Source organism: Rhizobium sp. 16-488-2b (assembly GCF_017741815.1).
Taxonomy (GTDB): Bacteria; Pseudomonadota; Alphaproteobacteria; order Rhizobiales; family Rhizobiaceae; genus Rhizobium.
Genome location: NZ_JAGHMF010000002.1, coordinates 1 through 208,985, shown reverse-complemented (window position 1 = coordinate 208,985; position 208,985 = coordinate 1). Strand labels below are relative to the sequence as shown.

Annotated in this window: 201 protein-coding genes, 4 tRNA genes, 1 other RNA gene and 2 pseudogenes; 108 read left to right on the top strand and 100 right to left on the bottom strand. The window is 62.4% G+C overall.

Translation table 11 applies throughout. The features are described 5' to 3' along the window. Positions 1 to 21 precede the first annotated feature (21 nt). The 3 genes and pseudogenes from J5286_RS01520 to J5286_RS01510 all read left to right on the top strand — a co-directional run bounded on the left by J5286_RS01520 (position 22) and on the right by J5286_RS01510 (position 1,492). Positions 22 to 98: transfer RNA gene (locus tag J5286_RS01520), tRNA-Met, on the top strand. A 124-nt stretch (positions 99 to 222) separates the two neighbouring features. Continuing rightward, positions 223 to 450: pseudogene (locus J5286_RS01515) on the top strand (transposase); the annotation flags it as partial. A gap of 48 nt (positions 451 to 498) precedes the next feature. Further along, positions 499 to 1,492 (top strand): annotated as a pseudogene (locus tag J5286_RS01510) (IS481 family transposase). Positions 1,493 to 1,743: 251 nt separating this feature from the next. On the opposite strand, the gene J5286_RS01505 reads toward J5286_RS01510, so the two are convergent. The 6 genes from J5286_RS01505 to J5286_RS01480 all read right to left on the bottom strand — a co-directional run bounded on the left by J5286_RS01505 (position 1,744) and on the right by J5286_RS01480 (position 8,832). Next, positions 1,744 to 2,964 carry an alpha/beta hydrolase gene (locus tag J5286_RS01505; protein ID WP_209188640.1) on the bottom strand — a complete coding sequence of 407 codons (1,221 nt, stop codon included), beginning with the start codon at positions 2,962 to 2,964 and terminating at the stop codon, positions 1,744 to 1,746. 179 nt (positions 2,965 to 3,143) lie between these two features. Next, the gene (locus J5286_RS01500; RefSeq protein WP_209188641.1) at positions 3,144 to 4,127 is read right to left on the bottom strand and encodes an ABC transporter ATP-binding protein; all 984 of its coding nucleotides are present in this window, start codon (positions 4,125 to 4,127) and stop codon (positions 3,144 to 3,146) included. Beyond that, on the bottom strand, positions 4,120 to 5,127 hold the full coding sequence (locus tag J5286_RS01495) for an ABC transporter ATP-binding protein (protein ID WP_047506489.1): 1,008 nt from the start codon (positions 5,125 to 5,127) through the stop codon (positions 4,120 to 4,122). Before J5286_RS01495 ends, J5286_RS01500 begins: the two co-directional genes overlap by 8 nt. A gap of 13 nt (positions 5,128 to 5,140) precedes the next feature. Next, positions 5,141 to 6,058 (bottom strand): ABC transporter permease, encoded by a 918-nt coding sequence (locus J5286_RS01490; protein WP_209188642.1) that lies wholly within the window; start codon positions 6,056 to 6,058, stop codon positions 5,141 to 5,143. Next, entirely contained in the window at positions 6,055 to 6,978 is a 924-nt protein-coding gene (locus J5286_RS01485; protein ID WP_018899078.1) for an ABC transporter permease subunit, read from the bottom strand. Before J5286_RS01485 ends, J5286_RS01490 begins: the two co-directional genes overlap by 4 nt. A 273-nt stretch (positions 6,979 to 7,251) precedes the next feature. Beyond that, on the bottom strand, positions 7,252 to 8,832 hold the full coding sequence (locus J5286_RS01480) for a peptide ABC transporter substrate-binding protein (protein WP_209188643.1): 1,581 nt from the start codon (positions 8,830 to 8,832) through the stop codon (positions 7,252 to 7,254). A 487-nt stretch (positions 8,833 to 9,319) separates the two neighbouring features. On the opposite strand from J5286_RS01480, the gene J5286_RS01475 reads away from it, so the two are divergent. Continuing rightward, a complete protein-coding gene (locus J5286_RS01475; RefSeq protein ID WP_209188644.1) occupies positions 9,320 to 9,778 on the top strand; it encodes a GFA family protein in 459 nt (152 codons plus the stop codon). A gap of 98 nt (positions 9,779 to 9,876) precedes the next feature. Here the strand turns inward: J5286_RS01475 and J5286_RS01470 are convergent, their stop codons facing one another. Genes J5286_RS01470 through lepA form a run of 3 tightly spaced genes read right to left on the bottom strand, consistent with a single transcriptional unit; the run spans position 9,877 to position 12,298 of the window. Further along, on the bottom strand, positions 9,877 to 10,176 hold the full coding sequence (locus J5286_RS01470) for a CcdB family protein (protein WP_209188645.1): 300 nt from the start codon (positions 10,174 to 10,176) through the stop codon (positions 9,877 to 9,879). Beyond that, a complete protein-coding gene (locus J5286_RS01465; protein ID WP_209188646.1) occupies positions 10,176 to 10,406 on the bottom strand; it encodes a type II toxin-antitoxin system CcdA family antitoxin in 231 nt (76 codons plus the stop codon). Before J5286_RS01465 ends, J5286_RS01470 begins: the two co-directional genes overlap by 1 nt. Before the next feature lie 56 nt (positions 10,407 to 10,462). Beyond that, positions 10,463 to 12,298 carry a translation elongation factor 4 gene (lepA, locus tag J5286_RS01460; RefSeq protein WP_026283110.1) on the bottom strand — a complete coding sequence of 612 codons (1,836 nt, stop codon included), beginning with the start codon at positions 12,296 to 12,298 and terminating at the stop codon, positions 10,463 to 10,465. A gap of 139 nt (positions 12,299 to 12,437) precedes the next feature. Here lepA and J5286_RS01455 point away from each other — a divergent pair, with 139 nt between their 5' ends. Together J5286_RS01455 and J5286_RS01450 are read left to right on the top strand one after the other, a co-directional pair. Next, the gene (locus J5286_RS01455; RefSeq protein WP_209188647.1) at positions 12,438 to 13,007 is read left to right on the top strand and encodes a helix-turn-helix domain-containing protein; all 570 of its coding nucleotides are present in this window, start codon (positions 12,438 to 12,440) and stop codon (positions 13,005 to 13,007) included. An 18-nt stretch (positions 13,008 to 13,025) separates the two neighbouring features. Then, positions 13,026 to 13,544, top strand: coding sequence for a GNAT family N-acetyltransferase (locus J5286_RS01450; protein WP_209188648.1), 519 nt, complete (start codon positions 13,026 to 13,028; stop codon positions 13,542 to 13,544). Between the two features lie 21 nt (positions 13,545 to 13,565). Here the strand turns inward: J5286_RS01450 and J5286_RS01445 are convergent, their stop codons facing one another. The 3 genes from J5286_RS01445 to uxaC form a co-directional block, all read right to left on the bottom strand. Further along, a complete protein-coding gene (locus J5286_RS01445; protein WP_209188649.1) occupies positions 13,566 to 14,033 on the bottom strand; it encodes a group III truncated hemoglobin in 468 nt (155 codons plus the stop codon). A gap of 131 nt (positions 14,034 to 14,164) precedes the next feature. After that, entirely contained in the window at positions 14,165 to 15,619 is a 1,455-nt protein-coding gene (locus J5286_RS01440) for a mannitol dehydrogenase family protein (protein ID WP_209188650.1), read from the bottom strand. Next, the gene (uxaC, locus tag J5286_RS01435; protein WP_209188651.1) at positions 15,616 to 17,031 is read right to left on the bottom strand and encodes a glucuronate isomerase; all 1,416 of its coding nucleotides are present in this window, start codon (positions 17,029 to 17,031) and stop codon (positions 15,616 to 15,618) included. Before uxaC ends, J5286_RS01440 begins: the two co-directional genes overlap by 4 nt. Positions 17,032 to 17,224: 193 nt before the next feature. Between uxaC and J5286_RS01430 the strand changes: the two genes are divergently transcribed. The 4 genes from J5286_RS01430 to J5286_RS01415 all read left to right on the top strand — a co-directional run bounded on the left by J5286_RS01430 (position 17,225) and on the right by J5286_RS01415 (position 20,567). Next, positions 17,225 to 17,434: a SlyX family protein gene (locus J5286_RS01430; RefSeq protein WP_111563062.1), complete on the top strand. Its 210-nt coding sequence runs from the start codon at positions 17,225 to 17,227 to the stop codon at positions 17,432 to 17,434. Positions 17,435 to 17,562: 128 nt separating this feature from the next. Next, on the top strand, positions 17,563 to 18,009 hold the full coding sequence (locus tag J5286_RS01425) for a PACE efflux transporter (protein WP_209188652.1): 447 nt from the start codon (positions 17,563 to 17,565) through the stop codon (positions 18,007 to 18,009). A 93-nt stretch (positions 18,010 to 18,102) separates the two neighbouring features. After that, positions 18,103 to 18,729: a ribonuclease D gene (locus tag J5286_RS01420; RefSeq protein WP_209188653.1), complete on the top strand. Its 627-nt coding sequence runs from the start codon at positions 18,103 to 18,105 to the stop codon at positions 18,727 to 18,729. 230 nt (positions 18,730 to 18,959) lie between these two features. Then, entirely contained in the window at positions 18,960 to 20,567 is a 1,608-nt protein-coding gene (locus J5286_RS01415) for a hypothetical protein (protein WP_209188654.1), read from the top strand. A 96-nt stretch (positions 20,568 to 20,663) separates the two neighbouring features. Here the strand turns inward: J5286_RS01415 and rpsA are convergent, their stop codons facing one another. From rpsA to J5286_RS01400, 3 genes are all read right to left on the bottom strand, one after another. After that, entirely contained in the window at positions 20,664 to 22,364 is a 1,701-nt protein-coding gene (gene rpsA / locus J5286_RS01410) for a 30S ribosomal protein S1 (protein ID WP_018899132.1), read from the bottom strand. Positions 22,365 to 22,532: 168 nt separating this feature from the next. Then, a complete protein-coding gene (gene cmk, locus J5286_RS01405) occupies positions 22,533 to 23,183 on the bottom strand; it encodes a (d)CMP kinase (RefSeq protein WP_209188655.1) in 651 nt (216 codons plus the stop codon). A gap of 68 nt (positions 23,184 to 23,251) precedes the next feature. After that, positions 23,252 to 23,905 (bottom strand): FMN-binding negative transcriptional regulator, encoded by a 654-nt coding sequence (locus tag J5286_RS01400; protein ID WP_209189586.1) that lies wholly within the window; start codon positions 23,903 to 23,905, stop codon positions 23,252 to 23,254. A gap of 257 nt (positions 23,906 to 24,162) precedes the next feature. Between J5286_RS01400 and J5286_RS01395 the strand changes: the two genes are divergently transcribed. The 4 genes from J5286_RS01395 to J5286_RS01380 all read left to right on the top strand — a co-directional run bounded on the left by J5286_RS01395 (position 24,163) and on the right by J5286_RS01380 (position 26,516). Next, the gene (locus J5286_RS01395) at positions 24,163 to 24,555 is read left to right on the top strand and encodes a TIGR02300 family protein (RefSeq protein ID WP_018899129.1); all 393 of its coding nucleotides are present in this window, start codon (positions 24,163 to 24,165) and stop codon (positions 24,553 to 24,555) included. A 153-nt stretch (positions 24,556 to 24,708) separates the two neighbouring features. Next, a tRNA-Ala gene (locus tag J5286_RS01390) sits at positions 24,709 to 24,784 on the top strand. 157 nt (positions 24,785 to 24,941) lie between these two features. Then, positions 24,942 to 25,691: a YoaK family protein gene (locus J5286_RS01385; protein WP_209188656.1), complete on the top strand. Its 750-nt coding sequence runs from the start codon at positions 24,942 to 24,944 to the stop codon at positions 25,689 to 25,691. 39 nt (positions 25,692 to 25,730) lie between these two features. Next, positions 25,731 to 26,516 (top strand): YdcF family protein, encoded by a 786-nt coding sequence (locus J5286_RS01380; protein ID WP_209188657.1) that lies wholly within the window; start codon positions 25,731 to 25,733, stop codon positions 26,514 to 26,516. An 18-nt stretch (positions 26,517 to 26,534) separates the two neighbouring features. Here J5286_RS01380 and J5286_RS01375 read toward each other — a convergent pair whose 3' ends face one another. After that, complete coding sequence (locus J5286_RS01375; RefSeq protein WP_209188658.1) at positions 26,535 to 27,017, bottom strand: hypothetical protein; 483 nt, start codon at positions 27,015 to 27,017, stop codon at positions 26,535 to 26,537. Between the two features lie 114 nt (positions 27,018 to 27,131). On the opposite strand from J5286_RS01375, the gene J5286_RS01370 reads away from it, so the two are divergent. After that, complete coding sequence (locus tag J5286_RS01370) at positions 27,132 to 27,767, top strand: trimeric intracellular cation channel family protein (protein ID WP_018899125.1); 636 nt, start codon at positions 27,132 to 27,134, stop codon at positions 27,765 to 27,767. A 13-nt stretch (positions 27,768 to 27,780) separates the two neighbouring features. Here J5286_RS01370 and irrA read toward each other — a convergent pair whose 3' ends face one another. Beyond that, on the bottom strand, positions 27,781 to 28,200 hold the full coding sequence (gene irrA, locus J5286_RS01365; RefSeq protein WP_026283115.1) for an iron response transcriptional regulator IrrA: 420 nt from the start codon (positions 28,198 to 28,200) through the stop codon (positions 27,781 to 27,783). 299 nt (positions 28,201 to 28,499) lie between these two features. Here irrA and fabA point away from each other — a divergent pair, with 299 nt between their 5' ends. Genes fabA through fabI form a run of 3 tightly spaced genes read left to right on the top strand, consistent with a single transcriptional unit; the run spans position 28,500 to position 31,109 of the window. Next, complete coding sequence (gene fabA, locus J5286_RS01360) at positions 28,500 to 29,015, top strand: 3-hydroxyacyl-[acyl-carrier-protein] dehydratase FabA (protein ID WP_018899123.1); 516 nt, start codon at positions 28,500 to 28,502, stop codon at positions 29,013 to 29,015. A 59-nt stretch (positions 29,016 to 29,074) separates the two neighbouring features. Then, positions 29,075 to 30,298: a beta-ketoacyl-ACP synthase I gene (fabB, locus tag J5286_RS01355; RefSeq protein WP_018899122.1), complete on the top strand. Its 1,224-nt coding sequence runs from the start codon at positions 29,075 to 29,077 to the stop codon at positions 30,296 to 30,298. Between the two features lie 4 nt (positions 30,299 to 30,302). Next, positions 30,303 to 31,109 carry an enoyl-ACP reductase FabI gene (gene fabI / locus J5286_RS01350; protein ID WP_018899121.1) on the top strand — a complete coding sequence of 269 codons (807 nt, stop codon included), beginning with the start codon at positions 30,303 to 30,305 and terminating at the stop codon, positions 31,107 to 31,109. A 140-nt stretch (positions 31,110 to 31,249) separates the two neighbouring features. Here fabI and J5286_RS01345 read toward each other — a convergent pair whose 3' ends face one another. The 10 genes from J5286_RS01345 to rimP all read right to left on the bottom strand — a co-directional run bounded on the left by J5286_RS01345 (position 31,250) and on the right by rimP (position 43,365). Continuing rightward, positions 31,250 to 32,044, bottom strand: a complete 795-nt coding sequence (locus J5286_RS01345) for a GNAT family N-acetyltransferase (protein ID WP_209188659.1) — start codon at positions 32,042 to 32,044, stop codon at positions 31,250 to 31,252. 43 nt (positions 32,045 to 32,087) lie between these two features. Continuing rightward, on the bottom strand, positions 32,088 to 33,104 hold the full coding sequence (locus J5286_RS01340) for a class I SAM-dependent methyltransferase (protein WP_209188660.1): 1,017 nt from the start codon (positions 33,102 to 33,104) through the stop codon (positions 32,088 to 32,090). A gap of 75 nt (positions 33,105 to 33,179) precedes the next feature. After that, positions 33,180 to 35,318 (bottom strand): polyribonucleotide nucleotidyltransferase, encoded by a 2,139-nt coding sequence (gene pnp, locus J5286_RS01335; protein WP_111563050.1) that lies wholly within the window; start codon positions 35,316 to 35,318, stop codon positions 33,180 to 33,182. A 328-nt stretch (positions 35,319 to 35,646) separates the two neighbouring features. Next, entirely contained in the window at positions 35,647 to 35,916 is a 270-nt protein-coding gene (rpsO, locus tag J5286_RS01330; RefSeq protein ID WP_026283114.1) for a 30S ribosomal protein S15, read from the bottom strand. A gap of 167 nt (positions 35,917 to 36,083) precedes the next feature. Beyond that, positions 36,084 to 37,016, bottom strand: coding sequence for a tRNA pseudouridine(55) synthase TruB (gene truB / locus J5286_RS01325; protein WP_209188661.1), 933 nt, complete (start codon positions 37,014 to 37,016; stop codon positions 36,084 to 36,086). A gap of 12 nt (positions 37,017 to 37,028) precedes the next feature. Beyond that, a complete protein-coding gene (gene rbfA / locus J5286_RS01320; RefSeq protein WP_018899114.1) occupies positions 37,029 to 37,436 on the bottom strand; it encodes a 30S ribosome-binding factor RbfA in 408 nt (135 codons plus the stop codon). 107 nt (positions 37,437 to 37,543) lie between these two features. Beyond that, positions 37,544 to 40,306 carry a translation initiation factor IF-2 gene (infB, locus tag J5286_RS01315; RefSeq protein WP_209188662.1) on the bottom strand — a complete coding sequence of 921 codons (2,763 nt, stop codon included), beginning with the start codon at positions 40,304 to 40,306 and terminating at the stop codon, positions 37,544 to 37,546. Positions 40,307 to 40,405: 99 nt separating this feature from the next. Beyond that, entirely contained in the window at positions 40,406 to 41,095 is a 690-nt protein-coding gene (locus J5286_RS01310) for an RNA-binding protein (protein WP_047506545.1), read from the bottom strand. Next, a complete protein-coding gene (gene nusA, locus J5286_RS01305; protein ID WP_018899111.1) occupies positions 41,095 to 42,699 on the bottom strand; it encodes a transcription termination factor NusA in 1,605 nt (534 codons plus the stop codon). Before nusA ends, J5286_RS01310 begins: the two co-directional genes overlap by 1 nt. 60 nt (positions 42,700 to 42,759) lie before the next feature. Continuing rightward, positions 42,760 to 43,365, bottom strand: a complete 606-nt coding sequence (gene rimP / locus J5286_RS01300) for a ribosome maturation factor RimP (protein ID WP_209215323.1) — start codon at positions 43,363 to 43,365, stop codon at positions 42,760 to 42,762. Between the two features lie 232 nt (positions 43,366 to 43,597). Here rimP and J5286_RS01295 point away from each other — a divergent pair, with 232 nt between their 5' ends. Further along, the gene (locus tag J5286_RS01295) at positions 43,598 to 45,229 is read left to right on the top strand and encodes an MFS transporter (RefSeq protein WP_209188663.1); all 1,632 of its coding nucleotides are present in this window, start codon (positions 43,598 to 43,600) and stop codon (positions 45,227 to 45,229) included. 3 nt (positions 45,230 to 45,232) lie between these two features. Here J5286_RS01295 and J5286_RS01290 read toward each other — a convergent pair whose 3' ends face one another. After that, a complete protein-coding gene (locus J5286_RS01290) occupies positions 45,233 to 46,498 on the bottom strand; it encodes a lytic murein transglycosylase (protein ID WP_209188664.1) in 1,266 nt (421 codons plus the stop codon). 173 nt (positions 46,499 to 46,671) lie between these two features. Next, on the bottom strand, positions 46,672 to 47,277 hold the full coding sequence (recR, locus tag J5286_RS01285; protein WP_209188665.1) for a recombination mediator RecR: 606 nt from the start codon (positions 47,275 to 47,277) through the stop codon (positions 46,672 to 46,674). A gap of 56 nt (positions 47,278 to 47,333) precedes the next feature. On the opposite strand from recR, the gene J5286_RS01280 reads away from it, so the two are divergent. Beyond that, positions 47,334 to 47,951 carry an MOSC domain-containing protein gene (locus J5286_RS01280; protein ID WP_209188666.1) on the top strand — a complete coding sequence of 206 codons (618 nt, stop codon included), beginning with the start codon at positions 47,334 to 47,336 and terminating at the stop codon, positions 47,949 to 47,951. Positions 47,952 to 48,059: 108 nt separating this feature from the next. On the opposite strand, the gene J5286_RS01275 is transcribed toward J5286_RS01280, so the two are convergent. From J5286_RS01275 to ffs, 3 genes are all read right to left on the bottom strand, one after another. Beyond that, on the bottom strand, positions 48,060 to 48,383 hold the full coding sequence (locus tag J5286_RS01275; RefSeq protein WP_112944991.1) for a YbaB/EbfC family nucleoid-associated protein: 324 nt from the start codon (positions 48,381 to 48,383) through the stop codon (positions 48,060 to 48,062). 22 nt (positions 48,384 to 48,405) lie between these two features. Then, positions 48,406 to 50,286, bottom strand: coding sequence for a DNA polymerase III subunit gamma/tau (locus J5286_RS01270; protein WP_209188667.1), 1,881 nt, complete (start codon positions 50,284 to 50,286; stop codon positions 48,406 to 48,408). 47 nt (positions 50,287 to 50,333) lie between these two features. Further along, positions 50,334 to 50,430, bottom strand: an RNA gene (gene ffs, locus J5286_RS01265) — signal recognition particle sRNA small type. An 89-nt stretch (positions 50,431 to 50,519) separates the two neighbouring features. Here ffs and J5286_RS01260 point away from each other — a divergent pair. From J5286_RS01260 to J5286_RS01240, 5 genes are all read left to right on the top strand, one after another. Continuing rightward, positions 50,520 to 50,930, top strand: coding sequence for an HIT family protein (locus J5286_RS01260; protein ID WP_111563253.1), 411 nt, complete (start codon positions 50,520 to 50,522; stop codon positions 50,928 to 50,930). Beyond that, positions 50,927 to 51,886 carry an NAD(+) diphosphatase gene (gene nudC, locus J5286_RS01255; protein ID WP_209188668.1) on the top strand — a complete coding sequence of 320 codons (960 nt, stop codon included), beginning with the start codon at positions 50,927 to 50,929 and terminating at the stop codon, positions 51,884 to 51,886. The genes J5286_RS01260 and nudC overlap by 4 nt, the downstream gene beginning before the upstream one ends. Before the next feature lie 9 nt (positions 51,887 to 51,895). Next, positions 51,896 to 52,600, top strand: coding sequence for a helix-turn-helix transcriptional regulator (locus J5286_RS01250; protein ID WP_047506525.1), 705 nt, complete (start codon positions 51,896 to 51,898; stop codon positions 52,598 to 52,600). A 52-nt stretch (positions 52,601 to 52,652) separates the two neighbouring features. Further along, complete coding sequence (locus J5286_RS01245) at positions 52,653 to 52,913, top strand: hypothetical protein (RefSeq protein WP_245205293.1); 261 nt, start codon at positions 52,653 to 52,655, stop codon at positions 52,911 to 52,913. Between the two features lie 99 nt (positions 52,914 to 53,012). After that, the gene (locus J5286_RS01240; protein WP_209188669.1) at positions 53,013 to 53,381 is read left to right on the top strand and encodes a VOC family protein; all 369 of its coding nucleotides are present in this window, start codon (positions 53,013 to 53,015) and stop codon (positions 53,379 to 53,381) included. Positions 53,382 to 53,426: 45 nt separating this feature from the next. Here J5286_RS01240 and J5286_RS01235 read toward each other — a convergent pair whose 3' ends face one another. Next, the gene (locus tag J5286_RS01235; RefSeq protein WP_209188670.1) at positions 53,427 to 54,287 is read right to left on the bottom strand and encodes a prephenate dehydratase; all 861 of its coding nucleotides are present in this window, start codon (positions 54,285 to 54,287) and stop codon (positions 53,427 to 53,429) included. Positions 54,288 to 54,297: 10 nt separating this feature from the next. After that, on the bottom strand, positions 54,298 to 55,053 hold the full coding sequence (locus tag J5286_RS01230) for a 3-deoxy-manno-octulosonate cytidylyltransferase (RefSeq protein ID WP_209188671.1): 756 nt from the start codon (positions 55,051 to 55,053) through the stop codon (positions 54,298 to 54,300). A gap of 158 nt (positions 55,054 to 55,211) precedes the next feature. Here J5286_RS01230 and J5286_RS01225 point away from each other — a divergent pair, with 158 nt between their 5' ends. Further along, positions 55,212 to 55,787 carry a c-type cytochrome gene (locus J5286_RS01225; protein WP_018899095.1) on the top strand — a complete coding sequence of 192 codons (576 nt, stop codon included), beginning with the start codon at positions 55,212 to 55,214 and terminating at the stop codon, positions 55,785 to 55,787. A 59-nt stretch (positions 55,788 to 55,846) separates the two neighbouring features. On the opposite strand, the gene J5286_RS01220 is transcribed toward J5286_RS01225, so the two are convergent. Next, a complete protein-coding gene (locus J5286_RS01220; RefSeq protein WP_047506515.1) occupies positions 55,847 to 56,791 on the bottom strand; it encodes an AEC family transporter in 945 nt (314 codons plus the stop codon). A gap of 83 nt (positions 56,792 to 56,874) precedes the next feature. Between J5286_RS01220 and J5286_RS01215 the strand changes: the two genes are divergently transcribed. Together J5286_RS01215 and J5286_RS01210 are read left to right on the top strand one after the other, a co-directional pair. Next, positions 56,875 to 57,090, top strand: a complete 216-nt coding sequence (locus J5286_RS01215; RefSeq protein ID WP_209188672.1) for a hypothetical protein — start codon at positions 56,875 to 56,877, stop codon at positions 57,088 to 57,090. 130 nt (positions 57,091 to 57,220) lie between these two features. Continuing rightward, entirely contained in the window at positions 57,221 to 58,213 is a 993-nt protein-coding gene (locus J5286_RS01210; protein ID WP_112435968.1) for an adenosine kinase, read from the top strand. A gap of 54 nt (positions 58,214 to 58,267) precedes the next feature. Here the strand turns inward: J5286_RS01210 and J5286_RS01205 are convergent, their stop codons facing one another. Further along, the gene (locus J5286_RS01205) at positions 58,268 to 58,807 is read right to left on the bottom strand and encodes an SH3 domain-containing protein (protein ID WP_018899091.1); all 540 of its coding nucleotides are present in this window, start codon (positions 58,805 to 58,807) and stop codon (positions 58,268 to 58,270) included. A gap of 182 nt (positions 58,808 to 58,989) precedes the next feature. On the opposite strand from J5286_RS01205, the gene J5286_RS01200 reads away from it, so the two are divergent. Continuing rightward, positions 58,990 to 59,991 carry a 2-hydroxyacid dehydrogenase gene (locus tag J5286_RS01200; RefSeq protein ID WP_209188673.1) on the top strand — a complete coding sequence of 334 codons (1,002 nt, stop codon included), beginning with the start codon at positions 58,990 to 58,992 and terminating at the stop codon, positions 59,989 to 59,991. Here J5286_RS01200 and J5286_RS01195 read toward each other — a convergent pair. The 10 genes from J5286_RS01195 to J5286_RS01150 all read right to left on the bottom strand — a co-directional run bounded on the left by J5286_RS01195 (position 59,988) and on the right by J5286_RS01150 (position 71,902). Further along, on the bottom strand, positions 59,988 to 60,461 hold the full coding sequence (locus J5286_RS01195; RefSeq protein ID WP_209188674.1) for a GNAT family N-acetyltransferase: 474 nt from the start codon (positions 60,459 to 60,461) through the stop codon (positions 59,988 to 59,990). The genes J5286_RS01200 and J5286_RS01195 overlap by 4 nt on opposite strands. Continuing rightward, positions 60,458 to 61,285, bottom strand: coding sequence for a molybdopterin-synthase adenylyltransferase MoeB (locus J5286_RS01190; RefSeq protein WP_209188675.1), 828 nt, complete (start codon positions 61,283 to 61,285; stop codon positions 60,458 to 60,460). Before J5286_RS01190 ends, J5286_RS01195 begins: the two co-directional genes overlap by 4 nt. Then, positions 61,282 to 62,406 carry a DNA replication/repair protein RecF gene (gene recF / locus J5286_RS01185; RefSeq protein WP_209215322.1) on the bottom strand — a complete coding sequence of 375 codons (1,125 nt, stop codon included), beginning with the start codon at positions 62,404 to 62,406 and terminating at the stop codon, positions 61,282 to 61,284. Before recF ends, J5286_RS01190 begins: the two co-directional genes overlap by 4 nt. A gap of 739 nt (positions 62,407 to 63,145) precedes the next feature. Further along, positions 63,146 to 65,596 (bottom strand): GcvT family protein, encoded by a 2,451-nt coding sequence (locus tag J5286_RS01180; protein WP_209188677.1) that lies wholly within the window; start codon positions 65,594 to 65,596, stop codon positions 63,146 to 63,148. A 1-nt stretch (position 65,597) separates the two neighbouring features. Beyond that, positions 65,598 to 66,467, bottom strand: coding sequence for a phosphotransferase (locus tag J5286_RS01175; protein ID WP_209188678.1), 870 nt, complete (start codon positions 66,465 to 66,467; stop codon positions 65,598 to 65,600). A 77-nt stretch (positions 66,468 to 66,544) separates the two neighbouring features. Beyond that, on the bottom strand, positions 66,545 to 67,624 hold the full coding sequence (locus J5286_RS01170) for an ABC transporter ATP-binding protein (RefSeq protein WP_209188679.1): 1,080 nt from the start codon (positions 67,622 to 67,624) through the stop codon (positions 66,545 to 66,547). A 35-nt stretch (positions 67,625 to 67,659) separates the two neighbouring features. Continuing rightward, entirely contained in the window at positions 67,660 to 68,733 is a 1,074-nt protein-coding gene (locus tag J5286_RS01165) for a Gfo/Idh/MocA family protein (RefSeq protein WP_209188680.1), read from the bottom strand. A 37-nt stretch (positions 68,734 to 68,770) separates the two neighbouring features. Beyond that, positions 68,771 to 69,655, bottom strand: coding sequence for a carbohydrate ABC transporter permease (locus J5286_RS01160; RefSeq protein ID WP_111563069.1), 885 nt, complete (start codon positions 69,653 to 69,655; stop codon positions 68,771 to 68,773). Continuing rightward, a complete protein-coding gene (locus J5286_RS01155; RefSeq protein WP_209188681.1) occupies positions 69,648 to 70,610 on the bottom strand; it encodes a carbohydrate ABC transporter permease in 963 nt (320 codons plus the stop codon). The genes J5286_RS01160 and J5286_RS01155 overlap by 8 nt, the downstream gene beginning before the upstream one ends. 5 nt (positions 70,611 to 70,615) lie before the next feature. Next, positions 70,616 to 71,902, bottom strand: a complete 1,287-nt coding sequence (locus J5286_RS01150) for an ABC transporter substrate-binding protein (RefSeq protein ID WP_018899145.1) — start codon at positions 71,900 to 71,902, stop codon at positions 70,616 to 70,618. A 201-nt stretch (positions 71,903 to 72,103) separates the two neighbouring features. On the opposite strand from J5286_RS01150, the gene J5286_RS01145 reads away from it, so the two are divergent. The 4 genes from J5286_RS01145 to J5286_RS01130 all read left to right on the top strand — a co-directional run bounded on the left by J5286_RS01145 (position 72,104) and on the right by J5286_RS01130 (position 76,286). Further along, the gene (locus J5286_RS01145) at positions 72,104 to 72,772 is read left to right on the top strand and encodes a TetR/AcrR family transcriptional regulator (protein WP_112944966.1); all 669 of its coding nucleotides are present in this window, start codon (positions 72,104 to 72,106) and stop codon (positions 72,770 to 72,772) included. A gap of 135 nt (positions 72,773 to 72,907) precedes the next feature. After that, entirely contained in the window at positions 72,908 to 74,056 is a 1,149-nt protein-coding gene (locus tag J5286_RS01140) for a Gfo/Idh/MocA family protein (protein WP_209188682.1), read from the top strand. Positions 74,057 to 74,133: 77 nt separating this feature from the next. Further along, positions 74,134 to 74,961 carry a sugar phosphate isomerase/epimerase family protein gene (locus tag J5286_RS01135; RefSeq protein WP_209188683.1) on the top strand — a complete coding sequence of 276 codons (828 nt, stop codon included), beginning with the start codon at positions 74,134 to 74,136 and terminating at the stop codon, positions 74,959 to 74,961. A 50-nt stretch (positions 74,962 to 75,011) separates the two neighbouring features. After that, the gene (locus tag J5286_RS01130; RefSeq protein WP_209188684.1) at positions 75,012 to 76,286 is read left to right on the top strand and encodes a Gfo/Idh/MocA family protein; all 1,275 of its coding nucleotides are present in this window, start codon (positions 75,012 to 75,014) and stop codon (positions 76,284 to 76,286) included. Positions 76,287 to 76,323: 37 nt separating this feature from the next. Here J5286_RS01130 and J5286_RS01125 read toward each other — a convergent pair whose 3' ends face one another. Next, complete coding sequence (locus J5286_RS01125; RefSeq protein ID WP_209189588.1) at positions 76,324 to 77,061, bottom strand: type 1 glutamine amidotransferase; 738 nt, start codon at positions 77,059 to 77,061, stop codon at positions 76,324 to 76,326. Between the two features lie 127 nt (positions 77,062 to 77,188). Between J5286_RS01125 and J5286_RS01120 the strand changes: the two genes are divergently transcribed. Further along, a complete protein-coding gene (locus J5286_RS01120) occupies positions 77,189 to 77,485 on the top strand; it encodes an Rdx family protein (RefSeq protein WP_209188685.1) in 297 nt (98 codons plus the stop codon). A gap of 27 nt (positions 77,486 to 77,512) precedes the next feature. Here J5286_RS01120 and J5286_RS01115 read toward each other — a convergent pair whose 3' ends face one another. Further along, on the bottom strand, positions 77,513 to 77,971 hold the full coding sequence (locus tag J5286_RS01115) for a BA14K family protein (protein WP_209188686.1): 459 nt from the start codon (positions 77,969 to 77,971) through the stop codon (positions 77,513 to 77,515). A 184-nt stretch (positions 77,972 to 78,155) separates the two neighbouring features. Here J5286_RS01115 and J5286_RS01110 point away from each other — a divergent pair. From J5286_RS01110 to J5286_RS01075, 8 genes are all read left to right on the top strand, one after another. Continuing rightward, positions 78,156 to 78,242: transfer RNA gene (locus tag J5286_RS01110), tRNA-Leu, on the top strand. A 98-nt stretch (positions 78,243 to 78,340) separates the two neighbouring features. Beyond that, positions 78,341 to 80,182 (top strand): site-specific integrase, encoded by a 1,842-nt coding sequence (locus J5286_RS01105; RefSeq protein WP_209188687.1) that lies wholly within the window; start codon positions 78,341 to 78,343, stop codon positions 80,180 to 80,182. A gap of 157 nt (positions 80,183 to 80,339) precedes the next feature. After that, complete coding sequence (locus J5286_RS01100) at positions 80,340 to 81,923, top strand: type I restriction-modification system subunit M (RefSeq protein ID WP_209188688.1); 1,584 nt, start codon at positions 80,340 to 80,342, stop codon at positions 81,921 to 81,923. Next, positions 81,916 to 83,100, top strand: a complete 1,185-nt coding sequence (locus tag J5286_RS01095; RefSeq protein ID WP_209188689.1) for a restriction endonuclease subunit S — start codon at positions 81,916 to 81,918, stop codon at positions 83,098 to 83,100. The genes J5286_RS01100 and J5286_RS01095 overlap by 8 nt, the downstream gene beginning before the upstream one ends. Before the next feature lie 3 nt (positions 83,101 to 83,103). Next, positions 83,104 to 86,310: a type I restriction endonuclease subunit R gene (locus J5286_RS01090; RefSeq protein WP_209188690.1), complete on the top strand. Its 3,207-nt coding sequence runs from the start codon at positions 83,104 to 83,106 to the stop codon at positions 86,308 to 86,310. A gap of 1,001 nt (positions 86,311 to 87,311) precedes the next feature. After that, on the top strand, positions 87,312 to 87,950 hold the full coding sequence (locus J5286_RS01085) for a recombinase family protein (protein WP_209188691.1): 639 nt from the start codon (positions 87,312 to 87,314) through the stop codon (positions 87,948 to 87,950). Positions 87,951 to 88,805: 855 nt separating this feature from the next. Then, positions 88,806 to 90,116 (top strand): hypothetical protein, encoded by a 1,311-nt coding sequence (locus J5286_RS01080; protein ID WP_209188692.1) that lies wholly within the window; start codon positions 88,806 to 88,808, stop codon positions 90,114 to 90,116. A 172-nt stretch (positions 90,117 to 90,288) separates the two neighbouring features. Beyond that, positions 90,289 to 90,969 (top strand): hypothetical protein, encoded by a 681-nt coding sequence (locus J5286_RS01075; protein WP_245205294.1) that lies wholly within the window; start codon positions 90,289 to 90,291, stop codon positions 90,967 to 90,969. A 112-nt stretch (positions 90,970 to 91,081) separates the two neighbouring features. Here J5286_RS01075 and J5286_RS01070 read toward each other — a convergent pair whose 3' ends face one another. Continuing rightward, positions 91,082 to 92,911, bottom strand: a complete 1,830-nt coding sequence (locus J5286_RS01070; protein ID WP_209188693.1) for an ATP-binding protein — start codon at positions 92,909 to 92,911, stop codon at positions 91,082 to 91,084. 169 nt (positions 92,912 to 93,080) lie between these two features. Here J5286_RS01070 and J5286_RS01065 point away from each other — a divergent pair, with 169 nt between their 5' ends. The 7 genes from J5286_RS01065 (at position 93,081) to J5286_RS01035 (ending at position 99,009) form a co-directional block, all read left to right on the top strand. Further along, complete coding sequence (locus tag J5286_RS01065) at positions 93,081 to 94,556, top strand: DNA sulfur modification protein DndB (protein WP_209188694.1); 1,476 nt, start codon at positions 93,081 to 93,083, stop codon at positions 94,554 to 94,556. Between the two features lie 185 nt (positions 94,557 to 94,741). Then, a complete protein-coding gene (locus J5286_RS01060; protein ID WP_209188695.1) occupies positions 94,742 to 95,386 on the top strand; it encodes a hypothetical protein in 645 nt (214 codons plus the stop codon). 280 nt (positions 95,387 to 95,666) lie between these two features. Continuing rightward, a complete protein-coding gene (locus tag J5286_RS01055) occupies positions 95,667 to 96,575 on the top strand; it encodes a macro domain-containing protein (protein ID WP_209188696.1) in 909 nt (302 codons plus the stop codon). After that, on the top strand, positions 96,566 to 97,549 hold the full coding sequence (locus tag J5286_RS01050) for a DarT ssDNA thymidine ADP-ribosyltransferase family protein (protein ID WP_280638430.1): 984 nt from the start codon (positions 96,566 to 96,568) through the stop codon (positions 97,547 to 97,549). Before J5286_RS01055 ends, J5286_RS01050 begins: the two co-directional genes overlap by 10 nt. Positions 97,550 to 97,930: 381 nt before the next feature. Further along, a complete protein-coding gene (locus tag J5286_RS01045) occupies positions 97,931 to 98,269 on the top strand; it encodes a type II toxin-antitoxin system RelE/ParE family toxin (protein ID WP_209188698.1) in 339 nt (112 codons plus the stop codon). A 16-nt stretch (positions 98,270 to 98,285) separates the two neighbouring features. Continuing rightward, entirely contained in the window at positions 98,286 to 98,573 is a 288-nt protein-coding gene (locus J5286_RS01040) for a helix-turn-helix domain-containing protein (RefSeq protein WP_209188699.1), read from the top strand. Positions 98,574 to 98,793: 220 nt separating this feature from the next. Next, on the top strand, positions 98,794 to 99,009 hold the full coding sequence (locus tag J5286_RS01035) for a hypothetical protein (RefSeq protein WP_209188700.1): 216 nt from the start codon (positions 98,794 to 98,796) through the stop codon (positions 99,007 to 99,009). Positions 99,010 to 99,052: 43 nt separating this feature from the next. Here J5286_RS01035 and J5286_RS01030 read toward each other — a convergent pair whose 3' ends face one another. The 4 genes from J5286_RS01030 to J5286_RS01015 all read right to left on the bottom strand — a co-directional run bounded on the left by J5286_RS01030 (position 99,053) and on the right by J5286_RS01015 (position 102,588). Further along, positions 99,053 to 99,691, bottom strand: coding sequence for an NrsF family protein (locus tag J5286_RS01030; RefSeq protein ID WP_449089875.1), 639 nt, complete (start codon positions 99,689 to 99,691; stop codon positions 99,053 to 99,055). Next, positions 99,675 to 100,262, bottom strand: coding sequence for a sigma-70 family RNA polymerase sigma factor (locus J5286_RS01025; protein ID WP_209188701.1), 588 nt, complete (start codon positions 100,260 to 100,262; stop codon positions 99,675 to 99,677). The genes J5286_RS01030 and J5286_RS01025 overlap by 17 nt, the downstream gene beginning before the upstream one ends. A 138-nt stretch (positions 100,263 to 100,400) precedes the next feature. Further along, on the bottom strand, positions 100,401 to 100,742 hold the full coding sequence (locus J5286_RS01020; RefSeq protein WP_209188702.1) for a hypothetical protein: 342 nt from the start codon (positions 100,740 to 100,742) through the stop codon (positions 100,401 to 100,403). A gap of 115 nt (positions 100,743 to 100,857) precedes the next feature. Next, positions 100,858 to 102,588 (bottom strand): GumC family protein, encoded by a 1,731-nt coding sequence (locus J5286_RS01015; RefSeq protein WP_209188703.1) that lies wholly within the window; start codon positions 102,586 to 102,588, stop codon positions 100,858 to 100,860. A 131-nt stretch (positions 102,589 to 102,719) separates the two neighbouring features. Here J5286_RS01015 and J5286_RS01010 point away from each other — a divergent pair, with 131 nt between their 5' ends. The 4 genes from J5286_RS01010 to J5286_RS00995 all read left to right on the top strand — a co-directional run bounded on the left by J5286_RS01010 (position 102,720) and on the right by J5286_RS00995 (position 109,199). Further along, entirely contained in the window at positions 102,720 to 103,781 is a 1,062-nt protein-coding gene (locus tag J5286_RS01010) for a glycoside hydrolase family 5 protein (protein ID WP_209188704.1), read from the top strand. A 4-nt stretch (positions 103,782 to 103,785) separates the two neighbouring features. Further along, positions 103,786 to 105,054, top strand: coding sequence for a hypothetical protein (locus J5286_RS01005; protein ID WP_209188705.1), 1,269 nt, complete (start codon positions 103,786 to 103,788; stop codon positions 105,052 to 105,054). Between the two features lie 182 nt (positions 105,055 to 105,236). Further along, positions 105,237 to 106,121, top strand: a complete 885-nt coding sequence (gene purU / locus J5286_RS01000; RefSeq protein ID WP_209188706.1) for a formyltetrahydrofolate deformylase — start codon at positions 105,237 to 105,239, stop codon at positions 106,119 to 106,121. Positions 106,122 to 106,271: 150 nt separating this feature from the next. After that, a complete protein-coding gene (locus tag J5286_RS00995) occupies positions 106,272 to 109,199 on the top strand; it encodes an aminotransferase (protein WP_209188707.1) in 2,928 nt (975 codons plus the stop codon). A 6-nt stretch (positions 109,200 to 109,205) separates the two neighbouring features. Here J5286_RS00995 and J5286_RS00990 read toward each other — a convergent pair whose 3' ends face one another. Together J5286_RS00990 and J5286_RS00985 are read right to left on the bottom strand one after the other, a co-directional pair. After that, complete coding sequence (locus J5286_RS00990) at positions 109,206 to 109,706, bottom strand: SRPBCC family protein (protein ID WP_209188708.1); 501 nt, start codon at positions 109,704 to 109,706, stop codon at positions 109,206 to 109,208. A 5-nt stretch (positions 109,707 to 109,711) separates the two neighbouring features. Next, positions 109,712 to 110,056: an ArsR/SmtB family transcription factor gene (locus J5286_RS00985; RefSeq protein ID WP_018899165.1), complete on the bottom strand. Its 345-nt coding sequence runs from the start codon at positions 110,054 to 110,056 to the stop codon at positions 109,712 to 109,714. Between the two features lie 117 nt (positions 110,057 to 110,173). Here J5286_RS00985 and J5286_RS00980 point away from each other — a divergent pair, with 117 nt between their 5' ends. The 8 genes from J5286_RS00980 (at position 110,174) to J5286_RS00945 (ending at position 119,099) form a co-directional block, all read left to right on the top strand. Next, a complete protein-coding gene (locus J5286_RS00980; RefSeq protein ID WP_209188709.1) occupies positions 110,174 to 110,815 on the top strand; it encodes a dihydrofolate reductase family protein in 642 nt (213 codons plus the stop codon). Positions 110,816 to 111,338: 523 nt separating this feature from the next. After that, complete coding sequence (locus tag J5286_RS00975) at positions 111,339 to 111,533, top strand: hypothetical protein (protein WP_018899167.1); 195 nt, start codon at positions 111,339 to 111,341, stop codon at positions 111,531 to 111,533. A 171-nt stretch (positions 111,534 to 111,704) separates the two neighbouring features. Continuing rightward, positions 111,705 to 112,700, top strand: a complete 996-nt coding sequence (locus tag J5286_RS00970) for a P1 family peptidase (protein ID WP_209188710.1) — start codon at positions 111,705 to 111,707, stop codon at positions 112,698 to 112,700. Positions 112,701 to 112,742: 42 nt separating this feature from the next. Further along, entirely contained in the window at positions 112,743 to 113,660 is a 918-nt protein-coding gene (locus tag J5286_RS00965) for a LysR family transcriptional regulator (RefSeq protein WP_209188711.1), read from the top strand. 174 nt (positions 113,661 to 113,834) lie between these two features. After that, positions 113,835 to 115,364, top strand: a complete 1,530-nt coding sequence (locus tag J5286_RS00960; RefSeq protein ID WP_209188712.1) for an ABC transporter substrate-binding protein — start codon at positions 113,835 to 113,837, stop codon at positions 115,362 to 115,364. A 500-nt stretch (positions 115,365 to 115,864) separates the two neighbouring features. After that, a complete protein-coding gene (locus J5286_RS00955; RefSeq protein WP_209188713.1) occupies positions 115,865 to 116,812 on the top strand; it encodes an ABC transporter permease in 948 nt (315 codons plus the stop codon). A gap of 1 nt (position 116,813) precedes the next feature. Beyond that, entirely contained in the window at positions 116,814 to 117,677 is an 864-nt protein-coding gene (locus J5286_RS00950) for an ABC transporter permease (RefSeq protein ID WP_209188714.1), read from the top strand. Positions 117,678 to 117,707: 30 nt separating this feature from the next. Continuing rightward, complete coding sequence (locus tag J5286_RS00945) at positions 117,708 to 119,099, top strand: amidase (RefSeq protein ID WP_209188715.1); 1,392 nt, start codon at positions 117,708 to 117,710, stop codon at positions 119,097 to 119,099. Here J5286_RS00945 and J5286_RS00940 read toward each other — a convergent pair. The 3 genes from J5286_RS00940 to J5286_RS00930 form a co-directional block, all read right to left on the bottom strand. Further along, positions 119,092 to 119,949 (bottom strand): C40 family peptidase, encoded by an 858-nt coding sequence (locus tag J5286_RS00940; RefSeq protein WP_209188716.1) that lies wholly within the window; start codon positions 119,947 to 119,949, stop codon positions 119,092 to 119,094. The two genes, J5286_RS00945 and J5286_RS00940, sit on opposite strands and share 8 nt — an antisense overlap. A gap of 16 nt (positions 119,950 to 119,965) precedes the next feature. After that, positions 119,966 to 120,310: a MarR family transcriptional regulator gene (locus J5286_RS00935; RefSeq protein ID WP_018899175.1), complete on the bottom strand. Its 345-nt coding sequence runs from the start codon at positions 120,308 to 120,310 to the stop codon at positions 119,966 to 119,968. A gap of 115 nt (positions 120,311 to 120,425) precedes the next feature. After that, positions 120,426 to 121,814, bottom strand: a complete 1,389-nt coding sequence (locus J5286_RS00930) for a leucyl aminopeptidase family protein (protein ID WP_113197223.1) — start codon at positions 121,812 to 121,814, stop codon at positions 120,426 to 120,428. Between the two features lie 144 nt (positions 121,815 to 121,958). Between J5286_RS00930 and J5286_RS00925 the strand changes: the two genes are divergently transcribed. After that, positions 121,959 to 122,789: a tetratricopeptide repeat protein gene (locus J5286_RS00925; protein ID WP_209188717.1), complete on the top strand. Its 831-nt coding sequence runs from the start codon at positions 121,959 to 121,961 to the stop codon at positions 122,787 to 122,789. Between the two features lie 7 nt (positions 122,790 to 122,796). On the opposite strand, the gene J5286_RS00920 is transcribed toward J5286_RS00925, so the two are convergent. From J5286_RS00920 to J5286_RS00875, 10 genes are all read right to left on the bottom strand, one after another. After that, positions 122,797 to 123,429, bottom strand: coding sequence for a LysE family translocator (locus J5286_RS00920; RefSeq protein WP_209188718.1), 633 nt, complete (start codon positions 123,427 to 123,429; stop codon positions 122,797 to 122,799). 96 nt (positions 123,430 to 123,525) lie between these two features. Beyond that, positions 123,526 to 124,512 carry a type II secretion system F family protein gene (locus J5286_RS00915; RefSeq protein WP_047506661.1) on the bottom strand — a complete coding sequence of 329 codons (987 nt, stop codon included), beginning with the start codon at positions 124,510 to 124,512 and terminating at the stop codon, positions 123,526 to 123,528. A 13-nt stretch (positions 124,513 to 124,525) separates the two neighbouring features. Continuing rightward, positions 124,526 to 125,533, bottom strand: coding sequence for a type II secretion system F family protein (locus J5286_RS00910; RefSeq protein ID WP_209188719.1), 1,008 nt, complete (start codon positions 125,531 to 125,533; stop codon positions 124,526 to 124,528). A 4-nt stretch (positions 125,534 to 125,537) separates the two neighbouring features. Beyond that, positions 125,538 to 127,010: a TadA family conjugal transfer-associated ATPase gene (locus J5286_RS00905; protein WP_209188720.1), complete on the bottom strand. Its 1,473-nt coding sequence runs from the start codon at positions 127,008 to 127,010 to the stop codon at positions 125,538 to 125,540. 22 nt (positions 127,011 to 127,032) lie between these two features. Then, positions 127,033 to 128,310 carry a CpaE/TadZ family protein gene (locus J5286_RS00900; protein WP_209188721.1) on the bottom strand — a complete coding sequence of 426 codons (1,278 nt, stop codon included), beginning with the start codon at positions 128,308 to 128,310 and terminating at the stop codon, positions 127,033 to 127,035. Between the two features lie 17 nt (positions 128,311 to 128,327). Then, a complete protein-coding gene (locus J5286_RS00895; protein ID WP_209188722.1) occupies positions 128,328 to 129,059 on the bottom strand; it encodes a CpaD family pilus assembly protein in 732 nt (243 codons plus the stop codon). A gap of 17 nt (positions 129,060 to 129,076) precedes the next feature. Next, positions 129,077 to 130,579: a type II and III secretion system protein family protein gene (locus J5286_RS00890; protein ID WP_209188723.1), complete on the bottom strand. Its 1,503-nt coding sequence runs from the start codon at positions 130,577 to 130,579 to the stop codon at positions 129,077 to 129,079. 11 nt (positions 130,580 to 130,590) lie between these two features. Continuing rightward, complete coding sequence (gene cpaB, locus J5286_RS00885; protein WP_209188724.1) at positions 130,591 to 131,403, bottom strand: Flp pilus assembly protein CpaB; 813 nt, start codon at positions 131,401 to 131,403, stop codon at positions 130,591 to 130,593. A 110-nt stretch (positions 131,404 to 131,513) separates the two neighbouring features. Beyond that, positions 131,514 to 132,026 (bottom strand): A24 family peptidase, encoded by a 513-nt coding sequence (locus tag J5286_RS00880; RefSeq protein ID WP_209188725.1) that lies wholly within the window; start codon positions 132,024 to 132,026, stop codon positions 131,514 to 131,516. 103 nt (positions 132,027 to 132,129) lie between these two features. Continuing rightward, complete coding sequence (locus tag J5286_RS00875) at positions 132,130 to 132,315, bottom strand: Flp family type IVb pilin (protein WP_209188726.1); 186 nt, start codon at positions 132,313 to 132,315, stop codon at positions 132,130 to 132,132. 401 nt (positions 132,316 to 132,716) lie between these two features. Between J5286_RS00875 and J5286_RS00870 the strand changes: the two genes are divergently transcribed. The 7 genes from J5286_RS00870 to J5286_RS00840 all read left to right on the top strand — a co-directional run bounded on the left by J5286_RS00870 (position 132,717) and on the right by J5286_RS00840 (position 138,207). Then, positions 132,717 to 133,139 carry a pilus assembly protein N-terminal domain-containing protein gene (locus tag J5286_RS00870; RefSeq protein ID WP_209188727.1) on the top strand — a complete coding sequence of 141 codons (423 nt, stop codon included), beginning with the start codon at positions 132,717 to 132,719 and terminating at the stop codon, positions 133,137 to 133,139. A gap of 108 nt (positions 133,140 to 133,247) precedes the next feature. Next, positions 133,248 to 133,865 (top strand): TadE/TadG family type IV pilus assembly protein, encoded by a 618-nt coding sequence (locus tag J5286_RS00865; protein ID WP_209188728.1) that lies wholly within the window; start codon positions 133,248 to 133,250, stop codon positions 133,863 to 133,865. Then, entirely contained in the window at positions 133,865 to 134,443 is a 579-nt protein-coding gene (locus tag J5286_RS00860) for a TadE/TadG family type IV pilus assembly protein (protein WP_209188729.1), read from the top strand. Before J5286_RS00865 ends, J5286_RS00860 begins: the two co-directional genes overlap by 1 nt. A 119-nt stretch (positions 134,444 to 134,562) precedes the next feature. Further along, the gene (locus J5286_RS00855) at positions 134,563 to 135,783 is read left to right on the top strand and encodes a phosphopentomutase (protein WP_209215321.1); all 1,221 of its coding nucleotides are present in this window, start codon (positions 134,563 to 134,565) and stop codon (positions 135,781 to 135,783) included. Beyond that, a complete protein-coding gene (locus J5286_RS00850; RefSeq protein ID WP_209188731.1) occupies positions 135,780 to 136,748 on the top strand; it encodes an adenosine deaminase in 969 nt (322 codons plus the stop codon). The genes J5286_RS00855 and J5286_RS00850 overlap by 4 nt, the downstream gene beginning before the upstream one ends. Before the next feature lie 134 nt (positions 136,749 to 136,882). Continuing rightward, on the top strand, positions 136,883 to 137,512 hold the full coding sequence (gene upp, locus J5286_RS00845; protein WP_047506686.1) for a uracil phosphoribosyltransferase: 630 nt from the start codon (positions 136,883 to 136,885) through the stop codon (positions 137,510 to 137,512). 161 nt (positions 137,513 to 137,673) lie between these two features. After that, positions 137,674 to 138,207 (top strand): TIGR02281 family clan AA aspartic protease, encoded by a 534-nt coding sequence (locus tag J5286_RS00840; protein ID WP_209188732.1) that lies wholly within the window; start codon positions 137,674 to 137,676, stop codon positions 138,205 to 138,207. Here the strand turns inward: J5286_RS00840 and deoA are convergent, their stop codons facing one another. The 9 genes from deoA to J5286_RS00795 all read right to left on the bottom strand — a co-directional run bounded on the left by deoA (position 138,208) and on the right by J5286_RS00795 (position 146,846). Continuing rightward, entirely contained in the window at positions 138,208 to 139,515 is a 1,308-nt protein-coding gene (deoA, locus tag J5286_RS00835; RefSeq protein ID WP_209188733.1) for a thymidine phosphorylase, read from the bottom strand. It lies immediately after the preceding gene. A 1-nt stretch (position 139,516) separates the two neighbouring features. Then, positions 139,517 to 140,293 (bottom strand): deoxyribose-phosphate aldolase, encoded by a 777-nt coding sequence (gene deoC, locus J5286_RS00830; RefSeq protein ID WP_209188734.1) that lies wholly within the window; start codon positions 140,291 to 140,293, stop codon positions 139,517 to 139,519. Continuing rightward, positions 140,290 to 141,096 carry a purine-nucleoside phosphorylase gene (locus J5286_RS00825; RefSeq protein ID WP_209188735.1) on the bottom strand — a complete coding sequence of 269 codons (807 nt, stop codon included), beginning with the start codon at positions 141,094 to 141,096 and terminating at the stop codon, positions 140,290 to 140,292. The genes deoC and J5286_RS00825 overlap by 4 nt, the downstream gene beginning before the upstream one ends. Then, the gene (locus tag J5286_RS00820; protein ID WP_209188736.1) at positions 141,096 to 141,482 is read right to left on the bottom strand and encodes a cytidine deaminase; all 387 of its coding nucleotides are present in this window, start codon (positions 141,480 to 141,482) and stop codon (positions 141,096 to 141,098) included. The genes J5286_RS00825 and J5286_RS00820 overlap by 1 nt, the downstream gene beginning before the upstream one ends. 4 nt (positions 141,483 to 141,486) lie before the next feature. Next, on the bottom strand, positions 141,487 to 142,458 hold the full coding sequence (locus J5286_RS00815; RefSeq protein WP_209188737.1) for an ABC transporter permease: 972 nt from the start codon (positions 142,456 to 142,458) through the stop codon (positions 141,487 to 141,489). A gap of 11 nt (positions 142,459 to 142,469) precedes the next feature. Beyond that, positions 142,470 to 143,573 (bottom strand): ABC transporter permease, encoded by a 1,104-nt coding sequence (locus tag J5286_RS00810; protein WP_018899200.1) that lies wholly within the window; start codon positions 143,571 to 143,573, stop codon positions 142,470 to 142,472. Positions 143,574 to 143,580: 7 nt separating this feature from the next. Continuing rightward, positions 143,581 to 145,092, bottom strand: coding sequence for an ABC transporter ATP-binding protein (locus tag J5286_RS00805; protein ID WP_209188738.1), 1,512 nt, complete (start codon positions 145,090 to 145,092; stop codon positions 143,581 to 143,583). Between the two features lie 71 nt (positions 145,093 to 145,163). Further along, a complete protein-coding gene (locus J5286_RS00800; protein ID WP_018899202.1) occupies positions 145,164 to 146,156 on the bottom strand; it encodes a BMP family lipoprotein in 993 nt (330 codons plus the stop codon). A gap of 372 nt (positions 146,157 to 146,528) precedes the next feature. Continuing rightward, positions 146,529 to 146,846, bottom strand: a complete 318-nt coding sequence (locus tag J5286_RS00795; protein ID WP_018899203.1) for a hypothetical protein — start codon at positions 146,844 to 146,846, stop codon at positions 146,529 to 146,531. A 227-nt stretch (positions 146,847 to 147,073) separates the two neighbouring features. Here J5286_RS00795 and J5286_RS00790 point away from each other — a divergent pair. Next, positions 147,074 to 147,163 (top strand) — tRNA-Ser (locus tag J5286_RS00790). A 236-nt stretch (positions 147,164 to 147,399) separates the two neighbouring features. Then, positions 147,400 to 148,119, top strand: coding sequence for a L,D-transpeptidase (locus J5286_RS00785; RefSeq protein WP_245205296.1), 720 nt, complete (start codon positions 147,400 to 147,402; stop codon positions 148,117 to 148,119). Between the two features lie 232 nt (positions 148,120 to 148,351). Here J5286_RS00785 and pncB read toward each other — a convergent pair whose 3' ends face one another. From pncB to J5286_RS00735, 10 genes are all read right to left on the bottom strand, one after another. Further along, entirely contained in the window at positions 148,352 to 149,656 is a 1,305-nt protein-coding gene (pncB, locus tag J5286_RS00780) for a nicotinate phosphoribosyltransferase (RefSeq protein WP_018899205.1), read from the bottom strand. Positions 149,657 to 149,807: 151 nt separating this feature from the next. Beyond that, positions 149,808 to 150,110, bottom strand: a complete 303-nt coding sequence (locus J5286_RS00775) for a hypothetical protein (protein ID WP_209188740.1) — start codon at positions 150,108 to 150,110, stop codon at positions 149,808 to 149,810. 85 nt (positions 150,111 to 150,195) lie between these two features. Beyond that, positions 150,196 to 151,149: a 2-hydroxyacid dehydrogenase gene (locus J5286_RS00770; RefSeq protein ID WP_209188741.1), complete on the bottom strand. Its 954-nt coding sequence runs from the start codon at positions 151,147 to 151,149 to the stop codon at positions 150,196 to 150,198. 22 nt (positions 151,150 to 151,171) lie between these two features. Continuing rightward, a complete protein-coding gene (locus tag J5286_RS00765) occupies positions 151,172 to 152,800 on the bottom strand; it encodes an ABC transporter ATP-binding protein (RefSeq protein WP_209188742.1) in 1,629 nt (542 codons plus the stop codon). After that, a complete protein-coding gene (locus J5286_RS00760) occupies positions 152,800 to 153,288 on the bottom strand; it encodes a type II toxin-antitoxin system VapC family toxin (RefSeq protein ID WP_209188743.1) in 489 nt (162 codons plus the stop codon). The genes J5286_RS00765 and J5286_RS00760 overlap by 1 nt, the downstream gene beginning before the upstream one ends. Then, entirely contained in the window at positions 153,288 to 153,581 is a 294-nt protein-coding gene (locus J5286_RS00755) for a hypothetical protein (protein ID WP_209188744.1), read from the bottom strand. Before J5286_RS00755 ends, J5286_RS00760 begins: the two co-directional genes overlap by 1 nt. Positions 153,582 to 153,651: 70 nt before the next feature. Next, complete coding sequence (locus J5286_RS00750) at positions 153,652 to 154,800, bottom strand: ABC transporter permease (protein ID WP_112945172.1); 1,149 nt, start codon at positions 154,798 to 154,800, stop codon at positions 153,652 to 153,654. Next, entirely contained in the window at positions 154,800 to 155,891 is a 1,092-nt protein-coding gene (locus J5286_RS00745) for a microcin C ABC transporter permease YejB (RefSeq protein WP_111563118.1), read from the bottom strand. The genes J5286_RS00750 and J5286_RS00745 overlap by 1 nt, the downstream gene beginning before the upstream one ends. A gap of 158 nt (positions 155,892 to 156,049) precedes the next feature. Then, positions 156,050 to 157,888: an extracellular solute-binding protein gene (locus tag J5286_RS00740; RefSeq protein WP_209188745.1), complete on the bottom strand. Its 1,839-nt coding sequence runs from the start codon at positions 157,886 to 157,888 to the stop codon at positions 156,050 to 156,052. 114 nt (positions 157,889 to 158,002) lie between these two features. Further along, on the bottom strand, positions 158,003 to 158,617 hold the full coding sequence (locus J5286_RS00735) for a TetR/AcrR family transcriptional regulator (protein ID WP_209188746.1): 615 nt from the start codon (positions 158,615 to 158,617) through the stop codon (positions 158,003 to 158,005). Between the two features lie 51 nt (positions 158,618 to 158,668). On the opposite strand from J5286_RS00735, the gene J5286_RS00730 reads away from it, so the two are divergent. The 7 genes from J5286_RS00730 (at position 158,669) to J5286_RS00700 (ending at position 165,385) form a co-directional block, all read left to right on the top strand. Further along, positions 158,669 to 159,241, top strand: a complete 573-nt coding sequence (locus J5286_RS00730; RefSeq protein WP_209188747.1) for a hydrolase — start codon at positions 158,669 to 158,671, stop codon at positions 159,239 to 159,241. 129 nt (positions 159,242 to 159,370) lie between these two features. After that, positions 159,371 to 160,444 (top strand): penicillin-insensitive murein endopeptidase, encoded by a 1,074-nt coding sequence (gene mepA, locus J5286_RS00725; RefSeq protein WP_209188748.1) that lies wholly within the window; start codon positions 159,371 to 159,373, stop codon positions 160,442 to 160,444. Between the two features lie 105 nt (positions 160,445 to 160,549). Next, a complete protein-coding gene (locus tag J5286_RS00720) occupies positions 160,550 to 160,933 on the top strand; it encodes a methylglyoxal synthase (RefSeq protein WP_047506724.1) in 384 nt (127 codons plus the stop codon). Between the two features lie 33 nt (positions 160,934 to 160,966). Next, on the top strand, positions 160,967 to 161,998 hold the full coding sequence (locus J5286_RS00715) for a glucokinase (protein WP_113239447.1): 1,032 nt from the start codon (positions 160,967 to 160,969) through the stop codon (positions 161,996 to 161,998). A gap of 94 nt (positions 161,999 to 162,092) precedes the next feature. Beyond that, a complete protein-coding gene (locus J5286_RS00710) occupies positions 162,093 to 163,880 on the top strand; it encodes an ABC transporter ATP-binding protein (protein WP_018899219.1) in 1,788 nt (595 codons plus the stop codon). 23 nt (positions 163,881 to 163,903) lie between these two features. Then, on the top strand, positions 163,904 to 164,728 hold the full coding sequence (gene dapB / locus J5286_RS00705; protein ID WP_209188749.1) for a 4-hydroxy-tetrahydrodipicolinate reductase: 825 nt from the start codon (positions 163,904 to 163,906) through the stop codon (positions 164,726 to 164,728). Positions 164,729 to 164,749: 21 nt separating this feature from the next. Beyond that, positions 164,750 to 165,385: a 2,3-bisphosphoglycerate-dependent phosphoglycerate mutase gene (locus tag J5286_RS00700; protein WP_018899221.1), complete on the top strand. Its 636-nt coding sequence runs from the start codon at positions 164,750 to 164,752 to the stop codon at positions 165,383 to 165,385. A 61-nt stretch (positions 165,386 to 165,446) separates the two neighbouring features. On the opposite strand, the gene J5286_RS00695 is transcribed toward J5286_RS00700, so the two are convergent. After that, positions 165,447 to 165,860: a winged helix-turn-helix transcriptional regulator gene (locus J5286_RS00695; protein WP_209188750.1), complete on the bottom strand. Its 414-nt coding sequence runs from the start codon at positions 165,858 to 165,860 to the stop codon at positions 165,447 to 165,449. A gap of 86 nt (positions 165,861 to 165,946) precedes the next feature. On the opposite strand from J5286_RS00695, the gene J5286_RS00690 reads away from it, so the two are divergent. Both J5286_RS00690 and J5286_RS00685 read left to right on the top strand, forming a co-directional pair. Beyond that, complete coding sequence (locus J5286_RS00690) at positions 165,947 to 166,780, top strand: oxidoreductase (protein ID WP_209188751.1); 834 nt, start codon at positions 165,947 to 165,949, stop codon at positions 166,778 to 166,780. A 23-nt stretch (positions 166,781 to 166,803) separates the two neighbouring features. Continuing rightward, positions 166,804 to 167,040 carry a hypothetical protein gene (locus J5286_RS00685; RefSeq protein WP_209188752.1) on the top strand — a complete coding sequence of 79 codons (237 nt, stop codon included), beginning with the start codon at positions 166,804 to 166,806 and terminating at the stop codon, positions 167,038 to 167,040. Positions 167,041 to 167,145: 105 nt separating this feature from the next. On the opposite strand, the gene phnF is transcribed toward J5286_RS00685, so the two are convergent. Then, the gene (phnF, locus tag J5286_RS00680; RefSeq protein ID WP_209215320.1) at positions 167,146 to 167,877 is read right to left on the bottom strand and encodes a phosphonate metabolism transcriptional regulator PhnF; all 732 of its coding nucleotides are present in this window, start codon (positions 167,875 to 167,877) and stop codon (positions 167,146 to 167,148) included. A 116-nt stretch (positions 167,878 to 167,993) separates the two neighbouring features. On the opposite strand from phnF, the gene phnG reads away from it, so the two are divergent. The 7 genes from phnG to J5286_RS00645 all read left to right on the top strand — a co-directional run bounded on the left by phnG (position 167,994) and on the right by J5286_RS00645 (position 173,497). Next, the gene (gene phnG, locus J5286_RS00675; protein ID WP_209188754.1) at positions 167,994 to 168,479 is read left to right on the top strand and encodes a phosphonate C-P lyase system protein PhnG; all 486 of its coding nucleotides are present in this window, start codon (positions 167,994 to 167,996) and stop codon (positions 168,477 to 168,479) included. Then, a complete protein-coding gene (gene phnH / locus J5286_RS00670; protein WP_018899229.1) occupies positions 168,479 to 169,102 on the top strand; it encodes a phosphonate C-P lyase system protein PhnH in 624 nt (207 codons plus the stop codon). The genes phnG and phnH overlap by 1 nt, the downstream gene beginning before the upstream one ends. Before the next feature lie 3 nt (positions 169,103 to 169,105). Next, a complete protein-coding gene (locus tag J5286_RS00665) occupies positions 169,106 to 170,215 on the top strand; it encodes a carbon-phosphorus lyase complex subunit (RefSeq protein WP_047506739.1) in 1,110 nt (369 codons plus the stop codon). Beyond that, positions 170,212 to 171,093, top strand: coding sequence for an alpha-D-ribose 1-methylphosphonate 5-phosphate C-P-lyase PhnJ (locus J5286_RS00660; protein WP_018899231.1), 882 nt, complete (start codon positions 170,212 to 170,214; stop codon positions 171,091 to 171,093). Before J5286_RS00665 ends, J5286_RS00660 begins: the two co-directional genes overlap by 4 nt. 235 nt (positions 171,094 to 171,328) lie before the next feature. Continuing rightward, a complete protein-coding gene (phnK, locus tag J5286_RS00655; RefSeq protein WP_018899232.1) occupies positions 171,329 to 172,105 on the top strand; it encodes a phosphonate C-P lyase system protein PhnK in 777 nt (258 codons plus the stop codon). A gap of 67 nt (positions 172,106 to 172,172) precedes the next feature. After that, positions 172,173 to 172,883, top strand: coding sequence for a phosphonate C-P lyase system protein PhnL (gene phnL, locus J5286_RS00650; RefSeq protein ID WP_209188756.1), 711 nt, complete (start codon positions 172,173 to 172,175; stop codon positions 172,881 to 172,883). Continuing rightward, positions 172,880 to 173,497 carry a DapH/DapD/GlmU-related protein gene (locus J5286_RS00645; protein WP_209188757.1) on the top strand — a complete coding sequence of 206 codons (618 nt, stop codon included), beginning with the start codon at positions 172,880 to 172,882 and terminating at the stop codon, positions 173,495 to 173,497. The genes phnL and J5286_RS00645 overlap by 4 nt, the downstream gene beginning before the upstream one ends. Positions 173,498 to 173,559: 62 nt before the next feature. Here the strand turns inward: J5286_RS00645 and J5286_RS00640 are convergent, their stop codons facing one another. Further along, the gene (locus tag J5286_RS00640) at positions 173,560 to 174,483 is read right to left on the bottom strand and encodes a DMT family transporter (RefSeq protein WP_209188758.1); all 924 of its coding nucleotides are present in this window, start codon (positions 174,481 to 174,483) and stop codon (positions 173,560 to 173,562) included. Positions 174,484 to 174,742: 259 nt separating this feature from the next. Here J5286_RS00640 and rsgA point away from each other — a divergent pair, with 259 nt between their 5' ends. The 13 genes from rsgA to J5286_RS00575 all read left to right on the top strand — a co-directional run bounded on the left by rsgA (position 174,743) and on the right by J5286_RS00575 (position 186,002). Then, positions 174,743 to 175,762, top strand: a complete 1,020-nt coding sequence (gene rsgA, locus J5286_RS00635) for a ribosome small subunit-dependent GTPase A (protein WP_209188759.1) — start codon at positions 174,743 to 174,745, stop codon at positions 175,760 to 175,762. 350 nt (positions 175,763 to 176,112) lie between these two features. Then, complete coding sequence (phnC, locus tag J5286_RS00630; protein WP_047506748.1) at positions 176,113 to 176,958, top strand: phosphonate ABC transporter ATP-binding protein; 846 nt, start codon at positions 176,113 to 176,115, stop codon at positions 176,956 to 176,958. Positions 176,959 to 177,045: 87 nt separating this feature from the next. Then, positions 177,046 to 177,957, top strand: a complete 912-nt coding sequence (gene phnD, locus J5286_RS00625) for a phosphonate ABC transporter substrate-binding protein (protein ID WP_018899239.1) — start codon at positions 177,046 to 177,048, stop codon at positions 177,955 to 177,957. Between the two features lie 70 nt (positions 177,958 to 178,027). Beyond that, on the top strand, positions 178,028 to 179,008 hold the full coding sequence (gene phnE, locus J5286_RS00620; protein WP_112535050.1) for a phosphonate ABC transporter, permease protein PhnE: 981 nt from the start codon (positions 178,028 to 178,030) through the stop codon (positions 179,006 to 179,008). After that, positions 179,008 to 180,354, top strand: a complete 1,347-nt coding sequence (phnE, locus tag J5286_RS00615; RefSeq protein ID WP_018899241.1) for a phosphonate ABC transporter, permease protein PhnE — start codon at positions 179,008 to 179,010, stop codon at positions 180,352 to 180,354. Before phnE (J5286_RS00620) ends, phnE (J5286_RS00615) begins: the two co-directional genes overlap by 1 nt. A 120-nt stretch (positions 180,355 to 180,474) precedes the next feature. Then, entirely contained in the window at positions 180,475 to 181,170 is a 696-nt protein-coding gene (locus tag J5286_RS00610; protein WP_018899242.1) for a DUF1045 domain-containing protein, read from the top strand. 13 nt (positions 181,171 to 181,183) lie between these two features. Next, complete coding sequence (locus J5286_RS00605; protein WP_018899243.1) at positions 181,184 to 182,323, top strand: alpha-D-ribose 1-methylphosphonate 5-triphosphate diphosphatase; 1,140 nt, start codon at positions 181,184 to 181,186, stop codon at positions 182,321 to 182,323. Next, positions 182,320 to 182,934 (top strand): phosphonate metabolism protein/1,5-bisphosphokinase (PRPP-forming) PhnN, encoded by a 615-nt coding sequence (gene phnN, locus J5286_RS00600; protein ID WP_047506761.1) that lies wholly within the window; start codon positions 182,320 to 182,322, stop codon positions 182,932 to 182,934. Before J5286_RS00605 ends, phnN begins: the two co-directional genes overlap by 4 nt. A 5-nt stretch (positions 182,935 to 182,939) precedes the next feature. Beyond that, on the top strand, positions 182,940 to 183,461 hold the full coding sequence (locus tag J5286_RS00595) for a GrpB family protein (RefSeq protein WP_209188760.1): 522 nt from the start codon (positions 182,940 to 182,942) through the stop codon (positions 183,459 to 183,461). A 796-nt stretch (positions 183,462 to 184,257) separates the two neighbouring features. Continuing rightward, a complete protein-coding gene (locus J5286_RS00590) occupies positions 184,258 to 184,788 on the top strand; it encodes an AAA family ATPase (protein WP_209188761.1) in 531 nt (176 codons plus the stop codon). 69 nt (positions 184,789 to 184,857) lie between these two features. Beyond that, a complete protein-coding gene (locus J5286_RS00585) occupies positions 184,858 to 185,283 on the top strand; it encodes a GFA family protein (protein ID WP_209188762.1) in 426 nt (141 codons plus the stop codon). 72 nt (positions 185,284 to 185,355) lie between these two features. Beyond that, positions 185,356 to 185,601, top strand: a complete 246-nt coding sequence (locus tag J5286_RS00580) for an AbrB/MazE/SpoVT family DNA-binding domain-containing protein (RefSeq protein WP_209188763.1) — start codon at positions 185,356 to 185,358, stop codon at positions 185,599 to 185,601. Then, positions 185,598 to 186,002 (top strand): type II toxin-antitoxin system VapC family toxin, encoded by a 405-nt coding sequence (locus tag J5286_RS00575; RefSeq protein ID WP_209188764.1) that lies wholly within the window; start codon positions 185,598 to 185,600, stop codon positions 186,000 to 186,002. The genes J5286_RS00580 and J5286_RS00575 overlap by 4 nt, the downstream gene beginning before the upstream one ends. A 38-nt stretch (positions 186,003 to 186,040) precedes the next feature. Here the strand turns inward: J5286_RS00575 and J5286_RS00570 are convergent, their stop codons facing one another. Then, on the bottom strand, positions 186,041 to 187,075 hold the full coding sequence (locus J5286_RS00570) for an SDR family oxidoreductase (protein ID WP_209188765.1): 1,035 nt from the start codon (positions 187,073 to 187,075) through the stop codon (positions 186,041 to 186,043). 124 nt (positions 187,076 to 187,199) lie between these two features. On the opposite strand from J5286_RS00570, the gene J5286_RS00565 reads away from it, so the two are divergent. Then, a complete protein-coding gene (locus J5286_RS00565; protein ID WP_209188766.1) occupies positions 187,200 to 188,171 on the top strand; it encodes an AraC family transcriptional regulator in 972 nt (323 codons plus the stop codon). A 76-nt stretch (positions 188,172 to 188,247) separates the two neighbouring features. On the opposite strand, the gene J5286_RS00560 is transcribed toward J5286_RS00565, so the two are convergent. Next, positions 188,248 to 189,618: an MATE family efflux transporter gene (locus J5286_RS00560; protein WP_209188767.1), complete on the bottom strand. Its 1,371-nt coding sequence runs from the start codon at positions 189,616 to 189,618 to the stop codon at positions 188,248 to 188,250. 516 nt (positions 189,619 to 190,134) lie between these two features. Here J5286_RS00560 and J5286_RS00555 point away from each other — a divergent pair. Continuing rightward, positions 190,135 to 190,971 (top strand): SDR family NAD(P)-dependent oxidoreductase, encoded by an 837-nt coding sequence (locus tag J5286_RS00555; protein WP_209188768.1) that lies wholly within the window; start codon positions 190,135 to 190,137, stop codon positions 190,969 to 190,971. A gap of 203 nt (positions 190,972 to 191,174) precedes the next feature. Here J5286_RS00555 and J5286_RS00550 read toward each other — a convergent pair whose 3' ends face one another. Continuing rightward, positions 191,175 to 193,871 (bottom strand): DNA translocase FtsK, encoded by a 2,697-nt coding sequence (locus J5286_RS00550; protein ID WP_209215319.1) that lies wholly within the window; start codon positions 193,869 to 193,871, stop codon positions 191,175 to 191,177. A 274-nt stretch (positions 193,872 to 194,145) separates the two neighbouring features. Beyond that, positions 194,146 to 197,145, bottom strand: a complete 3,000-nt coding sequence (gene polA / locus J5286_RS00545) for a DNA polymerase I (protein ID WP_209188770.1) — start codon at positions 197,143 to 197,145, stop codon at positions 194,146 to 194,148. Positions 197,146 to 197,326: 181 nt separating this feature from the next. Here polA and J5286_RS00540 point away from each other — a divergent pair, with 181 nt between their 5' ends. Further along, positions 197,327 to 197,809, top strand: coding sequence for a hypothetical protein (locus tag J5286_RS00540; RefSeq protein ID WP_209188771.1), 483 nt, complete (start codon positions 197,327 to 197,329; stop codon positions 197,807 to 197,809). A 366-nt stretch (positions 197,810 to 198,175) separates the two neighbouring features. Beyond that, entirely contained in the window at positions 198,176 to 198,592 is a 417-nt protein-coding gene (locus J5286_RS00535) for a MarR family winged helix-turn-helix transcriptional regulator (protein ID WP_018899251.1), read from the top strand. 48 nt (positions 198,593 to 198,640) lie between these two features. Here the strand turns inward: J5286_RS00535 and J5286_RS00530 are convergent, their stop codons facing one another. The 4 genes from J5286_RS00530 to J5286_RS00515 form a co-directional block, all read right to left on the bottom strand. Next, a complete protein-coding gene (locus tag J5286_RS00530) occupies positions 198,641 to 199,042 on the bottom strand; it encodes a hypothetical protein (RefSeq protein WP_018899252.1) in 402 nt (133 codons plus the stop codon). A gap of 145 nt (positions 199,043 to 199,187) precedes the next feature. Next, a complete protein-coding gene (locus J5286_RS00525; protein WP_209188772.1) occupies positions 199,188 to 200,444 on the bottom strand; it encodes a GGDEF domain-containing protein in 1,257 nt (418 codons plus the stop codon). A 112-nt stretch (positions 200,445 to 200,556) separates the two neighbouring features. Then, positions 200,557 to 201,018 (bottom strand): cupin domain-containing protein, encoded by a 462-nt coding sequence (locus tag J5286_RS00520; protein WP_209188773.1) that lies wholly within the window; start codon positions 201,016 to 201,018, stop codon positions 200,557 to 200,559. Positions 201,019 to 201,065: 47 nt separating this feature from the next. Then, entirely contained in the window at positions 201,066 to 201,488 is a 423-nt protein-coding gene (locus tag J5286_RS00515; protein ID WP_209188774.1) for a DUF1801 domain-containing protein, read from the bottom strand. A 135-nt stretch (positions 201,489 to 201,623) separates the two neighbouring features. Between J5286_RS00515 and J5286_RS00510 the strand changes: the two genes are divergently transcribed. After that, a complete protein-coding gene (locus tag J5286_RS00510) occupies positions 201,624 to 202,874 on the top strand; it encodes a D-arabinono-1,4-lactone oxidase (protein WP_209188775.1) in 1,251 nt (416 codons plus the stop codon). Positions 202,875 to 202,984: 110 nt separating this feature from the next. Then, on the top strand, positions 202,985 to 203,467 hold the full coding sequence (gene greA, locus J5286_RS00505; protein ID WP_209188776.1) for a transcription elongation factor GreA: 483 nt from the start codon (positions 202,985 to 202,987) through the stop codon (positions 203,465 to 203,467). On the opposite strand, the gene J5286_RS00500 is transcribed toward greA, so the two are convergent. Further along, entirely contained in the window at positions 203,451 to 203,984 is a 534-nt protein-coding gene (locus tag J5286_RS00500) for a ribonuclease H family protein (RefSeq protein ID WP_209188777.1), read from the bottom strand. The genes greA and J5286_RS00500 overlap by 17 nt on opposite strands. Before the next feature lie 88 nt (positions 203,985 to 204,072). Continuing rightward, a complete protein-coding gene (locus J5286_RS00495; RefSeq protein WP_209188778.1) occupies positions 204,073 to 206,463 on the bottom strand; it encodes a bifunctional diguanylate cyclase/phosphodiesterase in 2,391 nt (796 codons plus the stop codon). Between the two features lie 194 nt (positions 206,464 to 206,657). On the opposite strand from J5286_RS00495, the gene J5286_RS00490 reads away from it, so the two are divergent. Together J5286_RS00490 and J5286_RS00485 are read left to right on the top strand one after the other, a co-directional pair. After that, on the top strand, positions 206,658 to 208,043 hold the full coding sequence (locus J5286_RS00490) for a dipeptidase (RefSeq protein WP_209188779.1): 1,386 nt from the start codon (positions 206,658 to 206,660) through the stop codon (positions 208,041 to 208,043). A gap of 478 nt (positions 208,044 to 208,521) precedes the next feature. Then, positions 208,522 to 208,985, top strand: a 464-nt coding sequence (locus J5286_RS00485; RefSeq protein ID WP_348529895.1) for an SH3 domain-containing protein, incomplete at its 3' end; no start/stop codon positions are given.

Below are 208,985 nucleotides of genomic sequence, written 5' to 3'. Positions count from 1 at the left end.
TCCCAAAGGGATTTACGCTGGCGCGGGGTGGAGCAGCCCGGTAGCTCGTCAGGCTCATAACCTGAAGGCCGCAGGTTCAAATCCTGCCCCCGCAACCAAAATCCCTTCCAAAAACACAATAAACATGAGACCTGTCGGCTCGCAGACTTATCCTGTAATGACCTGCCACTGCGAATTTCCTCCAGAAAGGATTAGAGTTCTGGCCCAGTAAAGGACGGACGCATGAATAAGCAGCGATTTACGGAAGAGCAGATTATTGCGGTGTTGAAGGAGCAGGAAGCTGGCGCGAAGGCGGCCGACCTTTGCCGCAGGCACGGAACTTCAGAAGCAACGTTTTACAACTGGAAAGCCAAATATGGCGGCATGGAGGTTTCCGAGGCGAAGCGGCTGAAGGCGCTTGAGGACGAGAATGCCAGGCTGAAGAAGCTGCTCGCCGAACAGATGTTTGATCCCAGGCTTTGATGGGGCATCCTTGTCTTCCGAATCAAAGGATGCGCTATGGGCCAGGTTCTTCATGGGAGCGCCACGACGACGGAGGCAGTCCGTCGAGCGATACAGCATAGCCAAGAGAGCCTGAGGACGCTTTCGAAGCGTTACGGGATCAACCAGAAGACCGTCGCCAAGTGGCGGAAGCGGTCCTCAGTTGCGGATATTCCGACCGGCCCGAAAGAGCCAAGATCAACGGTACTCTCCGTCGAGGAGGAAGCCGTTATTGTTGCCTTTCGTCGGTATACGCTGCTGCCGCTTGATGACTGCCTCTATGCGCTGCGGCCGACAATCCCGCATCTGACGCGATCTTCGCTGCATCGTTGCCTGCAACGCCATGGCATCGGCCGCTTGCCGGAAGTCGATGGTGACAGGCCGGCGAAGAAGAAGTTCACGAGCTACCCGATCGGCTATTTCCACATCGACATTGCCGAGGTGTCGCACCGAACAAGGCAAACTGCACATGTTCGTCGCCATTGACCGCACCTCAAAGTTTGTCTTCGTGGAACTACATGAGAAGGCTACCACCGCTATCTCGCGGGAGTTCCTCCTACGCTTGATTTCTGCCGTCCCCTACAAGATCCATACCGTACTCACCGACAACGGTATCCAGTTCACCACACCCGGCGCTGGCGGCTCGGCTGTCCCGCTGATCAAAGAGGCGGTCGCCAATGGCGAAACCTTCTGGGCTCATGCCTTCGAATACACCTGCGCCACCAGCGATATCGAGCACCGCACGACCAGGCCAAAGCATCCATGGACCAACGGTCAAGTCGAGAGGATGAACCGAACCATCAAGGATGCCACCGTCAAACGCTTCTACTATGAAAGCCACGATCAACTTTGTCAGCACCTCGCCGACTTCGTCGCAGCTTACAATTTCGGCCGGAGGCTCAAGACCCTCAAAGGGCTCACACCCTACGAGTTCATCTGCAAAGCAGCGGCCTCACAGCCCGAACGCTTCACCCTCAATCCGCTCCATCAAATGCCGGGACTAAACATCTAGCTGGCGATGGCCGCTCGTAGTCCTCAGGACATAGCCCGACGGCCGAAGGACGGTTCAAAGCCTGGTCGCGCAAATAAATCTTCTCTCGTAATGGCATAAGACACAGACGAACCAAGCCCACTCCATGTGGCTTTTTGGCATTTGCCGCACACGCCTTGGCAACGCCGCACGAGTGATCGCATTGGCCGTCAGCTCCAGGTCAATCCTCTGGCTTGGGCTCCGGCTTCCGTATAAAGCCAGCGACAAGCAGCTCACTGCGTCAGCTGCTGTTCCCTGAGGTCGCCCTGCAGCGTCTCATCGGCTGTGGTCGGTTTCTTCTTCTTCGGCGGATGCATCATCGGCGCCTCGATGATCGTCGCCGGCACGGCGACCGCGGTCGCCGCCACCGTGCCGATATTGGTGACCGTCCCGCCGACGACGGCGGTGATGCCCTGTCCGAGCGTCACATTGCTGTCGGTGAGCGGCTGGCCGGTCATCAGGCGCTGGCCGATCAGCTGCACGATCTCGGGGCTCTCGGCGAATTTGCCGTGGTTGAGCCTGTCGTTGCTGTTGACCTTGGTAAGGTCGATCGCCGTGATGCCAGCCTCCTCCAGCTTGGTGCGATAGGGTTCAACCGTCGGGTCGATCGCGCCCAGGCGCGAGACGCGACCGGTGATGAAGCTTGAGAAGGCCAACGCCCGGTCGTCCTGCGACACGAAGATCGTGAATTTCGGCCGCGGCGTGCCCATCTCGGCATATTGCTTGGCGAAGACCTGGATGTCGATATCGGGCGAGGCCAGGATGACGTCGCGGATCTTGCTGTTCAGGTGCCCGTCGCGAATGCCCATCTGCCTGAGCGATTCCATCGTCAGCCACGTGCCCATGGAGTGCGCGAGAATGGTGATGTCCTTGACATTGGGATCGTTGACCAGCGTCCTCAGCGCCTGTTCCAGCGCCGTGCGCGAATAATTGGTGCTTTCCTTGTCGTACTCGTAGGCGGTGATCTGCGCGCGCGACGGCCATGTGAAGAGGATCGGCGTGGCGTCCATCTTGCTGTCGTGGACGATCTGCGCCAGGCGGAAGACCGAATCCTCATACTTGTTGTTGAAGCCGTGGATGAAGACCAGCGCGTGGCCGTTATGCATGTGCTGGCTGAGCCATGAGCGCCCCTCCTTCACCGTGCCGATTTGCTGGACGCCGGTGACGGCGAAGTCGGTGGCCGGGTTCGGCGGCAGGCGCTTCGGCCATTGCACGGTGCCCGATTTCCGGTTCGGCGGAATGGAGACTTCGACGGCGGTCAGCGATGGCTTGGGGCTGCGCTCACCGTTAAACAGCGTCGCCGGATCGCCGGAGGGTTCGCGTGTGGTCGCAACCAGCATGTCGACGCGGGTCGTCTTCGGCGTCGCCGCCGTCAGCGCCACGGGCGTCATCACGCCGCTTGGGTGGCCACAACTGGTCAGCAGCAGCATGACAACGAGAAACCGTACGCGCATGAAACCCCTCCGGTCTGATGGAGGCACCATAGAGCAACTCGCGCCGTAGGGAAGCCCGGAACACTACGCAATGGCCACAGTATGGTCCCTGAGCATGTGATGATATGCGCGCTGTTGCAGGACTCACACGCTTTGCGGGAGCCGGGCGGCCACGTAGAAAGGGCGCGGCCGCCTGGATGTTAGCGCTCGATATGGTAGCAGGCGGCCGTCTGGCCGGGCCTGACCTCTTGGCTCAGCGGCATCTCGGTTCGACAGATGTCGGTCGCCTTCCAGCAGCGCGGCGAGAAGACGCAACCCTTTGGCGGGTTCAGCGGAGATGGCGGGTCACCCTGCAGGCGGATGCGCTGGCGCCCGCGCGCCAGTTTCGGATCCGGGATCGGGGCTGCCGAAAACAGCGCCTGCGTATAGGGATGCGCCGGCTTGTCGAACACCGTCGCGCAGTCGCCGGCTTCGACCACCTTTCCGAGATAAAGCACCAGCACGTCGTCGGAAATCAGCCGCACGACCGAGAGATCGTGGCTGATGAAGATCAGCGTCAGGCCGAACTCCTTGCGCAGCTTGCGCAGAAGCGTGATCACCTGGCCCTGGATCGACACGTCGAGGGCCGAGACCGGCTCGTCGCAGATGATCAGCTTCGGCCGCGTTATCACCGCCCGGGCAATCCCGATGCGCTGCGCCTGGCCGCCCGAGAACTCGTGCGGATAGCGGTTGATCATTTCAGGCACGAGGCCGACGGCGGCCATGATCTCCTGCACCCGCTCGGCGCGCTGAGCGCGGTTGAGCTTCGGTTCGAATACGGTCAGCGGCTCGGCGATGATGTCGCCAACCGTCATGCGCGGATCAAGCGATGCGATCGGATCCTGGAAGATGATCTGCATGTCGCGTCGCGCCGCCCGCATCTCCTCGTCCGAGAGGTCGAGCAGGTTGCGCCCCTGCCAGAGGATACGGCCCTTCTGCGCCTTCAGGAGCCTGAGGATCGAGCGTCCGAGGGTCGACTTGCCGCAGCCCGATTCCCCGACGATACCGAGCGTACGGCCCTCGCTGAGATCGAAGCTGACATTGTTGACTGCCGTCAGCGTCAGCGGCGGCTTGAAGAAGCCCTTGGAGGGCACTTCGAACTGGGTCGTCAGGTTCTCGACCCTGAGAAGTGATCGTTCAGCCATTGGTCAGAACCTCCTCGAGGCGTGGAAAGGCATGGAAGCAGGCCGCGAGATGACGCGGCGCCTGCACATCGAGGCGTGGCGCGGCGTCGATGCAGTCGTTCTGCACGAGCGGACAGCGCGGCGAGAAGCTGCATCCTTTCGGCAGATGCTGCAGGTTCGGCGGTCGACCGGGAATGACGGCGAGCTGGTCGACATCCTGGTCCGGACGCGGGATCGAGGCGTGGAGTGCCGCCGTATAGGGGTGCGCCGGGTTCTCGAACAGCTCGTCCACCGGTGCTTCCTCGACGATGCGGCCCGCATACATGACGGCCACCCGGTCGGCGAGGCCGGCGACGACGCCGAGGTCGTGGGTGATCATCACAAGTGCCGTGTTCATCTCGGCCGTCAGATCGTTGAAGAGATCGAGGATCTGCGCCTGGATCGTCACGTCGAGCGCCGTGGTCGGCTCGTCGGCGATCAGGAGCTTCGGCTTCGTTAGCAGTGCCATGGCAATGACGATGCGCTGACGCATGCCGCCGGAGAGCTCGTGCGGATAAAGGTTGAAGCGCCTCGATGGGTCTGGGATCCCGACGCGCTTCAGCATGTCCAGCGCCTCGGCCGAGGCTGCGCGCGCGGTAAAGCCGCGATGCACCTCGAGTTGCTCCGTCAGCTGCCGGGAGATCTTGAGCGATGGATTGAGCGCGGTCATGGGGTCCTGAAACACCATGGCCATGTCCTTGCCGCGCACATGGTCGAGCTCGCGCGGCTTCAGCGCCAGCACGTCGCGCCCTTCGAGAAGCGCCTGTCCGCTGGTCCGGCCGTTTTTCGCCAGCAATCCCATGATGCCGAGAAAGGTCTGGCTCTTGCCCGAGCCGCTTTCGCCGACGATCGCGATGCGCTCGCCGCGCTTGACGGTGAGGTTCATGTTGGAAACGGCCTTCACCTCGCCCTCGGGCGTGCGAAAGCTGATCGAGTAGTCCTTCAACTCCAGAAGGGTGTCGTTTTTGATGTCTTTTTGCATGTCAGCGATCCCTTCAACGGTCCCTTGGGTCGAATGCATCGCGCAGGCCGTCGCCGATAAACAGCAGGCTGAGCAGCAGGGCGACGAGGAAGCCGGCCGGGAAGACGAGCAGCCACGGCATGCTCTCCATGGCATCGGTGCCCTCGGAGATCAGCGTACCCAATGAGGTCAGAGGCTCCTGCACGCCGAAGCCGAGATAGGAGAGAAAGCTCTCCGTCGCGATGATTTCGGGCACGGTCAGCGCCGCGAAGATGACCACGGGTCCAACGAGATTGGGAATGATGTGCCGGGTAATGATCTTCAGCGGCTTCTGGCCGGCGGCACGCGCCGCCTCGATGAATTCGCGCTGCTTGAGCGACAATGTCTGCCCACGCACGATGCGCGCCATGGTCAGCCACTCGAGCGCGCCGATCGCCGCGAAGAGCAGATAGACGTTGCGGCCGAAGATCACCATCAGCAGGATGACGAAGAGGATGTAGGGGAAGGCGTACATGATGTCGACGAAGCGCATCATGACGGCATCCACACGTCCACCCATATAGCCGGAGATGGCGCCATAGAGCACGCCGATAACGACGGAGACAAGCGTCGCCGTCAGTGCCACGGCCAGCGATACGCGGGTGCCGTAAAGCACGCGGGCAAGCAGGTCGCGGCCATTCGGGTCGGTCCCGAAATAATGGCCGTCGGCAAACGAAGGCGGTGCGCGGAAGGCGGCCCAATCCGGATCCTCGTAGCCGAAGGGAATGAGGTAGGGGCCGATAAAGGCGACAAGCACGAGCAGCGTCAGCACGATGATCGAAGCCACGGCCGCCTTGTTGCGACAGAGGCGGCGTAGTGCATCGCGGGTGAGCGACCGGCTGACGGGGCTGAGACCCTCGGCCTCCAGCAGTTCGGCCGCGAGCAGCTCTCTCTTTGCGGGATTGAGGATCATCGGTTTCTCACTTTCGGATCGAGCCAGGCATAGGCGATATCGACGAGAAGGTTCAGGAACACGATCAGCACCATGTAGAAGATGACCGTGCCGAGAACCATGCCGTAGTCGCGGTTCAATGCGGCGTTGACGAAGTAGCGGCCGATACCGGGCAGGCCGAAGACACTTTCGACGACCAGCGAGCCGGTCAAGAGATAGCTGGCCGCCGGGCCGAGATAGGATACGACGGGCATCATCGCCGGCCGCAGCGCGTGGCGCATGACGGTCAGTCGCGGGCCGATGCCTTTGGCCTTGGCGGTGCGGATGAAGTTCTGTCCCATGACCTCGATCATCGATCCACGGGTAATGCGCGAGATGCGCCCGGCATGCGGCAGCGCCAGCACCACTACGGGCAGCACCAGGAATTTCAGCGATCCATTGCCCCAGCCGCCGACCGGCAGCCACTGCAGGTGAATGCCGAAGACCAGCTGCAGGATCGGCGCGATCAGGAAGTTCGGCAGCACGACGCCCACCAGGATCAGCGCGCCCAAAATGTAATCCGGCGCCTTGTTTTGGTAGAGCGCCCCAAGACAGCCGACGGCGACGCCGATGACGATGGCGAGCAGAAAGGCCGCCGTGCCGATGATGAAGGTGTAGGGCAGGCCGATCATGATCTGCTGCGCGACGGTGAAGTCCTCGGACGCGAAGGAGGGACCGAGATCGCCCTTCAGGAGGTCGCCGACGTAATAGAGATATTGCAGGATCAGCGGCTTATCGAGATTGTAGTGGGCCGCCAGATTCTGGAGGATCACGGGTGGCAACGGCCTTTCGCCATCGAACGGCCCGCCTGGGGCCAATCTTAGAACGAAGAAGCAGGCTGTCACGGCGATCCACATAACGGGGATCGTCGACAGCAATCGACGGAATGCATAATTGATCATGGTGGTGACGGTCTTTCCTGCGCCGGGTCTTTCGCATCATCGCGACCAGTCGAAACTGGTTCTGGCGGATGCGAAGGCAATAGTGTGGGAAAGACCCCTCCCAACCCTCCCCACAAGGGGGAGGGCTTAACCCAGCCGATCCGCCGAGGCGTGATTGGGGCAGAGTTGGCGCGGCAGGTCTTCTCCCCCTTGTGGGGGAGATGGCCGGCAGGCCAGAGAGGGTCTTTCTCAAGATGCAATCACCCCCGGGCAGGGTGAAGACAATGCCTCTCTCTATTCCTTGATGGACAGCCAGCGGGTGCGGTGGATGTCCTGGATGTTGTCGACGAAGCCTTCGATCTTCGGCGAGACCACGTTCTTGGAAACGTAGTAGTAGATCGGCAACGCGGCGCTGTCGTCGAGTGCGATCTGCTCCGCCTTCTTGAACATCTCCGCACGCTTCGTCAGATCGGTTTCGGCATTGCCGTCCTTGATCAGCTTGTCGTAGTCGGCGTTCGACCAGCGGCCATAATTCATCTGCACGCCGGTGACGAGCAGGTTCAGGAAGTTGTCCGGATCGTTGTAGTCGGCGAGCCAGCCGGCGCGGCCAACCTGCACGTCGCCGCGCTGCAGCTGGTCGTAATGCACCTTGGTTTCGGCGTTGATGAGTTCGACATTGACGCCGAGCGGCTTCCACATGGCGGCGATCGCAACGGCGATGCGCTTGTGGTTGTCGTTGGTATTGTACTTGAGTTGCAGGGTGAGCGGCTTGTCGGGTCCGAATCCGGCTTCCGTCAAGAGCTTCTTGGCCTCTTCGACCTTCTGCTTGTAAGGCTCATCCTTCCAGGAGATGTAGGCCGGCTCGCCGTAATTGGCGGTGCCCGGCGGTACCCAGGAGTAAGCCGGCAGTTCGCCGGTGCCGAGGATCTGCGGTCCGATCACTTCGCGGTTGATCGCCATGGACAGCGCCTGACGCACGCGCTTGTCGGCGGTCGGGCCCTTCTGCGAGTTGATGACGTAGTAGTAGAGGCCGGAGAACGGGGCGACATGCGCCTGGCCCGGCAGGTTCTTCTTCATCCACTCATACTGGTCGGTCGGGAAGTCGGTGAGAATGTCGAATTCACCGGCGCGGTAGCGCTTCAGCGCGGCTTCCTGGTCTTCGAGCACGAAGAACTTGGCGCCATCGATCTTGACGTTCGCGGCATCCCAATACTTGTCGTTCTTCTTGGTTGTGACGTGGCTGCCCGGAACCCATTCCGTCGGCGTGTACGGACCGTTAGTAACGATGTTGCCGATCTTCACCCAGTCGGCGCCCTTGGCATCGATGACATGCTTCGGCAGCGGATAGGCCGTGTAGTGCATCAGCGCGTTGAGGAAGTAAGGGGTCGGGTTTTCAAGCGTGATCTCGAGCGTCTTGTCGTCGATCGCCTTGACGCCCAGCTGGCTGAAATCGGTGATCTCGCCCTTGTTGATCTTCTCGGCGTTCTTGATGGTGAACTGCAGATAGGCGTAGTCGGCGGCGTTCTTTGGGTCCATCAGGCGCTGGAAGGCGAACACGAAGTCGCCTGCGGTCACCGGGTGGCCATCAGACCACTGGATGCCGTCGCGCAGCTTGAAGGTATAGACCTTGCGGTCGTCGGAGATCGTCCAGCTCGCGGCCTGGCCGGCGACAGGATTGTCATGCGCATCCTCGGTCACCAGACCTTCGAAGATGTCGCCGGCAATGCGGTTCTCCCAGTCGCCGGAGAGCTTCTGCGGATCGAGCGATTGCGGATCGCCGCCATTGTGAATGTTGATCGTCGCCGCGTGGGCGGAGAATGCCAGCAGCGAGCCAAGCACTGCGGAGGCAAGAATTTTCTTTGTGGGGAAGTTCATGTGGGGGCCCACCTTTCTAGGCTTTTTAGCGCCTTTTATTCGTCGTTGTTCCCTTGGTGACCTGTTACGTGCAAGTCAACGCGCAACCTATCGTAAAGGTCGGCCGTTGCAACCCCCAAAACGAAAGCTGCGAATAGTGGGGAAAACCGGGTGAAAAAACTGCCTATTAGCCGGTTAAAAGTCGATATGTCGCGCGAGACATAGCATTGGCAAGAAGGATTTCCTGCACTTTGGTCGATGCCTAAATAAGGATATAAACAATCACTGATTGAAAATGCAATTGCGACAGTCGATGCCCCATCGGTACGGATATGTCGCAGTGGCGACAGATTATTTCGCATTTTCAATGAGGCAGGATGAGAGACCTGCGAGTGGCTACCTCTTCCCGCAAGTTGAGAGTTCGCTACCAAGCCGCATTTATTCGACCGATCCCCTTCATCTCCGCCCGCCGGGCGCTATCATCTCAATCGGAATCAGGGAGATAGAGATGAGCCAGTTGAATTTGCCGAGCGAGGGTGGCTGCCGCTGCGGTCGCGTGCGATTGAAGATCAGCGCCAAGCCGCTTTTGACCATGGCCTGCCACTGCACCGGCTGCCAGATCATGTCCTCAAGCGCCTATTCGCTGAGCGCGGCGATCCCCTCTGATGGTTTCGAGATCACCAGCGGCGAACCCGTCATCGGCGGCCTGCACGGCGCCATGTCGCACCACTATTTCTGCCCGCACTGCATGACCTGGATGTTCACGAAGACAGAAGGCATGGAGTGGTTCGTCAACCTGCGCCCGACCATGCTCGACGACGCCAGCTGGTTCACGCCCTTCATCGAGACATGGACCCGCGAGAAGCTCGCCTTCGCCGAAACCGGCGCTGAGCACAGCTACGAGGCCCTGCCGGAGATGCAGGATTACGAAAAGCTGACGAAGGATTATATGGCGCGGAACACCTAGTGCATGTCGCGCAAAAGTGCGAAGCGATTTTGCGATAACGACATGCGACAAAACAAGGACCTAAAGCGCAAGGAGCGAATCTGAAAAATCGCGGCGCTTTAGAAACCCTGGAAGAGGAAATCGAGTGCGCCTGTGATGCGGTGGCTCTCCCGCGTAAGATCGGCGGTGGCATACCCAAGATCGCTCAGTGGGACCACGCCGATGAATTGGGTGGCCATCACATAATGTGCATTGTCGATCGTGAATTGCGGATTGAGCTGACGCACGGTGGTGGTCAGCTCTCCTGGCAAGAGCAGCGGCGCCACCATTCGCGTCGTCAGCTCATCAAGTAGGTTCGATTGCAGGTCTAGGACCAATGTCTGTTCATGTCTGAGGCGATAGACATGAAACCGCGCCATCAGAATTGCCGGTACTTGGCGAGCGGCAATCCGTTTTTCTCGACATAAGCATTGGAGGCTGCAATCGCCTCGGCATTTTCGATCCGCCAGAGGCGTTCCCGCTCGGCTTTGACGGCTTTCGCTATGCCGTCTTCGACGGCCTCTGAAATATCGATCTTCAGTTCGCGGGCTGCCGCGAGAAGTTCCTCATCGACCGGCAATGTGGTCGGTGTGCGTATAGATTGCGACATGACAGGTCTCCATCCATGCGCAAATCATAGGCGCATGGATGTCGGCTGAAAAGCCCTCAGTCGTCCTTCATCTTCAAGGCGGCAATGAAGGCTTCCTGCGGAATGTCGACCTTGCCGAACTGCCGCATGCGCTTCTTGCCTTCCTTCTGCTTGTCGAGCAGCTTGCGCTTGCGTGATGCGTCGCCTCCGTAGCACTTGGCGGTCACGTCCTTGCGCATCGCCGAGATCGTCTCGCGGGCGATCACGTTGCCGCCGATCGCCGCCTGGATCGGGATCTTGAACATGTGCCTGGGGATCAGGTCCTTCAGCTTCTCACACATGTCGCGGCCGCGCTTTTCGGCGGCCGTGCGGTGCACGAGCATGGAGAGCGCATCGACCGGCTCGCCATTGACCATGATCGACATCTTCACAAGGTTGCCCTCGCGGTAATCGGCCAGGTGATAGTCGAACGAGGCGTATCCCTTGGAGATCGACTTCAGGCGGTCGTAGAAATCGAACACCACTTCGTTGAGCGGCAGCTCGTAGGTGAGCATGGCGCGCTTGCCGACATAGGTGAGTTCCGTCTGGATGCCGCGACGGTCCTGACAGAGCTTCAGGATACCGCCGAGATAATCGTCCGGCGTCAGAATGGTGGCCTTGATCCAGGGTTCGCGGATCTCGGAAATCTTGACGACATCGGGCATGTCAGCCGGGTTGTGCAGCTCGCGCTCCGAACCATCGGTCATCGTCAGCTGGTAGACGACCGAAGGGGCGGTGGCGATCAGATCGAGATCGAACTCGCGCTCCAGGCGCTCCTGGATGATCTCGAGATGCAGCAGGCCGAGGAAGCCGCAGCGGAAACCGAAGCCGAGCGCCGCGGAGCTTTCCATTTCGAAAGAGAAGGACGCGTCGTTGAGGCGCAGCTTGCCCATGGCAGCGCGCAGATCCTCGAAGTCGGCCGCATCGACAGGGAAGAGACCGCAGAACACGACAGGTTGCGCCGGCTTGAAGCCCGGCAGCGCCGTCGCGGTCGGCTTCTTGTCTTCGGTGATCGTATCGCCGACGCGGGTGTCTGCCACTTCCTTGATCGAGCCGGTGAAGAAGCCGATCTCGCCCGGGCCAAGTGAGTCCACGGCCAGCATCTTCGGCGTCAGCACGCCGACGCGCTCGACCTGATACTTGGCATCCGTGCCCATCATGCGGATCGTCATGCCCTTGGAAAGCACGCCGTCGAGGATGCGCACCAGAACCATGACGCCGAGATAGGTGTCGTACCAGCTGTCGACGAGCAGCGCCTTCAGCGGACCCTTCTCGCCGGCTTCGCTCTTCGGCGCCGGCAGCTGGTGCACGATCGCTTCGAGAACGTCGGGAATGCCGAGACCGGTCTTGGCCGAAATCAGCACGGCCTGGGAAGCGTCGATGCCGATCACTTCCTCGATCTGTTCCTTGATTCGGTCGGGCTCGGCCGCCGGCAGGTCGATCTTGTTGAGGACCGTCACCAGCTCGTGGTTGTTGTCGATCGCCTGATAGACGTTGGCGAGCGTCTGCGCCTCGACGCCCTGGGAGGCGTCGACGACGAGCAGCGAGCCCTCGCAGGCCGACAGCGAGCGCGAGACTTCATAGGCGAAGTCGACGTGGCCGGGCGTGTCGATCAGGTTCAGGATATAGGTTTCGCCGTCATTGGCCTTGTAGTGCAGGCGAACGGTCTGTGCCTTGATGGTGATGCCGCGCTCGCGCTCGATATCCATCGAATCCAGCACCTGCTCCGACATGTCGCGCTCGGCAAGGCCGCCGGTCGACTGAATCAGGCGGTCGGCCAGCGTCGACTTGCCGTGGTCGATATGGGCCACGATCGAGAAGTTGCGGATATGGTCGAGGGGCGTGCGGGTCGAATTGGTGCTCATGCGCCGCATATAGCAGCGCATCCCCTTGCCGCAAAGCGGAAAAGCAGGGTTTCGTTTACGATAAGTCGCTCCATCAGGCGGCGAAAATAGCGCTTGATTCCACGATTGAACCATGCATTTCTATTATAGTAGAAATATGGATCGGATAATGGAACAGGAACTCGAAACCGCGATCGGCTTCAGGATTCGCAGGCTGAGAAGCGACAGAAACCTGAAGCTCGACGAACTCGCCACCGCGTCCGGCGTCAGCCGGGCAATGATATCGCGCATCGAGCGCGGCGAGGCGAGCCCGACCGCAGCACTGCTCGCCCGCGTCTGCGCCGCCCTCGGCCTGTCGCTCTCGGCCTTCTTCGCGGAGGAGGGCGAGGCCGCGCCGCTGCTGCGCCAGCAGGACCAGCAGGTCTGGCGCGACCCCGAGACCGGCTACATCAGGCGCGCCGTCTCGCCGCCGGGCACCACGTCGGATGTCGATATCGTCGATGTCGAGTTCCCGGCCGGCGCCCGCGTCAGCTTTCCGCCGCATGCGGCCGCCAGCGGCATGACCCAGCATATCTGGATGTTCGATGGCGAGATGGAGATGACGACGGGCGACAACACCGTGCATCGCCTGCTTCCGGGCGATTGCCTCTTCATGCCCGTGGCCGAAGGCCATGTCTTTCACAATCCCGGCCCGGCGCCGGCCCGCTATTGCGTCGTGCTCGACCGCCGCCGCCATTAACTGATCTCAGGAGACCCCATGACCACCATCCGTCTGCTCGACGCGACAGAAGCGCGCGCCGCGATACCCGATCTTTGCGATGTGCTTGTCGATTGCGTCGATGGCGGCGCCTCCGTCGGCTTCATGCAGCCCTATACGCGTGAAGACGCCGAACCTTACTGGCAGGCCGTTGCCGAGAGCGTCGCCACGGGCGCTACCCTGCTTTTCGTCGCCGAGCTGGAGGGCAGGGTGCTAGGCACCGTGCAGATCGGCGCCGCCCAGATGCCGAACCAGCCGCACCGCGCCGACCTCAAGAAGCTCCTCGTCCACCGCGCCGCGCGCGGCAAGGGCCTGGCGCGCCTCCTGATGCGCGCCGCCGAAGAGGAAGCCGTGCGTCGCGGCAAGACCATTCTCGTGCTGGATACCGCGACCGGCAGCGATGCCGAAGCGATCTATCCGCGATTGGGCTGGGAGCGCGTCGGCGTCATCCCGGATTACGCGCTCTGGCCGGAAGGCGGCTTCTGCGCCTCCACCTTCTTCTACAAGCGCATTGCCTGATCTCGGGCAGGCCCGGCGATCTCAGCCCTTCTTCAGCCTGGGATCGTCGAGCGCGGGATTATAGAACAGTGAGAGCGTCAGGCTCCTGGCGATCCGCTCGGCCGTCGCCATGAACCATGCCTTCGCCTCGTCGGAGGGGGCGATATCGTCGAGCGTCGCGGAAAACAGCGCCAGCCATTGTGGAAAGAGATCCGGCGTCATGTTGGCCACGCCGACATGCGCCTGCACCGGCTTGCCGCCATAAGCGCCGCTTCGAAAGGCGACGGATGACCAGAAGCTCTTCATCTTCTCCATATGCTCCGGCCACCGCCCGGAAAGCCTGGCGTCGAACACCGGCCCCAGCGCGGGATGCGCAAGCACGCGCCCATAAAACGTCTCGACCAGACGATCGATAAACGCCGCATCGACCCCCATGCCCGCCATCTCCGCCTCGGCCCGCTGCCTGATCGCCGCCGAATGCGCCGCTCGTCCCTGTATCTCGCTATCCATCGCAAAGCCCACTCAACCGCGTAGCTGCGGCATCCCTCATATAGGCCCATGTCCGCTGCCGTGAAAGCCGCTGCGACGGAATGCCGTCGCTATCTTCCTTCGCCACGACTGTGCTGAGGCAATGGTAGCCTCTAAAACAACGGCAGCTTGTTGTCCTGGATCAGGATATCGAGCTTGTTGGCCACATCCTCGGTCCAGGCGAGGTTTTCGGTGAGCGCCGCCGGAAACAGCCCGGGGAGCGCGAACAGCGCGGCGGCCACCGCGCCGCCGTTGCGGGGGATGTCCGCCAGCAATGCCGCGATCTCGGCGGCGCGGGGGTCGCGCAGTTCGTAGGCCTTGCCGTTGCGGTCGATGCCGAGCGCGTAACGCATCCAGGCGGCGACGGCGATGGCGTAGGTTTCGGCCTTGCTGCCATCGGCCAGCGCTTCCGTGGCCGGCTCCAACAGGCGCTGCGGCAGCTTCTGGGTGCCGTCCATGGCGATCTGGTAGGTGCGGTGGGCGATCGCCTTGTTTGCAAAGCGGGCTGTCAATTCGTCGGCATAGGCTTCCAGATCGATGCCGGGAACCGGATCGAGCGTGGCGGCGGCGGCGTTCATGTGGCGGCGCGCGAGGGCGGCTAAGCCGGTATCGTCCATCACGTCGCGGATGAATTCATAGCCGCCGATATAACCGAGATAGGCGAGCAGCGAATGCGCGCCGTTCAACATGCGCAGCTTCATCTTCTCATAGGCCGAGACATCCTCGACCATCAGCGCGCCGGCCTTTTCCCATTGCGGGCGGCCATTGGCGAAGCTGTCCTCGATGACCCACTGCGTGAAGGGTTCGGTCTCGATCGCAACAAGATCGACGCGGCCGATGAGCATTTCGGCGTCGCGATAGGTGGCCTCGGTGCTGGCAGGCGTGATGCGGTCGACCATGGTCGAGGGGAACGGGACGTTGGCCTCGATCCAGGCCTTGAGCTCGGGATCGACACGGCCGGCGAAATCGAGCACGAGGCGCTTCAGGACAGCACCGTTGCTCGGAAGGTTGTCGCAGCTAAGCGCAGTGAATGGCGCGATACCCTTGGCGCGGCGGCGGGCGAGGCCCTCGACGAGATAGCCGATGACGCCGCGCGGCGCGTGGCGGTTTTGAAGGTCGGCTGCGATATCGGCATGCTTGAGATCGAGACCGCCGGTGGCGGCATCGAAGCCATAGGCCTTTTCGGTTACCGTCAGGCTGACGATGCGGATGGCCGGGTCTTCGAGCCGGGCCAGCAGTTCGTCGGGATTGCGGGTCGCGACATGGGCTTTCAGGATCGGGCCCATGACATGCGCGACCGTGCCTTCCGTGTCGCGCACCAGCATGGTGTAGAGGCCGTTCTGCTCGTTCAGATGATCGGCGACATCGGCGGTGCGCAGGCTTGCCACCTCGATCCCCCAATCGCCGCCACCAAGCGCCAGCGCCGCATCCGTATAGGGCGCGAAGTGGGCGCGGAAGAAGGCGCCGGGGCCGAGATGCAGGATGCCCGGCTTCAGCACATCCCGGTTGAAGGCGGGGAGCTTGGCTGTATGTGCGAGGCCGGTGAGGCGCGTCAGTCGTTCGGTCACAGCTTGTAGGCCTTCTTGGCGTTGCCGTAAGAGAGATCGGCGGCGGCGATCGCCGCATCCTGGCGCGATATCCGATGCTCCGCCGCCAGCGTCGCCAGGAAGCCGCAGACCTCGCGGCGCCAGACATCGTGGCGGGCGGGGATGGAGAGCAGCGCGCGGGTATCGTCGTTGAAGCCGGCCATGTTGGCAAAGCCTGCCGTCTCGACCACCTGATCGAGATAGCGGCGGATGCCGGCCGGGCTGTCGTGGAACCACCATGGCGGGCCAATCATCAGGCAGGGCCAGTGGCCGGCCATCGGCGCCAGTTCGCGGGCATAGGTGGTTTCATCGAGCGTGAAGAGCAGCACGCGCAGGCCCGGCGCATGGCCGTATTTCGCCAGAAGTGCGGAGAGCCCGCCAACCCAATCGGTCGTCGTCGGGATATCGGCGCCCATGTTCGGCCCGCGCGTCTGGAAGAGTTCGCGGTCGGTATTGCGGCGCGAGCCGGCGTGGATCTGCATGACCATGCCGTCTTCCGCCGAAAGCCCGGCCATCTCGGTCAGCATCTGGCCACGGAAGAGCTCGGCTTCGCCGGCCTCGAGCGTACCCTTGTGCGCCCGGTCGAGCAGCCGCTGCTTGTCCGAATGCGGAAGATCGGCGGTGAAGGCGGTGGGGACGCCGTGGTCGGTGGCGGTGGCGCCGAACTGGCGGAAATAGGCGCGGCGCTTGCGATGCGCCTCGATCAGGCCATCCCAGCTTGCGACGTCGCAACCGGTGAGCTCACCGAGCTTCGCGAGATTTTCGCGGAAACCGACGGCATCGGGATCGGTGACGCTATCGGGGCGATAAGTGGTGCGCACACGGCCGATCCAGCCATCTTCGGCCATCTTCTGATGGTGCGGCAGCTGGTCGAGCGCGCCCTCGGTGGTGGCGATCGTCTCGATGCCGAAGCGCTTGTGGAGCGCGCGCGGGCGGAACTCCGGCAGCGCCAGCTGCGCATTGATGTGATCGTAGAGCGTGTCGGCATTCCTCGATGTCAGCGGCTCCTCGCAGCCGAGCACGGCCGACATTGCGTGATCGACCCAGAGGCTCGACGGCGTGCCGCGGAAGAGATGATAGTGCGCGGCGAAGGTGCGCCAGATGTCGCGGCCGGACGAAACGGGCTTGCCGTCGAGGCGGGGAACGCCGAGGTCGTCGAGCTTGACGCCGACGCTGTGCAGCATGCGGAAGAGATAGTGATCGGGAATGACGAGCAGCGAGGCAGCGTCTTCGAAGGGCTTGTCGTCGGCGAACCAGGAGGGCTCGGTGTGCCCGTGCGGGCTGACGATCGGGAGAGCGCTGACGCTCTCGTAAAGCTCGCGCGCTATGCTGCGCGTTGCCGGATCGGCCGGAAAGAGCCGGTCCGGATGCAGAAATCCATTGCCGATATCCATCTTTATTCCTCCCTGGTGCCTATCGGCCTAGCGCACAAAAAAAGATGCGGCAAGGGCTTTTAGTAACCAAACGGTTCACTTTGTGAATCGGCGGCGGCCCCTCTCGAAACGATTGACCTTGCGGCCTATTTCCGCTTTGGAGAGCGCAATCACATGACCGGTTCATCTGGCCGGTCGTGGCAAGGAGAGCCCGATGTCTGATCAGACCGATCGTATCACCCAACTCGAGGAAACCGTCGCCCATCAGGCAAAGACGATCGAGGAACTGTCCGACCAGTTGACGGAACAGTGGAAGGTGGTCGAGCAGACGCGCGCCAAGCTGGACCGGCTGACTGAGCGCTTCCTTTCGCTCGAGGAGCAAGCGCTGGAAGCGCCGGCGATCACAAAGCCGCCGCACTACTGATCGTCACAGCCTTTCCTCACAGCCTTGCGCTTCGATGTCCGGATCCTTATATAAGCGCTCGTGAGGACGACCTCCGCCGTATGGGCTTAAACTCGGGACGACCCGGCATATTCCCATAGGGGCATTTCATGAGATCCGTCTCCGACCGTATCCGCCACGCCATCAGCTTTGAACTCATTGGTCTCGCCATCATCACGCCGCTCGGCGCGTTTGCCTTCGGCATGCCGATCGCCGATATCGGCGTCGTCGGCGTTGCGAGCGCCACGGTGGCGACGGCGTGGAACTATCTCTATAATCTCGGCTTCGACCATGTGATGCAGCGCCTGACGGGCGGCACGAAGAAGAGCCTTGCCGTACGCATTCTGCATGCCGTGCTGTTCGAGGGTGGTCTGCTTGTGGCGCTCTTGCCGCTGATTGCCTGGTATCTCGGCGTCAGCCTGCTGCAGGCCTTCATGATGGACGTGTCCTTCGCGCTTTTCTATCTGGTCTACGCCTTCGCCTTCAATCTGGCGTATGACCGGATTTTCCCGCTGCCGGACTGGCAGGGCAAGGCACCGGACGCCGTGCGCGGCTGATCGGCGCCACCCGCGCCAAATGGCGTGGTTTGCGATCGCGGATTTCGGGTCTATATAGCGCCAGAACATCATTACTCAGCGAAAGACGACAGCATGGCCGCGACGATCCGTTACCACAAAGGCGACATTTCCGCCGCCGATGCAGCGCGCTATACCGGCGCGATCGCGATCGACACCGAAACGCTCGGCCTCGTGCCGCGCCGCGACCGGCTCTGCGTCGTCCAGCTTTCGCCGGGCGACGGCTCTGCCGACGTGATCCGCATCGCGGCCGGCCAGACGGAGGCGCCGAACCTCGTGGCGCTTCTTTCGGATCCGACGCACGAGAAGATCTTCCATTACGGTCGCTTCGACATTGCCGTGCTTTTCAACGCTTTCGGCGTGACGACGACGCCGGTGTTCTGCACCAAGATCGCCTCGCGCCTCTGCCGCACCTATACGGACCGGCACGGGCTGAAGGACAATCTCAAGGAGATGCTCGAGGTCGATATCTCCAAGACCCAGCAATCCTCCGACTGGGGCGCGGAGATGCTGTCGCAAGCACAGCTCGAATATGCCGCCTCCGATGTTCTCTATCTGCATGCGCTGCGCGACAAGCTCACCCACCGCCTCATTCGCGACGGGCGGTTCGAGCATGCGACCGCATGCTTCGCCTTCCTTCCCACCCGCGCCAAGCTCGACCTGCTCGGCTGGGACGAGACGGATATTTTTGCGCACAGCTGATATTGCTTGCCGGCCTCTCACCACGCAAATCCTGCGTGTCCCGCTACGCACCGAATGATTAGTGCTTCATTAACGGTGAATCACTAGGATGCTCATTAACTTCTGAGCATTCCGTGGCGCGATGCAGCGTCCTCCAGGCACGCGACATCGCCGGAGAATGCAAAACAGCCCGATGAACGCGGCTTTCCTGTAACCTGCTTCAGCGCATTTTACGAAAGAGGAAGCATGCCATGTTGTCTCCGGTTCGTGCAGCGTCAAGCTCAAGCTTCCCCTCGCAGGGCTCCACCTCGGCGCTGAGCGCCAGCGACATCGTGCGCAGCGTCGCCGCGGTTGCGCCGGTCAACCAGGTCGAGAGCCCGGACCTGACATCAGGTGCCACCGCCAAGCTCAACATCCTGCTGCTTGCCGTTCGCGCCCGCATGGTCGAGGCGCTGCTCAATGTGCTGACCGCCACCGGAGAGGCGCTTTCGCAGCCGCGCGACGACAACGAACCGGACCTCGTCTTCGCAGCGCGGCTGGCGGACGCGATCCAGAAACTGCCGGCCGCCAAGATCGAAGTGATCGAGCGCCAGCTGGCGGCCCAGGGCCACGCCATCCCGCTGCGGCTGCTTGCCGAAGCGCTGCAAAACCCGGCCGGCCCCGCCGCAACGCGCATCGCCGCCTATCTCGAAACCATCGGCACAAGGGATCGCGATCTCGCGACGCGCGCCGTTCTCAAATCCTACAGCCAGAACGATGGTTCGCCTGTCCGCCCGGAACAGCGGCCGGAGATCAGCCTGCATCGCGATACGGTCACATCAGCGCCGCGCGCCACGACCGCAGCGACCGATAGCGCTGGAGCCAGGAATGCGGCGATGGCGGCGGCAAGCGGGGCGATCGGCCACGAAAGCGAAGTGACCGCGCAGACCGTTGTGACCGACGATGCACCCATGCCCCCCGCCGCCGAACGCGCGGAGCCGAAGGCTGCGATGACCGCCGCAAGCGCCACGCTTTCGACCGACGAAGCGGCGGAAGCGCCTGTCGCAGCGGAAGCATCCGCTCTCCCGGCCGAAGCCGAAGCAACCGAGGTCGCGGCTGAGCCGACAGCCGCGCGCGACACCAAGGCCGATCCGATCATCCCGAAGAGCTGGGTCGGCATTCCGGCTTCGCTGTCGAAGGACGAGACCGCCATGATCGTCGTCATCATCCGCGATCAGGCGACCGAGACGCTGCTCGAGGCGACGGACGTCGAGCCGGCGGTCGATATCGACGTCCTGCTCGACGACACGCTGATCGCCGACATCCCTGACAATCTGAAGCGCCCAGCCGAGCAGATGCTGATGGCGAACGGGCTTGTGAAGCCGATGACGCCGCAGGCAGCCCCCTCTCCGCTGGAGGCCGTGGCGGCACAGGCTGCGGCGCGGCAGCCGACACAGGCGGATACCGACACGCCATCGGCAACGCGGCAGATGATCGACGCCACCTACGCCCCGGTTCTGATGAAGGTCATCGAGGGCGTGCCCTATGCGCCGCAGCCCTATGACTTCGCCAAGGACGAGACCGACGATGCCGGTTCGCGCGAGATGAACCGCGAAGACCACAACGGCAATATCGACCAGGGCGACGAGAACGAAGACGCAGAACAGGATGGCGCGGACGAGGCGGAGACGCTTGAGGAGCAGGTGCTTGCGGCTGATGACGACGCTGCATTCATGGCCGCGCAGCAATCCGCAATCGCCGCACCCATACTCGATGAGATGGGCGAGCCTATCCTGATGTTGCCGGGTCCCGGCCTGCCGATGGCGCCGGCGAGCGATGAAGCCTATGCGCGCTACCGGCGGATGGTCGGCTGGGAATAGCCCAGCCTTCGACCTTCTCCCAAGAGACCGAAAACGAAAGAACCCGCCGGATCGCTCCGGCGGGTTCTCTTATTCTTCAAGCCTGACGGCTGGCGATTATTCGCCGCGGTTCTTCAGAGCCGCGCCGAGGATGTCGCCGAGCGAAGCGCCAGAGTCGGACGAACCGAACTGAGCAACGGCTTCCTTCTCTTCAGCGATTTCCAGAGCCTTGATCGAAAGCATGACCTTGCGGTCCTTCTTCGAGAAGTTGGTGACGCGAGCGTCAACCGTCTGGCCAACCGAGAAGCGCTCCGGACGCTGGTCGTCGCGATCGCGAGCGAGGTCAGCGCGGCGGATGAACGAGGTGATGTCTTCGTGGTCTACGAGCTTCACTTCGATGCCACCGTCGTTGACGGCGATGACTTCAGCCGAAACAACAGCGTTCTTGCGCAGGTCGCCGGAAGCGGCAGCTTCGCCGACCGAGTCCTTGCCGAGCTGCTTGATGCCGAGCGAGATGCGCTCCTTTTCGACGTCTACATCGAGAACGACAGCCTTAACGACATCGCCCTTGTTGTATTCTTCGATGACCTGTTCGCCCGGACGGTTCCAGTCGAGGTCAGAGAGGTGCACCATGCCGTCAACATCGCCGTCGAGGCCGATGAACAGGCCGAATTCGGTCTTGTTCTTGACTTCGCCTTCGACTTCAGTGCCGGCCGGATGGTTGCGAGCGAATGCCGCCCACGGATTTTCCAGCGTCTGCTTGAGGCCGAGCGAAATACGACGCTTGGACGGATCGACTTCGAGAACGACGACTTCGACTTCCTGGCTCGTGGACAGGATCTTGCCGGGGTGTACGTTCTTCTTGGTCCAGGACATTTCCGAGATGTGGATCAGGCCTTCGATGCCCGGCTCCAGCTCGACGAACGCACCGTAGTCGGTGATGTTCGTGACGGTACCGGAGATCTTCTTGCCTTCCGGATACTTGGCCTGGATGCCATCCCACGGATCCGACTCGAGCTGCTTCATGCCGAGCGAGATGCGGTGGGTTTCCTGGTTGATGCGGATGATCTGAACCTTGACCTGCTGGCCAATGGACAGGATTTCCGACGGATGGTTCACACGGCGCCATGCCATGTCGGTGACGTGCAGCAGGCCGTCGATGCCGCCGAGATCAACGAACGCACCGTAATCGGTGATGTTCTTGACGACGCCGTCAACAACCTGGCCTTCTTCGAGGTTCTGAACGATTTCAGAACGCTGCTCGGCACGGGATTCTTCCAGAACCGTACGACGCGATACAACGATGTTGCCGCGACGCTTGTCCATCTTGAGGATTTCGAAGGGCTGCGGGTTGTGCATCAGCGGGGTAACGTCGCGGATCGGACGGATGTCGACCTGCGAACGCGGCAGGAAGGCAATCGCGCCGTCGAGGTCAACCGTGAAGCCGCCCTTGACCTGGTTGAAGATAACGCCTTCAACGCGCTCACCAGCTTCGAACTTGGCTTCGAGCTTGACCCAGCTCTCTTCGCGGCGAGCCTTTTCGCGCGACAGAACAGCTTCGCCGAGAGCGTTTTCGATGCGCTCAACGTAAACTTCGACTTCGTCGCCGACCTTGAGCGTGCCGTCCTTGGCCTTGGCGCCGAATTCCTTGAGCAGAATGCGACCTTCGACCTTGAGGCCAACGTCGACAACGGCGGAGTCCTTCTCGATTGCCGTTACGATACCCTTGGTTACATAGCCTTCAGCCAGATCGTTCTTGGCAAAGGATTCTTCCAGAAGGGCCGCGAAATCTTCGCGAGAGGGAGTAGCTACTGACATGAAATCTCCTGCGTGTCCGAATCTTTGGACACGTATGCGCCGGTTGGTTCGTGTTGAATGAGCCTGATCCCCGTCCGCCCTCTCATCGAAGGCAATCCGGCGCTTGGACGGAATTTCAGGCTGTCGTTTAAGGCGGTCAGGGCAAAGCCTGGCGGAACGCCTCAAATCTCAATTTTTGTTCAAGGCGGCATCGATGACCGATTTCGCGGCTTGAAACGCGGCTTCTATACTCATTTCCGACGTATCAAGCAAGTGCGCGTCTTCGGCTGGTTTCAAAGGGCTGTCGGCCCGTCCCATGTCGCGTTCGTCGCGTCGCTTGACGTCTTCGAAAATCGCCTCGAAATCGGCGGCGATCCCCTTGGCCTTGATCTCGTCGAAACGGCGCCTCGCGCGCACGTGCGCCGACGCCGTCACATAAAGCTTCACCGGTGCTTGCGGGCAGACCACCGTTCCGATGTCGCGCCCATCCAGCACCGTGCCCGGCGTGCGCTCCGAAAACCTGCGCTGCGCCTCGACCAGCGCGCGGCGCACCGATGGCATCACGGCGATCTTCGAGGCGGCTTCGCCGATCTCGTGCTTCGACAGGATATCGCGATCGAGGCCGGCGAGTTCAACCTCGCGGGCCATTTTTTCCGCCGTAAGCTCGTCATCGAGCGGCAAGCCGGCATCGAGCAGTGCCTTGGCGGTGGCGCGGTAGGTCAGGCCGGTGTCGAGGTGGTGGAAGCCATAGGTCTCGGCGATGCGGCGCGACAGCGTGCCCTTGCCGGCGGCGGCCGGTCCATCGATGGCGATGACAAAATGGTCTGAACTGGTCGGCATGCTCGTCTTTCTACCCCGCCCGATATTTTCAGGGCATTGCTGTCGGCCAATCTCAATCGGCCGGTGTCTCAATTCTCTTTGCCTGCTTCTGGCAAGCCGCCATAGCGGCGCACGAGATCGGTCATCTCGTCCTGGCCCGCCGTTTCGCCAAGCCCTGCCGCGACCCCTTCGCGGTCGGCGATCGGCCGGTTCTGGCTGACCTTCCACTTGCCCTCGATGGCGGTGATCTCGATCTCGACGCCGACGATGCCCTTCATCTGCGCCTTCACATAAGCGTCCGGCGCATCGCTGACGGCCCATGGCTTTTCACGCGGCGTCTCGTGCTGCACGGTCAGCGCGGTGATCTGCGCCAAGAGCCAATCGGCGTCGTCGATCACGCGGGCGGTGCCGCGCACCTGCACCATAGCGTAGTTCCAGGTCGGCACGACCTTGCCGGTCTCGCGCTTGGTTTCGTACCAGGAGGGCGTGACATAGCTGTCGGCGCCCTGGAAGACGGCAAGCAGCTCGGCGCCATCTGCGAGATCGCGCCACTGCGGATTGGCCCTCGCCAGATGCAGCCGAAGCGTACCCTTCTCGGACGCCGCCGCATCGAGATGAAAGGGCACGGAATTGGCCATCAGCCCAGAGGCGCCCGTCGTGATCAAAAGACCGAGCGGATGCGCCCTGATCAGCGCGTGCTGGACGCCGAGATCGTCTTCCCTGAAATGCGGTGGCTGATACATGTCGCCCATCCGTCTGCTGCCGGAACCTGCCGGCGTCACGTTGCCCATCGAGTATTCGCGGCTCACTAGCACAAAGCATCGGCCCGGTCATCCGCCGCGGCGCATGGCGATTGCGGTCGCAGCACGTGAAGTTAGGCTTTGACATGGCGGCCCGCAACGATTATGGGGACCGGCTTATAAATTCCGAACAGAACGCCGGTTTCAACGGCATTTGCCGAACTCAGGTTCGGCCATTCTCACGATCACGAGGCTCAACAGTGGCGAAAGCTGAACTTGGAACCAAGCGTACCGATCCGGAAACCGGCAAGAAATTCTACGACCTGAACCGGAACCCGATCGTTTCTCCTTACACGGGCAAGACCTACCCGCTCTCCTTCTTCGTCGAAAGCTCGGCTGCAGCCGCTGCTGAAGCCGCGCAGGAAGAGGAAGAAGTGGCCGAAGTCGATACCGAAAGCACGGAAGTCGAACTGGTCTCGCTCGAGGACGCAGACGGCGATGCATCCGGCGACGACATCCCTGACATGGGCGACGACGATGTCGAAATCGAAGGCGATGACGACGACGATACCTTCCTGGAAGCCGACGAAGACGACGACGATGACGACATGAGCGACATCATCGGCGTGACCGGCGACGAAGAAGACGTCTGATTTCGAACAAGGATCGGCCCGGGCGAGAAAAATTCACCGGGCCGATTTTTTAGGCTTGCCATCTGCGAAAACCGCACGTATTAAGCCGCCACTTCCCGAGGACAAGCGCTTCGCGAAGCATCCCAGGCCCGGCACAAACCGGTCCACCCTGATGGGGCTATAGCTCAGCTGGGAGAGCGCTTGCATGGCATGCAAGAGGTCAGCGGTTCGATCCCGCTTAGCTCCACCAAGTTTTCTCCTTTAGTTCTCGACTAAATCATCCGACTACCCGAATTGCGTTCCCCGCCATCTCGGGGGTATGCTCCCCTAGCAATTTTCAAACAGCCCTTTTCACGCCGCGAGGCTCCAAGGTCCGCAGCACGATTTCAGCGTCCCGGACCCCACCCATGACACGACAGAGACGACGCCGCATCATTCACACGCGCCGAACGGCAACTGGGCTTGCGCTCGCCGGCGCAATCTCGTTTTTGGCGGGGATGACGGATGCGACCGGGTTGGTTTTGAGCGGTGATTTCGTGTCGTTCATGACCGGGAATACGACGCGCGCCGCACTTTCGCTTGGGGCAGGAAACTTCGGGCATGCGGCCGTGTTGATCGCGGCGATCACCGTCTTCGTGCTCAGCAACGCGGCCGGGATCGTGCTTGCGCATTTCGCCGAGCGGCGGGTTTTCGTGGTGCTTGGCTGCGTCGGGCTGATGCTGGCGGGTGCTTCGCTGATGAGCGATCCCGGCCTCGTGCTTCCCCGCTTCTACCTGATCGTTGCCTCCATGGGGATGGTGAACGCCGCGGTGGAACATATTGAGGGGCTGCCGATCGGGCTTACCTATGTGACCGGGGCATTGTCGCGTTTCGGGCGCGGCATCGGCCGCTTTTTGATCGGCGATCGGCGGCTCGACTGGACAATCCAGATCGTTCCCTGGCTTGGCATGCTGCTCGGCGCCATAGCGGGCGCGCTGCTGACGCAGGTTGCGGGTGCCTCAGCACTTTGGGTGGTCGCCGCCTTCGCGATGTTGATCGCGCTGGCTGCTCTCCTGATCCCGAAGCCGCTGCAGCGGCGGTTCAACCAGTCGGCGGCCGCACGCGCGTCCGTCCAGCGCGAAGTGATCGTCGCACCATCGTCAGCGCGAATCAGCTAGACGTCGTTCCAGAACCGATGCAGGAACGGAGGCCCCCGCGTGTTTGTCTTCTCGAAACTCGTCTGGATTTTCGGCCAGCCGCTGTCGCTGGCTTTCCTGCTTATTCTCGTCGCGCTGATCGCGGGGCTGATCCGCTTCCGCATCATCAGCCTGCTCGCGACTGCCTGCGCCGCGCTGGTGCTCTTCCTCACGCTCTATACGACATCAGGCAATTATCTCCTGCAGGGGCTCGAGGACCGCTTCGCCAAGCCGCAGGATCCCGCCGAACTCACATGTATGATCGTGCTCGGTGGCGGCTTCGAGAATGAGGTGAATACATCCAGGCACGGGATCGAAATGAATGCCGGCGGCGACCGGTTTATCGAGACGCTGAGGCTGGCGCAGAAATATCCGCAGTCGCGCATTCTCGTCTCGGGCGGCGATGGGTCTATGTCGGGTGTCTACGAGGGCGATGCGGTCATGGCCGAACGGTTCTTCCCGCTGTTCGGCGTGGCGAAGGAGCGGCTGGTGCAGGAGACGACCTCGCGGACCACCTTTGAAAACGCCGTCAACACCAAGGACCTGCTGGCGAGCCAGGGGCTTTCCAACTGCCTGCTGATCACCTCGGGCTATCACATGCCGCGCTCGGTCGGGATCTTCCGCAAGCTCGGCATCGACGTGACGCCGTGGCCGACGGACTATAAAACCGACGGCCACGAGCACCTGGCGCTCGATTTCACGCAGCCGAGCCGCAACGCGCAGAACATGGCAACGGCGATCCGCGAATGGTTCGGCCTCGTCGGATATTACTTCGCCGGGCGCACCTCGGAGCTTTATCCGCGCTGAGCCGGCCGTTTCCCGACGCTACTTCTTGGAGATGGTGACGAACTTGGTGCCGCGCACGCGGGTGGTGATGACGCAGGGATCGGTCTTCGGATCGCCGTCTGGCCGGTCGCAGAAGCGCGGATGCATCTTCATGGCCAGCACCTTGTTGCCGAAGCGCTGCACGAAATCGTAGCCATAGGTCTTGGCGGTGGCGATCATGAAATAGCCGCCCTCGGCGACCTGCAGATAGAAATTGTAGACGCAGCCGTCCTCGTCGCACTGCGGGCCCTTGGTGCCGTCGCAGGTCATTTCGCCCTCGTTGACGACAACATCGACCAGCCCGTCATTGTTGATGTCCTGATGGGTGACGAAACCGTCGGAGAACTCGACCTCGGTGCATTGCTGCTTGAAATGATCCTTCTCGTAGACTTCAGGATCGGGAAGCAGCGACTGCTGGGCGTAGGCCGCGGTGGATACGGCCAGGGCAGCAACGAGGTTCAAGGCGATCAGCAGCGTTTTCACAGGTTCTCTTTTCGTCGGATAAGGACGCCATTGGTTCGTGAGTTTGGCTGATCCGCCTTGCGCCGCCCTTGCGGCCATGATTATTCGAGGGAAAGATCGCCATTGGAGCACGCGATGTCGCCATTCGTCTATCTCGACTATGCCGGCGTTGCCCTGTTTGCGGCAACGGGTGCGCTTGCCGCCTCGCGCAAGCAGCTCGATCTGATCGGCTTCCTGTTCTTCGCGGTCATCACGGGCATCGGCGGCGGCACGGTGCGCGACATCGTCCTGGGTCGCGTGCCGGTCTTCTGGGTTCTGAACCCTACCTATATCCTGGTCTGCTGTGCCGCCGGCGTTTTGGTGTTCTTCACCGCGCATATGGTGGAATCGCGCTACCGGCTGCTGATCTGGCTCGATGCCGTCGGGCTTTCGGCCTATTGCGCCATGGGTGCGGCCAAGGGGCTGGCCGCCACCGGCTCGCCGACCATCGCGATCGTCACCGGCACGCTGACGGCGACCTTCGGCGGCGTGTTGCGCGATCTTGTCGCCAACGAGCCCTCGGTGCTGCTGAGGCCGGAGATCTACATCAGCGCGGCGCTGGTCGGCGCGGCGATCTTCACCGGCGCCAATGAGTTTGGGCTACCACTCTATGCGGCGTCAGCCGCGGGCGTGCTTGCGGCATTCGCGGTGCGGGGAGGGGCGCTTTACTACGGCTGGACGTTTCCCACCTACAAGGCAAAGCCCGGCCGGCATCCCGACGATGTGATGTAGAGATTATTTTAGATCAGCTGCGCTTGGGCCGCAGGCGGATCACCACGTCGACATGGGCGATTTCCATGCCCTCCGGCGGCTCCGGCAGATTGTCGATGGTGAGATTGCTGACGGGAATATCGAGCACGTCGTTGTCGCCTTCCACGAAGAAGTGGTGGTGATCGGAGACATTGGTGTCGAAATAGGTCTTGGCGCTTTCGACCGCGAGAACGCGGATCATGCCAGCCTCGGTGAACTGGTGCAGCGTGTTGTAGACGGTGGCAAGCGACACCGGCACGCCGGCGACAACGGCCTCCTCGTGCAGTTCCTCGACGGTCAGGTGGCGATCGCCCTTTGCAAAGAGCAGGTCGCCGAGCGCGACGCGCTGGCGCGTCGGCCTGAGGCCAGCGCCCCGCAACCTTGCTTCAATGGTAAGAGGGGCTTCAGCCGCCATCAACAACTCCCGCTAATCTAGCGTCCCGCAATCAGGTTTCTCTTAGCCATATAACTTTTGCACGAATGGCTTTCAATAGTTTCAATGGGGACAACGGGTGTCAAAGCGCCGCGAAATCGGGCTTTTTGCGTAATTAGTGCTGGCCCGGGGCTTGGCCTTCCTGTATGCGACCACCAAATAAGGCGCGCAGCCGGTCCTTGGACGTGGTGAAGATCAGTCATGCTTATGCTTCATTTTCCGTCGAACTTGGACTAAACGTTCACATCCATCAGCTTAGTTGCGGGGGAATTAGAGTTTTCATGGCGACGAAACAATCCAGCTTCAACTATGAGGAAATCCTGGCATGCGGCCGCGGCGAGCTTTTCGGCCCCGGCAACGCGCAGCTTCCTCTGCCGCCAATGCTCATGGTTCACCGCATCACCGACATCTCCGAAACCGGCGGCGCCTTCGACAAGGGCTATATCCGCGCCGAGTACGATGTGAAGCCAGACGATTGGTATTTCCCCTGCCACTTCCAGGGCAACCCGATCATGCCGGGCTGCCTCGGCCTCGACGGCATGTGGCAGCTGACCGGCTTCTTCCTCGGCTGGCTCGGCGAGCCCGGTCGCGGCATGGCGCTGTCTACGGGTGAAGTGAAGTTCAAGGGCATGATCCGCCCGACCACGAAGCTGCTCGAATACGGCATCGACTTCAAACGCGTCATGCGCGGCCGCCTGGTGCTCGGCACCGCCGACGGCTGGCTGAAGGCCGATGGCGAAACCATCTACCAGGCCTCCGACCTGCGCGTCGGCCTGTCCAAGGACAAAGACGCCTGATTGCACCGGGCATCCGTGCCTGGTTTTCCAAGTTAGAAAAAACGAAAAGGTCGAAACACATGAGACGGGTAGTTGTCACGGGTCTGGGCGTCGTTTCCTCGATCGGCAATGACGCCGCCGAGGTCACCGCTTCGCTGCGCGATGCCAAGTCCGGCATTTCCTTTTCCAACGATTTCGCCGAGCACGGCTTCAAGTGCCAGGTCTGGGGTCGCCCTTCGCTCGATCCGACGGATCTGGTCGATCGCCGCGCCATGCGCTTCCTGTCTCAGGGCGGTGCGTGGAACCATGTCGCGATGAAGCAGGCGCTCGCCGATTCCGGTCTTGAGGAAAAGGACTACAGCGAAAACGAGCGCACCGGCATCATCATGGGCTCGGGTGGTCCTTCGACCCGCACGCTGATTGAAGCAGCCGAGATCACCATCAAGAACAACAGCCCGAAGCGCATCGGCCCGTTCGCCGTGCCGAAGGCGATGTCTTCGACGGCCTCGGCCACGCTCGCGACATGGTTCAAGATCCACGGCGTGAACTACTCGATCTCGTCTGCCTGCTCGACATCAGCGCATTGCATCGGCAATGCCGCAGAAATGATCCAGTGGGGCAAGCAGGACATCATGTTCGCCGGCGGCCACGAGGATCTCGACTGGACGATGTCGAACCTGTTCGACGCCATGGGCGCCATGTCTTCCAAGTACAACGACACGCCCGAGACCGCATCGCGCGCCTATGACGCGACCCGCGACGGCTTCGTGATTGCCGGCGGCGCAGGCGTTCTGGTTCTCGAAGAGCTGGAGCATGCCAAGGCCCGCGGCGCCAAGATCTATGCCGAAATCGTCGGCTACGGCGCTACTTCCGACGGCTACGACATGGTCGCTCCGTCGGGCGAAGGTGCGATCCGCTGCATGCGCCAGGCGCTCTCGACGGTGAAGGGCGATGTCGATTACGTCAACACGCACGGCACCTCGACGCCTGTTGGCGACAGCAAGGAAATCGGCGCGATCCGCGAAGTGTTCGGCAACAAGATCCCGCACATCCAGTCGACCAAGTCGCTCACCGGCCACTCGCTGGGTGCCGCCGGCGTGCAGGAATCGATCTACTCGCTGTTGATGATGCAGGCCGGTTTCATCGGCGAAAGCGCTCATATCACCGAGCTTGACCCCGAGTTCGACGGCGTGCCGATCGTGCGCAAGCGCATCGACGACGCCAAGATCGACATCGCGCTTTCCAACTCCTTCGGCTTCGGCGGCACCAACGCCACGCTCGTCTTCCAGCGCTACAACGGATAATAACATGACGGGAATCATGCAGGGTAAGCGCGGGCTTATCATGGGTGTCGCGAACAACCACTCCATCGCCTGGGGCATCTCCAAGGCGCTGGCGGCACAGGGCGCGGAACTTGCCTTCACCTACCAGGGCGATGCGCTGGGCAAGCGCGTCAAGCCGCTTGCCGCCGAAGTCGGCTCCGACTTCGTGCTGCCATGCGACGTCGAGGACATCGCTTCCGTCGACGCCACTGTGGACGCGATCAAGGAACGCTGGGGCACGCTCGATTTCGTCGTTCACGCCATCGGCTTTTCCGACAAGAACGAGCTCAAGGGCCTCTACGCCGACACCACGCGCGAGAATTTCAGCCGCACGATGGTAATCTCCTGTTTCTCGTTCACCGAGATCGCCAAGCGTTTGGCGCCTTTGATGAACGAAGGCGGCTCGATGCTGACGCTGACCTATAACGGCTCGACGCGCGTCATCCCGAACTACAACGTCATGGGCGTCGCCAAGGCGGCACTCGAGGCCTCCGTGCGCTACCTGGCGGCCGATTACGGCCCGCGCGGCATTCGCGTCAACGCGATCTCCGCCGGCCCGATCCGCACGCTGGCCGGCGCCGGCATTTCGGACGCCCGCGCCATCCTGTCGTGGAACCAGCAGAACTCGCCGCTGCGCAAGACCGTGACGATCGATCACGTCGGCAACTCGGCCCTCTACCTGCTCTCCGACATGGCGGCAGGCGTCACCGGCGAAATCCACTTCGTCGACGCCGGCTTCAACATCACCTCGATGCCGGCGCTCGATACGCTGCGCAAGGCGGACGCCGAGTAAGCGGCAGCCAGCCAGAACCGAATGCAAGGCCATGCGCATTATATTGCGCATGGCCTTTTTCGTTTCTATCGCTCCTGTCTTCGGACCACCGGGGAGCAATGGATGCCGCTCACTTCCCGGCCTCGGGGCCGGTAACGCCTTTACGGCAACGCGCTCGGCAAGCGCAAGTGGTGCGTAAGCGTCATGAAGCGCTGCATGCCAAGCTTCTCGGCAACGCGAATTGAGGCGCTGTTGTCGGCGCTGACTTGATAGCGCGAGAGCATGTTTCTCTTGGCAAGTTCGGCCAGGGCCGTGCGGACGACTTTACCCGCGAAACCTCGGCCCCGCGAATTCTCGGCGGTATAGACGCCGCCAATCTCCCAGACCGCCCCATAATTCCGGAAGACGAAGCACAGCGATTGCGGCTGGTCCTCGGGGCCGAGGATGCAGACGAAAGCCTCACCGGCATCGAGCAGGGCTTGCAGCCAGTTGCGGGCGTGCCCTTGCTTCTCAAGCGCGTCGAGAACGGCGTTTCCGGGTGCGACGGTGACAGCCACGTCGATATCGCGCTCGACGCTGCCCTTCCCGGTGTAGGATAGATAGCAGGCTTTCTGCTCTGTTGCGTAGCGCGCCGAAATAATCAGGCGGTCGGCATCATTGGCCACCTTGAACACGACGCCGACATTCTCTGGCACGTGCTCGAGAAGCCGTTCTGTAAGGGCGGGAGCGTCGCTTGAGATGAAGGCAACCCAATCCGCCTCGGCATACGCGTCCCGATCATAGGGGCTGGCGGAGACCTTGAGGAGCACGAGAGATCCCGATCCCGTGCGATCCGAGACCCGATACGCAATGGTATCGTCGGGGAAGAGCGATAGCTGCTTCAGCAGAACGATATTGCGCAGAAGCTGCCGCTCAAGGTGAACGGCAGTGTCTTGATGACGCTCTGAAACAGGCAAGGTGACCTCGGACGCGAGTATGCGGACCGAGGTACCCTAGGCCTTATTTCTTCGCCCACAAGACCTTGAAGCGGGCGTTGCGGCAGGTTTCGCCGCTTTCGCGGAAGCTCGCCGCCAGGACCGGCTCGTAGGGCAGGCCGCGGTTGGCAACCAGCAGCAGGCGGCCGCCGGAGCGGAGCGCGGATGCCGCCGTCTTGATCATCGCCTGGCCGAGCGCCGGCTCGGCGGCATGGCTTTCGTGGAAGGGCGGGTTCATGATGATGAGGTCGTACTTGTCCTTGACCGGCTCGCCCGCCAGATCGTGCCAGAAGAAGCGTGCCGGTACATTCGGGCAGTTCTCCTCGATGTTGGCCTTGGCGGCCTCCAGCGCGGCGTAATTCGCCTCGTAGAGGTCGAGGCGGCTGACACCGGGGGAGCGTTCCGCCATCTCGACGGAGAGATAGCCCCAGCCGGCGCCGAAATCGGCGACGTCGCCGGTGAAATCGGTGGGCACGCGAGAGGCGAGCAGCTCCGATCCGTCATCGATGCGGTCATGCGAGAACATGCCGGCGGCGGCCTCGAAGCGGCCGTCGACGCGCACAGCGGGCTTGGCGAACTTGGCGATGATTTCGGACGGATCTGCCGGCGCGCCGAACCAGAAGGCGACGCCGTGATACTTAGGCATGTGCTCGAGCGACAGGCCGAAGGCTTCCATGCGCTTGCGCAGCGGCTGGATGCCGTCTTCCTTGCCGCCGGCGACGACGACGAGGCCGCCCATCTTCACGCGGGTAAGTGCTTCGGCGATATTCGCCTCGTTCTCGCCCTTGTGCTTGTTGCAGAGAACCAGAACGGCATCGTAGTCCTCGCCTTCGACCTCAGGCGTGGTTTCGATGCGCTGGGCGAGCAGCTGCCGGTACAGCGGCCGAAAGCCCTGTACGGCGCTCAGCGCGGCGGCAAAGCCCTGCGGCAGGGCGAAGCCAGCCTCGGCGCCGAGGAAGAGCACGCGCTCGCCCTCGCCGGGCGCCTCGACGGTGCCGCTTACAAAGGGGTGGAACAGTGTCTTCAGCGTTTCGCTGCTCATCGTTTTATCTCGATCCTGAATAGAAAAAGGGCGCGAGAAGATTCCCGCGCCCATGAAGTCATCGGAAGGCGCAGCTTACTCGGCTGCTTCTTCCTTCTTCTTGTCGGCAGGGATTTCCTGGCCGGTTGCCTGGTCGACAACCTTCATCGACAGGCGGACCTTGCCGCGCTCGTCGAAGCCGAGGAGCTTGACCCAAACCTTCTGGCCTTCCTTGACGACGTCCTGGGTCTTGGCAACACGCTCGGAAGCGAGCTGCGAGATGTGGACGAGGCCGTCGCGGGCGCCGAAGAAGTTGACGAAGGCGCCGAAGTCGGCGGTCTTCACGACCGTGCCTTCGTAGATCACGCCGATTTCAGGCTCGGCAACGATCGAGTGGATCCACTTGCGGGCCGCTTCGATTTCCTTGCCCGAGGAAGATGCGATCTTCACGGTGCCGTCGTCTTCGATGTTGATCTTGGCGCCGGTCTTTTCGACGATTTCGCGGATGACCTTGCCGCCGGAGCCGATGACTTCACGGATCTTGTCGACCGGGATGTTCATGACTTCGATGCGCGGAGCGAATTCGCCGAGCTGCGAACGGCCTTCGGAGATCGCCTTCGACATTTCGCCGAGGATGTGCGTACGACCGCCCTGTGCCTGGCCGAGAGCGACCTTCATGATCTCTTCCGTGATGCCGGCGATCTTGATGTCCATCTGCAGCGAGGTGATGCCGTCGGCAGTACCTGCAACCTTGAAGTCCATGTCGCCGAGGTGGTCTTCGTCGCCGAGGATGTCGGAGAGAACGGCGAAGCGGTCACCTTCGAGGATCAGGCCCATGGCGATACCGGCAACCGGCTTAGCCAAAGGAACGCCGGCGTCCATCAGAGCGAGCGAGGTGCCGCAGACGGTTGCCATCGAGGACGAGCCGTTGGACTCGGTGATTTCAGAGACGACGCGCAGCGTGTAGGGGAACTGCTCAGCCGACGGAAGCATCGGGCGGATAGCGCGCCAAGCGAGCTTGCCGTGACCGATTTCGCGACGGCCCGGAGAGCCCATGCGGCCGGTTTCGCCAACCGAGTAGGGAGGGAAGTTGTAATGGAGCAGGAAGCGCTCCTTATACATGCCCGTGAGCGAGTCAACGTACTGCTCGTCTTCGCCGGTGCCGAGCGTGGCAACGACGATCGCCTGCGTTTCACCGCGGGTGAAGAGAGCAGAACCGTGGGTGCGCGGCAGGAGGCCGACTTCCGATACGATCGGACGAACGGTCTCGAGGTCGCGGCCGTCGATGCGGCTCTTGGTGTCGAGGATGTTCCAACGAACGATCTTGGCCTGCAGATGCTTGAAGATCGCGCCGATGACTTCGGCGGTGTACTTCGGCTCTTCGCCCTCAGGGAAGAAGTGCGCCTTGACCTTGGCCTTGACGGCGTCGACGGCAGCGTAGCGTTCAGCCTTCTGGGTGTTCTTGTAGGCGGTGCGCAGCTCGGCTTCGAAGTGCTTCAGCATTTCGGCTTCGAGTTCGGAGAAGTCTTCCGGCTGGAAGTCGCGCGGCTCCTTGGCAGCCACTTCGGCGAGCTTGATGATCGCGTCGAGAACCGGCTGGAAACCCTTATGGCCGAACATGACGGCGCCGAGCATGACTTCTTCGTTGAGTTCCTTGGCTTCGGATTCAACCATCAGAACGGCGTCGTGCGTACCGGCGACAACGAGGTCGAGGATCGACTCGTCCATCTCGTCGAGATGCGGGTTGAGGACGTATTCGCCGTTGATGTAGCCGACGCGCGCGCCGCCGACCGGGCCCATGAAGGGAACGCCGGACAGCGTCAGAGCAGCCGAAGCGGCAACCATCGACAGAACATCCGGGTTGTTTTCCAGATCGTGCTGGACGACGGTGACGACGACCTGCGTGTCGTTCTTGTAGCCTTCAGGGAAGAGCGGGCGGATCGGACGGTCGATCAGGCGCGAAACCAGCGTTTCGTTTTCCGACGGACGGCCTTCGCGCTTGAAGTAGCCACCGGGGATCTTGCCGGCTGCGTAGGTCTTTTCCTGGTAGTTGACGGTCAGCGGAAAGAAGTCCTGGCCAGGCTTCGGCGCCTTGGCGGAAACGACGGTGGCGAGAACCACGGTTTCGCCGTAGGTCGCGAGAACGGCGCCGTCAGCCTGACGGGCGATCTTGCCGGTTTCGAGCTTCAGCGGGCGGCCTGCCCACTCGATTTCCACGGAATGAGTGTCGAACATATGTCTTGTCCTTCAATGCGGAGGCGCGCCATTGGCCCAAGGGCACGGCGCAGACGACCGCAATTGTTGATGACGCATCATGGGCAAGACAACGGGAGGCTTTGCGGTCTCGATTTCCTCGTCGAGAAAATCGGGCCAAGGTGTGCGCCTTGGCCGAAAGCATCCGGCAATCCTGCCCCATGACAGGTCAACGGTTGGTTTTGCGGATCCGGCCCATCCGGGTCCGCGGGCAGTCCCGCAAACGCCTAGGGCGTCCTGCGGTGTCGGAGAAACGTTCCCCGGAAACAAATGCGGCGGGCGTCCATAAGGAGCGCCCGCCGGCAAAGCCTTAGCGGCGGATACCCAGGCTGGTGATCAGCTTGGTGTAACGGCCTTCGTTCTTCTTCTTGAGGTAGTCAAGAAGCGAGCGGCGGCTCGAAACCATCGTCAGCAGGCCACGGCGGGAATGGTTATCCTTCTTGTGGCCCTTGAAGTGTTCCGTGAGGTTGTTGATGCGCTCGGTGAGGATCGCAACCTGAACTTCGGGCGAACCGGTGTCGCCTTCGAACGTTGCGTATTCCTTGATAAGTGCCGTCTTGCGCTCAGCAGTAATCGACATCGGATGTTCCTTTCGATGAGAGGAGATAAGGTCGCCAAAAGCCGGGATGTCGTCCAGCTTTGGCCGCGAATGCATTCAAGCAATGCCTGATGCTGGCGCTGCCTATAAACCATTCAGGCAGCAAAGGGAAGAGGCGTGCCCGGCGCGTCGGCGCCGGGTTAAAAACATCAGCCGAAGACGCGCTTGGGGCGGAATTCGCCCTGGCCGATTTCGCCGATGGCGATCAGCTTGCCGCGGGCCGTGGCATAGGCTTCGCTTTCTTCCACCGGCGCATCGCGACCGCGCACCAGGATGGGGTTGCCCATCTTCAGGCGGTGAGCCTGGTCGTCGTTGACGATCAGATGCGGCAGCGAGGACAGCGCCTCGCTGGTGTCGATCAGAAGCGCGTCGAGTGCCGCCAGGCGTTCTCCGTCATCCTGAATGTCTTCCAGTGCGACGAGCTCTGCGAGCGGGATCATGGTCTCCTCGGCGAAGGGCGCGACGAAGCTGCGGCGCAGGCCGGAGATGTGGCCGAAGCAACCGAGATCGCGGCCGAAATCGCGGGCGAGCGCGCGGACATAGGTGCCCTTGCCGCACTCGATTTCGAAATGCGCGGTGTTCTCGTTCTCGCATTCGAGCAGCGTCAGGCGATAGATCTCGACCTCACGCGACGGGATCTCGACCGTCTCACCCTCGCGGGCGAGGTCATAGGCGCGCTCGCCGGCGATCTTGATCGCGGAGAACTGCGGCGGGACCTGGCTGATGACGCCGGTATAGTTCGGCAGCAGCGCCAGGATCTCGTCTTCGGTCGGACGCTTGTCGGAGCTCTCGATAACCTCGCCCTCGAGGTCGTCGGTCGAGCGCTGCTCGCCCCAGGTCACGGTGAATTCATAGATCTTGCGGCCGTCCATGACGTAGGGAACGGTCTTGGTCGCGTCGCCAAGCGCGATCGGCAGCATGCCCGAAGCCAGCGGATCGAGCGTACCGGCGTGGCCGCATTTCTGCGCCTTGAACAGCCACTTGATCTTGGAGACGGCTTCGGTCGAGCCGAAGTCGACGGGCTTGTCAAGGATAAGCCAGCCCGAGATCGGGCGGCCTTTGGGCTTGCGTGGTTTGGACATAAGGCTCTTCTGTTACTTTTCGTCGGTATCGCCGTCCTCGAGGTCGCGCATGACCTCGGGCGAGCGCAGCAGCTCGTCGATCTTCTTGTAATTGTCGAAGCTCGTATCGTCGCGGAAGCGGATCTCGGGCATGAATTTCATCTGCCGGAGATGCGGGCCGAGACGGCCGCGGATGAATTTGGCGTGGCGGTTGAGCGCCGTGATGACCGTCTCGTGATCCGATACGCCGAGCGGCGTGATGAAGGCGGTCGCAACCTTGAGGTCGGTCGACATGCGCACTTCGGACACGGAAATGACGGTCTTTTCCAGGAGGTCGTCGCGCACTTCGCCGCGCTGCAGGACCTGGGTGATCGCGGCGCGCACCTGCTCGCCGACGCGCAGCATGCGCTGCGACTGTGCTGTCGAGGTTTTTGTTGCCATTGTTCTTTGCCTCAAAAATCTGGGGCCTCAAAAGTCCGGGGCCTCAAAAGGTTCGGGCGCCGGCCTCATATGATCCGGCGCCCGTCCACAACTCTAGTCTCGCACGATCAGAGCGTACGGGTGATATGCTCGACGCGGAAGCATTCGATGACATCGCCCGCGCGGATGTCTTCGTAGTTCTCGAAGGCCATACCGCATTCCTGACCGACCGGAACTTCCGACACTTCGTCCTTGAAGCGCTTGAGCGTCTTGAGCTTGCCTTCGTGGATGACGACGTTGTCGCGGATGAGGCGGACGCCCGCACCACGTTCGACCTTGCCTTCGGTAACGCGGCAACCCGCGACCTTGCCGGTCTTGGTGATGTTGAACACCTCGAGGATCTCGGCATTGCCGAGGAAGGTTTCGCGGCGCTCCGGCGTGAGCAGACCCGACATCGCTGCCTTCACGTCATCCACCAGATCGTAGATGATGTTGTAGTAGCGGATCTCGATGCCGGCACGTTCAGCGGCGACGCGTGCCTGTGCGTTGGCACGGACGTTGAAGCCGATGATCGCGGCGTCGGAGGATTCGGCAAGCGCCAGATCCGATTCCGTGATGGCACCGGCGCCCGAATGGACGATACGTGCCCGCACTTCGTCGGTGCCCAGCTTGTCGAGAGCACCGATGATCGCTTCGATGGAACCCTGCACGTCGCCCTTGATGAGCAGCGGGAATTCCTTGAAGCCGGTGTTCTGCAGCTTGCTCATCATCTGTTCGAGCGAACCGCGCTGACCGGTCTGGCGGGCAACCGCCTTGTCGCGGGCCAGACGCTGGCGATATTCGGAAATCTCGCGGGCACGGCTCTCGTTTTCGACGACGGCGAACTTGTCACCGGCAGCAGGCGTGCCGGACAGGCCGAGCACTTCGACCGGCATGGCCGGACCCGCTTCCTTGACATGGTCGCCCTTGTCGGTGACGAGCGCGCGAACGCGGCCCCACTGATCGCCGGCAACGATGATCTGACCGGGCTTCAGCGTGCCCTTCTGGACGAGAACGGTCGCAACCGCGCCACGACCACGGTCGAGCTGGGCCTCGATCACGATACCTTCGGCAGTACGCGTCGGGTCGGCCTTGAGGTCGAGGATTTCGGCCTGCAGGAGGACGGCTTCGAGCAGCTTGTCGAGGTTGGTCTTGTTCTTCGCCGACACTTCGACGTCGAGCACTTCACCGCCGAGCGATTCAACGAAGACTTCGTGCTGCAGAAGCTGCTGACGGACCTTGTCCGGGTTGGCTTCGTGCTTGTCGATCTTGTTGATCGCCACGATGATCGGAACACCGGCAGCCTTTGCGTGGCTGATGGATTCGATCGTCTGCGGCATGACGCTGTCGTCGGCCGCGACCACGAGGATCGCGATGTCGGTTGCCTGCGCACCACGGGCACGCATGGCCGTGAAGGCGGCGTGGCCGGGGGTGTCGATGAAGGTGATCTTCTGGCCGTTCTGTTCGACCTGATAGGCACCGATGTGCTGGGTGATGCCACCGGCTTCGCCCGAGACGACGTTTGCCTGACGGATGGCGTCGAGCAGCGAGGTCTTGCCGTGGTCGACGTGACCCATGATCGTCACGACCGGCGGACGCGAAACCATTTCGCCGGCATCGTCGGCCCGGTCGAAGATGCCTTCTTCAACGTCGGATTCCGAAACGCGCTTGACGGTGTGGCCGAATTCGCCGGCGATGAGTTCAGCGAGGTCGGCGTCGATGACGTCGCCCGGCTTCATCATCTGGCCTTCCTTCATCAGGTACTTGATGACGTCGACGGCGCGTTCAGACATACGCTGCGACAGTTCCTGAATGGTGATGGTCTCAGGCAGGATGACTTCGCGAACAACCTTTTCGCGGGTTTCCTGGATCTGGCTGCGGCGGAACTTTTCCTGGCGACGGCGCATGGCGGCCATCGAGCGGCCACGGTTGTTGCCGTCGTCGTCCGTGCTGGCAGCCGTGATCGTCAGCTTGCCCTGGCGGCGACCATCGTCACCCTTCGGACGCGCGGTAACCGGCTTTGCCGGTTCCGGACGCACGACACGGCCACGCGCCGGAGCGCCACCGCGCGGTGCACCACCGCGATCATCTTCATCATTTTCGCGGCGACGGACGCCGGGGGCAGCCGGTGCGCCACCGGGAGCCGGACGGGCGGAAGACGGCGCATCGGTGCGGCGAACGGCGGGTGCCGCAGCCTGCGTGCGCGGTGCTTCGGCGGCGGCCGGTGCGGGAGTTGCAGGTGCCGGCGGAGCGGCAGCGGCCGCAGCGGCGCGTTCTGCTTCCTCGGCGGCAAGGCGCTTGGCTTCTTCAGCGGCAGCAGCCTGGCGTGCGATCTCTTCGGCGGCACGGCGCTTTTCTTCCTCGGCGCGGCGAACCGCATCCTCGGCGTCACGAACCTGGGCCATGGCGAGCGCACGGCGGCGCGCGTCCATTTCTTCCGGCGACAGATGGTTCAGAACCACCGGGCGCGGACGATCCTGCTGGCGCGAAGGCTGCTGGGATTGCGGACGGTTATACTGCTGGCCGCTCGGCTGATTGTAGCGCTGCGGCTGCTGGGGCTGCGGCGGGCGGGCCTGCTGAACAGGCGCCGGCGCCGGTGCTGCCGCTGCTGCGGGCGCAGGAGCGGGCTCGGCGGCGCGTACGGGCGCTGCCGGTGCTGCCACCGGGGTGATCGGGCGCTGTTCGTCTTCCGGGCGCATCGGGCGCCGCTTGCGGGTCTCGACAACGACCGCCTTGGTGCGACCGCGGCCCATATCCTGGCGCACGGTGCCCTGGCTTACGCCCGACGGTTTCAGGGTCAGAGTCTTCTTGCCCGGGCCGTTCAGTGTCTTGTCGTCATTGCTATCGGTCATTCGTTCCCGTTCCTTCGGACAGGGAGCGATGACGTCATCAGTCCCTGTCAATCAAAATGTCGATCAATGACATCGGGCCGGACAAGTCCGGTGACCGTATCATTGTTTTTGCCGGCCAGCGCCGCCCGCTGCCCGGGACTGACCGCCATTGCGGTACTGTTCGAGCATCTTTGCGCGCTTCACTACACCCTCACCCGCCTGCCCTGCAAGCACTGCAGCATGGATAAAAGCGTTCTGACCCATCAGGCCTTCCATTTCGCTCTCCGAGAAGAGTTTGTAGGAAGGTATTTCCTCCTCGGTCTCCATTCCGAGGTGCCAGGCCTTGCGGGCCTGGTCGATCTTTCTCACGCCGTCGGCCGCCGCGTCCGTTGCATGGAACACGGCAAGCGCCGCGCCACTGCGGATCGCGGCATCCACCTTCGAGGCGCCGGTGATGAACTGTCCGGCCTTGCGGGCCATGTTCATCATCTGCATCAGTTGCTGCATCAGCAGCTTGTCGACGGTCTCGCCGAGATCGGCGGCCGCCTTCACATCCGTTTTCAGGGCGCGGGCGAAAGATTTCTTCGCCACCGCCTTGTCGACCAGGGCGCGGTCGATCTTCACCCAGCAGCCGCGACCCGGAAGCTGACGCTTCAGGTCGGCCACCACCGTCCCATCGGGAGCGGCGACGAAGCGGATCAGCTCATCCGGCGATCCGCTTTCGCGCGTCACGATGCACATGCGACCATTCACGTCATAACCTGCAAGATCGTCGTCCTCAGGAGAAACGGTAGGCTCACGCGCAGACATTAAACTTCCTGCTCGGCCTCGGGAGCTTCTTCAGCTTCCGCTTCCTTCGCAAGGTCCTCTTCGGTGATCCAGCCAGCCGCGAGGCGGGCCTGAACGACCATCTGTTCAGCTTCGACGCGCGAAACGTCGAACTTCGAGAACAGGCCCTCGAACTTCTTGGTCTCGCCGTTCTTGCGCTCGCTCCAGCCGACGAGATCGTCGGCTGCGCAGCCAGCGAAGTCTTCCATCGTCTTGATGCCGTCTTCGCCGAGGGCGACCATCATCTGGGCGGTCATGCCGTCGATGCCACGCAGTTCGTCGGATACGCCGAGCGCCTTGCGCTTCTCGTCCATCTCGGCTTCGAGCTTTTCGAGATATTCGCGGGCGCGGGTCTGGATTTCCTGCGCGGTGTCTTCGTCGAAACCGTCGATCGAGGCGATTTCGTCGAGTTCGACGTAAGCCAGCTCTTCAACGGCGGCGAAGCCTTCGGAGGCCAGAACCTGGCCGACCATTTCGTCGACGTCGAGCGAATCCATGAACAGGTTGGTGCGCTCGTTGAATTCCTTCTGACGGCGTTCCGATTCTTCGGCTTCCGTCATGATGTCGATATCCCAGCCGGTCAGCTGCGAAGCGAGGCGAACGTTCTGACCGCGGCGGCCGATGGCCAGCGACAGCTGCTCGTCCGGAACCACGACTTCGATGCGCTCGGCATCTTCATCGAGAACGACCTTGGCGACTTCCGCCGGCTGCAGGGCGTTGACGACGAAGGTCGCCGGGTCCTGCGACCAGGGAATGATGTCGATCTTTTCGCCCTGGAGCTCGCCGACAACGGCCTGAACGCGCGAACCACGCATACCGACGCAGGCACCAACAGGATCGATCGAGCTGTCGTTCGAGATCACGGCGATCTTGGCGCGCGAACCCGGATCACGGGCAACCGACTTCACCTGGATGATGCCGTCGTAGATTTCAGGCACTTCCATGGTGAAGAGCTTGACCATGAACTGCGGATGCGTGCGCGACAGGAAGATCTGCGGGCCGCGCTGTTCGCGACGAACGTCATATACGTATGCACGGACGCGATCGCCATAGCGGACGTTTTCGCGCGGGATCATTTCGTCGCGGCGGATGATGCCTTCGCCACGGCCGAGATCGACGATGACGTTGCCGTATTCGACGCGCTTGACTGTGCCGTTGACGATTTCGCCGACGCGATCCTTGAATTCGTCGAACTGACGATCACGCTCGGCTTCGCGAACCTTCTGGACGATGACCTGCTTGGCGGACTGGGCGGCGATGCGGCCGAAATCCATCGGCGGCAGCGGATCGGCGATGAAATCGCCAAGGGCTGCGTCCGGGTTGCGGTCGCGGGCCAGTTCGAGCGGGATCTGCGTCGAGTAGTCCTCGGCAGCCTCGACAACCTCGAGAAGACGCTGCAGGCGGATTTCGCCGGTCTTCGGGTTGATGTCGGCGCGGATGTTGGATTCAGTGCCATAGCGCGAGCGCGCCGCCTTCTGGATCGCGTCCGCCATCGCGGCGAGCACGATCTCGCGGTCGATGACCTTTTCGCGGGCGACTGCATCTGCGATCTGCAGAAGTTCGAGCCGGTTCGCACTGACTGCCATGTGTTTTGTCTCCGTCTAGGCGCTGAGGCTTCCCTTGCCCGGCGCCACAAGTTGATCGGTTTATTCTTCGTCTTCCGCTTCGTTCTGGTTCGCGGCCTCTGCCTTCGCCAGCTTGTCGGCGCGCAGGGCATCACGGATCAGATCGTCGGTCAGAATGAGTTTCGCATCGGCAAGCGCCGTGAACGGAATGACGATCGCCTTTTCCTCGCCGGCCGGAGCCTCGTCACGCTCGAGCGTGAAGCCATCGACGTCGCTGGAAACGATCTTGCTGCGGAAGCGCTTGCGACCACCGACGATGATCGAGGTCTCGCACTTCAAGAGATGGCCCTGCCAGCGCACGAAATCGGACTTGCGCACCATCGGGCGATCGATGCCGGGCGACGACACTTCCAGATGATACTCTTTATCGATCGGATCTTCCACATCGAGAACCGGAGAAACGGCCACCGAGACCTCCTCGCAGCCTTCGACGTCCATGGTTCCGTCGTTGCGCTCGGCCATGATCTGCATGGTGGCGCCGTTCTGGTTGAGCATGCGCACGCGGATCAGGCGGTAGCCGAGGTCGATGAGGACGGGCTCGATGATAGCGGCGAGGCGCTGGTCGAGGCCAGTCTCGGTGATCAGCCGCGGCTCAAGTTCATTGTCTGCGTTCGTCGAATCCGACAAGCGATGCGCTCCTAAGCGATATTTTCGGGCGATCGCGGTAATAAAAAAGAGCGGGTCCTTGCGGCCCACTCCTCATCAATGCGATCAAGATTTGAGAGCCATATAGGCCCGTTTCCGCGAAATTGCAAGCTCCATCGGCGGTACGGCGCGGTTGCGGCAGGCGGTCGGTGGCCTTGATCGCCGTTTCGCTTATATAGCTTGGCGCAGCGCATGGCATTCGACGGGAGGAATCGTGGCCTATACTTCATCGACACTGGCACCACTCAGGCACGAGACCTACCGCACCATCTGGTTCGCCAGCATCGCTTCCAATTTCGGCGGCCTCATCCAGGCGGTCGGCGCCGCGTGGATGATGACCATGATCACCGCGTCGGGCGACATGGTGGCGCTGGTGCAGACCTCCACCGCGTTGCCGATCATGCTCTTCTCGCTGGTCTCGGGCGCGCTGGCCGACAGCTTCGACAGACGGCGGGTGATGCTGACGGCGCAGTGTTTCATGCTGGCGGTCTCGGCGCTGCTCAGCGTCTTCGCCTTCTTCGGTATCCTCTCGCCCTGGCTGCTCTTGTTCTTCACCTTCCTGCTCGGCTGCGGCACGGCGCTCAACAATCCCTCCTGGCAGGCCTCGGTGGGGGACATGGTCCCGCGCGCCGATCTTCCCGGCGCGGTCACCTTGAACAGCGTCGGCTTCAACATTACCCGCAGCGTCGGGCCGGCGATCGGCGGCATCATCGTCGCGGCGGCGGGTGCGGCAGCGGCCTTTGCCGTCAATACGATGAGCTACTTCGCGCTGATCTATGCGCTGATGCGCTGGAAGCCGACCTATCCCGCGACGACGCTGCCGCGCGAGGCGCTCGGCAGCGCCATCTTCGCCGGGCTGCGCTACATCTCGATGTCGCCCAACCTGCAGAAGGTCATGCTGCGCGGCCTGATCTTTGGCATCAGTGCCAGCTCGATCCTGGCACTTCTGCCGATCGTGGCGCTGGAGCTGGTGGTCGGCGGCCCGCTGACCTACGGCTTGATGCTCGGCTCCTTCGGCATCGGCGCCATCGGCGGCGCGGTGCTGAACGCAAGGCTGCGCGAGCGCTTCTCCAGCGAGACGATCGTGCGGCTGTCGTTTGCCGGCTTCGCGCTCAGCGCAGCGATTGCCGCCTTCAGTCCGATTTCGGCGGTCACCTGTTTGGGATTGGTGATCTCGGGCGGTTGCTGGGTTCTGGCGCTGTCGCTGTTCAACACCATCGTGCAGCTCTCGACGCCGCGCTGGGTGGTCGGCCGGGCGCTGTCGCTCTACCAGACCGTGACCTTTGGCGGGATTGCCGGGGGCAGCTGGATCTGGGGTATCGCCGCCGACAATTACGGCGTCGCCAACGCGCTGCTGATGTCGGCTGTCGTCATGCTGTTCGGCATCGTCGTCGGCCTGAAATTCGCCATGCCGGCCTTCGAAACGCTCAACCTCGACCCGCTCAACCGCTTCACCGAGCCGGCGCTCGGCCTCGATATCACGCCGCGCAGCGGGCCTGTCGTCATCCAGGTCGATTACGAGATCGACGATCTCGACGTGCCGGAGTTCCTGAAGCTGATGGGCGAGCGGCGGCGTATCCGCATCCGCGATGGCGCCCGCAACTGGGCGCTGATGCGCGACCTGGAAAAGCCGGGCTCGTGGACCGAAACCTACCACACGCCGACCTGGGTCGAGTATATCCGCCACAACCAGCGGAGAACCCAGGTGGACGGCGAAAACACCGACCGGCTAAGGGCGCTGCATCGCGGCGAAGCGGGGCCGCATGTGCATCGGATGATCGAGCGCCAGGCCATTCCGCCCAGCGACGACCTGTTCTTCAAGGCGCATATCGACCTGCACCACTAGACTTTACTTGAGCTTCCCGATCATGTGCGCCTCGGGATAGCAGGTCGGCTTCATGCCGTTCTTTTCCTGCCACTGGCCGATGGAGCGGCGCGTCTTGTAGCCGGGCAGGCCATCGGAACCGCCGACGTCGTAGCCCTTCTTCTCCAGCGCCTTCTGCATGGTGGCGACATCCGAGCGCAGCATCTTGCCGACATCGCCCCAGGCGCCCTCGAATGCGCCGGAGCCATAGGCGATGCGGTCCGCGAGATTGCCGATATAGAGCACGTAGAGATCGGAATTGTTGTATTCCTTGATGACGTAGAAATTCGGCGTCACCAGGAATTCCGGGCCATCGCGGCCGGCCGGCACCATCATCATGCCCGTCGCGTTCTTCTCGCCCGAGGGGAAGGCCTTGCCGGAGATGCGGTCGATGCCGAGCGAATTCCAATGGGCGATCGGCTTGCCGAGATCGGGGCCTTCCTGCGCGCAGGAGACGTTTTCGGGGATCGTCACCTCGTAGCCCCAGCTACGGTTTGCCTGCCAGCCCTTCTTGACCAGGAAGTTGGCGATCGAGGCCAGCGTATCGGGAACCGAGGTCCAGATGTTGCGATGTCCGTCGCCATCGAAATCGACGGCGTATTTCAGGTAACTCGTCGGCATGAACTGCGGCTGGCCGAGCGCGCCGGCCGACGATCCCTTGAAATCGGCCGCCGTCACATCGCCGCCGTCGATGATATGCAGGCCGGCGATCAACTCGGTGCGGAACATCTCCTTGCGGGTTGACATGAAGGCCTTGGTGGCCAGCACCTCGATGCCGGAATTCGGGATCTTGGCGGCGCCGAAGCCGGTCTCGCGGCCCCAGATGGCGAGCACGATCGAGCCGGGCACGCCATAGGTCTTCTCGATCTTCTTCAGCGTCGAGGCATATTGCGTCTGGAAGCTGCGGCCGGTGACGGCCAGGCGCTTCAGCCGGTCATCGTTGAAATAGGGCGCCGGCGAGGAGAACTCGGCCTGCGTCTGCTTGACCTCCTTCGGCGGCGGGAAGCCGGGGGGAGCAAGGTCGTTCAGCGACCAGTCGAGTGTGACGCCCGAGAAGGCGGCCTTGAAGGTCTTCTCGGATATGCCGCCCTTTTGCGCTTCCGGCCAGAGGTCGGTCTGCACCCAGCGCTCGAACTGGGCTTCGACTTCGGCTTTCGAGGGGGCGGCTTGGGCGGTCGCTGCGAGGCTGAGGAGCAGGGAGAAGGTGGCAAGGGCGTACCGTGCGATACCCCCCTCTGTCCTGCCGGACATCTCCCCCACAAGGGGGGAGATTGGCTGGAAGCGACCGCTCGCTCCACTCTCATTGTTTGACTGGAAGCCCGCCACGAGTCGATCTCCCTCCTTGTGGGGGAGATGCCCGGCAGGGCAGAGGGGGGTATCTCGGATCTCGGACGGCATCAAATTTCCCATCACCTCATCTCCCCTCATATCGACGTCCGCGCCCGAAGCGCCGCCGTCAGCGTGCCCTCGTCGAGATAATCAAGCTCACCGCCAACAGGCACGCCATGCGCCAAGCGCGTGATCTTCACATCGAGCCCGGCCAGCTGATCCGTTATATAGTGTGCTGTGGTCTGCCCCTCGACGGTGGCGTTGACGGCGATGATCAGTTCCTTGATGCCGCCGGCGGTGACGCGTTCGATCAAGCCCTTGATGTTGAGATCATCAGGACCGACGCCATCGAGCGGCGAGAGGGTGCCGCCGAGCACGTGGTAGGCGGCGTTCAAGGCGGCCGCGCGCTCCAGCGCCCAGAGGTCGGAGACATCCTCGACGACGATGATGACGGACTGGTCGCGGCGGTCGTCGGTGCAGACGGTGCAGGGATCGGAGGTATCGACATTGCCGCAGTGCGAGCAGATCTTCACCTTGTCATAGGCCTCGCCCATGGCGCTGCCGAGGGGCCCGAGCAGCTGATCCTTCTTCTTGATCAGATGCAGCGCGGCGCGGCGCGCGGAGCGGGGGCCGAGGCCCGGCACCTTTGCCAGCAGCTGGATGAGTTTTTCGATTTCGGGGCCGGTGACTCGCTTTGCCATATCGGGTTCTTAGCCCATATGTTTGAAAAACGGAAACGGACAGAAAAGCGGGCCTTATGAAAATCCTCGCCGTCTGCATCGGCAACGCAGAAAGGCTGCCGGGCAAGAGCTACAAGACCGGCATCAACAAGCACGCGATCAGCGGCGGCGTGCTCGTCGATGCCGAAGGACTGCTCGGCGACGCGATCTGCAACCGCAAGCACCATGGCGGCGTCGACCAGGCCGTCTATGTCGAGGGATCGCTGACGCTCGACTGGTGGTCGGCAGAACTCGGCCAGACGATTAAGCCCGGCACCTTCGGCGAAAACCTCGTCATCGAAGGGCTCGACAACACGATGGTCGCGGTCGGCGATCGGTTCATAGCCGGCGATCTTGTTCTCGAGGTGACCTCGGCGCGCATTCCCTGCGCCACCTTCGCGGCGCGCATGGGCGATCCGTTCTTCGTCAAGCGCTACACCCGCGCCGGCCGGCCCGGTATCTATTGCCGGGTGATAGAACCGGGCACGGTGACAGCAGGCGAAAGCGTGGAATGGGAGCGGTTCAAGGGAGCGCGGGTGACGATGCCGGAGATGATGGCGACATTCGGCAGGCGTCTTTCTACAGAAGACCGCGCCCGTTATCTGGCCGCGCCGATCCACTACAAGCTGCGCGACAGCCTTCTCGCGGAAAACTAAGCCCTCAGATGCGCGCGTTCCGTCCCTACCTGATTTCCGCCCGTCTCAAACGACAAGCGCCGGCCACCCAAGGGGCGCCGGCGCTCTTAAATCTACATGATCTGACGATCAGAAGGGCATCTTGAAGCCGGGCGGGATCGGTAGGCCTGCCGTCAGCGCCTTGGTCTTTTCGGCGGCGACCGCGTCGGCCTTTTCCTTGGCATCCTTGTGGGCGGCGACGATCAGGTCCTCGAGGATCTCGACGTCATCTTCCTTGAAGAGCGACGGATCGATCTTCAGGCTCTGCATTTCGCCCTTCCCCGTGATGACGACGGTCACGAGACCGCCACCGGACTTGCCTTCGGCCGTGAGCGAGGCGATTTCCGCCTGCATCTGCTCCATCTTGGCCTGCATTTCCTTGACTTTGCCCATCATGCCCATGATGTCGCGCATCGTCTTGCTCCTTCTTGGTGTCTCAGAATTCTATGTCGTCGCCGGGCAGGATATCGCCCTCTTCGGATTCGGCGGTCGCCGGCGCCTGCACGGGACCTTCCTCTTCTTCCGGTTCCGGCGCACGGACGCGAACGTCGATGATCTTCGCGCCCGGAAACTGCGAGAGAATGGCCGCCACGTCAGGATCCTGCCGGGCGTCGCTCACCTGCTGCGCCTTGGCATTGGCTTCGGCCTCCACCATGGTCGGCTGGCCGGCCTCGCGGCTGAGGCTGACGATCCAGTGGATGCCGGTCCATTCCTTGAGCTTCAGCGCAAGTTCGTTGAGCAGCGTTCCCGGCGCGCCTTCCGTCAGGTTGACATCCAGGATGCCGGGCTGAACGCGAACCGGGCGCACGAAATTGCGCACCAGCGCCTTGATCTTCACATCGCGCTTTTCGCCGGCGAGGTTGGCAATATCGCTGACCGAATTGACCCGCACCAGCGGCTGCGGCGCATCGGCGGCCTTCGCCTCCGTGCGTCCGACGGCCAGGCTCTGAGGATCGGAGTTCTGCACGACGCGCAGCATGGCGGTCGGGCCAGCGGGCTGCGGGCGCGGCGCTGCTGCTTCGGCAGCACGGGCCATGACATTGTCCTGATAGCTGACGGTCGCGCCGCCATTTCCACCACCGTTGCCCGATGGTGAGGGCGAACGCGCGCCGCCATTGTTTTCAGAGAATTCCGCAAGCCTACGGGCTGCGTCCTCAGGGGCAGGCAGATGGGCGGCATGCGCGAGGCGGATCAGCACCATTTCGGCGGCACCCGAGGGGCGCGAGGATGCTTCCACCTCGGGAATGCCCTTCAAGAGCATCTGCCAGATGCGCGACAGCGCCGTGACGGCAACGCCTTGCGAGAATTCCGCACCCTTGGTGCGCTCGATTTCGCTGAGCGATGGGTCGTTTGCGGCGTCCGGCACGTATTTCAGGCGCGTCACAAGATGCGTGAAATCGGCAAGATCGGTGAGCACCGCCACCGAATTGGCGCCAGCCTCGTACTGGCTTTCGAATTCGCCAAGGGCTGCGGCCACGTCACCCTTGATGACGTGCTGGAAGAGATCGACGATGCGGGCGCGGTCGGCGAGACCGAGCATCCCACGCACCGATTCGGCGAGCACCGCGCCGCCGCCATGGGCGATCGCCTGGTCGAGCAGCGACAGGCCGTCGCGCGCCGAGCCTTCGGCGGCACGCGCGATCATCGCCAGCGCATCGGGCTCGGCCTCGATGCCTTCCTTCGATGCGATCGTGGTAAACAGTCCGACGAGATCGGACGCGCTGATGCGGCGCAGGTCGAAGCGCTGGCAGCGCGACAGGACCGTGATCGGCACCTTGCGGATTTCAGTCGTGGCGAAGATGAACTTCACATGCTCCGGCGGCTCTTCGAGCGTCTTCAGCAAGCCGTTGAAGGCCTGCGTCGAGAGCATGTGCACTTCGTCGATGATGTAGACCTTGTAGCGCGCAGACACCGGGCGGTAGCGCACCTGCTCGATGATCTCTCTGATATCGTCGATACCGGTATGCGAGGCGGCGTCCATCTCGATGACATCGACATGGCGGCCTTCCATGATCGCCTGGCAGTGGTCGCCGGGGATGCGCAGATCGATCGTCGGCTTGTCGATCTCGGCTGTCTTGTAATTCAGCGCGCGCGCCAGAATGCGGGCGGTCGTCGTCTTGCCGACCCCGCGAACGCCGGTCAGCATATAGGCCTGCGCGATACGGCCGGTCTCGAAGGCGTTGGTCAGGGTCTGGACCATCGGCTCCTGGCCGACCATCAGATCCGTGAAATCCTTGGGGCGGTATTTGCGTGCCAGCACCCGGTATCCGGTGCCCGTCGAGGCGGCATCTTGTGATTGTCGCTCGGTGTCGCTCATCGCCCTGCTTAACGCCCGAACTCTTCGGGCAAAGGATGGAGAGAAGGGTGGGAGGCTGGCACGATGACCCGTGCCTGGCTCGTTAGGGCTGCTTCCTTCCGGACCTGACCCGGTTGGCGAGTGGCTCGTCCACCACCAACCTCCCGAAGGCACATATCGGCAATATCGCGATCAAAAGCAAGCCAAGCTCCGAAAAAACTGCTAGCCTATGGAAAACTCTGGAGGAATACCCGTTGGACGCTTTCAAACTCGACCACCGGCTGGCCAATGACAGCATCAGTATCCTGAAAACGGGCCTCTGCGACTTCCGGCTCGCCAGAGACTGTCGCTGGCCTTGGCTGATCCTCGTGCCGCAGCGCGCCGATATCACCGAGATTTTCGAGCTGACGCCGCTCGACCAGGTGATGCTGACCTTCGAGACGGAGCTGGCCTCGACCGCCTTGAAGAAGGTGACCGGGGCGACAAAAATCAATGTCGCGGCTATTGGCAATATCGTCCGCCAGCTTCATGTTCATGTCGTCGCGCGCTTCGAAGGCGATCCGAACTGGCCCGGCCCGATCTGGGGCTACGGCAAGGCGGAGGCTTATGAGGACGCGAAACGAGACCAATTCATAGAGACGATGCGGGAAGCCCTTTCATCATGAGCCGTTCGCTTTTCGAGACGGATGTACCCCATCCCGAGCCCAGCAATCTGACGGCATTCGCCGCCAACGACCTGATCCGCGATTCCGAGCATCGCAACGAAAACTCGGTGGACGAGGCGCTCGCCAAGGATGGAACCCATATCTTCGCCTTCACCGGCGACAAGCTGGTATTGAAGCATGACGGCCAGGTGCTCGACCCGCTCTTTGCGCGCTACGAGCTGACCGATCTCAAGCCCAACTGGGACGAGACGATCCTGCTCGGCTACCGCAAGAGCGGCGAGCCGAGATTGGCGGTGCCGGTCGCCGTGCCGGAAGAGGAGTTGTCCAGCCAATACAAGCCCGCCGACGGCCGCTCGCTCTATCGCGACATGCTGCTCGACGACGTGCTGCTTGGCGAATTCGCCCAGGGCGCCAGCCTGATCCGCTGGAACAGCGACAACCGGTTTTGCGGCCGCTGCGGCTCTGCGATGGAGATGCATATCGGCGGCTACAAGCGCGTCTGCTCCGCCTGCCAGCACACGATCTTCCCGCGCACCGACCCCGTCGTGATCATGCTCACCATCGACGAGGAGCGCGATCTCTGCCTGCTCGGACGAGGTCCGCATTTCGCGCCCGGCATGTATTCCTGTCTCGCCGGCTTCGTGGAGCCCGGCGAAACCATCGAGAATGCCGTGCGCCGCGAGACGCTGGAAGAATCCGGTATCCGCACCGGGCGCATCCGCTACCACGCCTCGCAGCCCTGGCCGATGCCGCACACGCTGATGATCGGCTGCTACGCCGAGGCCAAATCGCGCGACATCACCCGCGACGAGCAGGAGCTCGAGGATTGCCGCTGGTTTACCCGCGAGGAGACGATCGAGATGCTCGAGCGTCCCGGCGCCAACGGCAGCGCCCCGCCGCCAAAGGGCGCGATCGCTCACCGCCTGATGCGCGACTGGGTGGAGTGGAAGAAGTAGGCCAATAGAATGGCGCGCTCAGAACGCCTGTTGACACTGCTGCAGACGCTGCGCCGTTACCGGCGGCCGGTGAGCGGCGCGGTGCTGGCCGAGGAAACCGGCGTCAGTATCCGCACGCTCTACCGCGACATCGCCAGCCTGCAGGCGCAGGGGGCACTGATCGAGGGCGAGCCGGGGCTTGGATATATCCTCAGGCCCGGCTTCATGCTGCCGCCGATGATGTTTTCGCAAGACGAGATCGAGGCTCTGGTGCTGGGATCGCGCTGGGTGGCGCGGGCGGCCGATCCGAGGCTGGCGGCAGCGGGCGCCGATGCACTCGCCAAGATCGCCGACGTGCTGCCGCGCGAGATCCGCGACGAGATCGAGACCTCCCCTCTCCTCATCCACATGCGCCCGCCGATATCAAGCAAGGCCGACATGGGCGTGATCCGCAAGGCGATCCGCGGCGAGCGGGTGCTGAAGCTCACCTATACCGACGAGGGCGGCGCGGTCTCCATCCGCAATGTCTGGCCCTTCGCCATCAGCTATACCGAGCAGGTCCGGATGATCGTTGCCTGGTGTGAGCTCAGACAGGATTACCGGCATTTCCGCACCGATCGTATCGTCGAGATGATCCCGCAGGAGACGCGATATCCGCGCCGCCGCGCCGTGCTGCTGCAGGAGTGGAGCGACCGCGAAATCGCGCCGCGGGAACAGAAAACACTACTGCCATAAACTGACAGCATATGAGTCTAGTATGGGTCCTATCGAAACAGGAGGACCTGCCATGACGAGCCTGAACACGTCCCAGACCATGGGCCAGACCATGGGCCAGACGACGCGCGGCAACCACCGTTCCGACGAGGCCGGCTCCGACACCTGGTATCCGCAATCGCTGATGCTCAGGATGATGCAGAATGCATCGCGTGGCATGGCGCATAGCATGGGACGGACTGGCACTCCGCGTCTCGATCCGCAATCGATGTCTGAGAATCTGAGGCGCGATATCGGCGTCATCGACTGGGGCAGCCGCGACCGCGAGCGGTAACAGACCACACTTTCACATTTCAATCACGCTTTTGACCGCTGCCGGAGAACCCGGCGGCGTTCGCATCATCACGTCATTTTCACGCAGAGGGACACCACCATGAATAGCCCCAATCTCATCATTCTCTATGTTCGAGATCCCGCAGAGAGCGCCAGCTTCTACAAGGCGCTCTTGAACCGCGAGCCGGTCGCCGCCGCACCCAATTTCGTGGCTTTCGCGCTCGATGGCGGCTTCACGCTCGGCCTGTGGCGGCTGAGCAGCGTCGTGCCGCAACCATCGGCGATCGGCAGCCGCGCCGAGATCGCCTTCATGGTTCCGGGCGAAAACGGGGTCTCCAACCTCTACCGCGACTGGCGCGACCGCCACCTGCCGATCGCCCAGGACCTCACCGACCTCGACTTCGGCCCGACCTTCGTGGTGCTCGATCCGGATGGACATCGGTTGCGGGTTTGTGAGCCGGATAAGTAAGCATCATTGCAGAGCATTAAAAAGGGCGCCTCGGCGCCCTCAATCCTACTTCTGCAGCAGGCCCCGCATCGGGTGGCCCTTGTAGACGCCGAGGATGCGTACCTTCTCGGAGAAGAACTGCAACTCTTCCAGCGCGCGGCGGACGTTGGCGTCGTCGGGGTGGCCTTCGATGTCGGCGTAGAACTGGGTGGCGACGAACTTGCCGCCGAGCTGGTAGCTTTCCAGCTTGGTCATGTTGATGCTGTTGGTGGCAAAGCCGCCGAGCGCCTTGTAGAGCGCTGCCGGAATGTTGCGGACATTGAAGACGAAGGTGGTGACCAGCTTCTCCTCGGCCGCCCCGCGCTCGGCCCACTTCTCATCACGCGAGAGGATGACGAAGCGGGTAACGTTGTCTTCGGTGTCCTCGACGTTTTCGGCGATGATATCGAGCTTGTAGAGATCGGCGGCCAGACGCGGCGCAAGGGCTGCCATCGAGCGATCGCCGGTTTCCTGCACCAGCTTGGCGGCGCCCGCCGTATCGCCGGCAACCACGGCCTTCCAGCCATTGGCGCGCACGATCTTGCGGCACTGGCCGAGCGCGTGGATGTGGCTGTGGACCGTGCGGACCTCGTCCTTGGTCACACCTGGCAGCACCATGAGCTGGAAGCGGATCGGCATGAAATATTCGCCGATGATGTGCAGGCGCGATTCCGGCAGCAGGTGGTGAATATCAGCGACGCGGCCGGCGATGGTGTTTTCGATCGGGATCATCGCCAGATCGGCATCGCCGCTTTCGAGCGCCACGAAGGCATCCTCGAAGGTCTGGCACGGCAGCGGATCCATATCAGGAAACATGTCGCGGCAGGCCATGTCGGAATTGGCGCCGAAGTCGCCCTGGAAGGCGATTTTGTTGGTCTTGATGCTCATGGGAGATCCGTTACTTCAATTGTGCGGAAAGAATGCGCCGCGCCTTTTCAAGGTCGGCGGGAGTATCGACACCGAGCGGAACGGTGTCAACGATCTCGACATCGATGCGCATGCCGGCTTCCAGCGCCCGCAGCTGCTCCAGCGATTCGCGCTTTTCGAGCGTGGAGGGCCCGAGCGATACGAAGCGCTCCAGCGCCGCGCGGCGATAGGTGTAGAGGCCGATGTGATGATAGAGCGGGCCTTCGCCATAGGGTGCCGTGGCCCGGGTGAAGTAGAGCGCCCGCATGCGGGTTTCAGACAGCGGCGCGCCGACCACCTTGACGATATGCGGCGCCGTCTTGTCTTCCTCGTTGTCGATGGCGATGGTCAGCGTGGCGATATCGACGTCGGCGTCTTCAAGCGGGCGCAGCGATGCGCGCACCGTTTCCGGCTCGATCGTCGGCAGGTCGCCCTGGACGTTGACGATATATTCGATGCGGCCTTCGGGATCGACCTTGGTCAGCGCTTCGTAAATCCGGTCGGAGCCGGACTGGTGCGCCTTGGCGGTCATGACCACCTCGAAACCGGCGGCGGCGACCACGTCGAACACTTCCTGCTCGTCGACGGCAACGACCACGCGGCCGATCGCGGCCTCTTTCGCTCTCAGAGCCACCTGGATGACCATTGGCTTGCCGCAGATGTCGGCGAGCGGCTTTCCGGGCAGTCGGGTGGATGCCATGCGGGCCGGAATGAGGACGAGTACGTTGTCTAAATTTGGACTTGCCATTGCTCAGGCCTTCATTTCCGGGCGGAAAGGTGTCAAAAAGTCTCATGCTGCCGAGGCGTTCGGCTGTTGCAAGAACTAGCCAAAAGACATAGGTTTCGCTCGATTTCAAGTGACAGACCGGTTTTATGTCTGCCGGCTGTGAGGGGGGAGCATCACAGATGAATTCTTACGTGAATACGGCGGTGGGAGCGCTACTTGGGACGGTTTTCGTCCTGATGTCCGTATCCATCGCTTCGGAAAGCCTGTTTCATTCGGAAAATCCGGAGAAAGAGGGCTTTACCATTGTAGCCGAGGAAGCTTCGGCCGCCGATGCCGGCGGTGCTGCTCCGGCTGCCGCCGTGCCGATCGCGCAGCTGCTTGCGAAAGCCGACGCCAAGGCCGGCGAAACGGTCTTCAAGAAGTGTCAGGCCTGTCATGACGGCACGAAAGGGGGACCGAACAAGGTCGGGCCGAACCTCTTTGGTGTCGTAGATCGTCCCATCGGCGCGCATGAAGGTTTCGCCTATTCGGCTGCCATGAAGGATTTTTCCAAGGGCGCCAGCGAGAAGTGGACCTTCGATCACCTGAACCACTTCCTGGCCGCGCCGAAGAAGTACATTGCCGGAACGGCGATGGGCTTTGCCGGCCTCCAGAAGGACACCGACCGCGCCAACGTGATCCTCTATCTGCACACGCTGGCCGATTCGCCGGTGCCGCTGCCCGATCCGAACGCGCCTGATTCGGCGACGCAGTAAGTTCGGACAGATCTGAATACGTTTGAGCCCGGCCGATGCGCCGGGCTTTTTCATGCGTGTTATCCGAGCAGGTAGGCCCAAAAGGAAACTGTGATGGCGCCGAGTGCCGTCGTCAGCGTGATCGTCGAGGCGGCGAGGCTATGGCCGACGCCGAAGCGATTGGCGATCAGCCAGGCGTTGACGCCTGTCGGAACCGCCGAGATCAACACGAGTGCCGCCGTCCAATCGCTTTCCAGACCGAGCAGATGGCTGGTCGTCCAGACGCAGGCAGGCAAGAGCAGCAGCTTGAAGGCGGAGGTGACGCTGGCGATGCCCACATTGCCCGAGGTGCCGTATTGCTGCAGCGCCATGCCGAGCGAGATCAGGGCGACGGGGCCGGATACGCCGGCGATCTGATCGACCACCAGTTCGACCGGCATCGGCATCGTCCAGCCGAGCAGATGCATGAGGGCGCCGCCGGCGAGCCCGATGACCAGCGGATTGCGCACGAGATTGCTGGCGATCTGGCGCAACACCGCGACGATGCTGCGGCCCTTGCCACCGGCGATCTTGTGCTCGGCGCGCTCCATCAGAATGGTGCCGATGATCATCATAACAGGCAGGTGCACGGCGATCAGGATCGACAGCGGCACGAGGCCCTTGTCGCCGACAGTGCGCTGGACGAGCGGCAGACCGATGAAGATGGTGTTGGCAAAGGCCGACGAAACGCCGGCGAGCACGCCGATGCGGTCATCGCGGCCGAAAAAACGCGTGGCGGCGATATGAGCGGCGGTCCAGGTGATGGCGACGCCGGAGAAATAGGCGATCCAGAGCCGGAAGGGCGACGCGCCCTTGAAGTCCGCTTCGGCGATGGTGCGGAAGAGCAGCAAAGGCACGGCGATCTTGAAGACGAAGTCGCTCAAGGCATCGCCGACCTCCGCCTTCATCAATCCCACTTTGACGATCAGCCAACCGATGAGGATCATCACGAAGATGGGAAGAACGTCGAGAAAGATGGCGGACATCGGGGACGGATTGCCTATTGCATGGAATATCAAAGGTCTAACAGCAAACCGTTCGCGCTGACAAACCGGAATGACATCGAGCCTTGGCGCAAACGCAAAAAAAGCGGGGTTCGGCCCGCTTTTCCGCATCCGGTCTTGCCGGATTGCCGGTTGGTCATGCTGCCAGTTCATCCGTGGTCAGCGTCGCACCGGTATCGTCGAAGGGCATGATTTTATTTATCGGGCCCTTCTCGATCGGCGACTGCCCTAAATCCGCCCATGCCGATCTTGTTGATGAGAGATATAGCCAGCCAAAATGACAGGCGAATGACGTCCGCGCGGCATTTTTGCGAAAGGATTGGCCGCAAATCCGGCATTTCTGCTTCCCATGGGCTGAAAATCCGCTAAGACCGACTACCGGCTATCACCAAAACCGGGACCTCCCATTTCATGACCAAATTCGATGTACTGACTGTCGGCAACGCCATCGTCGATATTATCGCGCGTTGCGACGACCAGTTCCTCATTGATCACAAGATCACCAAGGCAGCGATGAACCTGATCGATGCCGAGCGCGCCGAACTGCTCTACAATCACATGGGCCCGGCGCTGGAAGCCTCGGGCGGCAGCGCCGGCAACACGGCGGCCGGTATCGCCAATTTCGGCGGCAAGGCCGCCTATTTCGGCAAGGTCGCGGAAGACCAGCTCGGCGAGATCTTCGCGCATGACATCCGCGCCCAGGGCGTGCACTACCAGACGCAGCCGAAGGGCAAGTTCCCGCCGACCGCCCGCTCGATGATCTTCGTGACCGAGGATGGCGAGCGCTCGATGAACACCTATCTCGGCGCCTGCGTCGAACTCGGACCCGAGGATGTCGAGCCCGAGGTCGTGGCGCAGTCGAAGGTGACCTATTTCGAAGGCTATCTCTGGGATCCGCCGCGCGCCAAGGAAGCGATCCGCGATTGCGCCCGCATCGCCCATGAGAACGGCCGCGAAATGTCGATGACGCTCTCCGACAGCTTCTGCGTCGGCCGCTATCGCGACGAGTTTCTCGACCTGATGCGGACAGGCACCGTCGACATCGTTTTCGCCAACAAGCAGGAGGCACTGGCGCTTTACGAGACCGAGGATTTCGAAGAGGCGCTCGTCAAGATCGCGCAGGATTGCAAGATCGCCGCGGTGACGATGAGCGAAGAGGGTGCCGTCATCTTGAAGGGCAGCGAGCGCTTCTATGTCAGCGCCATCGAGATCAAGGAGCTTGTCGACACGACCGGCGCCGGCGATCTGTTCGCGGCGGGTTTCCTCTATGGCTACACGCAGGGGCGGACGCTCGAGGATTGCGGCAAGCTTGGCTGCCTGGCGGCCGGCATCGTCATCCAGCAGATCGGACCGCGTCCGATGAAGTCGCTCACCGAGGCCGGCAAGCAGGCGGGTCTTCTCTAAGGCCTGACTTACCTTTTGCTGACCTGGAAGCCTTCGATCCGTCGAAGGCTTCTCTTATTTGAAGGCCTCTCCGGGATAGGCGCCCCAGATTTCCGACTGCGCCACCCAGCCTTCGGCGCCGTCGATCTTGGCGAGGCACCAGTCGCCGGTGCATTCGCCGATGTTCATCATCACACCGGGCTCCAGCTTGGCGACGACGGTCGCGGACGGCTGGGCCTCGCGGCGCACGTTGACGAAGACGCTCTTGCCCTTGCCCTTCATCCAGGGAGCGGCAATTGCGGCGCGGGAACCAGACAGCAGCGACTGGTTGACCCAGCCCTCGGTGCCATCGGCATCGCGCACCTGGCGCCAGTTGTCATATTCCTGGATGATTTCCACCGGCAGGCCGGCTTTCAGATACATCCACGACGCGGCATAATCGGTGCCGGGGCCGATGCGCAGGTTGACGCGCTTGGATTTCAGCGTGACGAAGCGCGGCAGCGGCAGGCCGCTCGGACCCTTCGCCGCCTGGGCATAGCCAAGCTCGGCGGTGCCGGCCGAAAGCACAAAGCCCAACGCGAGGGCGAGGCATGATTTCAGGACTGTGCTGCGCATGACGATTTCCGTTCGCTAAAACCCAGGCGGTTCCTCCGCCTGATTTCCGGACCTCGACATTCCACGCACGCTCAACGAGTTTTGTTTGTCTTCGCGTACGGGTCTGGTAGAAATTCCCCGGAACGGGAAAATTATCCCGCGTCTTGGTTAAGGACCTCTGAACAAGGCAGCAGCTCCAGGATATGACGACAAAGAAAAAAACGAAGGTCTACATTACCCGCAAGCTGCCGGATGCCGTCGAAACGCGCATGCGCGAATTGTTCGACGCCGAGCTCAACATCGACGACACGCCGCGCACCACGGCCCAGCTGGCGGCTGCGATGAAGAGCGCCGACGTGCTGGTGCCGACGGTGACCGACCGGATCGACGCGGCGCTGATCGACGAGGCCGGGCCGCAACTGAAGCTGATCGCCAGCTTCTCCAACGGCACCGACCACATCGACGTGGAGGCGGCGGCCCGCAAGGGGATTACCGTCACCAACACGCCGAATGTCCTGACCGAAGATACCGCCGACATGACCATGGCGCTGATCCTCGCCGTGCCGCGCCGGCTGGGCGAAGGTGCGCGCGTGCTAACCGACCGGCCCGGCGAATGGGCCGGATGGTCGCCCACCTGGATGCTCGGACGGCGCATTCACGGCAAGCGGATCGGCATTGTCGGCATGGGCCGGATCGGCACCGCCGTTGCCCGCCGTGCCAAGGCTTTCGGCCTCTCCATTCATTATCACAACCGCAAGCGGGTGACGGCGACGACGGAAGACGAGCTCGAGGCGACATACTGGGAAAGCCTCGACCAGATGCTGGCGCGCGTCGACATCGTCTCGGTCAACTGCCCGTCGACGCCGGCGACTTTCCATCTGCTTTCGGCGCGGCGCCTGGCGCTGCTGCAGCCGACGGCCTATCTCGTCAACACGGCGCGCGGCGACGTGATCGACGAGGCGGCGCTCATCAAATCGCTCAGGGAGGGCAGGCTTGCCGGCGCCGGGCTCGACGTGTTCGAGAACGAGCCGGCGGTCAATCCGAAGCTGATCAAGCTCGCCAACGAGGGCAAGGTGGTGCTTTTGCCGCATATGAGCTCGGCCACGATCGAGGGCCGTATCGACATGGGCGACAAGGTGATCATCAACATCCGCGCCTTCATGGACGGCCACCGCCCACCGAACCGGGTGCTGCCGGGGCGCTAAGAAGCGAGATGCTTGCGCATCTCTATGGATGTGGTGCGGGTGAAGCCCGGATGGGCGTTCTCGGCGGTCTTCTCGAAGCCCCAGCGGCCGAAGACGGCGTGGTTTTCGGTGAGCTCGATGCGTGTTTCCAACCGCAGCGCCGGCAGCGAAAGTGTGCGCGCCATGTCCTCCGCAATGCCAAGTAGCCGCCTACCGATGCCGCGCCGCTCGGCAGCCGGCGCCACCGCCAGCTTGCCGACATAGAGGCAATCCGCTTCCGGCCGCAGGAAGATGCAGCCGACAAGCGCGCCCTCTTCGGTAACGACATAGGCGATCTCGGCTTGCGCCTTGGCGGCCAGCGATTCGGCCGTCAGCCCGAGCGCCGAGGATGGCGGATCGATGCGGTCGTTCATGTAGGCGAAGGACGACAGGATGAGCGCGAGAAGCTCGTCCCAGCGGGAGAAACCGGAATCCAGACGAAGGATGGTCACGATGCCTGGCTTTGGCTCTGTCGGGCGCGCCGACGCTTGTAGCGGATGGTGTCGAAGCGCGCCGCAAGGGCATCATAGAGCAGCAGGCGGCCGACCAGCGGCTCGCCGGTGCCGGTGATCACCTTGATCGCCTCCATCGCCATCAGCGTGCCGATGACGCCGGTGAGCGCGCCGATAACGCCGGTCTCGGCGCAGACTGGGATCAGGCCCTCCGGCGGCTTTTCCGGGAAGAGGTCGCGGTAAGTGGGATTGAGCACGCCATCGGCTGTTGTCTCATAGGGCTTCAGCACGGTGACCGAGCCATCGAAGCGGCCGACGGCGCCGGTCACCAGTGGCAACTGTGCCGCTTCCGCCGCATCGGCCGCGGTGTAGCGCGTGTCGAAATTGTCCGAACCGTCGATGACGAGATCGAAGCCGGAGAGATGCCGGCGGGCGCTGTCTGCGGAGAAGCGCTCCTCGAAGCGGATAACGCGGACATGCGGATTGAGCCTTGCGATGGCGAAGGCCGCACTTTCCGTCTTCAATTCGCCGATCGTGCCGGAATCGTGGATGACCTGCCGCTGCAGATTGGAGAGCGATACACGGTCGTCGTCGGAAATGCCGAGCGTGCCGACGCCGGCTGCCGCGAGATATTGCAGGATGGGGGCGCCGAGGCCGCCGGCGCCGATAACAAGCACACGCGCTGCCTTCAGCTTCTGCTGGCCGGCGCCGCCGATCTCAGGCAGCAGGATGTGGCGCTGGTAGCGGGCGATTTCTTCCGGGCTCAACGGTTCCATGGGCGCGATGCTAGCATGGCCCTTGGCGGCGGGGAAAGTGTCGGTCATTCGAATATCTTTCCATCGGCAACGGTGAAGAACTGCGCCCGATCACCAAGCGCCGAGAACATCGAGCGGTCGGTGCCGGTCATGAAGGCCTGACCGCCGGGCGCGTCGATCAGATCGAAGAGCGCGGCGCGCCTGTTTTCGTCCAGATGGGCGGCGATCTCGTCAAGCAGCAGGATCGGCGCGTGGCCGGTGAGATTGGCGACGAGGCGGGCATGCGCCATGATGAGACCAACAAGCAGCGCCTTCTGCTCGCCGGTCGAGCAGCGCGCCGCTTCCATGCGCTTGTCGCGGTGGCGGACCAGCAGGTCGGCGCGGTGCGGGCCCTCCAGCGTGCGGCCGGCGGCGGCGTCGCGATAGCGGCTTTCGGCGAGCTGTGCTGCATATTCATCCTCGAGATCGACGGCGGGGCGATCGAACTGGCCATCCATGAAGCCGGCGAGATCGAGCGAGGCCGACGGGAATGGCGAGGTCTCACGGGTTTCCTCGATGAGGCGGACGAGGAGGCCCAGCATCTCCTGGCGGGCCATAGCCATGGCGATGCCGAGCGTGGCCATCTGCTCCTCGATGCCCGAGAGCCAGGAGGGGTCGAAGCGGCGCTCGTCGAGCAGCTTGTTGCGGCTGCGCATGGCGCGCTCGAAATCGCTGGCCCGGCGGCCATGGGCGGGATCGAGCGACAGTACGAGGCGATCGAGAAAGCGGCGACGCTCGGACGAGCCGCCGGTGAAGAGGCCGTCCATCGACGGCGTCAGCCAGAGAAGGCGCAGGTGATCGGTGAGTTCGTCGGCGGTCCTGGCCGGCGTGCCGTTGATGCGCAAGCGGCGGGATGTGTTCTCGTCGTTGCCGTCGACCCCGGTGCCGATCTCGACCTCGCCGTCCATGCCGTCGAGGGCCGCGAAGATCGAAAAACCACCATGGGCGCCGACGCGGGTGACATCGCCATAGGTGGCGCGGCGCATGCCGCGACCCGGCGACAGAAACGACACCGCCTCCATCAGATTGGTTTTGCCGGCGCCGTTATCCCCCACCAACACCACATGCCGGCCATCCAGCTGCAAACCGGCCGACGCATAATTGCGAAAGTCGGTGAGCTTGAGACGGGACAGGGAAACCTTGTGGGGCATGCTTTATCCGGATTCGTGACGGCTGAGAGCTAAGCGCTATGGGCGCGGATGGCAAGGGTGTGGGTCGATAGCGGCGGTGTGCCGTGGACGATCAGACAACACAGCGACGGTGTCGTCGTGCTGGTGGCGAAGACCCCTCCCAACCCTCCCCACAAGGGGGAGGGCTTAACCTGTGGCACCGCCGAAGCTACGATTAGCATGAGAGGCCGCCACGAGTCTTCTCCCCCACCTGTGGGGGGAGATGCCGGCAGGCAGAGGGGGGTATCCCACGGCAAAACCTCTCAATCACCACATCCCATCCCACCCACACACCAAAACCCCACGCGGCTTCTCACCCGTGTCTCAACCATTCCAAACTTCACTCGGACGGGGCGCTGGAAATCACCTCGATTGATTAAGTAGAATATGGCGCTTCCCAGCGCCCCGTTCGGCGGTTTTTATCCGCGACTTCGATCTCTCTGCCTTCTCGCCCAACTTCGCGACGAGACCATGTGTGCCTCACAGGCACGTCCGGGCTCAACTCGGCCCCTCTTGCGAGGGATACCGCCGTCACCGGAGGGAGATCATTTTCCGCGGACCCGGATCGTAAGGTTTTGCGTCCTACCCTCACGCTCCGCGCCGATCCCGCCTCGCCGGCACGCCTGCCGGTGTATCCGATGACGGGACGCCGATAGTGTAGGGCGGGGATTTCGAGGCGGGGAAAATCGCGGCATGAATTTTTCGCTGATGGCTTAAATCTCTAGGCCTTCACCCGTGCCATCTCGGGATCGTAGAGCGGCGTCAGCGACACCTTGCACGGCACCCGCACCCGAGCGACGTCGAGCTCATAGCTGCCCGACAGCACGAATTCCTCGCTCACGCCCTCGGCGTTGCGCACATAGCCATAGCCGATCGGCTTGCCCACCGTGTAGCCGAAGCCACCGGAGGAGAGCCAGCCGACGCGCTTGCCGTCTCGGTAGATCGTCTCGCGGCCGAGCAGCACCACGTCGGGATCGTCAGGGACGAAGCAGGCGAGCATCTTCTTGACGCCCGATGCCAGCTGCCGCTCGATCGCCTCGCGGCCACGAAACGGCGTGGTCTTCTTCGTCTTCACCGCCCAGCCGAGCCCGGCTTCGATCGGCGTGTGATCGGGCCCGATATCCGAACCCCAGGCGCGATAGCCCTTTTCCAGCCGGCAGCTTTCGATCGCGCGGTAGCCGGCATTAACGAGATGCAGCGGAGCGCCGGCCGCCATCAGCGCGTCGTAGACGGTCGTGGCGTATTCGATCGGCACATGCAGCTCATAGCCGAGCTCGCCGACATAGGTGATGCGGAGCGTCCTGACCGGGCAGCCGGCGATGCCGATGGTTTTCACGCGGCCGAAGGGGAAGGCGGCGTTGGAGACGTTGCTGCCTGTGACCTTTTCCAGCACCGCGCGCGCATTCGGCCCCATCAGCGCCAGCACGGAATAGGCGGACGTCACGTCCACGAGCTCGGCATGCAGGTCGTCACGAATATTGCGGGCTATCCAGTCGAAGTCATGGGTCGCGAAGCCCGTGCCGGTGACGATGTAATACTCGTCCTCGGCGATGCGCGCGCAGGTGAGATCGCACTCGATGCCGCCCTTGTCGTTCAGCATCTGCGTATAGACGAGCGAGCCCACCGGCTTGGCCACATCGTTCGCGGCGATCCAGGAAAGGGCGCTCTCCGCGTCGCGGCCCTTCAGCGTGAATTTGGCGAACGAGGTCTGGTCGAAGATGACAGCCGCCTCGCGCACCGCCCTGTGCTCGCGGCCCACCGCCTCGAACCAGTTCTGCCGCTCGTAGCTGTAGACGTCCTTCGGCTCCTCGTTGGCGAAGAGATCGGCGAACCAGTTCGGCCGCTCCCAGCCGAGCTTCTCGCCGAAGCAGGCGCCCTGCGCCTTCAGCCGGTCGTAGAGCGGCGATTTGCGGCAGGGGCGGCCGCTGGAATATTCCTCGAACGGGAAGGCCAGCGTGTAGTGCTTGCCATAGGCTTCCAGCGTGCGGGTGCGCACCCAGTCGGTGTCGAAATGCGGGCGGCCGAAGCGGCGGATATCGACCGGCCAGAGATCGTAGGGCGGCTCGCCCTTGGAAACCCACTCCGCCAGCGCCATCCCCGCGCCGCCGGCCGATGCGATGCCGAAGGCGTTGAAGCCGGCGCCGACGAAGAAGTTCTTGAGCTCCGGCGCTTCGCCGAGAATGAAGTTGCCATCGGGCGTAAAGCTCTCCGGCCCGTTCAACAGCTGCTTGACGCCGACATTCTCGAGATCAGGCACGCGGCCGAGCGCCTGCTCCATGATCTGCTCGAAATGGTCGAAATTGCTGTCGAGCAGCGTGTAGTGGAAACCATCCGGAATGCCCGACGTCGCCCAGGGGATCGGGTTCGGCTCATAGCCCCCCATGACGATGCCGCCCACCTCTTCCTTGTAATAGGTCAGCCGGTCAGGATCGCGCAGCGTCGGCAGGTTGGAGGGCACGCCGAAGGATTCGGTGATGATGTACTGGTGCTCGACCGAAACCAGCGGCACGTTGACGCCGAAGCGCGCCGCGAAATTGCGTGTCCATTGCCCGGCGCAGACGACCACGCGCTCGCATTCGATGCGGCCCTGATCGGTGATCACGGCGCGGATGCGGCCCTTGTCGATCTCGAGATCGATCACTTCCGTATCCTCGAAGATCGAAACGCCCGCCATGCGCGCGCCCTTGGCGAGCGCCTGCGTGATGTCGGAGGGATTGGCCTGGCCGTCTGTCGGGAGATAAGCGGCGCCGATCAGGTCATCGATCGTCATCAGCGGCCATAGGTCGAAGGCCTCCTGCGGCGTCAGAAGCTGCATGTCGAGCCCGAAGGATTGCGCCGTGGTCGCCTGTCGCTTCACCTCCGTCCAGCGTTCCTCGTTGCAGGCAAGCCGCAACCCGCCATTCATCTTCCAGCCGGTGCCGAGCCCGGTCTCGGCCTCCAGCCGCTTGTAGAGATCGACGGAATAGCCGAGCAGCTGGGTGATGTTGGCGCTGGTCCTGAGCTGGCCGACGAGGCCGGCGGCATGGAAGGTGGTGCCCGAGGTCAGCTTCTTGCGCTCCAAGAGCACGGTATCGGTCAAGCCGAGCTTGCCGAGATGATAGGCCGTCGAGCAGCCGATGATGCCGCCGCCGATGACGACAACCTTGGCGGTCCTGGGCAATTCCTTCGTCATGTCATTGATCCTGTTCGGCATAGGCGCGCTCGAAGCGCGCACGGTTTTCGGCGGTATAGGCGGCGTAGTCGAAATCGATGGTCGAATGGATTTCCGACACCATGCTCCACAGCATCTCGCGCAAGAGAGAGGCGCATTTCATCGCGCGGTAGCGTCGCCACAGATCCGGCGTCAACGGCATCAGGTAATAGGCCTCCAGCATTGCCCGCTCCGCATCCTCGGAAAACTCGTTGTTGGAGGCGAGCCCGCCGAGATCGAAGAGCGGCGTGTTGAAGCCGGCATAGTCCCAGTCGATCAGCCAGAGCCTTTTGCCGTCGTCGAGAAAATTGGCCGCCAGCATGTCGTTATGGCCGAAGGCGATCTCGAACGGCCCGGCCGCCTGCTCCAGCCGCTCCGCCTTCATAAGGAGATCGGAAAACAGCTGACGATACGGGCTGCCGGCGGCATCGAGCGTGGCGATATAGTCGCGCACCACGTGAAACACCCAGAATATCGTGGCCGTGCCGCGAAATTCGCGTGCGATATCGTGGTGGCAGGCGCGCACCAGCGGGATCACGCGCTCCAGCGTCTTGGCGTCACGCAAATCCTCCGGCGTCAGCGCTCGTGACTCGACATAATCGAGCACCAGCACGCCCGGCGCATGGTGGATCACCGCGGGCGATAGCCCGGCCGCATGCGCCGCCTTGCTCGCCGCCAGTTCGTTCGATCGGCTGATGTGGTGGACGGGGATGTCGTCACCCAGCCGCACGACTCGCTTCAGCGCGCCGTCGCGGACCAGATAGTTGCGGTTGGTGATGCCTCCCGTGATCGCCGAGATATCGATCGGACCATTCCATATGCCAAGCGCATGTATACGGTCTTCAGGCGTCACGCTGTCCCCCTCGCGGCCTATCCTATTGAAATCTTGGCCAGAGCGGGCTGTGCTGTCAAGCGGGGTAAACGGCCGGGCTAGATCGTCGAGCCCGCGCCGTCGAAGACATGACAGCGCGCCGGGTCGAAATAGGCGGTAACGTTAGCTCCGCGCTCCACCTTCTGTTGCCCGTCGAGCGCGATCGTCAGCTGCTGCTTGTCCGGCGTCGTCGTATAGAGCATCGTCGCACCGCCGAGGTTTTCCAGAAGGTCGATGTTGACGGAAGACAGTGCGATGCCGCCCTTGTCGACCAGCGACAGATGTTCCGGACGGATGCCGAAGGTCACGCTTTCTCCGGCTTGTGCCGAGACGCGGCGCGGCAGCCGCACGCTGTTGCCGCAGACGTTGATCGTTGTCTCGTTGCCGCCGACGCTTTCCATCTTGCCCTGCAGAAAGTTCATCTTCGGGCTGCCGATGAAGCCGGCGACGAAGCGGTTGGCGGGGTTATTGTAGAGATCGAGCGGCGCGCCCACCTGCTCGATGCGGCCGGAATTCAGCACCACGATCTTGTCGGCCATGGTCATGGCTTCAACCTGGTCGTGGGTGACGTAGATCATCGTATTCCCCAGGCTGCGGTGCAGCCGCGAAATCTCGACGCGCATCTGCACGCGCAGTTCGGCGTCGAGGTTGGAGAGCGGCTCGTCGAACAGGAAGATGCGCGGTTCGCGCACGATGGCGCGGCCGATCGCGACGCGCTGCCGCTGCCCGCCCGAAAGCGCCTTCGGCTTGCGCTGCAGAAGCTTCTCGATCTGCAGGATCTGTGCTGCCTGCTGCACCTTCGGCTCGATGTCGGCCTTCTTGTAGCCGGCCGTCTCCAGCCCGAAGGCAAGGTTCTTGTAGACGGACATGTGCGGGTAGAGCGCGTAGGACTGGAACACCATGGCGATCCCGCGCTTGGCCGGCGCCACCTCGTTCATCCGTTCATTGTCGAGCATCAACGCCCCGCCGGAGATCTCCTCCAGCCCGGCGATCATACGAAGCAGCGTGGACTTGCCGCAGCCGGACGGACCGACGAAGACGACGAACTCGCCGGGATCGATCGCCAGATCGATGCCGTGGATGACGTCAAGCGCGCCATAGCGTTTCTCGACCTTCTGAAGAACGACGCTTGTTGCCATATCCAGGTTTTCCTTATCTCGTTCTTGTCTGTCCGTTACCGGGTTCTTGCGCGCCAGTCGGCGTATTTCGGGCTGTCGGGTCCGACGGGCAGGGCGATGTCCTGGCCGCTGTCCGACGATTGGTAGATGGCGGTGACGAGTTCCAGCGCCCGCCGCGCATCCTGGGTGCTCACCGGCAGCGGGCCGTTTCCCTCGAGATGGGCGTGGAAATGCGCCATCTGCGTGGTGAAGCGCGGCGCCACCGGCTGCCAGTCGCCGATCACGGCGTCGATCCGTCGCTGCACCTCGTCATTGGCGGCAAGGATCGTCCATGGGTCCTTGCCGGGCGAATAGGCCTCGTGGTTGCTCTCGAAGGTGACGTTCTCGAAATGCAGCCTGAGCCGGCTGATTTCCTGCTGCGAGCCGAGCGTGCAGGAAAGCGAGACGAAGGCACCGTTTTCCATTTGCAGGCTCGCCGAGGCGCAGTCCTCGACCTCGATGTCGTTGACGCGGGTCGCTACGCGGCCGAAGACGCGCTGAGCCGGCCCCATCAGGTGCAGCAGCATGTCGTGCAGGTGCAGCGCATGCGTCACCAGCACGCCGCCGAGCTCGGTTGCCCACTTGCCGCGCCAGGGAACGGCGTAATAGGCAGGCGTGCGCAACCAGAAGGTCTCGACCGAACCCATATAGGGCTTGCCCGCAATCCCCGCCTCGATGATCCGCTTCGCCTTCTCCACGCCGTCGCCGTAGCGATACTGGAAGATCGGCATCAGCACGCCCCTGGCGGTCTTTTCGACGCGCATGATCTCGTCGACGCCGGATAGCGATCCGGTGAGCGGCTTCTCGCAGATCACATGCTTGCCCGCCTGAAGGGCTGCCACCACCTGCTCGAGATGGATGCCGGGCGGTGTGCAGATGTCGATGATGTCGATGCTCTCGTCGGCGAGAACCTCGGCGAAGGACGTGGTGCGTCCGGCGATCCCGAACTCGTCGGCCACTTCGGCAAGGCGTGATTCGTTGAGGTCGCAGAGAACAGCTACCTCGAACTTGTCGGGATGCGGCAGGTAGCCCTCGACGATATGCGAGCGTCCGATGCCGCAGCCGATGATCGCAACTCTCTTTATGCTCATGGGGCAGGTCTCTTTGGCATGTTCATTGCGGCCGGTCTCAACGCTTCATGCCGGTCGTGGCAATGCCGTCGATCAGCAGCCGCTGGAAGAACAGGAAGAAGAAGAACACCGGAACCAGCGTCAGCGTCGACATGGCGAACAGCCCGCCCCAGTCCGATGTGCTGCTCGAATCGACGAAGGTGCGCAGGCCGAGCTGGATCGTGTAGGTGTCCATGTCGTTGAGGTAGATCAGCGGCCCGAAGAAATCGTCCCAGGTCCAGATGAAGGAGAAGATCGCCGCCGTCGCCAGCACCGGCAACGAGAGCGGCAGCATGATCTTCCAGTAGATCCGCCAGGCGCTGCAGCCGTCCATCATCGCCGCCTCGTCGAGTTCGCGCGGAATGCCGCGGAAGAACTGCACCATCAGGAAGATGAAGAAGGCGTCGCTGGCGAGAAACTTCGGCACGACCAGCGGCAGGATGGTGTTCACCCAGCCGAGGTTCAGAAACAGCACATATTGCGGGATCAGCGTCACGTGATAGGGGATCATCAGCGTGCCGAGCATGATCGCAAACCAGAAATTCCGCCCGGCAAAGCGCAGCCGCGCGAAGGCGTAAGCCGCCAGCGAACAGGCCACCACATTGCCGGTCACCGTCAGGAGCGAAATCACCAGCGAGTTCCAGAAGAAGCGCCCGAAGGTGATGTCGAGCCCGCTCCAGCCGCGCACATAGGATGTGAAATCGATCGACGACGGGATGAGCGAGGTCGACGAGAAGATCTCGTTTTCCGGCCGCACCGAGGCCGATACCATCCACAGCAGTGGATAGAGCATCAGCAGCGAGGCCAAGATCAGCAGCGTATGGACGACGATCGAGGCCGGCAGGCTGCGCTTGGTGATGTCGGATGGCGGCGCGGCGACCGCGGAGGTGATCCCGTTAGTCATCGTAATGCACCCAGTAGCGTGAGGACAGGAACGAGAAGGCGGTGAACACGGCGATGATCAGCACCAGGATCCATGCAAGAGCGGAAGCGTAGCCCATGCGGAAGTTCCCGAACGCCTCCTGATAGAGATAGAGCGTGTAGAACAGCGTCGAATTGATCGGCCCGCCCGACCCGCCGGAGATGATGAAGGCGGGCGTGAACGCCTTGAAGGCGTCGATCGTCTGCACCACGGCGTTGAAGAAGATGACGGGCGTCAGAAGCGGCAGCGTGATCTTGTAGAACTGCCGGAACTTCGAGGCCCCGTCGAGGCTCGCCGCCTCGTACATGTCGGTCGGGATCTGGCGAAGACCAGCGAGGAAGATGATCATCGGCGAGCCGAACTGCCAGACGCTGAGCGCCACAAGCGTATAGATCGAGTAGCTTGGATGCGAGATCCAGCTCGGTCCCTGGATGCCGATGTGCGAGAGCGCGGCGTTGACCAGGCCGTCACCGGCAAAGAGCTGCCGCCACAGAACGGCGATCGCCACGCTGCCGCCGAGCAGCGATGGCAGATAGAAGACGGCGCGGTAGAACGTCAGCCCCCGCACCCCCTTGTTGAGCGCCATCGCCACCAGAAGCGCGAAGATCAGCTTGAACGGCACCGACAGCACCACATAGGTCAGCGTCACCTTCATCGCCGCCGCGAACTTCGGGTCCGCGGTGGTGATGCGCACATAGTTCGCCGCCCCCACCCATTCCGGCGAGCGGATCATGTCGAAATCCGTGAACGACAGGTAGAGCGACACCAGCGCCGGCCCGAGCGTCAGCCCCAGGAAGCCGAGCAGCCATGGAAGAAGAAAGAGATATCCAGGTCCGTTGGCGGCAAGGAGTGGTCGCCAACGGCTGTCGGCGACCACTCCCTGATATTGCTCCGCCGTCGCGGCCCGGTCAGCCGTCGCGCGCATCGCATTGCTCATGTCGGTCAACCCCGCGCGAGAAGGCGCGTGATCTCGTCGACAAGCTGTTTGCCGGCATCGGCTGGCGTGACCTGGCCGAAGGCGACCTGCTCGGCAAGCTGGCGCAGAACGGTCTGGCCTTCGCCGGCGCCTGAAGGCGGCGGCGGCGGCAGCGGCCCGGCAAGATCGCCGAGATTGGCTACATAGTTCAGCGGGATCTTGCCGACATCGTCGAGCATGCCGGCCACGACATCACGCATCGCCTTGGATTCCGGAATGCCGCGCTCGACATCGAGCACCTTGGCGGCTTCTGGATCCTTGACGAAGAAGTTGACGTAGTCGACGGCCTGTTCGAGCGCCTTGGACTGCGCCGAGACCGAGAAGAACATCGATGGCTTGCGGTAGTGACCGCCCTTCGAGTCCGCCTTGATCAGCGGGTAGTTGTTGAGCGTCAGCTTGTCCTTGACCACGGCCTGGAAGCCGACGAACTGGTTGCTGTGCGCATAGTCGATCGCGGCCTTGCCGAGCGTCAGCGGCGCGGTGTCGATCGTGTCCTTGTAGAGCGCCTGCACATCGGGCGGCACGCAGGCTTGCGCCTCGCGGAACTTGGCCCACATGTCGAACCATTCGGAGGCGTCGTCGGCGCCGAAGGCGATCTTCGAATCCGCCGTGTAGAGCGCCTTGCCGCGCTGCCGCACGTAGTTTTCGAAGAGCGGCTCCGCGCCGCTGCCGTCGGCAAAGCCGAAGAAGCCCTTGCGCTTGCCCGCCTTGGTGATCTCGGCGCCCATCTTGCCGAGCTCTTCCCAGGTCGTCTTATTGGTCGGCATCTCGACGCCGGCTTCCTGCAGCGCCACCGTGTTGACGACGGTTGCCGCCGAGTTTGCGCCGAGGCTGACGCCATAGAGATGGCCGTCGACCTTGCCGCCCTCGATCTGCGCCGGATCGAAATCGTCGAGATTGAGCTTCGACGGCATGTAGGATTCAAGCGGGGCAAGCGCGCCGCGCCGCGCATATTCGACGATATAGCGGTAATCCATCTGGATCACGTCGGGCGCGTTGCGGCCGGCGACCTGGGTCGCCAGGCGCGGCCAGTAATCGCTCCAACCCAGGAACTCGCCTGTTATCGACGTGCCGGAATTCTTGGCCTTGTAGAGATCCGAAACCTTGTTGGTGCGGTCGGCGCGCGGTTGCGAACCCCACCACAAGAGCCGCAGTCGGGCATCGGCGGCAAAAGCTCCCGGCCCCAGTGCGGACAGCGAAAGAAGCGTGGCTCCTCCCGCAACGAAATTGCGTCTGCTCACACGAAACGTCATCTGTTTTTCCTCCTCCCTTGGGGAGCGCCTCCACACGCTCCCGGCTGGTTTCTCTTGCAACAAATAACTATTTGGTTACAAGCTATGAAGAAGCACCGGGACTGTCAAGCGACATGTGGCGGCGGGATCGTCAGGCTTGGCTTTTTACAATTTGTTCATAAACAACTATGAGCGCGAGGTTTAAAGGAAAGGGTAGTGGGGATGGATGGCAGCGGAGAGAAGAAACCGGCCAAGCGGCGTTCACAAGAGCGCGTCCTGCAGCGCGATCCCGAGCGAACGCGCGCCGCCATTCTCGAAGCCGCGACCCGGGAATTCGCTGAAAACGGCATGGGCGGCGCCCGTGTCGACGCCATCGCCGAGCGTGCCGGCACCAACAAGCGCATGCTCTATCACTACTTCGGCGACAAGGAGCAGCTCTATCTGCATGTGCTGGAGGAAGCCTATGTCGGCATCCGCACCGCCGAGCGCGAACTGCACATCGGCGACCGCAGCCCGGAGGAGGGGATCGCCGAGCTCGCGCTCTTCACCTGGCGCTATTTCCTGAAGCACCCCGAATTCCTGAGCCTGCTTGGTACCGAAAACCTGCACCGCGCCCGCTGGCTGCGCCAATCGGTGCGGCTGAAGGAGCTTCATTCGCACCTGATCGTCGAGCTGACCGAGGTGCTCGACCGCGGCAAGAAGACGGGCGTCTTCATCGACGCAGCCGATCCGCTGAACGTCTATCTGACCATCGCCTCGCTCGGCTATTTCTACATTTCCAACCAGTACACGCTCTCGACCATCTTCGGCCGCGACCTTGCGGAGAAGGGCAATCTCGATGCCTGGGAACGCCATATCGTTCACGTCACGCTTGCCTCGATCAAAGCCTGATCGCTGAAATTTAGCCCCGGCTATTGACAGCGCCGCTTCTCCTCTGCCATCAAGTAACTGTTTGGTTACTGGCCGGGAGGAGCCGCGCGGCATCGCGCGTCCGGCATTGCAACGCAGTTTTGCAGGGAGGCAGACATGGCACGTCTAGGAATAATTCTGCACGGCGTAACGGGCCGCATGGGCTACAATCAGCACCTCGTCCGCTCGATACTGGCGATCCGCGATCAGGGCGGCCTGACGCTGAAGTCAGGCGAGAAGCTCGAGATCGACCCCATCATCGTCGGCCGCAACGCCGCCAAGATGGAGGAGCTGGCGAAGCGCCACGGCATCAAGCGCTGGTCGACCGATCTCGACGCGGCCCTCAGAAATCCCGACGACCAGATCTTCTTCGATGCCGGCACCACGCTGATGCGCGCCGAGCTCCTGTCGCGTGCGCTCGACGCCGGCAAGCACGTCTATTGTGAAAAGCCGATCTCCGACGATCTCGAAGTTGCCATTGCGCTCGCCCGCAAGGCGCGCGCCTCGGGTCTCAAGCATGGCGTCGTGCAGGACAAGCTCTTCCTGCCCGGCCTGCGCAAGCTGGCGCTGCTGCGCGACAGCGGCTTTTTCGGCAAGATCCTCTCCGTGCGCGGCGAGTTCGGCTACTGGGTCTTCGAGGGTGATTGGGGCGTGCCGGCGCAGCGCCCCTCCTGGAATTACCGCAAGGCCGATGGCGGCGGCATCATTCTCGACATGCTCTGCCACTGGCGCTATGTGCTCGACAATCTCTTCGGCGAGGTCAAATCGGTCTCCTGCCTCGGCGCCACCCATATCGGCACCCGCGTCGACGAACAGGGCAAGCCCTATCATTGCGACACCGATGACGCTGCCTATGCCACTTTCGAGCTCGAAGGCGGGGCGATCGCCCATATCAATTCGTCCTGGGCGGTGCGCGTGCGTCGCGACGATCTCGTTACCTTCCAAGTCGACGGCACTCATGGCTCAGCCGTCGCCGGGCTGACGAAATGCTGGACTCAACACCGCGTCAACACGCCCAAGCCCGTCTGGAACCCCGACCAGCCGCAGACCATCGATTTCTACAAGACCTGGGACGAGGTGCCGGACACGCAGGCCTTTGACAACGGCTTCAAGGTGCAGTGGGAGATGTTCCTGCGCCATGTCGCCGAGGACGCGCCCTGGCCTTACGGCCTGGAAGCCGGCGCCAAGGGCGTGCAGCTCGCCGAACTCGGGCTGAAATCCTGGGCCGAACGCCGGTGGCTCGATGTGCCCGCGCTGGAGTTCTGAGCCATGCCTGATATAGCGCGCTATGTACCCATGGTGGTCGCGCCTGCGGCCCCGCATGAAAGCGGGGCCCGGCAAACATGGTAGACGATCTATCGATCAACCTCGCGACCATTCGCGAGCAATGTGGCTTCGCCGAAGCCGTCGATCTCTGCCTGAAGCACGGCATCACCTCGATCGCCCCCTGGCGCGATCAGGTCGCCAAGGTGGGGCTCGACGAGGCGGTGCGCATCGTCCGCCAAAACCGCATCAAGCTCACCGGCCTTTGCCGCGGCGGTTTCTTTCCGGCAGCCACGGCGGCGGACCGCCAATCGGCGATCGATGACAACAAGCGCGCCGTAGACGAGGCGGCCGCTCTGGGCGCCGATTGCCTCGTGCTTGTCGTCGGCGGGCTCGCCGGCTGCTCGAAAAACATCGATGAAGCGCGCAATATGGTGGCGGACGGCATCGCCGCCACCCTCCCGCATGCCCGCGCGAGCGGCGTGCCACTGGCGATCGAGCCGCTGCATCCCATGTACGCCGCCGACCGCTCCTGCGTGAACACGCTCGGCCAGGCGCTCGACATGTGCGAGACGCTGGGCGAGGGGGTGGGCGTTGCGATCGACGTCTACCATGTCTGGTGGGACCCCGATCTGGCGCGCCAGATCGGCCGCGCGGGTCAGCTGAAGCGTATTCTCGCGCACCACATTTGCGATTGGCTGGTGCCGACGAGGGACATGCTGACCGACCGTGGCATGATGGGCGATGGCGTCATCGACCTGAAGGGCATAAGACGGATGGTGGAGGGCGCAGGTTTTCATGGCGCGCAGGAAGTCGAGATATTCTCGGCGGAGAACTGGTGGAAACGCCCGGCCGACGAGGTGATCCGCACCTGCGTCGAGCGCTTCCACGACTGCTGCCGGATCTGATTTGGCAGAACAACATACTCGTTTCCGCACGCATGAAGGAGGATCATTCGATGGAGAAACGCCGCTTCGCACTGATAGGCACCGGAAATCGCGGAACGACCATGTGGGGCAAGGAATTGCTGGCCGGCTGGCGCGAGCATGTGGATCTGGTAGCGATCGTCGATACCAATTCGCTGCGCGCCGAACGCGCCCGCACCATGATCGGCAGCAACGCCCCGATCTACGAGAACATCGACGCCATGCTCGCCGAGCATGAGGTCGACATGGTCATCGTCTGCACGCCCGATTACACCCATGACGACATCGTCGTGCGCGCGCTCGAAGCCGGCATCGACGTCATCACCGAAAAGCCGATGACGACAGCTGTCGACAAGATCCGCCGCATCCTCGATGCCGAAAAGCGCAGCGGCAAGCGCGTCGACGTCTCCTTCAACTACCGCTACGCGCCGACGGCGGCCAAAATCAAGGAACTGCTCTCCTCAGGCGAGATCGGCCGCGTCACCTCCGTCGATTTTCACTGGTATCTCGACACCAAGCACGGCGCCGATTATTTCCGCCGCTGGCACGCCTATACGGAAAATTCCGGCAGCCTCTTCGTCCACAAGGCCACCCACCACTTCGATCTCCTGAACTGGTATCTCGACAGCGACCCGGAGGCCGTCACCTCGTTTGCCGACCTGCAGAACTACGGCCGCAAGGGCCCATTCCGCGGCCCGCGCTGCAAGCTCTGTCCGCACACCGGGGAATGCGATTACTACCTCGATCTCGAGGCCGATCCCTTCCTCGACGCGCTCTATGAAGACCCCTCGGAGATCGACGGCTATTTCCGCGACGGCTGCGTCTATCGCGAGGATATCGACATCCCCGACACCATGGTCGTCAGCCTGCGCTACCGCAACAACGTCCACGTCTCCTATTCGCTCAACACCTTCCAACCGATCGAAGGCCACCACATCGCCTTCAACGGCACCGAGGGGCGGATCGAGCTGCGCCAGTTCGAAAAGCAGCCCTGGGAAACACCGGATGAGGACACGATCCTGTTGATCCGCAACTTTCCGAAGGGAAGGGAGCCGGTCGAGCGCATCGTCGTGCCGCATTTCTCCGGCGGCCACTATGGCGGCGACGACCGCATGCGCAACATGATCTTCAAGCCCGGCATGGAGGACCGCCTCGGCCAGCGCGCCGGCACCCGCGCCGGCGCCATGTCGGTGCTGACGGGGATTGCCGCGCTGTCGAGCGCGCGCAGCGGCAAGGTGGTCAAGATCGCCGACCTGATGCCGGAGCTTACGGGTGGTGATGCAAGCCCGGGACTGAAAGCGGGTTGATGTAAGCCGGGCGACGAAGGCCGGCGCTCGCGTCTCCTCAGGCGCCGACGGCGAGCGGTTCCTTCGCCGCCGCGACCTCGATCATCGCAACCCAGTTGCGCGCGATCGCAAGGCCGCTGGCATCGGCCGCCGCGCCATCCACGGGAGCGAGATCGGGGTGACGCTTCAGCCAGCCGGGCTCCATCCGCTCGATCGTCGCCTCGAAGCCCGTCTTCCACCCCTCGACCACCGCGCGGCTGGCCTCGAAATGAAACTGCGTGCCATAAGTCGCGCGGCCAAGCCGGAAGGCCTGGTTGCGCACGAGCGGGCTGGTCGCCAGCAGGCAGGCACCCTCGGGCAAGGTGAACGTATCGCTGTGCCACTCGAAGGTGGTGAAATCGGCATCGAGGCCCGAAAGCAGCGGATCGGCCTTGCCGTCGTCCGTCATCTCGACGGGTTTCCAGCCGAACTCCAGCTGCCGGCCAAGATGGTTTTCCGCGCCATAGGCGCGCGCCAGGATCTGCGATCCCAGGCAGATGCCCATCACCGCCTTGCCCGCCTCGCAAAAGCGCTGCATCAGCCGCGCCAGCGCGGGCAGATAGGGGTAGTTCGCATCGTCGAGCGCGTCCTGCTCCCCGCCCAACACGACAAGCGCGTCATGCTCGAAGATGCTCTGCGGCAGCCGGCCGTCGAGATAGGGCTGGTAGATGTCGAGCGCGGCATTGGCTTCGGCAAGCGCGATGCCGAGCGACCCCAGCGGCGTGTTCTTCATGTTCTCGATGATCGCAACCCGCATCGGCATCTCCTGTCTTGCTGTCGATGAGAGGAAGAACACCAAGCCATCGTGCATTGCAATATCCGTTGCGCGGCACCCGGCCACTTCGTAAGCTCCGCGCACCGGAACGACACGACAGAAAGCCCCCATGACCGAGAAAAAAGCCCGCGTGACCATTCTCTACTGCACCCAGTGCAACTGGCTGCTGCGCGCCGGCTGGATGGCGCAGGAGCTGCTGCAGACCTTCACCGACAGCCTTGGCGAAGTGGCGCTCATCCCCGGCACCGGCGGCAATTTCGAGATCCGCGTCGATGATGAACTGATCTGGGAGCGCAAGCGCGACGGCGGCTTTCCCGGCCCCAAGGAGCTGAAGCAGCGCATCCGCGATATCATCGACCCCGATCGCGACCTCGGCCACACCGACAGGTCGTCGAAGGAAAGCTAAGCCGCACCCGGAAGGCTCAGCTCGCTCCTAGTCGTAAGGCGAGTTGCAGGTCTTGTAGATCCCCTCATAGGTCACGAAGCGATCCGTCCTGGGATTGTAGCTGCGATACTGGTTGCGGCACCAATCGACATGGAAGTTGCGATCGGGCGTGTTCGGCCGCGCAGTCCGCGCCTGTGGCTGCGATGGCTGGTAGCGTGTCGGCGGCTGCGGATTGTAGTATTGCGGCGCCGGCCCCGCCGCGCGCGGACGATAATAGGTCGGCCCGGTCGCGGTTGGAGGCCGGTAGTTCGGCTGTATGTAGGATGGCGTGAACGACTGCCTCTGGCCGAAGGTGAAGCAGCCGCGAGAATCGCACATGGTCTGCACACGGATGATATCGCGATTGCCCGTCATTTCGGGGGCAGGCGTCATCGGCATGGCCGAAATCTGACTGAGCGGCATCACGGATAGAATCACGACAACCGGAAATTTCTGAAAAACGCGCATCGCACCATCCTTTTCCCTGAGGCACATATAGTGCGCCCAAGCTATCTTGGCATCGCCCGAAATCCCCGACCGCCCAAAAACCCACCTTTCCCGGCCCTGACCTTAGACTTTTTTGCGTGGTGTCAGAAAAACTTCAAAAACCCTGTTGACACCAACGGGCCACCCCCGTACATGGCTCTCCGTCGCCCAGATGGCGGAATTGGTAGACGCGCCAGCTTCAGGTGCTGGTACCCGAAAGGGTGTGGAGGTTCGAGTCCTCTTCTGGGCACCATTCCCATTATAAGTCCTTGTTAGGACATGTGTTTCAGCAAGATCAATGACTTGCGAACTGCGCTTGGTACAAACGTTTGGTACAAAGGCAGTTTCACAATGGGTGTCGTGGTGCGCAATCTTTACAACGTAAACGGTCGCTGGAAATACCGAAAGGTGATTCCCGTTACGCTCCGACCGCACGTCCCTGGCAACCTCACGGAATTTGTTCGCTGGCTTGGTTCAGGCCCCCAAAATAGCGCCGAGATTGCGGCCCGATATTCGGCTGCTGCCAAGGAGTGCGAAGGCCTCCTAGAGGTCGCGAAGAAGCGTTCACTTGGCTCATATGATGAACTCAGCGCCGAGGTGATTGCTCACATCATTGGAACCGAGCGCAGCAATTTGCTCTGGGAAGATGACGAGGACCGGTTTGACCAAGAAGGGGACATTCTGTTCGAACACGTTCGTCAGCAGATCGCTTCTTCAGGTGTATCCGCAATCGTCAATGACGATCCCGACCGTCGATGGAATAATCGACAGGAGACGCTTGAGGCCTACCTTTCAAACCTTAGACACGACTATGCTCGTGGAACGGTCGACGCCTTCCATCTCGGTGAGCTGGCGGATGTGTGTGCATCGCATGGGCTGTTAGTCGATCCGCGAAGCTTGAGCTTCCGTCGCCTCGGCAAGGCCTACCTTGGGATGATGATCGAAGTCACCGAGGCAAGACTCCAGCGCCAGACCGGGGTTGTTGTACCGACACCAGAGCCTCCAATGGTCGCAACGGTCCAGCAGACGATCTCTGGCGACCTAACGTTGCGGGAGCTCGCCGAAAAGAAGCTTGCGATGAAGAACAAGAGCGAGGCGACCACTCAGGCTACCGAGACGGCACTTCGGTTGTTTGAAAGTGTCTATGGTACCCGCGCGATGGCAACTATCACGCGCAGGGAAGTTGCTGATTGGATATTTCTCCTTCAGAAAAAGCCGGCCAATCCGGATAAGGAGCACCGCGCTCTTGGCCTTCGAGAGATGGTGGACGCCTATGAAACGCGCAAGGATGTTCAGCGGCTTACCGGCAAGAGCGTGAATGGCCATGTCAGCCATCTCAACTCAATCTGGGCTTGGGCCAGACAGCGCGGCTTTGTGGATCGTTCGCTCGACAATCCATTCGGTGAGCAGCGCGTCGATGAACGCCTGCCGGAGGCCAATGAAGGCTTTACGCCGACCCAGCTTCAAGCTCTCTTTAATCTTCCGGTCTTTACGAAGGGAGAGCGTCCTAAAGGTGGAAGGGGCGAGGCGGCATTCTGGCTTCCTCTTCTCCTTCTAACTTACGGCACTCGCCCTGAGGAGATGTGCCAGCTTCTCGTCAGTGATATCGCTTACGATGAAGAGGAGGCCCTTTGGTACCTCAGAATTACAGATGAGGGGCTCCATCCTGTTAAGGGCGCTAGACACATTAAAGCGGATGGCAACGCGCTCATACGGCGGAACCTCCCCATCACGCAGAAACTCATTGAGCTTGGTTTTATCGACTACGTGAATCAGCTCCGCCGAGCCGGGGAACTGGCATTATTCCCGCTTCTGACCACCAAGGGTAAGCTAGGCTATCTCCATTCCAGCTTTGCAACATGGTGGGGCAAATACGCCAGGGAGCACAAGGCCATTCCAGAGAGCGGCAACAAACCACTGCGCGGCTTCAGGGATACCTGGACGACCGCGGCCTCCCGTTCGGGTCTCAACGAAGAGGAGCGCGAATGGATACAGGGGCACTATATCGGGAAGGGAAAGACCAGCAATCGGAACTACGGGATCCGTGATTTCGGGAAGAAAGTGGAGCAAATCAACTTCCGGGGGTTGGATCTCTCCAAACTACGCTCGCCCACACAATGCTTAGAGAAGAACGCTTCAGTTGATTTCCGCTCTGTTCCGCGCCCCACTTGCCTCATTTCTTCGAAGCGGTGAGGCGTGGAGTCATCATCCAAAGCGCAATGGAGGATAGGAGGTCGCCAAATCAGCATCTTCGCAACGTCGTCGGTTGACGCTCTACGCGAGGTCTTGCACAGTCTTTGGCGCCCTCTGGTCGCCTCCGGCTAACCTTCACACATTCAGAATTGCAATCATGGCAGCAGACCTCAAGACGATCTCCGACCAACTGTGGACCACCGCAGACAAGCTCCGGGCCAATTCCGGCATTCTTCCGGCTGAGTATGCCCGACCCGTACTCGGCCTTTTGTTTCTGCGTCATGCCGACCAGCGGTTCTCTGACGTCGAGGCGAAGATTGCGCCGCGTGAAGGATCGCGTATCCGTCCCGGACCGGAAGCCTACAAGGCCGAAGGCGCAATCTTCCTGCCGCCAGAAGCTCGGTTCTCGTTCCTGCTTGCCCTTCCTGAAGGCTCGAACCTTGGCCGCGCCCTGACGACAGCCATGCGGGAAATCGAGGCGAAGAACCCGGAACTGGCTGACGTCCTGCCGAAGACCTATCAATCGATCCCCGACGACGTTCTCGTAGAATTGCTCCGTGCTCTCCACCCGCTCGAGATCGCTGGTGATGCGTTCGGCTATGTCTATGAATACTTCATGGGCAATTTTGCCAAGGACACCATGCAGAAGGGGGGCGAGTTCTATACGCCATCGTCCATCGTCCAGCTGATCGTCGAAATCATCGAACCCTATCATGGCCGCATTCTAGACCCAGCCTGTGGCTCAGGCGGCATGTTTGTGCATTCGGCGGACTTCGTGAAGCGTCATCAAAAGGAACCTGACAAAGAATTGTCGATTTATGGTGTCGAGCGAACTCGGGAGACGTGGCGCTTGTCCCAGATGAATCTTGCCGTACATGGTCTCTCTGGCAAGATCCTCGACGCCGACACCTATCGGGACCCGGTCTTCGAAGAGGTGATGCCGACGAAGAACGACAAGGGGCGATACGAGGGACCCGGCGGTTTCGACTTCGTCATGGCCAATCCCCCGTTCAACGTGAAGGAACTCGACAAGAGCAAGCTGCTGGACGTCGCCAACCGCTTTCCCCATGGCGTCCCGACAGCCGACAATGCCAACTATCTCTGGATCCAGTTCTTCTGGTCACGATTGAATGAAACGGGCCGCGCCGGGTTCGTCATGGCCAATTCCGCCGCCGATGCCCGGGGCACGGAACAGGAGATTCGCAAGAAGCTGATCGAAAGTGGCAGCGTCGACGTGATCGTTTCGATCGGGCCTAACTTCTTCCTGACGGTCACACTTCCCTGCACCTTGTGGTTCTTCGACAAGGGAAAGGCGGCAGGGCCGCGAGCAGACGATGTGCTGTTCCTCGATGCGCGACACATCTTCCGCCAAATCGACCGCGCCCATCGGGACTTCACCGAAGAACAGGTGGAGGCAATAGCAAACATCGTGCGCCTCTGGCGGGGCGAGGAACCGGAGTTCTTCACCCAGTCAAGGGCGTGGCTGGAGGAGCGGTTTCCCGGGCTTGCGTATGGCGATGTGGTCGGTCTTTGCCGCAGTGCTACCCGCGCCGAGATCGAAGGCCAAGGTTGGTCGCTCAATCCCGGGCGCTATGTCGGGGTGGCAACTGGGGAAGCGGACGACGAGGATTTCCGCGAGAAGCTGGAGGCACTGCATGAAGAGCTGGAGGCCCTGAACGTGGAGGCGGCACGGCTGCAGTCCGTCATTGCCCAAAATCTCGCCGAGGTTCTAAATGGTTGACGCACAATGGAATGATTGCCTTCTCGGTGATTTGATCACGCTTCAACGTGGATATGACATCACCAAAAAAGAACAAAGTGAAGGGCCTTATCCAGTCGTATCGTCGTCTGGACCAACCTCTACCCACATAGCGTACACAGACGTTGGACCTGGTGTTGTTATTGGTCGGAAAGGAACACTCGGAAAGGCTTTCTACGTTCATGGCCCATATTGGGCGCATGATACAACACTGTGGGTCAAGAACTTCAGAGGCAATGACAGGAAGTTCGTCTTCTACCTTTTGCAGTCGATGAATTTGGCCACCTACGATGTGGGTTCTTCAAACCCAACGCTGAACCGCAACCACCTTCATCTGCTTCCAGTAAGAGCACCCGATGTTGTTCAGCAGCAACGTATCGCTGACGTTCTCTCGGCCTACGACGACCTTGTCGAGGTGAACCAGCAGCGCATTACGATCCTTGAGGACATGGCTCGGCGGCTGTTCGATGAATGGTTCGTCCGCTTCCGCTATCCGGGCCACGAGGCCGTACCGTTGGTCGAGACGGAACTCGGGATGGTGCCTCGGGGATGGATCATCGGAAGTGTTTCGATCTTGAGTTCTTTCATAAGTCGGGGGATTGCTCCAAAGTATGATGACGAGGCTTGCAGCATTGCAATCAATCAGAAGTGCATACGCGACCGGGCCCTCAATCTACTCCTTGCTCGGAGACAGTCGAAGTCTGTTCCGCAATCGAAACTGTTGGTTGATGGTGACATCGTGGTCAACTCGACTGGGGTAGGGACGCTCGGTCGGGTTGCTCAACTGCTAGGGACTGTACCCAATGCAACGGCAGACGGTCACGTGACCATTGTTCGAGCAGCAGATCATGTCGATCTTCACTACTTTGGCCTTCAGTTGCTCCAGCTACAGCCGCATTTCGAAAGACAAGGTGTAGGGGCGACGGGTCAGACGGAATTATCGAAGGCGGCAATTGCCGACACCAAGATCTCTATCGCACCTTCGGATTTGGCCACCAGATTTGGCCGAGTAGCTGGGCCGATCAGAGGCCAAGCTGAGCTGCTTCGAAACCAGAACAACAAGCTTCGCGCCGCCCGTGGCCTCTTGCTCCCCAAGCTCGTTTCGGGTCAAATCGACGTGTCGACAGCCGAGGAGACCTTTGCAGAGGCAGCGGAATAGCCCATGGCTGACACCTCGCAGGACATCCAGCATGGCATTCCCGAGGGCACCCGCGCAACCCTAACTGGATTCTCCGAGGACGGGCTTGTCGAGAAACCGGCAATCGAGCTTCTGGAGAGCCTCGGCTGGAGCCATTTCGATCTTTATGACGAAACCTTCGGTGCTGACGGCTCCCAGTTTCGTGACACCCTGCGCGATCCCTATCTGACTAAGACGTTGCGCATCGCGCTTTCTCGACTGAACCCGGATCTGCCACAAGACGCCTTGGACTTAGCCTTCGACATCCTGACGCAGGACCGAGCGTCGATGGTTCCTATGGCCGCGAACCGCGAAGTTCTGGAACTGGTGCGCGACGGGGTCGATGTAGAATACCGCGACAATGACGGCGGGATGGCCAAGGAGCGGGTCCGCGTCATCGATTGGCGCGATCTAACGACCAATCACTTCACCTTGATCTCTCAGGTCTGGATTTCTGGAGAACTCCACCGACGTCGCACGGACCTGATCGGTTTCGTCAACGGAGTACCGCTTCTCTTCATCGAGCTGAAGGCTGGACACAGACGCATTGAGGATGCCTATCGCGACAATATCCGCGACTACCGCGATACGATCCCGCAGCTCTTTCGGCCCAACGGCTTCGTTCTCGTCTCCAATGGGCTCGACACCCGGATCGGGGCTTCAGCCTATTCGGCATGGGACACCTACAAGGAATGGAAGCGGATAGATGACGAGACCGAGCCCGGCCGCGTATCGCTGGAAACCGCGATCCGCGCGGCCGCCACGCGGGAACGTCTGATCGATCTTGTGGAGAACTTCCTCGTCTTCGAGGAGACCAAGGACGGGCTCGTCAAAAAGATTGCCCAGAACCATCAGTTCATCGGGGTGAACAAGGCGGTTCAGGCCGTGGCCAATCTCGGGGAGAACAGAGGCAAGCTCGGGGTCTTCTGGCACACGCAAGGCTCAGGCAAGAGCCTGTCCATGTTGACCTTCGCCCGGAAGGTGCTGCGGACGATCCCCGGGGCCTGGACCTTCGTAATCGTCACCGACCGCGATGAACTGGACAAGCAGATCTCTGACGTCTTCGCTGCCTGTGGCGCGGTGACCAAGGATGTGCGGGAGGTTCGCGCGGGGTCGAAGGAGCATCTGAAGACATTGTTGCGGGGCAATGAGCGCTACGTCTTCACGCTGATCCACAAGTTCGGGACGGCCAAGGGTGAGACCTTTCCGGTTCTCTCCGAACGGTCGGATATCATCGTCATCGCCGATGAGGCCCATCGGTCGCAATACGATACGCTGGCCGCCAACATGCGCCGCGCCCTGCCGAACGCCGCCTTCATCGGCTTCACTGGGACACCATTGATGGCCGGAGAGGAGAAGACCCGCGACGTATTCGGCGACTATGTCTCGACCTACACCTACCAACAGTCGACCGAGGATGGAGCGACCGTTCCGCTCTACTACGAGAACCGCATCCCAGAGTTGGAGTTCGCCAACGAGAGCTTTGCCGAGGATCTAGAAGCAGTCATCGAAGAGGCTGACCTCGACGAGGAACAAGAGCGCGAATTAGAGAAACGCCTCGGCACCCAGTATCATCTGATCACTCGCGAGGACCGTCTGGATCGGATTGCCGAGGACCTTGTCCGCCATTTCGTCGGTCGAGGCTATCGCGGCAAGGCCATGTTCGTGGCCATCGACAAGGCGACTGCGGTGCGGATGCACGACAAGGTTCGCCGTGCTTGGGATGCCGAGATTGGGCGGCGTGAGGCTGCTCTCGCTTCATCTCCCCCTGATCAGCGCGAGGCTTTGGCCGCTGTCATCGCCTTCATGCGCGAGACAGACATGGCTGTCGTGGTCAGCCAGGGCCAGAACGAGATCGCCGACATGGAGGCCAAGGGTCTCGACATTCGCAGCCACCGTAGGCGCATGATCGAAGAGGATCTGGACGAGCGGTTCAAGAAGGGCGGCGATCCGCTTCGACTAGTCTTCGTCTGCGCCATGTGGATCACCGGGTTCGACGTCCCGACTTGCTCGACGATCTATCTCGACAAGCCGATGAAGAACCACACCCTGATGCAGACCATCGCCCGGGCAAACCGTAACGCACCGGGCAAGAAGGCTGGTCTGATCGTCGACTATGTCGGCATCTTTCGAAACCTAGAGAAGGCGCTCGCCATCTATGCCGTAGGCGGCGCAACGAATGCCAAGCCCATCGAGGATAAATCCGCACTGGTCGAGGACCTAGCCCAAGCCATCGAAGAGGCACTTGCCTTCTGCCGGGCCCGGGACGTCGACCCGGGTGCGATCCTTGAGGTGACCGGGTTTGACCGGCTGGCGAGGCTCGGCGATGCAGTAGAAGCGTTGAACGGCACAGACACCGAGCGCCGCACCTTCCTCGCGCTGGCTTCCAATGTCTGGAGTACCTTCAAGGCCGTGCTTCCCGACGCCCGGGCCGAGCCATACCGCAAGATCTCGGCAGCCATCGAGGTCACTGCCGAGCGCATTCGCTCTCTCACCGAAAGGCCGGATATCTCCGACGTCTCCAACAAGATCGAAGCCTTGCTCGACGAGTCGATTGCAGGTGTGGAGATTACGGCCCCCATTCGTGAAGACGGCGACACCACCGGCCTGTTCGACCTCTCCAGGATCGACATCGAGCGCCTGAGGGCCATGTTCGACACGGGCAATCGCCAGCGCACCGAGACACAGCGTCTTCGTCGGGCCGTCGAAGATCGGCTGGAGGAAATGGCCGCACGCAATCCAACGCGCCGTGGCCTCGTCGAACGCTTCGCGGCTCTGGTCGCTCAATACAATGCCGGAAGCTTGACCGCCGCCGACTTCTTCAATCAGCTCCTGGCACTGGTCGGCGACATGAACACCGAGGACCAGCGAGCGATTCGGGAAGGCTTGACCGAAGAGGAGCTTGCGATCTTCGATATCCTGACCCAACCGGAACCAAAGCTTGAGCCAGAAGACGAAGACCTCGTGAAGCGCGTGGCCAAATCCCTACTGGAGAAACTCAAGGCCGAGAAGCTGGTACTAGATTGGCGACTAAAGGAACGCGCCAAGGCCGCAGTCAAAGCCACAATCCAACAGCTTTATGACGAGGGTCTTCCACAAGCCTATGGTCAAGGGGTTTTCGATGAAAAGGTGGAGCGGACGTTCCAATGGGTCTTTGAGAAATATCCTGACAAATCTGGAATGACCAATTGATAGCGATGGCCTGCTTGCCAAACGCGATACTGCCCAATGTTTTTGCCGCAAAAATACGCTGCGCCCTCATGAATGATGTCACCGACATCTTTCCCCCCTCCCCCTTGCCCAACTTCTCCACATTGTGCAGCCTGATGCTGGCTGAGGCAGGATCTCAGCGTTGCAACGTAGATCGATTTTGAGGGGAGGGTGCTATGGCGCTCAAGAAATCGTTTGTGAGATGGTCTGCCTTCGATGACAAAGAACGAGAGGCGGAGGTGTCTGCGACTATTGGCAGACCGGCTTCACCCTCGCGGCGCCCATACCATGTCGAGCTCTATGGAAACGTTGGCAGCGATCGCATGGCGAGAAGGGTGTCAACATTCATCCATCCGACCGATTTTGATAGTGTTGCCCGACTGATGTTTGAGGCTCATCCTGAGAAGGCCCTATCGGCATTTTCGAAGATCATCTCAGATGCAAACGTCTAGTGTCGGCATCCCAATGCGAAAAGCCTCTGCGTTCATAGCCGATTTCTCCAATGACAAGGCAATTCGAATCTATTTCCATGAAGACGGTGGGCATCATATCGAAGCGTTCTTTGGTGTGCAGCAGGGGGACCGCAGAGCAGAATGGCGTCTCGTAGCAGCGAGGCAACACCTCCTCAGGGACAAGGTGCTCGGTCAATTTAAGGATGCCATCAGGAACGAGCTACGCAACGCTCGCCGACGAGCACGACGGAAGGCGCACCAAATCCAGTAGCTCCTCTGTTGCTCACTTCCGCAAACTAACTCCCAAGACTGCCGTCTCTCTGCGCACAGGCTGCCCACGTCATCCGGACCCCCATCCTGCTCTATCGTCGTTTTCGCTTGGGGCCGCTGCGAAAGTCCGCTGCCCAAATGTCCACTAGCCTATACCGCAATGGACAGCTCACGGCACGTGCCGGAAGATGTCCACAAGGGTTGACATCGCCATGTGGACACCGTAGATCAATGGACGGTACCCATGTGAACAGGTGATCAATGACAAAGACCGTCCTCTATGCCCGTGTATCGACTTCTGATCAGACCGTAGCCCACCAGAGAGCCCAAGCGGAGGCGAAGGGATATTTTTTCGACGCCGTGGTGACGGACGATGGCGTCTCGGGCAAGGTTCCGTTGAAAGAGAGGCCCGAGGGCAAGCGCTTGTTCGACATGCTGCGCCGAGGTGACACTCTGGTTGTCAGGTGGGTCGATCGCTTAGGGCGGGACTACAATGACGTCACGGATACTATCCGTTACTTGATGCGCGAGGGGATCATTGTCCGGACCATCATCAACGATATGGAGTTCGACGGGTCACGAACGGATGCGATGGGGATGGCCGTTAGGGACGCCATGATGACCTTCATGGCTGGAATGGCTCAAGCTCAAATGGAAGCCACAAAGGACGCCCAAAGGGCCGGAATTGACCATGCTAAGACGAAGGAACCTGAGAAGTTTCTTGGCCGCAAGCCTACCTTTGATAGGCATCAGCTGGCCGAAATTTTACGGATGGCGGAACTCGGAGTGAGTAATAGCGAGATCGCTCGTCGGATGGGTATCGTGAGGCAGACAGTCATTCGTATCCGTGCAAATCCAGCAAATGCAGCGAAGATTGTTGCGCTGTGGGACAGAAGTTAGGGGGCGTCGGACACGACGTCTTCGTCTGCCGGATCTTCATCGAATTGCCACTGAAGTACTCGACCGGAAACCTTTGTCCTACGCTCGGTTACGGCTACCTTAGTATGACTTGTGATGACAAGGTGGTGGCCCAACTTGGTCACCAACTCTTTGTATCTCGCCACGATACCTTCCGCCAGGAGCTTCTCAGCTTTCTGCTCGTGTGCGCTAACAAGGACGGTTCCAGGTCCTTTTGGTGGATCCCTGAACCACAGAAGGCAGTCCCTCTGCATAGCGTACGTGTCGACCAGGAACGGGCTTTCAAAATCGCAGCTATCAAAAACGCTAACGATTGCAGGCCTCCAAGTGACGGAGAGGTTGCCGGATTGATTAAGTCGTGCGTTGACAGAAATTCTGGGCCTGGTTGTCTTCCAGCCAACGCGATCAAGTAGCTTTTGGACATTAAAGTCCCACACCCCAAAATCAGCCTCTGCTTGCCAGACCCACTTTTGAAATTGCGGCCTTGGTTTCCGGCCCGCTAAGCAACGAGTAAATTCCGTAAGATATTCATCGCTTCGCAAGCTCTGCCCTCCATGGCGGGGTCCTATTTGGCATGAACTGACCTAGCCAGCAACAGTGAGAGCCACGATGCCTCGAATGCGACAGGCGGCAGCCTGACTGGGAGCGAAGCTTGGCAATACTCCTGAAGGCGTGTAGTAACCGGCCGCTCGGACACTCTTGCAGGGCCCGCACAAGGTCTCGGGTAGGCCTCCGGTCTCCCAAGGCTTCCACCCCGCCGTCGGCCTGCATCCGGGTCCACAGTGCACAATGCTTCCTTAGAAGCGGGGTGGCCATATTAAAGATGAGGGCCCGCAGATGGATCGGATAACCGCCCCCTTTGTTGCAGCGGACGAAGAGGTGGAAGAACGGGATCATCGCTTCAACGCCTATCGCTTCGCTGCCTCAGACAATGCCAAGGCAATTGTGTCGGAAGTCATCCGCCTGCTGTTGAACTACGAGGCGCACTTCGGTCTCAGGAAGAACACGCGCCGTGCGGCGGATCAGGAGACGTTCGACCTCACCGTCGCTGCCATCCTGTCCGACCTGATGTATCACCATCTCACTGAGCGAGGAGGCGACGTCTATACGACGCGCTCGAATCGGCTGCTTGCTACAAAGAGCCGCTATCGGCCGGCTGCCTATAACAAGATGTTCCCGTACATCCTGGACCTCATGGAGAACCCGGAGATGGGATTTGTCGTGCAGGACGTGCCGCCTCCGCTCAGAGGCCAATCGCGCTCCACAGTGATCCGGCCTGGCGTCTCGCTGCTATCGCGTATTGAAGAACACGACATCGGGCTTGATGATTTCGGCGAACAGCCGCATGGCGAAACCATCATCCTAAAGCGCACCAAGGACGAGGGTGACTACTGGGATGAGGGAGGTTTGAAGGAATACTTCGACACCGCCGTCACCGCCCAGTTCCGGCGAGAACTTGCTGAGATCAACCAGTGGTTAGCGTCGGCGGATCTCAGGTTCAGCCGTACCGGCATCCCGTGGCCACACACGGCGTTCCACATTGACGACCGACAACTCCGCCGCATCTTTACACAGGACCGCTTCGACAGCGGCGGCAGGTTGTTCGGTGGTTTCTGGCAACGTCTTCGCAAGCATGAACGACGGCAGGGGCTATGGATCAGCGGAGAGAAGGCTTTGGAGCTGGACTACGGTCAGGTCGGCCCACGTATACTCTATGGACTTGCCGGGCAGAAGCCACCAGCGGAGGACCTCTACCAACTCTGGGGCTACGTTCAGCAGCGTGACGGCATAAAGCGCGTGATGAACGCCATGATCTTTGCGTCCGAGCGGTTGGCGAGGTTCCCGAGGGAGACACGCAAGCTGTTTCGAAGCAGTGACAAGATTGGTGAGGTGGTCAAAGCGATCGAAGCAAAGCATCCGCTGATCAAGGACCAGTTCCATCGCGGTCTCGGACACGAAGCCCAGTTCGTCGAGAGCCAGATCATGGTCGAGATCATTCTGACGCTGAAGGCCGGAGGCATCATGGCGCTGCCGATCCATGACGCGGTGCTGATTCCAGCCTCGCAGCTTACGATCGCGACCGATATCATGCTCTCCATCTTCGAGAAGTACACAGGCGTCCAAGGCACTGTCAGTGTTGAGGGATGATCTGCTGGCTACTTTCCTTCTTTTCAACCGAGTGGGCCTTAGGTCTACTCTGGCTGGGGGTTCCCCTGATGGGGATGACCCTCACCCAATGAACACCAACGACTACCAAGGTGAGACCTTAGCTATAACCATAGGGTTAACCACCAGCTCACCATAGTGGGACTCGAGATAGATGACTGACTGGATCAAGAGACGCGAGCGGAAGAACGAGGTCGCCGCACGGGCAGCCGAGCCGAGCCTGCGATTCCATACGTGTCGAGTGGTGGGCTGCGGCAAGCGCTCCCGCGCGGCTACACAGGACGGTCTAGACACGTTCTTTTGCCGCTCCCACGCCGATCACCACAGCCGGCATGGAAGCCCCTACAAGCGCTCCTACACGGCAAAGGAGATCGCTCCTCATCGGAAGAGGGCAAGGGCTTGGCTGGAGGCCAACCAGGATGACATGTGGGTGACGAACGCCGTCCAGCGTGTCCAAACGTTGTACGCCAATGCTGGCCCGCATGTGGAGGCATTCCGGCTGAATGGCCTCTCACCCCAGGAACGCTCCAAGGCAGCGTGGGCGAGGTTGCGGAAGGCTAACATCGATCCTCGCCAGGTCATTGCAGCGTGCATTGCCGTCGAGTTGACCGTTCAAGCCGATCCGCAGCCAGACAGCAAGTCAGAGTTCAGGCGAGTCCAGATGGCGAAGCAGATGCACAAGTTGGCGTCGGGGACACATAAGCAATGGCCCAGCACCGCAGGTGGACCGAAGGAGTTGCATGTTTACCCGAGGTCACGCGGGCAGGTTCTGAGGCACCTCGGGGTTGACCTGGAGAAATGCATCGAACTGCTGATTTCCCACGCCACGTGGTAGTACACAGCCACTGTCGCAAGAGCGTGCAGCTGAACTACTTTGTGCGCTCCAGCCGCACGGCCACCCAAGGAGTTCAGCCTCAATCGCGTTCCTTCAACCACTGGCTCATTCTCTAAGCGGGGGAAACCTCCATCTCCTCAAGATCATCCGGCGATTTTGCGGCACCAAGTCGGCGACTGATACTGCGGTAGGCGCTGCTGACCGCATCGCGCCAACCGTCCGCCGCCAAACTCAGGCTCTCAGGTTCGAGTGCCTTCTTGACATCATCCGGTGTCCATTCGCGGATTAGTTGTTTCGCCTGAGCGTAGACAACGGCATATCCGACGCGGCCCATTACCAATTGTTCTGACCACTGTCGAGCCAACTCTCGTACCAGCTCAGGGTCGTCATAAGTCGCGTAGCGCAACTGGAGATTCTCCTGCGCTGCCGCGACAGCCGAGTAGTTGAGATTGACAAATAGTTGGTTCGTCTCGCGTACGTACCGGGCGGCCTTTCCAGTGATCCCTTTGTCCGCGACATCCTCCGCATCCCTTAGTGGGATAATCTCAGGTGCTTGCTCCAAGTTCTTGGAAATGTTGGCCCGCTTCGCTCCTGCCGGATTGAAGATGAGATCGGTGGGGCTAATCTGGGCCTCACCACCACTGCCACCCGCACCACGCCCGCGTTCCCGCTGGGCGCCTCTCGCCCCCCCGTCATCAACGAGGTGGAGGCCACCCTCAGCCTCGCGAGGGCTTTTCGTCTTGAGTCGCAGCTCATTCAACAAGTCTTGAAGCTCTTTCCTAAGGTCTTCGGTAGAAGCGGACGATTTCGGCGCGAGCGAGCTGATGATCTCTACTAGCCACTGCGGGCGGTTGCGGAACACGAGCTCCGCAAAGTCGTCTACAGTTACCGGGCGTTGATCACCGGCGGTGAGCTGAACAAACCGACGGTACGGCTCATGTCGGACTGGAAAATTGTCGGGCAGTTCGACGTGTATCGAAATATGGCGAGCACCAAACGGTATCCCGAACGCAGGAGCATCTGCTGCCCACTTCCGGCCCTTACGGGCGTCGTACATCTCCGCTCGGAACACAATCGCGGCGTTGCTTACCGAGGACGTCAGCGAGCCTGATATCGACTTGTTGTGACCGCCATCGCGATATGGAGGGTCGTAGAGGTAGTGGATGCGAACGCCTTCACCGACATCGACCGCCTCGACGCGACCGAATGCATCAGAACGCTCCGGGATCGATTTGAACTGCCGTCGACCGTCACGAGGATGAGTCCCTTCTTGAAGAAATATCTCTACGCCTGCGGGGAGCCGATAGAACCGATGATAAAGGTACGTAGTGATCCATTGACGGTCTTGCTCAGGATCGCCGTCGTAGGGATCAGCAACAGTGTCCTGATTCAGATGATTCCCAAACAAAACTACTTCGGTCCAATCCTCCTCTAATCCATATTCTCCCTCTTCGCGAACTTGCTCCGTTACATCCACGACCTCCTCGAAAGAGTCTTCGACAGGTATCCATACCTTTCCGTACACTCCCTCACGCTTTCCCAAGATCACTTGGCTGACAACACCGTCACGGCAGGACCGATACCGCATCCCGAGGGTGTTCGACGGTAGTGAAGCCACCTTCGCGCCCATCCCGAAGTTGCCTTCAAGCGCCATATCCTTGCCAAGGGACGCCGCAAGATCGCAAATATGATCGAGCTGTGCGCTGCTCAATCCTGGGCCTGTGTTCCAGATTGCTAGTTTCCGGGCTTCACCGCACTCGGCAACAGCTTTGCCCTTGATTTCTACAATGCGTCGCCCGGACGGTGCTTTTGCGGCTGCTTCGACGGCGTTCATTACAAGCTCTCGCAGCATCATTGTTTTTGGACACTGCTCGATTTGGCGGGAGACCGTGAAGTCAATGTCTCGGATCGTAATAGGCGTAATTTGCTTGATATGGTTCATGTGTGCCTCGATATTCCGACAGCGTGGGTTAGCATTTACCGGGATCATTAAACTCTAATCGCCTGGACCGATTTGTAAATACCCCAGGGATATTTTTTTGGTTTCCAGATGGATTGACATAACAATCCTGGATGATAATTATATTTTCAGTTTAAGAAAAGGAGCGAACATGATCCCCTCTCAAAATGGCCTGCCGTCGCCTCTCGCAACTCTTGATGACATGCTCGACGGCGGCGACACTTCCGAGAAGCCTATGAAGGTCTTCATCGGCCACAATCTCGGGAATCGGACTTTCTTGATGCAGATGCCGATGCACGAATTTTTTGGCATGTCAGAGGTCGCCAACGATCCTGGTCGGGATGGGGACGCTATCGCCCAGCGCAAGTTGGACCCGGCTCATGCCACGAAGCTGGCGCACTATATTCTGAAGGGGCTCGTGTCGGCGGCCATTGAGAGGCGAGAAATTCTGAAGAAGCCAGAGTCCCCTCGGCTGAACGAAATCATGCAAACCCTCGGTCGACAGCCGTACATGGCGATCCAGCCGATTGTAGTAAACATTCGAGAATGCGACCCTCGCGGCAATGACATTCGGGGCGATCGACTAATTGATCGCCGGACTGAGGAAACGGCCTCTTTCAAGGTCTTCTTGTCTCAACGGCATGTCCTCTGGGTCGTCGATGGCCAACACCGCCGCAAGGGCATGCAGATCGTCTTTGATTTTCTGGAAACTGTCCGCGCAACAAAAACGTACCCGAAGAAAGTCGCCAACCTCTTTGGGTTCAAGGATGGAGAGAGCCTCTCTCCCGATGAACTTACCGCATGGGAGGAGTGCTTCGAGGTCGCCCGTACGTACTGCACCTTATTGATTGAGGTTCATCTCGGCCTCAAGCCGGATGAAGAGCGACAGCTTTTCCACGATCTGAATCGCCTGGGTAAGAAAGTCGACACAAATCTGGCTCTCCAGTTTGATAGCTCCAATCCAATCAACCTCTTCATCAAGGATGAGTTGGTGGACAAGCTGGGACTGCGTGTCACGGAGCAAGATGTCAAGAACTGGACCGACGACGAGGGCGGGATCACGAGAAAAGATCTCGTGGCCGTAAACGCGCTGCTTTTCCTGAACAAAACGAACATCAACGGGGCCGCCCCCGCGATGGTCCAAGGTAAGACTGACTTGGCATACCGTTTCTGGACTGCGGTCGACGCCATTCCCGGCTTCGGTGAAGACAAGGCTCGCGAGAAAACGGTAGTTGCCCAGCCTGTAGTATTGAAAGCACTCGCCAAGCTTGTTTACGACTTTGCCTTCAGCAATCGCCGACCGAGCAATGGCGACCAGTTGGTGGACGAGCTTCTGGGTAAGTTAACGGACTTTGACTTCAGCCACGACAATTCACTGTGGCGATACTACGAATTGACGGAGCCCCAACGCCAAAGCCATGGCCTGTCAGGTTTGTCCACATATCTGCCGAGCGAGGAAAGCGGCAATAGGGACATCGGAAGTCATCAGGGCGGCCTAATGCGATTTGGCGCCAAGCACAATGACATTTATCCGATCTTGGCCGACATGATCCGCTGGAAACTAGGGTTCCCGTCCCGGCGAGGCTCAGAGCAAAGTTCTGACAGTAGCATTACAGTCGCCGCGTGAAGACTTTGGGGTGCTCCTCAGGGAGCGCCCCTCCGCTGATCCTTCGTTCACAACGCGAGCCGACGTCAATCGCCATCCCGTCATCCACACATGGTCCTACAAACTCGCCGACACCGCCTGATATGATTCGAACCACGGAAACGCGCTACTAGTGATATCCGGAATGGCCGGGGCAAGAGAATTTAATGGTACGACCAGTTTTGAAGAAATGTGTCCTTTGTGTTTCCGAAATACCCGTTTCCGCGATGAAATGCACACACTGTAGCTCATACCAGGACTGGCGAAGCAACTTAGACTTTGGCAACTCCACACTGAGCCTTTTGATTGCATTCCTGTCGGTTCTTGGTATCGCGGTTCCACCGGTCGTTTCGGCAGTGAAGTCGTTGCTGTATGCTCCCCGCCCCGAGTTTGTCGCTTCAGCGGTTGCGATCACACCGGAAAAAGCAACGATTTCGGTCGCCAACACTGGTGACGCATCGGGCGTCCTAAATGGAATGATTTGCTCCATTTATGCGCCCAAACCCGGTGTGGGTATCAAAAACTCGTCAAGCAAACTCGGATGGGATTTTCCAAAGGGTAGCGAGGTGCTTCCGCTTAAGACCTACATTTATGAAGCTCCACCGCAAATCATTCCGCCAGGTACCCAGGTGCTGGCGACGATGACGTTTGCATTCAACGGTCGTAGTGATGCGACTGACCCAAAGGTTACCGTGCCGGCGAATACAGAAGCGAAAAGCACTTGCGTGGCCTTCCATCAAACGCGAGAGGGCGAAACGCTCGGCATGAACGTTTCTCTTTCCCCGCTTCTCTTACTAAAATTCCGCCAGTGAGTCAGAGCAAGGGAATGGAAGGCCTCTCGCCGCAGCTTATGATGTACCCTCGCATTTCTGCCAAAAAGTAAACGTGTCCAGCCGCGAGCAAGGCTACTGCATAAACCTGTGGGTAAGCCCTGGCTTGAACTTGACTCGGGGAATCAAAAGGCTGCCTAACATGATGGAATCGGTCAAGGTCGCGCTATCTCAGTCGTTCGAAGGGCTGGCGAATTCGCGCGACTAGTTGTATGTTCCCTATATGTTCTCACCCATCATTCGGAGAAAGGGTAGGTCATAAATGCTGGTATATCGGCGTACCGACTTATTTTCATCACCCGCCCAGACCCTGGTCAACACGGTCAACTGTGTCGGCGTTATGGGGAAAGGGATTGCGAAGGAATTCAAGGAGCGCGAACCGGATATGTTCGCGGCCTACAAGCGCATCTGCGATCAGAAGCTTCTTTCGCCGGGCAAGCTATGGCTTTGGCGCGGCCCTAATTACATGACGCTAAATTTCCCGACCAAAATGCATTGGAGAGGGCCATCCAAGCTTGAGTGGATCGAAGCGGGGCTGAAGAAGTTTGTTTCAACGTTTGAGCGAACCGGAATAAAGGAGATTTCCTTCCCACGGCTAGGATGCGGCAATGGGGGGCTCGACTGGGATGAGGTTCGGCCATTGATGGAGAAATATCTAACTCCATTGCCAATAGACATCTACGTTCACGATTATACCAAAGACATAGGCCTGCCTGAGCATCTGGGGCATGTTGCGGAGCAGATCAAACATACGGCACCATCGACACTTTCCTTTGATGTCTTCTTTGCGGATTTAGTTCGCGCTGTGGACCTATCCGGCGACGATCTGGTGGACATCAGCACCGATGAGCCGATCCACGCTCAAATCATTGAGGACAATCTCAGGCTTGAGACTGATAAGGCATCCTGGACGTTTGAGCGGGATGACTTGCGGGCGGTCTGGCTAACCCTGCTAAGAGGCCTGCTGACAAAAGAGAAGGCTGGTTGGCTAAATGATGAGAGTGGCAGTCCGCTACTTTCGTTGGTGAGCTTACTACCACAGGTTCGCCCCATCGAAATCCTCAGACAAGACGAGGATGAGCCCGAACTAGCGGTAGAACTCGCTCCAACGAACCGGGGGAGTGCGGTGGTTCCCCGCGCAAACGCACAGACCGAATTGTCATGGCATTAAGCCTGAACTTTGCACGAAATCACATTACAACGTGGCAGCAGAACCTATCGCTTCCATACTATAATCACAGGCAAAACTGGCCTCGCTACTTATTCCATCATAGCCCCCTGCAGAACGCAGTGCCCATTCTGCGTTCTGGAGTTCTCTGTGCCCGCAATGATCCGATAAATTCTCGTCCGGTTGATGTTGCTGCTCCCGGTGTGATCGACAACAATCATGCTGCCCACGAATTTGTGCGCACCTATTTTAGGCCATGCACACCCACTCAGTACCGCATCGAAGGCATCAGGAAGCCCGGCGAGAGCAAGTATGGGGACGAGTCTCACGCGCCCTTTCTTGTGATGTTTGTCCTAGATGCGGAAGCGATACTCACCCGCCAGGGGACCCACTTCAGCGACAGGAACATGCAGATTCCTGGCGTGGTTTACGGCAATGACGAAGCTTACTTCTCAAACATTCCTTTCGAAAAGGTCTTCCACATGGGAGGCACATCGGGCGACAATTCGATAATACAACATCGATGCGCTGAGGTCCTGGCTGCGTCCCCAATGGCATTGAGCGAAACACTTCATTGGATTTATTGCCGCTCAAACGCGGAGCGAGAAACCCTACTATATCAGCTAAGGGGTGCGCCGGTTGACTGGTCGAGCCGTATAGTGGTGTCCGATGACCTTAAGGTATTTCAACGCGAGTATACGTTCGTTGAGTTTGTTCGCCTCAGTTCTGACGGAGTGGTCTTTCAACTCAATCCTCGACTTGATTGGGGCAACATCGCCATCGACCTGCGTCTAACTACTGTCGGTGGCCTGCCGGTGGCCTCCTTTATTAACCCCGATTTTCCACCGCGACCGACATCAGTGCTCCAATGGCGGCATGAATGCGCCCTAACGCCCGGCATCTATCACCTTCGTATTCTGCTGGAAGGTCAACTGGCTTATGATAATCAGCTTGAGCTCAATGACCCATTGCTGTGATGATCCGACACTTGACGGTGGTACAAAACCCACGTACAAACACGGATCAGCGCAGTCACTAAGTCATTGATTTTATTTTGTTGATCTTGACGGGAACGCCAGTCCTCTTCTGGGCACCATTCCATTTTTGAGAAACTTGGATTTCTCAACTATTTCAAGACTTAGCAGATATCTTCGATACGCTTTCCGGTTCACCGGAAGCCCTCACGGGGCTTGTCTTTCTTAACGTCAGGCCGGCTGCAGCCACGTCTTCGCATTGTCGTTTCCGGATACCAGCCGCAGTCCGCAGCATTCTACATTAAAACGAATTTGAGCGGGCTCTTCGCATGCCTGACGAATAGTCGATTATCTTGAAAATGATAACCCAATGGGGTACATTTCATGCAGACTGTTGCAGAGACTCCGACATTCACCCGACAAGCCGAAAAACTGTTCAGCGAGGAAGAGAAGCGGGAGCTGATAGACTTTCTCGCGGAAAATCCTCTTGCCGGAGATGAAATTCCGGGTACGGGCGGCGTTCGCAAGGTGCGCTTTGCAGCATCTGGACGAGGAAAGCGAGGCGGCGCCCGCATCATCTACTACTATCTCGATGAAACGATGCCGCTTTATGCTCTGCTTGCTTACGCGAAGAACGCCAAGACCGACATGACGCCGGACGAAAAACGGATTGTTTCCGCCTTGGCCTCGGCTCTCAAGGCCGCCGCGCGGCAAACGAAATGACGGAGATGAGACGAAAATGACGGATTTCGCAGACGATCTTATCCAGTCGCTTGGAGAAGCTCTCGCCCATGCGAAGGGTGAGGGGCCCGCGGTCGTTCACACTCCTCTCGATCCCCGCGAGGTGCGTGAGAGGGTGAAGCTCACCCAGGCCCAGATGGCGCCGCTGATGGGCATGAGCCTCTCTGGCTACCGCAAGTGGGAGCAGGGTCAGCGACGCATCAGTGGCCCAGCTGCGGCATTGTTGAGGGTAATTGAACAGGAGCCGGATGCCGTGCGCAGGGCTCTGGCGGGCGGTGCGCGCTGAGCCAGTGCCCATTTGTTACTGCCTCATAGCAAGTGCCGATAAGCCTATTTCCATCTCCGCCCGGGTAGCCATGTTTTCATGCAACTCTGCCAAGTATTATCGCGCGATCGATCCCTTAGATAAGCCCCAATCTCTTTCCATCCTCTTCGAATGATGCTTAGTTCGTCCCACTGGGAGGGCGACGATATTCATCGATAGTATTCGAGGGGCCGGGTGCCGCATGATCAACGTGACGTCTTCTTCCGATAATGGCCGCGGTTCCACGCTGAGGGTCGATCTGACGGGCGTGCTTGCCTGTCTGCTAATGGCCGTCATCGTCGCCTGCGCAATCATAGGCTATGGCACCAGGCACCGGATCGACGATGTGGCACAGCCGGTCGGGCCAAAGGCGACGCAGCAGCAGGCGGTCGATGGCGACGTCGCCAATGGCGGCTAGCAATCCCGCATGCAGGGTGGCCGTTCGGGCCGCCGTTTGATTATCACCATCTGAGGTAACGACGCCCGAGGGCCGCGCCGATGGCGGTCACGAGCGCAATCGCGATCGTGTACCACGTGGCGACGAAGAGCGGGCTGTCGTCGACGCAATGCCAGGCGTAGAGCGCAGACGCGATCGCGCTGGCGGCAAGCCCGGCGGCAGCGCCCGCAAGCGCCGGTCGGCGCGGCGCACCGGCGCGGAGCGCCAGGATGAATCCCAAAAGCGGCGCGATCGACAGAAGCGGGATGAGCGCCAGGCAATAGGCCGCATTGTGCCCCATCATCTGCGGTTCCCAAAGCTCTCGCGGCAGCACCTGAAGCTCGATCAGGACGGCGGCCGCAAGCACGCCTGTCGGCGCCAGCAGCGCCCAGGCGCTAGCGCTGACCGGTACGTCAGGGCGACCGATGCGAAACACGATCGTCGATGAGAGAATGGCGAGCACCAGCATCAGGCTCACCTTGAAGAGCACGCGGGTGGTCCCCATCATGCTTCCAATGTCGTGGCGGATGCCGATCGCGAATACCAGGATCAGCGCCGAAGCGACGACGCCCGAGACAAGCGCTGTCTTTAGCGCGCGCCCCAGCCGCATCCGCACCGGCGCATCCTCGGTCAACAGGCTGATCAGCTCATTCGTCTTCAACACGTCCACTCCGATCGTCCGTCTCGCCGCGATAAAAGCCGGCAAGTTTCTTAAGCGCCCGATGCAGCGAAACGCGCACCGCACCCTCGCTCATCTTCAATCGCTCCGCCGTTTCCCGGATCCCCGCGCCACCGATCGAGATCGAGCGAACGATGTCGCGCTGCGGATCCTTCAGCCTTTCCAAAAGGTGGATGGCATCGAGCCGGTCCATGGAATCGGCTGCCTCGTCGTCGCTTGCCACCGTTTCCATCACATCCTCGATCGGCACGCTCACATGCCGCCCGCGACGGCGCAGGCTGTCGATCAGCTTGTTGCGCACGATCGCCGACAGCCACGGGCCGATCGGGCGTACCGGATCCCAGGTGCCGCGCTTCAGGTGCACGGCAAGCAGCACTTCCTGCACCACGTCTTCCGCCTCGCTTGCCGGCGCGCCGAATTGCTCGCAGCGTCGCCGCGCCATGGCGCGCAGATGCGGCGTCACCGCCAGAAGAAAGCGCTGATAGGCCTGCGCGTCGCCATCAAGCGCGCGGCGCATCCAGTCTGCCCATTCCTCTTCACGCGCCGAATAATTCACCCGACATCATCCTCTACGAACGGGCACATGCAGTTGTTACCGGACCTTGGAAATATTTCGCCGACCTCGCAAGGCCGCATCGCTGGAAAAGCGTCGCAGGTGCGAGCTGAAACCTGATGAGGAGGGGAAAAGGCCCGCTTAGCGGACGGGCTGGTAGTGGCCACGCAGCGGCACCTGGCTACCGGAAGAAATCACGCCGTCGCGGTCGCACACATAGACGGTCATCGGCATACCGCCGGAGCGGAAGATCTCGTCGTAGCGCCGGCGCACGAATTGCGTTTCGGTGCGGCAGGTCAGTTTCGGCTCCAGCGACGGATCGGTGGGCGCCTTGACGCCGGGCAGGTTTGGATAGGGATAGGCCGATTGCACCCGGCCCTGGCCGGCGCGGCCCCAGTCGGTCGAAAACGCCGGCGCGGGAAGAACGCCGCTCGACAGCGTCAGCGCCACGAGAACGATTTTTTCGAAATTGCCAAGCCGCATCAATTCCCTCCGGCCGTTTGCCGGTCTCTCCATCAATGCGCTCGATGTAAGCACGCCATTAGAATGCATCAAGCGGAAGCACGCGCCGCTCCCGCAAACGTGACCCGATGCGAGCCTAGGCCGGCTTGCGGAAATAGCCGCGAAACGTCGGATGGGCAAAGAGGCTGGCGAGGATGGCAAAGCCCGCGCCGAGGAGGAAGCCGGCGAACAACCCACCGATGACGCCGGCGATCAGCAGCGCCGTCTTGCCCGGCCCGTTGGCCTTCAGCGGCGGCTCGGCCTTGGAGATCACGCGGATATTGCTACGCGACAGGCTCTGCTCCTCGCTGGTCTGGCCGGAACGCTTCAGCACCGTCTCGTAGATATCGCGCGCGGCGGTCGCCTTACGCTGCAATTCGTTGAGCTCGACTTGCTTGTCGGAGGTGTTCACCTGCAGGGCCTTTTGAACAGACAGCTCCTTGGAGACGGCGTCCTCGGCCTTCTTCGCCTGCTGATACTCACCCTGCGCCGTGCTCGCCAGCCGCTGCAACTCGCCGCGGATCTGGTCGGATATGCTTTTCAGCGAAGAGCGCGCTGCCTGCAGGCGCGGATGGCGCGTGCCCATCTGGCTCTCGAGGCTGCTCACCATGGCGGCCTGCGTCGAATATTGCTGGCGCAGTGTGGCAAGCGCCGTCGAAACGCCGCCGCCCTGCGAGGTGCCGCCGACCACGTCCTCGAAGCGCAGGTTGGCGGCAGCGTCCGCGCGTGCCTTCGCCTGGATCGTCTTGTCCTGTGCGGTCACCAGCAGCGTGTTGAGCGAGGCCAGGCGCTGGTCGGAGATCAGTCCGTTCTGCGTCGAGGCCATGTCGTTGTCGGCGCGATAGGTCTCCACAGCTTGTTCGGCCTCCTGCACCTTCTGGCGAAGGTCGGTCAGGCGGTTGTCGAGCGTGGTCGACGTATCCTGGTAGAGGCCCGAGCTTGCGCCGTCTTCTTCCTGCAGGAAGGAAGCCACGACCTGATTGGCGAGCCGCGCCGATTTCTCGGCATTCTTCGTGGTGACGTCCATGGAGACCACATAGGTGGAGCTCTGGCGGGTGATGACGAGCGCTTTCTGCAGCGCGCTGACGACGGCGGCGCTATCGGCTCGGCCTGCGTTGAATTCCGGGTCCTGGTCGAGCTTCATCGCATCGGCCACGCGTCGCATGACATTGCCGGAGCTGAGAATCTGCACCTGGCTGTCGATCATCGCCGAGATCATCTCGGGCGAGGGGCCGGAGGCCTGCGTGCTGGGATCGTTGAGGCCGATCTGGCGCGGGTCGAAGTATAGCGTGGTGTTGGCCGTGAATTTCTGCGTCGAGAGCGGCAGCACGACGGCGCCGGCAACCGCGCCGAGCACGGAGAGACCAAGAATGAGGAGCCGCCTGTTCCAGATCGCCTGGATCGCCGAGCGGGTGTCGAGCAGCGGTCCGCCCGGCTCTGGTACGGTGGCGACTGCGGGCGCGATCACGGGTGCCGTGACAGGCTCGGTCACCGGCGTCGCAAGGGGCGCTGGTGCCGCCTCGCGCGCGACGGTGCTGGCGGATCGAGGCGAAGTGTCGGCGCTCGGCTGGATCGTGTCGTCGCGCTCGGTCGCCCGCGCGGGTTCGGCGGCGGGCGGTGGCGATATCGGTTTCGATCGGCTCTGCGGTTGCGTGTCTTGCGGGGCGGCGTCTGTGATCAGCGAGGTAGGCGCGGGCTTGGCGGGCACGAAGTCGGACGGGCGCAGCACGGGGCCGGGCGTGCCGGTCCGGTTGGCGTCGGTGTTCGGCGGCTCATAGCTGCGCCATTGTGGCAGCCGGCCAACCTTGTTCCTGTCAAACTGGTTCATGCGCGCGCTCGTTGCTCGCCTCAAAATACGGGCGAGGTGAGTTCGACTTTAGAAATCCTTAGCTAACGGACCGTTAAGATGCCGGGACAGCAATGACGCCAACGACCAGCCGAACCCGGAAGCGGTATCAGATGAGCGACAAATCCTCCCCCCGGCGGCGCCTCGCGGCGGTCGTCCTGGCAACGATCTTGCTCCAGGCCGGTGGCGCCAGCGCGCAGGGCACATGCCTGCAGGGCATCAACCTCTCGGGCGCCGAATTCGGCGAGCGCGGCGGCGAGGTTTTCAAGGCCTATGCCTATCCATCGGAGGAAACCATCGCCTATTTCGCCAAGAAGGGCTTCAACACGGTGCGCCTGCCCTTCCTCTGGGAGCGCCTGCAGCCCGAGCTAGGAAAGCCGCTCGACGAAGCCGAGCTGCAGCGACTGAAGGACACGGTCGAGCTTTTGCGCAAGCAGCACCTGACCATCATCCTCGATCCGCACAATTATGCCCATTACGACAAGGTGATGATCGGCACGCCGCCGGTCACCGACACCGCCTTCGCGGAATTCTGGGCGCGGCTGGCGATCGAATTCTCCAATCAGGAAGATGTGATCTTCGGCCTGATGAACGAGCCTTACGACATCGGCGCCGATGCCTGGCTGAAGGCCGCCAATGCCGCGATCCGCACGATCCGCGCGACGGGGGCGAACAATCTGATCCTCGTTCCGGGCACACGCTTCACCGGCGCCCATTCCTGGCAGGCGGATGCGCCGGGTGGCGCCAACGGCACGGTCATGCTTGGCGTTCGCGACCCGCGCAAGAATTACGCTTACGAGGTGCATCAGTATTTCGACCAGGATTCGTCCGGCATGCACGCAGAGTGCAGCGGCAACGACAGCGCGCTCAACGCCGTGACTGCGATGACCGACTGGGCGAAGAAGAACAACACGCGCGTCTTCCTCGGCGAGTTCGGCGTGTCGCAGGACAAGGCCTGCGTGGCGGGGCTCGGCCGCGTGCTGAACCACATTCAGGCAAACCCGGATGTCTGGCTCGGCTGGACCTATTGGGTGGCGGGCGACTGGTGGCCGGAGACCGAGACACTGAACGTTCAGCCGCGCAACGGCAAGGACCGCCAGCAGATGACGGCGCTGGAAAACGCCATCAAGGCGCCGCCCGCCGACAAGGCCAAGTGCAAGACGCTGGTGGATTGAGGCTATGGCAGGCAAGGGCACGACCGTTAAGGAGCCGATCGACTACAGCATCCTTGCTGTCAGCGTGCTCGGCGTGACCTACAACGCCATCCTTGCCTTCATCAATCACAACATCATGCCGCTGACGCCAACCGCCGTGGTGTTGAGCGAGATACTGATTCTCGCCTACAGCTTCGGCTACATCCTGAAAAAGGGGATCTTCGAGGAAGATATCATTCCTCTCGCCTATCTCCTCGCGACCATCGTGCTGACTGTCTACGTGATGGTCATCAACAAGGCCGGCTATATCGATCATCTGCGCAACGTCCTGATCATCTTTGCTTTCACGGTGCTCGGCCGCTGGAGCAACGAGCGAACTTTGCGGCTGGCCTTCAAGATCTGCTGCCTCACGGTTCTAGCCGTGCTGGTTTGCGAAATCATCTCGACGCCGGCCTATGTCGCGCTCGTCCATCCGGCCGAGTATTTCCAGAACACCCGCGGCGTGCCCCCCGCCACCTATAGCGACTCCGGCCTGTTTCGCGGCGCGCTTGGCTTCGAAGGGCGCTTCTCCTTCGGCCTGATCGATCACCGCTCCTCCTCGATTTTCCTCGAACAGGTGTCGCTCGCCAATTTCTGCGGCGTCATGGTCATCTATCTCGTGAGCTTCGCCAACCGCATCACGCTGTTCGATCGCCTGATCTTCGTCACCACGATCGTGCTCATCCTGGTGACCAACGATACCCGCACCATGCTGATTTTCGCCATCGTCAGCGCCGCCGGCTATGTCATCTATCCCTTCATTCCGAAAATCTTCAATTTCCTGATGATGCCGGGCATTGTCATGGTCGGCTTCATCATTCACGCTTTCAAGCCGAACGCCCATGATGACGATTTCGTCGGTCGCATCAGCGGCACGATCAGAAACATCATCGCCATGGATCTGCCGGCAACGATGGGGCTTGAACTCGACAAGGCCACCACCTTCGTCGACAGCGGCTACGTCTACATCACCTACGGCGCCACCGTCTTCGGCCTGATCCTCTTCTGGCTCTTCGTCTCCTTCTACCCGGCCGGCCAGACGCCGAACCAGAAGCGGCTCTGCCATTCCCTGTCGCTCTTCATGTTCCTGAACCTGATGATCGGCTCGACCGCGATCTTTTCCATGAAGACCGCCGGCCTCGGCTGGCTTCTCGTCGGCTTCCTCAAATTCAACGAGGGCACCAAGGCCACGGCGGGGATTCGCGGTTCCACGACGCAAAGTGAACGGACTCCGATAGGAAACGCCGTAAGCTGACGGTCGATGGGATGTTCCGGCCATTGAGGCCGCTCTTCTCGACAAACTTGGTGCAGCGGCGTGAGCGTCGTGCTTGATCGGCCATGTCGCTTTGATCTAAGCAGGCTCGACGGTCGCCCCAGACTAACGCTTAAAAGGCCGACGCTTGAACAAGGCCAATGGCTAAACAAGGAACGTGACGCATGACGCAATATGTATTGACGGTAGCCTGCAAATCGACACGCGGCATCGTGGCGGCGATTTCGACCTATCTGGCCGACAAGGGTTGCAACATCATCGACAGCTCGCAGTTCGATGACCTGTCGACAGGCATGTTCTTCACCCGCGTCAGTTTCATCTCCGAAGAGGGTGCGGCGCTTTCCGCGATCCGCGAAGGCTTCCAGCCGATCGCCGAGAAATTCGAGATGACAGCCGAGATCCACGACGGCGACCAGCGCATGAAGGTGCTCTTGATGGTCTCGCGCTTCGGCCATTGCCTGAACGATCTGCTCTACCGCTGGAAGATCGGTGCGCTGCCGATCGATATCGTCGGCGTGGTGTCCAACCATTTCGATTATCAGAAGGTCGTGGTCAATCACGACATTCCCTTCCACCACATCAAGGTGACGAAGGAAAACAAGCCGCAGGCCGAAGCGCAGATTATGCAGATCGTCGAATCGACCGGTACGGAGCTGATCGTGCTCGCCCGCTACATGCAGGTGCTCTCGGACGCGATGTGCAAGAAGATGTCCGGTCGCATCATCAATATCCACCACTCCTTCCTGCCGTCTTTCAAGGGCGCCAACCCCTACAAGCAGGCCTATGAGCGTGGCGTGAAGCTGATCGGCGCCACCGCCCACTACGTCACCGCCGACCTCGACGAAGGCCCGATCATCGAGCAGGACACGGCGCGCATCACCCACGCGCAGTCGGCCGACGACTACGTCTCGATCGGCCGCGACGTCGAGAGCCAGGTGCTCGCCCGCGCCATCCACGCCCATATCCACCACCGCGTGTTCCTGAACGGCAACCGCACCGTGGTCTTCCCGGCAAGCCCGGGCAGCTATGCCTCCGAGCGCATGGGCTAAGCACTTGGTATCGGGCGTCCGCTAATTCCCAGGCCTGCAATTGCTAGGCCGGTAATTCCTAGTGATGACGCCCGATCCCTTGCTTGCCGATAGCAAGCTGTCGATTATCTGCTTATTGTGCAGGATCGAATCGTGCGGTGGGGGAATGCCATGACCGATGAAACGCTCGCTCAGCGTCTCGAGCTTCCGCGTCCAGATGTGACGGCCGAGGAAGCGGGAGACATCCTGCAGTCGCGTTACGGTCTGTCCGGTCAGCTCAGCGAACTCGGAAGCCAGCAGGACCGCAACTACCGCGTCGATACCGGCGATCAGACCTACGTCCTGAAGATCTGCCACATGATCTACGAGACGATCGAGCTCGAGGCGCAGAATGCCGCGATCCGTCATCTTGCCGGCATCGAGGGCGCCCCGCGCGTGCCCCGCGTGGTCGCCTCCACCGATGGCCAGGACATCGTCGCCGTCGTCGTCCGCGACCAGACCTACCAGGTTCGCCTGCTGGAATATCTCGAAGGCGAGGGCCTCACCAAGCCTTCGTATCTCCCCAAACAATCCGTGGCGGCGCTGGGCGCTCTTTGCGCCAATCTCGCCAAATCCCTGGCCGATTTCGATCATCCCGGCCTCGACCGCAATCTGCAATGGGACCTGCGCCGCGCCGGCCCGGTCGCCGTCCAGCTCTTGTCGGCGATCACCGACGGCGCCGCGCGCGACCGCATCGCCAAGAACATGGTCGCCGCTGTCCGCCGCGTGCAGCCCTTCGCGCCGGCGCTGCGCCTGCAGGCCGTCCATCACGACGTCACCGGCGATAATGTCGTCAGCCGCCGTGACGAAAAGGGCCGTCTCATTCCCGATGGCGTCATCGATTTCGGCGATATCATCCGCGGCTGGCTGGTCGGCGATCTCGCCGTCACCTGCGCCTCGCTGCTGCACCAGGCCGATGGCGACCCCTTCTTTGTGCTGCCCGCCGTCAAGGCGTATCATGAGGTCTATCCGCTGAAGGAAGAGGAGCTCAGGGCGCTTTGGCCATTGGTCGTCGCCCGCGCGGTCATCCTGGTGGCGAGCAGCGAGCAGCAGATCTCCATCGATCCCGAAAACGAATATGTCCGCGCCAACCTCGTGCTTGAGCAGCGCATCTTCGATACCGCCATCGCCGTGCCCTTCGATCTCATGGAAGCGGCGATCCTGAAGACGGCGGGCATCGAACTTCCCGCTGTTGCGACCGAGCATTGGCATCCGCTGCTGCCGGATCTCGATCTCCAGAACATGCTCTATGTCGACCTCGGCGTCGAAAGCCAGCACTTCGCCGCCGGCAATTGGGGCCAAGGCGATATGGACTGGCGCCTGCTTGCCCGCGCCGCTTCCGAGGCCGATGCCGCCGCCACCCGTTACGGCGAATACAGATTGTCGCGCGCCCGCCTGCTGAGCGCCAGGCCGTCCGCCACCTACGCCCTGCATGCCGATATCTGCCTGGCCGCCGGCAACACGGTCGCGGCACCGTTCTCGGGGCGCATCAGCTGGCAGAACCACCATCTCGTCCTCGAGGGTGCCGATATCAGCCTTCATCTCGACGGTCTCGACCCATCGGTCGAGGATGGCGCCGAGCTCGAATCAGGCCAGGCGATCGGCGTGGTCTCCGGCGAGCAGGGCTCGCTCGGCGGCTTGCGCGTGCAGCTCTCGACGCTGAAGGGCGCCGAGCCGCCGCTTTTCTGCACGCCCGCTGAGGTCTTTGCATGGTCGGCGCTCTGCCCGTCGCCGGCAGCCTTGCTCGGCAAGGGCGTCGAGGCGCCGAAGCCGGTTGACGCGGAAATCCTTGCCGTGCGCACGGCCCATTTCGCCGCCGCCCAGAAGCATTATTATGAGACCCCGCCGCGCATCGAGCGCGGCTGGAAGGAATACATGTTCGATGTCGAGGGACGCGCCTATCTCGACATGGTCAACAACGTCACCATTCTCGGCCACGGCCACCCGCGCCTGGCGGACGCCGTCGGCGAGCAATGGCTGCGGCTGAACACCAATTCGCGCTTTCACTACGCTTCCGTCGCCGATCTCTCCGAGCGGCTGGCAGCCCTCGCGCCAGACGGGCTCGACACCGTCTTCCTCGTCAACTCCGGTTCGGAGGCCAACGATCTGGCGCTGCGGCTTGCCTGGGCGCACACCGGCGCGCGCAACATGCTGAGCCTGCTCGAGGCCTATCACGGCTGGTCGGTGGCAAGCGACGCCGTCTCCACCTCGATCGCCGACAACCCGCAGGCGCTGACGACGCGGCCCGATTGGGTTCATCCGGTCGCCGCGCCCAACACCTATCGCGGTGAGTTTCGCGGCCCGGATTCGACCGGCGACTATCTGCAGAGCGTCCTTGCCGCGCTGGAACTGATCGACGCCAGCGGCGAGCGGCTGGCGGGCTTCATCGCCGAGCCGGTCTACGGCAATGCCGGCGGCATCGCGCTGCCGCACGGCTATCTCGCCGCCGTCTACGGCCAGGTGCGGGCCCGTGGCGGTGTTTGCATCGCCGATGAAGTGCAGGTCGGCTATGGCCGGCTCGGCCATCATTTCTGGGGCTTCGAGGAGCAGCAGGTGGTGCCCGATATCATCACGGTCGCCAAGGGCATGGGCAACGGCCACCCGCTCGGCGCCGTTATCACCACGCGGGTGATCGCCGATTCGCTGGAGAAGGAGGGCTATTTCTTCTCCTCGGCCGGCGGCAGCCCGGTCAGCTCCGTCGTCGGCATCACTGTGCTCGACATCATGGCCGACGAGGCGTTGCAGCAGAACGCCCGCGAGATCGGCGATCGGCTGAAGGGCCGGCTGGTGGCGCTGATGGATCACCATCCGCTCATCGGCGCGGTGCATGGCATGGGGCTTTATCTCGGCGTCGAGTTCGTCCGCGACCGCGAAACGCTGGAGCCGGCGACTGAGGAGACGGCGGCGATCTGCGCGCGCCTGCTCGACCTCGGCGTCATCATGCAACCGACCGGCGATCACCTCAACGTGTTGAAGATCAAGCCGCCGCTCTGCCTTGCCGCCGAAAGCGCCGATTTCTTCGCCGACATGCTGGAAAAGGTGCTGTCCGAGGGCTGGTGAGCGGCCTTACCCGGCCGCCCCGCCTGCGTCGCGATCCAGCCAGGCCACCAGACCGTCCAGCGTCTGCAGCCCGTACTCGACGGCGCCAAAGCCGATGACGAACTGACGCCGCGCGCGGGTCGGATGCAGCTGGCGCATGGTCAGCACCGTTTTGCCGTCGGTCTGCTCGTCGAAGGTCACCGTCACCCTGAAGCGATCGGGGTCTTCAGGATCGGGCGTACCGTAGTCCATGACGATCCGCTCGTTGGGCACGATTTCGAGGAAGCGCATGAGATTGGGAAAGCGCTGCTCCCTGCCTTCGAACATGCCGACCATATCGAACCGCCAGACGCCGCCTTCGCGGATATCGGCCTCGATGCTCTCGATCGCAAGGCCGGCGGGACCATACCATTGCGCCAAAGCATTGGGGTCCATCCAGGCCGCGAAGACCCGGTGGCGGGGATGATGGATGACCTTCACCAGCACGATTTCGCGGTCCAGCGACCAGCTGCCAAACGGATCTGCCATGTGCTTCAATCTCCTCCCACTTCATCCTGCGTATTGTCGAGATAAGTCTCCAGCCGATCCAGCCGCTGGCTCCAGCGCAGCCGCTCGGATGCCATCCAGTCCGCCGCCTCGTCGAACCGGGCCTGCACAAGGCGGCACCAGCGGCTGCGACCGCGTTTCTCGCTGGCGATCAGCCCGCAATCTTCAAGCACCTTCAGATGCTGGACAAAGGAGGGCAGGGCCATGTCGAATGGCTCCGCCAGGATGCTGACCGATACCTCGCCCTCGGCCAGCCGCGAGACGACCGCGCGGCGCGTGGGGTCGCTGAGGGCATGAAAGGCGAGGTCGAGCGGGGTCGAGTGATAGGGCATGTCGTTTTTTACGGCAGGCCGGGCTACGGGTCAATATTAGAAAGGTACTTGCCTTAGTAATTTGATCTGATACAAAGGCAATAGCCTTAGTATTTGACCTGTGAGGAGGATAGCACGATGGCAGTCCGTATCGATCTCATGATCTCGCTGGATGGCTTCGCCACGACGACCGACCAGACGCCAGAAGTCCCGTTCGGCGAGGACTGGCCACGGCTCGTGGGCGCTTACATGGCCACGCGGACTTTCCGCGAGCGCGTCTTCAAGGATGTGAGCGGCAGCGGCACCACCGGCCTCGACGACGACTATGCGCGGGCCTATTTCGAGAATATCGGTGCCGAGATCATGGGTGCCGGCATGTTCGGCCTGCACAATTTTCCCGATGATCCGGACTGGCGCGGATGGTGGGGCGACGAGCCGCCCTTTGGCTGCCCGGTCTTTGTTCTCACCCACAGGGAGCGCCCCTCGATCAAGATGGCCGGCGGCACGACCTTCCACTTCCTCAGCGCCAACCCCGTCGATGCGCTGGCGCAGGCGACGAAGGCCGCCAACGGCAAGGATGTGCGCGTCGGCGGCGGACCGACAGTGGTGCGCGATTTTCTGAAGGCCGGTCTCGTCGATCAGCTTCATGTCGCGATCACGCCCATACTTCTCGGGCGAGGCATTCGCCTGTGGGATGACCTGCGTGGCCTCGAAGCGGGTTACACGATCAAATCCGAAACCGCGCCCAGTGGCACGATCCACCTGACTTTCAAGCGTTAATCGCTTGCCGGTGCCCGTTAACCATTTCGGTCATTTCGCGGCTTACCGACTTTTAATCAAAAGCCCCATTGCCGGAATCAGACGCACTCCCTATCTCTGGCTGCGAGCGACGGAGAGTTCCGTATCGTCATACCAAGTGCACAAAGACCTGCTAATGGTCTTCTCGTGAATTCGGGTTTGGCGGAATGATATTTTCCTAATCGCCGACATTTTGACACGTTTCGGAATATGTTTCCGACAGTTCGTTATGTATTCTCTACAAATAAAGTAGATTATACGGAACACCAACCGCCGGTCCCGGCATGCCCGGGGCCCGAAGCAAGCACGACGCAGAAGAAAGGAATGAGACATGAACGACTTTGAAATTCTTGCCACGCTCCTGATGCGCCCGGTGCTTGGCAGTGACCGTCCGGGCGCTCTCTCCCGCCCGAACTGTCGAATGTGACCTTCGTCCCCCCTTAAACGGTAAAAGACAAGTCAATTCGCCATCGCCGACGCACTCCGCGCGGCAGGAGTTCTATGCATGAAAAAAGAAGTTATCGAATACGCAGGCGTGCCCGTTGGCATCGTCATTCCGGATGAAAACCGGCTGAAATTCATCGCCGTGAAGTATCACGTCCACGATCTCGACGAGCAGCATTTCAGCTCGCCGGCAGAGGTCAAGCACGCGATCCACGACCTGATGACCCGCCGGCATCCCAAACCCATCCATGCCTGAGGGCATGGTTCGATGCCGGCTTGAAAAGGCCGGGCGAAAACAATTCGAGGATATCTGACCGGTCCCGCCGGAAGCGGGGCCGGTCTTGTTTTTTGCCCTCCCATATCGTCCTATCGCCTCCTGCTGATCGCCCTGTTCGCGAAAAGCCCACTGACGAAGAGGACGCAGCACTTGCTCAATCTGCTCACCGATATCGAAGGCCTCTCCGTCGGCCACGCCACGGATCTGGCCCTCGGCTCCGGCGTCACCGCCATCGTCTTCGATCGGCCGGCGGTCGCCTCCGGCGTCGTGCTGGGCGGTGCGCCAGGCGGCCGTGACACCGCGCTGCTTGATCCCTCCATGACGGTGGCTGAGGTCGATGCCTTCGTGCTCTCGGGCGGCTCCGCCTTCGGGCTTGATGCCGCCGGCGGCGTCCAGGCCGGCCTGCGCGCCATGGGTCGCGGCTTCCTGGTTGGAAACCAGCGCGTGCCCATCGTCCCGCAGGCGATCCTGATGGATCTCCTGAATGGCGGCGACAAGGATTGGGGCCTGCAATCACCCTACCGCGATCTCGGCTACGAAGCCTTCCGCGCCGCCGCGAAGGGTTCGTTCGCGCTCGGCACCGTGGGTGCCGGCACCGGCGCCACCACCGCCACCTTCAAGGGCGGCCTCGGCTCGGCCAGCGCCCGCTCGTCGGCCGGCCACACCATCGCGGCCATCGTCGCCGTCAATGCGCTCGGTTCCGCCACGGTGGGCGAGGGGCCGCATTTCTGGTCGGCGCCTTTCGAACAAGACAATGAATTCGGCGGCCTCGGCCTGCCGCAGGCGTTCGACGCGCGCGATACCGCCATGCGCCTCAAGGGCATGAACACCACCGCCACGACCATCGGCGCCATCGTCACCGATGCGGTGCTGACCAAGGCCGAAGCGCATCGCCTTGCCGTCATGGGTCACGACGGCTTTGCCCGCGCGCTGTTGCCCGCGCATCTGCCACTCGATGGCGACACCATCTTCTCCGCCGCCACCGGCGCCAAGCCACTCGGCGGCCTGCCCGAATTTCTGGAACTCTGCCACCTCGCCACGCTTGTCATGGCCCGCGCCATTGCCCGCGGCGTCTACGAGGCGACGGCGCTTCCGGTGGAAGGCGCCCAGCCGGCGTGGCGGGACCGCTATGCCGATCGCCCGTGATGGATTAGAGGATGGCATTGGTCCGAATGCGGAGACGGTGAGATGCAGATACGCGCCCTGATGTATTTCGACGAACTGGTCCGCACCAATTCGATGCGCCAGGCCGCCGAAAACCTGAACGTCGCGCCAACAGCGATCAGCCGACAGATCGAGAACCTCGAATATCACTTCGGCGCGCCGCTGGTGGAGCGCAGCGCCCGTGGCGTCAAGCTGACGGCCGCCGGAGAACTGCTCGCCGCCCGCGCCGGCCGCACCCTGCGCGAACTCGATCATGTCGGCCAGCTGATCGAGGATCTGAAGGGCCTGCAGGCCGGCCGCGTCGCCATCCACGCCAATGGCGCCACCGTCGCCAATCTCCTGGCGCCGGCGCTGGCCGAGTTCAGCCTCAAATATCCCAAGCTGCATTTCGAGGTCACCATCTCCAGCGCCCGCCAGGCCGTCGAGGCGGTCAATGGCGGCGAGGCGGATATCGCCGTCACCCTGTTTGCGCCGGCTGTATCCGGCACCAAGGTTCGTCTGCGCTCCGAGATCGCCTACGACCTGATCGTCGCGACAGGCCATCCGGCAGCCGAGCGGCAGGAGGTGAGCCTCAAGGATATAGCCGACTATCCATTGGCGCTGCCCGACCAGTCCTTCGGCTTCCGCCAGGCCTTCGACGCGCTGTTCGAGAAGGCGGGGCTGAGCTTCGATGCCGTCTTCGTCACCAGCTCGCTGGAGATGCTGAAGGAGCTGGTGTTGAGCGGCGCCGCCGCCACGCTTCTGCCGGCGCTGACGGTGCGCCGCGAGATCGAGGCCGGCCAGCTGCGCGCCGTGCCGCTGGCGCCAAGAAGCGCCATTCGCACCCATGTCGATCTCTGCGTCGCGCCCGATCGCCAGCTATCCTTTGCCGCCTCCAAGCTTCTCGATTTCATCGAGCGTTTCATGCGCGAGCGCGCCGGCGGCCCTAAAGGCAAGGGCTGAGCGGATGCAGCGACCGCCAGCAGGTGGTGTTGGGCTTGCATCGAGCGGGAAATTCCTGTGTAGCTCTTTCGGCTACACTGAGCACACAAAATCGTCATTGTGTGTGCACAGGCGCAATGACACTCTATCGGCAATCGGCCAGTTGCAGCAAGCGGCGGCCATGAAGGGGACATGATGATCAAGCTTTCGCTCGCGCCTTCCGCGCGCCTCGTTCGTCGTCTTTCGCTTGGGGCCGCCGTCTCGGCCGGCCTGGTGATGCTCAGCCTGACGCCGGCTGAAGCCGCCAAGACCACGCTCAGCCTCGGCATGACCATCGAGCCCACAGGCCTCGACCCGACGATCGCCGCCCCCGTCGCCATCGGCCAGGTCACCTGGCAGAACGTCTTCGAGGGCCTGGTGACGATCGACGAGGCCGGCAAGGTTCAGCCGCAGCTGGCGAAAAGCTGGGAGATCTCGGCCGACGGACTGACCTACACGTTCAAGCTGCGCGAAGGCGTCACCTTCCATGACGGGCAGGCCTTCGATTCCGCTTCCGCGAAGTTCGCGCTCGACCGCGCCCGCGGCAAGGATTCCGTCAATCCGCAGAAGCGCTTCTTCGCCTCCATCTCTTCGATCGATACGCCCGATGCCGCGACACTGGTGCTGCATCTTTCCGAGCCCACCGGCAGCCTGCTCTATTGGCTCGGCTGGCCGGCCTCCGTCATGGTGGCGCCGAACTCGGCCGCCGACGACAAGACCAAGCCCGTCGGCACCGGCCCGTTCAAGTTCGTCAGCTGGGCCAAGGGTGACAAGGTCGAGCTGGAAAAGAACGCCGGCTATTGGAACAAGGATGTCTCGGTCGCGCTCGACAAGGTCACCTTCCGCTTCATCGCCGATCCGCAGGCGCAGGCAGCCGCGCTGAAATCCGGCGACGTCGACGCCATCCCCGAATTCGCAGCACCCGAGCTGATGACCTCGTTCGACGGCGACGCCAGGCTGATGACCAAGATCGGCAACACCGAGCTCAAGGTCGTGGCCGGCATGAACAATGCCGAAAAGCCCTTCAACGACAAGCGCGTGCGCCAAGCCCTGATGATGGCGATCGACCGCAAGACGGTGATCGAAGGCGCCTGGTCCGGCTTGGGAACGCCGATCGGCAGCCACTACACGCCGAATGATCCCGGCTATGTCGACCTGACGACCAAGCTGCCCTACGATCCGGAAAAGGCCAAGGCTCTGCTCGCCGAGGCCGGCTACCCCGATGGCTTTACCTTCACGATCAAGTCGCCGCAGATGGCCTATGCGCCGCGCAGCGCCGAGGTCATGCAGGCCATGCTCGCCGAGATCGGCGTCACCATGACCATCGAGCCCACAGAATTCCCGGCCAAGTGGGTCCAGGACGTGATGAAGGACCGCGCCTACCAGATGACCATCGTCGCCCATGCCGAGCCGATGGACATCGACATCTATTCGCGTGATCCCTACTACTTCAACTATAAGAACCCTGCCTTCAACGCGCTGATGAAGAAGGTCCAGGAAACCACCGACCCGGCCGCGCAGGCCAAGATCTACGCCGAGGCACAAACCATCCTCGCCGACGACGTCCCCGCGCTCTTCCTCTTCGTCATGCCCAAGCTCGGCGTCTGGGACAAGAAGCTGAAAGGCCTCTGGGAAAACGAGCCGATCCCGTCGAACGTGCTGACCAACGTCTCCTGGGACGAATAGGTGGCGGGAGGGTTTGTGTTGGTGGGAGAGGATGGAGAGGTTAGGGTAATCACCGAGTTTGCGGCCCCCTCATCCGGCTGCCGGCACCTTCTCCCCGTTGGGGCGAAGGGACGTGTGGCGGACCGCTCGCGCCGACCTCTTCCCTTCTCCCCGATGGGGAGAAGGTGGCCCGAAGGGTCGGATGAGGGGGCTACGGACGCTGAGCGTAAACATCATCGCCCCACCAAGGTTGCCCCCCTCTGCCCTGCCGGGCATCTCCCCCACAAGGAGGGAGATTGGCTTGGCTCACCCGCTCGTTCCACTCTCATTGTTTGGCCGGAACCTCACCACTTGCCGATCTCCCCCCTTGTGGGGGAGATGTCCGGCAGGACAGAGGGGGGTAACCCAACCGCTGAGCCCGCGGCCCCCTCATCCGGCTGCCGCCACCTTCTCCCCACTGGGGAGAAGAGATTCGTAGCGGGCAGCTCGCCCCATCTTCCCTCCACCCCGAGAGCCGCCGCATGATCGCCCTCGTGCTCCGTCGCGTCGCCGGCCTCGTCCTCACGCTGCTCGTGGTCTCGCTGCTGATCTTCGCCGTCATGGACATGCTGCCCGGCGACCCGGCCTCGATCATGCTCGGCACCTCGGCCTCGCCGGAAACGCTGGCGGCGCTCCGCCATGAACTCGGCCTCGACCGCTCGCTCCTCATACGCTACGCCGAATGGCTGGCAGGCGTCTTCACCGGCGATCTCGGGCGTTCCTACACCTACGGCGTCCCCGTCGCCGGCCTCATCCTTGAGCGCCTCGCCGTCACCCTGCCGCTCGCCCTCATCGCCATCCTGCTCTCCGTGGCCATCGCCATCCCCCTCGGCGTCACCGCGGCCTCCAGGCGCGGCGGCATTGTCGATGCGATCGCGGCCGTCTTCTCGCAGGTCAGCATCGCCGTCCCCGCCTTCTGGGTGGCGCTGGTGCTGATCATCCTGTTTTCGACCACGCTCGGCCTGATGCCGGCGGGTGGTTTTCCGGGCTGGAGCGCCGGTGTCTGGCCGGCGCTGAAGGCCCTGCTGATGCCGGCCGTCGCGCTGGCCCTGCCGCAGGCGGGCGTGCTCACCCGCGTCACCCGCTCGGCGGTGCTCGACACGCTGCACGAGGATTTCACCCGTACCGCCCGCGCCAAGGGCCTGTCGGCAGCCACCGTGCTCTGGCGCCATTCGGTGCCCAATGCGCTGGTGCCGATCCTCACCATCCTCGGCCTGCAAGCCACCTTCCTGGTGGCCGGCGCCGTGCTGGTCGAGAATGTCTTCAATCTCCCCGGCCTCGGCCGTCTCGCCTATCAGGCGCTGTCGCAGCGCGATATCGTCGTCATGCAGGATGTGGTGCTGTTCTTCGCCGGCCTCGTCATCCTCATGAATTTCCTGGTCGATCTCTCCTATCTCGCGATCGACCCGCGTCTGAGAAAGGGGATCTGAGATGGCGCCCCTGGTCTCGACCGCAACCAATATCGGCCGCCGCCGCATGCGCGGCGTCAAGCGCGTCAACCTCATCATCGGCGCCGTGATCGTCGCCTGCCTGGTGGCCATCGCGCTCGTGTCGCTCGTCTGGACACCGCTGCCGCCGGCCAAGATGCAGATCATCCACAAGCTGCAGCCACCGCTCGGCTTCGGCCTTCTCGGCACCGATCAGTTGGGCCGCGACGTGCTTTCCATGCTGATGGTCGGCTGCTGGAATTCGCTCTCGATCGCGATCGTCGCTGTCGCCATCGGCGGCACGCTCGGCACCATCGCCGGTCTTGCGGCAGCCGCCTTTCGCGGCATCTTCGAAACGCTTCTGATGCGCGTCTGCGACGTCATCTTCGCGCTCCCGCCCATCCTTTCGGCGATGATGCTCGGCGCCTTCCTCGGCGGCGGCCGGCTGACGGCGATCGCCGCCATCGCCACCTTCCTCATTCCGGTCTTTGCCCGAGTTGCGCTCGCAAGCGCGCTGCAGGCCTGGAGCCGCGATTACGTGCTCGCCGCCCGCGCGCTTGGCAATACGCGGCTGGCGATCTCGCTCCGCCACGTGCTGCCCAATATCATGAGCCAGCTCATCGTCCAGGTGACCATCCAGCTTGGCCTCGCGGTGCTCACCGAAGCGGGCCTCAGCTTCCTCGGTCTCGGCCTTGCCCCGCCGGCGCCGAGCTGGGGGCGGATGCTGGCCGATGCGCAGACCTATCTTGCTCTTGCTCCCTGGCTCGCCATCCTCCCCGGCCTCGCCATCGCGCTCTCCGTCCTCGGCTTCAACATGCTCGGCGACGGCCTGCGCGACCTGCTCGATCCCCGCGAGGCCAGCCGTTGATTTGATGATGTCATTTTGAAAGACCGCGCCATGACCGAGATCGACCTGAGCATCCGCGACCTGAAGCGGCACTTTGCGGCGAAGAGCCTGTCTCCGCTGGAATACTGGCTGGCGCTGGAGCCGCATATCGCCGCCTGGGAGCCGCACATCGCCGCGCTCTATCTCTACGATCCCGAAGCCGCCCGCGCCCAGGCCAAGGCCTCCACCGAGCGCTGGATTAAGGGCGAAACGCTCGGCCCGCTCGATGGCATCCCGGTCACGCTGAAGGAGTTGATCGCTACGAAAGGCCAGCCCGTGCCGCTCGGCACGAGGGCCGTGGAGCTGACGCCGGCGCTCGACGACGCCCCCATCGCCGCCCGCATGCGCGAGGATGGCGCCATCATCTTCGCCAAGACCACATGCCCTGACTACGGCATGCTCTCGTCCGGCCTGTCGAGCTTCCACAAGCTCAGCCGCAACCCGTGGGATGTCACGCAGAACCCTGGCGGTTCTAGCGCCGGCGCCTCGGCAGCGGCAGCAGCTGGCTATGGCCCGCTCCATATCGGTACCGATATCGGCGGCTCCGTGCGGCTCCCGGCCGGCTGGACCGGTATCTTCGGCTTCAAGCCCAGCCATGGCCGCATCCCCGTCGATCCCTATTACGTCGGCCGCTGCGCCGGGCCGATGACGCGTACGGTCGATGATGCGGCGCTCGCCATGGCAACGCTCTCGCGGCCGGACTGGCGCGACGGCACCAGCCTGCCGCCCAACGATATCGACTGGACGGATCTCGGCATCAACCTCTCGGGCATGCGCATCGGCCTGATGCTCGACGCGGGCTGCGGCCTTGATGCAGAGGACGACGTGAAGGCGGCGGTCGTTGCGGCGGCGAAACAGTTCGAGAAAGCCGGCGCCGTCATCGTCCCTGTCGGCCCGGTGCTGTCGCGGGCGATGCTGGATGGGCTCGACAATTTCTGGCGCGCCCGCTTCTGGGGCGATATCGAGGGGCTGAGTGAGGAGCGCCGCGAGAGCATCCTTCCCTATATCTACGGCTGGGCGAAGGGCGGGGCCGATGTCAGCGGCGTCGCCGCCGTGAAGGGCTTCAACCAGACGATCGAGATGCGCAAGGCCTGTGGCGCCCTGTTCGAAACGGTCGATGCGGTGATCTCGCCGACCAATCCCATCGTCTCCTATCCGGCCGAATGGGCCTCGCCGACCAACGATCCGGCCCGCCCCTTCGAGCACATCGCCTTCACCGTTCCCTGGAACATGTCGGAGCAGCCGGCCTCGTCGATCAATTGCGGCTTCTCGAAATCCGGCATGCCGATCGGCCTGCAGATCGTCGGCCCCCGCTTCGACGACATGCGCGTTCTGAGACTGTCGAAAGCCTTCGAGACCTGGTCCGGCGGCGTCACATCGTGGCCGAAACCGCCGGTCAGTTAACAGGCCGGCGATAGCCGTTCGGCTGCTCGTAGAGCCAGCCGATACGCTGGACGGCCTCTTCGAAATTCTCGCGTACCACCGTCATGGTATGGCCGGTCGCGTGCAGGATCGTCTCCGCATCCTCCATGATCGCCACATGCCCCTTCCAGAACACCAGGTCGCCGCGTCGCAGTTCCTCGCGGGTGATCGGGGTGCCGAGCGCTGATGCCTGCATGTCCGTATCGCGCGGCGCGGCGCGGCCGGTCATCAGCATGGAAAGCTGCACCAGCCCGGAGCAATCGATCCCAAGCCCGGAGCGGCCGCCCCAGAGATAGGGCGTTTCGACAAAACGGGCGGCGATATCGACATAGTCCTCGCCGTCAAGCGCGCCGATCGGCTGCACATGCTTGGCGAAGATCGCCGTGCCGTCTTCCAGCGTCACATAGTGGTTGCCGCGCGCCTCGGCGGTGCCGGCGACCGCCACGCGGCTGCCCATCGAAAGAATGTCGTTATAGGGTTTGCGCAGTTCCGGCTCGCGATAGAGGAAGGTGCGCTGAACGGTCACGATATGGGTCGGCGCGGGCGAGGTTTCGCTCACGGCGCTCTCGGGCAGGTAGCCGACGTAGTTGTCCGACCGCGCCTTGATCCAGCACCATCCATCCGCGCGGTCGAGCACGGTCGCGTCCTCGCCGAACAAGAGCTCGGTGTCGATACCAACGGTCGCGTCCGGCCGCGGCCGCAGCCCCACGACTGGCATTACGATGCGCGCCGGCGTCCCGTCGGTAAAGCGCGGCGCCGTGACCTGTCCTTCCAGCCCGCGCTCGGCGAGGTCGTCCCTGAAGGCGTGCAGGCGGCGGTCGAGCGTGGTCATGGTCTTGTCCTCAAAGTCACAGCCGGCGCCCGTGCTCACGCACGCGGTCGCCCAGTTTTTCCAGGTAAAGCGCGCCGCCCACGGTGCGCTTGATCAGCACGTTGCGCCGGTCGCTGTCATCGCGCACCCGGTCCACCAACCCCATCTCGCCCATCGTATCGAGCGCCCGGGTGATGACGGGCTTGGTCACATTGAGCTCGGCGGCCAGTCCGCGCACGGTATGCGGCGGCGGCACGAGATAGATATGCAGCAGGATCGCCATCTGGCGCAATGTCAAATCGCGGTCGTCGTGGCGAACCTGGTCGAGCGAGACGCCATGCCAGAGCCCGAGCGCCTGCGATGCGGTCAATTCGATCGGCACGGCCCCTCCCGCATTCGTTACGCCTGCGTTCCATTTTCCGGCACGTATCCGCACAACGCAATGGGGCGGCAAATCTGCCGCCCCACAGGGTGAATAAAATTTTAACGATCGGAGTCTAGCGCACGCTCTCGCGGATGTGGTGGTAAAGCGCCCGGATCGCCTGCGCCTCGCCGCCGCCGGGCGAATGCGGACGCTCCGAAGGCGCCCAGCCGTAAATGTCGAAATGCGCCCAGCTCTTGGCATGGCTGACGAAGCGCTTCAGGAACAGCGCCGCCGTGATCGCGCCCGCCATGCCGCCTGCCGGCGCATTGGTGATGTCGGCGAACTTGGCGCGGATATCCTTTTCGTAGCCGGCATAAAGCGGCAGCCGCCAGAGCGGATCGTCGGTCTCGATGCTCGATTCCATCAAGTCGCGCGCGAGATCGGTATCGTCGGTGAAGAAGGGTGGCAGGTCGGGTCCGAGCGCCACGCGCGCAGCCCCCGTCAGCGTCGCCATGTCGATCATAAGGTCGGGCTCTTCCTCGTCGGCGTAGGCCAGCGCGTCGGCGAGGATCAGGCGGCCCTCGGCGTCGGTGTTGTCGATCTGCACCGTCAGACCCTTGCGGCTCTTGTAGATGTCGCCGGGGCGGAAGGCGTTCGACGAAATAGAGTTCTCGACCACGGGAATGACGACGCGCAGGTCGACCTTCAGCTTGGCATCCATGATCATCAGCGCCAGGCCCATGACGTTGGCCGCACCCCCCATATCCTTCTTCATCAGAAGCATCGAGGAGGCGGGCTTGATGTCGAGACCGCCCGTGTCGAAGCACACGCCCTTGCCGACCAGCGTGATCTTGCGATGACCCTTCTTGCCCCAGCGCAGTTCCATCAGTCGCGGCGCGTCGGCGCTGGCGCGGCCGACCGTGTGGACCAGCGGGAAATTATGCCGGAGATCGTCGCCCGAGATCACCGAGATCTCCGCCTTGTAGTGCGCCGCAAGCCCGCGGAACGCCGCTTCCAGCTCGTTCGGGCCCATGTCGTTGGTGGGGGTGTTGATCAGGTCGCGGGCGAGGAAGACGCCGGCCAGCTGCCGCTTGATATCGGCGGCATCGGCATCGCGTGGGATCATCAGGGTGCCGGCCGGCTGCTTCTCGGATTTGTAGCGGTCGAAGCGGTAGCTCCCGAGGCCGAAGCCGAGCGCCAGCCGGTTGGCCGTCAGCGGCGCCGTCTCGATATGCCAGTCGCCCGCCGGCAGCGCGCGCGCCAGCTTGCCGGTGATATAGGGCTGTTCGGAAGGATTGGTGCCGAGGCCGAAGAGAGCGCCGCCGAGATGGCCTTCGGCAGTCGGGATCAGCAGCAGCGAGCCGCTTTCGGCCTTGTAGCCCGCCTTCTTCGCCCAATCGAGCGCGATCGGATCAATCGTCCCAGTTTCGATATGCGCCGGCGTGACGGCGAAGATCGGCAGGGTCTGGCCGCCCTTGGAGTTGAAGGGGGTCGGTCTCTCGATGAACTGGAACGGGGGCATTGTTTATCCTTCGGGGGCGTCCGGGAATCATATTTTAACGTTCCGTTAGGGTTAACAGACTATTGCTTGAGCGTAGATTGCGTCAAAGCCTTTCCCTGTTCCGCTTTTAGGTCAGGCGCCGATTTCTGATTTCAGGAAACCGCGATGGCTGCTTTGGTCGACACCACTTCGAAAACCCGTCTCCTCCAGTGCGCGGCAACCGCGATGCTGGCCCTGATGCTGGCCGGTTGCAACACCACCAAGGACAGGATGACGACGGGCTCCATCCCGGTCGCGCTGAACAAGCCGGTCGAGACGATGAACGATCAGGAAGTGCGCTCCGCCACCGATCGCGTCGGTCAGGCCTACGAGAAGAACCCGCGCGATCCCGTCAACGGCGTCAACTACGCCAATCTCCTGCGCATGCAGGGCAGGGACGCCCAGGCGCTCGCCGTCATGCAGCAGGTGGCGATCGCCAATCCGCAGGATCGCAACGTGCTCGCAGCTTATGGCAAGGCGCAGGCCGCCGCCGGCCAGCTGCAGCAGGCGCTCGACACCATCGGCCGCGCCCAGACGGCCGACCGTCCCGACTGGAAGCTCGTCTCCGCTGAGGGCGCCATCCTCGATCAGCTCGGCCGTTCGAGCGAGGCCCGCCAGCGCTATCGCGACGCGCTCGATCTGCAGCCGGGCGAGCCGTCGATCCTCTCCAACCTCGGCATGTCCTACGTGCTCACCCGCGATCTCCGGACCGCCGAAACCTATTTGCGTCAGGCAGCAGCCCAGCCGACGGCCGATAGCCGCGTGCGCCAGAATCTCGCGCTCGTCGTCGGCCTGCAGGGCCGCTTCCCGGAAGCGGAAAAGATCGCCCGTGGCGAACTCTCGCCGCAGCAGGCCGATGCCAACGTCGCCTATCTCCGCTCGATGATGTCGCAGCAGAATTCCTGGCAGAAGCTCGCCGCCAAGGATGTGGGCGCTGAAACAAGCAGCGCCAACTGATTAAAGCCTACCGGCCGCTCAGGCCCGTCACGACAAGCTGCAGGCCAAGCCCGGCCATGACGGCGCCGGCCGCGCGGTCGATCCACTTCTTTGCGGCGAGATAGATCCGGCGCGGGTGCCGGGCCGAGAAAGCCAGCGCCACGATCGTGTACCACCCGGCCTCGACGACGAAGACCCCAAGCGGGATCGCCACGAACAATTCCAGCGGAATGGTCTTCGGCAAGAGCGCCGCGAAAATGCTGGCATAGACGACGATTGTCTTCGGATTGCTGACCTGCGTCAGGAACGCTGTCATGAAGCTGCGGCCGACGGCGCGGCTGGCGGCGGTCGTCTCGCCGATCTCAAGCGGCTCGCTCGCGCCGCGCCAGATCTTGTAGGCTATATAGGCGAGATAGAGCCCGCCCGCGACCTTCAGCGCCAGATAGAGCCAGCCGAACTGCGAGAGCAGGGCTGTCAGCCCCGCCAGCGCCAGTATGCTGAACAGAACGCCGCCGAGACCCATGCCAGCGGCCGCCGCAAGCCCGTCGACGCGTGAGCGCGCCACGGCGATCCTGGAAACGAGAACGAAGCTCGGCCCCGGGCTCATCGCGCCGATCGAGAGCGTTGCGATAATGCTGAGAAAGACACTGAGCGACGACATGGCAATGGTCCGTGGGTGGGGGTGGCGTCTTTGAATGTCACACGACCCAGCGTGGCGGTCCATCCTAAAAATAGGCTGTGCTAACGGCCGCTGCTCTTAGAACCGGTCGGCGACCTGGATACCGGCCGGGCCGAGAATGACGGCGACCAGAACCGGCAGGAAGAACAGGATCATCGGCACGGTGAGCTTCGGCGGCAGCGCGGCGGCCTTCTTCTCCGCCTCGTTCATCCGCTCGTCGCGGCCTTCCTGGGCAAGAACGCGCAGCGCCTGCGAGATCGGCGTACCGTAGCGATCGGCCTGCATCAGCGCCTGCACGACCGACTGCACGATCGGGATCTGCGTGCGCGTGCCGAGATTTTCGAGCGCCACGCGGCGATCGGGCAGGAAGGAAAGCTCGGCCGTCGTCAGCACCATCTCTTCCGCGAGCGGCGGAGAGGCCTCGCCGAGTTCCTCCGAAACGCGACGCATCGCGGCTTCGATCGAGATACCGGATTCGACGCAGATCAGCATCAGGTCCAGCGCATCCGGCCAGGCGCGCTTGATCGAATGCTGCCGCTTTTTCATCTTGTTGGAGATGAAGATATTCGGTGCGTAGAAGCCGACATAGGCAAAGCAGAGCGTCGCGAGAAAGCGGATCGGCGTCGGCTTGTCGACGAGGTGGTCGAGGCCGAACACCCAGAAGATCGCCAGCGCGAAAAAGCAGAAAGGCAGGAGAAAGCGCGCGACCAGGAACATGTTGAGCGCGTTTTCCGAGCGATAGCCCGCCGCGCGCAGCTTGTTCATGGTGTTCTCGTCGACCAGCGCCTCGCGCAGGTTGAAGCGCTCGACGATCTGGCGAACGGAGCGGTTGTTCTGCGTGCGCAGCGACGCCTTGCTGCCGGTCGATTCCGCGTTCATCCGCGCGCGTTCGCGGGCGCGCATCTGCTCGCGCTCCGTCGAGACCGCCTTCATGCGCTGGTTGAGATCGCCGCGCTCGAAGAAGGGGATGGCGAGCGTGTAGAGCGTCGCAAACACCGCCAGCGCCACCAGCACCGCGATCAGCATCGAGGGATCGGTCAGGGAACTCGCAAGATCGGACGACATCGCATTGCCTCGGTTAGATATCGAAATTGACCATGTTGCGCATGACGAAGATGCCGATCGACATCCACACCGCCGAAGCGCCCATGATCAGGTGGCCGCGGGGGTCGGTGAACAGCACCATCATGTATTGCGGCGACGTCAGGTAGACGAGGGTCGCGACGATGAACGGCAGTGCGCCGATGATGACGGCCGATGCCTTGGCTTCCATCGAGAGCGCCTTGACCTTTGCCTTCATCTTCTTGCGCTCGCGCAGCACCTTTGCGAGGTTGCCGATCGCTTCGGAGAGGTTGCCGCCCGCTTGCGACTGAATGGCGATGACGATCGCGAAAAAGTTCACTTCCTGCAGCGGCATGTGGTTGCCCATGCGCGTGCAGGCGTCGGGCACGCTGAGGCCGATCTGCTGGGATTCGACCACGCGACGGAACTCGCCCTTGACCGGCTCCTTGCCCTCGTTGGCAATCAACCGGATGGCGTCGTTCAGCGGAAGGCCTGATTTGATCGACCGTACGATGACATCGAGCGCGTTCGGGAATTCGTCGAGGAACTTGTTCTGACGGCGCTTGATCAGGAAGCTGAGGATCCAGCGCGGCAATCCCAGTCCTGCCACGATAGGCAGGCCGAGGACGACCATGGTGGGAGCGTCGGCCAGGAATGCGAGAAACATCAGAACAAGGCCGAAAATGGCGCTGAACATGTAGAACCGGCCGGGCGTGATCGAGATGCCGGCCTGCGTCAGGCGCGATTTCAGCGTGAGCTTTCTCTTGGCGTTTTCCTGTTGCCGCTTTTCGAGATCCTTCAGGTTGTCCTGCATCGACTTGCGACGCTTCGACATTTCCTGGACGCGGTCGCGGGCGGCCTTGACGTTCTGCTTGTCGAGTTCGGCGGATGCGACCCGGCTGACGCGGCTTGCCGCCTTCTTTTCGGTTTCCATCCGTGAGAAGAGCAGGCCGTAGCAGACCGCGCCGGCCGAAATGGCCACGAGCAGCACGATACCCAGCACGATCGGATCGAAACCGAACATAATCCTAATCCTTCGACTTCTCTTCCATCTCGTCGAGCGCCGCGGCGAGCCGCTTTTCTTCGTTGTAGTAGCGGGCGCGATCCCAGAAATTCGGCTTGCCGATGCCGGTCGACTTGTGCCGGCCGATGATCCGTCCCGAGGCGTCTTCCCCTTCGATCTCGTAGCGCATCAGATCCTGGGTGATGATTACGTCGCCTTCCATGCCCATCACCTCGGTGATCTGAGTGATGCGGCGCGATCCATCGCGAAGACGCGCGGCCTGGACGACGATGTCGATCGAGTTCGAGATGATTTCGCGAACCGTCTTGGCCGGCAACGAATAGCCGCCCATGGCGATCATCGATTCGATACGGCTGAGGCATTCGCGCGGCGAGTTGGAGTGGATCGTGCCCATCGAGCCGTCGTGGCCGGTGTTCATCGCCTGCAGGAGGTCGAAGACCTCCGGTCCGCGCACTTCGCCGACGATGATGCGTTCAGGGCGCATACGCAGGCAGTTCTTGACCAGATCGCGCATGGTGATCTCGCCTTCGCCTTCGATGTTCGGCGGGCGGGTTTCGAGCCGCACCACATGCGGCTGCTGCAGCTGCAGTTCGGCCGTGTCCTCGCAGGTGATGACGCGCTCGTCGCGGTCGATGTAGTTGGTGAGGCAGTTGAGCAACGTCGTCTTGCCCGAGCCGGTACCGCCGGAGATGACGATATTGCAGCGGACGCGGCCGATGATCTGCAGCAGCGTCGCGCCCTCGGGCGTGATCGCCCCGAAGCGCACCAGCTGGTCGAGCGTCAGCTTGTCCTTCTTGAACTTACGGATGGTGAGCGCCGGGCCGTCGATGGCGAGCGGCGGCGCAATCACGTTGACGCGTGAGCCGTCGGGAAGGCGGGCGTCGCAGATCGGGCTGGATTCGTCGACGCGGCGGCCGACCTGGCTGACGATGCGCTGGCAGATCGACAAGAGCTGGGCGTTGTCGCGGAAGCGCACTTCCGATTCCAGCGTCTTGCCGCCCACTTCGATGAAGGTCTTGCCGGAGCCGTTGACCATGATGTCGGCGATGTCGTCGCGCGCCAGGAGTGGCTCCAGCGGACCGTAACCGAGAACGTCGTTGCAGATATCGTCGAGCAGTTCTTCCTGCTCGGAAATCGACATCGCGAAGTTCTTGATCGTGATGATATCGTTGACGATATCGCGAATTTCCTCGCGCGCGCTTTCGCCGTCGAGCTTGGCGAGCTGCGAGAGGTCGATCGTGTCGATCAGCGCCGAGAACACCTGCGCCTTGGTGTCGTAATATTCGTCGGTGCGGGCAGGGCGCTTGCGCTGCGGCGTCTGCATCGGCGGCGGCGCCACCTGCTGGCGTGCCTGCTCGCGCTGCGGCTCGACGAAGACGGCGGGCGCCGACGACGAGGAAGGCGCAGCAACAGGCGGCGGTGGCGCGATCGTGCCGCCCGCCTTGCCAGATCCTTCGTTTCCGCGTTTTCCGAACATGCCTTATTCCACTCCTGGTGGGCTACTTGCGTTTCAGGAGGCTGAGAAGACTGCTCTTCTTCGCCTTCTTGACGGCGATGCGCCCGGTAACGATGTGCGACAGCTGTGAGAAGGTCTCGGCCGTCGGCGATTTCGGATCCATCTCCGAGATCATCCGGCCGCTATTGGCAGCCGTTCCGAAAAGGTTGCCGTCGAACGGGATGATGGCGACGGGCTCGCATTCCAGCGGCTCGCAGAAATCAGACGGGCTGATCTCGGGACGCTTCGGCATGCCCACCTGGTTGAGAACGAGATGAGGTGGCTTGTCGTTCGGCCGCATCTTGCGCAGCGCGTCGATCAGGTTCTTCGTGTTGCGCAGATTGGCAAGATCGGGCGACGCGCAGATCACCACCTCGTCGGCGGCACCGAGTACAGAGCGGGTCCATTCGGACCAGGCGTGCGGCACGTCGAGCACGGTCACCGGCGCGCTGCGCTGCAGCACCTCCATGACCGGCTGGAAGGCATGTCCGTCGAAATCATAGGCGCGATCGAGGATGGAGGGCGCGGCCAGCAGCGAAAGATGCTCGGAGCACTTCGTCAGCAGGCGGTCGAGGAACATCTCGTCCAGGCGCTCCGGGGCATAGACCGCTTCTGCGATCCCCTGCGTCGGATCCTGGTCGAAGTCGATGTTAGCGGTTCCGTAGGGCAGGTCGAGGTCCGCGAGGATCGTCTCGGTCGAAAACAACCGCGAAATACCGAAGGCGCAGTTATGCGCGATGGTCGAGGCGCCGACGCCGCCCTTGGCGCCGATGAAGGCGATGCTGCGCCCCAATGGCTCGGCATCTGGATCGACAAAGATCGTCGCCATCGCCGTCATGATGTCGGGCATGGCAACCGGCTGAACGATGTATTCGGAGATGCCGTTGCGGATGAGCTCGCGATAGAGTGCGATATCGTTGTGGTAACCGACGATGATGACCTTGGTCGAGGGATCGCAGACGGCGGCGAGCGGTGCCAGCTCGTTGAGCAGGCCGGCGCTGCCGGCGCGGGTCTCGAGAATGATCAGGTTCGGCGTCGGCGCGCTGGCGAACATGTTGGCCGCGGCCGCGATGCCGCCGCTGGTGATGCGCAGGCTGACCTTCGATAGGCGGCGGTCGTTGCCGCAGCGCTCCATCACCCGCTGCAGTTCCTCGCTCTCGCAGAAGGCATGCACCGAAATGCGCGGCAGCGGGCGCATGTTTTCCAGCTCGCCCATGCGCATGGCGTCTTCGGCCTGCTGAAGGTCGGCGGCGTTGGTGATGTCGTATTCAACCGTGCTCATCGTCAATCCCAGCCTGATCAGAAGCTGCCGGCGGAACTGCCGCCGACGTCTTCGATGTTCGATGTGCGTTCGCGATATTCCTTGATGGCGGCGTTGCGGCGCGTCGCGTCGATCGGGGTCATGCCGCGCGGCGCGACGAGATCTTCGGGGTTGGCGATCTGTGCCGCGAGGTTGTTCTGCGTCGCGCAGCCGAAATTGTAGTAATTCTGGTTGCTGAAGTCGTTGATCATGTCCTTCGGCCACTGACCGCACTGCGAGGTCATCGCCGTGGTGCCGACGAAGGTGAGGCGGATCGGTGCCGCGTCCTTGGCGTCGAGCGTCACATAGGAGCTGTTGACGATCTTCGAGCTCGCGATCCCGCGTGCGGAGAGTTCGGCGCGCACCTGGCCGCGCAGCTGGCGGGCGGCGTTGGAGTTCGGCGATCCCTCAGGGGTCAGCAGGTATACCGGGCCGGTGGCGCGCGAGCCATAGTTCTGCGCGAAGCCGCGGATCATGTCGCGCTGTGCGGTGTTCAGGCGGCGGTCGGTCGAGGCGACAGGGATGTCCACCGATTGCTCGGCTTCCGTCACCACGATCGGATGGCGCTGGCGGTAATCGTCGGGAATGCCGCCCGTGGTCAGGTCGTCGCGCGAGGCGCAGCCTGACAGCGTCGCGGCGGCGAGGGCAGCTGCGATAAGCGATATCGAAAAGCCGCGGTGACGGGCGCTGGTCTTGATCTTGGCCATCGGCGTGTCTCTGTGTTGTGCCATTGCTGATCCCGCTTCGCTCATTTGTAGATGAACCCGATTGAACCGTGGAACTGGGCGTCGGCGACCGGCGTCTTTCCGCCATAGACCTTGTTGACGCGGTTCATGAAGAATGCCGCGCCGTCGTTCTCCGGGCTGAAATTGTCGTCGGGACGGTTCAGCTGATTGCGGGCGACGGGACGCACGAGATAGGGCGTCGCGATGATGACGAGCTCGGTCTCTTCACGCTGCACGGTACGCTGGCGAAACAGCGTGCCCAGCAACGGGATCTTGTTGGCACCTGGCGTTCCGTTCGATGTCTGTGCGACGTTGTCGCGGATAAGGCCCGCCAGCGCGATCGAGCCGCCGGAAGGAAGCTCGACGGAGGTCTCGGCGGAACGGCGCTGGTAGGTCGGCGCGGAGCCGCTGACGGACGGTGCCGGTTCCGAAACGTTGGTCTTGATCTCCAGGCTGATGCGCCCGGAAGACAGCACCACAGGCTTGAAGCCGAGGCTGATGCCGTAATTGTAGGGGGTGACGGTGACGTTGCCGTCGTTGTCGGTCGTCGAATAGAGGACCTGGCCGCCGGAATTGAAGGTCGCCGCCTGGCCGGAAATTGCCGTCAGCGTCGGTTCGGCAAGGGTCTTCACGACCTTGGCCTGTTCCAGCGCGCTCAGATAGGTCGAGATGTCGTATTTGCCGATCGAGCTCTTGAACAGCGCCGCCAGACCGCCGCCGAGCGTCGCGGTTGCTGCGCTGGCATTCGGCGCGCCGAGCTGAGCGACGCTGAGGCCGCCGGAATTGGAAACCAGATTGTCGAAGCCGATCTGCTTCAGGATCTCGCGGCGAACTTCGGCGATCGTGACTTTCAGCGTGACCTGGTCCTCGCCTTCGATCTGCAGCAGGTTGATCACCTGCGATTGCTGGCGGTTTTCCGCAAACAGCGCCACCGAGCCGTCGCCGCCGGAGCCACTCACCGATTTTTCGCGCGTCGTTGCCTCGCCGCCCTTGAGGAACACACCAGCCAGATCGGCGGCCTGCGCCGCGTCTTGCGGCGTGCGTACTGTTCCGGTCAGAACGATGTTGTCCGAGACGATCTCGACGTTGATGTTGGAATCCGGGATGAAGCGGCGCAGGTTGGTCTGCAGCCCGCTGACATCGCGCTCGATGGCGATGTCGAGGCTGACGATCTGCTGGCCGTCGGCGCCGAAGATGAAGATGTTGGTTTGTCCGACTTGTTTGCCGAACAGATAAATGCGCCGCGACGATCGGGTAACGGCGTCAGCCATGCCGGGATCGGAAACGAGAATGTCGTGCGCATCGACGGGCAGGTCGATGACGATAGCCTTTTTGAGCCCGAGCTTGAGGCTGCGATGCGCGCCCGAGCCGGTTTGGGTGATATTGACCATGCCGTCGGCCGCTGCCTCAGCGGCGCTGACACCGACCACGGGGAAGAGGAAGTCAGGCACAGCGCCGGTAAAGCCGACCGTCAGCGACAGGCAGCCTGCCATCAGATGTTTCATGTGCCGTGTTGAGTTGCCCATGTCCGTTTCCTCTACTCGGCTTTCGAAGGCGCGCTGTCGGTGACGATCGCGCCTGACTTGATGACCTGAACGATGGAGCTGCCATTGTCGCCGCTCAGCAGGTAGTCGGCGGCCTTGGTGTCCGGCTCGCGGGCGTCGGCGACAGAGCGCAGCGCCAGCGACAGGCGGTCGGCCATCTGTTGCGCCACGGCGAGAACCTTGGTCTGGTCGGGGGTGAGTTCCAGCGTCGCGGTCGTGCCGACCACGGCCTTGGAACCGTCGTCCTTTTCCTGGATCTGCTGGTCGATGGCGAGCACGCGAACGTTGTTGAGCACGGTCTCGGTCAGATACTTCTCGCCGGTCTTTTCCTTGCGCACCATGATCAGGTCGACACGGTCGTTCGGCAGGATGAAGCCGCCGGCACCGGTTGCGACCGAGATTTCGGTGGCGACCGCGCGTTTGCCCGAGGGCAGCAGCGACGACATGATACGGCTGTTGGAATCGGCGATCTTTTCCGCCCGGATCGGCTCGCCTTCAAAGATCGGCATGCGCACCACGGCGCCCTGCAGCTCCTTGATCGCGTCAGGCTTGTCGGTTTCGGTGATGAAGCCCTGGACGACCCCGCCTTGCGGCCACGCCATCCAGTGCGCGGCCTTGTCATCGAATCGCGCGCCGACAGGCAGGTTGGCGCTGGAGACCAGAACGTTGACGGTCGGTTCCTTCTCGACCACCTGCTGCACCTGGGTCACGACCGATCCGCGGCCGGCAAGGCTCATCGCCAGAACGCCGGCAAGACCGGCGGCGACGACAGCCACTCCAAGGATCAATATGCGCGCGGGTTTCATCAGGCGTTCCCCAAGGAATCGAAATATTCGTTCCGGAGAATTGGCTCCAATTGGTGTAATTATAGTTAACGAAAGACTTCGATCTTAGGTTAACGAGCGCTTAAGCGCCTTTATTTCAGGCCTTCCAGCGCCGTTATGAACAGCGGGGAAGACGGAAACGCCAGAAAGCCGCCGATCGCAATGGCGATACCATACGGGATCTTCTTGGCGAGAAGAATGGAGTTCGGAACCGGAAGGCCGATCGCAAGGATGGTGTTTGTCTGCATCCGGATTATCAGGATGAGCAAAGTGATCAGGCCGCCGAAAATGCCGACATAGCCGAGAAACTCGACGATGGCGGTGCTAAGGCCGAACCAGAGTGCTGCCGCCGTCAAGAGCTTGGCATCCCCGCCGCCCATCGTGTTGGTGGCGAACAGGATGAAGCAGACGACAAAGACAGCAAGCGCGCCAGCGGCATGGCTGCCGATCTCGGCAAGCGGCATGCCAGTGAGAAGCGCGATGGCGAAGAACGACGCGATGAGGATGATGGAGATCCTGTTCGGGATCGTCATCGTGAACAGATCGGAAAATGCCGCGACTGCGAGGCACAGCGGGAATATCACAAAGACGGAAGCTGCGATCATTCTGCTATCGATCCTTAAGACAAAAGGCCCACTGTGCCAGTGAGCCCATGTTTAGCGCCAGACCTGTTAAGGTCTGGCGTATATCGTGTCGCCTTAGGCGATATCAGGGAGCAGCCGGCGTCTTGTTGGCGATCGTGTTCGACAGGTTGTTGAACATGATGTTCAGTTTGCTGCCGAGTGCGCCGGCGCCGGTGATGAGCGCTACGGAAATGAGCGCTGCGATCAGGCCGTATTCAATTGCGGTCGCGCCGGATTCGTCTTTCAGAAAACGGCTTACAAGCTTGGTCATGATAACTCCTAACTCCAGTTGATGTTCAGCACGTCCGCCAACTGTTTGCCGTTGATCGGATGAGCACAACCTAACGAACCGCTCTTTCGATCGGCTTAAAAAAATGGGTTACTAATATGTAAATCAGAAGCACTCGCCCCCTATGGTAAGTAACCGATTCAGTAGTTCGGTAAATATTTAAATATCGTGCGGAAGTTACTGCTGAATAAGGGATTTCTGATAGGCCGTTGCCCAATGCCGTTACCTGATCGGCTGCCGTCGAAGCGACCTGTCTCGTTTCAGTACTGCTCACAGCGCGTTAACGTCTCGTTATGGACGGGGTCGCCCCGGTATTAAGGTTTCATGCACCATTTTTTTCTATGCTCTCGGTAAGTTAGCGTCGTGATCGTGAGAGAATCCAGATGTCATCGAGCGGCATAAGGCTAGTCCTTGCCAGTGTTCTTGCCGCCGCCGCGGCTTGTACAACTGTCTGCGTCCCGGCCTTCGCCCAACAGCAGCAGATGCTCAGGGTCTATATGGATCAGGCGCGCGTGTTGAAGCTCGACCGTCCAGTCAGCAAGGTTATCGTCGGCAATGCCAAGGTGGCGGATGCGACGGTCGCCGACGCAAAGACCATCGTGCTGACAGGCCGCAGTTTCGGCAGCACCAATCTCGTCCTGCTCGATGCCGACGGCAACGCCATCCTGGATCAGAGTATTCTCGTATCGATCGACGAAGCCAACACAGTGCGCGTATTCCGCCAGACCGAGCGCACGGTTCTATCCTGCACGCCGAACTGCGAACAGCACAGTGACACAACGTCCGCCGCCGCCGCCGCGCCCTGATCGGTCAATGTCTCTTCATTCATCGTTAAAGTTCTGAACCGGCCTGAAACGGAAAATCAACGTTCGGCACCTAAAACTGCATGAACAAAGCTGTGTCGGATACAAACCATGACGGAATTGGATCAAACAGCGGAACGGACGGATCGGCGCGAATGTAAGCGACGGTGGTCCTTTGCCGCTTTCAGGCGCTCGCGTGACGGCGCCGCGGCGATCGAATTCGCGCTTCTTGCCATTCCCTATTTCATGGTGGTCTTCGCGATCATTGAAACCTTCATCGCCTTTGCCGGCGAAGAGCTCGTGTCCAACGCCGTCGATACGCTGGGCCGCAAGATCCGCACCGGCCAGATCACCGCCACCAATACCGACCGCACCGCCTTTCGCACCGCCTTCTGCAAGGAGATCTCGATCCTGATCACCTGTTCGGCGACGGAAGCGGCAACGCCAAGCAAGCTTTTCGTTGATGTCCAAAAGTTCGCGACCTTCGCGGCCATCCCGACGACCATTCCGACAAAAACGACCGCTAGCTATTCGGACCTCGACACATCGAAACTCCAATATGCACCCGGTGGCGCCGGCACCATCAACATGGTGCGGGCCTATTACAAGTGGCAGGTCATCGGCGATCTCATCCGCCCCTATATCTCCAACGTCCGGCCATCGGACGGCTCCTCGGCCTACTTCCTGATTGTCGCCACCGCCGCGTTCCAGAACGAGCAATACCCGTGATGAGGATCCGCAGCGCAATCGACAAGCTGAAGGCTCTGTCTCGCCGCTTCGCCGGTGACCGCGACGGCATGGGCGCGATCGAGTTCGCCATTCTCTTCCCGATCCTCGTCATGCTCTATGTCGGCGCATTCGAGATCACCATCGGTCTCAGCGTCAGCAAGCGCGCCTCGCGCGCGGCCGCCACGGTGGCGGATATCGTCACGCAGCAGCAGACGGTGACGAAGTCCTGGCTCGCCGACATGCCCAATGCTGCAGCCGCGATCTTCGTGCCCTACAATGCCGGAACCACGCTGAGCCTGAAGATTACAGGTATCCAGATCGATGCCTCGGCCAACCCGACCGTCAAGTGGTCCTGGGCGCAGGACAACAGCCGTCCCTACGCGGTCAATTCCGCCGTGACCGTGCCGACCGATCTCAAGAAGGCCAACAGCTTCCTCGTCCGCTCGGAGCTGTCCATACCCTACAAGCTGTTCCTCTTCGCGCCCAATCTCATGCCGAACAACAGCACCATCACCATTAGCCGTACCTATTATTACCGGCAGCGCCAGGGCGACAACGTTCTCTGTAGCGACTGCTGAACGGCACGCTCCAGCGCCCGCATTTGCCTCGGTATTTGCCATCGTGACGTCTCCGTTATAAGGCTTGTGACCCTGCGGCCGGCAATCCGGCGCGCCAGCTTTTCAGTGTCGGGTGAAACATGCCGCGTGCCTTTCTATTCGTGATGGATTCCTTCGGCGTCGGTGGCGCGCCCGATGCGGCCGCCTATGGCGACGAGGGGGCGGATACGCTCGGCCATATCGCCGAATTCTGCGCCGCCGGCCTGGGCGACCGCGAGGGCCTGCGATCAGGGCCATTGCAGCTGCCGAACCTGTCAGCGCTCGGCCTCCTGCACCTCGCAAAGGCCGCATCCGGCAAGATACCCGTGGGCATGCCGATGGCCGAGAAGGTCTATGCCAGCTTCGGCTCGGCCAACGAGGTCTCGCGCGGCAAGGATACGCCGTCGGGCCATTGGGAGATCGCTGGCACGCCCGTCAATTTCGACTGGGGCTATTTCCCGACCGAGGGCGACGCCTTCGCACCCGAATTCGTGGAAGCGCTGTGCCGCGCCGCCGAAGTGCCCGGCATCCTCGGCAATTGCCACGCCTCCGGCACCGACATCATCGCCCGCTACGGCGAGGAACATATCCGCACCGGCAAGCCGATCTGCTACACCTCGTCTGACTCCGTCTTCCAGGTCGCGGCCCACGAGAAGCATTTCGGCCTTGAGCGGCTGATGACCTTCTGCTCCATCGCCCGCGCCCTTCTCGACCGTGAAAACATCGGCCGCGTCATCGCCCGCCCCTTCGTCGGCGAAACCAAGGCCACGTTCGAGCGCACCGGCAATCGCCGTGATTTCTCCGTGCCGCCGCCCGAGCCGACGCTGCTCGACAGATTGGTGAAGGAAGGCCGCACGGTCCATGCCGTCGGCAAGGTCGGCGATATCTTCGCCCACCAGGGCGTCTCGCGGGTCGTCAAGGCCAATGGCAACGCGGCGCGGATGGACGCGACGCTGGAAGCCATGGATGTGGCCGAGGATGGCGATCTCGTCTTCACCAATTTCGTCGATTTCGACATGCTCTACGGCCACCGCCGCGACGTGCCGGGCTATGCCGCGGCACTCGAGGCCTTCGACGCGCGCCTGTCGGAAGTTGGCGGCAAGCTGAAGCCCGGCGATCTCGTCATCATCACCGCCGATCACGGTTGCGATCCGACCTGGCGCGGCACCGATCACACCCGCGAGCGGGTTCCCATCATCGCCTACGGCCCCGGCCATCGCCCGCGCAATCTCGGCATTCGTTCGAGCTACGCCGATATCGGCGAGACCATTGCCCAGCATCTGCGCATCCCCGCCGGCCCGCACGGGAGGAGTTTTCTGTGACGTCGCATCTGAAGAAAGTCGAGCTGCACTGTCATCTGGAAGGTGCCGCTCCGCCGGCGCTCACTTTGGCGCAGGCCCGCAAGTACAACATCGACATCAGCGCCTATCTGAAGGACGGCGCCTATGTCTGGCATGATTTCGCAAGCTTCCTCGAGTGCTACGACAAGATCTCCGAGGTCTACAAGACCGACGAGGACTATGCGCTGCTGACCGAAACCTATTTGGCCGAACTCGCCGCGATCGGCACGCTCTATAGCGAGCTCATCGTCTCGCCCGATCATGGCAAGCGCATCGGCCTCGGCGCCGACGCCTATATCGCAGGCGTGTGTGAGGGCATCCGCCGCGCCAAGGCGGCATCGGGCATCGAAGCGAGGCTGATCGTCACCGGCGAACGCCATTTCGGCCCTGACAGCGTCATCGGCGCCGCCGAATACGCCGCAAGCGCCCGCAACCCGCTTATCACCGGCTTCAACCTCGCGGGCGAGGAGCGCATGGGCCGCGTGGCGGACTATGCCCGCGCCTTCGATATCGCCCGCGACGCCGGCCTCGGCCTCACCATCCACGCCGGCGAAGTCTGCGGCGCTTTCAGCGTTACAGATGCGCTGGATGCGGTTCGCCCGGCCCGTATCGGCCATGGCGTGCGTGCCATCGAGGATGCCGATCTCGTCAAGCGGCTGGCCGATCTCGGCACGGTGCTGGAAGTCTGCCCGGGCTCGAACATCGCGCTCAAGGTCTTCCCGGATTTCCAGTCGCACCCGCTGCGCGCGCTGAAGGATGAAGGCGTGCGTGTTACGATCAGCTCCGACGATCCGCCCTTCTTCCACACCTCGCTCGAGCGGGAATACGAACTCGCTTCCTCCGCCTTCGGCTTCAGCGACGCCGAGATCAATGAATTTACCCGCACCGGCATCGAGGCCGCCTTCGTCGACGAGGCCACGCGTAGCGAGCTTCTGGCCAGGCTCTGATCCGTCCCGATCCGGGCCAGATTGGGGATCGCCAGATTGGGGATCACAGGGGCAATTTGCCCTCTGCTCTTGCGGCGGAGGCAAATTCCGTGGAAGAAACATGCTATAAGAACAGCTAAAGAAAGGGCTCGGCCATGAACGGCGTAACGGTCATCGATCATCCGCTCGTGCAGCACAAACTCACCATCATGCGGCGTAAGGAAACGTCGACGGGCAGCTTCCGCCGCCTGTTGCGGGAAATCTCCACGCTCCTGTGTTACGAGGTGACGCGCGATCTCGAGCTGACGATGGCAACCATCGAAACGCCGATGCAGACGATGGAATCGCCGATCCTCGAAGGCAAGAAGCTGGTCTTCGTGTCGATCCTGCGCGCCGGCAACGGCCTGCTCGAAGGCATGCTGGAGCTGGTACCCTCCGCGCGCGTCTCGCATATCGGCATGTATCGCGATCACGACACGCTTCAGCCCGTGGAATACTATTTCAAGGCGCCCGAAGCGCTCGATGAGCGCCTGATGATCGTCGTCGATCCGATGCTCGCGACCGGCAATTCCTCGATCGCCGCCATTCACAAGCTGAAGGAGCGCGGCGCGACCAACATCCGCTTCCTCTGCCTGCTCGCTGCCCCCGAGGGCATCAAGAACTTCCAGGAAGCCCATCCCGACGTGAAGATCTACACGGCCTCGATCGACAGCCATCTCAACGAGAAGGGCTATATCATGCCCGGTCTCGGCGATGCCGGCGACCGCATGTACGGCACGAAGTAATTAACGCGCCGTTTACCATTTGAAATGTTACATGGGGCCTGGACTATGTTTCCAGGCCTTATCTCCTTCCGCCGTTAGCAACTTTTCAGCAATTGTGGCTTAGCTGCTAAAGATACGGCCGCGCATGATGCACGGTTTATACAGGAAGGATTTCTGTTTCCATGCTCTTGCGTACAGTCATATTCGCAAGCATCGCCGCGGTGCTTGCCACACAGGTTCCTTCCTTCATCGGAAGCACGCCTACGCGCCCGGAAGGCCCGATCTCCGCCAATTTCGTCTCCGGCGCGATCGATCCCGCCCCCACGACCGCAATCTCAGGCAATGGCACCAGCATGCGCCTGCAGGCCGATCAGCAGGGCCACTACACCGGCGATTTCCGCATCAATGGCAAGTCGGTCTCTGGCCTGATCGATACCGGCGCGACTTACGTTGCGCTCAACGAGACCATGGCCCGTCGTCTCGGCTACACCGCCAACCAGCTCGATTTCCGCTATTCGGTCAACACCGCCAATGGCCAGACCAAGGCCGCGCATATCATGCTCGACCGCGTCGAGATCGGCGGCATTCGCGTGCGCGATGTCGAGGCTTTCGTCCTCAAGGACGAGGCCCTGTCCTCGACGCTTGTTGGTATGAGCTTCCTGAAGAAGCTCGCCTCCTACGCGGTGGCCGACGGCTCGCTCAGCATGAAGCAGTAGTCAGAAGCGCGATGAAATGACCGGTGGCAGCGCGGGCGCGCTGTCGCCGATCGCGTAGTTCGCCTGAAGCGCCGCAGCCGCTATTTCCGCCGCATCATCGTTTGCCGCATGCACGAAGGCGATCGGCTCGCCGCGCTCGACGTGCGTGCCGAGCGGCAGGATATCGCTGAACCCCACCCTATGGTCGATCCGGTCATCGGGGTGTCGCCGCCCGCCGCCGAGATCGATCACGCTCATCCCGATATCCCTGCTGTTGCAGGCCGCAAGCCAGCCGCTTCGCGTGGCCACGACAGGCCGGATGGCAGGGGCAGCCGGCAGATAGCTGTCAGGCTTTTCCATGAGGTCCGACGGGCCGCCCAGCATTTGCGCCATGCGCCCGAATATCTCCGCCGCCTTGCCTGAGGACAGCGCCTCGGCCGCCCGCGCCTCGCCATCCTCCCGCGACGATGCGACGCCCGACTGGACGAGCATCTCGGCCGCGAAGGCGAGAACCACGTTCTCCAGCCTTGTGCCGCTCTTCTCGCCCGCGAGGAACGCGATCGCGTTGCGGATCTCCAGCGCGTTGCCCACGGCATCCGCCAGCGGCTGGTTCATGTCGGTGATGACGGCCGAAGTCTTCAGCCCGGCGCCATTGGCCACCTCGACCAGCGACCGTGCCAGCTGCTCGGCCTCGTCGGACGAGGCCATGAAGGCGCCGTTGCCGGCCTTGACGTCGAGCACCAGTGTCTGCAACCCGGCGGCCAGCTTCTTCGACAGGATCGAGGCGGTGATCAGCGGAATGGAATCCACCGTAGCGGTCACGTCGCGCACCGCGTAGAGCTTGCCGTCCGCCGGCGCCAGCGCCGCCGTCTGGCCGATGATGGCGCAGCCCGCCTCGCGCACCACCTTGCGAAACAGCGCGGCATCAGGAGTAACCGTATAGCCTGGTATGGATTCCAGCTTGTCGAGCGTTCCGCCGGTGTGGCCGAGCCCGCGCCCCGAGATCATCGGCACTGCCAGCCCGCAGGCCGCCGCGATCGGCGCCAGCATCAGCGAGACATTGTCGCCGACGCCGCCGGTCGAATGCTTGTCGGCGATCGGCCGGTCGAGATCGCTCCAGTCGAGCATATCGCCGGAGCGCGCCATCGCCATGGTCAGCGAAACGGTCTCCTCGCGGCGCATCCCCTTGAACCACACGGCCATAGCAAAGGCGCCGATCTGCCCCTCGGAGAGCTTGCCCGCCGCAAGTGCTGCGATGAACGCCTGGATATCGTCATCGGACAGCACCGCGCCGTCGCGCTTGCGGCGAATGATCTCCTGCGGGATCATCTCAGTAGCTCGCGGCGGTCGCCGGTGCCGATTGCGTGCCGGAAAGAACCGCAATGATGTCGTCGAGCACGCCGGAAGCGCCGAAGCGGAAGGTCGAGGGCATCGGCCAGTCAGGCGCCATGATCGTTTCCGCCAGGCTCAGATAAAGTGCTGCATCCGCAACCGAGGCAATGCCGCCCGCCGGCTTGAAGCCGACCTTGCGACCGCTTTGGCGAATGGCGCGAAGCATGATGTCGGCCGCTTCAAGCGTCGCGTTGACGGACACCTTGCCGGTCGAGGTCTTGATGAAGTCGGCGCCTGCCTCGATCGCCAGTTCGGAGGCGCGGCGGATCATCGCCGCATCCTTGATCTCGCCGGTCTCGAGGATTACCTTCAACAGCACCGCCTCGCCGCATTCGGCGCGCACGGCGGCAACCATGTCTGTGACGGCCCGGCCGCTGCCGGCGATGAATTTGCGATAGGGGATGACGAGATCGATCTCGTCGGCGCCGTCGGCGATCGCCTCGCGCGTCTCGGCCGCCACGTCGGCGACCTCCATGTCGCCGGAGGGGAAGTTCACGACGGTGGCGATCTTCACGGGATGGCCGCTGCCGAGGATCGAGCGCGCATGCGCCACGAAGCGCGGCCAGATGCAGATCGCCGCGCTATTGCCGTAGGGCGTCTGCGCGCGTGCGCACAGGGCCTCGATCTGCGCCTCCGTGCAGTCGTCCTTGAGGTTGGTGAGATCAAGCAACGACAGCGCCACGGCCGCCGTTTCCTTCAGCGAGTGATTGCTCATGCGTCATTTCCTCCAGCCGCGATCATCTCTTTCAGGATGGCGGCAAGACGGGCACCGCCGATGGGCGCCATCTCCTTGGTTTCGTCGTGGCTCAGTTCCGAACCGGTCATTCCGGCCCCATAGTTGGTGATAACGGAAGCAGCCGCAACCCTCATGTCGAGCATTCGGGCAATGATCACTTCAGGCACGGTCGACATGCCCACGGCATCTGCGCCGAGAATACGGGCCATGCGGATCTCCGCCGGCGTTTCGAAGCTCGGGCCCGAAAACCACATGTAGACGCCCTCAGAAAGCGCTGTCCCAGTCTTCTCCGCCGCCCGCCGCATCGCCTCAGCAAGCGCGCTATCATAGGCATTGGTCATGCCCACGAAGCGGCGGTCGCTCTCCTCGCCGATCAGCGGGTTGATGCCGGAATAGTTGATGTGGTCGGTGATCTGCATCACCGATCCCGGCGCCAGATCCTCGCGCAGCGATCCCGCCGAATTCGTCAGGATCAGCGCCTCGACGCCGAGCGCCTTCAACACCTCGATCGGCCGCCGCATGGCGTTGGCATCGCCCGTCTCGTAGAAGTGCACGCGCCCCGACAGCATGATCAAAGGCACGCCGCCAAGCGTGCCGGCAACGACCTCGCCGGCATGGCCGGAAACCGCGCTGACGGGAAAGCCCGGAACATCCTGATAGGGTATGCGAACCGCATCCCTGAGCTCCGCCACCAGCGAGCCGAGCCCTGAGCCGAGGATGACGCCGTAGCGCGGCGAAAGCCCGCCGAGACGTGCCTTCAGCAGGTCGAGCGCCGCCTGCATCAGAGTTCGGTCTCGAAGCTGAAGGGAAGCAGTTCGTCCATGGTCATGGTCTTTTTCACGCCGGCTTCGTCGCAGAGGTAGATCTTCGTATCCTTGGAGGCGAATTCCGAGATCTTCTGCCGGCAGCCGCCGCAAGGCGGGCAGAGCGGCAGCTTCTCGGCGATCACGGCCATCTCGACGATCTTCTTCGCCCCACCCATGATCATGGCGCTGATAGCGGTCGGCTCCGCGCACCAGCCCTGTGGGAAAGAAAGGTTCTCGATGTTGGCGCCGGTATAGACCTTGCCGTCCTCGGCGCGGATCGCAGCACCGACGGGGAACTTGGAGTAGGGCGCGTGGGCGAATGCCATGGCGCCGCGGGCAGCTTCGAAGAGGTCGTGGGACATGTTCTTAGCGTTCCTTGACATAGGGTGTGCCGCCGGCCTTCGGCGGGATGGCTTTGCCGATGAAACCCGCAAGCAGCACGCAGGTGAGGATATAGGGCAGGGCCTGGAAGATCTGCACCGGCACCTCGCCGATACCGGGGATCGGCTTGCCCTGCATGAAGTTGCCGAGCGCATCGAGGAAGCCGAACAGCAGGCAGGCGAACATGACCGGTACCGGCTTCCACTTGGCGAAGACGAGTGCGGCGAGCGCGATATAGCCCTTGCCGGCCGACATGTCCTTGATGAAGGCTGCCGACTGCGCGATGGCCAGATACGTGCCGGAGAAGCCGCAGAGAATGCCGGCGCATATGACGGCGCGGTAGCGCAGCCAGCTCACCGAAATGCCGGCGGTGTCGACCGCCCCCGGATTTTCACCGACGGCACGCAGACGAAGACCGAAGCGCGTGCGGTAGAGGATCCACCACGAGAGCGGCACAGCCAGGAAGGCGAGGTAGGTCAGGATATTGTTGCCGGAGATGACGTTGGCATAGAGCGGCCCAAGGATCGGCACCTCGCGCAGCGCGTCGGCGCCCGGAAGCGTGATCGGCGTGAAGCGCGCGTCGCCGGCCAGCTGCGGCGTGCGCCCGCCCTGGCCGAACCAGGCCTGGCCGAGCACGATGGTGATACCGGCCACGAAGAAGTTGATCGCGACGCCCGATATGATCTGATTGCCGCGGTTGGTGATCGAGGCAAAGCCGTGCACGAAGCTCAGCGCCACCGAGCAGATAATGCCGGCGCAAAGCCCCGCCCAGGCGGAATCCGTGAGATAGGCGACACAGGCGGCGGCAAAGGCCGAGCCCAGCATCTTGCCCTCGAGCCCGATGTCGAAGACGCCGGCGCGTTCGGAGAACAGGCCAGCCAGCGCGGTGAAGATCAACGGGATAGACAGGCGGATGGTGGAGCTCAAAACGCTGATGAAGATGTCGTAATATTCCATCGTCGCGCTCCTTACGCCCGCTTGAACTGTTGGTAGAGACGCACCATCGCCGGCCGGTACATATATTCAAGCGCGCCGGCAAACAGGATCACCAGACCCTGGATGACGAGGATCATCTCGCGGGTGATGTTGGGCATCTCGAACGAGATCCAGTCGCCGCCCTGGTAGAGGATGCCGAACAGGATCGCCGAGAGCACGATGCCGACAGGATGATTGCGCCCCATCAGCGACACCGCGATGCCGACGAAGCCGGCTCCGCCGACGAACTCGACCTGCAGGCGGGCCGACGAGCCCATGACGGGGTTGAGCGCCATCATCCCCGCCAGCGCGCCCGAAAGCAGCATGGCGATGATGACGATGCGTGCATAGGGAATGCCGGCATAGGCCGCCGCGCTCGGGCTGACGCCGAGCGTGCGCATCTCGAAGCCGAGCTTGGTGCGCCAGATCAGCAGCCAGACGAAATAGGCGGCCACAAGCGCGATGATGAAGGAGACATTGAAGGGGGCGGCACCCAGCTTGGCGCCAAACATGTCCATGATCCAGCCGAGCTTCGGCAACTGGCCGCCTTCGAGGAAGGTGCGGGTCTCAGGCGCCATCTTGCCCGGCACGATCAGCACGTGGACGAGCAGATAGACCATCAGCGCCGCACCGATATAGTTGAACATGATCGTGGTGATGACGATATGGCTGCCGCGCTTGGCCTGCAGCCAGGCTGGAATGAAGGCCCAGGCCGCACCGAACAGGCCGGCGCCGATCACGGCCACGGGCATGGTCACATACCACGGCACGAACTTGTCGAGCGCCAGCGCCACCAGCGCGCAGCCGAGACCGCCGAGATAGGCCTGGCCCTCGGAGCCGATGTTGAACAGCCCGGCATGGATGGCGACCGCCACGGAAAGGCCGGTGAAGATGAAGCTGGTGGCGTAGTACAGCGTAAAGCCGATGCCTTCGCCGCTCCCGAGCGCGCCTTCGATCAGAAGCTGCAGCGCGCCGATCGGGCTTTCGCCGATCAGCCAGACGACGAAGCCTGATATCAGGAAGGCGGTGAGAAGGTTCAGGATCGGGATGAGGCCGTAGTTGATCCAGCGGGGTAGGGGAGTGGAAGCAGTGCTCATCAAGGCCTCACGCGGCAATGCCGGCCATCATCAGGCCGAGGGTCTGTTCACCGGCATCGGGCGTCTTCTCGCCGACGACATGGCCGGCGAACATGACAAGGATACGGTCTGAAAGGGCGCGGATTTCGTCGAGCTCGACGGAGACGAGCAGGATCGCCTTGCCCGCGTCGCGCATCTCGATGATCCGGCGGTGAATGAATTCGATGGCGCCGATGTCGACGCCGCGCGTCGGCTGGCCGATGATCAGCGCCGTCGGGTCGCGCTCGATTTCGCGGGCGACGACGATCTTTTGCTGGTTGCCGCCGGAGAAGTTGGCGGTCTTCAGCCGTGGATTCGGCGGCCGGATGTCGTATTTCTCGATCTTCTCCATCGCGTCCTTGCGGATCGCCTCGAGATCGAGCAGCGGGCCCTTGCTGTATTCAGGTTTGCGGTGATAGCCGAGCACCGCGTTCTCGTATTCCTCGAACTTCAGCACGAGACCCATATGGTGGCGGTCTTCGGGGATGTGCGCGAGGCCGAGCTCCCGCAGCCGCGCCGGATCGGCCTTGTCGATGGGCTGGCCGTCGAGCAGGATCTCGCCCGAATGCGGCTTGCGGATGCCCGCGATCGCTTCCAAGAGTTCCGATTGCCCGTTGCCGGCCACACCCGCCACGCCGACGATCTCGCCGGCGCGCACGTCGAACGACACGTTGTCGACCATGACAACGCCACGGTCGTCCTTCACCGTCAGATTGCGCACCGACAGGATGACCTTGCCGGGATTGGCCTCGCCCTTCTGCACGCGCAAGAGCACGCGGCGGCCGACCATCAGCTCGGCCAGTTCCTCGACCGTCGTCTCCGCAGTCTTGCGCGTGGCCACCATCTCGCCGCGACGCATGACCGACACCGTATCGGTGATCGCCATGATCTCGCGCAGCTTGTGGGTGATGAGAATGACTGTCTTGCCCTGGTCGCGCAGCACTTTCAGGATGCGGAACAGATGGTCGGCCTCGGCCGGCGTCAGAACGCCCGTGGGCTCGTCGAGGATCAGAATCTCGGCGCCACGATACATGGCTTTGAGGATTTCGACGCGCTGCTGCAGGCCGACGGGGAGCTGCTCGATCAGCGCATCCGGGTTGACCTCGAGGCCGTATTCCTTTTCCAGCCGCTTCAGCTCGGCGCGGGCAGACGCCACGCCTCTGGCGAGCAGCGCTCCGCCTTCGGCGCCGAGCATGATGTTCTCGAGCACCGTGAAATTGTCGACCAGCATGAAGTGCTGGTGCACCATGCCGATACCGGTTGCGATCGCCGTCTGGCTGTCCTTGATCGTCACGGCCTGGCCGTTGACCCGGATCTCGCCCTGATCGGCGTGGTAGAAGCCGTAGATGATCGACATCAGCGTCGATTTTCCGGCTCCGTTTTCCCCGATGATGCCGTGGATCGATCCCTTGGCGACAGTGAGGTTGATGTCTTTGTTGGCGTGGACGGCACCGAATTTCTTGTCGATGCCCACAAGTTCGATAGCGGGCGTGTCAGTCACAGCAGGCTCCAGATACGAAAAGGGCGTATGGCGAAAATCAATTCCGCCATACGCCCAATTTCAGGCGCGGATCACTTCGGGCAGGCGTTGTCCGAGGTGTAATCGTGAACCTTGACGGTGCCCGCGATGATGTCTGCCTTGGCCTTTTCGACGGCGGCCAGCATTTCAGGCGTGATCAGCGCCTTGTTGTTGTCGTCGATGGCAGCAGCAACGCCGTCTTCCTTGACGCCGAGCGACTGCACGCCGCCGGTGAACTTGTCGGCCTTGGTGTCGGTGTAGGCATTGTAGACGGCGAGGTCGACGCGCTTGACCATCGAGGTCAGGACCGAGCCCGGATGCAGGTGGTTCTGGTTCGAATCGACGCCGATCGAGAACTTCTTGTTGTCGGCGGCCGTCTGCAGAACGCCGAGACCGGTTGCGCCGGCTGCCGCGTAGATCACGTCGGCGCCCTGGTCGATCTGGTTCTTGGTGAGCTCACCGCCGCGAACCGGGTCGTTCCATGCAGCACCGGTCGTGCCGGTCATGTTCTGGAACACTTCCATCTTGGCGTTGGCAGCGCGCGCGCCCTGCTCGTAGCCGCACTCGAACTTGCGGATCAGCGGAATGTCCATGCCGCCGACGAAGCCTACCTTGCCGGTCTTGGATGCCATGCCGGCGAGAACGCCGACGAGGTACGAACCTTCTTCTTCCTTGTAGACGACCGAGCGGACGTTCGGCTTGTCGACAACGGCGTCAACGATGATGAACTTGGTGTCCGGGAATTCGGCGGCAACCTTTTCGATCGCCGAAGTCCAGGCGAAGGAGACTGCTACAACCGGGTTGAAGCCGCGGCTGGCGAAGTTGCGGATGGCCTGTTCGCCCTGGGTGTCGCCGGTCGGCTCGAAGTCGCGGTAGGCGATACCGGTTTCCTTCTTGAACTTCTCGGCGCCATTGTAGGCGGCTTCGTTGAAGGACTTGTCGAACTTTCCGCCGGTGCCGTAGACCAGTGCCGGCTTGACGTCGGCAGCGAGCGCCGTCGTGGACATGGCAGCCACGGCAAGGACGGTCAGAAGGGATTTTTTCATTGTGCAGCCCTGTTGTTGCTATTTGTTAGGGGTCCTCCCGCAAGCCCGTTTTCAGGCATGTCTGCGGAACCACCGACCTCCCCCCGGAGGCCTGGCTTGCCGCATCCTTGCATGGCTCCAATGAAAATTCACGAGAAATTTTTCGGCTGGTAAAAAATTGCCGACATTGCGTAAAAACCGGCCAGCGCAATCGTTTTTTACGCAAAAGCACCGCTAAAATGCGATTTTTCTAGTCATTTGAGACGCCGCCATGCACCGCCAGCCGCGATGTGCCTCGTGTCCGCATCATGCGCGCATGGCCGCCAAAGGGCATTCACCGCCACGTCAGGTAGCATAAATGTGGACGAGGATGCCTGAGACCGGCGTCTTGGCCTAGGCCGCGAAACGGCCGGCCACCGGCGGCTTCTTGTACCCCGCCATCCACAGGAGGAGCGACAGCACCAGGAACACCGCGAAAGCCGGCTGCATCATCAGCCACTGGAAGGCGATCGTGTAGAAGCGGGGGTGAATATAGTAGGCGATGGTCGATTGCAGCGCCTCGAAGGAGGATGCGCTCATGTCCTGCCAGGCATCGCCCATCGGCGTGATGACGACCGAAGATGCCGCCACGGACTGGATGCTGTCGATCGTTCCAGCAATAACCGCAACCGCCAGCGCGATCAGGCTCGCCAAACGCAAAAGGAAACGCATTACACTCTCCGCCACCGATCCGCCGGATTTGGCCCGGCCAGTTGCGCCCATTCTCCAAGACTTAAAGACACTAGTGCCCTGCCGCCGGAACCGCAATGGACCGCATTCCGGCACTTTTGCTGGAAGAAGTCAAAAAACTGTTAGATTTAGGTTGATCCCTGAAAATTCCTCGGTATATATCGCGCCGTTCCAACGATTTGCGCCGAAGGGTGCCAAATCAAGCAGCAGGACAGGTGGCCGAGTGGTTTAAGGCGCACGCCTGGAACGCGTGTGTACGTGAAAGCGTACCGTGGGTTCGAATCCCACCTTGTCCGCCATTTCCTCGGAAATCGATGCTGCTATCTCCGTCTCCCCAACGACGTGCGATCCGTTAGTCAACGCTGGCTTTTTGCGCCCTACGCCCAGCACTTCACCACCCTGTTGCATTCCGCCAACAGCCCCGCGCGGAAGCTCCCGGGCCCTTCTGTATTTCCTTCCGCGAACACAATTTGGTCACCGATGCCCGGCCAGGGAGAGGGATCACAGCTTACCTCTCGCATTGGATACCCTGAAATTGCATAGCCTCTCCATTCTTCGGTCGCTTGTCGCGGCGGCCGGCGTTTCGCTGCTTGCGGCCTGCACGCAGCTTCCCTCCCAGCCGGTCGACGTCGCCATGCCCAAGCCGCCGGCCGTCGAGGCTCCGGCACCCGTCGCCGAGGCCGCCGTATCTCAGCCGGAGCGCCCGGTCGACAAGCCGGATTATCCGCTGATCTACGCCGATCTCGATGACAGCAACTATCGTCTCCCGGCGATCAGCTATGCCGAGGTCGATCCGCGCTATCTGCGCCAGGAGGTCGATTATCACAGCGACGAGCCGGCGGGCTCCATCGTCGTCGATACCGAGACCAAGTTCCTTTATTTCATTCTGAAGAACGACCGGGCGGTCCGCTATGGCGTCAGCCTGGGCGCCCAGGGCCGCGCCTGGAAGGGGCGGGCGGTGATCCAGTGGAAGCGCAAATGGCCGACCTGGACGCCGACGCCGGCCATGATCGGCCGCAATCCGAAGCTCAGCGAGTGGAAAGAAGGCATGCCGCCGGGGCTCAGCAATCCGCTCGGCGCCCGCGCGCTCTATATCTTTCAGGATGGCCAGGACACGCTCTATCGCATCCACGGCTCGCCGGAATGGCGCTCGATCGGCAAGAACGCCTCTTCCGGCTGTGTGCGCATGTTCAACCAGGATATCATCGACCTCTACGACAGGGTCCGCGGCAAGGCGATCCTCGTCGTCAAGTAAGCGGGCTACGGGCGCCCGAGAGCGAGGCGCCCGGTCGGCTCGAATGATCGGGATCACGAGGCAAGCACGGCCTGCCGCCTTGCATCCCCGCCAATATGCTGTAAACGCAGCGTCGGAACGCGACTGCCGTTAACTTAAGAACGGGGTCGGGCGGCAGATTGACGTCACGTCGCTGTCACGAGATCACGTGGCCGTTCCCTCGTCTCAAAACACATGCGTCGGTAAGCGCGTCTCAGACCAGAACGGCCTGATCGACCAGATCCTCGGTACCGAAGAACTTCAGATAGCGCTGCACTTCCTCAGGCTCGCCCGTCGCCTTCTGCGGGTTGTCGGAAAGCTTGACGGCCGGGCGGCCGTTGGCGTCGCTCACCTTGCAGACGATCGAGATCGGGTTGAGGCCGGAAATCTCCGTCGGCGCGCAGCCGGCGAAGTCGTTGGTGAGGTTGGTGCCCCAGCCGAAGCTCATGCGCACGCGGCCCTCGAAGTGCTTGTAGGTGTCGATGATCGCATCGACATCCATGCCGTCGGAGAAGATCAGCATCTTCTGCCGGGGATCGCGTCCCATCTTCTTCCACCATTCGATGATCTTCTCGCCGCCTTCGATCGGCGGTGCGCTGTCGGGGCGGAAACCCGTCCAGTCCGCCACCCATTCCGGCGCGTCGCGCAGGAAGGCCGCCGTGCCGAAGGCATCGGGCAGCACGATCAGAAGGTTGCCGCCGTAAAGCTTGTTCCAGTCGCGCAGCACCTTGTACGGCGCGTTGCGCAGCTCATCGTCGGTCTCGGCAAGCGCGGCCGCCACCATCGGCAACTCATGCGCGTTGGTGCCGACGGCTTCGAGATCGTTGTCCATGGCAAGCAGCACGTTGCTGGTGCCGGTAAAGCCGGCGCCGATGCCTTCCTTCAAGGCTTCCACGCACCAGCGCTGCCACAGGAAGCTATGGCGCCGCCGCGTGCCGAAGTCGGAGATGCGCAGGCCCGGCAGTTCGCGCAGGCGCTCGACCTTCTCCCACATGCGCGCCTTGGCGCGGGCATAGAGCACGTCGAGCGTAAACGGCCCGAGCGCGCGTAGCGCTGAGCGCGAGCGCAGCTCGTTGATGATTGCGAGTGCGGGGATTTCCCACATCGTGGTCTCTTTCCACGAGCCGTGGAAATCGAGCCTGTACTGTCCGTCGCGCTTCGAAAGCTCGTATTCCGGCAGCTGGAAATGCGACAGCCAGGCCAGGAATTCGGGCTCGAAGATCTGCGCGCGGCCATAGAAGCTGTTACCCGCCAGCCAGATCATCTCCTTCTTGGAGAGCCGCAGCGTGCGTGCGTGGTCGAGCTGTGCGCGCAGTTCCCCTTCGTCGATCTCCTCGGCAAGCAGCACCCGCTTGGTACGGTTGATGACGGTGAAGGTGGCGTTGACATCAGGATAGAGCTTCCAGATCATCTGCAGCATCAACAGCTTGTAGAAGTCCGTGTCGATCAGGCTGCGGACGATCGGGTCGAGTTTCCAAGCGTGGTTGTAAACGCGCCGTGCAATATCTGTCTTTGCCATCGATTCCACCCTATCCAATCCGGGTGCAGGCGCCGCGAACGGCGCAGGACAACCGGCCTGTGCGCTTTCTTATCGAAAACTGCGCCGGCAATGTCCAGAACAAATAAGAACCCGCCATTTGCCCGAAAGCCGGGGCAAGCGCCGGCCCCGCCTACTGCGCGTTAGTCTTCGGCGCGCTTGCCCGCCCGGCGGGCGTCGGTGCTTCACTGCCGGACTGTCCGCCACCGCCCTGCGCTGGGGCGGGCTCGGCGTGCGTGGGCTCGTCTGGCTGCGGCAGGTGATAGCGGCTCCAAATTTCCACGGGAATCCAGACGGCGAACGCCAGAAGTAGCGCCGCGATCAGCATGCGTAAGATGCGGACGCTGGTCGGCGACTTTCGCTTGGTCCGCCCGGCCATCGGTTCTTGTGGCGCCTGAGCGCCTTCGCTCCACGGTCTCTCGATCCGTTCGACCATGCTTGCCCCTTCCCAAACCGGGCGGCATCGGCCGCCCTTAAAACATCAGGAAAAGAAACGGCCACCGGCAACGATGGTTCCCGCCTCAGTAACCGCGGTCGCGGTCCACCACATATTGCAGCGGCTGGCCTTGCTCGAAGCGGGTGATCTGCCGCTCCACATGGCGAAACAGCGCGTTCTCCTCGGAACTTGCCGCATCATGCGGTGTGATGAAGACACCAGGCAAATCCCACAGCGGGCTGTCCGAAGGCAGCGGCTCGACCTCGAAGACATCGAGGGAAGCTCCGCCAAGCACGCCGCTTTCGATCGCCGAGACGATATCGGCTTCGACCTGGCTCTTGCCGCGCCCGGCATTGATGAACACCGGCTTTCCAAGCGCGCCACCCTGGCGGAGCTTGGAAAACAGTGCCGCATTGTAGAATTTGGTCGTCTCGGGCGTCAGCGGCAGCAGCCCGACGAGGATGTCGGTCTTCGAAAGAAACGCGTCGAGCCCGCTCGCGTCGAACGTCTCGATGCCATCGATTTGTTTCGCTGTGCGCGACCAGCCGATGACGTTGAAGCCCATGACCGTCAGCTTCTTGACCGCATCCTGGCCGAGCACGCCGAGACCCATGACGCCGACGGTGAGTTCCGATGCCTCCGGCGCCACGTCGCTGCCCCATTCGCGCCGGCGCTGCAATCGGTCATGCTCCGCCTGCCCACGCTGATGCATCAGGCACTGCATCACCACCCACTCACTCATCCGCGTCGTCAGGCTGTGGTCGACGAAGCGAACGATCGGCACGTCTGGAAGGCCGGGCAGGTTCATGAAGCTGTCAACGCCCGCACCGCCCGAGAAGATCACCTTCAGGTTTGGCGCCCGTTCGAAGAGATCCGCATCCGGCTTCCACAGCAGTGCGTAGTCGAGGTCGGAAAGATCCCGACCCTTCGTTTCGGGGTCGGAGATATTGATGCTGCCGCGATCGAGAAAGGCGGTCTTCAGGATGCGCGCGACGGTATCGGGATTGAACTTGAGATCGACGAGAATCGGGGCTGGCATGTTTGTCTGGGCTCTGATGTGGTTAGTGTTGCACTGCGGGCGTGGGCCGCGCCTCGATGTTGAAGGCCGCCGCCATCAGCGCCTTGGTGTAGTCGTCCTTCGGCGCGCGGAAAATATCGGCCGATGGCCCCTGTTCCACCACCTTGCCGAAGCGCATCACGATCACCTCGTTGGCGAGCGCCTTCACCACCTTCAGATCGTGGCTGATGAAGAGATAGGCCAGATCGTGCTTCTGCTGCAGGTCGCGCAGGAGATCGACCACCTGCGCCTGCACGCTCATGTCGAGCGCCGATGTCGGCTCGTCGAGCATCACGAAACGCGGCTTCAGCACCATGGCGCGGGCGATCGCGATACGCTGCCGCTGGCCGCCGGAGAATTCGTGCGGATAGCGCCAGCGCGTGGTCGGATCGAGCCCCACTTCCTCCAGCGCCCAGCAGACGCGCCGGTCGCGTTCCTCATAGGAAAGACTACCCTCATGCACCTTCAGCCCCTCGGCGATGATATCGCCCACCGACATGCGCGGGCTGAGCGAGCCGTAAGGATCCTGGAACACCACCTGCAACTGGTTGCGCAGCGGTCGCATCTCGGTGAATGAATAGCTGGCTATATCCTTCCCCACAAAGCTGATCCGCCCCTGCGAGGAGATCAGCCGGGTGAGCGCCAGCCCAAGCGTCGTCTTGCCCGATCCGGATTCGCCGACCACGCCAAGCGTCTGCCCGGCGCGCAGCGAAAGATCGATCCCGTCGACCGCTTTCACATGATCCACCACCTTGCGCATCAGCCCCGCCTTGATCGGGAACCAGACCTTGATGTCCGATCCCTGCATCACGATCGGCTTGGAGCTGTCGGCAAGCGGCGGCTCGCCGCGCGGCTCGGAGGCCAGCAGATGGCGGGTATACTGATGCTGCGGATTGGTGAAGACCTCCTCGACCGCCCCGGTCTCGACGATCTTGCCCTTGGTCATCACGCAGACCCGGTCGGCGAACTTGCGCACGATGCCGAGGTCGTGGGTGATGAACAGCATCGACATGCCGTGCTGGCCCTTCAGCTGTCGCAAGAGCTCGAGGATCTGCGCCTGCACGGTGACGTCGAGCGCCGTCGTCGGCTCGTCTGCGATCAGGAGTTCCGGGCGGTTGGCGAGCGCCATGGCGATCATCACACGCTGCCGCTGTCCACCCGAGAGCTCGTGCGGATAGGCCTTCAGCCGCTTCTCCGGCTCGCGAATCCCCACTTGGTTCAAGAGTTCCAGCACCCGGGTGCGCGCCGCCTGTCCCTTGATCCCCTGGTGCAGCTCCAAAATCTCGGCGATCTGCTTCTCGATCGTATGCAGAGGGTTGAGCGAAGTCATCGGCTCCTGGAAGATCATCGTGATGTCATTGCCGCGCACCTCGCGCAGTACCTTGTCGGATGCCTTGAGCAGATCCTTGCCCTTGAACAGGATTTCGCCGGAGGGATGGCTGGCTGAGGGGTAGGGGAGCAGCCGCAGGATCGAATTGGCCGACACCGATTTCCCCGAGCCGGACTCTCCCACCAGCGCCACCACCTCGCCCTTGTTGACGTCGAAGGAAATGCCGTCGACAGCCACTGAAGTCGCGCCTCCCTGGTGGAAGGCGACGGAAAGATTGCGGACGGACAGCAAGGGTTCGGACATCAGGACAGGCTCTCGATCAGGGAGGTCAGGGTGGCGTCGTCGGGGCGGAGAGTGGTGAGGGGTGAACGCTTTGGTGCCGCGTCCGCACCCTTGATTTCGTAGTCATGCTTCAAGCCGGTGTCGCTTGTCAGTATATGCGTGCATTCCGTTGCCAAGGCCGTCGAAACATGAATGGCATCGGGCAACTTCAAGCTTGGGTAGTTCGCCCTCAATAGTGCGGCATGCCGAAGAACGGGTTTTCCGACTGGAACGACGTCAAGCCAGGGACTTGAGACGATCGTTCTATCATATGCATCGACCAGTCTGCTGTTGGCGTCACGAAAAGGCCTGACCAGCAGCTCCGAGAGGGTCAGTTCGCTTGTGGCAAAGAGCGGCCTTTTGCTTTTGATCGCGAAAAGCTTTCTCAGCAGGTGCGTGGCCATGCCGGCATTTTCGAACGCCAGGATAAAGATATTGGTGTCGATGTAGACCTTCTTTATCGCGGGCATCAGTAGTCCCACTCGTCACGCAATTCGCGTATGCGAGCGACGGCTTCTTCCTCGCTGACGGGGGGGTGGCCAAGCGCCTGATAGTCCTCGATCAGCTTGATAAGTTCGGCACCGGTAAGTGGTTTCTTGGGCTCAGTCTGGAAATCGCGCAGACCGGGGTAGATGTCGTGCTCAGAGGAGGCTTTATCCTCGACCTCAAGCACGACACGCACCGTTGCATCGTCGGCGAACCCCTCCCTCAAATCTTCGGGAAGGTTGGCGACAGGATAATGATCACGCACAATCTTGTTCATCGCGGTCACGCTCCAAAAGTTGCGTAAAACACAACTCTACCCGCAAACCCCTGCCATGACGAGGCCGCCCTCATCCGAAGGTCTTCCTCGGATCGAACGCATCGCGCACCGCCTCGCCGATGAAGATTAGCAGCGACAGCATGATTGACATCGCGAAGAATGCCGTCAGCCCCAGCCACGGCGCCTGCAGGTTGGCCTTGCCCTGGGCGATCATCTCGCCGAGCGAGGGTGAGCCGGGCGGCATGCCGAAGCCGAGGAAGTCGAGCGAGGTCAGCGTAGTGATCGAGCCGGAGAGGATGAAGGGCAGGAAGGTCAGCGTCGCCACCATGGCGTTCGGCAAAAGGTGCCGCCACATGATCGTGCGGTTGCCGACGCCGAGCGCGCGCGCTGCCCTGACATATTCGAAATTGCGGGCTCTCAGAAACTCCGCGCGCACCACGCCCACGAAGCCGACCCATGAGAACAGCAGCATGATCCCGAGCAGCACGAAAAAGCCCGGCGGCAGGATCGCGGCGATGATAAGGAGAATGTAAAGCACCGGCATCGACGACCAGATCTCGATGAAGCGCTGCAGCAGAAGGTCGGTCCAGCCGCCGAAATAGCCCTGTATAGCGCCGGCGCTGACGCCGACAACGGCCGAGCAGATGGTCAGCACCAGCCCGAACAGCACCGAGATGCGGAAGCCGTAGATCACGCGGGCGAGCACGTCGCGCGCCTGGTCGTCCGTGCCCAGCCAATTCAGGTTGCTCCATGTGCAGTTGGGGTCGTTCACCCCTTGCGGATAGCCCGAGCAGCGCTCCTGCTCGCTCATCATCCAGAAGGGCGCGGTTGGCGCCGAATGCGGGATGTTGGAGTTCACCGAGCGATAGGAGTAGCGGATCGGCGGCCAGATCATCCAGCCATTGGCCTTGATCTCGTCGGCGATCACGTCCGAGCGATAGTCGGTCTCGGCCAGGAAACCGCCGAATTTCTCCTCGGGATAATTGACGAGCACGGGAAACAGGATCTCGCCCTTGTAGGAGGCGATGATCGGCCGGTCGTTGGCGATGAATTCGGCAAACAGGCTGAGCCCGAAGATGAGAAGGAACAGCCAGAGCGACCAGTAGCCGCGCCGGTTGGCCTTGAAGTTCTTCCAGCGCCTTATGTTGGTGGGCGAGAGCAGCCCCTTGCGCGGCGGCTTCACTGGCGTGGCGGTCGCGGGCTTTGCTGCGGTATCCATCACACGTCCCTCCGCTCGAAGTCGATGCGCGGATCGATCCAGGTGTAGATCAGGTCGGAGATCAGGCTGACGAACAGGCCGAGCAGCGAGAAGATGTAGAGCGTTGCGAACACGATCGGGTAGTCGCGGTTGACTACCGAGAGATAGCCGAGCCGCCCCAGCCCATCCAGCGAGAAGATGTTCTCGATCAGCAGCGATCCGGTGAAGAAGGCCGAGATGAAGGCGCCGGGAAAGCCGGCGATGATGATCAGCATGGCGTTGCGGAACACATGGCCGTAGAGCACCTTGCGCTCGTTCAGCCCCTTGGCGCGCGCCGTCACCACATACTGTTTCTTGATCTCCTCGATGAAGGAGTTCTTGGTGAGCAGCGTCGTCGTCGCGAATGCCGCCAGCGACAGCGAGATCAGCGGCAGCGCCAGGTGCCAGAAATAGTCGAGCGGCTTCTGCCACCACGCAAGCTGGTCGAAATTGTCGGAGACGAGGCCGCGCAGCGGGAACCAGTCGTAGAACGACCCGCCGGCGAAGAGCACGATCAGAAGGATGCCGAACAGGAAGCTCGGAACGGCGTAGCCGATGATGATCACGCCCGAGGTCCACACGTCGAAGGTCGAGCCGTCCTTCACCGCCTTGCGGATGCCGAGCGGAATGGAGATGCCGTAGGAGAAGATCATGATCCAGATGCCAAGCGAGGCCGAGACCGGCAGCTTGTCCTTGATCAGGTCGAGAACGGACGTGTTGCGGAAGAAGCTCTCGCCGAAATCGAAGCGGATATAGTTCCACATCATCTCGCCGAAGCGCGTCAGCGGCGGCTTGTCGAAGCCGAACTGCTTCTCGAGCTTCTTGATCAGCTCCGGATCAAGCCCCTGCGCGCCGCGATATTTCGAGCCGCCTTCATCCATCCCTGATCCCATCAGGTCGCCGCCGCCGCCCGAAAGGCGGGCATCAGCGCCCTGCGCATCGCCGGTCAGCTGGGCGATCACCTGCTCGACAGGTCCACCAGGCGCGAACTGGATGACGGTGAACGAGATGGCCATGATGCCGATAATGGTCGGGATCATCAAAAGCAGGCGGCGAAGGATATAGGCTCCCATCAGCGAGCGGCCTCCGGGGAGTTCTGTCGTAGGCTGTCCAGTCTATCGCCGCTCAATCGTCAAGCCTTCCTCTGCCGGTCCGTACCGGCGCTGATCATGGTCCGAAGTGATTCGGTAGGCCCATTTGGAGCCCAGCCGTCAGGCCAATGCAAGTCCGCTCATTTCTTGGCGGAAGACGACCACCAGACGTCGGGGAAACCGGTCGCATAGGTCGGGTATTCGGCCGGCCGGCTGATCGTGTTCCAGTAGGCGATCGACTGCGTGCCGCGGTAGAACAGCGGCACGACATAGTGGCCCGCCATGAGCACGCGGTCGAGCGCCTTGATCGACGCCACCTGCTCGTCCCGGTTGGGCGCAAAGATCACCATGCGGATCAGCGCGTCGACCGCCGGGTCGGAAATGCCGGCATAGTTGCGCGAGCCCTGCTGGTTGACGGAGCCCGATCCCCAGTAGTCGGCCTGCTCGTTGCCGGGGTTCATCGTCTGCGCCCAGACGTTCCAGATCATGTCGTAGTCGAAGCTGCGGACGCGATTGGTATATTGCGAGGCATCAACCGTGCGCACCCGCGCATCGATGCCGATCTTCTTGAGATTGTTGGTATAGGGCACCGCCCAGCGCTCCAGCATCGGGCTGGAAAGCAGGATCTCGAAGCTCATCGGCTTGCCGGTCGCGGTGTTGACCATGCGGTTGCCTTTGATCTCCCAGCCGGCTTCCTTGAGCAGCTTGATCGCCGTGCGCAGATTGTCGCGGCTCTTCTGCGGGTCGCCGCCGACGGGGTTCGAATAGGCGGTGGTGAAGACCGAAGGCGAAAGCTTGTCCTTGAGGCCGTTGAGAATTTCCAGCTCACGCCCCTGGGGCAGGCCGGAGGAAGCGAGCTCGGTGTTCCAGAAATAGCTGTCGATGCGCTTGTAGCTGTTGAAGGCAACGGTGCGGTTCAGTTCCTCGAAGTCGAAGCCGTAGTTCAGCGCCTCGCGCACCTTCTCATCCTTGAAGATGTCGCGGCGCGTGTTCGGCACCAGCGCCTGCATGATGCCGGTGGCGCGCAGCGCATTCGGCACGTCCTCCTTCTTCACGCGGCCTTCCTTGACCGCCGGGAAGTCATAGCCGGTCGCCCAGCGCGCCGCCTGCGTCTCCTGCCAGTAATCGCTGTTGCCGGCCCGGAACGCCTCGAATTCCACGTCGCGGTCGCCGTAATAGGTGTAGTTGATCGAGCCGAAATTGTTCTGCCCGACATTCACGTTGAGATCCTTGCCCCAATAGTCGTCGCGCAGCTCGTAGCGGATCGTGGCGCCTGCCGTGAAGGCGGCGATCTTGTAGGGGCCGGAGCCCATGACAGGTTCCAGCGTGGTCTTGGCGATATCGCGCGGCTTGCCGTCAGCCCCGGTGCCCTCCCACCAGTGCTTCGGCACGATCACGAGCTGGCCGAGGATATTCGGCAGTTCCTTGTTGTTCTTCTCGTCGAAGGTGAAGGTCACGTCGCGCTCGCCCGATTTCTCGGCCTTCACCACGTGCTTGTAATAGTTGGAAGCGAGCGGGTTCAGCTCCTTCACCTTGTCGAAGCTGAAGATCACGTCCTCTGGCGTGACAGGCTTGCCATCCGCCCACTTCGCCTCGGCGCGCAGCCTGAACGTCGCGCTCGAGACGTCGTCGGGGTAGGAAACCCCTTCGGCCAGCAGCCCGTAGGAGGCGAGCAGCTCGTCGTCTGCCGATTTCATCAGCGTCTCGAACGGCAGCGTCAGGCCGACGGCTGCCTCGCCCTTGGAAAGCAGCGGATTGAACGTGTCGTAGGTGCCCGATGCCGAAAGCCTCAGATTGCCGCCCTTCGGCGCATCCGGATTGACGTAGTCGAAATGCTTGAAACCCGGCTTGTATTTCAGCTCGCCGATCGTGGAGGTTCCGATCCGGAAGACCGGCTCTTGGGCGACGGCCTGCAAGGGCAGGGCGGCAGCGCCCAACAGAGAAAACACCAAACCAAGTCTCGACCACGCACGCGCCATTCGCCAGCCCCAATTGTTTCGCTTTTTTCGAGGATAGGCGAAATGCTGGCGAAAAACAGGTGACGCAACCTTTTTTGTCCGGCTTCGCGCAAATGTGAGCGCAAGAGTTGCCGCTCAGGCCGTCGCTTCCTCCAGCCTTTTGCGCAGCATCCCCCGCAACTCCGCCACCATGCGCGGATCGCCGCCGATATCGGGATCGTGCGCCGCCGTCACGATGATCCTTAGTAGTTCGAGCACCAGCGCCGACAGAAGGTCGAGATCGTCTCCAACAGAAGGGCTCGCCTTCTGCAATAGCGCCTTGATGTTGCCGCGCAGCTCCGCCCGCGATTTCACCTTGCGGTCCTTGGGAATGTCGCGCCGGGCCGCCAGCACCGGAAATTCGCGGTAATCCTCCAGAAAGCTGCCAAGCCGCGCGAAGATCGCGTCGCCGATCTCGGACGCCCGCTTGCCGTCCACTTCGCCTTGCAGCTCGACCAGCGCGGCGTTCAGCTGCCGCATCCGCTCGATGTGCAGCGCTTCGGCCAGCACCGGCTTGGTCGGGAAGAACTGGTAGAGCGAGCCGATCGAGGATTTCGCCTCGGCGGCGATCTCCGTCATCGTCGCGGCCTCATAGCCCTTATCAAGAAAAACCTTGGCGGCCGCCTCGGTCAGAATGGCAACGCGCTCGTGCCCGCGCTTCTGCTTCGGCGAGCGATCGATCGAATCGGTACTTGATTTTTGTGAGGGCATCCTCATATTTCCAATTGCGAGGACATCCTCATGTTTATTCCGGAGCCTTCCATGTCCCTATACGATCCCAAGACCACCGCCCTGATCTCCATCGATCTGCAGGGCTTTATCATTTCCAGGCCCGTCGCGCCTCATTCCGCTCAGCAGGTGATCGAAAATACCGCGGCAATCGCCAAGTCGCTGAAAGCAGCCGGCGGCACGACCGTCTTCGTCACCATCGGATTTTCCGCGGACTATGCCGATGCTGTCAACCAGCCGACGGATGAACCGATCGCCTTCCCACAGGGTGGCTTGCCGGCCGAGGCGCTGCGCGAACCGCCCGAGATCGCTGACCTGACGCCGGATGTGCGCATCACCAAGCATCAATGGAGCGCCTTTTACGGCAGCGAGCTCGATCTGCAGCTGCGCCGTCGCGGCATCCGGACAGTTATTCTCACCGGCATCGCCACCAATTTCGGCGTCGAGGCCACGATCCGCGATGCGTTCGCCCATAATTACGCGGTCATCGCCGCCGAGGATGCGATGACGACGTTCACCGCCGAGATGCACGCCTTCGCCTGCGAGCGCATCTTCCCGCGCCTGTCGCGCATCCGCAAGACCGCGGACATCCTCGCCAACGCCTGAGTGCGGCGCTGCCGGCCGACGCGATGTCTCGTGATCGCCCGTGAAAAACATCGATTCACCAGAATCGCATTTCACGGTAAAACGGGTGCAAATCACTCGACTATGGTCGGCAGCAGTTCAGGATACGGCATGGCTTTCCGCATCGCGCAGGCGCTCTCTTCAATCGGTAAACTGGCACTGGCCACTGCGATCGGCGCCGGTCTTATCGCCGGCGATGTCGCCGCCCAGCAGAAACAGCCGAGCCCCGGCAGCGCCAAGGCGATCTTCGGCGGCGTTCAGCTTCCGACCCAAGGCGCTCCGCAACCCTACGGCTTCTATGCCAAGGGCTGCATGGCTGGTGCCGAGGCGCTTCCGACGGATGGTCCGAACTGGCAGGCCATGCGCCTGTCGCGCAATCGCCGCTGGGGCAATCCGGCCATGCTCTCCACCATCGAGCAGTTGTCGCGCGATGCCGCCAAATATGATGGCTGGCCGGGCCTGCTGGTCGGCGATATCGCCCAGCCGCGCGGCGGCCCGATGATCACGGGCCACGCCTCGCACCAGATCGGCCTCGATGCCGATATCTGGCTGACGCCGATGCCCAACTTCCGCATGACGGCCGAACAGCGCGAGGCGCTGCCCTTCACGACCATGCTGCAGAAGAACGCCTTCCTGACGATCAACCCGAATGTCTGGACGCCGGCCCACGCGCGTCTCCTGATGCGCGCCGCGAGCTACCCGCAGGTCGAGCGCATCTTCGTCAATCCGGCGATCAAGAAGAAGATGTGCGACACCTGGACGGGCGATCGCACCAATCTCGGCAAGCTGCGCCCGGAATACGGCCACGATTCACACTTCCACATCCGCATCAAGTGCCCGCCGGGCGCCGCCAATTGCAAGCCGCAGGCGCCTGTGGTCGCCGGCGACGGTTGCGACAAGTCGCTCGCCTGGTGGTTCAGCCCGGCGCCCTGGGCCAAGCCCAAGCCGCCGAAGCCGGATGCCAAGCCGGTCAAGCCGCGCGAGGTCATGGTGTCGGATCTGCCCAAGGCCTGCCAGGCGGTTCTCGATGCGCCCTCGGTCTCCTCCGTGCGCGCCGCGACCTATGGCGGCCCTTCGGCTGCCGAAGTGCTCCGCGCTCAGCCCATCGACGCGCCGGCCGCCGCCAATGACGACGAGCTGCCCGATCGCGGCCCGATCCCGGATGACAAGCCCGCAGCGCAATGATGCCGGTTGAACACCGCGACACCGCTCTTTAAAACCCTGATCGCTTCGTATAGAAGCGGTCAAATCGATTGAATTATGCCAGTGAATTTAGAGGGGGAGCTTCTGATGGCCGGCCGCAAGTGCCTTGCGCTCATCGCGCATGACCAGAAGAAGGACGACATGGCGGAATTCGCCCGCCGCAACGAGGAGACGCTCAAGGCGAACTGGACGATCTTCGCGACGGGCACGACCGGCGGCCGCGTTCTCGACGCCGCTCCCTCGCTCGATGTCACCCGGTTGAAAAGCGGCCCGCTCGGCGGCGACCAGCAGATCGGCGCGTTGATTGCCACCGGCGAGGTCGATGCCCTGATCTTCTTCGTCGACCCGCTGACCCCCATGCCCCACGACGTCGACGTCAAGGCCTTGATGCGCCTTGCGATCGTCTATGATATCCCAATGGCACTCAACGAGGCAACGGCCGACAGGCTGATCGCCAATCTTCACGCATAAGCGGCGCGCGAACGCGCAACAACGGAACCTGCCATGCACCAGCTCGATACCAGCGACGCCTCCATGCCCTTCCCGATCCTGATCGGCGATATCGGCGGAACCAATGCCCGTTTCGCCATCATCGAGACGGCCGACGCCGAACAGGTCAATTTCCCGAACGTGCGCACCGCCGATTTCAAGACCATCGACGACGCCATCCGCGCCACCATCCTGGAAAAGAGCGCGATCAAGCCGCGTTCCGCCATCCTCGCGGTCGCCGGCCCGATCAGTGACGACGAAATCCCGCTGACCAATTGCGATTGGGTCGTGCGCCCGAAGTCGATGATCGAGAATCTTGGGCTCGAGGATGTCCTGGTCGTGAATGACTTCGAAGCCCAGGCGCTCGCCATCTCCGATCTGGCGCCGGAACACCGTGAACGCCTCGGCAATGCCGACGCCCATGAGGACATGGTCGCCTCCCGCGTCGTGCTCGGACCGGGCACCGGCCTTGGCGTCGGCGGCCTCGTGCATGCGCGCGGCGTCTGGATCCCGGTTCCGGGCGAGGGCGGTCACGTCGATCTCGGGCCGCGCAGCAAGCGCGATCTCGAAATCTTCCCCTATGTCGAAACCATCGAGGGTCGCGTCTCCGCCGAGCAGATCCTCTCCGGTCGCGGCATCGTCAACCTCTACCGCGCCATCTGCACCGCCGATGGCATCGCGCCGAAGTACAGCGACCCGGCCGACATCACCTCGCACGCGCTGGCCGAAAGCGACCCCGTTGCCGTCGAGACCATCTCGCTGTTTTCGACCTATCTCGGCCGCGTTGCCGGCGACATGGCGATGATCTTCATGGCCCGCGGCGGCGTGTTCCTCTCCGGCGGCATCAGCCAGAAGATCCTGGCGGCTCTGCGCAAGCCCGAGTTTCGCGCCGGTTTCGAGGACAAGGCGCCGCACACGGCACTCCTCTCGACCATCCCGACCTATGTCGTCACCCATCCGCTGGCCGCACTCTCCGGCCTCTCGTCCTACGCCCGCCGGCCCGACACCTTCGGCGTGTCGACCGATGGCCGCCGCTGGGGTCGATAGCCAAGTCTAGCCAAACGGGCGCCAACTCTTTATAGAGCCGCTCGAGCGCGGGCCGCAGCAGCGGCTCGCATGGTCACGAGACAGGAAGTCTTTATTGCGTTCACCCGATCCCCAGCAGCGCCCCGTCGATAGCGGCACGGTCACCGCCGTCTTGAAGCGCATCATCGCTGAAAACGGCCGCGAGCACATCTGGGGCTACGTCGTCGCCATCAGCTGTCTTGTCCTCGTCGCGCTATCGACGGCCTTCACCGCCTGGATCATGCGCTCGATCATCGACGAGGCCTTCGCCAACCGGCGCGCCGATGTCGTCTGGGTCATCTGCCTCTCCATCTTCATCGCCTTCGTCATTCGCGGTTTCGCGAGCTACGGCCAGGCGGTGGCGCTGTCGAAGATCGGCAACAACATCGTCGCCCGCTACCAGAGCCGTCTCTACGTGCATCTGATGACGCTGTCGGTCGGCTATTTCAACGAGGCGCGTTCGGCCCGCATCGCCGCGCAGGTCAGCCAGAATGTCGGCGGCATCCGCGATGTCCTCAACCTGACGATCACCTCGACCGCCCGCGACCTCCTGACCTTCGTGTCGCTGCTCGGCGTCATGGTCTATCAGGACCCGCTGCTCAGCGTCGCCGTCCTCATTCTCGCGCCGCCGCTGCTTCTGGCGCTTCGTTATCTCTCCAAGCGCCTGCGCCAGGCCACCAAGGAAGCGATCGACCTCAACAGCCACGTGCTCGGCGCCATGCAGGAGACCATTCAGGGCATCTCCATCGTCAAGGCCTTCACGATGGAGCGGCAGCTCGAGCAGAAGATCAACAAGATCATCGTCGCCGCCGAAGAGCGCGGCAACAAGATCGCCAAGCTGTCCGAGCGCAACGCGCCGATGACCGAAAGCTTCGCCGGTTTCGCCGTCGCCAGCGTTCTCGCCTACGCCGCCTACCGCTCGATCTATCAGAACGTGCCGCCCGGCGCCTTCTTCTCCTTCGTCACCGCGCTGCTCTTGGCCTATGATCCGGCCCGCCGCCTTGCCAAGCTGCAGGTGCAGATGGAGCGTGCCGCCGTCAACGCGCGGATGATCTACGAGCTGCTCGACATGGAGCCGCGCCAGCGCGACCTGCCGGATGCCAAGCCGCTTGTCGTCACCGAAGCCCGCATCGAGCTTAAGGATGTCGCTTTCGCCTATGGCAACGACAACGTGCTCGATGGCGTCAATATGGTCGCCGAGGGCGGCAAGACCACCGCGCTCGTCGGCCCCTCCGGCGCCGGCAAGTCGACCATCATCAATCTCATCCCGCGCTTCTACGACCCAAAGGCCGGCGAGATCCTGATCGACGGCCAGGACATCGCCCATGTGACCAAGAAGTCGCTGCGCGAGCAGCTGGCCTATGTCTCGCAGCAGCCCTATCTCTTCGAAGGCTCGATCCGCGACAACATCCGCTACGGTCGTCCCGACGCCAGCGATGCCGAGGTCGAGGAAGCAGCGCGTCTGGCTTACGCCCACGACTTCATTCTCGCCCAGCCGGAAGGCTATGACACGCCGGTCGGCGAAAACGGCGTGACGCTCTCGGGCGGCCAGCGCCAGCGCCTGTCGATCGCCCGCGCTCTGGTGCGCAATGCCCCGATCCTGCTTCTCGACGAAGCCACCTCCGCGCTCGATACAGAATCGGAAGCTGCCGTGCAGAAGGCGCTCGACGAAGCCATGACCGGCCGCACCGTCGTTGTCATCGCCCACCGTCTTTCGACCGTGGTGCGCGCCGACAAGATCGTCGTCATGCAGCAGGGCCGCGTCGTCGAAGAGGGCAATCACGAGACGCTTGCGAAGCGCAGCGACGGTCTTTACGCTCGCCTCAACAACCTTCAGAGGCCCGCGGCCTCCGAGACTTTCTGATACGTGAATGATGGACGCCTGACATGAGCGATGCTGCGATGAAACTGGTGGTGGTTGGTGCAGCGGGCCGCATGGGACAGGCGCTCATCCGCATGGTGCACGAGATCGAAGGCGTCGTGCTGCATGCAGCTGTCGGCCGCCCCGGCTCGCCCTTCATCGGCAAGGATGCCGGCGAGATCGCGGGCCTCGGCCCCAACGGTATCTCGATCACCGACGATCCGCTGGCCGCCTTCTTGCACGCCGATGGCGTGCTCGATTTCACCACGCCGGCGACCACCAATGAATTCGCGGCGCTTGCCGCCCAGGCCCGCATCGTCCACATCATAGGCACGACAGGCTGCTCGGTCGAGGACGAACAGAAGATCTCAGCCGCCAGCCGCCACGCCCGCATTGTCAAGTCAGGCAATATGGGCCTCGGCGTCAATCTCTTGAGCGTGCTGGTCGAACAGGCGGCGCGCGCGCTCGATCCCGCCGATTGGGATATCGAGGTTCTCGAAATGCACCACAAGCGCAAGGTCGACGCCCCCTCGGGCACCGCGCTGCTGCTGGGTGAAGCCGCCGCCAAGGGCCGCGGCATCGATCTCGCAACGCATTCCGTCCGCGTCCGCGATGGCCACACCGGCGCGCGCGAAGCGGGCACGATCGGCTTCGCCACGCTTCGCGGCGGCTCCGTCATCGGCGAACATTCCGTCATCTTCGCCGGCGAAGGCGAGCGCGTCTCCATGGCCCACAGCGCCGGCGATCGCTCCATCTTCGCGCGCGGCGCCGTCAAGGCGGCCCTTTGGGCGTGCGACAAGAAGCCGGGTCTCTATTCCATGCTCGATGTTCTCGGGCTCTCCCAACACTGATCTCATCAGGAGGAATTTATAATGAGCGGTACCCTCGTCCTCGTTCGCCACGGCCAGAGCGACTGGAACCTGAAGAACCTTTTCACCGGCTGGAAGAACCCGGAGCTCACGGAGCTCGGCGTTCAGGAAGCCAACACCGGCGGCAAGGCGCTCGCCGAAACCGGCATCAAGTTCGACATCGCCTTCACCTCCGACCTGAAGCGCGCCCAGGACACGCTGAAGATCATCCTGGAAAACGTCGGCCAGACCGGCCTTGAGACGATCAAGGACCAGGCGTTGAACGAGCGCGACTACGGCGATCTCTCCGGCCTCAACAAGGACGACGCCCGCGCCAAGTGGGGCGAAGAGCAGGTCCACATCTGGCGCCGCTCCTACGACGTTCCCCCTCCGGGTGGCGAAAGCCTGCGCGACACCGGCGCCCGCGTCTGGCCCTATTATCTGACCGAGATCCTGCCCCGCGTCCTGCGCGGTGAAACCGTGCTCGTCGCCGCCCACGGCAACTCGCTGCGCTCGCTGGTCATGGTGCTCGACAAGCTCACCAAGGAACAGATCCTCGGCGTCAACCTCGCGACCGGCGTTCCCATGGTCTACAAGCTCAACGCCGACTCGACCGTCGCTTCCAAGGAAGTCCTCGGCGACATGTCCGGCGCCCACTAAACATCATCGCGCCGCGCGTCTCTCCGATGCGCGGCGCCTCTCCGGATAGACCGGAAGTTACCTAGTTTTGGGGTCCGTTTTCCGTCTGACCCTTCGGCTTCCGCGCCGCCTCGAAATCCGGCAGCCGGTTGGCGATCCATTGCCAGAGCCCCACCACCTCCACCAGAAGCTCCCCGCCCAGCGGCGTCAGCTCGTATTCCACGCGCGGAGGCACCTGCGGGTAGAGCGTGCGCGTCACCAGCCCGTCGGCCTCCAGCGTCCGCAATGTCTGCGTCAGCACCTTCTGGCTGATGCCTTCCACCCGTTCCAGAACCCGTGAAAAGCGCAGCGGCCCCTTCGCTTCCGCAAGGATATGCATGACGCGCAGCGGCCACTTGGCGCTGGCGCGCTCCAGCATCTCGCGGGCGAGCGCATCCTCGGCATCCGTCAGCGTCTCGCAGAAGTCGAATGTACCATCGTTCAGTTCAGTTACCATAAGGTATGTATAGATCCACCTGGTACCTTCTTTCAAGAAGATACCGTCAGGCCTATATGGTCTTTCGACGGATCAAGGAGATTTCGATGTCACAGGTTTGGTTGATTACAGGCAGTTCGCGCGGTCTCGGCAGGGCGCTTGCGGAAGCGGTTTTGGCTGAGGGGCACAATCTGGTCGCCACCGCGCGCAACCCCGCCCAGCTCGACGATATCAAGCAGCGCTACCCCTCGAGTGTCTTGACGATTTCGCTTGATGTGACCGACGAGCAATCGGCCGAGCAGGCGGTCAAGGCCGCGGTCGAGCGCTTCGGCCGGCTCGATGTCCTCGTCAACAATGCCGGCTATGGTGATGTCGGATCGATCGAGGATACCAGCCTCGCAGATTTCCGCGCCCAGATCGAAACCAATCTCTTCGGCACCATCATCGTCACCAAGGCGGCATTGCCTCTGATGCGCGAGCAGGGCGCCGGCCACATCATCCAGGTCTCCTCCGTCGGCGGTCGCATCGGTCCCGCCGGGCGCGCGCCCTATGCGGCGGCCAAATGGGGCGTCGAGGGCTTCTCGGAAGTCTTGAGCCGCGAAGTCGGCCCGCTCGGCGTCAAGGTCAGCATCGTCGAGCCCGGCGGCTTCCGCACCGATTTCGCCGGAACGTCCACGACGCTGCGCGAAGGCCGCCCCGAATATGACGAAACCGTCGGCAAGATGGCCCGCTACCAGCGCGATTATAACGGCAGGCAGCCCGGCGATCCGGCAAAAGCCGCCGCCGCCATCATCCACCTCGCCAGCCTCGCCAACCCGCCGCTGCGCCTGCCGCTCGGCAGCGACGCCATCCGCGCCATCGAGCAGAACGACGCGCAAAGAGCCACCGAACATGCCACCTGGCGCGACCTCAGCCTCTCCACCGACTTCGACGCCGGCTAAAGTTGACACCTGATGGAGGCCATATGCTTGTCCCCGCGCTTGTAACCAACGCGTGGGGCAGCGGATGGCTCTTCGATGACATGTGTGGAGAATGTCTCGTCGAGTCGCATCAATTTCCAACCTTGGCGTTCACCACTGTTGCTGCCGCCTCGAACCTGCCAAACACGCATGATGGCATTTCCGTCGTTGGTCATGCCCACAGTGTGGACCTCGACGATCCGGGTATAGCCGTCGTATCGAAGTTCGAGGCATTTGCCTAAGCGAAGAGCTTCACACGGCGTATGCTGCATCATTAAGCCTCCGACAAATCTGGCGTGTCCAATATGCCTGATTCGCACGCAGGTGTCCGACTGGTGAGCGTCCCCTCAATTCTCAATCGTGAACTGCACCCGGTCGGCGGCAAACCGCGTCACCGAATATTGCACCGGCACGCTGTCGAGATCGGTGTTCATCGCCTTGGTGATCAGCACGATCGCGCCGGGCGTCAGCTCCAGCGCCGAGAGGTCGGCGGCTTCGGCGTGGGCGGCGGTGATTTCGGTGGTGGCGCGGATATAGTCGGATAGGCCGAGTTCGGCGAATGCGCGGGTGATCGATTCCGTCGTCTCGTAGGCATCTCGCATGCCCGCGAAGCGCTCCGCCGGAAACCACGAGGTCGCGCTCGAGACCGCCCGCCCATCCGCCTTGCGCACCGTCTCCAGCCGGATCACTTTCGTACCCGGCTCAAGCTTCAGCCAGCGCGCCACCTCGTCGCTTGCCGCTTCCTCGCCATGGCCGAGCAGCAGCCCGCGCGTTTCGCGCGCCTGCTCGCCGATGCCGCTGTTGAAGCGCGTCCGCTTGCTGATCGGGAAGTTCAGCCGTTCCTTGCGCTCGATCAGCGTGCCGCGACCCTGCACGGCGCGCACGATCCCTTCCTGCGCCAGCGCCGCAAGCGCGCTGCGCACCGTGTGGCGGTTGACGCCGAACTGCGTGGCCAGCGTCATCTCCGGCGGCACCATGCCCGTTTCGTCATAGGCGCCGGCGCTGATCGCCTGGCGAATCCGGTCGGCGATCTGCCGCCACAGCGCCACGCCCGTCTGTCTCTGAACCTGCCCAGCCATTTTAGCCCTTTATCTTATGCGCCCCCGAAATGTCACACGCTTGTCACTTCGGCGATTTAGGTCTAGGTATAGCTTGTATGGTTGTCTATATCAATAGACATTTAAAGGATGTGGCGATGACCTTAGCGGAAAAGAAGGTAGGCAAGACCGAGCTGAGTGAGGGCGACCGGGCGCGCAAGCGCACCGTCGATCTGCTGGCCCGCGCCGAGCGGCAGGAGCTAGAAGCGGCCTGGCAGGCATTGGCGGAAAAGCCGGTGGCGCAAGCCGTGCGCGGCCCCGAAACCGGCCTCGTCATGGTGCGCGGCCGCATGGGCGGCGGCGGTGCCGCCTTCAATCTCGGCGAGGTCACCGTCACCCGCGCCACCATCCGCCTCGCTTCGGGCACCATCGGCCATGCCCAGGCGCTCGGCACCGATCGCGAAAAGGCTCGCCTCTCGGCGATCTTCGATGCGCTCTGGCAGGAGCCGGCCACTCGCGACACCATCGAAACCACCCTGCTTGCGCCGATCGCCGCCCGCGTCGCCGATGCCGATAACAAGAAGGCCGACGAGACCGCGGCCACCCGCGTCGATTTCTTCACCATGGTTCGCGGAGACGACTGATGCCCCTCAAGACCGAAACGCACAATGCCGATGCCCTGTCGGGCGGCTTCGCCGAGCCGGTGTTCCACGCCCAAAGCGTCTTCAAGCTGATGATGGATGCCATGGCTCGCCCCGGCACTATCCAGACCGTGTCGCCCGATGCCGAGCCGCCGGCGCCGCTCGGCATCGCCGCCGGCGCCATCGCGCTGACGCTGTGCGATCACGACACCCCCGTCTGGCTCTCGCCTGCCCTGGCCAAGTCCGCCACGCCGCAATGGCTCGGCTTCCACACCGGTGCGCCGGTGACGCCGGAAAAGGCCGAAGCCCGCTTCGCCTTTGTCGATGAGGGCGCCACGCTCTCCTCCTTCGGCCTGTTTGCCTCCGGCACCCAGGAATATCCGGATCGTTCCACCACGCTCGTCATCGAGTTGCCCGATCTCGAAGGCGGTCGCCGCCTCGCGCTGATGGGTCCCGGCATCAAGACCGTCACCGACGTCGCGCCGCTTGGGCTCCCCGAGCGCTTCCTGCATCTGTGGACGGAAAATCGCGCGCTCTTCCCGCGCGGCGTCGACATCGTGCTGACCTCGGGCAGCCGCTTCCTCTGCCTGCCGCGCACCACCAAGATCACCGCAACGGAGATGTGACCCATGTATGTTGCCGTCAAAGGTGGCGAGGCCGCCATTTCGAATGCCCACCGCCTGCTCGCCGATCGCCGTCGCGGTGATCGTGCGCTCCCCGCCATCGGCATCGAGCAGATCGTCGCGCAGTTGACGCTTGCCGTCGACCGCGTCATGGCCGAAGCCTCGCTCTACGACCGCACGCTGGCGGCACTCGCCGTGCGCCAGTCGCGCGGCGACATGATTGAGGCGATCTTCCTGCTGCGTGCGTACCGCACGACATTGCCGCGCTTCGGCTACTCGCAGCCGATCGACACGGCGCAAATGAAGATCGAGCGCCGCGTCTCCGCCACCTATAAGGACCTGCCCGGCGGCCAGCTGCTCGGCCCGACCTTCGACTATACCCACCGCCTGCTCGATCCCTCGCTGCTTGAAGATGGTGCCGTCGAGGAGCCGGTGCTGCGCGAGGCCGAAACCGGCCGCGTCATGCGCGTCTCCGAAATCCTCGCCCATGAAGGCCTGATCGAGGGCGATGGCGAGATGCCCGAGGATCACGAGATCGGCGATCTCACCCGCGAGCCGATGGAATTCCCGATGAGCCGCGACCTGCGCCTGCAGGCGCTCGCTCGTGGCGACGAGGGCTTCCTTCTGGCGCTCGGCTATTCCACCCAGCGCGGCTATGGCCGCAACCACCCCTTCACCGGTGAAATCCGCATCGGCGAGGTCGAGGTGGAGTTCGATGTGCCCGAGCTCGGCTTCGCCGTCTCGCTCGGTTCCATCCAGGTCACGGAGTGCCAGATGGTCAACCAGTTCAAGGGCTCCTCCAAGGCGCCGCCGCAGTTCACCCGTGGTTACGGTCTGGTCTTCGGCCAGAGCGAGCGCAAGGCCATGTCCATGTCGCTGGTCGATCGTGCCTTGCGGGCAGGCGAGCTCGGCGAGGATGTCACCGCGCCCGCGCAGGACGAGGAATTCGTCATCTCGCATGCCGATAACGTCCAGTCGACCGGCTTCGTCGAGCATTTGAAGCTGCCGCACTACGTCGATTTCCAGGCCGAGCTCGATCTCGTCCGCCGCATGCGCAACGACTTCGACGCCGCCCGCAACGGTGGCGATGACGATCTCAAGGAGGCAGCCGAATGAGCGATCTCGCCACGTATAACTTCGCCTATCTCGACGAACAGACCAAGCGGATGATCCGCCGCGCCATCCTGAAGGCGATCGCCATCCCCGGCTATCAGGTGCCCTTCGCCTCGCGCGAAATGCCGATGCCCTATGGCTGGGGCACCGGCGGCGTGCAGGTCACGGCCTCGATCATCGGCCCCGATGACGTGCTGAAGGTCATCGACCAGGGCGCCGACGACACCACCAACGCCGTCTCCATCCGCGCCTTCTTCCAGAAGGTCGCCAATGTCGCGGTCACCACGCACACGAAGGATGCCACCATCATCCAGACCCGCCACCGCATCCCGGAAGAAAAGCTCGGGGCCGGCCAGGTGCTGGTCTATCAGGTGCCGATCCCCGAGCCGCTGCGCTTCCTCGAACCGCGCGAGACCGAGACCCGCAAGATGCACGCGCTTGAGGAATACGGCCTCATGCACGTCAAGCTCTACGAGGACATCGCCCATAACGGCCGCATCTCCAAGACCTACGCCTACCCGGTCAAGGTCGCCGGCCGCTACGTCATGGACCCGTCACCGACGCCGAAATTCGACAATCCGAAAATGCACATGTCGGATGCGCTTCAGCTTTTCGGCGCCGGCCGCGAAAAACGCATCTATGCGGTCCCGCCCTACACCGAAGTCGTCAGCCTCGATTTCGAGGACCACCCCTTCGAAATCCAGCGCTTCGGCAAGCCCTGCGCGCTCTGCGGCGCGGAAGACGTCTATCTCGACGAGGTGATCCTGGACGACAAGGGCGGCCGCATGTTCGTCTGCTCGGACACCGATCACTGCGAGGACCGCCGCGAGCATGGCCATGTCGGCGAGATGCTGGCGCAGGGTCGGGAGGCGGCCGAATGAGGGAGTTTTCAAGCTGGCGTTCTGCCGGGGATACCCCCCTCTGCCCTGCCGGGCATCTCCCCCACAAGGGGGGAGATTGGCTGGGCGCAACCGCTCGTTCCACATTCATTGGCTGGCGTAAACATCGCAACGAGTCGATCTCCCCCCTTGTGGGGGAGATGTCCGGCAGGACAGAGGGGGGTAACCCACCCGCCACATTCCATGTCCTCACACACACATCCGCGGAGGCATAGCCATGACCGACACCCCCCTTCTCAAAGTCAACGACGTCTCGAAATTCTACGGCAACCGCATCGGCTGCAAGAACGTCTCCTTCGAGCTCTGGCCCGGCGAGGTCTTGGCGATCGTCGGAGAATCCGGCTCCGGCAAGACCACGTTGCTCAACTGCATCTCCACCCGCCTGATGCCGACCACGGGAAGCGTCGAGTATCACATGCGCGACGGTCAATACCGCGATCTCTACCACATGAGCGAGGCCGAGCGCCGTTTCCTGATGCGCACCGACTGGGGCTTCGTGCATCAGAATCCGGCTGACGGTCTGCGCATGACGGTGTCGGCCGGCGCCAATGTCGGCGAGCGGTTGATGGCGATCGGCGATCGGCACTATGGCAATATCCGCGCCACTGCGGTCGATTGGCTGAGCCGTGTCGAGATCGACGAGAGCCGCATCGACGACCAGCCGCGCGCCTTCTCCGGCGGCATGCGCCAGCGCCTGCAGATCGCCCGCAACCTCGTCACCGGCCCGCGCCTCGTCTTCATGGACGAACCAACAGGCGGTCTCGACGTCTCCGTTCAGGCCCGGCTGCTCGATCTCGTTCGCGGCCTCGTCAACGATCTCGGCCTTGCGGCCATCATCGTCACCCACGATCTCGCCGTCGCCCGCCTGCTGTCGCACCGGATGATGGTGATGAAGGACGGCCACGTTATCGAGCATGGCCTGACCGATCGGGTGCTCGACGATCCCCGCGAGCCCTACACCCAGCTCCTCGTCTCCTCGATCCTGCAGGTATAGTTGAGAGCGCGATCCGTAAGCCGGCTAATGGTTTCGGATTGTCGCCAGAAAACCAGGGAAGTCAATCATGGCAACGCCACTCGTTGTTTCGGAAGTCTCCAAGAGCTTCACCATGCATCTGCGCGACGGCATCAAGCTGCCCGTCGTCTCGGATGTCTCCTTCTCCGTCGCCTCGGGCGAATGCGTCGTGCTCGGCGGGCCCTCGGGCATCGGCAAGAGCTCGCTGTTGAAGATGATCTACGGCAATTACGCGGTCGATAGCGGTCAGATCCTGGTGAAGCATCAGGATCGCCTCGTCGATCTCGCCACCACCGATCCGCGCACCATCATCGAGGTGCGCCGCCACACACTCGGTTACGTCAGCCAGTTCCTGCGCACCGTGCCGCGCGTCGCGGCCATCGATGTCGTGGCCGAGCCGCTGGTCGCCCGTGGCACGAAGGCGGATGTCGCGCGCGAAAAGGCGGCCGAACTGCTCGCCAAGCTCAACCTGCCGGAAGCGCTCTGGCAGTTGCCCCCCGCCACCTTCTCCGGCGGCGAGCAGCAACGCGTCAACATCGCCCGCGGCTTCATCACCGATCACACCATCCTCCTGCTCGATGAGCCGACCGCCTCGCTCGACGCAAAGAACCGCGCCGTCGTCGTCGAGATGATCGCCGAGAAGAAGGCCAAGGGCGTCGGCCTGCTCGGCATCTTCCACGACGAGGAAGTGCGCGAGGCCGTCGCCGACCGCATTCTCGACGTGCAGAAATTCTCGCCACGGAGGCCGATCGCAGCATGAGCCGCAAGATTGGCCTTGAGCCCTATATCCACGAGACCGCCTCGGTGAACAATTCGACGCTCGGCCGCTACACCGAGCTGTCGGAGCGCTGCCGCATCGATGAGGTCGAGCTCGGCGATTACTCCTACGTCATGCAGGACGGCGCCATCTGGTGCGCGACAATTGGCAAGTTCGTCAACATCGCCGCTTCGGTGCGCATCAACGCCACCAACCATCCGACTTGGCGCGCCACGCTGCACCACTTCACTTACCGCGCCGCCGATTACTGGCCGGATGCGGATATGGAGACCGAGTTCTTCGAATGGCGCCGCTCCAACCGCGTCACGATCGGCCATGACGTCTGGATCGGCCACGGCGCCACGCTGTTGCCCGGCGTCAGCGTCGGCAACGGCGCCGTCATCGGCGCCGGCGCGGTCGTCTCCAAGGATGTCGCCCCCTACACCATCGTCGGTGGCGTGCCGGCCAAGCTAATCCGCGAACGTTTTCCGAAAGAGATCGGCGAGCGCATGGACAAGCTCGCCTGGTGGGATTGGGAGCACGACCGGCTGCGCGTGGCACTCGCCGATTTCCGCGCGCTCAACGCCGAGGATTTCCTGGCGCGATACGAGGCCTGAGCCGCGTATCCGTCCGAATCGAACCTTTCCGGCGCGGATGGATCGCCATTCGCGCCGGCGCCTTAGCTCAGGCTGATCAGCGCCGTGCCCGCGATGGCAAGTGCTGCCCCGCCCCAGGCATGCGCACGCGGCATCTGCCCGCTGCGCAGCCACACCATCGGCAGGATGACGACAGGCGTCATCGAAGACAGCGTCGAAACGATCCCGACATTGCCGGTCTTCAGAGCCGCCATCAACAGCGACATCCCGAGCGCCGTGCCGAAGAAGGCGGCGGTGGCCGCAAGGCCGAAATCCCGCGCCCGAAAGCCGTTCGCCTGCGCCCGCACCCGGGGCAGCGCCAGAAGCGCCCAGAAGCAGATCACCGCCAGCCCGGAGCGCACCGCCATCGCCGTGAACGGCTCGACACCAGCGGCCATCGCCGGCCGCGCCGTCAGGCTCCCCAGCGCCTGCCCGAGAGCGGTCACAACCCCAAGCGTTATCCCGAGCATGGAGACGGGCGGCGTAGACGGCGCCGACTCCGCTATCGGCTCGCCATCGGCAAGCGGGATCATCGGCGCTGGCCGACGCCGACGAAAGCCGATAGCAATCACGATGCCGCATAAAATGAGCACGACCCCGAACCCCTGGCGCAGATCGATCGTCTCGCCCAGCGCGACATAGCCGAGCACCAGCGCGAAAGGCGAAGCCAGCGAAAACAGAAGCGCCGTCACGCGCGGTCCGGCCGTATAGATCGCGGCGAAATAGGTGGTGCTGGCAATCACGATTCCGAACACGCTGGAGGCGAGAAGCGATCCAAGCTGCCAAGCCCCAAGCGTCGCCCATCTGCCGGCAACCGTCGCCGCCAGCGCCGTCATCACGAAGGCCGCGGTCAGCTGCCAGCGCGCCAGCTGCATCAAAGGCACCCGCCCGTTGAGCTCGTTGATGAACATCGAGCTGAGCGCGATACAGGTGGCCGAACCGATGGCGAAGGCTTCCGAGACGAACATGGAGATTTCCTTGAGGGGCAACGCAGCTTTCAGGAAAGTCTCGCGGGAAATCAAGATGCTATGAGGCGCGAACGGCACCAATCTCTGCCGGTGACTTGTCGCTCCGATAACAACAGGGATCGGCTGTCGTTTCCCGCCCGGATGTATCGCTATCGCAAACCCCATATCTTCCCGCCGAAGCTTCCGCTAATGTCCGCGTCACCACACGTCCCTTCACGGAGCCAACCTTGACCCATACGCCGCAGTCCCCGGTGAACCTTTGACGACCGATCACGAAGCGACATTCCTGGCCTCGCTCGGCTGGTCAGACTTCTTTTCCGATCAGCTGACGGATGACGATCATGGTCTCATCCCGCGTCGCATCGCCGAAGTGCATCGCAGCCGCCTGAGCGTCACATCGCTGGATGGACTGATCCGGCTCAAGATCTCGCATCAGCTGAACACGTCCGAATTCGCCGTCGGCGATTGGGTGATGGTGGATCCCGAGGATGACACGCTGGTGCGCCGGCTGGAGCGCCGCACGCTGCTGCGGCGCCGCGTCGAGGGGCGCCAGGGCCAGCAGCTTGGCGCCGCCAATGTCGACACGCTTCTGATCGTCACTTCCTGCAACGCCGATTTCAACGTCGCCCGCCTAGAGCGCTACATGGCGCTCGCCAACCAGGCGGAGACGACGCCCGTCATCGTGCTGACCAAGGCCGATCTCGCCCCTGATGTCGCGGAATACGAAGCGCAGGCGAAAGCCCTGCAGCGCGATCTCGCGGTGGTCGTGCTCAACGCCAAGAGCGGCGATGCCGCTGCAGCGCTTGGTCCATGGAGCGGCTTCGGCCAGACGCTGGCGCTGATCGGCTCGTCCGGCGTCGGCAAGTCGACGCTGGTCAATGCGCTGGCGGGCCTGAGCGGCGAGGGCTCGCAGGCAACCGGCGGCATCCGCGAACGCGACGCCAAGGGCCGCCACACCACGACCGCCCGCTCGCTGCACGCCATGGAAGGCGGCGGCTGGGTCATCGACACGCCGGGCATGCGCACGCTCCACGTCAGCGATGTGCAGGAAGGGATCGAGCAGGTCTTCTCCGAGATCACCGAGCTTGCCGAACACTGCCGCTTTCGCGATTGCACCCACGACCACGAACCCGGCTGCGCCGTCCAGGCCGCCGTCAAATCAGGCACGCTGGCGCCGGAGCGGCTGGCCCGCTGGCGGGTGCTGCGCGAGGAAAACGACAAGAACACCCCGAAGATGACCGGGCCGAAGGGCAACAAGGTGCTGCAGAAGCGGCGGTGAGGGATGAAGTTGACTAACGGCTGCGCTGTAGCATTATTTCAGCATATCCGTACGCCCGTAGGCGGGCAGGTATTTGAGACCCCCAAGGCCATGTGCCGAGGGGGTCTTTGTTTTTGCGCTGACTGATGGAGGCCATAGTCGCGTTGTTAATCGCGAACGCCGATCCACGCCGTACAAGGCGCCATACTCACCACACCCCACATCTGTCACAGAATTGTGACCCCACTGTCACGTTTCAATCCACAGTAGCCCCGTTTGTGACAGCACTTACACAAAACTGACATTGGAGCTTCATGGACCGGGCCTAATGCACTCCCTCATATCGCGTTTGGGCTATGAGGAAGAGCATGATGTTCGAGCTGAAGAATGTCACCCGTCAATTCGGCAAGAAGATCGCCGTCGATAGTGTGACGCTTGACATCCCTCAGGGCCAGATGGTCGGCATTATCGGCCGTTCGGGCGCCGGCAAGTCCACGCTTCTGCGCATGATCAACCGCCTGCAGGAGCCGAGCTCCGGCTCGATCCATTTCAACGGCACGGAAGTGTCGGGCCTGCGCGGCAAGTCGCTGCGCAACTGGCAGCGCGATTGTGCCATGATCTTCCAGCAGTTCAATCTCGTGCCGCGCCTCGACGTGATGACCAATGTCATCCTCGGCCGTCTCAACCATCGCTCCACCGTGCTCAGCCTGCTTGGCGTCTTCACCCGCGAAGAGCGCGTGCAGGCGATCGCGGCGCTTGAGCGCCTCGGCATCGAGCAGACGGCGCTGCAGATGGCCGGCACGCTCTCGGGCGGCCAGCAGCAGCGCGTGGCGATTGCCCGTGCGCTCATGCAGGCGCCGAAGATGCTGCTTGCCGACGAGCCGATCGCCTCGCTCGACCCGTTGAACGCCAAGATCGTCATGGACGCGCTGCGCGATATCAACGAGCGCGAAGGCATCACCGTCATCACCAACCTGCACACGCTCGACACCGCGCGCAGCTATTGCGAGCGCATCGTCGGCATGGCCGGCGGTCGCGTCGTCTTCGACGGCAAGCCGTCCGAACTGACGGCCGATGCCGTCAACGAGATCTACGGCACCGACAAGAACGGCGCCGGCATCGACGAGACCATGACGTCCACCAGCCTGGATAACATCAAGGGCAAGCAGCAGGACGCCGTATCGCGCGTGATGGCCGCCTCCGCCGTCATGCGCTGACAAGTTTCCGGCCGGGGGAAAAAGCCGGAAAAGCACAGCTCCCCAGTAACTTACAGTCACTGACAAACGTCACCAAAGGAGACTACCATGTCTGCGTTCCGCAAGATCCTGATGGCAACGATCGCCATCGCCACCGTTGCAGGCCAGGCCTACGCTCAGGACGTCAAGGTCCTGCGTATCGGCCTCGACGGCGGTGAAAACGAAGCCGACCAGGTTCGCCGCACCGAGTGCGTCAAGCCGGGCCTCGTTGCCGCTACCGGCGTTTCGGAAGTCCAGATCTTCCCGTCGCCGAACTATAACGGCGTTATCCAGGGCCTGCTGGGCGGCACCATCGACCTCGCTGTCATGGGCGCTTCCTCCTACGCCTCGATCTACCTCAAGGATCCGAACGCCGTTACGCCGGTTCTGACCACCAAGCAGGAAGACGGCTCGACCGGCTACTACTCGATCATGGTCGCCCGCAAGGATTCGGGCATCAAGACGCTCGCCGACGCCAAGGGCAAGAAGCTCGGCTTCGCCGATCCGGACTCGACCTCGGGCTACCTCGTCCCGAACGTCTCGCTGCCGAAGGATGTCGGCATGCCGGTCAAGCAGTACTTCTCTGAAACCGGCTTCGGCGGCGGCCATGAGAACCTCGTTCTCGGCGTTCTCGACAAGAAGTTCGACGTCGGCACCACCTTCGGCTCCGCCACCGGCGATTGGGCCCAGGGCTACACCTCCGGCAACCTGCACATCATGGTCACCAAGGGCCTGCTCGACATGGACGATATCGTCCAGGTCTGGAAGTCCCCGCTGATCCCGAACGGCCCGCTGATGGTTTCCAACAAGCTGCCGGCTGACATCCAGAAGAAGGTTACCGCCTACTTCGCCGAACTGCCGAAGACCGACAAGGGCTGCTTCGACAGCTTCACCGGCGGTGGTTACGTCGATTGGTCGCCGGTCGACCAGTCCTTCTACCAGACGATCATCGACGCTCGTAAGTCGGTTATCGGCGGTTGATCCGAACCTCTGAATAAACTCGCGGCGGCATCATCCTGGTGCCGCCGTTCGTTCAACAAGGATGCTCAACATGGCGCACGTGGCCGAAACCGACCACATGGGCGGACTGCAGCAAGGCTCCCGCACAATTCTCGATCACTATCAGAGCCAAGTCCGGACACGGCGTATCTACACCGTGATCTCGATCGTTGTGTTCCTGATCGTCCTCGGCGCCTCGCTCGATTTCGCCAACAGCGCCAATTCGGGCAAGTTCTTCGAACGCCTTCCCTACCTCTTCGACTTCATGAAGCACTTCGTGCCGGACAGCCCGCTGGAGATCTTCCGCGCCATGTTCGATCTGCCGTCGCCCTATGCCGATGGCTCGATCAAGTATGATTACGTCAGCGACCGCGTCTACATCACCGACAGCTTCTACATCCCGAATTTCTTCTACCAGCTGGCGATCACCATCAACGTCGCCATCGTCTCGACCATCCTCGGCGCATCCGGCGCCTTCGTGCTCTGCTTCTTCGCCTCGACCAATCTGGTCGGTGCCGGCGCCACCCGCTGGGTCGTGCGCCGCATCATGGAAATCCTGCGCGCCTTCCCGGAGATCGTCATCGCCGGCCTGCTCGCCGCCATCCTGTCGATCGGCCCGATCTCGGCCATCATCGCGGTGTCGATCCACACCATCGGCGCGCTCGGTAAGCTGTTCTTCGAAGTGGTCGAGAATGCCGACATGAAGCCGGACGAGGGCCTGCGCGCATCCGGCGCCAGCTGGCTCGAGCGCGTCCGCTTCGCCATCCTGCCGCAGGTCATGCCGAATTTCGTCTCGTACACGCTGCTGCGTCTCGAGATCAACGTGCGCGCCTCCACCATCATCGGCGCCGTCGGCGGCGGCGGTATCGGCGAGGTCTTCAGCCTGGCGATCGGCCGCGATCACGCCGCCAAGACCTATGCCATCATCATCCTGCTTCTGATCACCGTCGTCTGCGTCGACCAGTTTTCCGCCTGGCTCCGCCGCCGCATGATCGGCAAGCAGTCCTTCGAATTCGGCCGAGGAGCAGCCTGATGTCGTCGCTCACAGTCAACGCCGCCGATCGCCAGCGCCTGCTGGACAATTATCCCGAGGTCTTCCACCGCAGCTTCATGCAGCGCTGGGGTCTCGCCCTCATCGCCGGCCTCGTCATCATCTACCTCGCGCTCGCGTTCAATTTCTTCAAGGTCATCCCGACCTTCGTCAACGGCAATTGGGACCGCGCCTCGATCTACGTCCAGGACTGGTATTCCTGGCGCGCCCAGCCGCGCCTGCGCTTCGTCGATGGCAAGGTCGTGCCGCAGTGGACCAGCCGTGGCCAGTATCCGAAGGATGCGGTCATCGCATGGATGCTGCCGACGGCTGCCGGCGGCTATACCGTCACCTACGGCAGCGATGCCGACCGCATGGAAGTGACGCCGGAGCGTGTCGACGTCTATCTCGGCGGCAAGCTCTATCCTGTCGAGATCACTAAGGATCGTGCCATCCTGCCGCCGGGCGCGCCCGCCGTCATGAAGCAGGACGACAGCAAGGTCACCGTCTCCTTCGGCTTCGAGGGCCAGGCGGAAATCCGCTCGACGCAGGTCTATGTGCAGCGCCGTTTCCTCGGCTGGGCCAATTTCTTCTTCGACACGCAGTCGCCCTTCTGGGGCAAGAGCCTGGTCGATGTCGCCGGCCTCATGCTGTCGGGTGACCGCATCGATCCCGCGCAGTCCAACGCCTCGCTGGTGCTCGATAATTTCCTCAACAATGCCAGCTGGCAGCATGGCGATATCCTGTCGAAGCTGATGCAGACGCTGGTCATGGCCTTCGTCGGCACGCTGCTCGGCTCGCTCTTCGCCTTTCCGCTGGCCTTCATCGCCGCGCGCAACATCACGCTCAACCGCTCGGCCAACTGGGCGACGAAGCGCCTCTTCGATTTCCTGCGTTCGATCGACATGCTGATCTGGGCGCTGTTCTTCACCCGCGCCTTCGGCCCCGGGCCGATCCCCGGCATCGCCGCCATCTTCTTCACCGACACCGGCGCGCTGGGCAAGGTCTATGCCGAGGCGCTGGAGAATGTGGATGACAAGCAGCGCGAGGGCGTCAAGTCGGTGGGTGCTTCGCCCGTCGTCGTCCAGCGCTTCGGCGTGGTGCCGCAGGTGCTGCCGATCTTCATCTCGCAGTCGCTCTATTTCTGGGAATCCAACACCCGCTCGGCCACCGTCATCGGCGCTGTCGGCGCAGGTGGTATCGGCCTCAAGCTCCTGGAATCGATGAAGACCAACTCCGATTGGGACAAGGTCGCCTACATGGTGCTCCTCATCCTCATCGTCGTCTTTGTCTTCGACAATATCTCCAATGCACTGCGTTCGCGGGTGATGGGCAAAAAGACCCATTGATGGGTCTTGATCATCATCATTCTGTCACGGAAATCTTTTAGCCGGAAGCAAGCTTGCGGCGGGCGGTCAAATCACGGCAGACTGCCTCCCGCATCCACATAGATTTCCGGGATACTGGCCTTGCGATACGCACTCTATTTCACGCCGCCGAAGGGTGATCCCTTGAACGTGGCGGCAGCCCATTGGCTCGGTCGCGATGCCTTCACCGGCGAAACTTATCCGGCTCCCGATTATCCTGATCTGCCGGCCGCCGAGCAGTTCGAGCTCACCGCCGATCCGCGCCGCTATGCCTTCCACGCCACCATCAAGGCGCCATTCCACTTGGCCTCCTCGGTCACCGAGAAGGACCTCATCCAGGCGGTCGAGGATTTCGCGGACCGGACACCCGCCTTCGAGATCCCCGAGCTCGTGCTCGGCCAGCTCGGCCGGTTCTTCGCGTTGGTGCCCGGCTCCCTGCATCCGCCGCTTCAGCAATTCGCGGCCTCCGTGGTAAAGTCGTTTGAGCCCTTCCGTGCAGCGCTGTCCGAAGCCGATATCGCCCGGCGCAATCCGGACAAGCTCAGCGAAAGCCAGAGGGCCAATCTGTTGCGCTGGGGCTATCCTTACGTGATGGATGACTTCGGGTTCCACATGACGCTCTCTGGCCAAGTGCCGGAAGAGCGCGCCGAGGTGATGAAGACCATTCTCGCCGAGCGTTTCGCCGCCTTCACCGGCCGGCCGCTTTTGATTTCGGGCCTTGCCGTTTTCGTCGAAGAGACGCGCGGCGCGCCGTTTACCGCCCATTCCTGGTGGCCGCTTGCCGCCGCCAAACCTTGAAAGATCACAGGTCATGACCAAAGAAACCGTCTTCTCCAACGCCCGCATCGTCCTTGAGGATGAAATCGTCGAAGGATCGGTCCTCGTTCGCGACGGCAAGATCGAGGATATCGCAAGCGGCAGCTCGCGCCTCGGCGAGGATTTCGAGGGCGATTACCTGATCCCCGGCCTGGTCGAGCTGCACACCGACCATCTCGAGGGCCACTATTCGCCGCGCCCCGGCCTGCGCTGGAACAAGACGGCGGCGATCCAGGCGCATGACGCCCAGATCGTCACGTCGGGCATCACCACGGTCTTCGACTGCCTGCGCATGGGCGCCGACGAAGATGGCGGCTTCGAGCATGGCGAGATGCGCGACATGGCCGATGCCATCCAGAAGGCGGAGAAAGAGGGCCGCCTGCGCGCCGAGCACCTCATCCACCTGCGCTGCGAAGTCTCCGCCGACAACGTGCTGCAGCACTTCGCCGATTTCGAAAACGACCCCTATGTCCGCCTCGTCTCGTTGATGGACCATGCGCCGGGCCAGCGCCAGTTCCAAACCATGGACCAGTACATCTTCTACTATCAGAAGAAGCGCGGCCTGACCGACGCCGAGTTCGCCAAGTTCGTCGATCGCCGCGTGTCGGAATCCGAGCGCAACTCGACGCCGCACCGCGTCGCGATCTCGAAGGTCTGCGCCGAGCGCGGCATCACGGTCGCCAGCCACGACGACGCGACGCTCGCCCATGTCGACGAGGCGATCGAAAACGGCGTCCGTCTCGCCGAATTCCCGACCAGCTTCGACGCCGCCAAGGCCTCGCATGAAAACGGCATGAGCGTTCTCATGGGCGCGCCGAATATCGTGCGCGGCAAGTCGCACTCCGGCAACATCGCCGCCCGCGATCTCGCCGAGCGCGGCGTGCTCGACGTTCTCTCCTCCGATTACGTGCCGCTCAGCCTGCTCTACGCGCCCTTCCTGATCGCCGATGAAGTCGAGAGCATCTCACTGCCGAAGGCGATCGCCATGGTCACGTCGACGCCGGCGCGCACGGTGAGCCTCAACGATCGCGGCCGCATCGCAACCGGGCTGCGCGCCGATCTCGTCCGCGTCTTCCGCGACGAAGGCGTTCCGGTCAGCCGCTCCGTCTGGCGCGAAGGGCGCCGGGTCGCATGACCGCGCACGAAACGCACCCCTCGCACGAGCCCCATGTCGTTCCCGGCACCGAGCACGGCATCATGGTGGTCGTGGTCGGCCCCTCCGGCGCCGGCAAGGACACGTTGATGGCGGCAGCCGCCCGGCATTTCAGGCAGCGACAGGACGTCCATTTCGTCCGCCGCGTCATCACCCGCGATCACGATGCCGGCGGCGAGGATCATCTCGCTGTCTCGCCCCAGGGCTTCGCCTCGATGGAGCAGGCGGGCAGCTTCTCCGTCTGGTGGGAAGCCCACGGCCTGAAGTATGGCATCCCCTCGGAAGTCTCGGTGTCGCTGTCAGCCGGAAGCCTCGTCATCGCCAACGGCTCGCGCTCGGCGCTGCACCATTTCCACGCCGTCTTCCCGCGCCTGAAGGTGATCAACGTCACCGCCCGCGCCGAGGTGCTGGCAAGCCGGCTGGAGGCCCGCGGCCGCGAGACCCACGAGGACATCATGGCCCGCCTGGCGCGCGGCCCGCTCACCGTACGCGGCGATTACGACGTCGTCGATCTCGACAATAGTGGGTCCTTGGAACAGGGCGAACGCCGCATGGTCGAAGTCCTCGAGGGCTTCCTCCAGGAAATCGGCTGACGACGATGCGGCCGATCCGGGTTATCCAGTATGATCCGCGTTGGCCCTCGCTCTTCCAGGCCGCGCGCGACGAACTCCTGTTGCTCGCGCCCGGCCTCATCCTTGCTGTCGAGCACATCGGCAGCACCGCCGTACCCGGCCTCGCCGCCAAGCCGAAGATCGACCTCGACGCCGTCCTCATCGACGCCACTGCACTCGCTACCCTCGCCGATAAACTCGCGCTCTCCGGCTTCCGCGCCCACGGCGACCCGCACGGCGACGGCCGCCTGCCATTCACCCGCGAGCACGAAGGCTACGGCCTGCGCCTCTACCTCTGCCTCGAGGCCAACCCCGCCCACCACGACCGCCTCCTCTTCCGCGACCACCTCCGCCTCCACCCGGACCGCGCCGCCGAATACCAGACGCTGAAGCAGCGCCTCGCCGAGGACGCCGCCGGCGACTGGGATCACTACACCGGCGGCAAGAGCGCCTTCGTAGCCGAAACGCTCCGCCGCGCCGAGGCCGAGAGATCAGCCTCACGGGGATAATTTTATTGCGCGGCGAAAGAAATCACCGCGATATCAGTCGTTTGCAGATTTCATCGTCCCCATCCATCCCCGCCGCAATCGTCGCTCTCATACTGATGCCGTCATTGGACAGGGAGCCGGGTCGCGAACCGGATCTGACACATCAGGGCGCAAGCCCGGCGTTCGGTGATGGTTGTTGAAAGGTGGATGATCGGGTCGTCAGGATCTCCCATCCATCCGGAAGCGAAAGGCCGAGAGACGCTCCTGTCGGCCTGGATATCCGGAAACCTCGATGCGATCGGGCAGGCGATATCGCCTGACACTTCTATCTTATACCGACCACCGCCTGCCCATTCCCAGCTTGTTATGCCGTCGCGGAGAGGTCTCCGGCGCGGGGTTTTGTGGTGTGTCGTTCGTGCTCCGCCTGCTGCCGTCGCCTTTCATTCAGGTTTTGCGGCGTGATACCCGCCTCTGCCCTGCCGGGCATCTCCCCCACAGGTGGGGAGATTGGCTGGGCGCACCCGCTCGTTCCGACCTCAACGTTTGGCAAAAACCTCGCAACGAGTCGATCTCCCCCCTTGTGGGGGAGATGTCCGGCAGGACAGAGGGGGGTACCCCACGGCACGACGTCAACGATCGACCGGCAGAAGCCACAAGTTGAACCCGGGACGAGCACTCCATCTCAACACACCGCTTCGCACCAAGCCCCAATCTCACTGTCGAAAATATGATAGAATTCTACGCTAGAAGGCACCCCCGGCACCGCTAGTCTGTGTGCCTCGCCAACAATACCTGTGATCTGTCGAATGAGAGCAAAATGGGCGTCAGAAACGTTCTGATCGAAGGCGTGTCCGGCACGGGCAAGACCTCGGTTGCGTCAGGCTTGCAACAGCGCGGCTACCATGTCGTCCATGGCGACCGCGAGCTCGCCTATAAAGGCGATCCGATGACAGGCGAGCCCCTGAGCGATGCTGCGCGCAGGCAGAATGCGGCTGATGTCGCCTTCGGTCACAGGCACCATCTCTGGAACATCGACAAGGTGAAAACCCTGGTCGATGACCAAAGCAACGCGATCTCCTTCTTCTGTGGCGGCTCCAGGAATTTCGATCGTTTCATCGATCTGTTCGACCACGTTTTCGTCCTCGACGTCGATGCGGACACGCTGATGAAGAGACTGGCAACGAGGCCCGACGATGAATTCGGCGCAACCCCCGCCGAACAGCAACTTGTCCTGCGGCTGCACGCGACCAAGGAAGACATACCGTCCGCTGCCACAGTCATCGACGCCACCGCGCCGCTTGCCTCCGTCATCGACGACATCCTGGCGAGATGCGCCGCATCCGGCTAACGACAGACGATCCGATACCGCGGCCGGCACCCGCCTCAAACACTTCTACGGCATCACAAGGACGCCCCCATGACCGACACGAGACCCCAGCATAACGCCGCCTGCCACTGCGGCACGGTAAAGTTCAAGGTGCGGCTGACGGACGAATTCAACACCATTCGCCGCTGCACCTGCTCCTACTGCCGCATGCGCGGCGCCATCGCCGCCTCCGCCAATCTCGACGACATCGAGTTCGTCGAGGGCGAGGACAATCTGACGCTCTACCAGTTCCACACCGGCACGGCGAAGCACTACTTCTGCAAGACCTGCGGCATCTACACCCACCACCAGCGCCGCTCCAACACCAGCCAGTTCGGCATCAACGTCGCCGTCCTCGAAGGCGTCAGCCCCTTCGACTTCGCCGAAGTGAAAGTCATGAACGGCATCACCCACCCCAACGATTCCGGCGGCACTTCCGAGGTCGCTGGCGTGCTGTGGTTCGAGCCGTTCGAGTGAACGACGGGCGACAGTTGATCTGAAACAATGGGCGTATTACCTTAAGAAAGGCAGGTATTACGAGGACGCAGCATGTCGACCACAGTGACATCGAAAGGGCAGGTAACGATTCCGAAGGCGGTGCGCGATCTGCTTGGCATCACGGCGGGAAGCCAGGTCGATTTTCATCGAGCCGAGGACGGCAGCATTGTGCTGACAAGGGCGGACAGCGAGAAGCCTGTCAGCCGTTTCGAGAAGCTTCGGGGACACGCCGGCGCCGGCCTTGATACCGATGCGATCATGGCGCTCACCCGTGGTGAGGCCCGTGCCGAGGAATGACACTTGTCGACACCAACGTCCTGCTTGATCTGGTGACCAACGACCCGGTCTGGGCCAGCTGGTCGATAGGCCAGCTCGAGGCTGCAAGCCTGGAGGGCCCCTTGCTGATAAACGACGTCATCTACGCCGAACTCGCGGTCCGCTATGAACGCATCGAGGAGCTCGATGCGTTCATGGATTCGGCTGAACTTGTCTGGGCGCCGATGCCGCGCGCCGCACTTTTCCTGGCCGGCAAGGTCTTCACCGACTATCGTCGCGCCGGCGGTTCACGCACCGGCGTTCTTCCGGATTTCATGATCGGCGCGCAGGCGGCGGTCCAGAACCTGCCGATACTGACGCGCGACATCGGCCGCTATCTAACCTATTTCCCTGGTGTCAGGCTGATATCGCCCACGACGTAGACCGTGTCTCTACGAGAGCGGCCAAGGCCGATCGTCCCCTACACCAACCCAAGCCGAAGCAAACTCTCGGCGCAGGCAACGATCGCCTCTTCCCTTGTGCGCGGCGTCCACCCCAGCAGGCGCTCGGCCTTCTTGCCCGTCGCGTTCATGTCGTAGTTGAGGAGCGGCACCACCGCCTTCAGCTGCGCATTCGTCTCGCCGGCGATGCGTACCTGCTCGTCGGGCCAGACATCGGTCGAGACCTTGGCCGCCGCCGCACCCAGCCTTTGCCGCAGCAGCTTCGCGACCTCGACCATCCATAGGCTGTCGCCGACGGTCGCGAGGAAGCGCTCGCCTTTGGCGGCGGGGTCGGTCATGCAGCGCAAGTGCAGGTCCGCCACATCGCGTACGTCGACGCAGCAGGAATTGACGTTCACGCAGCCCGGCTGCCCCTTCATCATGTTGGCGATCAGCCGGATCGAGTGCGAATAGTCGGCGCCGAGAACCGGGCCGTAGACCGCGACCGGATTGACCGCCGAAAGCTCCATGCCCTGGCCCTCGCGGGCAATGAAGTCCCAGGCGGCGCGCTCCGACAGTGTCTTCGATTTCTGATAGGGCGCGACATTGCCTTCAAGGTTGCTCCAGTCGGTCTCGTCGAACGGCCGCCGGTGGTCCGGCCCGTGGCCGACGCCGATGGCCCCGAAGGCCGACGTCAACACGACCCGCCTGACACCGGCATCGCGCGCCGCCCTGAGCACCCTGAGATTGCCGTTGACGGCCGGCTCGATCCAGTCCTCTTCGCGCGTCTGGTCGCCGGATGGCGTCGGCGAGGCGCCGTGCATCACATAGGTGCAGCCGGCTGCCGCCTCTTTCCAGCCCTCGTCATGGTCGAGATCGGCGATCGCGAAGGACAGCCGGTCACCGGCATCGACGCCGCCGACTTTCAGATGCGCCCGCACCTCGTCCTCCCGCCCGGGTGAACGGATGGTCGTGCGCACGCGGTAACCGTCTTTCAGCAGCGCCAGCATGCAATATTGCGCGATGAACCCGGTGCCGCCGGTAACGAGAACGAGCGTGTCTCTATTATCAGTCATCATAACTTGCCTCATGCTCCTGCCGCCGCATCGGATCGCGGCGAACTCGATCACGGAAAGGTAGGCAGCCAGGCCCGTACTGTGAATGCTTGAAAATCCGCATCACTTGCGCGATAGTTCGACAATGCTGGCTGATCCCTTCTCCGATGTCCTGAGCCTGACGAAAGCCGAGGCGATCGTCACCGGCGGCTTCACCGCTGGTGGCCCCTGGTCAATCGCCTTTCCGGGGCGCGACAAGATCAAGTTTTTCGCGGTGGTGAAGGGCGGCTGCTGGGTGACGCTGGAGGGCGAGGCCGAGCCGATCCGTTTCGAGGAAGGAGACGTCGGCCTGCTCGCCAGGAAGCGCAGCTTTGTTCTCTCGAGCGATCCCGCGCTTCAGCCCGTCGACGCCATGAGCATCTTCACGGGCACGGGACGGCGGCTGGTGACGCTGGGAGATGGCAATGATTTTGCCCATATCGGCGGCCATGTCGCGCTCGATCCGCTAAGGGGCGGCCTGCTGTCGGATATCCTGCCCAACTGGATCCACACCCGCGCCGCCTCGCCGCAGGCCGCCATCTTCCGCTGGCTGCTCGACCGGCTGATCGAGGAGCGCGATATCGGCCAGCCGGGTGCCGCCCTTGCCTCCGCGCAGCTGACCCAGCTGCTCTTCATCGAGATCCTGCGCTCGCATTTGAGCGCCGCCGACCGCATGCCCGCCGGCTGGCTGAAGGCGCTGGCGGAACCCAGGATCGCGCCCGCGCTGCGCCTCATGCATGGCGAACCCGCGCGCGCCTGGCACCTGGAGGAACTCGCCAGCGCCTGCGCCATGTCGCGCACCTCGTTTGCCGTGCATTTCAAAGCGGTCTCGGGTATCGCCCCGTTTGCCTATCTCACCGAGTGGCGCATGCGCCTTGCCGAACGGGCGCTCCGCGAAGCCCGCACCCCCATCGCCTCGGTCGCCCGCTCGCTCGGCTACACCTCCGAAAGCGCCTTCAGCAACGCCTTCAAACGGGTGAATGGGAGATCGCCGTCGGCCTATAGGGCGGCGGTGAACGGAGTGGATGCCAGCGATGAGGTTGAGCCGGTATCGCGCGATCCCGCATTTGCGGGCTAAGTATCTGGGTGTTTCGCAGGAGCCGCCACTATTGGGCGGCTCCCGCGCTTTCACGCCCGACGGCGGGCGGGCTCCATCACCCCTGTCTCATCCGCTCTCCGCCGCGTATCGCGACGGCGCCGAGAACCACCGCAGCGATCGCCACGGTCAGCCCGTCAGCGATCGGAAAGGCGAACCAGATGGCCGTTCTGTCCAGCAAAGCGGCAATGACGATGATCGCAACAGGAACAAGCACGAAGGACTTCATCAGCGTCAGAAGCCCGGCCTGCAGAGGCCGGCCAATAGCCTGGAAGTAAAGCGCGAGCACCAAGACCGGTCCCGAAAACAGATAGAGCGCCGCCATCGGTTTGAGAATCCTGGCAACCTCCTCGATGACGCCGGTATCGGCGATGAAGGCGGAGGCGATCATTTTGCCTTGTGTCACAAGCAGCAGTTCGACGGCGGCTCCGTAGATGAAGGCGATTACCGCGGCGATCCGCAGAACCTGGTCGGCGCGATCCCAGCGCCCGGCTCCGACATTGTTGCCCACGATGCTCTGCATGGCGAGCGCTGCGGCCATGGGCGGCAGGAAGGCGAAACCGAGAATGCGCGTGATGATCCCATAGGCCGCAACAGCCTGTGAATGGTCTTCGCCTGAGGCCGGCAGCGCAAGAACCACGCAGGTCGCCGTCAGCGCCATCCCCAGGAAGGTGAGGCTGACGGGAGCGCCGAGTGCGGCGATCTGCCCCCATTGTCCATGCCACGCGTTCCGCCGCAAGACGCCAAGCGGCATCATCTCCCGGGACCGTCGTCGCCCCTCGATGAGGAGAGCAAGGCCCGCTCCTTGCGCCAAAACGGTGCTCAAGGCCGACCCCGCAACGCCCATCGCAAACGGCACGATCAGGATGTAGTTGAAGAGGATGTTGATGGCTGTCACGCCAAGCGACATCAGCGCCATGCTACCCGCCCGGCCTTCGTTGCGCCAGGCATCCGCATGGATACCGAGCAGGAACTGCATCGGCGTGCCGAGAAGAGTGATCATCAGGAACACCCACGCCATCCTGGCAACTGGCTCCGCAGCTCCCGCCATCCGCGTTGCAAACATCCAGCCACCGATAAGGAAGAGCAGGATCAGCGCCAGGCCGATCATGATGGCCAGGCCATGCGCCCGGGCAAAGGTCGCATCCGCCTCTTCGCGCGCACCGGCGCCGAGCTGTCTCGCAAGCAGGCTGGACATGCCGCTGCCGACAAGCGTCGAAAGAGCGATGGTCACAAGCAGTATGGGAAACGCGATGCTGATGGCCGCTATGGCCTCTTCCCCGACAAAGCGTCCAAGAAAGGCGGCATCGACGATACCGAGCAGGCCGTTCATCGTCATGATGGCCACCATCGGCAAGGCGGTCGTGGCAAAGATCCGGCCCACCGGCGCGGTCAGGAATCGATTGTCGGGTGATTGTCTCGCAGACATCACGCACTCCTCATATGAGGCATTTCGATTGAGGAGGGAGCCTGCATTGCCACCAACGAAATGCTTCGAGGGTGAGATGATATCCACGTCGAGCTTTTACCGTGACTTGCGTCTGCAGGCGGCAGGCACTCGAAACCTGCATCGGATCAATCATGTTGACGCGGGGCTGTCAATTCGAAAACCGGCGAAGTGGTGTTAGGTGGAGATGAGTTTGCAAGAGGAGAGGTGAGGGTTGAGTGCCCTTCGCTTGCCGCTCAGGGCGTCGCTCCCGCTCCACCCCCTCATCGCCTCGCTGTCGCTCCGGCACTTCTCCCCGTTGGGGAGAAGGGGCTGGTGGTGCCGCGTTGCTCCTCGTCGAGCGTTGATTTCAAGCCGGCATGTAGGTGAGAATATCGCGAGGCTCTGCCACGAGTCTCTTCTCCCCGACGGGGAGAAGGTGGCGGCAGCCGGATGAGGGGGCCGCAGACGCCGGCGTTTCCACGCTAAGTCATCGACGCTACAGGGGGGGAGCGAACCATGAAAGACACCGTCGCATTGGTCACCGGCGCAAGCCGCGGCGTCGGTCGCGGCATTGCGCTTGCGCTGCTCGCCGAGGGTGCTACCGTCCACGTCACGGGCCGAACGCAACACGAGACCGACACGGCAGGCGAGCGTCCTGGGTCGCTCGAAAGTCTCGCCCACGAAGCCGCCACGCTGCCCGGCCGCGTCGTCATTCACCATTGCGACCATGCCAACGACGCCGACACCCATCGTGTCGCCGAAACCATAAGGCACGGCGGCAAGCTGGATATCCTCGTGAACAACGCCTGGCCGGGCTATGAAAACATGGTCGAGAATGGCGATTTCACCTGGCCGCGCGCCTTCTGGGAGCAGCCTATTTGGCGCTGGGACGCCATGATCGGCACGGCGCTGAGGGCCGCCTTTTTGATGTCGCGCGCGGTGGCGCCGATGATGGTCGCCAATGGGCGCGGCCTGATCGTCAACATCTCGTTCTGGGCGTCGCGCTTTTATGATGGCAACGCCATCTACGGTATCTCCAAGGCCGCAGCCGACAAGATGGCCGCCGATTTCGCCCATGACCTGCGCCCGCACGATGTCGCGGCCGTCTCACTCTATCCCGGTCTGGTCCGCACCGAAGCGGTGATGGAGAACTCAGCCTTCTTCGACCTCTCCAACTCCGAATCCCCTCAGTTCATCGGCCGCATCATTTCAGGCCTCTGGCGCGATCCGGCGCTGATGTCGAAATCCGGCGAAGCCCTGGTGGCGGCCGCACTCGGCTGCGAATACGATATCGCCGACATTGATGGCTACCGGCCCGTTCCGCTGACGGAGGCGGATTTCACAAGGGGCTGAGCCCAAGAGCTAATCCCTGAATCACCGTCATTGTTTGGCGGAGGCCTTTCTACGAGTCGATCTCCCCCCTTGTGGGGGGAGCGAAGCGCGGGGCGAGACACGCGGCTCGGCCCCGGTGGCCCGGCAGGCAGAGGGGGGTAAGCCTCGTGACGGGTCCAATCATTCTGCATGTCAGCGGCCACGAGCACCCCCGGCGAGAGACCTCAATCCCCCTCGCCACGCCCATTGACGATCTCGCGCTTGCCCACATGGTTGGCGGGGCCGACCAGCCCTTCCTTCTCCATGCGCTCGACGAGCGAGGCGGCGCGGTTGTAGCCGATGCCAAGGCGGCGCTGGATGTAGGAGGTCGAGCACTTCTTGTCGCGCAGCACCACCTTCACGGCCTTGTCGTAGAGGTCGTTGCCGTCCTCGGCCGCCATGTCGCCCTTGTCGAACACGGCGCTGTCTTCCTCTTCGCCATCTTCCTCTTCGTCGGCGGTCACCGTGTCCAGATATTCCGGGCGCCCCTGCGTCTTCAGATGCGCCACGACCTTCTCGACCTCGGCGTCGGAAACGAACGGACCGTGGACGCGCGAGATGCGGCCGCCGCCCTGCATGTGCAGCATGTCGCCCTGGCCGAGCAGCTGTTCGGCGCCCTGTTCGCCAAGGATCGTGCGGCTGTCGATCTTCGACGTCACCTGGAAGGAAATGCGGGTCGGGAAGTTGGCCTTGATCGTGCCGGTGATGACGTCGACGGAGGGACGCTGCGTCGCCATGATCAGGTGGATGCCGGCGGCGCGCGCCATCTGCGCCAGACGCTGGATCGCGCCTTCGATTTCCTTGCCGGCCACCATCATCAGGTCGGCCATTTCGTCGACGATGACGACGATGTAAGGCATGGGCGTCAGGTCGAGTTCCTGCTGTTCCTCGATCGGCGCACCGGTGCTGCGGTCGAAGCCGGTCTGCACCATGATGTGGATCGTCTCGCCCTTTTCCTTGGCCTGCGCCACGCGGCTGTTATAGCCGTCGATATTGCGCACGCCGAGGCGCGACATCTTGCGATAGCGCTCTTCCATCTCGCGCACCGCCCACTTCAGCGCCATCACGGCCTTCTTCGGGTCGGTCACGACAGGGGTGAGGAGGTGCGGAATGCCGTCATAGATCGACAGTTCCAGCATCTTCGGATCGATCATGATCAGGCGGCACTGCTCCGGCGTCATCCGGTAGAGCAGCGACAGGATCATCGTGTTGACGGCGACCGACTTGCCGGAACCGGTGGTCCCGGCGACAAGCAGATGCGGCATCTTCGCAAGCTCGGCGATAACGGGCTCGCCGCCGATCGTCTTGCCGAGGCCGAGCGCCAGCTTGTAGCTGCTCTTCTCGAAATCGGCGCTCTCGATCATCTCGCGGAAATAGACGGTTTCGCGCAGCGCGTTCGGCAGTTCGATGCCGATGACATTGCGGCCGGGCACCACGGCGACGCGCGCCGAAAGGGCCGACATCGAGCGGGCGATATCGTCGGCAAGGCCGATGACGCGCGAGGATTTCACGCCCGGTGCCGGCTCGAATTCATAGAGCGTGACGACAGGGCCGGGGCGCACATGGATGATCTCGCCTTTGATGCCGAAATCTTCGAGAACGCTTTCCAGAAGCCCGGCATTCTGCTCCAGCGCTTCCTGCGACATGATCTCGCCGACGCGTTCCGGCGGCTCCTGCAGCAGCGAATTGGAGGGGAATTCGTAGCCCGAGGCATCGACCTTGGATGGCACGAACTTGTGCGCCACCATGCGGGCAGCGGGTGCGAGCGGCGCGATAACAGGCTGCGATCGAACCGTCATCGGCGCGATCGGCTGCGCTGCTGCTGGCTGCGGCTCGATGGCGATGGGCTGCACGACCTGCGGGGCAGGGGCGGGCGCCAGTGCCTCGGCGGCAGCTGCCTGCTGCTTCAGCCTGACCGCAAGCGGCTGGCGGATCGGCGCGCGGCCGGTGGTCGGTGCAGGCGCCACGACAACAGGCGCTGCAACGGAAACGGCAGGCGCAGCCGTCACGACGGGCGCGGTGATTGGGGCTGCGACGGGAGCAGGGGCAACGGGCAGCGGCGCGGCATAGGGAGCCGCGACGACGGGCTGCCTGCCCGGGCGCCATTCCATGATGCGGAACTGGCTGATGATCGAGTGGGGTTCGGAGACGGTCTGCGGCGCGACGATCTGCACCTGCGGTGCCGCTTCCACCGGCTCGACGGGCGCCTCGCCATCTTCGAAGGACATCACTTCCCAGAAGGCGAAGTCGGAGATCGAGGAGAGGTTGGAAGAGGCATGGAACTGCGCTTCGTCGGCGGTCTCGGAAACGACGATCGCGTTTTCTTCGACGGCGGCGACATCGGCTACCGGCTGGTAGACGTCGAAGGGCACGTTGACGACGGGCGCGCCGGGCGTGACCACGGGCGCGCTAGACGTGACCAAGGGCGCGCGCGGGCCTGCCGGCTGCGACGCATAGGCATTGCGCAGCGCCTGCTGCTGAACATGCGGCTGCGGTTGCGTGACGCCAGGCTGCATCGCGGCCTGGCGGGCGACATAGCCCTGGCGCGGCTGTGCGGCAGGCTGCGGCGTCACGACGATCGGCTGAGCCACCGGCGCCATCACCTTTACCGTCACCGGTGCTGCCGCTTGGGCGGGCTGCGGGGCGGGTGTCGCCACCTGGGCAGGCTCCATCACCCGCTGCTGCACCGGCTCGGCCGGCTGCTTGCGCGGGTTGATCTGGCTCTCCGGCGTGCGGGTAAAGCGGACATTCGGCGCCAGCGAAAAGTGATTCTGCCAGATCGGCGGCACCGGCTTCTCGCCGGCCTGTTCCTGCAGCTGTTCGCCCTGGGTGTCGGCGGAAACCTCGCCGGCATCCGTCAGATTGGTTCTAGGAAAGCGCATACGACAGCCACTCACTCATGATTGGTAACTATTATCCTCTTCCGGCTTAGGAAATGAAGGTTAATAAGTTCCTTCTCGGCGCCCCTGCGCGACAGCCGCAGCAAGGCGTAAATCGAGTGCTTTCAGTGACTTGCTTGATAAAGAAAATTTTAGCGATTTTTCGACGAGGCGCCCGCGCATCGGCCCGAAAATCAAAATCGACTTTCGGAAAGTCCGATGCGTGGATGCAAAGATTGAGAGCGTCTCTTGTGCGTTCGTGCGAACGCACGGGGCTCTAGTGCGCCTCGTCCCAGTTGGTCGCCGCGCGCGCATCCACCTTCAGCGGCACACGCATTTCGAGCGCCGGCATGGTGGCGTTTTCCATCACCGAAACGATAACAGGCATGGCCTTGTCGACGTCCTCATCCTCGACCTCGAAGATCAGTTCGTCGTGCACCTGCAGGAGCATGCGCACCCGCTCGGAAAGTCCGACCTCGGCCAACGCCGGCTCCATCTTGATCATCGCCCGTCGGATCACGTCGGCGGCCGAGCCCTGGATCGGGGCGTTGATCGCCGCGCGCTCGTTGAAGGCGCGCACCGAGGGATTGGATGAGCGGATTTCCGGATAGTTGATTCGCCGGCCGAAGATCGTCTCGACATAGCCCTTGTCGCGCGCCTGCTGCTTTGTGCTGTCCATGTAGTCGCGGATACCGGGGAAGCGCTCGAAATAGCGCTTGATGTAGTCGCTGGCTTCCGAGCGCTCGATGGAGAGCTGGTTGGCAAGACCGAAGGCCGAGATGCCGTAGATGATGCCGAAGTTGATCGCCTTGGCGCGGCGGCGCACCTCCGACGGCATGCCCTCGACGGGAACGCCGAACATTTCGGACGCCGTCATCGCATGAATGTCGATCCCGTCTGCGAAGGCCTGCGTCAGCTGCGGGATTTCGGCGACATGGGCAAGCACGCGCAGCTCGATCTGGCTGTAGTCGGCCGAAATCAGCTTGTGGCCCGGCGTCGAGATGAAGGCGGTGCGGATCTTGCGGCCTTCGGCGGTGCGAACCGGAATGTTCTGCAGGTTGGGTTCCGACGAGGATAGCCGCCCCGTCGTCGTCGAAGCCAGCGAGTAGGAGGTATGCACCCGCTTCGTCTCAGGGTGCACATAGCCCGGCAGCGCGTCGGTATAGGTGGATTTGAGCTTGGTCAGCTGGCGCCAGTCAACGATCTTGCGCGGCAGTTCCAGCCCGGCCGCCGCCAGATCTTCCAGCACGCTCGCCGAGGTGGACCACTGCCCGGTCTTGGTCTTCGAGCCGCCGGCAAGGCCCATCTTGCCGAACAGGATGTCGCCCAGCTGCTTCGGCGAGCCGATGTTGAAGCGCTCGCCGGCCAGCTGGTAGATCTCGTCCTCCAGCCGCGCAGCACCCTGCGCCAGCTCGCCCGAGAGCCGCGACAGGATTTGCCGGTCGACGGTAATCCCCCGCTCTTCCATATGCGCGAGAACGGGCAGCAGCGGCCGTTCCAGCCGCTCATAGACCGATGTCAGCTTCTCGGCTGCCAGCCGCGGCTTCAGCACCATCCAGAGCCTGAGCGTCACGTCGGCATCCTCGGCCGCGTAATGCGTGGCGCGGTCGATATCGACAAGGTCGAAGGAGATGTTCGACTTGCCGCTTCCGGCCACGTCCTTGTAGGCGATCGGCTTGTGGTTGAGGAACTTCTCCGAAAGCGGATCCATGCCATGCGCGCCGGTTCCGGCGTCGAGCACGTAGGAGATCAGCATCGTGTCGTCGAAGTTCTTCGTCTCGACGCCGTAGCGCTTCATCAGCAGGTAGTCGTATTTCAGGTTCTGCGCCACCTTGAGCACCGACTGGTCCTCGAGCAGCGCCTTCAGGCGCGGCAGCGCGTCGCGCATCGGGATCTGGTTCTCGGCCATGCCGCCGCCGAGCAGATCACCGACGCCGGTCTTGTGGCCGAGCGGCACGTAGGCGGCGCGGATGTTGACGCCCGTGGGGCTCTTCGCGTTATCGGCGATCGCCATCGAGAAGCCGACGAGCTCGGCCTGCATGGCGTCGAGCGAGGTCGTCTCGGTGTCGAAGCCGATCACGCCGGTCTCGCGCGCATCGGCGATCCACTTGTCGAGCGTCGCGACATCGCGGATCGTTACATAGCGCGAATGGTCGAAGGGCAGGTTGGCGAAGGCGTCGGCCCGCGACTTGGCGAAATCGGATGGCGTGAAGCTGCCCTCGGGTGCGGCGGAGCCGTTGACCTTAGTGGGAACAGCGACAGCATCGCCGACGACCTCGGGCGTTCCGCCGGCAACCGGCGCCGGTTCCGCCACGTCGAGATCAGGGCCATGCGCATTGGCGCCCCACTCGACCGGCACGTCGACGGCATCGATCGCGCTCGCATCGCATTCGCATGCCTCCGCCACGCGCCGCGTCAGGCTGGTGAACTGCATGGCCTTCAGGAAGCCGATCAGCTTCGGTCCGTCCTGCGCCTCGAGAATGAGGTCGGCGACGGCAAGCTCCAGCGGTACGTCGGTGCGGAGCTTCACGAGTTCGCGCGACAGCCGGGCCTTGTCGGCGTTCTCGATGATCGTCTGCCGGCGCTTCTCCTGCTTGATCTCGGTGGCGCGCTCAAGCAGCGTGTCGAGGTCGCCATATTCGGCAAGCAGCGTCGCCGCCGTCTTCGGGCCGATGCCGGGAATGCCGGGCACGTTGTCGACGGAATCGCCGGTCATCGCCTGCAGGTCGATCATCTTTTCGGGCGGCACGCCCCATTTCTCGATCACGTCAGGAATGCCGATCTGCTTGTCCTTCATGCTGTCATACATGTGGACGTTATCGGTGACGAGCTGCATCAGGTCCTTGTCGGAGGAGACGATCGTCACGTCTGCGCCGAGCGCTTCCGCCTGGCGGGCGTAGGTGGCGATGATGTCGTCGGCCTCGAAACCCTCGGTCTCGATGCAGGGCAGGTTGAAGGCCCGCGTCGCCTGGCGGATCAGCCCGAACTGCGGGATCAGCTCTTCCGGAGGCGCCGAGCGGTTGGCCTTGTAGGCGTCATAGAGATCCTTGCGGAAGGTCTTCGACGAATAGTCGAAGATGACGGCCAGATGCGTCGGCGTCACGCCCACCGACGTGTCGCGCGCCTCGGTCAGGAGCTTCCACAGCATGTTGCAGAAACCCGAGACGGCGCCGACAGGCAGCCCATCGGATTTGCGCGTCAGCGGCGGCAGGGCATGGAAGGCTCGAAAGATGAATCCGGAGCCGTCGACAAGAAAGAGATGATCGCCTTTTTTCATGGCAGCATGGATAGCGCGCCGGCCCTGCGAGGTCCATATAAAGTTAGGGTGTCCAAGCGTTGCGCACATGCTTGGGAAGCGCCGGAAAACGCGCGGAAACGGCCATAACCCCTCAATAGCTGCGGCTTGTTTCAGGCGTTTTTCGCCCATACATTGGGTTTGCGTTCAACGAGAGCCCGCGATGTCTGGAGCCCCTGAATCTCAGAGATACTTTCTCAGCCAACTCTCCGTGCTTATCGATGGCATGAAGGGGTTGAGCACGCAGGTCGCCCGGCAGGTCGACGCGATGGGTCGGTACGACGTCGAGTTTTTCAAGCTAGGGCGTTTCATGACCAAGTTCGAGAACGACTTGATCGATCTCAGGGCTGATATGGGAGGCGTGAAGCTGGAAGTTGACCGGTTGCGGACCGAGATGGGTCAGTTTCGCTCGGAAATGGAACTCAGGCTCGGCGCGATCTTGAAGCGCATAGACGACCTGGAAGGCCGGACACATGATCTCGCCGATCATATCCAGGAACTGCGTTCCGATAGCCTGCGCCAGTACAACGAAGTCATAAACGCCGTGCAGGACAGTTATCAAAACCGAATGTCCGTCAACGATATCGAGGAGCGTCTCGCCGAACTCGAACGCCTTATCGGCCCGCGCCTGCCGCCCGCAGCGTGAGTCTCGCGCAAGTCGCTCACCGGACTGTTACCAAAATGTAATAGTCAATTCTTTTCTTTCCCTTGAAAAGCCACATTCGGAACTACAAATAAATATCACCGACGCGACATTGATCACGTCGAGGGTCTGATTGCCGGCTCGTCCCCCGCCGCATTGGACTTGGACAAAGGCCTCATCCCCTCTCCGGGCCTTTGTCCCCTATTTGAAGCCGCCATAGCCTTACCTCCAGGCTATGGCGGCTTTGTTTTTCTGCACTATCTCCAGCTGTATGAATGTGAATGTCTGTCTTTCAAAGCATCGCATACGATTTGTTGCATTGCTCGTGGCTGGGTTTTGCGCCTAACTGAAAAAATGGGAACGGAACGAATGGACTCGGGAGCCTATCTCGCCAGCCAGCTGGCCAAGGGCTTTGCCCGCTCGCTGCAGCAGCGCGCGGCAAGGTTGGGTTTTTCGCCGGGTCAGTTTCCGATTCTGCTGGAGCTTTGGGCCGAAGACGGGCTGACGCAGAAGCAGTTGCTCGCCCGTGTTGATATCGAGCAGGCGACCATGGCCAACACGCTGTCGCGCATGGAGCGCGATGGCCTGATCGAGCGCCGCCCGCACCCCTCCGACAAGCGCGCTCAGCTGGTGTTCCTCACCGACCGCGCGAAAACGATGGAAAACGATGCGGTTCTGGCCGCCCGCGAAGCCGATCTCGCTCTCTTCGATGGCTTCAAGACATTCGAGCGCGAGCTGACGCTCGAATACATCCGCCGTCTGCTGGAGAACGCCAAGAAGCTCTGAGATTTGGGTGTGGCCCCGGCGCGAGTAGCGCCCGGGATGGCCGGCGCCTTACTCGGCGGCGGCGAGGTAGATCTGGTTCTGCGAGGATGCGGCCAGAGCCTGCACGCGCGCTTCGGTCTTGGCGATCAGCTGATAGAACTCGTCCTGCGCCTCGACATCGAGCTGAATGACGGCGTTCACCTCATCCGGCGTGTCGCAGACGCAGGCGATGGCAGATATCGGGCAGATGCCGCCAGGGTAGCGCTTGCCGTTGCCGGTATAGGCACGGCGACCCCAGCGTTCGGAATAGACGGTCTCTTCGCGATCGATATGAAGGATCGTGCCCTTGCACGCGGTCACGATGCCGGCCTTGCCATAGGCAAACCAGTGGTAGTTCAATTTCCGCAAGATATACTTGCCGGTGATGTCTTCCCCGGCCAATTCGGCGGGATCTTCAATCATACGGATCATGACGTCTTCCTTAACGTGCACGTAATATCCGATATCTATGTTTCAGCTTCAAGACGAAAAGGTCAGCTTTTGGAGCTACTTAGTCACAAGTTGTTTCGAATTCTTACGAATTTCGCCGCTTTTTCGCCCTTTGAGCGCCATCGGGTCAGCCCCGGAACGCAACTTCCAGGTTTTGCCGGTCCTGCGCGACCACCCGGCAATGCGTCTCGAAGCCTTCGCCCTTGATCATCAAAACGAACTCGGCCGGGATTCCCGTCGAGCTCGAAACCGAGAGCGCGGCGCTGTCGGCGCCGAGCGAGCGGATGGTGCAGTCGATCGTCGAGCGGCGGTCGTTGAAGAGGATCGAGCCGGCCTTCAGCACCCGTCGGCGCGCGCCGCTCGGTTGATCCGAGCTGATCGATTGCCAGCAGAGGCAGCGGTTGCGGCCGCTGCGCTTGGCCTCGTACATGGCGGCATCCGCCTGGGCCAGCAGCGTGTCGATCTCCTTGCAGACGATCGAGAGCGCCGAGATCCCGAAGCTCGCCGTCACGTCGAGCGAGCCGAAATCACCGACGATCGGCTCGGCCGAAATCGCCGCCCGCAGCCTCTCGGCCACGACGAGTGCGCCCTCCCGGTCGACATTGGGCAGGATGATCGCGAATTCCTCGCCGCCCAGCCGGCCGAACAGGTCGCCGCTTCTAAGCACCGAGCGGCAGATCGAAGACACCGCCTTCAGCACCTCGTCGCCGGCCGCGTGGCCATGCGTGTCGTTCACGGTCTTGAAGTGGTCGATGTCGAGCACGATGCAGGCGAGGCTCTTCTGGTTGCGCAGCGCAGCCCCGATCAGCTGGTCGGTCTCTTCCTTGAAGGCGCGGCGCGTCAGGCCCTCGGTCAGGCTGTCGGTGGCCGCCGATTGCATCAGCTCGATGCGGTCCATGGCAACGCCGGCAATCTCTTCGAGAATGGTGAGATCCTTGCGCCCGAAGGAGCGCGCCGTGCGGTCGATCGCGCAGACGGTGCCGACGGTGTGGCCGCTCTTGGTGCGCAGCGGAACGCCGGCATAGAAGCGGATATGATTTTCACCTGTCACGGCGGGGTGGGCGGCAAAGCGCGGGTCGCGGGTGGCGTCGGGCACGATCACGGCTGTGTCGAGGTCCACCACGAAGCGGCAGAAGGAATCCTCGCGCGGCACTTCGCTGTTCGAGAGACCGGAGCAGGCCTTGTACCATTGGCGGTGCGCGTCGATCAGCGAGACCAGGCCGATATCGACGGTGAACACTTCCTTGATCAGCCGAACGATCCGCTCGAAGCCTTCATCGCGCGGCGAATCGAGCAGGTCGAGCTGCTCCAGCGCCGCCAGGCGCTCAAGTTCCCGCTGTTTCACATCCGCGGAAGATGTACCGAATGCGCGCGCAACAGCCATTGCAAACGTGCTCCCCACCTAAATCCGTGTATGAGATGCCTCGCACAAAATCATGAACAAATGAATATTATGCGTCCCCGGTTCTCATCGGTGAAGGTCGCGGGCAGGGGTGTCAAGGTTTCGGATAGGGGCTCCCATCCTTGTGAACGAACCGGCCATCGGCATTCGCGCTCATCATGTCGATGTCGGAACAGGTGGTGAGATCGGCCATGTCCCGCGAGCCGATTTCCAGATAGATCGCCATTGCATCGGACCGGTTGATCAGGTGATGACCGTTGCCGGTGTTCTTCGCAAAGGCGGCGCAATCGCCGGCGCGGAGCGGCGTCTCGCCATCATCCTCGACCAGCACCACCTCGCCCGAGAGCACATAGACGAACTCGTCCTCATGCGAATGCCAGTGCCGCTGGCTCGACCAGTTTCCCGGCGGCAGGTGCATGAGGTTGATGCCGAAATCGGAAAGCCCGCCGGCGTCGCCCAGCCGCTGGCGGATCCGCTCGGCGCAGGCCGCCGCATGCGGCTCCGGATAAGGCGAGCCCTTGACGCGGGCTACGGTGGCGACGTCGATCTTCGGCATCAGACTATCCTCCGCGGTATCTGTTCGGTGGGCGGCGGGCCGCTCGCTCAACCGCCCTTCGGCTTCTTCGTAGCCTTCGTCATGTTCAGCGCGATCGCCGCCCGTACGAGTGCCGCAAGTGCCGGCGCGTCGATCGTGTCTCCCTCGTGGAAGTCGATCGCGCGCCGGGCATTGCCCTCGAGGCTGGCGTTGAACAGGCCGGAGGGATCGTCGAGCGATGCGCCCTTGGCGAAGGTCAGCTTCACAGCGGTCTTGTAGGTCTCGCCGGTGCAGATGATGCCGGAACGCTCCCACACAGGAACGCCGCGCCACTTCCACGTCTCGATCACCTCTGGATCGGCATCCCGGATGATCCGCCGCGCATTGGCCAGCATCGCGCCGCGCCAGTCGGTCAGCTCCGCGATCCGCTGGTCGATCAGCTGCAACGCATCGGCTTCCTCGCCCACGGCACCCGTCGTCTTCTCCGCCATTCCATCCTCCCCGTCGGTAAGCTCATGCGAATACTGAGCAATCTAGGAGATTCGCGGCTGAGGGGAAGAGGGTTTCCTTTGTCTCCGCCTCCATCGTCGTGTTACCACTCCTGCGGGATTCGAGGAGGTTCATTCATGACGCAGGTGCCTGCCGCCAATTGGGCGGAAAGCTTTCACTATGGTTTCAAGGACTGCCATTATCCATCTTCGCTCGAGGAAATCAGTGCGATCGTGGCCCGGTCGGCGGCGGTAAAGACGCTCGGCTCGCGCCACTCGTTCAACGCCATCGTCGATGGCAGCTCTGCCATGTCGCTGGAGCGCCTGCCGATCGATCCTGTCGTCGAAAGCGGAGGCCGCCAGGTCTCGGTCGCCGGCCACTGCACCTACGGCGAGCTCGCGCTCTTCCTGCAGCGCCACCAGCTCGCCATCCACAATCTCGCCTCCCTTCCGCACATCTCGATCGCCGGCGCGATTGCGACCGCGACGCACGGCTCGGGTGACGGCAACGGCAATCTGGCGACGGCGGTCTCTGGCCTGGAATTCGTCGCCGGCGATGGCAGCCTGGTGAAAGTAAAGCGCGGCGACGCCGATTTCGAAGGCATGGTCGTGCATCTGGGAGCGCTCGGCGTCGTCACCCGCGTGACGCTCGATGTCCAGCCGGAGTTTCAGGTCGCGCAGCATGTCTATGAGGGGCTGAGCTGGGATGCGCTCTTGTCCAATCTCGATGCCATCATGGCTGCAGCCTATAGCGTCAGCGTCTTCACCCAATGGGGCGAGAAGGCCGGCGCGGTCTGGCTGAAGGAGACGGAAAAGAGCGGCAATCATCCCGATGCCCTGCATGGCGCGGTCAATGCCGACATCAAGCGCCATCCGATCATCGGCCTCGACGCCGAAAACGCCACCGAGCAGCTGGGCGCCTTCGGCCGCTGGTCGGATCGGCTGCCGCATTTCAAGATGGGTTTTACGCCGAGCAGCGGCGCCGAGATCCAGTCCGAATATCATGTGCCCCGCAAGCATGGCGCTGCCGCCGTCGGAGCGCTCTTGTCGATCCGCTCCAAATTCGCGCATCTCGTCCAATCGGGCGAACTCCGCACCGTCGCCGCCGACAGCTTGTGGCTGAGCCCGCAGTTCAATCGCGATACGCTGTCGATCCATTTCACCTGGGTCCGCGACCAGGCGGCGGTCGATGCCGCCGCCGCCGAGATCGAGCAGGCGCTGGCGCCGTTCTCGCCACTGCCGCACTGGGGCAAGGTCTTCACCCGCCAGCATATCGGCAGGAGCTACGAGAAGCTCCCCGACTTCGCCCGCCTTCGCGAGCGCATGGACCCGGAACGCAAGTTCTCCAATCCATGGCTGGAAGACGTCGTCTTCGGCACGAAGGCCTGAGCGGGTTCGTGCGGCATCTTGCCAGCGTTGGCGCTCGCCGCCGCGCCGGTATATGCTGTTGCGAACAAGCAAGGGACGAAGACGTCCCTGATATCGGTATGGAGTAGAGATTGGCGGTCGCCTTCACCAAGGAAGAGAGCTTCGAGACGGCATCGGAAACGCTGATTCCCGATCGCCCCATCTCGCCGCATCCGAACCTCGTCACCGAGGCCGGGTTGAAGGCGCTGGAGCTCAATCTTAGCCAAGCACGCGAGGCTTATGAGGCGACCTTGGGGATCGACGACATCAACGAGCGCCGCCGCCAGGGTGCCGCGCCGTTGCGCGATGCCCGCTACTTCGCGGCCCGCCTCGGCACCGCCCAGCTAATGCCCGCGCCAACGTCCAGCGACACCGTCGCCTTCGGCAGCCTCGTCACCTTCGAGCGCGAGGACGGGCGCGTGCAGACCTATCGCATCGTTGGCGAGGACGAGGCGGATCCGAAGGCCGGGTCGATCTCCTACGTCTCGCCTGTGGCGCGTGTGCTGATCGGAAAGACCGTCGGTGACGTGGTCGATGCCGGCGGTCAGGAGCTTGAGATCATCGCGATCGCTTGAGCGGGGCTTTCATCGCGATCGACAGCCGCCCTTCATCCGCCAGCCTGTCGGCTCGCTCGTTCCCCTCGGTGCCGGCATGGCCCTTGCACCATGAAACGGTGATCGTCGCTGATCCCGAGAATGCCGCGTCGATCGCCCTCCACACATCGGCATCGGCGATGCCACGGCTTCTGAGCCGGCTATTGGCGGTGATCTTCTTGAAGCCGTTGTTGCGCCAGGTCGGCCGCCACTCATTGCAGCCCTTCACGGCATAGACCGAGTCCGACCAGATCGTCACCACCGCCTCCGCCGCATGGGCGTTGACCCATCTCGCAGCCTCCAGAACGGCGGTCGCCTCCATCGCATTGTTGGCGGTGCCGACAGCGCCGCCGCAATCGGATGCGATCTCGACGCCATCGCGGTAGACGGCGAAGCCCCAACCGCCGTCGCCGGAGCCGGGCTCGCAGCAGCCGTCGGTGAAGATCTCAAGCGTGTCGTGAGCACCGATGGCGCGCGGGTCGTCGGGATTATCGGTCATGTCGTCGGCGGAACGTCCGGCAAATCGGCAGGAAGGCGCAGCCTATCCGAAACACCCGGGTCTGTCTTCCGCCCCAGATGATGCCCGCCTACTTCGACGTCGACACCACCTGCGGATAGAGCAACACCGTCTTCTGCTGCTTCTCATGCGCGGAAAGATAGCTTTCGCGCGCCGCCATCTTTACGCTGGGCTCGATATCCGGTTTGCCGAGAAGCAGCCCCTGCATCTGCTCGCAGCCCTCGTTGGTCACGATCTGGCGCTGCAGTTCCGTTTCCACGCCCTCCGTCACCACCTGTATCCCGAGGCTGTGGCCGAGCCCGATGATGGCGCGCACGATCGAGCGGGCGGCCGCGTCGTGTTCGAGAATGCCGGTAAAGCTGCGGTCGACCTTGATCTTGTCGAAGGGCAGTGCACGAAGGTTGGAGAGCGAGGAGAAGCCGGTGCCGAAATCGTCCATGACGATGCGAACGCCGAGACCATGCAGCCGCATCAGCGTCGAGATCGTCGCCACACGGTCGCGGATGAAGGCGGCCTCGGTGATCTCAAGTTCGAGCCGCTGTGGCGCAAGCCCGGTCTCGTGCAGAATGGCGGCCACGCGATCGTAGAGATTGGGCAGCATGAATTGCACCGGCGAGACGTTGACGGCGATCGTCAGCGGCTGCGGCCAGCGCGCCGCCTCGGTGCAGGCCTGGCGCAGCACCCATTCGCCGAGTTGCACGATGATCCCGCTCTCCTCGGCGATTTTGATGAAGACGTCGGGCTCGGAGCTTCCATGCCCCGGCCGGTTCCAGCGCACCAGCGCCTCGTAGCCGCTGATGCTCCCTGTGCGGCTGTCGAGGATCGGCTGGTAGTTGACGAAAAGCTGGTTGCGGGTGATCGCGTGGCGCAGCTCGTTTTCGATCTCGCGCCGCGCCTTGACGGCCGCATCCATCTCCGCGTCGAAGAAGCAGGCCTTGCCGCGCCCGGCATGCTTGGCGCGGTAGAGCGCGGTATCGGCGTTGATGCAGAGAAGCTCGCCGGTATCGCCATCGGCGGGATAGACCGCGATGCCGATGCTGACGCCGACGGCGGTCGGATCGCGGGCGACGTCCATTTCGGCGGCCACGCCCGCAAGGATCGCGTCGGCAAGGCCACGCGCGCCATCCGGCTGCGGCTTGCCGCTCTGGATGATGGCGAATTCGTCGCCGCCAAGCCGCGCGATGGTGGCGCTGTCGTCGGCCACGCGCTGCAGGATCGCGGAGACCTTGCACAGGAGCCGGTCGCCTTCCGCATGGCCGAACAGGTCGTTGACGGCCTTGAAGCGATCGAGATCGAGATAGAAGACCGCCACCTGCCCACGCTTGCGCTGCGCCACCTGGATTGCTTGCCGGAGACGCGTGTCGAAGAGAGAGCGGTTCGGAAGGCCGGTCAGCACGTCATGCTGGGCCAGGTGCTCGATCATCTGCTCGGCGCGCTTGCGTTCCGTGAGATCGCGCACCGCCAGGATATCGCAGCTGCGGCCGCGATAAATCATCCGCCGCGCCATCAGTTCGACCGGCAGTTCCGTCTCGCCGTGGGTGGTCAGCAGCGTCTCATGATGGACGCCGGATTGCAGCCCGCCCGGCGGCAGCAACAGGAAGTCCGGTTTCTGGCCGCGCAATTCGTTGAGCTGCCAGCCGGACATCTCGAGAAAGCGCTCGTTGGCGTCGAGGATCATTCCCTCGTAGAGCACCAGCAGCCCCTCCATCGTGGCGTTCGCCAGGCCCTTGAGGTCGGTGAGGTGGCTCGCCAGGAAGACCATGCCGAGCGATGAGAGAATGAGCGCCGTCGAGACCGCCATGACCACACCCGCCAGCGCCTTCGGCTCGACGATCGCAGCCGTCATCTGCCGTCCCGGCTCGGGGATCAGCGTGATGAAGCTCATCGACACGAAGTGAGCGGCGGCGATCGCCAGCACCATTGCGGTTGCGGAAAGCAGCACCCGCTTGGAGCCGGATAGCGAACGGAAGATCAGGAAGGCAACGCTCGCGAGCGCTGCGCTGATGACAAGCGCCGAGAGTGTCGCCGTCGCGTTGAAGAGAATGTTGAACTGGCCCTCGACCGCCTGCATGCCCGTGAGGTGCATGGCGGTGATCCCGAGCGCCATCAGCGCGCCGCCCTGCGCGAATGCGAAGCGGCTGGTGCCCTCGGTGGCGACAAGCAGCGCCAGATAGGAGACGCCGATGGCGATCACAACCGAGAGTGTGGTGAGCCCCAGCCCGTAGGCGATCGAATAGCCGCCGTCATAGGCGAGCATGGAAATGAAGTGGGTGGCCCAGATGCCGACGCCGATGGCGAAGGCGGACGCCATGATCCAGTTGCGCTGCTGGGCGCGGTCGCATTGCTGGGCCCTGAAGAGCAGCAGCATGGCGGTGAGATTTCCGATGAAACAGACGACGACGGCGGCAATGATCAAGCGCCAGTCATGATTGTCACGAATACAGGCGATCACGGTAAACATCAGCCACCTCCAGCACCAATCTCCGGAAGTTATCAAGCGTCTTCTTAAATAACTATGAATTGCAAATTACAACTTTTCCCTGCTCTGAACGAATGTTCTCGCAGAGTCTGGCGTGTGCCCGCATTTCGTTTTTCACCTCGAAAGCGCTGATGCTTTGGTCTATCGTCCGGCAAAAATTCAAGAAGGAGTCGGAAATGCCTGACCTGATGCCGGTTCTCGCGCGCGCGGACCAGAATTTGCCCTCGAGCCTCGACAAGCTGTTCGAGCTGCTGCGGATCAAGTCGATCTCGACCGATCCCGCCTACAAGGATGATTGCCGCAAGGCGGCCGAATGGCTGGTGGCCTATCTCCGCGACATCGGTTTCGACGCCTCGGTGCGCACCACGCCCGGCCACCCGATGGTCGTCGCCCATCACGAAGGCGCCAACCCTTCGGCCCCGCATGTGCTCTTCTACGGACATTATGACGTGCAGCCGGTCGATCCGATCGATCTCTGGGACAACGACCCCTTCGAGCCTTCCGTTCAGGAAGCTGGCGGCCGCAAGATCCTCACCGGCCGCGGCACCGCCGACGACAAGGGCCAGCTGATGACCTTCGTCGAAGCCTGCCGTGCCTATAAGGAAATCAACGGCGCGCTGCCCGTGCGCGTCACGATCCTGTTCGAGGGTGAGGAAGAATCCGGCTCACCATCGCTGAAGCCGTTCCTGGAAGCCAATGCCGCCGAGCTGAAGGCCGACTATGCGCTGGTCTGCGATACCAGCATGTGGGACCGCGACACGCCGGCGATCGCCGCCGCCCTGCGCGGCCTCGTCGGTGAAGAAGTGGTCGTCACCGCAGCCGACCGCGATCTGCATTCCGGCCTCTTCGGCGGTGCGGCCGCCAACCCGATCCACATCCTGACGAAGATCCTCGCCGGCCTGCACGACGATACCGGCCGCATCACGCTGGATGGCTTCTATAACGGCGTCGAGGAAACCCCTGCAAACATCAAGGCTTCCTGGGAAACGCTCGGCCTGACCACCGAGGGCTTCCTCGGCGAGGTTGGCCTGTCGGTTCCCTCGGGCGAGAAGGGTCGCTCGGTGCTGGAGCTCACTTGGGCGCGCCCGACAGCTGAAGTCAACGGCATCTGGGGCGGCTATACCGGCGAAGGCTTCAAGACCGTCATCGCCGCAAAGGCGTCGGCCAAGGTCTCCTTCCGCCTCGTTGGCACGCAGGACCCGGCCGCCATCCGCGACAGCTTCCGCGCTTACGTGCGCTCCAAACTGCCTGCCGATTGCTCGGTCGAGTTCCACCCGCATGGCGGCTCGCCGGCCATTCACCTGTCCTACGACTCGCCTGTTCTGACCAAGGCGAAGACGGCGCTCTCCGACGAATGGCCGAAGCCCGCCGTCGTCATCGGCATGGGCGGCTCGATCCCGATCGTCGGCGATTTCCAGAAGATGCTCGGCATGGAATCGCTGCTCGTCGGCTTCGGCCTCAGCGACGACCGCATCCATTCTCCGAACGAGAAGTACGAGCTGACCTCGTACCACAAGGGCATCCGCTCCTGGATCCGCATCATGGAAGCGCTGGCGGCGTAATCGGCGTCGATGAAATGAAAAAGGCGCACCGATTTTTAAAGATCGGGGCGCCAGAGAAACAAAAAGGCCGGGTTGAAACCGGCCTTTCGTCATTCGCTTCGCATCAGTGCCAGTACATCCGTGGTCAAAGTGAAAGCGAATATTGCAGTCAGACTGCCCGCGAAAGGTTAACGGAGCGTTAACGATAATCTCGCGACTGTCATGTCGATCAACCGGCGCTCCATGGTGCGGCTTGGCGATCGACGACTGCATCCGATGACCGGGATATCGTGATTGCGCCGGCCCATTTCAAGGCCTAGGTGCTCGAACCGTTCAAGCTGCGTTCATCAGCGGATGCTATAAGTCATTGAAAGAAAAGTTGAATCACTCTCGCCAAACTTTGGCCGGGAAGCTGTTCACTGTTGTCTTGATAAGGCGATAAGCCCGAAAGTTTTCTGAAGGGGCGGCGTTTCGGCCGCTCTATCTAGGGAGTGCAAGCGTGAAGACCACATTGATGAAGATCACCGCCGTCGCAGCCTTGTTGCTGGCCCCGGTGGCAGCTCAGGCCGCCGAAGGGTTCGCGACCGCCAACGTCAACATGCGCGCCGGCCCGAGCACGCAGTATCCAGCTGTCACCGTCATTCCCGCCGGCGAATCCGTCGAAATCCACGGGTGCCTTGCCGATGTGCCCTGGTGCGATGTCGAGTTCTACAACGGCCGCGGCTGGGTCGCCGGCCGCTATGTGCAGGCGCTCTATCAGCAGCGCCGCGTCTATGTCGACCCGCAATATTATCGCCCGCTCGGCATCCCGACGGTCGTCTTCAGCGTCGGCAATTACTGGGATCGCTACTACCGCGATCGGTCCTTCTACGGCCAGCGCGACCGCTGGCGCCGCAACCCGGCACATGACCGCCCACCCCCCGTCCTCCCGCCGACCGGCCCCGGCCTCGCCCATCCGGGCCG

What these genes read in the sequence shown, in the direction of transcription:
- J5286_RS01490 (WP_209188642.1), bottom strand. Translation starts at nt 6,058, where the DNA reads ATGATCCTCAATCCCGCAAAGAGAGAGCTGCTCGCGGCCGAACTGCTG.
- J5286_RS00755 (WP_209188744.1), bottom strand. Translation starts at nt 153,581, where the DNA reads ATGAACAAGATTGTGCGTGATCATTATCCTGTCGCCAACCTTCCCGAA.
- J5286_RS01040 (WP_209188699.1), top strand. Translation starts at nt 98,286, where the DNA reads ATGACGGATTTCGCAGACGATCTTATCCAGTCGCTTGGAGAAGCTCTC.
- J5286_RS00565 (WP_209188766.1), top strand. Translation starts at nt 187,200, where the DNA reads ATGCTGGCTGATCCCTTCTCCGATGTCCTGAGCCTGACGAAAGCCGAG.
- phnH (WP_018899229.1), top strand. Translation starts at nt 168,479, where the DNA reads ATGCCCCTCAAGACCGAAACGCACAATGCCGATGCCCTGTCGGGCGGC.
- J5286_RS01210 (WP_112435968.1), top strand. Translation starts at nt 57,221, where the DNA reads ATGACCAAATTCGATGTACTGACTGTCGGCAACGCCATCGTCGATATT.
- polA (WP_209188770.1), bottom strand. Translation starts at nt 197,145, where the DNA reads ATGAAAAAAGGCGATCATCTCTTTCTTGTCGACGGCTCCGGATTCATC.
- J5286_RS01220 (WP_047506515.1), bottom strand. Translation starts at nt 56,791, where the DNA reads ATGTCCGCCATCTTTCTCGACGTTCTTCCCATCTTCGTGATGATCCTC.
- J5286_RS01200 (WP_209188673.1), top strand. Translation starts at nt 58,990, where the DNA reads ATGACGACAAAGAAAAAAACGAAGGTCTACATTACCCGCAAGCTGCCG.
- J5286_RS00900 (WP_209188721.1), bottom strand. Translation starts at nt 128,310, where the DNA reads ATGAGCACGGTTGAATACGACATCACCAACGCCGCCGACCTTCAGCAG.
- J5286_RS01340 (WP_209188660.1), bottom strand. Translation starts at nt 33,104, where the DNA reads ATGAGCAGCGAAACGCTGAAGACACTGTTCCACCCCTTTGTAAGCGGC.
- J5286_RS00950 (WP_209188714.1), top strand. Translation starts at nt 116,814, where the DNA reads ATGGCGCCCCTGGTCTCGACCGCAACCAATATCGGCCGCCGCCGCATG.
- J5286_RS01105 (WP_209188687.1), top strand. Translation starts at nt 78,341, where the DNA reads ATGGGTGTCGTGGTGCGCAATCTTTACAACGTAAACGGTCGCTGGAAA.
- J5286_RS01050 (WP_280638430.1), top strand. Translation starts at nt 96,566, where the DNA reads ATGGCATTAAGCCTGAACTTTGCACGAAATCACATTACAACGTGGCAG.
- J5286_RS00515 (WP_209188774.1), bottom strand. Translation starts at nt 201,488, where the DNA reads ATGGCGGAGAAGACGACGGGTGCCGTGGGCGAGGAAGCCGATGCGTTG.
- cmk (WP_209188655.1), bottom strand. Translation starts at nt 23,183, where the DNA reads ATGCCGACCAGTTCAGACCATTTTGTCATCGCCATCGATGGACCGGCC.
- J5286_RS01230 (WP_209188671.1), bottom strand. Translation starts at nt 55,053, where the DNA reads ATGGCAAGTCCAAATTTAGACAACGTACTCGTCCTCATTCCGGCCCGC.
- J5286_RS01310 (WP_047506545.1), bottom strand. Translation starts at nt 41,095, where the DNA reads ATGTCTGCGCGTGAGCCTACCGTTTCTCCTGAGGACGACGATCTTGCA.
- nusA (WP_018899111.1), bottom strand. Translation starts at nt 42,699, where the DNA reads ATGGCAGTCAGTGCGAACCGGCTCGAACTTCTGCAGATCGCAGATGCA.
- J5286_RS01470 (WP_209188645.1), bottom strand. Translation starts at nt 10,176, where the DNA reads ATGGCGCGGTTTCATGTCTATCGCCTCAGACATGAACAGACATTGGTC.
- truB (WP_209188661.1), bottom strand. Translation starts at nt 37,016, where the DNA reads ATGTCCAAACCACGCAAGCCCAAAGGCCGCCCGATCTCGGGCTGGCTT.
- irrA (WP_026283115.1), bottom strand. Translation starts at nt 28,200, where the DNA reads ATGGCGGCTGAAGCCCCTCTTACCATTGAAGCAAGGTTGCGGGGCGCT.
- J5286_RS00880 (WP_209188725.1), bottom strand. Translation starts at nt 132,026, where the DNA reads ATGATCGCAGCTTCCGTCTTTGTGATATTCCCGCTGTGCCTCGCAGTC.
- J5286_RS00685 (WP_209188752.1), top strand. Translation starts at nt 166,804, where the DNA reads ATGCTTGTCCCCGCGCTTGTAACCAACGCGTGGGGCAGCGGATGGCTC.
- J5286_RS01010 (WP_209188704.1), top strand. Translation starts at nt 102,720, where the DNA reads ATGAGCGACAAATCCTCCCCCCGGCGGCGCCTCGCGGCGGTCGTCCTG.
- J5286_RS01135 (WP_209188683.1), top strand. Translation starts at nt 74,134, where the DNA reads ATGGTAGACGATCTATCGATCAACCTCGCGACCATTCGCGAGCAATGT.
- J5286_RS01430 (WP_111563062.1), top strand. Translation starts at nt 17,225, where the DNA reads ATGTCTGATCAGACCGATCGTATCACCCAACTCGAGGAAACCGTCGCC.
- J5286_RS00640 (WP_209188758.1), bottom strand. Translation starts at nt 174,483, where the DNA reads ATGTTCGTCTCGGAAGCCTTCGCCATCGGTTCGGCCACCTGTATCGCG.
- rpsO (WP_026283114.1), bottom strand. Translation starts at nt 35,916, where the DNA reads ATGTCGATTACTGCTGAGCGCAAGACGGCACTTATCAAGGAATACGCA.
- J5286_RS00740 (WP_209188745.1), bottom strand. Translation starts at nt 157,888, where the DNA reads ATGGCGCGTGCGTGGTCGAGACTTGGTTTGGTGTTTTCTCTGTTGGGC.
- J5286_RS01035 (WP_209188700.1), top strand. Translation starts at nt 98,794, where the DNA reads ATGATCAACGTGACGTCTTCTTCCGATAATGGCCGCGGTTCCACGCTG.
- J5286_RS01115 (WP_209188686.1), bottom strand. Translation starts at nt 77,971, where the DNA reads ATGCGCGTTTTTCAGAAATTTCCGGTTGTCGTGATTCTATCCGTGATG.
- J5286_RS01085 (WP_209188691.1), top strand. Translation starts at nt 87,312, where the DNA reads ATGACAAAGACCGTCCTCTATGCCCGTGTATCGACTTCTGATCAGACC.
- J5286_RS00770 (WP_209188741.1), bottom strand. Translation starts at nt 151,149, where the DNA reads ATGCCAGCCCCGATTCTCGTCGATCTCAAGTTCAATCCCGATACCGTC.
- J5286_RS01275 (WP_112944991.1), bottom strand. Translation starts at nt 48,383, where the DNA reads ATGCGCGACATCATGGGCATGATGGGCAAAGTCAAGGAAATGCAGGCC.
- J5286_RS01140 (WP_209188682.1), top strand. Translation starts at nt 72,908, where the DNA reads ATGGCACGTCTAGGAATAATTCTGCACGGCGTAACGGGCCGCATGGGC.
- J5286_RS00760 (WP_209188743.1), bottom strand. Translation starts at nt 153,288, where the DNA reads ATGCCCGCGATAAAGAAGGTCTACATCGACACCAATATCTTTATCCTG.
- J5286_RS01065 (WP_209188694.1), top strand. Translation starts at nt 93,081, where the DNA reads ATGATCCCCTCTCAAAATGGCCTGCCGTCGCCTCTCGCAACTCTTGAT.
- J5286_RS01400 (WP_209189586.1), bottom strand. Translation starts at nt 23,905, where the DNA reads ATGTATCAGCCACCGCATTTCAGGGAAGACGATCTCGGCGTCCAGCAC.
- J5286_RS01245 (WP_245205293.1), top strand. Translation starts at nt 52,653, where the DNA reads ATGACGAGCCTGAACACGTCCCAGACCATGGGCCAGACCATGGGCCAG.
- J5286_RS00715 (WP_113239447.1), top strand. Translation starts at nt 160,967, where the DNA reads ATGCACCAGCTCGATACCAGCGACGCCTCCATGCCCTTCCCGATCCTG.
- J5286_RS01500 (WP_209188641.1), bottom strand. Translation starts at nt 4,127, where the DNA reads ATGGCTGAACGATCACTTCTCAGGGTCGAGAACCTGACGACCCAGTTC.
- J5286_RS01370 (WP_018899125.1), top strand. Translation starts at nt 27,132, where the DNA reads ATGTCGCCATTCGTCTATCTCGACTATGCCGGCGTTGCCCTGTTTGCG.
- J5286_RS01475 (WP_209188644.1), top strand. Translation starts at nt 9,320, where the DNA reads ATGAGCCAGTTGAATTTGCCGAGCGAGGGTGGCTGCCGCTGCGGTCGC.
- J5286_RS00980 (WP_209188709.1), top strand. Translation starts at nt 110,174, where the DNA reads ATGGCAGTCCGTATCGATCTCATGATCTCGCTGGATGGCTTCGCCACG.
- rpsA (WP_018899132.1), bottom strand. Translation starts at nt 22,364, where the DNA reads ATGTCAGTAGCTACTCCCTCTCGCGAAGATTTCGCGGCCCTTCTGGAA.
- rbfA (WP_018899114.1), bottom strand. Translation starts at nt 37,436, where the DNA reads ATGGCAACAAAAACCTCGACAGCACAGTCGCAGCGCATGCTGCGCGTC.
- J5286_RS00570 (WP_209188765.1), bottom strand. Translation starts at nt 187,075, where the DNA reads ATGACTGATAATAGAGACACGCTCGTTCTCGTTACCGGCGGCACCGGG.
- phnG (WP_209188754.1), top strand. Translation starts at nt 167,994, where the DNA reads ATGACCTTAGCGGAAAAGAAGGTAGGCAAGACCGAGCTGAGTGAGGGC.
- J5286_RS01170 (WP_209188679.1), bottom strand. Translation starts at nt 67,624, where the DNA reads ATGGCAACAAGCGTCGTTCTTCAGAAGGTCGAGAAACGCTATGGCGCG.
- J5286_RS00580 (WP_209188763.1), top strand. Translation starts at nt 185,356, where the DNA reads ATGTCGACCACAGTGACATCGAAAGGGCAGGTAACGATTCCGAAGGCG.
- J5286_RS00810 (WP_018899200.1), bottom strand. Translation starts at nt 143,573, where the DNA reads ATGAGCACTGCTTCCACTCCCCTACCCCGCTGGATCAACTACGGCCTC.
- J5286_RS01020 (WP_209188702.1), bottom strand. Translation starts at nt 100,742, where the DNA reads ATGCGGCTTGGCAATTTCGAAAAAATCGTTCTCGTGGCGCTGACGCTG.
- J5286_RS01485 (WP_018899078.1), bottom strand. Translation starts at nt 6,978, where the DNA reads ATGATCAATTATGCATTCCGTCGATTGCTGTCGACGATCCCCGTTATG.
- J5286_RS00870 (WP_209188727.1), top strand. Translation starts at nt 132,717, where the DNA reads ATGTCATCGAGCGGCATAAGGCTAGTCCTTGCCAGTGTTCTTGCCGCC.
- dapB (WP_209188749.1), top strand. Translation starts at nt 163,904, where the DNA reads ATGAGCGATGCTGCGATGAAACTGGTGGTGGTTGGTGCAGCGGGCCGC.
- J5286_RS01180 (WP_209188677.1), bottom strand. Translation starts at nt 65,596, where the DNA reads ATGACGAAGGAATTGCCCAGGACCGCCAAGGTTGTCGTCATCGGCGGC.
- J5286_RS01100 (WP_209188688.1), top strand. Translation starts at nt 80,340, where the DNA reads ATGGCAGCAGACCTCAAGACGATCTCCGACCAACTGTGGACCACCGCA.
- phnN (WP_047506761.1), top strand. Translation starts at nt 182,320, where the DNA reads ATGACCGCGCACGAAACGCACCCCTCGCACGAGCCCCATGTCGTTCCC.
- J5286_RS00795 (WP_018899203.1), bottom strand. Translation starts at nt 146,846, where the DNA reads ATGCGTTTCCTTTTGCGTTTGGCGAGCCTGATCGCGCTGGCGGTTGCG.
- J5286_RS00720 (WP_047506724.1), top strand. Translation starts at nt 160,550, where the DNA reads ATGGCCGGCCGCAAGTGCCTTGCGCTCATCGCGCATGACCAGAAGAAG.
- J5286_RS01455 (WP_209188647.1), top strand. Translation starts at nt 12,438, where the DNA reads ATGGAACAGGAACTCGAAACCGCGATCGGCTTCAGGATTCGCAGGCTG.
- phnF (WP_209215320.1), bottom strand. Translation starts at nt 167,877, where the DNA reads ATGGCTGGGCAGGTTCAGAGACAGACGGGCGTGGCGCTGTGGCGGCAG.
- J5286_RS01480 (WP_209188643.1), bottom strand. Translation starts at nt 8,832, where the DNA reads ATGAACTTCCCCACAAAGAAAATTCTTGCCTCCGCAGTGCTTGGCTCG.
- J5286_RS01425 (WP_209188652.1), top strand. Translation starts at nt 17,563, where the DNA reads ATGAGATCCGTCTCCGACCGTATCCGCCACGCCATCAGCTTTGAACTC.
- J5286_RS00940 (WP_209188716.1), bottom strand. Translation starts at nt 119,949, where the DNA reads ATGACCACGCTCGACCGCCGCCTGCACGCCTTCAGGGACGACCTCGCC.
- J5286_RS00815 (WP_209188737.1), bottom strand. Translation starts at nt 142,458, where the DNA reads ATGGAATATTACGACATCTTCATCAGCGTTTTGAGCTCCACCATCCGC.
- J5286_RS01450 (WP_209188648.1), top strand. Translation starts at nt 13,026, where the DNA reads ATGACCACCATCCGTCTGCTCGACGCGACAGAAGCGCGCGCCGCGATA.
- J5286_RS00960 (WP_209188712.1), top strand. Translation starts at nt 113,835, where the DNA reads ATGATCAAGCTTTCGCTCGCGCCTTCCGCGCGCCTCGTTCGTCGTCTT.
- J5286_RS00520 (WP_209188773.1), bottom strand. Translation starts at nt 201,018, where the DNA reads ATGCCGAAGATCGACGTCGCCACCGTAGCCCGCGTCAAGGGCTCGCCT.
- J5286_RS01205 (WP_018899091.1), bottom strand. Translation starts at nt 58,807, where the DNA reads ATGCGCAGCACAGTCCTGAAATCATGCCTCGCCCTCGCGTTGGGCTTT.
- J5286_RS00915 (WP_047506661.1), bottom strand. Translation starts at nt 124,512, where the DNA reads ATGTCGTCCGATCTTGCGAGTTCCCTGACCGATCCCTCGATGCTGATC.
- J5286_RS01125 (WP_209189588.1), bottom strand. Translation starts at nt 77,061, where the DNA reads ATGCGGGTTGCGATCATCGAGAACATGAAGAACACGCCGCTGGGGTCG.
- J5286_RS01290 (WP_209188664.1), bottom strand. Translation starts at nt 46,498, where the DNA reads ATGTCCGGCAGGACAGAGGGGGGTATCGCACGGTACGCCCTTGCCACC.
- J5286_RS01445 (WP_209188649.1), bottom strand. Translation starts at nt 14,033, where the DNA reads ATGGATAGCGAGATACAGGGACGAGCGGCGCATTCGGCGGCGATCAGG.
- J5286_RS01225 (WP_018899095.1), top strand. Translation starts at nt 55,212, where the DNA reads ATGAATTCTTACGTGAATACGGCGGTGGGAGCGCTACTTGGGACGGTT.
- J5286_RS00490 (WP_209188779.1), top strand. Translation starts at nt 206,658, where the DNA reads ATGCCTGACCTGATGCCGGTTCTCGCGCGCGCGGACCAGAATTTGCCC.
- J5286_RS00585 (WP_209188762.1), top strand. Translation starts at nt 184,858, where the DNA reads ATGACCGACACGAGACCCCAGCATAACGCCGCCTGCCACTGCGGCACG.
- J5286_RS01060 (WP_209188695.1), top strand. Translation starts at nt 94,742, where the DNA reads ATGGTACGACCAGTTTTGAAGAAATGTGTCCTTTGTGTTTCCGAAATA.
- J5286_RS01280 (WP_209188666.1), top strand. Translation starts at nt 47,334, where the DNA reads ATGAAAATCCTCGCCGTCTGCATCGGCAACGCAGAAAGGCTGCCGGGC.
- J5286_RS00875 (WP_209188726.1), bottom strand. Translation starts at nt 132,315, where the DNA reads ATGACCAAGCTTGTAAGCCGTTTTCTGAAAGACGAATCCGGCGCGACC.
- J5286_RS00510 (WP_209188775.1), top strand. Translation starts at nt 201,624, where the DNA reads ATGACGCAGGTGCCTGCCGCCAATTGGGCGGAAAGCTTTCACTATGGT.
- J5286_RS00735 (WP_209188746.1), bottom strand. Translation starts at nt 158,617, where the DNA reads ATGCCCTCACAAAAATCAAGTACCGATTCGATCGATCGCTCGCCGAAG.
- recR (WP_209188665.1), bottom strand. Translation starts at nt 47,277, where the DNA reads ATGGCAAAGCGAGTCACCGGCCCCGAAATCGAAAAACTCATCCAGCTG.
- J5286_RS00910 (WP_209188719.1), bottom strand. Translation starts at nt 125,533, where the DNA reads ATGTTCGGTTTCGATCCGATCGTGCTGGGTATCGTGCTGCTCGTGGCC.
- J5286_RS01145 (WP_112944966.1), top strand. Translation starts at nt 72,104, where the DNA reads ATGGATGGCAGCGGAGAGAAGAAACCGGCCAAGCGGCGTTCACAAGAG.
- uxaC (WP_209188651.1), bottom strand. Translation starts at nt 17,031, where the DNA reads ATGGATATCGGCAATGGATTTCTGCATCCGGACCGGCTCTTTCCGGCC.
- J5286_RS00605 (WP_018899243.1), top strand. Translation starts at nt 181,184, where the DNA reads ATGACCAAAGAAACCGTCTTCTCCAACGCCCGCATCGTCCTTGAGGAT.
- phnE (WP_112535050.1), top strand. Translation starts at nt 178,028, where the DNA reads ATGGCGCACGTGGCCGAAACCGACCACATGGGCGGACTGCAGCAAGGC.
- infB (WP_209188662.1), bottom strand. Translation starts at nt 40,306, where the DNA reads ATGACCGATAGCAATGACGACAAGACACTGAACGGCCCGGGCAAGAAG.
- J5286_RS00985 (WP_018899165.1), bottom strand. Translation starts at nt 110,056, where the DNA reads ATGCCCTATCACTCGACCCCGCTCGACCTCGCCTTTCATGCCCTCAGC.
- J5286_RS01420 (WP_209188653.1), top strand. Translation starts at nt 18,103, where the DNA reads ATGGCCGCGACGATCCGTTACCACAAAGGCGACATTTCCGCCGCCGAT.
- J5286_RS00775 (WP_209188740.1), bottom strand. Translation starts at nt 150,110, where the DNA reads ATGGTCGAACGGATCGAGAGACCGTGGAGCGAAGGCGCTCAGGCGCCA.
- J5286_RS00905 (WP_209188720.1), bottom strand. Translation starts at nt 127,010, where the DNA reads ATGTTCGGAAAACGCGGAAACGAAGGATCTGGCAAGGCGGGCGGCACG.
- J5286_RS01005 (WP_209188705.1), top strand. Translation starts at nt 103,786, where the DNA reads ATGGCAGGCAAGGGCACGACCGTTAAGGAGCCGATCGACTACAGCATC.
- J5286_RS00800 (WP_018899202.1), bottom strand. Translation starts at nt 146,156, where the DNA reads ATGAAAAAATCCCTTCTGACCGTCCTTGCCGTGGCTGCCATGTCCACG.
- J5286_RS00695 (WP_209188750.1), bottom strand. Translation starts at nt 165,860, where the DNA reads ATGGTAACTGAACTGAACGATGGTACATTCGACTTCTGCGAGACGCTG.
- J5286_RS00945 (WP_209188715.1), top strand. Translation starts at nt 117,708, where the DNA reads ATGACCGAGATCGACCTGAGCATCCGCGACCTGAAGCGGCACTTTGCG.
- J5286_RS01120 (WP_209188685.1), top strand. Translation starts at nt 77,189, where the DNA reads ATGACCGAGAAAAAAGCCCGCGTGACCATTCTCTACTGCACCCAGTGC.
- J5286_RS00895 (WP_209188722.1), bottom strand. Translation starts at nt 129,059, where the DNA reads ATGGCACAACACAGAGACACGCCGATGGCCAAGATCAAGACCAGCGCC.
- cpaB (WP_209188724.1), bottom strand. Translation starts at nt 131,403, where the DNA reads ATGAAACCCGCGCGCATATTGATCCTTGGAGTGGCTGTCGTCGCCGCC.
- J5286_RS01075 (WP_245205294.1), top strand. Translation starts at nt 90,289, where the DNA reads ATGACTGACTGGATCAAGAGACGCGAGCGGAAGAACGAGGTCGCCGCA.
- J5286_RS00500 (WP_209188777.1), bottom strand. Translation starts at nt 203,984, where the DNA reads ATGACCGATAATCCCGACGACCCGCGCGCCATCGGTGCTCACGACACG.
- upp (WP_047506686.1), top strand. Translation starts at nt 136,883, where the DNA reads ATGAACGGCGTAACGGTCATCGATCATCCGCTCGTGCAGCACAAACTC.
- J5286_RS00495 (WP_209188778.1), bottom strand. Translation starts at nt 206,463, where the DNA reads ATGTTTACCGTGATCGCCTGTATTCGTGACAATCATGACTGGCGCTTG.
- J5286_RS00595 (WP_209188760.1), top strand. Translation starts at nt 182,940, where the DNA reads ATGCGGCCGATCCGGGTTATCCAGTATGATCCGCGTTGGCCCTCGCTC.
- J5286_RS00860 (WP_209188729.1), top strand. Translation starts at nt 133,865, where the DNA reads ATGAGGATCCGCAGCGCAATCGACAAGCTGAAGGCTCTGTCTCGCCGC.
- recF (WP_209215322.1), bottom strand. Translation starts at nt 62,406, where the DNA reads ATGCCCCACAAGGTTTCCCTGTCCCGTCTCAAGCTCACCGACTTTCGC.
- J5286_RS01095 (WP_209188689.1), top strand. Translation starts at nt 81,916, where the DNA reads ATGGTTGACGCACAATGGAATGATTGCCTTCTCGGTGATTTGATCACG.
- J5286_RS01165 (WP_209188680.1), bottom strand. Translation starts at nt 68,733, where the DNA reads ATGAGCATAAAGAGAGTTGCGATCATCGGCTGCGGCATCGGACGCTCG.
- J5286_RS01070 (WP_209188693.1), bottom strand. Translation starts at nt 92,911, where the DNA reads ATGAACCATATCAAGCAAATTACGCCTATTACGATCCGAGACATTGAC.
- J5286_RS01270 (WP_209188667.1), bottom strand. Translation starts at nt 50,286, where the DNA reads ATGAGCGACACCGAGCGACAATCACAAGATGCCGCCTCGACGGGCACC.
- J5286_RS01130 (WP_209188684.1), top strand. Translation starts at nt 75,012, where the DNA reads ATGGAGAAACGCCGCTTCGCACTGATAGGCACCGGAAATCGCGGAACG.
- J5286_RS00995 (WP_209188707.1), top strand. Translation starts at nt 106,272, where the DNA reads ATGACCGATGAAACGCTCGCTCAGCGTCTCGAGCTTCCGCGTCCAGAT.
- pnp (WP_111563050.1), bottom strand. Translation starts at nt 35,318, where the DNA reads ATGTTCGACACTCATTCCGTGGAAATCGAGTGGGCAGGCCGCCCGCTG.
- J5286_RS00990 (WP_209188708.1), bottom strand. Translation starts at nt 109,706, where the DNA reads ATGGCAGATCCGTTTGGCAGCTGGTCGCTGGACCGCGAAATCGTGCTG.
- J5286_RS01240 (WP_209188669.1), top strand. Translation starts at nt 53,013, where the DNA reads ATGAATAGCCCCAATCTCATCATTCTCTATGTTCGAGATCCCGCAGAG.
- J5286_RS00955 (WP_209188713.1), top strand. Translation starts at nt 115,865, where the DNA reads ATGATCGCCCTCGTGCTCCGTCGCGTCGCCGGCCTCGTCCTCACGCTG.
- purU (WP_209188706.1), top strand. Translation starts at nt 105,237, where the DNA reads ATGACGCAATATGTATTGACGGTAGCCTGCAAATCGACACGCGGCATC.
- J5286_RS00855 (WP_209215321.1), top strand. Translation starts at nt 134,563, where the DNA reads ATGCCGCGTGCCTTTCTATTCGTGATGGATTCCTTCGGCGTCGGTGGC.
- fabA (WP_018899123.1), top strand. Translation starts at nt 28,500, where the DNA reads ATGGCGACGAAACAATCCAGCTTCAACTATGAGGAAATCCTGGCATGC.
- J5286_RS00730 (WP_209188747.1), top strand. Translation starts at nt 158,669, where the DNA reads ATGTCCCTATACGATCCCAAGACCACCGCCCTGATCTCCATCGATCTG.
- J5286_RS00750 (WP_112945172.1), bottom strand. Translation starts at nt 154,800, where the DNA reads ATGGATACCGCAGCAAAGCCCGCGACCGCCACGCCAGTGAAGCCGCCG.
- J5286_RS01160 (WP_111563069.1), bottom strand. Translation starts at nt 69,655, where the DNA reads ATGACTAACGGGATCACCTCCGCGGTCGCCGCGCCGCCATCCGACATC.
- deoC (WP_209188734.1), bottom strand. Translation starts at nt 140,293, where the DNA reads ATGAGCAATCACTCGCTGAAGGAAACGGCGGCCGTGGCGCTGTCGTTG.
- J5286_RS00575 (WP_209188764.1), top strand. Translation starts at nt 185,598, where the DNA reads ATGACACTTGTCGACACCAACGTCCTGCTTGATCTGGTGACCAACGAC.
- lepA (WP_026283110.1), bottom strand. Translation starts at nt 12,298, where the DNA reads ATGCGGCGCATGAGCACCAATTCGACCCGCACGCCCCTCGACCATATC.
- J5286_RS00535 (WP_018899251.1), top strand. Translation starts at nt 198,176, where the DNA reads ATGGACTCGGGAGCCTATCTCGCCAGCCAGCTGGCCAAGGGCTTTGCC.
- J5286_RS00525 (WP_209188772.1), bottom strand. Translation starts at nt 200,444, where the DNA reads ATGGCTGTTGCGCGCGCATTCGGTACATCTTCCGCGGATGTGAAACAG.
- pncB (WP_018899205.1), bottom strand. Translation starts at nt 149,656, where the DNA reads ATGGCAAAGACAGATATTGCACGGCGCGTTTACAACCACGCTTGGAAA.
- J5286_RS01055 (WP_209188696.1), top strand. Translation starts at nt 95,667, where the DNA reads ATGCTGGTATATCGGCGTACCGACTTATTTTCATCACCCGCCCAGACC.
- J5286_RS00930 (WP_113197223.1), bottom strand. Translation starts at nt 121,814, where the DNA reads ATGCCCCCGTTCCAGTTCATCGAGAGACCGACCCCCTTCAACTCCAAG.
- J5286_RS00975 (WP_018899167.1), top strand. Translation starts at nt 111,339, where the DNA reads ATGAAAAAAGAAGTTATCGAATACGCAGGCGTGCCCGTTGGCATCGTC.
- J5286_RS00560 (WP_209188767.1), bottom strand. Translation starts at nt 189,618, where the DNA reads ATGTCTGCGAGACAATCACCCGACAATCGATTCCTGACCGCGCCGGTG.
- J5286_RS00590 (WP_209188761.1), top strand. Translation starts at nt 184,258, where the DNA reads ATGGGCGTCAGAAACGTTCTGATCGAAGGCGTGTCCGGCACGGGCAAG.
- J5286_RS01235 (WP_209188670.1), bottom strand. Translation starts at nt 54,287, where the DNA reads ATGAGCATCAAGACCAACAAAATCGCCTTCCAGGGCGACTTCGGCGCC.
- phnD (WP_018899239.1), top strand. Translation starts at nt 177,046, where the DNA reads ATGTCTGCGTTCCGCAAGATCCTGATGGCAACGATCGCCATCGCCACC.
- J5286_RS00555 (WP_209188768.1), top strand. Translation starts at nt 190,135, where the DNA reads ATGAAAGACACCGTCGCATTGGTCACCGGCGCAAGCCGCGGCGTCGGT.
- nudC (WP_209188668.1), top strand. Translation starts at nt 50,927, where the DNA reads ATGAGCCGTTCGCTTTTCGAGACGGATGTACCCCATCCCGAGCCCAGC.
- J5286_RS00745 (WP_111563118.1), bottom strand. Translation starts at nt 155,891, where the DNA reads ATGGGAGCCTATATCCTTCGCCGCCTGCTTTTGATGATCCCGACCATT.
- J5286_RS01015 (WP_209188703.1), bottom strand. Translation starts at nt 102,588, where the DNA reads ATGAACCAGTTTGACAGGAACAAGGTTGGCCGGCTGCCACAATGGCGC.
- mepA (WP_209188748.1), top strand. Translation starts at nt 159,371, where the DNA reads ATGGCTTTCCGCATCGCGCAGGCGCTCTCTTCAATCGGTAAACTGGCA.
- fabI (WP_018899121.1), top strand. Translation starts at nt 30,303, where the DNA reads ATGACGGGAATCATGCAGGGTAAGCGCGGGCTTATCATGGGTGTCGCG.
- phnL (WP_209188756.1), top strand. Translation starts at nt 172,173, where the DNA reads ATGGCAACGCCACTCGTTGTTTCGGAAGTCTCCAAGAGCTTCACCATG.
- J5286_RS01505 (WP_209188640.1), bottom strand. Translation starts at nt 2,964, where the DNA reads ATGCGCGTACGGTTTCTCGTTGTCATGCTGCTGCTGACCAGTTGTGGC.
- J5286_RS00865 (WP_209188728.1), top strand. Translation starts at nt 133,248, where the DNA reads ATGACGGAATTGGATCAAACAGCGGAACGGACGGATCGGCGCGAATGT.
- phnC (WP_047506748.1), top strand. Translation starts at nt 176,113, where the DNA reads ATGTTCGAGCTGAAGAATGTCACCCGTCAATTCGGCAAGAAGATCGCC.
- J5286_RS00665 (WP_047506739.1), top strand. Translation starts at nt 169,106, where the DNA reads ATGTATGTTGCCGTCAAAGGTGGCGAGGCCGCCATTTCGAATGCCCAC.
- J5286_RS00890 (WP_209188723.1), bottom strand. Translation starts at nt 130,579, where the DNA reads ATGGGCAACTCAACACGGCACATGAAACATCTGATGGCAGGCTGCCTG.
- J5286_RS01465 (WP_209188646.1), bottom strand. Translation starts at nt 10,406, where the DNA reads ATGTCGCAATCTATACGCACACCGACCACATTGCCGGTCGATGAGGAA.
- J5286_RS00925 (WP_209188717.1), top strand. Translation starts at nt 121,959, where the DNA reads ATGGCTGCTTTGGTCGACACCACTTCGAAAACCCGTCTCCTCCAGTGC.
- J5286_RS00965 (WP_209188711.1), top strand. Translation starts at nt 112,743, where the DNA reads ATGCAGATACGCGCCCTGATGTATTTCGACGAACTGGTCCGCACCAAT.
- J5286_RS00820 (WP_209188736.1), bottom strand. Translation starts at nt 141,482, where the DNA reads ATGTCCCACGACCTCTTCGAAGCTGCCCGCGGCGCCATGGCATTCGCC.
- J5286_RS01150 (WP_018899145.1), bottom strand. Translation starts at nt 71,902, where the DNA reads ATGACGTTTCGTGTGAGCAGACGCAATTTCGTTGCGGGAGGAGCCACG.
- J5286_RS01045 (WP_209188698.1), top strand. Translation starts at nt 97,931, where the DNA reads ATGCAGACTGTTGCAGAGACTCCGACATTCACCCGACAAGCCGAAAAA.
- J5286_RS00540 (WP_209188771.1), top strand. Translation starts at nt 197,327, where the DNA reads ATGTCTGGAGCCCCTGAATCTCAGAGATACTTTCTCAGCCAACTCTCC.
- J5286_RS00765 (WP_209188742.1), bottom strand. Translation starts at nt 152,800, where the DNA reads ATGTCCGAACCCTTGCTGTCCGTCCGCAATCTTTCCGTCGCCTTCCAC.
- J5286_RS00645 (WP_209188757.1), top strand. Translation starts at nt 172,880, where the DNA reads ATGAGCCGCAAGATTGGCCTTGAGCCCTATATCCACGAGACCGCCTCG.
- J5286_RS01190 (WP_209188675.1), bottom strand. Translation starts at nt 61,285, where the DNA reads ATGACCGACACTTTCCCCGCCGCCAAGGGCCATGCTAGCATCGCGCCC.
- phnK (WP_018899232.1), top strand. Translation starts at nt 171,329, where the DNA reads ATGACCGACACCCCCCTTCTCAAAGTCAACGACGTCTCGAAATTCTAC.
- J5286_RS00550 (WP_209215319.1), bottom strand. Translation starts at nt 193,871, where the DNA reads ATGCGCTTTCCTAGAACCAATCTGACGGATGCCGGCGAGGTTTCCGCC.
- fabB (WP_018899122.1), top strand. Translation starts at nt 29,075, where the DNA reads ATGAGACGGGTAGTTGTCACGGGTCTGGGCGTCGTTTCCTCGATCGGC.
- J5286_RS01080 (WP_209188692.1), top strand. Translation starts at nt 88,806, where the DNA reads ATGGATCGGATAACCGCCCCCTTTGTTGCAGCGGACGAAGAGGTGGAA.
- J5286_RS00825 (WP_209188735.1), bottom strand. Translation starts at nt 141,096, where the DNA reads ATGCAGGCGGCGCTCGACCTGCTGAAGGCACGTCTCGGCGGGCTTTCG.
- phnE (WP_018899241.1), top strand. Translation starts at nt 179,008, where the DNA reads ATGTCGTCGCTCACAGTCAACGCCGCCGATCGCCAGCGCCTGCTGGAC.
- J5286_RS01495 (WP_047506489.1), bottom strand. Translation starts at nt 5,127, where the DNA reads ATGCAAAAAGACATCAAAAACGACACCCTTCTGGAGTTGAAGGACTAC.
- J5286_RS00530 (WP_018899252.1), bottom strand. Translation starts at nt 199,042, where the DNA reads ATGATCCGTATGATTGAAGATCCCGCCGAATTGGCCGGGGAAGACATC.
- J5286_RS01415 (WP_209188654.1), top strand. Translation starts at nt 18,960, where the DNA reads ATGTTGTCTCCGGTTCGTGCAGCGTCAAGCTCAAGCTTCCCCTCGCAG.
- J5286_RS01155 (WP_209188681.1), bottom strand. Translation starts at nt 70,610, where the DNA reads ATGAGCAATGCGATGCGCGCGACGGCTGACCGGGCCGCGACGGCGGAG.
- J5286_RS01385 (WP_209188656.1), top strand. Translation starts at nt 24,942, where the DNA reads ATGACACGACAGAGACGACGCCGCATCATTCACACGCGCCGAACGGCA.
- J5286_RS00840 (WP_209188732.1), top strand. Translation starts at nt 137,674, where the DNA reads ATGCTCTTGCGTACAGTCATATTCGCAAGCATCGCCGCGGTGCTTGCC.
- deoA (WP_209188733.1), bottom strand. Translation starts at nt 139,515, where the DNA reads ATGATCCCGCAGGAGATCATTCGCCGCAAGCGCGACGGCGCGGTGCTG.
- J5286_RS01090 (WP_209188690.1), top strand. Translation starts at nt 83,104, where the DNA reads ATGGCTGACACCTCGCAGGACATCCAGCATGGCATTCCCGAGGGCACC.
- J5286_RS00690 (WP_209188751.1), top strand. Translation starts at nt 165,947, where the DNA reads ATGTCACAGGTTTGGTTGATTACAGGCAGTTCGCGCGGTCTCGGCAGG.
- J5286_RS00660 (WP_018899231.1), top strand. Translation starts at nt 170,212, where the DNA reads ATGAGCGATCTCGCCACGTATAACTTCGCCTATCTCGACGAACAGACC.
- J5286_RS00920 (WP_209188718.1), bottom strand. Translation starts at nt 123,429, where the DNA reads ATGTCGTCGCTCAGTGTCTTTCTCAGCATTATCGCAACGCTCTCGATC.
- J5286_RS00700 (WP_018899221.1), top strand. Translation starts at nt 164,750, where the DNA reads ATGAGCGGTACCCTCGTCCTCGTTCGCCACGGCCAGAGCGACTGGAAC.
- J5286_RS01250 (WP_047506525.1), top strand. Translation starts at nt 51,896, where the DNA reads ATGGCGCGCTCAGAACGCCTGTTGACACTGCTGCAGACGCTGCGCCGT.